The sequence below is a fragment of the Marinobacter nanhaiticus D15-8W genome (assembly GCF_036511935.1).
Taxonomy (GTDB): domain Bacteria; phylum Pseudomonadota; class Gammaproteobacteria; order Pseudomonadales; family Oleiphilaceae; genus Marinobacter_A; species Marinobacter_A nanhaiticus.
Genome location: NZ_AP028878.1, coordinates 3,968,658 through 4,198,248, shown reverse-complemented (window position 1 = coordinate 4,198,248; position 229,591 = coordinate 3,968,658). Strand labels below are relative to the sequence as shown.

Annotated in this window: 205 protein-coding genes, 4 tRNA genes, 3 rRNA genes and 1 other RNA gene (1 of these 213 running past the window's edge); 130 read left to right on the top strand and 83 right to left on the bottom strand. The window is 58.8% G+C overall.

Annotated features, from left to right (window positions below):
- On the bottom strand, positions 1–264 hold the 5' portion of the coding sequence (locus RE428_RS18780) for a YbaN family protein (protein ID WP_227500201.1). 123 nt of this gene lie to the left of the window's left edge; only the first 264 of its 387 coding nucleotides appear in the window; its start codon is at positions 262–264; its stop codon lies beyond the left edge, outside the window.
- A gap of 23 nt (positions 265–287) precedes the next feature.
- Entirely contained in the window at positions 288–503 is a 216-nt protein-coding gene (locus RE428_RS18775; RefSeq protein ID WP_004580644.1) for a hypothetical protein, read from the bottom strand.
- 316 nt (positions 504–819) lie between these two features.
- Here RE428_RS18775 and ytfE point away from each other — a divergent pair, with 316 nt between their 5' ends.
- The 4 genes from ytfE to moaA (RE428_RS18755) all read left to right on the top strand — a co-directional run bounded on the left by ytfE (position 820) and on the right by moaA (RE428_RS18755) (position 5,224).
- Entirely contained in the window at positions 820–1,503 is a 684-nt protein-coding gene (gene ytfE, locus RE428_RS18770; RefSeq protein ID WP_004580645.1) for an iron-sulfur cluster repair protein YtfE, read from the top strand.
- Positions 1,496–3,778 (top strand): nitric-oxide reductase large subunit, encoded by a 2,283-nt coding sequence (locus tag RE428_RS18765; protein WP_004580646.1) that lies wholly within the window; start codon positions 1,496–1,498, stop codon positions 3,776–3,778. Before ytfE ends, RE428_RS18765 begins: the two co-directional genes overlap by 8 nt.
- Positions 3,779–3,955: 177 nt before the next feature.
- Entirely contained in the window at positions 3,956–4,213 is a 258-nt protein-coding gene (locus tag RE428_RS18760; protein ID WP_004580647.1) for a MoaD/ThiS family protein, read from the top strand.
- Between the two features lie 9 nt (positions 4,214–4,222).
- Positions 4,223–5,224 carry a GTP 3',8-cyclase MoaA gene (moaA, locus tag RE428_RS18755; protein ID WP_004580648.1) on the top strand — a complete coding sequence of 334 codons (1,002 nt, stop codon included), beginning with the start codon at positions 4,223–4,225 and terminating at the stop codon, positions 5,222–5,224.
- Positions 5,225–5,674: 450 nt separating this feature from the next.
- On the opposite strand, the gene RE428_RS18750 is transcribed toward moaA (RE428_RS18755), so the two are convergent.
- From RE428_RS18750 to RE428_RS18700, 11 genes are all read right to left on the bottom strand, one after another.
- Positions 5,675–6,076, bottom strand: a complete 402-nt coding sequence (locus tag RE428_RS18750; RefSeq protein ID WP_004580649.1) for a hypothetical protein — start codon at positions 6,074–6,076, stop codon at positions 5,675–5,677.
- Positions 6,069–6,485 (bottom strand): putative zinc-binding protein, encoded by a 417-nt coding sequence (locus RE428_RS18745; protein WP_004580650.1) that lies wholly within the window; start codon positions 6,483–6,485, stop codon positions 6,069–6,071. Before RE428_RS18745 ends, RE428_RS18750 begins: the two co-directional genes overlap by 8 nt.
- Before the next feature lie 25 nt (positions 6,486–6,510).
- Positions 6,511–7,260: a Crp/Fnr family transcriptional regulator gene (locus tag RE428_RS18740; RefSeq protein ID WP_004580651.1), complete on the bottom strand. Its 750-nt coding sequence runs from the start codon at positions 7,258–7,260 to the stop codon at positions 6,511–6,513.
- The gene (locus tag RE428_RS18735; protein ID WP_004580652.1) at positions 7,226–8,488 is read right to left on the bottom strand and encodes a molybdopterin molybdotransferase MoeA; all 1,263 of its coding nucleotides are present in this window, start codon (positions 8,486–8,488) and stop codon (positions 7,226–7,228) included. The genes RE428_RS18740 and RE428_RS18735 overlap by 35 nt, the downstream gene beginning before the upstream one ends.
- Entirely contained in the window at positions 8,488–9,051 is a 564-nt protein-coding gene (gene moaB / locus RE428_RS18730) for a molybdenum cofactor biosynthesis protein B (protein WP_004580653.1), read from the bottom strand. Before moaB ends, RE428_RS18735 begins: the two co-directional genes overlap by 1 nt.
- Positions 9,052–9,401: 350 nt before the next feature.
- On the bottom strand, positions 9,402–10,211 hold the full coding sequence (locus RE428_RS18725) for a peptidylprolyl isomerase (RefSeq protein WP_004580654.1): 810 nt from the start codon (positions 10,209–10,211) through the stop codon (positions 9,402–9,404).
- A 57-nt stretch (positions 10,212–10,268) separates the two neighbouring features.
- Positions 10,269–10,946, bottom strand: coding sequence for a respiratory nitrate reductase subunit gamma (narI, locus tag RE428_RS18720; RefSeq protein WP_004580655.1), 678 nt, complete (start codon positions 10,944–10,946; stop codon positions 10,269–10,271).
- 17 nt (positions 10,947–10,963) lie between these two features.
- Entirely contained in the window at positions 10,964–11,704 is a 741-nt protein-coding gene (narJ, locus tag RE428_RS18715) for a nitrate reductase molybdenum cofactor assembly chaperone (protein ID WP_004580656.1), read from the bottom strand.
- 10 nt (positions 11,705–11,714) lie between these two features.
- The gene (narH, locus tag RE428_RS18710; RefSeq protein WP_004580657.1) at positions 11,715–13,274 is read right to left on the bottom strand and encodes a nitrate reductase subunit beta; all 1,560 of its coding nucleotides are present in this window, start codon (positions 13,272–13,274) and stop codon (positions 11,715–11,717) included.
- Positions 13,271–17,020 (bottom strand): nitrate reductase subunit alpha, encoded by a 3,750-nt coding sequence (locus RE428_RS18705; protein WP_004580658.1) that lies wholly within the window; start codon positions 17,018–17,020, stop codon positions 13,271–13,273. Before RE428_RS18705 ends, narH begins: the two co-directional genes overlap by 4 nt.
- Positions 17,021–17,109: 89 nt before the next feature.
- Complete coding sequence (locus RE428_RS18700) at positions 17,110–18,393, bottom strand: MFS transporter (RefSeq protein WP_004580659.1); 1,284 nt, start codon at positions 18,391–18,393, stop codon at positions 17,110–17,112.
- Positions 18,394–18,656: 263 nt separating this feature from the next.
- Here RE428_RS18700 and RE428_RS18695 point away from each other — a divergent pair, with 263 nt between their 5' ends.
- The 3 genes from RE428_RS18695 to ubiT all read left to right on the top strand — a co-directional run bounded on the left by RE428_RS18695 (position 18,657) and on the right by ubiT (position 21,843).
- Entirely contained in the window at positions 18,657–20,519 is a 1,863-nt protein-coding gene (locus RE428_RS18695; RefSeq protein ID WP_051079776.1) for a histidine kinase, read from the top strand.
- A 48-nt stretch (positions 20,520–20,567) separates the two neighbouring features.
- Positions 20,568–21,221 (top strand): two-component system response regulator NarL, encoded by a 654-nt coding sequence (narL, locus tag RE428_RS18690; RefSeq protein WP_004580661.1) that lies wholly within the window; start codon positions 20,568–20,570, stop codon positions 21,219–21,221.
- Between the two features lie 103 nt (positions 21,222–21,324).
- Positions 21,325–21,843, top strand: a complete 519-nt coding sequence (ubiT, locus tag RE428_RS18685) for a ubiquinone anaerobic biosynthesis accessory factor UbiT (RefSeq protein ID WP_004580662.1) — start codon at positions 21,325–21,327, stop codon at positions 21,841–21,843.
- Here the strand turns inward: ubiT and RE428_RS18680 are convergent.
- The 4 genes from RE428_RS18680 to RE428_RS18665 form a co-directional block, all read right to left on the bottom strand.
- On the bottom strand, positions 21,828–22,718 hold the full coding sequence (locus RE428_RS18680) for a U32 family peptidase (protein WP_004580663.1): 891 nt from the start codon (positions 22,716–22,718) through the stop codon (positions 21,828–21,830). The two genes, ubiT and RE428_RS18680, sit on opposite strands and share 16 nt — an antisense overlap.
- A 20-nt stretch (positions 22,719–22,738) precedes the next feature.
- A complete protein-coding gene (gene ubiU, locus RE428_RS18675; RefSeq protein ID WP_004580664.1) occupies positions 22,739–23,737 on the bottom strand; it encodes a ubiquinone anaerobic biosynthesis protein UbiU in 999 nt (332 codons plus the stop codon).
- 111 nt (positions 23,738–23,848) lie between these two features.
- A complete protein-coding gene (locus RE428_RS18670) occupies positions 23,849–24,166 on the bottom strand; it encodes a c-type cytochrome (protein WP_004580665.1) in 318 nt (105 codons plus the stop codon).
- 45 nt (positions 24,167–24,211) lie between these two features.
- Positions 24,212–24,721, bottom strand: a complete 510-nt coding sequence (locus RE428_RS18665) for an SRPBCC family protein (protein ID WP_004580666.1) — start codon at positions 24,719–24,721, stop codon at positions 24,212–24,214.
- Positions 24,722–24,931: 210 nt separating this feature from the next.
- On the opposite strand from RE428_RS18665, the gene fabA reads away from it, so the two are divergent.
- Positions 24,932–25,444 carry a bifunctional 3-hydroxydecanoyl-ACP dehydratase/trans-2-decenoyl-ACP isomerase gene (fabA, locus tag RE428_RS18660; protein WP_004580667.1) on the top strand — a complete coding sequence of 171 codons (513 nt, stop codon included), beginning with the start codon at positions 24,932–24,934 and terminating at the stop codon, positions 25,442–25,444.
- A gap of 9 nt (positions 25,445–25,453) precedes the next feature.
- Complete coding sequence (gene fabB, locus RE428_RS18655; RefSeq protein WP_004580668.1) at positions 25,454–26,671, top strand: beta-ketoacyl-ACP synthase I; 1,218 nt, start codon at positions 25,454–25,456, stop codon at positions 26,669–26,671.
- Here the strand turns inward: fabB (RE428_RS18655) and RE428_RS18650 are convergent.
- The gene (locus RE428_RS18650) at positions 26,652–27,161 is read right to left on the bottom strand and encodes a helix-turn-helix transcriptional regulator (protein ID WP_004580669.1); all 510 of its coding nucleotides are present in this window, start codon (positions 27,159–27,161) and stop codon (positions 26,652–26,654) included. The two genes, fabB (RE428_RS18655) and RE428_RS18650, sit on opposite strands and share 20 nt — an antisense overlap.
- Positions 27,162–27,340: 179 nt before the next feature.
- Here RE428_RS18650 and trhP point away from each other — a divergent pair, with 179 nt between their 5' ends.
- Positions 27,341–28,642, top strand: a complete 1,302-nt coding sequence (trhP, locus tag RE428_RS18645; RefSeq protein WP_040883206.1) for a prephenate-dependent tRNA uridine(34) hydroxylase TrhP — start codon at positions 27,341–27,343, stop codon at positions 28,640–28,642.
- Here the strand turns inward: trhP and hemN are convergent.
- Positions 28,635–30,062, bottom strand: a complete 1,428-nt coding sequence (gene hemN, locus RE428_RS18640) for an oxygen-independent coproporphyrinogen III oxidase (protein ID WP_004580671.1) — start codon at positions 30,060–30,062, stop codon at positions 28,635–28,637. The two genes, trhP and hemN, sit on opposite strands and share 8 nt — an antisense overlap.
- Positions 30,063–30,474: 412 nt before the next feature.
- Between hemN and RE428_RS18635 the strand changes: the two genes are divergently transcribed.
- The gene (locus RE428_RS18635) at positions 30,475–33,144 is read left to right on the top strand and encodes a nitrate/nitrite transporter (RefSeq protein ID WP_004580672.1); all 2,670 of its coding nucleotides are present in this window, start codon (positions 30,475–30,477) and stop codon (positions 33,142–33,144) included.
- 117 nt (positions 33,145–33,261) lie between these two features.
- Here the strand turns inward: RE428_RS18635 and RE428_RS18630 are convergent, their stop codons facing one another.
- Positions 33,262–33,636 carry a SirB2 family protein gene (locus RE428_RS18630; protein ID WP_004580673.1) on the bottom strand — a complete coding sequence of 125 codons (375 nt, stop codon included), beginning with the start codon at positions 33,634–33,636 and terminating at the stop codon, positions 33,262–33,264.
- Between the two features lie 143 nt (positions 33,637–33,779).
- Here RE428_RS18630 and RE428_RS18625 point away from each other — a divergent pair, with 143 nt between their 5' ends.
- Entirely contained in the window at positions 33,780–34,958 is a 1,179-nt protein-coding gene (locus tag RE428_RS18625) for an NnrS family protein (RefSeq protein WP_004580674.1), read from the top strand.
- A 190-nt stretch (positions 34,959–35,148) separates the two neighbouring features.
- A complete protein-coding gene (locus tag RE428_RS18620) occupies positions 35,149–36,456 on the top strand; it encodes a YihY/virulence factor BrkB family protein (RefSeq protein ID WP_040882470.1) in 1,308 nt (435 codons plus the stop codon).
- A gap of 1 nt (position 36,457) precedes the next feature.
- Here the strand turns inward: RE428_RS18620 and RE428_RS18615 are convergent, their stop codons facing one another.
- The 6 genes from RE428_RS18615 to RE428_RS18590 all read right to left on the bottom strand — a co-directional run bounded on the left by RE428_RS18615 (position 36,458) and on the right by RE428_RS18590 (position 45,968).
- The gene (locus RE428_RS18615) at positions 36,458–37,495 is read right to left on the bottom strand and encodes an HDOD domain-containing protein (protein ID WP_004580676.1); all 1,038 of its coding nucleotides are present in this window, start codon (positions 37,493–37,495) and stop codon (positions 36,458–36,460) included.
- A 193-nt stretch (positions 37,496–37,688) separates the two neighbouring features.
- Positions 37,689–38,918: a DUF445 domain-containing protein gene (locus RE428_RS18610; RefSeq protein WP_004580677.1), complete on the bottom strand. Its 1,230-nt coding sequence runs from the start codon at positions 38,916–38,918 to the stop codon at positions 37,689–37,691.
- Positions 38,919–39,063: 145 nt separating this feature from the next.
- Positions 39,064–42,219, bottom strand: a complete 3,156-nt coding sequence (locus RE428_RS18605) for an efflux RND transporter permease subunit (protein ID WP_004580678.1) — start codon at positions 42,217–42,219, stop codon at positions 39,064–39,066.
- Positions 42,212–43,480, bottom strand: coding sequence for an efflux RND transporter periplasmic adaptor subunit (locus tag RE428_RS18600; protein WP_004580679.1), 1,269 nt, complete (start codon positions 43,478–43,480; stop codon positions 42,212–42,214). Before RE428_RS18600 ends, RE428_RS18605 begins: the two co-directional genes overlap by 8 nt.
- Before the next feature lie 401 nt (positions 43,481–43,881).
- Positions 43,882–44,619, bottom strand: coding sequence for a 16S rRNA (uracil(1498)-N(3))-methyltransferase (locus RE428_RS18595; protein ID WP_004580680.1), 738 nt, complete (start codon positions 44,617–44,619; stop codon positions 43,882–43,884).
- Entirely contained in the window at positions 44,619–45,968 is a 1,350-nt protein-coding gene (locus RE428_RS18590; protein ID WP_004580681.1) for an adenosylmethionine--8-amino-7-oxononanoate transaminase, read from the bottom strand. The genes RE428_RS18595 and RE428_RS18590 overlap by 1 nt, the downstream gene beginning before the upstream one ends.
- A 225-nt stretch (positions 45,969–46,193) precedes the next feature.
- Here RE428_RS18590 and RE428_RS18585 point away from each other — a divergent pair, with 225 nt between their 5' ends.
- Positions 46,194–46,682, top strand: a complete 489-nt coding sequence (locus RE428_RS18585; RefSeq protein ID WP_004580682.1) for a DUF2505 domain-containing protein — start codon at positions 46,194–46,196, stop codon at positions 46,680–46,682.
- 265 nt (positions 46,683–46,947) lie between these two features.
- Here RE428_RS18585 and RE428_RS18580 read toward each other — a convergent pair whose 3' ends face one another.
- The 7 genes from RE428_RS18580 to RE428_RS18550 form a co-directional block, all read right to left on the bottom strand.
- Positions 46,948–47,694, bottom strand: a complete 747-nt coding sequence (locus tag RE428_RS18580; protein WP_004580683.1) for an amino acid ABC transporter ATP-binding protein — start codon at positions 47,692–47,694, stop codon at positions 46,948–46,950.
- Between the two features lie 12 nt (positions 47,695–47,706).
- Positions 47,707–48,378: an amino acid ABC transporter permease gene (locus RE428_RS18575; RefSeq protein WP_004580684.1), complete on the bottom strand. Its 672-nt coding sequence runs from the start codon at positions 48,376–48,378 to the stop codon at positions 47,707–47,709.
- Positions 48,379–48,462: 84 nt separating this feature from the next.
- On the bottom strand, positions 48,463–49,221 hold the full coding sequence (locus tag RE428_RS18570; RefSeq protein WP_004580685.1) for a transporter substrate-binding domain-containing protein: 759 nt from the start codon (positions 49,219–49,221) through the stop codon (positions 48,463–48,465).
- Positions 49,222–49,557: 336 nt separating this feature from the next.
- Positions 49,558–50,427, bottom strand: coding sequence for a methylenetetrahydrofolate reductase [NAD(P)H] (metF, locus tag RE428_RS18565; protein ID WP_004580686.1), 870 nt, complete (start codon positions 50,425–50,427; stop codon positions 49,558–49,560).
- 96 nt (positions 50,428–50,523) lie between these two features.
- On the bottom strand, positions 50,524–51,918 hold the full coding sequence (gene ahcY, locus RE428_RS18560; RefSeq protein WP_004580687.1) for an adenosylhomocysteinase: 1,395 nt from the start codon (positions 51,916–51,918) through the stop codon (positions 50,524–50,526).
- Positions 51,919–52,027: 109 nt separating this feature from the next.
- Positions 52,028–53,218 (bottom strand): methionine adenosyltransferase, encoded by a 1,191-nt coding sequence (gene metK / locus RE428_RS18555; protein WP_004580688.1) that lies wholly within the window; start codon positions 53,216–53,218, stop codon positions 52,028–52,030.
- A gap of 68 nt (positions 53,219–53,286) precedes the next feature.
- Entirely contained in the window at positions 53,287–54,324 is a 1,038-nt protein-coding gene (locus RE428_RS18550; RefSeq protein ID WP_004580689.1) for a metalloregulator ArsR/SmtB family transcription factor, read from the bottom strand.
- Between the two features lie 340 nt (positions 54,325–54,664).
- On the opposite strand from RE428_RS18550, the gene tkt reads away from it, so the two are divergent.
- The 4 genes from tkt (at position 54,665) to fba (ending at position 60,109) form a co-directional block, all read left to right on the top strand.
- Positions 54,665–56,665 carry a transketolase gene (gene tkt, locus RE428_RS18545; RefSeq protein ID WP_004580690.1) on the top strand — a complete coding sequence of 667 codons (2,001 nt, stop codon included), beginning with the start codon at positions 54,665–54,667 and terminating at the stop codon, positions 56,663–56,665.
- Between the two features lie 83 nt (positions 56,666–56,748).
- The gene (gene gap, locus RE428_RS18540; RefSeq protein WP_004580691.1) at positions 56,749–57,777 is read left to right on the top strand and encodes a type I glyceraldehyde-3-phosphate dehydrogenase; all 1,029 of its coding nucleotides are present in this window, start codon (positions 56,749–56,751) and stop codon (positions 57,775–57,777) included.
- 67 nt (positions 57,778–57,844) lie between these two features.
- The gene (locus tag RE428_RS18535; protein ID WP_004580692.1) at positions 57,845–59,005 is read left to right on the top strand and encodes a phosphoglycerate kinase; all 1,161 of its coding nucleotides are present in this window, start codon (positions 57,845–57,847) and stop codon (positions 59,003–59,005) included.
- Between the two features lie 39 nt (positions 59,006–59,044).
- Entirely contained in the window at positions 59,045–60,109 is a 1,065-nt protein-coding gene (fba, locus tag RE428_RS18530; RefSeq protein ID WP_004580693.1) for a class II fructose-bisphosphate aldolase, read from the top strand.
- A gap of 85 nt (positions 60,110–60,194) precedes the next feature.
- Here the strand turns inward: fba and RE428_RS18525 are convergent, their stop codons facing one another.
- The 4 genes from RE428_RS18525 to RE428_RS18510 are packed head-to-tail and all read right to left on the bottom strand — an operon-like array spanning position 60,195 to position 64,239.
- Entirely contained in the window at positions 60,195–60,812 is a 618-nt protein-coding gene (locus RE428_RS18525; RefSeq protein ID WP_040882472.1) for a DUF2894 domain-containing protein, read from the bottom strand.
- Positions 60,802–61,458, bottom strand: coding sequence for an OmpA family protein (locus tag RE428_RS18520; RefSeq protein WP_004580695.1), 657 nt, complete (start codon positions 61,456–61,458; stop codon positions 60,802–60,804). Before RE428_RS18520 ends, RE428_RS18525 begins: the two co-directional genes overlap by 11 nt.
- Entirely contained in the window at positions 61,458–63,536 is a 2,079-nt protein-coding gene (locus RE428_RS18515; RefSeq protein ID WP_004580696.1) for a DUF802 domain-containing protein, read from the bottom strand. Before RE428_RS18515 ends, RE428_RS18520 begins: the two co-directional genes overlap by 1 nt.
- A complete protein-coding gene (locus RE428_RS18510) occupies positions 63,529–64,239 on the bottom strand; it encodes a DUF3348 family protein (protein WP_004580697.1) in 711 nt (236 codons plus the stop codon). The genes RE428_RS18515 and RE428_RS18510 overlap by 8 nt, the downstream gene beginning before the upstream one ends.
- A gap of 275 nt (positions 64,240–64,514) precedes the next feature.
- Here RE428_RS18510 and RE428_RS18505 point away from each other — a divergent pair, with 275 nt between their 5' ends.
- Entirely contained in the window at positions 64,515–65,468 is a 954-nt protein-coding gene (locus RE428_RS18505; RefSeq protein ID WP_004580698.1) for a DnaJ C-terminal domain-containing protein, read from the top strand.
- 4 nt (positions 65,469–65,472) lie between these two features.
- Positions 65,473–65,817 carry a chaperone modulator CbpM gene (locus tag RE428_RS18500; RefSeq protein WP_004580699.1) on the top strand — a complete coding sequence of 115 codons (345 nt, stop codon included), beginning with the start codon at positions 65,473–65,475 and terminating at the stop codon, positions 65,815–65,817.
- A gap of 36 nt (positions 65,818–65,853) precedes the next feature.
- On the opposite strand, the gene RE428_RS18495 is transcribed toward RE428_RS18500, so the two are convergent.
- Positions 65,854–66,834: an NAD(P)H-dependent flavin oxidoreductase gene (locus RE428_RS18495; RefSeq protein WP_004580700.1), complete on the bottom strand. Its 981-nt coding sequence runs from the start codon at positions 66,832–66,834 to the stop codon at positions 65,854–65,856.
- Between the two features lie 157 nt (positions 66,835–66,991).
- Between RE428_RS18495 and RE428_RS18490 the strand changes: the two genes are divergently transcribed.
- The 4 genes from RE428_RS18490 to RE428_RS18475 all read left to right on the top strand — a co-directional run bounded on the left by RE428_RS18490 (position 66,992) and on the right by RE428_RS18475 (position 70,694).
- Positions 66,992–67,723 (top strand): DsbA family protein, encoded by a 732-nt coding sequence (locus RE428_RS18490; protein WP_004580701.1) that lies wholly within the window; start codon positions 66,992–66,994, stop codon positions 67,721–67,723.
- Positions 67,724–67,955: 232 nt separating this feature from the next.
- Complete coding sequence (locus RE428_RS18485) at positions 67,956–68,507, top strand: porin family protein (RefSeq protein ID WP_004580702.1); 552 nt, start codon at positions 67,956–67,958, stop codon at positions 68,505–68,507.
- Between the two features lie 186 nt (positions 68,508–68,693).
- Positions 68,694–69,692, top strand: a complete 999-nt coding sequence (gene trhO, locus RE428_RS18480; protein ID WP_004580703.1) for an oxygen-dependent tRNA uridine(34) hydroxylase TrhO — start codon at positions 68,694–68,696, stop codon at positions 69,690–69,692.
- Between the two features lie 237 nt (positions 69,693–69,929).
- Complete coding sequence (locus tag RE428_RS18475) at positions 69,930–70,694, top strand: DUF481 domain-containing protein (RefSeq protein WP_004580704.1); 765 nt, start codon at positions 69,930–69,932, stop codon at positions 70,692–70,694.
- A gap of 29 nt (positions 70,695–70,723) precedes the next feature.
- On the opposite strand, the gene RE428_RS18470 is transcribed toward RE428_RS18475, so the two are convergent.
- Genes RE428_RS18470 through RE428_RS18460 form a run of 3 tightly spaced genes read right to left on the bottom strand, consistent with a single transcriptional unit; the run spans position 70,724 to position 75,074 of the window.
- Positions 70,724–71,683 carry a YbgA family protein gene (locus RE428_RS18470; protein ID WP_338381152.1) on the bottom strand — a complete coding sequence of 320 codons (960 nt, stop codon included), beginning with the start codon at positions 71,681–71,683 and terminating at the stop codon, positions 70,724–70,726.
- Positions 71,684–71,731: 48 nt separating this feature from the next.
- Positions 71,732–73,981, bottom strand: a complete 2,250-nt coding sequence (locus RE428_RS18465; RefSeq protein ID WP_004580706.1) for a glycosyltransferase — start codon at positions 73,979–73,981, stop codon at positions 71,732–71,734.
- The gene (locus RE428_RS18460) at positions 73,968–75,074 is read right to left on the bottom strand and encodes a lysylphosphatidylglycerol synthase transmembrane domain-containing protein (protein ID WP_004580707.1); all 1,107 of its coding nucleotides are present in this window, start codon (positions 75,072–75,074) and stop codon (positions 73,968–73,970) included. The genes RE428_RS18465 and RE428_RS18460 overlap by 14 nt, the downstream gene beginning before the upstream one ends.
- Positions 75,075–75,308: 234 nt before the next feature.
- On the opposite strand from RE428_RS18460, the gene RE428_RS18455 reads away from it, so the two are divergent.
- From RE428_RS18455 to RE428_RS18445, 3 genes are read left to right on the top strand one after another with little or no spacing between them, the layout of a single operon-like run.
- A complete protein-coding gene (locus RE428_RS18455; RefSeq protein ID WP_004580708.1) occupies positions 75,309–76,133 on the top strand; it encodes an HAD-IIB family hydrolase in 825 nt (274 codons plus the stop codon).
- Positions 76,134–76,181: 48 nt separating this feature from the next.
- Positions 76,182–77,423, top strand: coding sequence for a glycosyltransferase family protein (locus RE428_RS18450; RefSeq protein ID WP_004580709.1), 1,242 nt, complete (start codon positions 76,182–76,184; stop codon positions 77,421–77,423).
- A 39-nt stretch (positions 77,424–77,462) separates the two neighbouring features.
- Positions 77,463–79,208 carry an alpha-amylase family glycosyl hydrolase gene (locus RE428_RS18445; protein WP_004580710.1) on the top strand — a complete coding sequence of 582 codons (1,746 nt, stop codon included), beginning with the start codon at positions 77,463–77,465 and terminating at the stop codon, positions 79,206–79,208.
- A 159-nt stretch (positions 79,209–79,367) separates the two neighbouring features.
- Here RE428_RS18445 and RE428_RS18440 read toward each other — a convergent pair whose 3' ends face one another.
- From RE428_RS18440 to RE428_RS18430, 3 genes are all read right to left on the bottom strand, one after another.
- Entirely contained in the window at positions 79,368–80,366 is a 999-nt protein-coding gene (locus tag RE428_RS18440) for a DUF6160 family protein (protein WP_004580711.1), read from the bottom strand.
- Between the two features lie 210 nt (positions 80,367–80,576).
- Positions 80,577–81,359, bottom strand: coding sequence for a substrate-binding periplasmic protein (locus RE428_RS18435; protein WP_004580712.1), 783 nt, complete (start codon positions 81,357–81,359; stop codon positions 80,577–80,579).
- Between the two features lie 65 nt (positions 81,360–81,424).
- Positions 81,425–81,547 carry a hypothetical protein gene (locus RE428_RS18430; protein ID WP_264673101.1) on the bottom strand — a complete coding sequence of 41 codons (123 nt, stop codon included), beginning with the start codon at positions 81,545–81,547 and terminating at the stop codon, positions 81,425–81,427.
- 62 nt (positions 81,548–81,609) lie between these two features.
- Here RE428_RS18430 and RE428_RS18425 point away from each other — a divergent pair, with 62 nt between their 5' ends.
- Complete coding sequence (locus RE428_RS18425) at positions 81,610–82,092, top strand: DUF4864 domain-containing protein (RefSeq protein ID WP_115840235.1); 483 nt, start codon at positions 81,610–81,612, stop codon at positions 82,090–82,092.
- A 2-nt stretch (positions 82,093–82,094) separates the two neighbouring features.
- Here the strand turns inward: RE428_RS18425 and RE428_RS18420 are convergent, their stop codons facing one another.
- Complete coding sequence (locus RE428_RS18420; RefSeq protein WP_004580714.1) at positions 82,095–82,784, bottom strand: GntR family transcriptional regulator; 690 nt, start codon at positions 82,782–82,784, stop codon at positions 82,095–82,097.
- 316 nt (positions 82,785–83,100) lie between these two features.
- Here RE428_RS18420 and RE428_RS18415 point away from each other — a divergent pair, with 316 nt between their 5' ends.
- On the top strand, positions 83,101–84,237 hold the full coding sequence (locus tag RE428_RS18415; protein ID WP_004580715.1) for an alkane 1-monooxygenase: 1,137 nt from the start codon (positions 83,101–83,103) through the stop codon (positions 84,235–84,237).
- Between the two features lie 164 nt (positions 84,238–84,401).
- Here RE428_RS18415 and RE428_RS18410 read toward each other — a convergent pair whose 3' ends face one another.
- Positions 84,402–84,857, bottom strand: a complete 456-nt coding sequence (locus tag RE428_RS18410) for a DUF4124 domain-containing protein (protein ID WP_040883215.1) — start codon at positions 84,855–84,857, stop codon at positions 84,402–84,404.
- A gap of 545 nt (positions 84,858–85,402) precedes the next feature.
- Between RE428_RS18410 and RE428_RS18405 the strand changes: the two genes are divergently transcribed.
- From RE428_RS18405 to pssA, 4 genes are all read left to right on the top strand, one after another.
- Positions 85,403–87,121 carry an acetolactate synthase 3 large subunit gene (locus tag RE428_RS18405; RefSeq protein ID WP_004580717.1) on the top strand — a complete coding sequence of 573 codons (1,719 nt, stop codon included), beginning with the start codon at positions 85,403–85,405 and terminating at the stop codon, positions 87,119–87,121.
- 5 nt (positions 87,122–87,126) lie between these two features.
- Positions 87,127–87,618, top strand: coding sequence for an acetolactate synthase small subunit (gene ilvN / locus RE428_RS18400; RefSeq protein ID WP_004580718.1), 492 nt, complete (start codon positions 87,127–87,129; stop codon positions 87,616–87,618).
- A gap of 82 nt (positions 87,619–87,700) precedes the next feature.
- Positions 87,701–88,717 carry a ketol-acid reductoisomerase gene (gene ilvC / locus RE428_RS18395; protein ID WP_004580719.1) on the top strand — a complete coding sequence of 339 codons (1,017 nt, stop codon included), beginning with the start codon at positions 87,701–87,703 and terminating at the stop codon, positions 88,715–88,717.
- A 152-nt stretch (positions 88,718–88,869) separates the two neighbouring features.
- Positions 88,870–89,709 carry a CDP-diacylglycerol--serine O-phosphatidyltransferase gene (gene pssA, locus RE428_RS18390; RefSeq protein WP_004580720.1) on the top strand — a complete coding sequence of 280 codons (840 nt, stop codon included), beginning with the start codon at positions 88,870–88,872 and terminating at the stop codon, positions 89,707–89,709.
- A 213-nt stretch (positions 89,710–89,922) separates the two neighbouring features.
- Here pssA and RE428_RS18385 read toward each other — a convergent pair whose 3' ends face one another.
- Positions 89,923–90,204, bottom strand: coding sequence for a hypothetical protein (locus RE428_RS18385; RefSeq protein WP_004580721.1), 282 nt, complete (start codon positions 90,202–90,204; stop codon positions 89,923–89,925).
- A gap of 144 nt (positions 90,205–90,348) precedes the next feature.
- On the opposite strand from RE428_RS18385, the gene RE428_RS18380 reads away from it, so the two are divergent.
- The 17 genes from RE428_RS18380 to RE428_RS18300 all read left to right on the top strand — a co-directional run bounded on the left by RE428_RS18380 (position 90,349) and on the right by RE428_RS18300 (position 105,743).
- Positions 90,349–91,889: ribosomal RNA gene (locus tag RE428_RS18380) — 16S ribosomal RNA — on the top strand.
- A gap of 244 nt (positions 91,890–92,133) precedes the next feature.
- Positions 92,134–92,210: transfer RNA gene (locus RE428_RS18375), tRNA-Ile, on the top strand.
- 94 nt (positions 92,211–92,304) lie between these two features.
- Positions 92,305–92,380: transfer RNA gene (locus RE428_RS18370), tRNA-Ala, on the top strand.
- 398 nt (positions 92,381–92,778) lie between these two features.
- A 23S ribosomal RNA gene (locus tag RE428_RS18365) occupies positions 92,779–95,671 on the top strand.
- A gap of 94 nt (positions 95,672–95,765) precedes the next feature.
- Positions 95,766–95,881: ribosomal RNA gene (rrf, locus tag RE428_RS18360) — 5S ribosomal RNA — on the top strand.
- Together the 16S, 23S and 5S rRNA genes with 2 tRNA genes alongside form the textbook arrangement of a ribosomal RNA operon.
- A 330-nt stretch (positions 95,882–96,211) precedes the next feature.
- Positions 96,212–97,021 (top strand): hypothetical protein, encoded by an 810-nt coding sequence (locus tag RE428_RS18355; protein WP_004583396.1) that lies wholly within the window; start codon positions 96,212–96,214, stop codon positions 97,019–97,021.
- The gene (gene rimI, locus RE428_RS18350) at positions 97,021–97,512 is read left to right on the top strand and encodes a ribosomal protein S18-alanine N-acetyltransferase (protein ID WP_004583395.1); all 492 of its coding nucleotides are present in this window, start codon (positions 97,021–97,023) and stop codon (positions 97,510–97,512) included. Before RE428_RS18355 ends, rimI begins: the two co-directional genes overlap by 1 nt.
- A gap of 1 nt (position 97,513) precedes the next feature.
- Positions 97,514–98,173 carry an energy-coupling factor ABC transporter permease gene (locus RE428_RS18345; RefSeq protein ID WP_004583394.1) on the top strand — a complete coding sequence of 220 codons (660 nt, stop codon included), beginning with the start codon at positions 97,514–97,516 and terminating at the stop codon, positions 98,171–98,173.
- Between the two features lie 132 nt (positions 98,174–98,305).
- Positions 98,306–99,886: a peptide chain release factor 3 gene (prfC, locus tag RE428_RS18340; protein ID WP_004583393.1), complete on the top strand. Its 1,581-nt coding sequence runs from the start codon at positions 98,306–98,308 to the stop codon at positions 99,884–99,886.
- Positions 99,887–99,905: 19 nt separating this feature from the next.
- A complete protein-coding gene (locus RE428_RS18335; protein WP_004583392.1) occupies positions 99,906–100,667 on the top strand; it encodes a TatD family hydrolase in 762 nt (253 codons plus the stop codon).
- Between the two features lie 205 nt (positions 100,668–100,872).
- Positions 100,873–101,301 (top strand): 50S ribosomal protein L13, encoded by a 429-nt coding sequence (gene rplM / locus RE428_RS18330; protein WP_004583391.1) that lies wholly within the window; start codon positions 100,873–100,875, stop codon positions 101,299–101,301.
- 12 nt (positions 101,302–101,313) lie between these two features.
- Positions 101,314–101,706: a 30S ribosomal protein S9 gene (gene rpsI / locus RE428_RS18325; RefSeq protein WP_004583390.1), complete on the top strand. Its 393-nt coding sequence runs from the start codon at positions 101,314–101,316 to the stop codon at positions 101,704–101,706.
- 243 nt (positions 101,707–101,949) lie between these two features.
- Positions 101,950–102,546: a ubiquinol-cytochrome c reductase iron-sulfur subunit gene (petA, locus tag RE428_RS18320; RefSeq protein ID WP_004583389.1), complete on the top strand. Its 597-nt coding sequence runs from the start codon at positions 101,950–101,952 to the stop codon at positions 102,544–102,546.
- Positions 102,546–103,778: a cytochrome b gene (locus RE428_RS18315; RefSeq protein ID WP_004583388.1), complete on the top strand. Its 1,233-nt coding sequence runs from the start codon at positions 102,546–102,548 to the stop codon at positions 103,776–103,778. Before petA ends, RE428_RS18315 begins: the two co-directional genes overlap by 1 nt.
- Complete coding sequence (locus tag RE428_RS18310; protein WP_004583387.1) at positions 103,778–104,536, top strand: cytochrome c1; 759 nt, start codon at positions 103,778–103,780, stop codon at positions 104,534–104,536. The genes RE428_RS18315 and RE428_RS18310 overlap by 1 nt, the downstream gene beginning before the upstream one ends.
- Positions 104,537–104,650: 114 nt before the next feature.
- Positions 104,651–105,280: a glutathione S-transferase N-terminal domain-containing protein gene (locus RE428_RS18305; protein WP_004583386.1), complete on the top strand. Its 630-nt coding sequence runs from the start codon at positions 104,651–104,653 to the stop codon at positions 105,278–105,280.
- A 58-nt stretch (positions 105,281–105,338) separates the two neighbouring features.
- Positions 105,339–105,743: a ClpXP protease specificity-enhancing factor gene (locus tag RE428_RS18300; protein WP_169334094.1), complete on the top strand. Its 405-nt coding sequence runs from the start codon at positions 105,339–105,341 to the stop codon at positions 105,741–105,743.
- 115 nt (positions 105,744–105,858) lie between these two features.
- Here RE428_RS18300 and RE428_RS18295 read toward each other — a convergent pair whose 3' ends face one another.
- From RE428_RS18295 to RE428_RS18285, 3 genes are read right to left on the bottom strand one after another with little or no spacing between them, the layout of a single operon-like run.
- A complete protein-coding gene (locus tag RE428_RS18295) occupies positions 105,859–106,455 on the bottom strand; it encodes a D-sedoheptulose-7-phosphate isomerase (RefSeq protein WP_004583384.1) in 597 nt (198 codons plus the stop codon).
- A complete protein-coding gene (locus RE428_RS18290; RefSeq protein ID WP_004583383.1) occupies positions 106,452–106,832 on the bottom strand; it encodes a YraN family protein in 381 nt (126 codons plus the stop codon). Before RE428_RS18290 ends, RE428_RS18295 begins: the two co-directional genes overlap by 4 nt.
- 12 nt (positions 106,833–106,844) lie before the next feature.
- On the bottom strand, positions 106,845–108,641 hold the full coding sequence (locus RE428_RS18285; RefSeq protein WP_004583382.1) for a penicillin-binding protein activator: 1,797 nt from the start codon (positions 108,639–108,641) through the stop codon (positions 106,845–106,847).
- 275 nt (positions 108,642–108,916) lie between these two features.
- On the opposite strand from RE428_RS18285, the gene rsmI reads away from it, so the two are divergent.
- The 18 genes from rsmI to lpxC all read left to right on the top strand — a co-directional run bounded on the left by rsmI (position 108,917) and on the right by lpxC (position 128,667).
- Complete coding sequence (rsmI, locus tag RE428_RS18280; protein ID WP_004583381.1) at positions 108,917–109,789, top strand: 16S rRNA (cytidine(1402)-2'-O)-methyltransferase; 873 nt, start codon at positions 108,917–108,919, stop codon at positions 109,787–109,789.
- 55 nt (positions 109,790–109,844) lie between these two features.
- Positions 109,845–110,205, top strand: an RNA gene (gene rnpB / locus RE428_RS18275) — RNase P RNA component class A.
- A 379-nt stretch (positions 110,206–110,584) separates the two neighbouring features.
- Positions 110,585–111,046, top strand: coding sequence for a division/cell wall cluster transcriptional repressor MraZ (gene mraZ, locus RE428_RS18270; RefSeq protein WP_004583380.1), 462 nt, complete (start codon positions 110,585–110,587; stop codon positions 111,044–111,046).
- Positions 111,043–112,002: a 16S rRNA (cytosine(1402)-N(4))-methyltransferase RsmH gene (gene rsmH / locus RE428_RS18265; RefSeq protein ID WP_004583379.1), complete on the top strand. Its 960-nt coding sequence runs from the start codon at positions 111,043–111,045 to the stop codon at positions 112,000–112,002. Before mraZ ends, rsmH begins: the two co-directional genes overlap by 4 nt.
- Before the next feature lie 2 nt (positions 112,003–112,004).
- Positions 112,005–112,400 carry a cell division protein FtsL gene (ftsL, locus tag RE428_RS18260; RefSeq protein WP_004583378.1) on the top strand — a complete coding sequence of 132 codons (396 nt, stop codon included), beginning with the start codon at positions 112,005–112,007 and terminating at the stop codon, positions 112,398–112,400.
- Positions 112,401–112,504: 104 nt separating this feature from the next.
- Complete coding sequence (locus RE428_RS18255; protein WP_004583377.1) at positions 112,505–114,250, top strand: peptidoglycan D,D-transpeptidase FtsI family protein; 1,746 nt, start codon at positions 112,505–112,507, stop codon at positions 114,248–114,250.
- A 3-nt stretch (positions 114,251–114,253) separates the two neighbouring features.
- Entirely contained in the window at positions 114,254–115,738 is a 1,485-nt protein-coding gene (locus RE428_RS18250) for a UDP-N-acetylmuramoyl-L-alanyl-D-glutamate--2,6-diaminopimelate ligase (RefSeq protein ID WP_004583376.1), read from the top strand.
- A complete protein-coding gene (locus RE428_RS18245; RefSeq protein WP_004583375.1) occupies positions 115,735–117,102 on the top strand; it encodes a UDP-N-acetylmuramoyl-tripeptide--D-alanyl-D-alanine ligase in 1,368 nt (455 codons plus the stop codon). The genes RE428_RS18250 and RE428_RS18245 overlap by 4 nt, the downstream gene beginning before the upstream one ends.
- Positions 117,102–118,187 (top strand): phospho-N-acetylmuramoyl-pentapeptide-transferase, encoded by a 1,086-nt coding sequence (mraY, locus tag RE428_RS18240; protein ID WP_004583374.1) that lies wholly within the window; start codon positions 117,102–117,104, stop codon positions 118,185–118,187. The genes RE428_RS18245 and mraY overlap by 1 nt, the downstream gene beginning before the upstream one ends.
- 16 nt (positions 118,188–118,203) lie before the next feature.
- Entirely contained in the window at positions 118,204–119,547 is a 1,344-nt protein-coding gene (gene murD, locus RE428_RS18235) for a UDP-N-acetylmuramoyl-L-alanine--D-glutamate ligase (RefSeq protein ID WP_004583373.1), read from the top strand.
- A complete protein-coding gene (gene ftsW / locus RE428_RS18230; protein WP_004583372.1) occupies positions 119,544–120,749 on the top strand; it encodes a putative lipid II flippase FtsW in 1,206 nt (401 codons plus the stop codon). The genes murD and ftsW overlap by 4 nt, the downstream gene beginning before the upstream one ends.
- Entirely contained in the window at positions 120,739–121,821 is a 1,083-nt protein-coding gene (gene murG, locus RE428_RS18225; protein ID WP_004583371.1) for an undecaprenyldiphospho-muramoylpentapeptide beta-N-acetylglucosaminyltransferase, read from the top strand. Before ftsW ends, murG begins: the two co-directional genes overlap by 11 nt.
- Positions 121,814–123,265 carry a UDP-N-acetylmuramate--L-alanine ligase gene (gene murC, locus RE428_RS18220; protein WP_004583370.1) on the top strand — a complete coding sequence of 484 codons (1,452 nt, stop codon included), beginning with the start codon at positions 121,814–121,816 and terminating at the stop codon, positions 123,263–123,265. The genes murG and murC overlap by 8 nt, the downstream gene beginning before the upstream one ends.
- Entirely contained in the window at positions 123,262–124,218 is a 957-nt protein-coding gene (locus RE428_RS18215) for a D-alanine--D-alanine ligase (RefSeq protein ID WP_004583369.1), read from the top strand. Before murC ends, RE428_RS18215 begins: the two co-directional genes overlap by 4 nt.
- A complete protein-coding gene (locus RE428_RS18210; protein ID WP_004583368.1) occupies positions 124,211–125,056 on the top strand; it encodes a cell division protein FtsQ/DivIB in 846 nt (281 codons plus the stop codon). Before RE428_RS18215 ends, RE428_RS18210 begins: the two co-directional genes overlap by 8 nt.
- A 21-nt stretch (positions 125,057–125,077) precedes the next feature.
- On the top strand, positions 125,078–126,313 hold the full coding sequence (gene ftsA, locus RE428_RS18205) for a cell division protein FtsA (RefSeq protein ID WP_004583367.1): 1,236 nt from the start codon (positions 125,078–125,080) through the stop codon (positions 126,311–126,313).
- Between the two features lie 106 nt (positions 126,314–126,419).
- Complete coding sequence (ftsZ, locus tag RE428_RS18200; protein ID WP_004583366.1) at positions 126,420–127,577, top strand: cell division protein FtsZ; 1,158 nt, start codon at positions 126,420–126,422, stop codon at positions 127,575–127,577.
- A gap of 172 nt (positions 127,578–127,749) precedes the next feature.
- The gene (gene lpxC, locus RE428_RS18195; RefSeq protein ID WP_004583365.1) at positions 127,750–128,667 is read left to right on the top strand and encodes a UDP-3-O-acyl-N-acetylglucosamine deacetylase; all 918 of its coding nucleotides are present in this window, start codon (positions 127,750–127,752) and stop codon (positions 128,665–128,667) included.
- A 10-nt stretch (positions 128,668–128,677) separates the two neighbouring features.
- Here the strand turns inward: lpxC and RE428_RS18190 are convergent, their stop codons facing one another.
- On the bottom strand, positions 128,678–129,124 hold the full coding sequence (locus RE428_RS18190) for a DciA family protein (protein ID WP_004583364.1): 447 nt from the start codon (positions 129,122–129,124) through the stop codon (positions 128,678–128,680).
- A gap of 390 nt (positions 129,125–129,514) precedes the next feature.
- Here RE428_RS18190 and RE428_RS18185 point away from each other — a divergent pair, with 390 nt between their 5' ends.
- From RE428_RS18185 to ribA, 7 genes are all read left to right on the top strand, one after another.
- A complete protein-coding gene (locus RE428_RS18185; protein ID WP_004583363.1) occupies positions 129,515–130,453 on the top strand; it encodes a M23 family metallopeptidase in 939 nt (312 codons plus the stop codon).
- A gap of 303 nt (positions 130,454–130,756) precedes the next feature.
- On the top strand, positions 130,757–133,504 hold the full coding sequence (gene secA / locus RE428_RS18180; RefSeq protein ID WP_004583362.1) for a preprotein translocase subunit SecA: 2,748 nt from the start codon (positions 130,757–130,759) through the stop codon (positions 133,502–133,504).
- A gap of 120 nt (positions 133,505–133,624) precedes the next feature.
- Entirely contained in the window at positions 133,625–134,842 is a 1,218-nt protein-coding gene (gene argJ, locus RE428_RS18175; RefSeq protein ID WP_004583361.1) for a bifunctional glutamate N-acetyltransferase/amino-acid acetyltransferase ArgJ, read from the top strand.
- A 2-nt stretch (positions 134,843–134,844) separates the two neighbouring features.
- On the top strand, positions 134,845–135,822 hold the full coding sequence (locus RE428_RS18170) for a Nudix family hydrolase (protein WP_004583360.1): 978 nt from the start codon (positions 134,845–134,847) through the stop codon (positions 135,820–135,822).
- Between the two features lie 34 nt (positions 135,823–135,856).
- Positions 135,857–136,294: a cyclic pyranopterin monophosphate synthase MoaC gene (moaC, locus tag RE428_RS18165; RefSeq protein WP_406564745.1), complete on the top strand. Its 438-nt coding sequence runs from the start codon at positions 135,857–135,859 to the stop codon at positions 136,292–136,294.
- Between the two features lie 13 nt (positions 136,295–136,307).
- Positions 136,308–137,300 (top strand): GTP 3',8-cyclase MoaA, encoded by a 993-nt coding sequence (gene moaA / locus RE428_RS18160; RefSeq protein WP_004583358.1) that lies wholly within the window; start codon positions 136,308–136,310, stop codon positions 137,298–137,300.
- Between the two features lie 90 nt (positions 137,301–137,390).
- Positions 137,391–137,999, top strand: coding sequence for a GTP cyclohydrolase II (ribA, locus tag RE428_RS18155; protein ID WP_004583357.1), 609 nt, complete (start codon positions 137,391–137,393; stop codon positions 137,997–137,999).
- Between the two features lie 179 nt (positions 138,000–138,178).
- Here the strand turns inward: ribA and dxs are convergent, their stop codons facing one another.
- The 3 genes from dxs to RE428_RS18140 form a co-directional block, all read right to left on the bottom strand.
- The gene (gene dxs, locus RE428_RS18150; protein WP_004583356.1) at positions 138,179–140,113 is read right to left on the bottom strand and encodes a 1-deoxy-D-xylulose-5-phosphate synthase; all 1,935 of its coding nucleotides are present in this window, start codon (positions 140,111–140,113) and stop codon (positions 138,179–138,181) included.
- Positions 140,114–140,243: 130 nt separating this feature from the next.
- Positions 140,244–141,143: a polyprenyl synthetase family protein gene (locus RE428_RS18145; protein WP_004583355.1), complete on the bottom strand. Its 900-nt coding sequence runs from the start codon at positions 141,141–141,143 to the stop codon at positions 140,244–140,246.
- Positions 141,140–141,394, bottom strand: a complete 255-nt coding sequence (locus RE428_RS18140; RefSeq protein WP_004583354.1) for an exodeoxyribonuclease VII small subunit — start codon at positions 141,392–141,394, stop codon at positions 141,140–141,142. Before RE428_RS18140 ends, RE428_RS18145 begins: the two co-directional genes overlap by 4 nt.
- 501 nt (positions 141,395–141,895) lie before the next feature.
- On the opposite strand from RE428_RS18140, the gene RE428_RS18135 reads away from it, so the two are divergent.
- Positions 141,896–142,465 carry a PilZ domain-containing protein gene (locus tag RE428_RS18135; RefSeq protein ID WP_004583353.1) on the top strand — a complete coding sequence of 190 codons (570 nt, stop codon included), beginning with the start codon at positions 141,896–141,898 and terminating at the stop codon, positions 142,463–142,465.
- On the opposite strand, the gene RE428_RS18130 is transcribed toward RE428_RS18135, so the two are convergent.
- The gene (locus RE428_RS18130; RefSeq protein ID WP_004583352.1) at positions 142,456–143,223 is read right to left on the bottom strand and encodes an NRDE family protein; all 768 of its coding nucleotides are present in this window, start codon (positions 143,221–143,223) and stop codon (positions 142,456–142,458) included. The two genes, RE428_RS18135 and RE428_RS18130, sit on opposite strands and share 10 nt — an antisense overlap.
- Positions 143,224–143,345: 122 nt before the next feature.
- Here RE428_RS18130 and RE428_RS18125 point away from each other — a divergent pair, with 122 nt between their 5' ends.
- Genes RE428_RS18125 through RE428_RS18110 form a run of 4 tightly spaced genes read left to right on the top strand, consistent with a single transcriptional unit; the run spans position 143,346 to position 146,334 of the window.
- Positions 143,346–144,128 carry a sulfite exporter TauE/SafE family protein gene (locus RE428_RS18125; protein WP_004583351.1) on the top strand — a complete coding sequence of 261 codons (783 nt, stop codon included), beginning with the start codon at positions 143,346–143,348 and terminating at the stop codon, positions 144,126–144,128.
- A gap of 31 nt (positions 144,129–144,159) precedes the next feature.
- Positions 144,160–144,957: a prolipoprotein diacylglyceryl transferase gene (lgt, locus tag RE428_RS18120; RefSeq protein WP_004583350.1), complete on the top strand. Its 798-nt coding sequence runs from the start codon at positions 144,160–144,162 to the stop codon at positions 144,955–144,957.
- Positions 144,954–145,793, top strand: coding sequence for a thymidylate synthase (locus tag RE428_RS18115; protein WP_004583349.1), 840 nt, complete (start codon positions 144,954–144,956; stop codon positions 145,791–145,793). The genes lgt and RE428_RS18115 overlap by 4 nt, the downstream gene beginning before the upstream one ends.
- A gap of 25 nt (positions 145,794–145,818) precedes the next feature.
- Positions 145,819–146,334 carry a dihydrofolate reductase gene (locus tag RE428_RS18110; RefSeq protein ID WP_004583348.1) on the top strand — a complete coding sequence of 172 codons (516 nt, stop codon included), beginning with the start codon at positions 145,819–145,821 and terminating at the stop codon, positions 146,332–146,334.
- Here RE428_RS18110 and RE428_RS18105 read toward each other — a convergent pair.
- Positions 146,331–147,827: a DEAD/DEAH box helicase gene (locus RE428_RS18105; RefSeq protein WP_004583347.1), complete on the bottom strand. Its 1,497-nt coding sequence runs from the start codon at positions 147,825–147,827 to the stop codon at positions 146,331–146,333. The genes RE428_RS18110 and RE428_RS18105 overlap by 4 nt on opposite strands.
- A 261-nt stretch (positions 147,828–148,088) precedes the next feature.
- Here RE428_RS18105 and RE428_RS18100 point away from each other — a divergent pair, with 261 nt between their 5' ends.
- Positions 148,089–148,874, top strand: coding sequence for an acyl-CoA thioesterase (locus RE428_RS18100; RefSeq protein ID WP_004583346.1), 786 nt, complete (start codon positions 148,089–148,091; stop codon positions 148,872–148,874).
- A gap of 30 nt (positions 148,875–148,904) precedes the next feature.
- Here the strand turns inward: RE428_RS18100 and RE428_RS18095 are convergent, their stop codons facing one another.
- The 4 genes from RE428_RS18095 to RE428_RS18080 form a co-directional block, all read right to left on the bottom strand.
- A complete protein-coding gene (locus RE428_RS18095; protein ID WP_004583345.1) occupies positions 148,905–149,792 on the bottom strand; it encodes a haloalkane dehalogenase in 888 nt (295 codons plus the stop codon).
- Between the two features lie 130 nt (positions 149,793–149,922).
- Complete coding sequence (locus tag RE428_RS18090; protein ID WP_004583344.1) at positions 149,923–150,171, bottom strand: hypothetical protein; 249 nt, start codon at positions 150,169–150,171, stop codon at positions 149,923–149,925.
- 126 nt (positions 150,172–150,297) lie between these two features.
- Positions 150,298–151,440: an amidohydrolase gene (locus RE428_RS18085; protein WP_004583343.1), complete on the bottom strand. Its 1,143-nt coding sequence runs from the start codon at positions 151,438–151,440 to the stop codon at positions 150,298–150,300.
- A gap of 17 nt (positions 151,441–151,457) precedes the next feature.
- A complete protein-coding gene (locus tag RE428_RS18080; protein ID WP_004583342.1) occupies positions 151,458–151,799 on the bottom strand; it encodes a hypothetical protein in 342 nt (113 codons plus the stop codon).
- A gap of 182 nt (positions 151,800–151,981) precedes the next feature.
- On the opposite strand from RE428_RS18080, the gene RE428_RS18075 reads away from it, so the two are divergent.
- The 3 genes from RE428_RS18075 to RE428_RS18065 all read left to right on the top strand — a co-directional run bounded on the left by RE428_RS18075 (position 151,982) and on the right by RE428_RS18065 (position 154,160).
- The gene (locus RE428_RS18075; protein WP_004583341.1) at positions 151,982–153,079 is read left to right on the top strand and encodes an AI-2E family transporter; all 1,098 of its coding nucleotides are present in this window, start codon (positions 151,982–151,984) and stop codon (positions 153,077–153,079) included.
- Between the two features lie 156 nt (positions 153,080–153,235).
- Entirely contained in the window at positions 153,236–153,652 is a 417-nt protein-coding gene (locus RE428_RS18070) for a peptidoglycan-binding domain-containing protein (protein ID WP_004583340.1), read from the top strand.
- Positions 153,630–154,160: a 2-thiouracil desulfurase family protein gene (locus tag RE428_RS18065; protein WP_004583339.1), complete on the top strand. Its 531-nt coding sequence runs from the start codon at positions 153,630–153,632 to the stop codon at positions 154,158–154,160. Before RE428_RS18070 ends, RE428_RS18065 begins: the two co-directional genes overlap by 23 nt.
- A gap of 30 nt (positions 154,161–154,190) precedes the next feature.
- Here RE428_RS18065 and ilvD read toward each other — a convergent pair whose 3' ends face one another.
- Positions 154,191–156,026: a dihydroxy-acid dehydratase gene (ilvD, locus tag RE428_RS18060; RefSeq protein WP_004583338.1), complete on the bottom strand. Its 1,836-nt coding sequence runs from the start codon at positions 156,024–156,026 to the stop codon at positions 154,191–154,193.
- A gap of 185 nt (positions 156,027–156,211) precedes the next feature.
- Between ilvD and RE428_RS18055 the strand changes: the two genes are divergently transcribed.
- Together RE428_RS18055 and RE428_RS18050 are read left to right on the top strand one after the other, a co-directional pair.
- A complete protein-coding gene (locus RE428_RS18055) occupies positions 156,212–157,471 on the top strand; it encodes an HDOD domain-containing protein (RefSeq protein ID WP_004583337.1) in 1,260 nt (419 codons plus the stop codon).
- 14 nt (positions 157,472–157,485) lie between these two features.
- On the top strand, positions 157,486–158,058 hold the full coding sequence (locus tag RE428_RS18050; RefSeq protein ID WP_004583336.1) for an LON peptidase substrate-binding domain-containing protein: 573 nt from the start codon (positions 157,486–157,488) through the stop codon (positions 158,056–158,058).
- 99 nt (positions 158,059–158,157) lie between these two features.
- Here RE428_RS18050 and RE428_RS18045 read toward each other — a convergent pair whose 3' ends face one another.
- The 3 genes from RE428_RS18045 to RE428_RS18035 are packed head-to-tail and all read right to left on the bottom strand — an operon-like array spanning position 158,158 to position 161,610.
- Positions 158,158–159,606 (bottom strand): bifunctional DedA family/phosphatase PAP2 family protein, encoded by a 1,449-nt coding sequence (locus tag RE428_RS18045; protein WP_004583335.1) that lies wholly within the window; start codon positions 159,604–159,606, stop codon positions 158,158–158,160.
- The gene (locus RE428_RS18040) at positions 159,603–160,601 is read right to left on the bottom strand and encodes a GGDEF domain-containing protein (protein WP_004583334.1); all 999 of its coding nucleotides are present in this window, start codon (positions 160,599–160,601) and stop codon (positions 159,603–159,605) included. Before RE428_RS18040 ends, RE428_RS18045 begins: the two co-directional genes overlap by 4 nt.
- A complete protein-coding gene (locus tag RE428_RS18035; RefSeq protein ID WP_004583333.1) occupies positions 160,594–161,610 on the bottom strand; it encodes a GGDEF domain-containing protein in 1,017 nt (338 codons plus the stop codon). Before RE428_RS18035 ends, RE428_RS18040 begins: the two co-directional genes overlap by 8 nt.
- Before the next feature lie 378 nt (positions 161,611–161,988).
- On the opposite strand from RE428_RS18035, the gene RE428_RS18030 reads away from it, so the two are divergent.
- From RE428_RS18030 to lipB, 11 genes are all read left to right on the top strand, one after another.
- Positions 161,989–163,245: a glutamate-5-semialdehyde dehydrogenase gene (locus RE428_RS18030; protein WP_004583332.1), complete on the top strand. Its 1,257-nt coding sequence runs from the start codon at positions 161,989–161,991 to the stop codon at positions 163,243–163,245.
- A gap of 29 nt (positions 163,246–163,274) precedes the next feature.
- Positions 163,275–163,907 carry a nicotinate-nucleotide adenylyltransferase gene (gene nadD, locus RE428_RS18025; protein ID WP_004583331.1) on the top strand — a complete coding sequence of 211 codons (633 nt, stop codon included), beginning with the start codon at positions 163,275–163,277 and terminating at the stop codon, positions 163,905–163,907.
- Between the two features lie 157 nt (positions 163,908–164,064).
- Complete coding sequence (rsfS, locus tag RE428_RS18020; protein ID WP_040883824.1) at positions 164,065–164,415, top strand: ribosome silencing factor; 351 nt, start codon at positions 164,065–164,067, stop codon at positions 164,413–164,415.
- A gap of 2 nt (positions 164,416–164,417) precedes the next feature.
- Complete coding sequence (gene rlmH / locus RE428_RS18015) at positions 164,418–164,888, top strand: 23S rRNA (pseudouridine(1915)-N(3))-methyltransferase RlmH (protein ID WP_004583329.1); 471 nt, start codon at positions 164,418–164,420, stop codon at positions 164,886–164,888.
- A gap of 9 nt (positions 164,889–164,897) precedes the next feature.
- On the top strand, positions 164,898–166,832 hold the full coding sequence (gene mrdA, locus RE428_RS18010) for a penicillin-binding protein 2 (protein WP_004583328.1): 1,935 nt from the start codon (positions 164,898–164,900) through the stop codon (positions 166,830–166,832).
- Positions 166,825–167,967, top strand: a complete 1,143-nt coding sequence (rodA, locus tag RE428_RS18005; RefSeq protein WP_004583327.1) for a rod shape-determining protein RodA — start codon at positions 166,825–166,827, stop codon at positions 167,965–167,967. The genes mrdA and rodA overlap by 8 nt, the downstream gene beginning before the upstream one ends.
- 187 nt (positions 167,968–168,154) lie before the next feature.
- Positions 168,155–169,171: a lytic murein transglycosylase B gene (gene mltB / locus RE428_RS18000; protein ID WP_004583326.1), complete on the top strand. Its 1,017-nt coding sequence runs from the start codon at positions 168,155–168,157 to the stop codon at positions 169,169–169,171.
- A gap of 29 nt (positions 169,172–169,200) precedes the next feature.
- A complete protein-coding gene (locus tag RE428_RS17995; protein ID WP_040883822.1) occupies positions 169,201–170,070 on the top strand; it encodes a septal ring lytic transglycosylase RlpA family protein in 870 nt (289 codons plus the stop codon).
- Positions 170,071–170,154: 84 nt separating this feature from the next.
- On the top strand, positions 170,155–171,327 hold the full coding sequence (locus RE428_RS17990) for a D-alanyl-D-alanine carboxypeptidase family protein (RefSeq protein WP_004583324.1): 1,173 nt from the start codon (positions 170,155–170,157) through the stop codon (positions 171,325–171,327).
- A 49-nt stretch (positions 171,328–171,376) separates the two neighbouring features.
- Entirely contained in the window at positions 171,377–171,646 is a 270-nt protein-coding gene (locus tag RE428_RS17985; RefSeq protein WP_004583323.1) for an HP0495 family protein, read from the top strand.
- Between the two features lie 19 nt (positions 171,647–171,665).
- Positions 171,666–172,355, top strand: coding sequence for a lipoyl(octanoyl) transferase LipB (gene lipB / locus RE428_RS17980; protein ID WP_004583322.1), 690 nt, complete (start codon positions 171,666–171,668; stop codon positions 172,353–172,355).
- Positions 172,356–172,425: 70 nt separating this feature from the next.
- Here lipB and RE428_RS17975 read toward each other — a convergent pair whose 3' ends face one another.
- Complete coding sequence (locus tag RE428_RS17975; protein ID WP_004583321.1) at positions 172,426–173,484, bottom strand: GGDEF domain-containing protein; 1,059 nt, start codon at positions 173,482–173,484, stop codon at positions 172,426–172,428.
- A 445-nt stretch (positions 173,485–173,929) separates the two neighbouring features.
- Here RE428_RS17975 and RE428_RS17970 point away from each other — a divergent pair, with 445 nt between their 5' ends.
- The gene (locus RE428_RS17970) at positions 173,930–175,351 is read left to right on the top strand and encodes an ABC1 kinase family protein (protein ID WP_040883934.1); all 1,422 of its coding nucleotides are present in this window, start codon (positions 173,930–173,932) and stop codon (positions 175,349–175,351) included.
- 6 nt (positions 175,352–175,357) lie between these two features.
- Here RE428_RS17970 and RE428_RS17965 read toward each other — a convergent pair whose 3' ends face one another.
- Positions 175,358–175,780 (bottom strand): YqaA family protein, encoded by a 423-nt coding sequence (locus tag RE428_RS17965; RefSeq protein ID WP_004583319.1) that lies wholly within the window; start codon positions 175,778–175,780, stop codon positions 175,358–175,360.
- A gap of 249 nt (positions 175,781–176,029) precedes the next feature.
- On the opposite strand from RE428_RS17965, the gene RE428_RS17960 reads away from it, so the two are divergent.
- Positions 176,030–178,162, top strand: a complete 2,133-nt coding sequence (locus tag RE428_RS17960) for a methyl-accepting chemotaxis protein (RefSeq protein WP_004583318.1) — start codon at positions 176,030–176,032, stop codon at positions 178,160–178,162.
- Positions 178,163–178,302: 140 nt separating this feature from the next.
- Complete coding sequence (locus RE428_RS17955) at positions 178,303–178,572, top strand: GrxA family glutaredoxin (protein WP_004583317.1); 270 nt, start codon at positions 178,303–178,305, stop codon at positions 178,570–178,572.
- 96 nt (positions 178,573–178,668) lie between these two features.
- Here RE428_RS17955 and RE428_RS17950 read toward each other — a convergent pair whose 3' ends face one another.
- Entirely contained in the window at positions 178,669–179,931 is a 1,263-nt protein-coding gene (locus RE428_RS17950) for a 6-phosphofructokinase (RefSeq protein ID WP_004583316.1), read from the bottom strand.
- A gap of 244 nt (positions 179,932–180,175) precedes the next feature.
- Between RE428_RS17950 and mpl the strand changes: the two genes are divergently transcribed.
- From mpl to alr, 14 genes are all read left to right on the top strand, one after another.
- Complete coding sequence (mpl, locus tag RE428_RS17945) at positions 180,176–181,549, top strand: UDP-N-acetylmuramate:L-alanyl-gamma-D-glutamyl-meso-diaminopimelate ligase (protein WP_004583315.1); 1,374 nt, start codon at positions 180,176–180,178, stop codon at positions 181,547–181,549.
- Complete coding sequence (locus RE428_RS17940; protein WP_004583314.1) at positions 181,542–182,228, top strand: flavin prenyltransferase UbiX; 687 nt, start codon at positions 181,542–181,544, stop codon at positions 182,226–182,228. Before mpl ends, RE428_RS17940 begins: the two co-directional genes overlap by 8 nt.
- A 50-nt stretch (positions 182,229–182,278) precedes the next feature.
- On the top strand, positions 182,279–183,049 hold the full coding sequence (locus RE428_RS17935) for an ATP-binding protein (protein ID WP_004583313.1): 771 nt from the start codon (positions 182,279–182,281) through the stop codon (positions 183,047–183,049).
- Positions 183,050–183,183: 134 nt separating this feature from the next.
- Positions 183,184–184,323 carry an acyl-CoA dehydrogenase family protein gene (locus RE428_RS17930; RefSeq protein ID WP_004583312.1) on the top strand — a complete coding sequence of 380 codons (1,140 nt, stop codon included), beginning with the start codon at positions 183,184–183,186 and terminating at the stop codon, positions 184,321–184,323.
- Positions 184,324–184,485: 162 nt separating this feature from the next.
- The gene (locus tag RE428_RS17925) at positions 184,486–186,372 is read left to right on the top strand and encodes a hypothetical protein (RefSeq protein ID WP_004583311.1); all 1,887 of its coding nucleotides are present in this window, start codon (positions 184,486–184,488) and stop codon (positions 186,370–186,372) included.
- Between the two features lie 165 nt (positions 186,373–186,537).
- Positions 186,538–186,624 (top strand) — tRNA-Leu (locus RE428_RS17920).
- A 165-nt stretch (positions 186,625–186,789) separates the two neighbouring features.
- Positions 186,790–189,345: a ribonuclease R gene (gene rnr, locus RE428_RS17915; protein ID WP_004583310.1), complete on the top strand. Its 2,556-nt coding sequence runs from the start codon at positions 186,790–186,792 to the stop codon at positions 189,343–189,345.
- Positions 189,346–190,080, top strand: coding sequence for a 23S rRNA (guanosine(2251)-2'-O)-methyltransferase RlmB (gene rlmB, locus RE428_RS17910; protein WP_004583309.1), 735 nt, complete (start codon positions 189,346–189,348; stop codon positions 190,078–190,080).
- Positions 190,081–190,303: 223 nt separating this feature from the next.
- Positions 190,304–190,720, top strand: coding sequence for a 30S ribosomal protein S6 (rpsF, locus tag RE428_RS17905; RefSeq protein WP_004583308.1), 417 nt, complete (start codon positions 190,304–190,306; stop codon positions 190,718–190,720).
- Positions 190,721–190,749: 29 nt separating this feature from the next.
- The gene (rpsR, locus tag RE428_RS17900) at positions 190,750–190,980 is read left to right on the top strand and encodes a 30S ribosomal protein S18 (protein ID WP_004583307.1); all 231 of its coding nucleotides are present in this window, start codon (positions 190,750–190,752) and stop codon (positions 190,978–190,980) included.
- Between the two features lie 21 nt (positions 190,981–191,001).
- Positions 191,002–191,868, top strand: coding sequence for a hypothetical protein (locus tag RE428_RS17895; RefSeq protein ID WP_004583306.1), 867 nt, complete (start codon positions 191,002–191,004; stop codon positions 191,866–191,868).
- 32 nt (positions 191,869–191,900) lie between these two features.
- A complete protein-coding gene (rplI, locus tag RE428_RS17890) occupies positions 191,901–192,347 on the top strand; it encodes a 50S ribosomal protein L9 (protein WP_004583305.1) in 447 nt (148 codons plus the stop codon).
- Between the two features lie 243 nt (positions 192,348–192,590).
- Positions 192,591–193,988 (top strand): replicative DNA helicase, encoded by a 1,398-nt coding sequence (gene dnaB / locus RE428_RS17885; RefSeq protein ID WP_004583304.1) that lies wholly within the window; start codon positions 192,591–192,593, stop codon positions 193,986–193,988.
- Entirely contained in the window at positions 193,988–195,070 is a 1,083-nt protein-coding gene (gene alr / locus RE428_RS17880) for an alanine racemase (protein ID WP_004583303.1), read from the top strand. Before dnaB ends, alr begins: the two co-directional genes overlap by 1 nt.
- 42 nt (positions 195,071–195,112) lie before the next feature.
- Here the strand turns inward: alr and RE428_RS17875 are convergent, their stop codons facing one another.
- The gene (locus RE428_RS17875) at positions 195,113–195,472 is read right to left on the bottom strand and encodes a hypothetical protein (RefSeq protein ID WP_004583302.1); all 360 of its coding nucleotides are present in this window, start codon (positions 195,470–195,472) and stop codon (positions 195,113–195,115) included.
- A 300-nt stretch (positions 195,473–195,772) separates the two neighbouring features.
- On the opposite strand from RE428_RS17875, the gene RE428_RS17870 reads away from it, so the two are divergent.
- Positions 195,773–196,654 carry an SDR family oxidoreductase gene (locus tag RE428_RS17870; protein WP_004583301.1) on the top strand — a complete coding sequence of 294 codons (882 nt, stop codon included), beginning with the start codon at positions 195,773–195,775 and terminating at the stop codon, positions 196,652–196,654.
- A gap of 108 nt (positions 196,655–196,762) precedes the next feature.
- Here RE428_RS17870 and fnr read toward each other — a convergent pair whose 3' ends face one another.
- A complete protein-coding gene (gene fnr / locus RE428_RS17865) occupies positions 196,763–197,509 on the bottom strand; it encodes a fumarate/nitrate reduction transcriptional regulator Fnr (RefSeq protein WP_004583300.1) in 747 nt (248 codons plus the stop codon).
- Positions 197,510–197,665: 156 nt separating this feature from the next.
- Positions 197,666–198,880 (bottom strand): beta-ketoacyl-ACP synthase I, encoded by a 1,215-nt coding sequence (gene fabB / locus RE428_RS17860; RefSeq protein ID WP_004583299.1) that lies wholly within the window; start codon positions 198,878–198,880, stop codon positions 197,666–197,668.
- Between the two features lie 215 nt (positions 198,881–199,095).
- Here fabB (RE428_RS17860) and RE428_RS17855 point away from each other — a divergent pair, with 215 nt between their 5' ends.
- Positions 199,096–199,947, top strand: a complete 852-nt coding sequence (locus tag RE428_RS17855) for a fructosamine kinase family protein (RefSeq protein WP_004583298.1) — start codon at positions 199,096–199,098, stop codon at positions 199,945–199,947.
- On the opposite strand, the gene lipA is transcribed toward RE428_RS17855, so the two are convergent.
- Both lipA and RE428_RS17845 read right to left on the bottom strand, forming a co-directional pair.
- The gene (lipA, locus tag RE428_RS17850) at positions 199,948–200,991 is read right to left on the bottom strand and encodes a lipoyl synthase (protein WP_004583297.1); all 1,044 of its coding nucleotides are present in this window, start codon (positions 200,989–200,991) and stop codon (positions 199,948–199,950) included.
- Between the two features lie 130 nt (positions 200,992–201,121).
- On the bottom strand, positions 201,122–201,991 hold the full coding sequence (locus tag RE428_RS17845) for a LysR family transcriptional regulator (protein WP_004583296.1): 870 nt from the start codon (positions 201,989–201,991) through the stop codon (positions 201,122–201,124).
- A 179-nt stretch (positions 201,992–202,170) separates the two neighbouring features.
- On the opposite strand from RE428_RS17845, the gene RE428_RS17840 reads away from it, so the two are divergent.
- The 3 genes from RE428_RS17840 (at position 202,171) to gbdR (ending at position 207,160) form a co-directional block, all read left to right on the top strand.
- A complete protein-coding gene (locus RE428_RS17840) occupies positions 202,171–202,914 on the top strand; it encodes a Crp/Fnr family transcriptional regulator (protein WP_004583295.1) in 744 nt (247 codons plus the stop codon).
- 334 nt (positions 202,915–203,248) lie between these two features.
- Complete coding sequence (locus RE428_RS17835) at positions 203,249–205,819, top strand: GcvT family protein (RefSeq protein ID WP_004583294.1); 2,571 nt, start codon at positions 203,249–203,251, stop codon at positions 205,817–205,819.
- 210 nt (positions 205,820–206,029) lie between these two features.
- Entirely contained in the window at positions 206,030–207,160 is a 1,131-nt protein-coding gene (gene gbdR, locus RE428_RS17830; protein WP_004583293.1) for a choline metabolism transcriptional regulator GbdR, read from the top strand.
- A 3-nt stretch (positions 207,161–207,163) separates the two neighbouring features.
- On the opposite strand, the gene RE428_RS17825 is transcribed toward gbdR, so the two are convergent.
- The 3 genes from RE428_RS17825 to RE428_RS17815 form a co-directional block, all read right to left on the bottom strand.
- Positions 207,164–208,900, bottom strand: a complete 1,737-nt coding sequence (locus RE428_RS17825) for a formate--tetrahydrofolate ligase (protein WP_004583292.1) — start codon at positions 208,898–208,900, stop codon at positions 207,164–207,166.
- A 45-nt stretch (positions 208,901–208,945) separates the two neighbouring features.
- Complete coding sequence (locus tag RE428_RS17820) at positions 208,946–209,869, bottom strand: methylenetetrahydrofolate reductase (protein WP_004583291.1); 924 nt, start codon at positions 209,867–209,869, stop codon at positions 208,946–208,948.
- A 62-nt stretch (positions 209,870–209,931) separates the two neighbouring features.
- Positions 209,932–211,293, bottom strand: a complete 1,362-nt coding sequence (locus RE428_RS17815) for a glycine cleavage T C-terminal barrel domain-containing protein (RefSeq protein ID WP_004583290.1) — start codon at positions 211,291–211,293, stop codon at positions 209,932–209,934.
- Between the two features lie 265 nt (positions 211,294–211,558).
- On the opposite strand from RE428_RS17815, the gene RE428_RS17810 reads away from it, so the two are divergent.
- Together RE428_RS17810 and RE428_RS17805 are read left to right on the top strand one after the other, a co-directional pair.
- On the top strand, positions 211,559–212,917 hold the full coding sequence (locus tag RE428_RS17810; protein WP_004583289.1) for a sensor domain-containing diguanylate cyclase: 1,359 nt from the start codon (positions 211,559–211,561) through the stop codon (positions 212,915–212,917).
- 98 nt (positions 212,918–213,015) lie between these two features.
- Entirely contained in the window at positions 213,016–213,288 is a 273-nt protein-coding gene (locus RE428_RS17805; protein WP_004583288.1) for a hypothetical protein, read from the top strand.
- Positions 213,289–213,393: 105 nt separating this feature from the next.
- Here RE428_RS17805 and RE428_RS17800 read toward each other — a convergent pair whose 3' ends face one another.
- A complete protein-coding gene (locus tag RE428_RS17800; RefSeq protein ID WP_004583287.1) occupies positions 213,394–214,083 on the bottom strand; it encodes a protein kinase family protein in 690 nt (229 codons plus the stop codon).
- Between the two features lie 313 nt (positions 214,084–214,396).
- Here RE428_RS17800 and RE428_RS17795 point away from each other — a divergent pair, with 313 nt between their 5' ends.
- On the top strand, positions 214,397–215,266 hold the full coding sequence (locus RE428_RS17795; protein ID WP_004583286.1) for a hypothetical protein: 870 nt from the start codon (positions 214,397–214,399) through the stop codon (positions 215,264–215,266).
- Positions 215,267–215,374: 108 nt separating this feature from the next.
- Here RE428_RS17795 and RE428_RS17790 read toward each other — a convergent pair whose 3' ends face one another.
- The 3 genes from RE428_RS17790 to RE428_RS17780 form a co-directional block, all read right to left on the bottom strand.
- Positions 215,375–215,839, bottom strand: a complete 465-nt coding sequence (locus RE428_RS17790; RefSeq protein WP_004583285.1) for a PACE efflux transporter — start codon at positions 215,837–215,839, stop codon at positions 215,375–215,377.
- Between the two features lie 179 nt (positions 215,840–216,018).
- Positions 216,019–216,801 carry a Crp/Fnr family transcriptional regulator gene (locus RE428_RS17785; protein WP_004583284.1) on the bottom strand — a complete coding sequence of 261 codons (783 nt, stop codon included), beginning with the start codon at positions 216,799–216,801 and terminating at the stop codon, positions 216,019–216,021.
- Positions 216,802–217,081: 280 nt separating this feature from the next.
- Positions 217,082–217,717 (bottom strand): PEP-CTERM sorting domain-containing protein, encoded by a 636-nt coding sequence (locus tag RE428_RS17780; RefSeq protein WP_004583283.1) that lies wholly within the window; start codon positions 217,715–217,717, stop codon positions 217,082–217,084.
- A 626-nt stretch (positions 217,718–218,343) separates the two neighbouring features.
- On the opposite strand from RE428_RS17780, the gene RE428_RS17775 reads away from it, so the two are divergent.
- The 5 genes from RE428_RS17775 (at position 218,344) to RE428_RS17755 (ending at position 221,978) form a co-directional block, all read left to right on the top strand.
- On the top strand, positions 218,344–218,556 hold the full coding sequence (locus RE428_RS17775) for a hypothetical protein (RefSeq protein ID WP_004583282.1): 213 nt from the start codon (positions 218,344–218,346) through the stop codon (positions 218,554–218,556).
- A 44-nt stretch (positions 218,557–218,600) separates the two neighbouring features.
- The gene (locus RE428_RS17770; protein WP_004583281.1) at positions 218,601–219,380 is read left to right on the top strand and encodes a hypothetical protein; all 780 of its coding nucleotides are present in this window, start codon (positions 218,601–218,603) and stop codon (positions 219,378–219,380) included.
- 75 nt (positions 219,381–219,455) lie between these two features.
- Positions 219,456–220,265: a PEP-CTERM sorting domain-containing protein gene (locus RE428_RS17765; RefSeq protein WP_004583280.1), complete on the top strand. Its 810-nt coding sequence runs from the start codon at positions 219,456–219,458 to the stop codon at positions 220,263–220,265.
- 215 nt (positions 220,266–220,480) lie between these two features.
- On the top strand, positions 220,481–220,900 hold the full coding sequence (locus RE428_RS17760; RefSeq protein ID WP_040883815.1) for a hypothetical protein: 420 nt from the start codon (positions 220,481–220,483) through the stop codon (positions 220,898–220,900).
- 421 nt (positions 220,901–221,321) lie between these two features.
- Complete coding sequence (locus RE428_RS17755) at positions 221,322–221,978, top strand: hypothetical protein (RefSeq protein ID WP_154660789.1); 657 nt, start codon at positions 221,322–221,324, stop codon at positions 221,976–221,978.
- A gap of 184 nt (positions 221,979–222,162) precedes the next feature.
- On the opposite strand, the gene RE428_RS17750 is transcribed toward RE428_RS17755, so the two are convergent.
- The 4 genes from RE428_RS17750 to RE428_RS17735 form a co-directional block, all read right to left on the bottom strand.
- On the bottom strand, positions 222,163–223,107 hold the full coding sequence (locus tag RE428_RS17750; RefSeq protein WP_154660788.1) for a YecA family protein: 945 nt from the start codon (positions 223,105–223,107) through the stop codon (positions 222,163–222,165).
- Positions 223,044–224,015, bottom strand: a complete 972-nt coding sequence (locus RE428_RS17745) for a hypothetical protein (protein WP_154660787.1) — start codon at positions 224,013–224,015, stop codon at positions 223,044–223,046. The genes RE428_RS17750 and RE428_RS17745 overlap by 64 nt, the downstream gene beginning before the upstream one ends.
- 38 nt (positions 224,016–224,053) lie before the next feature.
- The gene (locus RE428_RS17740; RefSeq protein ID WP_081614673.1) at positions 224,054–224,320 is read right to left on the bottom strand and encodes a hypothetical protein; all 267 of its coding nucleotides are present in this window, start codon (positions 224,318–224,320) and stop codon (positions 224,054–224,056) included.
- A 759-nt stretch (positions 224,321–225,079) separates the two neighbouring features.
- Positions 225,080–225,156: transfer RNA gene (locus tag RE428_RS17735), tRNA-Met, on the bottom strand.
- Positions 225,157–225,442: 286 nt separating this feature from the next.
- Between RE428_RS17735 and RE428_RS17730 the strand changes: the two genes are divergently transcribed.
- The 3 genes from RE428_RS17730 to RE428_RS17720 all read left to right on the top strand — a co-directional run bounded on the left by RE428_RS17730 (position 225,443) and on the right by RE428_RS17720 (position 229,559).
- Positions 225,443–226,036 carry a sigma-70 family RNA polymerase sigma factor gene (locus RE428_RS17730; RefSeq protein ID WP_004583277.1) on the top strand — a complete coding sequence of 198 codons (594 nt, stop codon included), beginning with the start codon at positions 225,443–225,445 and terminating at the stop codon, positions 226,034–226,036.
- A 22-nt stretch (positions 226,037–226,058) separates the two neighbouring features.
- Positions 226,059–227,729 (top strand): multidrug ABC transporter permease/ATP-binding protein, encoded by a 1,671-nt coding sequence (locus RE428_RS17725; RefSeq protein WP_004583276.1) that lies wholly within the window; start codon positions 226,059–226,061, stop codon positions 227,727–227,729.
- Between the two features lie 516 nt (positions 227,730–228,245).
- Complete coding sequence (locus RE428_RS17720) at positions 228,246–229,559, top strand: lysine N(6)-hydroxylase/L-ornithine N(5)-oxygenase family protein (protein WP_004583274.1); 1,314 nt, start codon at positions 228,246–228,248, stop codon at positions 229,557–229,559.
- Positions 229,560–229,591 lie beyond the last annotated feature (32 nt).

The following is a 229,591-nucleotide window of genomic DNA, read 5'->3' as shown; positions in this document are numbered from 1 at the left end:
GCAGGCCAGCCACTTGGCCCGCATAGGTACGGCGCGACGCGTCTTCCAGTTCTCTATGATTGGACCGAAAGTACGGTGGTTGTGCAGCCAGCGATGAAATTCCGGCGAGCTGCGCCCAGCCGACCAGGCAGCCAGCAGCACGAAGGGCGTGGTGGGAAGCAGCGGCAGCACGATGCCGGCAATCGCCAGGCCCAGGCTGGTGTAGGCAAGAATACGGTATCCGATCAAACCGGGGCTCATGAGTCCTATTGGGTCGCCTTGCATGGATACCTCCAGTCTAACGGTAATTAGTGCACGGGTCTGCCCAGGGCTTTCAGGGAAATCAGCCGCAGGATGTAGGACAACTTGACCAGCGTGGCGAAGAGTAGTGTGCCGATATGGGCCGCGATCTGTGCCGACATGCTCAGATGTTCGGCAAAGGGATAGGTCACTAATACTGTCGAGATCAGCGCGAGGACGGCCACCAGTAAGGCCGTATTGGCAAACCCGAGTACCTTTTCCATAAACCTCTCCAGAAACATTCTTTTAAAATACATTTTAAATATAGGTTTGCCGTGATGGCTTTGCAAGTCCCGCCGCTGGGTGAATACACCTATGCTGGATCGCTGCTACCCCATAGGGTGTATGGCGCTATAAGCACGTTTCCAGCAAGCTTCTGTGAAGCGTTCACAGTGCTGACGAAATAAAATTCATGTCCTGTATTTACTTTTACAATTTTAAAGATGTAATTTAAATAAATGTTTGTGGTCGAGAGGCGATCGCGGAAAGCGGCGGATCCTGACCGTGACAGGTTTTGAGAGCGACAGAAGGAGTAAGACCGTGAACCTGCAAGAACAAACCGTTGGGCAGCTTGCCCGGGATATCCCCGGGGCTACAGCCCTGTTTCACAAGCTAAAGCTCGACTTTTGCTGCGGAGGCAACAAGCCCCTGGCCGAGGCGGCGGCCAAGCGCGGGCTGGATATTGCTGAGTTGGTTGGCGCGCTGGAGGGGCTCAATCCCGACCCAATGGACCATCAACAGACCGGGCAGCTCGATAACCCGGAACTGATCGAACACATCCTGACCCGCTATCACGACGTGCATCGGCAGCAATTGCCGGAACTGATTCGTCTGGCGCAGCGGGTGGAGCGTGTGCACGGTGGTCATCCTGCCTGCCCCGCTGGTCTGGGAGCCCATCTGGAACATATGCAGCAGGAGCTGGAAGATCACATGGCCAAGGAGGAGCAGATCCTGTTCCCGATGATCGCCCGGGGTATGGCCGGGATGGCAACCGCACCCGTGATGGTGATGCGCCAGGACCACGATGATCACGGCGACGCCCTCGACACCGTTCTTGCCCTGACCGGTGAGTTGACACTGCCTGACGGCGCCTGCAATACCTGGCGCGCCCTATATGCAGGTCTGGAAACCATACGCCAGGACCTGATGGAGCACATTCACCTGGAGAACAATGTTCTCTTCCACCGTATCGATGGCAGGCTCGGGGGTATGCGCAATGACTAGCTATCGCAGACTCTGGTTTATCCTGATTGCCGTTCTGGCGGTGACCTTCGCCATGCTTGGCTATTTCGGCGCGGAGGTTTACCGCTCGGCGCCGCCCATTCCAGACCGTGTGGTCAGCACGTCCGGCGAACAGCTGATGACCGAGGACAGCATCCTCGACGGCCAAACGGCCTGGCAGTCCGTTGGCGGTATGCAGCTGGGCTCGATCTGGGGGCACGGTGCCTACCAGGCGCCGGATTGGACCGCAGACTGGCTGCACCGGGAGCTGGTCACCTGGCTCGAACTGGCGGCACAGGATACCTATGGCGCACCCTACGACAGCCTGACCGGTTCGGAGCAGAATGCCCTGCAATATGAACTGAAAGAGGCTTACCGCACCAATACCTACGATGCCGCCACCGACACGCTCACGCTGTCCGAGCGTCGTGTGGCCGCGATTCGCGACACCGCCGATTACTACAGCCGCTTATTCAGCGCCGATCCGGAACTGCGGTCCACCCGCGAAAACTACGCCATGAAGGAGAACACCCTTCCCAGCGCAGAACGGCGCGAGCTCATGACCCAGTTCTTCTTCTGGACGGCTTGGGCCGCTGCCACTGAGCGCCCCGGCGGCGACGCGACCTACACCAACAACTGGCCCCACGAACCGCTGATCGATAACGTGCCGACGGGTGAGAACATCATGTGGTCAGTCATCAGTGTGGTGCTGCTGATCGCTGGCGTCGGTGGATTGGTGTGGGCGTGGGCTTTCCTGCGCGGCAAGGAGGAAGAGGAGCCGGATGCACCGGTGAAGGATCCACTGACTACGTTTGTACTGACCCCCTCGCAGAAAGCGCTGGGCAAGTACCTGTTCCTGGTGGTTGCCTTGTTCGGGTTCCAGGTATTGCTTGGCGGGTTTACCGCGCACTACACGGTCGAGGGACAGGGCTTCTACGGCATCAACGTCTCTGAGTGGTTTCCATACTCACTGGTGCGCACATGGCACATCCAGGCGGCCCTGTTCTGGATCGCGACCGGTTTCCTGGCTGCGGGCCTGTTCCTTGCGCCCATCATCAACGGCGGCAAGGATCCGAAATTGCAGAAACTTGGCGTCGACGTGCTTTTCTGGGCGCTGGTGGTTGTCGTGGTCGGCTCCTTTGTCGGTAACTATCTGGCCATCGCCCAGATCATGCCGGCAGAGTGGAACTTCTGGCTGGGGCATCAGGGCTACGAGTTCGTGGACCTTGGCCGTCTCTGGCAGATCGGCAAATTCACCGGTATTGCTTTCTGGTTGGTGCTAATGCTCCGCGGCATCGTTCCGGCACTGAGAAAGCCCGGCGACAAGCACCTGCTGGCGCTGCTGACGGCCTCGGTAGTGGCAATCGGTCTGTTCTATGGTGCTGGTTTCTTCTACGGCGAACGTACACCGCTGTCCATCATGGAGTACTGGCGCTGGTGGATCGTCCACCTGTGGGTGGAAGGTTTCTTCGAAGTGTTTGCGACCACCGCACTGGCCTTCATATTCTGCAGCATGGGCCTCGTATCCCGCACCGTCGCGACGGCGGCGAGCCTGGCATCGGCGTCTTTGTTCATGCTGGGCGGCGTACCGGGTACCTTCCACCATCTCTACTTCGCGGGAACCACCACGCCGGTAATGGCGGTCGGGGCAACCTTCAGCGCGCTGGAAGTGGTACCGCTGGTGGTGCTGGGCTACGAAGCCTGGGAAAACTGGCGCCTGAAGTTCCGTGCGCCGTGGATGGAGAACGTGCGCTGGCCGCTGATGTTTTTCGTCGCGGTGGCCTTCTGGAACATGCTGGGTGCCGGGGTGTTCGGCTTCATGATCAACCCGCCGATCGCCTTGTATTACATCCAGGGTCTCAATACTACACCGACCCATGCCCATGCGGCGCTGTTCGGAGTTTACGGCTTCCTTGCCCTGGGCTTTACGCTGCTGATCCTGCGCTATATCCGTCCGGGTATCCGTTTCGACGAGCGACTGATGAAAGTGGGCTTCTGGTGGCTTAACGGCGGACTGGTACTGATGCTGTTCACCAGCCTGTTGCCGGTCGGGCTGATCCAGTTCGCAGCCAGCGCGGACCAGGGGCTCTGGTATGCCCGAAGCGAAGGCTTCATGCAAAGCGAGATCCTGCAGACCCTGCGCTGGGTCAGGACCTTTGGCGATGTAGTCTTTATCGTCGGTGCTGCAGCGGTTGGCTGGCAGGTGGTCAAGGGGTTGTGGGGCGATTCCGCGCAGCCGGTCCTGCCCGAAACGGAGTCTGCGGCTGTCGCCAAATAGTTTGGACATCATACCGTCCGTTTGCCGGGAGCCACTGCTCCCGGTTTTTTTGGAGGCGCGCGCACCTACCAATGAACCGCCGGGTTACCCCGAGGGAGGTATCGGTCACCGGCGGTATCACTGCAACAATAAGGCTATTCCCACTTTGCCTGCTCACACTTTGATTGCCGACTGACTATGAACCATTCCATTACTGTTCGCCTGTTTGCCCAGTTGCGGGAACTGTCCGGTATCGAAACGCTGGACTACGATGTTCCCGCCGAAGGCCTTGCCCTTTCGGACATTCTCGTCGACCTGCGCACGCGGCCCTCGCTGGCCGTATCCCTTGAGGGGGTCCGGCTGATGACGGCCGTAAACCAGACCATGGTGCGCGAAGGCCACCACGTTGTGCCGGGGGACGAGCTGGCGCTTTTCCCGCCGGTAACCGGTGGGTAAGGGGAGTCCATGTCCGCTAAGACAATTGAGCCTCTAAGGGACCGTTTCGGCCGAACCATCAACTACGTGCGCCTGTCGGTCACAGACCGTTGTGACTTCCGCTGTGTGTACTGCATGGCAGAGGATATGACGTTCCTGCCGCGGCAGCAGGTCCTGACCCTGGAGGAAATCGCGCGGCTGGCCCGGACCTTCCAGAGTCTGGGCACGGAGAAAATCCGCCTGACCGGGGGCGAACCCCTGGTACGCAAGGACATCCTTGAGCTGGTCGGTGAGATCGGAGGCCTCGGCCTGCGCGACTTCGCTATGACCACGAATGGCAACCAGTTGCCCAAGCTGGCTGAGCCGTTACGCAAGGCAGGCTTGCATCGGCTGAATATCAGCCTGGACACCCTGGACCACGAACGCTTCCATCAGATCACCCGAACCGGTCAACTCACGCGCGTGCTGGCAGGCATTGACGCCGCCCGCGAGGCGGGATTTCGTGGTATCAAGCTCAATGCCGTGATCATGAAGGGGCGTAACGACGACGAGATCCTTGACCTCGTGGAATTTGCCCGTCGCAAGCAGGTGGATATCAGTTTTATCGAGGAAATGCCCCTGGGTGACATTACCGAGCATGACCGGGGCGAGAGTCTGTGCAGTAGCGACGAGGTGCGTTCCCGGATTGCCCGCTACCACGAGCTTTTCCCAACCACCGATGACAGCGGTGGTCCTGCCCGCTATTTCCGCATGAAGGACAGCCCGGTACGTATCGGCTTCATTTCGCCGCACTCCCATAATTTCTGTGCCACCTGCAACCGCGTGCGCGTCACCGTCGAAGGGCGCTTGCTACTCTGCCTGGGCAACGAGCACTCAGTGGACCTGCGGCGCGTGCTGAGAGGGTATCCCCAAGGTGATGGCAAGTTGCGGGAGACGATTGTGAAAGCGATGGAACTCAAGCCGGAGCGGCACCACTTCAGTAATGAAGGGGATGTCCAGATTCTGCGGTTCATGAATATGACGGGTGGGTGAGATGCGTGTGGTGTGGCTATGTCAGGCAGCCTGGCGGCTGCTCCGAAGCTAAAGCGTCGGCTACATTTGCCAGATAACTCGAGTGTGTAGCAGAAGCTTTAGCTTCTGAGGCGCCAGAGGTGCCTAAGTAACGAAGGACTGAAGATGAAGTACCGCTGAGCCTGGTCGTTGGTATCCGGCAGCCTGGCGGCTGCTCCGAAGCTGAAGCGTCGGCTACATTCACCAAGTAACTCGAGCGTGTAGCAGAAGCTTCAGCTTCTGAGGCGCCGGAGGTGCCTAAGTAACGAAGGACTGAAGATGAAGTACCGCTGAGCCTGGTCGTTGGTATCCAGCAGCCTGACGGCTGCTCCGAAGCTAAAGCGTCGGCTACATTTGCCAGATAACTCGAGCGTGTAGCAGAAGCCTCAGCTTCTGAGGCGCCGAAGGCGCCTGACCGCCGGCAGGCTCCGTTCAGCCGATTGCTAATAGCTCCCCACCCCGCGAGAACGCCAGGTAATTCCCCACATTTCCCAACCGAATCGTCTCCACCATCATGGTCAGCGGTTGCTGGGCCTCATCGGTGGTCGGCGCCTGGCCGCCGCGGCCGGACATCGCTGCAACGAAGACCACATCCCAGTCCTGACCGGTGGCTCGGGATTCCTCCACCAGCGATTCAAACTGACGAACCTCCTGCAGTGGCTTGTCGACGCAAATGATCGGGCTCAGGGCTCCCCCTTCGCCACGGCCAAACCGGCTTTGTTCCTCTGGCGAGGCGTCTTCGGGCAATTCGGCCCGGCAGAATACGAACAGGAAGCGCTGAGGCTCGGATTGGGTATCGGCGGCCTCGATCAGGTCGCGGTAGCTTTCAATCATTGATCGTTCTCTCATTGGTAACTCGGCTGGCGTCTTCGCTCAGGCTGCCGGTCAGGACCAACTGGCAGACCTCATCGACGGCGTCTTCGCCATAGCTCTGGCCGTAATGTTTCTTGAAGCCGTACTCGTAAAGTCGAATATGGCGCTCTGGCTGTACCCCGACGTTCTCGAGACAGGCGTTGGCACAGTGCAGGGGGCAGCCATCGATGACGGTGATCGCCCGGCCCGAACGGGCCGTCTTCACCAGTGGCTTGACCGTACCGCCAACGCCTGAGATGCAGGACATTTCGAAATCACCGGCGTGATCGAGGCGCACCGCAGCGTCGTTAGCCAGTTGGGCGACATCGGAGCAGCCCGAGCAGGCGTAGATCAGTGGTCGGTTCCTGCGGGGTTCGCTTGCGGTAGGCATCGGTCCTCCCGAAATCTGCGTGTACTTACTGGCTGAGCTGCATCAGGCGTTGGGCGTCCGGAATAACCAGCCGACTTCCACTGACACGCAGCAGGCCATTGCTCTTGAGTTCGTTGAGTTGGCGCGAAAAGGTCTCCGGCTGCATGGCCAGGCGCGAAGCAATGAGACACTTGGGCAGCGGCAGTTCAATCTCGCCATCCTGTTCCGCGCCATCCGGGAGCAGATCCAGCAGGTAGCGGATCAGGCGCTCCCGGGCGCTCTGTACGGTCATGATCTCCAGGTCGTGGAAGCGTGAGACTGCCCGGGCGGCGTAGTGGGCCAGGGCAGTTTCGGCGTAATCCGGACGGGCCTTGATCAGTGCCCGGTAGGCCTGGATCGGAATGCTTAGCACCACGCTACGCTTGAGGGATTCGGCGTAGCAGGCGTAACGGGCCGGATCCGCGTAGATCATTACTTCGGCGAAGCAGTCGCCCGCACCCAGGCTATCGAGGGTCCGCTCGAAACCGGAATAGTCGAGCCGATACAGGCGCAGCCGACCAGATACCACGAAGTAGAAATGCTGGGCATCGGTGTCCTGGCGATAGAGCAACTGGTGGTGCTGCAGATCGATGCGACGGATACGCAAGACGAGATCGTCAAAATCGCCGTTGCTCAACTGCCTGAAAAGCGGGTGCCCGCGAAGGGCGTCCAGGGCGTCATCGGCATCGTTGACGGCCAGGGCCTCGGCACGCAGGGCAATCTCAGCGGTAGAACTGGTCACGGTGGACAAAGCCATAAAGTGCGCCCTCCATAATCGTCTGATGCGGGGGAATAATCAGGTAGCCGTCGGCGCGACTGGCAACCGACAGCACGCCGGAACTCTGTGATCCGGCGAGGACCGCACGTGGTTCACCGGATCTCATATCCAGCACGACACGCAAGTATTCCTGTCGCGGGTTGGTCCTGGTCTGGTTGAAGCCGGCGGGTATCGGCGTGGGAATAACTGGTTGCACGCGGGCACCCATCAGGCGGCGAATGTAATCGCTTGCCAGCACTTCGAAGGTCACCAGCGCTGCCATGGGGTTCCCTGGCAGGCCAAGGAACGGGGTTTCACCAATCTGGCCGAAGGCAAAGGGCTTACCGGGTTTCATGGCGATCCCCCAGATCTTGAGTGATCCGAGCGCCTGCACAGCCGGACGCACATGGTCCTCGTCACCGACGGAGACGCCACCGGTGGTAATGACCAGGTCGTGGTCTGCCGCTGCCCGGGCCAGGCCGTCCCGGGTGGCGTCGAAGCTGTCTTCAACCACGTCGACCTGCGTCACTCGGCACCCCAGGCGTTCAAGGGCAGCCCGCAGGGTAAAGGCGTTGCTGTTGTAGATCTGGCCGGGTGCCAGTGCCTGGCCGGGCGCCACCAGCTCGTTACCTGTAGTGAGCACGGCCACGCGCAGCTGCGCGTAAACCTCTACCGCCTCAATCCCCTGGCTCGCCAGCAGGCCAATCTCGGCGGCCTCAAGTCGGGTTCCGGCTTCCAGCAAGGCTTCGCCGATATGAATATCTTCCCCGGCACGGCGGATGTTCTGCCCACGTACCGGCGTGATGTGCAGTTGGATATGTTGGTCGCCAAGAACCGTCACCTGCTCCTGCGGAATGACGGCATCGACGCCGGCGGGGATGGGTGCGCCGGTAAAGATCCGGACCGCCGTCCCTTCGACGAGTGGCAAGGGTACGGTGCCGGCTGGCACGCGCTGGGATACCGCGAGGGTGCGATGCTCCGGCAAATCGGCCAGGCTCACACCGTAGCCGTCCATCGCGCTGTTGTCGTGTGGAGGAACGGTCTGCACCGCATGGAGGTCTGTGGCCAGGATTCTGCCCTGGCAGTCTTCCAGCCTGCGTTGCTCGCGGCCGACCCTGATCCTGGCGATCTCGCTCAGCGTTGCCTGGGCCGTGGCTACGGGCAGCAGCGCCTTGGCTTTCTGGCTGTAATTGCCCGGACGTTCCAGGTCGCAGATGCACTCGGTCATCACGCAGCTCCGGAAAGAGAGCGGGAGGTACACGGGGTGCGCGGCTGACGGCGTAGCTGGTCGACGAAATTGCACGGCCGGTGGCGGATGTCCAACTGCGGGCCGATGATTTCGTCCCATGCCAGGGCACAGGCACGCGGCGCGCCGGGCATCGCGCAAATCAGGGTATGGTTGGCCAGGCCGGCCACGGCGCGGGACTGGATTGTCGAGGTGCCGATGCTCGCAAATGAGAGGTGGCGGAACAGTTCGCCATAGCCTTCGACGGTCTTGTCGAATAGAGGCAGCAGGGCCTCGGGCGTGCTGTCACGGCTTGAAAAACCGGTGCCGCCGGTGACCAGGACGACCGGTACATCGTGGTTGGCAATCCATTGTGAAACCACCGCCCGGATTTCGTAGATGTCGTCCCTGACCAGCAGTCGTTCGCTCAGGTTATGGCCGGCATCGGTGAGCCGCTGCTGCAGTGTGTCGCCGGACTGGTCGTTGTCCAGGGAACGGGTATCGGACACTGTCAGGACAGCGATATCGAGCGGCTGGAAAGGGGCGTCGGCTGAGGCGTGGGCCATCGTTGAATCCTCCCGGAAATTCAGGTTTTTACTGGATTCAATGGTAATGGTGGCAGCTTGTTGGATCGCTCCCCCAGAGGGGGTAGATCGGTGGTTGTGAAGGGGTATTACCGATATCGATCAAGGAGAGTTGGGCGTTTGTGGAATACGTGCGAGCGTATTCCGCGTGCTTCTCGCCCCGTTGCGTTAACGCAGCCGACGGATAGAAGCGAGTAGCCCTCCTTGCCGGAGGAAGGGCAGGGATGGCCCTTTATAGCGGCGAAGGCATGGAGGAGTACTCGCTTCCAGCACGAGGTGACAGTCTTGGTAGGTCTTTGGAGCTGGGAGTCTGCTAACCCCGAACATACGGGCTACTGCATCAGCGGCGAATCCGGTAGCTCCAGATCCACACCTTCCACACCAAACTCCAGAGCCAAAACCTGCACGTACTGGCGCAACCAGCGCCGGGTGACTTTCTCCAGCAGGTACTGGCGAATGGTCGGCTTGGCCTGATCGAATCCCAGAGGCTGGCCCTCCATGCGCCGGTCGACGCGCACGATATGGTAGCCGTAGCGGCTCTCCACCAGCTGCGGGTGCAGTCCTTCCGGCAGACGCCATACCACACGTTCGAATTCGTCCACCGTCTGACCCTTGGCGATCTGGCCCAGTTGTCCGCCCTGTTTGCGGGACTCGCATGCCGAGTAAGCATGAGCCAATTGGGCAAAGTCCGCCTGGCCATCCGCGAGCTTGGCGATCAGCAGTTTGCCGGTATCTTCCTGTTCAGTACGAGCGATGACATCGTCCGGCGCCGCTGCCAGCAGGATATGACTGACCGCCAATAAGGTCGGTGTGCGGAACTGGTCCGGGTTGGCCTCGAAGAAGCGCCGGCAGTTGGCTTCATCCGGTTCGGGCACGTCGATAGCCTCGTCGATGACGGCTGCGATGCGGGCTTCCTCATCCAGTTCGTCGCTGATGCCAAAGGTATCGGCCTTGCGCAGCAGCAGTTCACGGATGACCAGGCTGCGGGCGGCTTCGTGCCATGCATCCTCGAGTTTCTCGGCTGTGTGGTATTGCATCTCGGCGGCGATTTGATCTTCATCGATCTGCTGGATACCCACACGTACCGGCGGGAAGCGGCGTTCTTTCGGGTTGGAGACGTCGACGGTTTCGATCATCTGCATGGAAAACTCCAGGCGGGAGCACGGGCTCCCGCGTTTAACGATAGACAGGGACGGCTTCTAGACCCGGCGGCGAACCACCTGGTAGCGGCGGCCGACATACTCCAGCGGCAGGCTGAACATATGCACCAGACGGGTGAACGGGAACAGCACAAAGATCGTCAGCCCCAGGAAGATATGGGTCTTGTAGATCCAGTGGACCCCGGCGAGATACTCCGCCGCGCCGCCCTGGAAGGTCATGATCGATTGCGCCCAGGAGGAGAACAGCAGCATGGTGCTCCCATCCAGGTGGCCCAGGGTCGGCAGGATCGTCAGCAGGCCCAACGCAACCTGTACCAGCAGGATGACAATGATCAGCAGGTCGGCAAAGCTACCGGTCGCACGTACCCGCGGTTGGGTCAGCCGGCGATAGGTGAGCATGGCGGCGCCAATCAGGCAGGCGATACCGGCGATGCCACCAACCGTGATCGCCATCACCTGCTTGGTGCCGGGGCTCATGAACGGTTCATAGACCCAGTGCGGTGTTAGCAAGCCCACCAGGTGACCGAAGAAGATCACCAGGATACCGACGTGGAACAGGTTGCTGGCCAGGCGCATCTTGCCGCGCCCCAGCATCTGGCTGGAACCGGCCTTCCAGGTGAACTGGCCCATGTCGTAGCGCACCCAACTGCCGATGACGAACACCGTCAGGGCAACGTACGGGTAGATCCCGAAGAGCAGTGTATTCAAGTAGTCCATGGTTGTTCTCCTGTGCCTCAGGCGCCGCCAATCTGCTGTTTCATGGCGTCCTGCATCAGTTCGTCACTGAGGTGGACGCGTTGGACCTGGTCAAGCTCGTGCCGGCGCTGGCCGACGAAGCCGCTGTTGCCGCATGACTCCCCCTGGTCGTCGAGGAACTTGACCATTTCCTCTTCCCATACCTTGTCCAGGGCCTCCGGCGTATCGTCCCGCTCCTCGGCGGCGACGACCGTGGCCAGTTCCTGGCGGTCGGGTGCCTGTCCGGCCAGCGTCAGCAGGGCCTCGAAGGGCAACTGATAAATGCTTTCCCGCTGGTGCAGGCGCTCGGCCAACAGACCCAGGATGTGGTGGATGTCCTCCAGCCAGGTCCGGATTTCCTGCCACTCGCGGGTGGAAAGGTACTCCAGGAACAGCGGCAGGTGGTCGGGCAATTCCCGCACGTCCAGCTCAAGGCCGGCCTCGGCGTAGTGGTTCATCAGGTCCACCATCGCCTGGCCACGATCCCGGGATTCGCCGTGCACGTGCTCGAACAGCAGCAGCGAGAGGGAGCGACCGCGTTCGAACAGGGACACGTAGTTTTCCTGCAGGTCCATCAGGTTGCCGACACAGAGCCGCTCGACGCAGGTCAGCAGGGCATGTTTCTGGCTAGATGGCAGGCGGTCGTCCGCCAGCACCGCAGCTACCAGGTCGTCCTTGGCCGCCTGCAGTTCCGCCGTGGGGTATTCCAGCAGGCGGGCGATTACACGTAGGGTTTGCATGGTGATCTCCTCAGTCCTGCAATTGTTTCGGGTCGACCTGCTTCACGGTGCTGAGCTTCTGCACCATGCTGGTGGTCTGCTTGCGGCCACCGAACAGGCTGAATTCGCTGTCGCCGCCAGTGCAGCCGTCGCCGAAGCTGAAGCCGCAGCCACCACGCTCGGGGAAGGCTTCTTTCGCCAGTTCCATGTGTGTGGTCGGGATGACGAAGCGGTCCTCGTAGTTGGCGATGGCCAGGTAGCGGTACATCTCTTCGGCCTGGGCCTTGCTGAGACCGACTTCTTCCAGGGGTGACAGGTCCTCGACACCGTCTACGGTTTCAGCCCGCTTGTAGTAGCGCATCGCCAGAATCCGCTTGAGCGCCCGTAGCACCGGCTTCTCGTCGCCGGCGGTGAGCAGGTTGGCCAGGTACTTGACCGGGATGCGCAGGCTCTCGATCTTGGGCAGCACGCCTTCGAACTCGATCTTGCCCGCCTCGGCGGCGGACTGGATCGGGCTCAGGGGCGGCACATACCAGACCATCGGCAGGGTGCGGTATTCCGGGTGCAGCGGCAGGGCCAGCTTCCAGTCCACCGCCATCTTGTAGACCGGGGATTCCTGGGCGGCCTTGATCACGCTATCGGCAACGCCAGCCTTGCGGGCCTGTTCGATCACCTGGGGATCGAACGGATCGAGGAATATCTCCAGTTGCTTCTCGTACAGGTCCTGTTCGCCCGGCGCGCTGGCGACCTCTTCGATACGGTCGGCGTCGTAGAGCAATACACCGAGGTAGCGGATGCGGCCGACACAGGTTTCCGAACACACGGTGGGCAGGCCCACTTCAATGCGCGGGTAGCAGAAGATACACTTCTCGGATTTGCCGGTCTTCCAGTTGAAGTAGATCTTCTTGTACGGGCAGCCGGACACGCACATCCGCCAGCCGCGGCACTTGTCCTGGTCGATCAGCACGATGCCATCTTCCTCGCGCTTGTAGATCGCGCCGCTGGGGCAAGAGGCCACGCACGCCGGGTTGAGGCAGTGTTCGCACAGGCGCGGCAGGTACATCATGAAGGTGCTTTCGAACTGGCCGTAGATATCCGCCTGGATCTGGTCGAAGTTCTTGTCCTTGCGTCGCTTGGCGAACTCGGTCCCCAGGATTTCCTCCCAGTTGGGACCCCATTCGACCTTCTTCATGCGCTTGCCGGAGATCGCCGACTTGGGCCGGGCGATCGGCTGGTGCTTGCTGTCACCGGCGGTGTGCAGGTGCTGGTAGTCGAAGTCGAACGGCTCGTAGTAGTCCTCGATTTCCGGCAGGTCCGGGTTGGCGAAGATGTTCGCCAGTACCCGAAAGCGACCGCCGATACGCGGGCGGATCTTGCCGTTGCTGTCACGAAGCCAGCCGCCTTTCCACTTGTCCTGGTTCTCCCACTCCTTGGGGTAGCCGATGCCGGGCTTGGTCTCGACGTTATTGAACCAGGCGTATTCCATGCCTTCGCGACTGGTCCAGACGTTCTTGCAGGTGACCGAGCAGGTGTGGCAACCGATGCACTTGTCCAGGTTGAGCACCATGCCTACTTGGGATCTGATTTTCATTTGGCGGCCTCCTGTACTTCGTCCTGGCCTTCGCCGTCGAGCCAGTCGACGTTCTTCATCTTGCGCACCACGACAAACTCGTCCCGGTTGGAACCGACCGTGCCGTAGTAGTTGAACCCGTATGAATACTGCGCGTAGCCGCCGATCATGTGGGTCGGTTTCGGGCACACGCGGGTGACCGAATTATGAATGCCGCCGCGGGTGCCGGTGATTTCCGAACCGGGGATGCTCACCAGGCGCTCCTGGGCGTGGTACATCATCACCAGGCCGGGCATGACCCGTTGACTCACCACCGCACGGGCCGTAATGGCGCCGTTGAGGTTGAACAATTCGATCCAGTCGTTGTCCTCGATACCCAGTTCGCGGGCGTCGTCTTCGCTCATCCACACGATCGGCCCACCGCGGGAGAGGGTCTGCATCAGCAGGTTTTCGCTGTAGGTGCTGTGAATGCCCCACTTCTGGTGCGGGGTGATCCAGTTCAGCGCCTTCTCCCTGAAGCCGTTGGGCTTGACGCCTAGCATCGGGCCGGAAGCCTTGGTGTCGATCGGCGGCCGGTAGACCAGCAGGCTCTCGCCGAACGCACGCATCCACTCATGATCCTGGTAGAACTGCTGGCGGCCGGTCAGGGTGCGCCAGGGGATCAGCTCGTGGACGTTGGTGTAGCCGGCGTTGTAGGACACATGCTCATCCTCGAGCCCCGACCAGGTCGGGCTGGAGATGATCTTGCGCGGCTGGGCCACCACATCGCGGAAGCGGATCTTCTCCTCCTCCTTGTTGGTTGCGAGGTGGGTGTGGTCCAGACCGGTAATGTCGGACAGCGCCTGCCAGGCCTTTACCGCGACCTGACCATTGGTTTCCGGAGCCAGGGTGAGGATCACCTCTGCCGCGTCGATCGCGCTTTCGATCTTCGGCTGGCCGGCGTTGGGGCCCTCGATGTGCTGGTAGTTCAACTGGCGCAAGAAGTTGACTTCCTTCTCGGTGTTCCAGCTGATGCCCTTGCCGCCATTGCCGATCTTTTCCATCAGCGGGCCGAGGGAAGTGAAACGGGCATAGGTATTGGGATAATCGCGCTTTACGGTGATGAAGTTGGGCGCGGTCTTACCCGGAATCAGCTCGCACTCGCCCTTCTTCCAGTCCTTCACCTCGAACGGCTGGCCCAGCTCTGCCGGTGCGTCGTGCTGCAGCGGCAGGGTGACCACGTCCTTCTCAACGCCCAGATGTCCGACCGCCGCCTTGGAGAAGGCGCGGGCGATGCCCTTGTAGATCTCCCAGTCACTGCGCGCTTCCCAGGCGGGATCGGTCGCCGCCGTCAGCGGGTGGATGAACGGGTGCATGTCGGACGTGTTCAGGTCGTCCTTCTCGTACCAGGTGGCGGTGGGTAGAACGACGTCCGAATACAGGCAGGTGGTGGACATGCGGAAGTCCAGGGTCACCAGCAGGTCGAGCTTGCCCTCGCGGGCCTCGTCATGCCATTTCACTTCCTGCGGCTTGACGCCACCGGTCTCGCCCAGGTCCTTGCCCTGCAGGCCGTTCTTGGTGCCCAGCAGGTACTTGAGCATGTATTCGTGGCCCTTGCCGGAGGAACCCAGCAGGTTAGAGCGCCAGATAAACATGTTGCGCGGATGGTTGGCCGGCGCCTCCGGGTCTTCGCTGGCAAATGCCAGGGAGCCGTCCTTCAGGGACTGGGTCACGTAGTCGGCCACGTCGAGGCCTGCCTTTTCAGCTTCCGCGGCTATGGTTAGCGGGTTGCGGTTGAGCTGGGGGGCGGAGGGCAGCCAGCCCATGCGCTCGGCCCGCACGTTATAGTCGATCAGGCTGCCGGTGAACTTCGACTTGTCTGCCAGCGGCGAGAGGATCTCGTCCACGCCCAGCTTCTCGTAACGCCACTGGCCGGAGTGGGCGTAGAAGAAGGAGGTACCGTTCATGTGGCGTGGCGGGCGCTGCCAGTCCAGGCCGAACGCCAGCGGCTGCCATCCGGTCTGCGGACGCAGTTTTTCCTGGCCGACATAGTGGGCCCAGCCACCGCCACTCTGACCGACACAGCCACAGAGGATCAGCATGTTGATCAGGCTGCGGTAGTTCATGTCCATGTGGTACCAGTGGTTCATACCGGCACCGACGATGATCATGGAACGACCGCGGGTCTTGTTGGCATTGTCGGCGAATTCGCGGGCGATGCGGATCACCTTGTCCCGCGGGACGCCGGTGATGGTTTCCTGCCAGGCGGGGGTGTAGGGGGCATTGTCATCATAGGTGGTGGCGCCATCGTCTTCGCCCAGACCCCGGTCGATGCCGTAATTGGCGATCATCAGGTCATAGACCGTTACCGCCAGCGCCTCCTGACCGTTAGCCAGGATGATCTTCCGCGCACCCAGGCTATGGGTCAGGGTGTCGCGCAGTTCCACGTGCTTGAAGTGCTCGTGCTGGATGCCGCCGAAGTAGGGGAAGGCGACTTTGACCACCTCGTCATGGGCGTCCTTGAGGGACAGGCGCAGTGTTACGTCGGCCTGTTCGCTGCCGGCGTTCTGCTTCAGGTTCCACTTGCCTTTCTCGCCCCAGCGGTAGCCGATCGAGCCGTTCGGCGCGGTCAGGCTGTCATCGTTTTCATTGACGGCGATGGTTTTCCACTCGGGGTTGTTGCTCTCGCCCAGGCCGTCTACCAGGTCGCTGGCGCGCAGGAACCGGCCCGGCACGAAGCGGCCGTCCTCGCGGGGTTCCAGCATGACCAGGTGCGGCATATCGGTGTAGCGGCGCACGTAGTCGGTGAAGTAGGGACTGGGGTTGTCGACGTGGAATTCCTTCAGGATGACATGACCCATGGCCAGGCCCAGGGCTGCATCAGTGCCCTGCTTGGGGTTGATCCATTCATCGGAGAGTTTGGCCACCTCGGCGTAGTCCGGCGTGATGGCCACGGTCTTGGTGCCCTTGTAGCGCACCTCGGTGAAGAAGTGGGCATCCGGGGTCCGGGTCTGGGGGACGTTCGAGCCCCAGGCGATGATGTAGCCGCTGTTGTACCAGTCGGCGGACTCGGGCACGTCCGTCTGCTCGCCCCAGGTCTGCGGCGAGGCCGGCGGAAGGTCACAGTACCAGTCGTAGAAGCTCAGGCAGACGCCACCGATCATGGAGAGATAGCGCGCGCCGGAGGCGTAGGACACCATGGACATGGCTGGAATCGGCGAGAAGCCGATCACGCGGTCGGGGCCATAGGTCTTGGCGGTGTACACATTGGCTGCGCCGATCAGCTCATTGAGCTCTTCCCAGCTGGAGCGGACGAAGCCCCCCATGCCACGGCGGGTCTTGTATTCGGCGGTCTTGGCCGGGTCCTCGACGATGGAGGTCCAGGCCTCCACCGGATCGCTGCGTTTGGCCTTGGCCTCACGCCAGAGCTTGAGCAGGTGCTTGCGGGCCAGGGGGTACTTCAGGCGGTTGGCGCTGTACATGTACCAGGAATAGCTGGCGCCGCGCGGGCAGCCGCGGGGCTCGTGGTTGGGCAGGTCCGGACGGGTGCGGGGGTAGTCGGTCTGCTGGGTTTCCCAGGTGACCAGGCCGTTCTTGACGTAGATTTTCCAGCTGCACGAGCCGGTGCAGTTCACGCCGTGGGTGGAGCGGACCACCTTGTCGTATTGCCAGCGGCCGCGGTAGCCGTCTTCGGCATCGCGGTTGACGGCATGAGTCTCACCATGGCCATTGGCGAAGGGCTCACGCTTCTTCTTGAAGTAACTCAGTTTGTCGATCAAATGACTCATGGTCTCTCTCCGAGATCGTTATTGCACGACGCTCATTGTGAACAGGAAAAACCATGGAATCTGCGTGGTTACCCCGACATAGCCGGGGTCTACCCCCAAGGTGATAGGGGCTTCTCTCCCTTAAGCAAACGGCGGCGAATATACCTGCGGGAGTGGAGGGTGAGCGCCCATAGACTCACAGCGGAAAAGCCGAAAAGAAGCATGAACGCGGCACTACGAATGCCGATCCAGTGATTGGCCATGGCGAACAGGAGCGGCAGCAGGAAACCGGCCAGGCAACCGGACAGCAACATCAGTCCTGCACAGAAGGCGGTTCGTTCCGGCTGTAGCTCGACCAGCAGACGCAGCAAACTGCCAAGGGCAATGCCGAGCGTGACGCCCAGTAGACCGATCAGACCGATTTCAACCGCTAGCGGCAGGGCAATCTGGAGGTGGATCAATCCGCGACTGCCTTCCACCGCCAGCGACATGGTGGGGTAGGACAGCAGAAGACCGGGAATGAGACTGGCCATGAGCGCCCGGCGCAGTACCGGCACGGCGCCACACCGGTCAGCCAGCCAACCTCCCAGCACTTGGCACAGCGCTGCAGGCGCTATGAAGCCGGTTGCCAGGCGGGCGCCATGATTCAGCGGCAAATCGAAACTGGCGCTGATGAAGTCTGGCAGCCATAGGGCGAGGGCCAGGATGCCGCCCCCCGTCACGGCAAACAACAGGCACAGCAGGAGCACGTCGGCGTTATAGAGCAATCCTATATTGCCAGGCTTGCGGTTAGGGCCGTGATAATTCGTTGGCCTCGTATCGGGCTCGGTCAGCAGCGCGTAAAGTGCCGTCACAACCACCAGCAGGACCAGGTAGGCCATTGGCGCCGCGCGCCAGCTATAGGCTTCGTGAACGACCGATACCAGGTAATAGTTGAAACCGGCGCCGAGCATGCCGACGGTGAAGAGGCTGAGAGCCAGTCCCCGGTGGCGGGGCGGAGCACGATTGGATAGAAACTGGAGGCCCGAGCTGAAGGTGCCGCCGGCGAGCCCCAGCCCACAGGCCACCAAAAAATAGCTCCACAGGCTTTCGACCCAGCTCAACAGGGCCATAATAGGTATCAGACCGGCCAGACAGCCCAGCATGACACTACGGGCACCGAAACGCTGTGCGAGAATCCCGGCGGGAACGGCAATCACGCCTCCGGAAAGAATGGGAAGGGCCAGCAACAGCCCGAACTGGATATCTGTCAGTCCCAACTGGGTACGGACATGGACACCAATAACGGCGAACAGGGTCCAGCAGCCAAATGCCACGAAAAATCCGGCAAAGGCGGGGGGCAGAATCGTTGCCAGGGACAGCAGACTGTCCTGTCGTAGTTCCGTGGTTTGCATGGCGCTGTGCCCCAGGCTCGGGCCTGTGGCATCCACTGTAGGTTGACACAAAAAGTATCTGCCTAGTTTTCGTGGCCAGGGTGGTTGAGCGCAAAGGGTTTTACGGGGGACCGCCTCCTTGGGTATCCCTCTATCCAGTTGGAGGTAGTAGGGTATTCCCCCGAAGCCTGCTGGAATTGTTTTGCTACTCGGTTTCTGCAGGGTGCAGACATCGGTCCATCAATTGTTATGATGAGCACCAACATGGATTCCAACTGAAGGTTATGGCTTCCAGGACTTCTCTAGTACACCGGATAACCGTGGTCGTCGGGGCCATCACGCTGATCGCCCTGACGAATATGCTGGTCTCGTTGACCATTTCCACCAGCATCCAGGGCAGTGCCACGGCCATCAACGTCGCCGGCTCGCTGCGTTTGCACAGCTTCGGGCTGCTGTCCGATATGTATGAAATCAGCCGGGCGCAGACCGCCTATACCGAGGCGGAGCGCCTGAAGGTGATCGAGCAGTTCGGCGATCGGCTGCGTTCTCCGGACCTGACGCGCACCCTGCCAGAGGACTCCGCCCATCCCCTGCGTCAGCAGTACCAGCTGATCCTCGATCACTGGGCTAACGACATCCGACCCGCCCTGGCGTTGCCCCCTGACCAAGCCCTGAACCAGGGACTGCGAAGTCAGATCGAGCAGTTCGTCGCGCAGATCAACCGTCTGGTCACCCTGTTGGAGGAGCGCGCCGAGGCGCGCGTTCAGGTCATGAACATCGTGCAGATGGTCAGCCTCGTGCTGTCGGTGCTGATCATCCTGTTCCTTTTCGTCGACATCAAACGTCGGGTACTCGATCCGCTCGGACGGCTGGTGGATATCGCTGGCGCCGTAGCGCGTAAGGATTTCTCGCAACGCGCCCATCTGGGCGGGGCCGACGAGCTGTCCCGGCTGGGGCAGGCCTTCGACCAGATGACCAGTCAGCTCAGCCTCAGTTACGAGCAACTGGAATCGGAGACCCAGCAGAAGACCGCGGAACTCGAGCGCAGCAACGCTGCCCTGGAGTTGCTGCACCGTACCAGCCGCAATCTGTTTGCCAGTCATGACCTCTGTAATGGCGCGATCCCCATGTTGCAGGAGCTGGAGCAGCTGCTGGGCGTGGGGCCGATCCTTCTGTTCCTGCATGACAAGAACACGCCCCAGCCGGTCCAGGCAGTCGTGACCGCTACCCGGGAACGCCCGTTCTATTGTCGGGATCATGATTGCAACGCCTGCCTGGTCGCGCCGGAGCAGTACGACGCGCTCCCTTCCGAGGACAACGACGGGCGGCGCCTGCTGTTGCCAATCCGGACCAGCAACCAGTTGCTGGGTACGCTCGAGGTTTGGTACCCGGCAAACGAACACCTGCCGGAATCCTCACGGCGGCTGCTGGAAACCCTGTGCGACCAATTGGCCACAGCCATCTTCCTCGAACGGCAGATTACGGAAGAACAGCAACTGACCCTGGCCGAGGAGCGAGCGGTCATCGCCCGCGAACTGCATGACTCCCTCGCCCAGTCACTGACCTACCTGAAGATGCAGGTGGCTCGCCTGAGCCGGCTTGAAGTGGCGGGAGAGCAGAGCGCGTTCCATGCCGAAATCCTGAATGAGCTGAGTACCGGCCTCAACAGCGCCTACCGCCAGCTGCGGGAACTGCTGACCACGTTCCGGCTTAAACTCGACACGCCGGATCTGGCAACCGCAGTGCGGCAGACCGTGGGTGAGTTTGCCGAAAGACTCGGCACGCCGGTAGAACTGGAATACGAACTACCTGCCCGGATTCTTTCTCCCAATGAGGAGATCCATATCCTGCAGATTATCCGTGAGGCGCTGGCCAATGCGGTGAAGCATGCCCAGGCCACCGAAGTGATCGTCCGTGTGGACTTTCGCTCGCCCCAGGTACGGGTCGCAATTCTCGACAATGGTGTGGGTATGCCCGGTGGCGACCAGCCGCTACAACACTATGGCATGATCATCATGCAGGATCGGGCCCGCACCTTGGGCGGCAAGCTGACGGTGGGTAACCGGGCGACGGGCGGCGTGGAGATTATGTTGAGTTTCGTGCCCAAGAGCCGCCATGTGATATCCAGCGAGGTCTCGGCGGGTTGACCCCCACGCAAGAACAGACTATCGAACCACCAGGAATCAGGAGCGCCTATGGCTGATACGCCGGCAAGTATCCTTTTGATCGATGACCATCCGCTGTTGCGGCAGGGCATCAAGCAGTTGATCGACATGGAACCGGATATGGCGGTGGCCGGTGAGGCCAGCAATGCCATGGACGGCGTGCAGAAGGCGATCGACATCGAACCGGACCTGATCCTGCTGGATCTCAACATGCCGGAGATGAATGGCATCGAGGCCCTGAAGAAGCTGCGGGAAGAAAATATCAGTTCCCGTATCGTCATCTTTACCGTGTCCGACAGTGAAGATGATGTGGTCGAAGCCCTGCGTGCCGGTGCCGATGGCTATCTGCTCAAGGACATGGAGCCGCTGGACATGATTGACCAGTTGAAGCAGGCCGCCCTGGGCAAGATGGTGATCAGCGACAAACTCACCACGTTACTGGCCCAGGCCTTGCGTTCGCAGAAGCCTCAGCCAGAAGCAAAACCGGACTACGCAAGTCTGACGCCACGGGAACGTGACATCCTCAAGCTGATCGCCGACGGCCTGTCGAACAAGATGATCGGCCGCCGGCTCGATATCAGCGACGGTACCGTGAAGGTCCACGTCAAGCACCTGCTGAAAAAACTCAACCTGCGTTCGCGGGTGGAAGTGGCTGTGTGGGCCGTAGAGGAGGGGCTGCGGTAAGGAAAACAGCGCCCAGGCTGCGATAAATCAAGTTATTGCGAGATGCTTCGCGCTAAGCTTTCTCCGTGTTGCAAGAACCCGACGTGTAAAACGGAGTATCTTCATGCCCCAGCCCGAGGCCGTCGTTCGCAGTTACCTTCCGCTATTGAGGCAGGCTGCCGGCGTCGCCAGCAGCCTGCTACCTTCACCGCTCCCGCTATTGGGCGCCGTCGATCGGCAGGTCCCGTTACCTTTCAAGCAAGCTATTGCGGAGCTTCCGCTCAACCGACTGTTCGGTAAGGCCATCGCCGACGGCGAATTCGAACCGTTCGAAGGCCGGGTTATCCGGTTGGAAGTGAATGGGGGCGGGCCCGGTGTCAGCCTGGGTTTCTGGCAGTCGCGCCTGCGTGTCGTCGAGGGGCCGGGCGAAGCCACCATTCGCGGATCGATTGCCGCGTTCCGGCAACTGGCCCAAAGGCAGCAGGACCCGGATCAGCTGTTCTTCCAGCGTCGACTCATTATTGAAGGCGACACGGAGTTGGGGCTGGGCTTGCGGAACCTGCTCGACAGCCTGGAGTGGTCGTTGGTGCCTGCCTTCTGGACCCGGCTCCAGGCTGTTCGTCGACGTCAGTTGCCGACCTGATCCATGCCGGGCGCGCCGTACCAGTAGCCGTTGCAGGGCGGCGCTTCCACCAATTCCAGCGGATCGCGTAGGGGCATGACCCCGCGGCGCACCAGATCGAACCGTTTCACCACGTCCTCCATGCCTTTGCGCTCCGGGCTCAGTCGGGCCACGCTCACGCCCATGTCGGTCATGTCCGGGAGGTGGCGCATCAGGTCATAGCGTGCACCGGAAAGGGTAGAGGTACCGTTGATGCGAAACAGTGGCTGCGCTTCCTGCGACGTCAGTTCAAGGCCTTCCGGATGCTCGAGGCAGCGAAAGCTGCAATTGTCTTTTGGCAGATTGTAGTGGCGGGCCGTAAAACATCGCGAGGACCAGGCCAGTGGCAGGAACCCCCAACTGAAGACTTCCACTGGTGCGCTCAACTCCGTCTGGCGGATTTCGCCCTGCATGTCGTCCAGCGTGGCCTTCGATAACTCGACGGGCAGGTTCCAGCGTTTGAGACCGTTCTCCACCAGCAGTCGAAGGGTCGAGGTATTGTAGATGTTCATGGCCGGGCCGGTGATGAAGGGCAGGCCGGCTTCTATGGCCAGTTGCAGTGCGCTCTGGTCATTGGCTTCGACGGTGAACTCGCCCTGCTCGCAGAATCGGCGCAGGCGGCGAAGATCTGCCTCGGACTCCACCAGGGTCAGTGTCGACAGCACGACCTCCTTACCGCAGGCCTTCAGGTCCCGGGCCAACGCCAGCCAGTCGTCCGGCTTCAGTTCCCGGCGCCGGGAACAGACGGCCTCGCCGAGGTAGATAATGTCCACGGGCCATTCGGCCGCCTCGGCGTAGAAGTCGAAGACCGCCTGGCGCGACCAGAACCACAGGATCGGCCCCAGGGAAAGTTTCATCACAGCTCCTGTTTCGGTGTTTATTTCCACTTGCGGTGGTAGGCGCCCAGGGTGGTCAGGCCACCCTCGGAAAGTCCGGCCAGCGTATGCTGCCAGTTCGGTTTGACACTGTAGTCTGCCGGAGCCTTCGCGAGGCTATCCAGCGCCCCCCGCCACGTGCGGGCGACCTCGGCGATGTAAGCCGGGCTGCGTTGACGGCCCTCGATCTTCACCGCCTGGATGCCCAGGGCCTGCAGTTCCGGCAGCAGGTCGAGCGTGTTCAGGCTGACCGGCTCCTCGATGGCGTGGTAAGTGTCGCCCTCGACATTGAAACGGCCCTTGCACAGGGTCGGGTAGCCGGCCGGTTCGTCTTTGTGGTAGCGGTCGATCAACACGTCATTGAGGCGGGATTCCAGGCCGCCGTCCGGGGTTTCCTGCCAGCGCACCGCTTTGGCCGGTGAGCAGGCGCCGCGGGTGTTGGGCGATTCATCGGTGATGTATGACGAGAGATAACAGCGACCCTCGGCCATGATACACAGGCTGCCGAAGCCAAAGACTTCAAGCTCGACCGGGCTGTGGCGAGCCACGTTGCGGACCTGGTCCAGTGACAGGACACGGGGGAGCACCGCACGACGGATGCCGAACTGCTGCTTGTAAAAACGCAGGGCCTCGTAGCTGGTCGCAGATCCCTGGACCGAGAGATGTCTTGGCAGGTCGGGATACCGGTTGGCGGCATAGTCCAGCAGTCCCATATCAGCGAGGATCAACGCATCTACGCCCAGCGCCGCAGCACGATCGACGGCTGCGGTCCACTGCGACCAGCCCGACGGCTGGGGAAACGTATTGATGGCACAGAAGACGCGGCGACCCTGCCTATGGGCGTAATCGATACCTTCCGCTGCGCGGGTTTCGTTAAAGTTGAGGCCGGCAAACTGCCGCGCATTGGTACTGTCCCGAAAACCGAGATAAACGGCGTCGGCACCGTTGTCGATGGCCTTCTTAAGCGCGGGCAAGCTGCCGGCGGGGCAGACGAGTTCCATGCCTTACTCCATCCGGGGGAAGGGACCTGGCAAGCCTTGGGGGCTGCCAACATCTTCTTGCGGCTATGGCTTGGGTGTGCCCCAACCGCAGGGGCTGGGGCCAGAGGGCAATTACTTCAGCCCCAGGACCCACTCGGCCAGCTTCAGAGCTTCCTCTTCAGTAACCGCATTAGGCGGCATTGGGATCTGGCCCCAGTTGCCGGATGTGCCGTTCTTGATGTGATCGGCCAGGCGCTGCTTGGTGGCGTCGTCGTCCGGGTACTTTGCGGCAACCTCGTTAAGGGCCGGTCCGACCAGCTTCTGGTCGACGCGGTGACAGGCGACACAGGGCTTACTGCTAAACAGGGCCTGACCGTCATCCGCTGCGAATACCGGTACGGCGGGTGCGGCGAGCAGGACAGTGAATGCGACTGACAGTGGATACTTCATCATTTCTCTCTCGACTGTGTATGTCTTTGTTTGTCGGCCGGAAACTCAGGCCGCCTCGTGTTTAAGCATGGTGTCAAAACCGGCTCGGGCCTCGCGGAACCGGTCTTTGGGAAAGTGGATCGATATGCCTTCCAGCGCGGCCAGCAGCATTTCCAGGTGCGCGTCCCAGCCGGCGCAGGACAGGGCCACGTTGCCATCGTCAGGCAGATCGAGTGACAGGATCAGGTGCGTGCCGACGTGGGTCTGCTTCAACTCCCAGCGAATGGGGCGTTCAGGGTCGGTCCCTGCGCTCCAGGAATAGGCCAGTAGTTCCGGCGGTCTAATAGCATGGACCTGACAATCGATGGCGCTGCCGCTCAGTCCGAAATCCAGTTTCACCACACCGCCCCGGCGTTGCTCGACATAGCCGGCAGCGAGCCATTGCGGCAGGTGCACGGAGTCGGTGAGCATGGTCCAGACCTGCTCTATGTCGTGGTCAATATTCCGCTCCAGGCGGGCGACCACACGATTTCCCTTTCGCCTGATCTCTCCCCAACACATGGCTTCATCCGGCATGGTGTCCTCCGGTATCAAGGATTTAGTAGCAGATTAAGGTGGAACCGGGACCACCGCCTTGATGAGCGTCAATTGGAAGGCTTGTTGGCGACTTTCGGTCAAGGAACGTCAACAGTGGGTCAATGGGATCGGGGTGAGCTTTGGTTACTGTGGGAGGCCTCATTAACTGGTGAGCCGATCCCGTTGGTCGGCCTGAATCTGAGGTGTTGCATGATCGAAGCCCATCAATTTGACCGCCCGGCCCTGGAGACCTGTGGTCACGGCCGGCTATTTCCCGGTGCGGTTCGTCTGCCGGTTGACTACATGCTGATGTTCGACCGCATTGTTCATATCGATGCCCATGACGGGGCTTTCGGTCAGGGCAGTGTCGAAGCCGAGTTGGATATCCACCCCGATCTCTGGTTCTTCCAGTGTCATTTTATCGATGATCCGGTCATGCCCGGCTGCCTGGGGCTGGACGCACTCTGGCAACTGGTTGGTTTCTTCCTGGGTTGGAGCGGTGACGAGGGTAAGGGGCGTGCCCTGGGCGCCGGTGAGGTTCGTTTCTTTGGCCAGGTGCTGCCTCATAACAAGCGGGTGAGCTACCGGCTGGATATCAAACGGGTCATTCGACGAAAACTGACCATGGCTATTGCGGACGGCAGCGTGTCTGTGGACGGCCGGGAAATCTATACCGCCCGCGACCTGCGGGTCGGGCTTTTCACCGATACCGATGGGTTCTAGGAGGTCAGTATGAGACGGGTTGTCGTGACAGGCATGGGAATCGTGTCGAGCCTCGGCTACAACCAGGAGCAGGTTCTGGAGTCCCTGAAAACGGTAAAGCCGGGCATCGGCTTTAGTGAACAGGCGCGGGATGCGGGGCTGCGTAGCCAGGTGTGTGGGCAGATCAAGCTGGATCTGGCTGAGTTGATTGACCGCCGGCACCTGCGCTTCATGTGTCCCGCTGCCGGTTATACCTACCTGGCCATGGCGGAAGCTGTCGAGCAGGCGCAACTGGAACGATCTTCCATCCAGGATGAAATGACCGGTGTGGTCATGGGCACCGGCGGCGCATCGACGGTGGAGCTGATGGATGCGATCGACACGCACCGTGATCGCGGCCTGCGCCGGGTGGGGCCCTATCGCGTGCCGCGCACCATGGGGAGTTCGATCAATGCATCGCTGGCGACGGCGTTCGGGATTACTGGCGTCAACTATGGGATTACGTCAGCCTGCGCCACGAGTGCACATTGTATCGGCCACGCGCGGGACCTCATCGCCATGGGGCGTCAGGACGTCATGTTCGCTGGCGGTGGAGAGGATATCCACTGGAGCCTGAGCCTGTTGTTCGACGCCATGGGTGCGCTGTCGACACGCTATAACGACATGCCGGGGCGTGCTTCGCGCACCTATGATGCGGAACGCGATGGCTTCGTTATTTCCGGGGGTGGCGGTGTACTGGTGCTTGAAGCGTTAGAGCACGCCCAGGCACGTGGTGCACCGATCCTGGCGGAAGTCGTTGGATTCGGGGCTACTTCGGATGGCGCCGATATGGTGGCGCCGTCAGGGCGCGGTGCTGTGCGCTGTATGCAGCAGGCCCTTGCCGGCATTGACGATCCGGTAGCCTATATCAATACGCACGGCACCAGCACACCCGCCGGCGATATCATCGAACTCGAAGCCATTCGTGCGGTCTTCGGCCCGGAGATGCCCCTGCTGGCCTCAACCAAGCCGCTCAGTGGCCACGCATTGGGGGCTGCGGGCGTGCACGAGGCCATCTACAGCCTGCTTATGCAACAGCAGGGCTTTGTTACGCCATCGGCGAACATAGAAACCCTAGACTCACGGGCCGAAGGGTACCCCCTGGTCAGGGCGCTCGTCGAGGATCAGGCGTTGCCGTTGGTCATGAGCAATAGTTTCGGGTTTGGGGGCACGAATGCCTCGTTGGTCTTCAGGCGATGGCCTGCCTGAAGGCGCCCGGTGACTGACCCATCCAGCGTTTGAACGCGCGGCAGAATGCGCTGGGTTCGGAAAAGCCCAGCCTTTCCGCCACCTCAACCAGTGGGCGATCGAGGTCCTTCAGCAGGGTGACGGCCTCCTCGCGTCGCACATCGTCGAGCAGACGGCCAAACGTCAGGTTTTCCAGTCTGAGTTTCTTGTAAAGCGTATGCCGACTCATATGTAGCCTCGCGGCGACAGTGTCGACACGCACCGGCCCCTGGGCCAGTTCCTCGGCAATCAAGGGGCGAACCTTGAAGCTGAAAGCCATCGACGGCAGCACCCGGGTCTGGATCAGTTGCCAGAGACGCTGCAATTGGGAGGGAGACAATGCGGTGGACGGATGGTCCAACTGCTCAGGGGACGTCTCGGTATAGCGTGCAAGCAGGTTTGCACTGATACCCGCGGATTGGAGGTAGGTAATCATAGCCGTTACCAGGTTGGCGAAGGCGTCCGTGGTCATGCTGTTCTTCCCCGGGAGGGTGTACCCAACTGACTGCATCTGTATTTCAGCGTACATATGTTAGCTGAAAATATCCGGGTGAACCTTGAGTCTGGTCAAGTCGCCTGTCGTCGAGTCTCGGCACAATGCCGGCCCTGAACTCCATGCCGACATTGAATTCACAGATTCTGGATATGACGATGACGATCCCCGAACTACTGGCGCCTGCCGGTACGCTCGATCACCTGGAAACCGCTTTTGCCTATGGCGCCGATGCCGTCTATGCCGGTCAGCCCCGGTATTCGCTAAGGGTGCGCAACAACAGTTTCAAGGACCCGTCGGCGCTGGCCGAGGGAATGGAGCGCGCCCGGGCGCTGGGTCGGGCATTCTACCTGGTCTCCAACATCGCGCCGCATAACAGCAAGGTGCGCACCTATCTGAATGACCTGGAACCCATTGTCGAACAGGGACCGGATGCTTTGATCATGTCGGACCCGGGGTTGATCATGCTGGTGCGCGAGCATTGGCCGGATCAGCCGATACACCTCTCCGTCCAGGCCAATGCCGTCAACTGGGCCACGGTGGAGTTCTGGCGCCGGCAGGGCATACAGCGTGTCATCCTGTCCCGTGAACTGGCCCTGGATGAGGTTCGCGAGATCCGCGAGCGGGTGCCGGACATGGAGCTGGAGGTGTTTGTCCATGGTGCACTTTGCATGGCCTATTCCGGGCGCTGTCTGCTCTCCGGCTATATGAACCATCGTGACGCCAATCAGGGCGCCTGTACCAATGCCTGCCGCTGGAACTACCGTGCGGTTGACCACACGCACGATCACAGTGACGATTTGGTGGCTTCGAGTGCCGTGCAAACCGTCGAGCCCCGTGAGCTGTTGCTGGAAGAGCCTAATCGGCCCGGTAGTTTCATTCCGGCCTATGAGGACGAGCACGGCACGTACATCATGAACTCGCGGGACCTGCGTGCGGTTCAGCACGTCGGTGAACTGGTCCGCATGGGCGTACATTCGCTCAAGATCGAAGGCCGAACCAAGAGTACCTACTATGTTGCCCGCACCACGCAGGTCTACCGCCGGGCTATCGATAGCGCCGTGGCGGGGCAGCCATTCGATATGGCGTTGATGGATGAGTTGGAAGCCCTTTCAAATCGGGGCTACACGGAGGGGTTCCTGCGCCGTCACCTGCCACAGGACTACCAGAATTACGAACGGGGCACTTCGGATCTGGGTTCACAACAGTTGGTTGGCGCAGTCGTCGAGGCTTCGGATCACTGGCTCACCATTGACGTGAAGAATCGCTTCGCGCCCCATCAGCCGCTTGAGCTCATCACGCCGGCAGGCAGCCTGAGATTCGACGCTGCAACCATCGAGTCCTCCACTGGCCAAACCATGGAATACGCCCCCGGTAGCGGCTACCGCGTGCGCATTCCCCGACCCCAGGGCATCCGCGGAAGCCTGGAGCACAGCTTCCTGACCCGCTGGCTCAAATGATCCGCGAGAATCGTTGGTTGGGGTCAGCTTGGCGATAGCGGTCGAATACCTGACAGATCGCGCGGATCAGCAGGCGGCCCTTCGGCATAACCTTAAGGACGCCCCCTGAATCCGTGAGCAGGCCGTCATCGAGCATGGGCTGTAACCGCTGGTACTCCGGGGCAAAGTAGGTGTCGAAATCCTCGCCCCACGTCTCCCGGAGCAGCGCACGGTCCAGTTCGAACTGACAGATCAGGCGGTTGATCGTCCAGCGTCGGAGACGATCGTCGCGACTGAGCCGGACGCCCCTGTGGGTCGCCAACTGGCCGGCGTCGATACTGGCTTCATAGGCCGGCAGGTCGTGCAGATTCTGGAAGTAGGCGTGTTCCGTCTGGCCGATGGCGGAAACGCCGAGAGAGACCAGGTCGCAGTCGCCATGGGTGGTGTAGCCCTGGAAATTGCGATGCAGCCGGCCGTCGCGCTGGGCCACGGCCAGGCTGTCGTTCGGCTTGGCGAAATGATCCATGCCGATGTAGACGTAGCCCGCCTGCAGCAGGCGGTTGATGGTGTTCTGCAGGATGGTCAGTTTTTGCGCCGGTGAGGGCAGCGTGTCCGCCTGGATCCGGGTCTGTGGATAGAAGCGTGCCGGCAGGTGCGCATAGCTGAAGATCGACAGGCGGTCCGGCGACATCTCGATGACATGTTCCAGTGTCTCGGCGAAGGACTCCGGTGTCTGGTAGGGCAGGCCGTAGATCAGGTCCAGGTTGATGGAGTTGAATCCCAATTGCCGGGCTTCAGTCAATACAGCTTCTGTCATGGCCCGGGGCTGGATACGATTGACCGCTTTCTGTACCTGGGGGTTGAGATCCTGCACGCCCAGGCTGATCCGGTTGAAACCCAGATACCACAGTGCCCCGAGGGTGTGTTCGCCGACCTCCCGTGGATCGATCTCGATACTGTAGTCGCGGGCCTCGTCCCACTGCAGGTTGAACAGCTCGAGATAGCCATCCATCAACCGCTGCATCACATCGTCGGGCAGGAATGTGGGTGTACCGCCGCCCCAATGCAGCTGACGCACGGGGCGATGGGGGCCGAATAGCCGGGCCTGGAGACGCGCTTCCTTCAGCAATCGGTCAACATAAGGGAGTGCCTTGTCACGCTTCTTTGTGATCACCTTGTTACAGGCGCAGTAGTAGCAAAGATGCGCACAGAACGGCAGGTGAGTGTACAAGGATAGTGGGCGGCCGCTGGATTGGCTGGCCTCGGCATTAGCCACGAAGTCGCTCGGCCCGTACGTATCGGTAAACTCCACAGCCGTCGGATAGGAGGTGTATCGCGGCCCCGTCAGATCATAGCGATGGATCAGCGCTTCGTCCCAGAATTCGGAAGCGTTTGACGGCGTGTTGGCTGAGCGCTGCTGGAGACGTTGTTGCGAAGTCATGATGCATTCGCCGGGCAATGGATGAGGTTGCAATAGTAGCAACGCGCGCTTTTGCGGCCTCTTCCCCGGAGGCTATAGGCTATCTACCTCTTTGGAGGTGGGTGATGCTATGAATGCTTTGTCTATCAGTAGCTTAAAAGATAATTTGCTTGGGTCCGAGCGATGGATCGATGGGTGGAAACGTCGGGTTACTCCCAATGAACTGGCTGCGCCGACTGGCTACCCAAAGAGGAGTAGTGCCTTCGCAACTTTATGATATAAAAGCATTTAATCTGCCCTTCCTGTACGGCTGAATGCCTGCTTTCTGACAGGGCCGAGCGAGGCCCTTGTGAGCTTGAGAAATATCAATTCCCGCACCCTGGGCCCTCACTAGAGTTGCCGTAACCCTCTGAATGCCATTTTGGAGATTTATATGGCGACAACGGCAGCTCCCGCCCGAGGGGACCAGAATCGGGCCCTCGGGATCTCAACTTTCGCGTTTACACTGTGTTTTGCGGTGTGGACGATTTTTTCCATCATCGGTCTTAAGCTGAAGCAGGATTTCGGGCTGTCCGAAACCCAGCTTGGCCTGTTGATGGCCACCCCTATCCTGACCGGCTCCATCAGCCGTCTGTTTCTGGGGATCTGGGCCGACCGTTTCGGTGGCCGCAAGGTCTTCTCGCTGGTGATGCTGGCGACGTCCGCTTGCGTGTATCTGCTGACGTTTGCCAATAGCTATCCGATGCTGCTGGTGGCTGCCCTCGGTGTGGGGCTGGCGGGTGGTTCCTTTATCGTCGGTGTGACCTACACCGCCGCCTGGTTCGAACCCTCCAGACAAGGCACCGCCCTGGGTATCTTCGGTGCGGGCAACGTCGGTGCCGCCCTGACCAATTTCGGCGCACCGTTCCTATTGCTGGCGTTGGGCTGGCAGGGAACCGCCCAGGTTTACGCGACGGTCCTGGCCATCATGGGTGTAGTGTTCTTCGTCATTGCGAAGGAGGATCCACTCGCTGCCGAACGTCAGGGCCGTCGCAGCGAGAGTTTCATGCAGCAAATGGCGCCGCTGGCCGAAGTCCGTGTCTGGCGCTTCTCGCTGTACTACTTCTTCGTATTTGGCGCCTTCGTGGCACTCGCGTTGTGGCTGCCACACTACCTGATCGAGGTCTATGGCCTGGACATCGCCACCGCCGGTGTCATCGCCGCGCTCTATACCGTTCCGGCTTCCCTTTTCCGGATCCTCGGTGGCTGGTTGTCCGACCGCTACGGCGCCCGCCGGGTCATGTACTGGACATTGATTGCCTCGGTGATCTGCACCTTCCTGCTGAGCTACCCGCCGACCGATTACACGGTCGAGGGTGTGAAAGGCGATATCGCCTTCAGTCTGGCGATGAGCCTGCCAGCCTTCATTCTGCTGACCTTCGTGCTGGGCTTCTTCATGTCCCTGGGCAAAGCCGCCGTGTTCAAGCACATCCCGGTCTATTACCCCCGGCATGTGGGTGCGGTCGGCGGTGTCGTCGGCATGATCGGTGGTTTGGGCGGCTTCCTGATGCCGCTGACCTTCGGCATGCTCAACGATGTCATCGGCATCTGGCAAAGCTGTTTCATGCTGCTGTTCGTTATCGTGACCGCAGCGCTGGTGTGGATGCACTATGCCATCCGTTCCGCCGAGCGCGTGGAGTGGAGCCAGAAGGAAGAGAAGACTGACCTGCCCGAGTTGGCTACGCCGTCCATGTTCGTGCTGGACGACTGGCGCCCGGAGGATCCGGAATTCTGGGAAGCCAAGGGCAAGGGCATTGCCCGGCGTAACCTGTGGATCTCGATTCCCAACCTGTTCCTGGCCTTCGCGGTATGGACCATCTGGAGCATCCTGGTGGTGAAGATGCCTAAGCTGGGCTTTGACTACAGCTCCAACCAGTTGTTCTGGCTCGCGGCCTTGCCGGCGTTGTCCGGCGCAACCCTGCGCATCTTCTACAGTTTCATGGTGCCCATCTTCGGCGGCCGCCGCTGGACAGCTATCTCTACCGCCTCGTTGCTGCTGCCGTGCATCTGGATCGGCTTCGCTATCCAGGATACCAGTACGCCGTACCTGGTGATGCTGGTGCTGGCACTGCTTTGTGGCTTCGGTGGTGGTAACTTCGCCTCCAGTATGGCCAATATCAGCTTCTTCTATCCGCAGTCCCAGAAGGGCGCAGCCCTTGGCCTGAATGCCGGCCTGGGCAACCTGGGCGTGTCCGGTATGCAGTTGTTGGCGCCGCTGGTGATCGCCAGTAGCGTATTCGGTAACTGGGCGGGGGATGGCCTGACCATTGTCACCGGTCCCAATCAGGGCGAGATGCTATGGTTGCAGAATGCGGCCTTTATCTGGGCGCCGCTAATCGTCGTCGGCGCCATCGCCGCCTGGTTCGGTATGAACGATATTGCCGATGCCAAATCCAGCTTCCGCGACCAGGCAGTCATCTTCCGTCGCGCCGACAACTGGCGCATGTGCTGGCTCTACCTGGGGATGTTCGGCAGCTTCATCGGCTTTGCCGCCGGCTTCCCGCTGCTGTCAGGCATGCAGTTCCCGCAGGTCGACCCGGTGAAGTTCGCTTTCCTGGGGCCATTGGTCGGCGCGTTGTCCCGACCGGTGGGCGGTATCCTGGCGGACAAGCTGGGTGGAGCTCGCGTAACCTTCTGGACGTTCGCAGTGATGATCCTGGGCATTATGGGTGTGCTTTACTTCCTGCCCGGCGATAACGGGGCGGGCAATTTCTGGGGCTTCTTCTTGATGTTCCTGGTGCTTTTCGCGGCCTCAGGCATCGGCAACGGCTCGACTTTCCGTATGGTCCCCATCATCTTCCGCGACCTGCTGATGAAGGAAATCGGCGGCCAGGACAAGACGCGTGCCGAAAAGGCCGCGAACAAGGAGTCTGCGGCGGTGCTGGGATTCATCTCCGCATTTGCCGCCTACGGCGGGTTCTTTATCCCCAAATCCTACGGTACCTCGATCGACCTGACTGGCGGGGTGGCGCCGGCGCTGATCGGCTTCATCGTGTTCTATGCCAGCTGCATGGTGCTGACCTGGTGGTACTACTCAAGACGCAATGCGCCGTTCCCGTGCTAGTCCCACGGCAGTGATGCATTAACCCGTTAATCCGCCCGTGCTGAACGATTCGCACGGGCGGAGCCTTGGCGCTCCTCCGGGCGCCTTTTTTTTATGGGAGGAGGGATGCGGAGTCGGTCAGAACATCGGCTTGTTCAGCGCCAGCCAGAAGATCAGGGCAAGCTGGAACAGCGCGAGCGTGGCCGCGGTGATGCGTGTGGAACGGCCATATCGTGGCTTGATGGCGTAACGTCCTGCGACGATATAACCCAAGAGAAGAATCACCTTGCCAGTCAGCCAGTGGTGGACGAAAGGCATCCAACCGGTGACGACCAGCAGGCCGATGGCGGCTGCCAGCAGTAGGGTGTCATTCAGGTGGGGTAGCCATTTGAGTGGCGTCGATCGCCAGCCTGGCCGGCCGCCGGCATCCAACGCAAGACGTAGGATAAAAAGAACGGCTGTCAGGCCGGCGGTGGTGATATGGATGTGTTTTAGCAGTGGATACCATTGCATGGAGGGGCCCTTCGGTCCGAACAGTCTTCATTTTCAGCGGGACCATGATGCCTCCGTCCCGAGTAATACTCAAAAAGATTTATTTAAAATGAATCTTAAAAGTCTTAACCTGATGCTGTAGCCATTTCGTGGAGTGCGATGCCATGCAAACCGACAGTGTTGCCATCGATCGACCGGCCATCGGGCAGCTCTTCAGCTATCCCTTCCGTATCTTCTTCCTGTCGTTGGCGCTACTCGGGGTGTTTGCCGTCCCTCTCTGGATCGGCGTGGCTTCCGGGGAGCTGCGTTTGCCGTTGGCCATGCCGGGCTTGTTCTGGCATCAACACGAGATGCTGTTCGGTTTTCTATCTGCCGCCATTGCCGGTTTCCTGCTGACTGCGGTTTGCGTCTGGACCAGTACGGAGCGCACCCACGGCGCGTCCCTCTTCGGCCTCTGGCTGGTCTGGCTCGGTGGACGCCTGCTTCTGGCTGGCGGCGCAGAGGTGCCAGCGATTTTGGTTCACGCGGTCAACCTGGCTTTCATGCCGCTGGTGATGTTCGACGCTGGTTGGCGTATCTGGCGAGCACGCCAACGTCGGCAACTGATGATCCTGGTGGTATTGGGACTGCTCTGGGGGATGCAGCTCGGCTTTGTTCTATCGTTCAACCCGTTGTTCATCTCCGGTGGGTTGGTGATGGCTATGGCGCTCTCGGGCATCATCGGCGGTCGGATTACGCCGGCGTTTTCCTCAGGCTGGCTGCGCCAGCAGGGGCTTGATGGGTCAGCCGTCAAGGTCTTTCCAAGGCTGGACATGCTCCAGTTAGCGAGCATGGTGGCCCTGCTGGCGCTCCTGCTGGCAGGCAGACACTGGGGTAGTGGACTGGCGGCTCTGGTGGCTGCTGCCTTGATGTTGTCGCGCCTTATCGGCTGGAAGGGCTGGCGGGTAGCGCGAAATCCGCTGCTGTGGATTCTTCACCTCTCGCTACTCTGGATCCCCGTGGCCCTGGTGTTGCTGGCGGGGCACCAGCTGCTCGACTGGCCGGGCAGCGCGTGGGCCCATGCCGCGGGACTGGGTGTCATCGGCAGCCTGGTGTTAGGTGTTATCGCGCGGGTTTCCCTTGGGCATACAGGGAGGGCGCTGGTTCTCCCCACTGGCATGGTGGCGGCGTTTCTTGCTATCCAGGCTGCGGCGCTGGTGCGGGTGGTGACTGCTTTCGGCGGTATTGAGTGGGCCCTGGGCGTGCGGATCAGTGGTGGTCTCTGGGTTCTGGCGTTTGCCCTGTTCCTGGTGTTCTACGCGGGGATCCTTGCCCGCCCCCGGGCCGATGGACGCGAAGGTTGAGGGTAATAGCCCCTGGGCTGGTTTCAATACCGCGGCATAAACCGTGAATTTTTCGATAGTTGCAACATGGGCCATTTCTGACTCGGCAGGAAATGCGCCATACTGGCAATCGGTGACGCGGCACAGGACGTATCGTCCTCCACCGGTAAGCCCTAAAGGGTAATCGCCAACCCAGACCGAGAGCGTTTTTGTGAGCCTAAGCCCAATCAAGGAACGTGTTGAGGCCTTGGAACAATGGATCCTGGCCAATCCGAACCCCCCCAGGAAAATGCCCTGGATTGCCCTCTATAGGGCCGGACGGGTCATCTACGCGGTGGCCCGGGATGTGATTAACGGCCAGCTCACGCTGCATGCCATGAGCCTGGTCTACACAACCCTCCTCAGTATCGTGCCGCTGCTGGCATTGAGCTTCTCGGTGCTCAAGGCCATGGATGTGCACCAGCGTATCCAGCCTTTCCTGTACCAGTTCTTCGAGCCCATGGGTCCCCAGGGGATCGATATGGCGAACAAGATTCTCGAGTTCGTCGATAACATCAAGGTGGGCGTGCTGGGTTCGGTAGGCCTTGCGTTGCTGATCTACACCGTCATTTCGCTGGTGCAGAAGATCGAGTTTGCCTTCAATACCATCTGGCGGGTGCCGCAGATGCGCTCGCTCACGCAGCGGTTCAGCAACTACGTTAGCGTTATCATGATCGGCCCACTGATGATGGTGTTGGCGGTCGGGATCACGGCGACCATTTTCTCCTCGACGGTCGTCCAGACGCTGATCGCGATAGAGCCCCTGGGCACCGTGGTGCTGTTCCTGAGCCGCTTCACTCCCTTCTTCATCGTCGTATTGGCGTTCACGTTCATGTACGTGTTCATGCCCAACACCAAGGTTGGATTCAAGTACGCGCTGATCGGCGGGGTCATTGCCGGGGTGTCCTGGCAGGCGCTCAGTATGCTTTTTGCGTCCTTCGTCGCAGGATCGGCCCGGTATGAGGCAATCTATTCCAGTTTCGCCATCGGCATCATCCTGTTGATCTGGCTCTACCTGAACTGGCTGGTGCTGTTGGTCGGTTCCAGCCTTGTGTTCTACATCCAGAATCCCCGGGCGATTTCCAAGCGTCGTGAGGTGAGGGTATCTCCCGAGCTGCAGGAGCAGGTGGCGCTGGTGATGATGTGGATGGTGTGCAAGCCCTTCAGTGAGGGCAAGGCGACGCCCCAGCAGGAACAGCTTGAGGAGGAGATGGGTATTCCCGCCGAAGTGTCGCGCAAGATCAGTGACAAGCTGATTCGCGGCGGGCTGCTCATGCTGGCTGGGCCTGAAGGGGACGGCCTCGTGCCGGCCCGTGCGCTGGATTTGATCAGCATCGAGGAGATCCTCGCGGTTATCCGTACCGACGAGGAGCGCCTGGTGCGGCGCCTGCCCAAGGTGTTGCCGGACGACCTTTCACCGCTCCCCAACTGCAGCGACACGAGAACCATGGCAGAGCTGCTCAAACCGCGCCGGGACTGATTCAGCGGGGTTTGGGCGCTGCGCCGTTCCGCAACATATTGACCAGGGCATTGCGGATCGTCTGGAACTGGTCCGGATCCATCTGCAGCGCTGCGACCAGTTGGTCCTCGGGCAGGTTGCGTTGTTGGGCGTGACGCAGCACCTCCCGTGTCCCCAGGATGATGCCGTCGTTCAGCGGGGTGTGCTCGCTTTGCGGCGCCGGTCGTTCCGCGGTCAGCAGGTAGGCGTGATAGCGCGGCGGCAGCTCCCACTTGGTGGCGACGATCTGCGCCGTCGCCCAGTCACAGCTGCGCAGGGCCGACCGCATGACTGCCGGCTCCATCGCCACGCCCGGGCATTCGGATTTGTATAGACGGGCGACTTCCCGCCGGATCGTAATGTAGGCCAGCGAGGGCAGTAGCCCTACCAGGAAGAAGGCATTGCCGTCGCCCCCGCGGGCATCGGCAATAAGTTCTGCGGAGCGTGCGCAGGCCAGCCCCCACCGCCATACCCGTTGCGCGAACAAGGCTTCCTGGCTGCTGCGGGCAGTCATCATCGGGCGCACTACTGCCGCCGAGGCCACGCTGCGTACACCGTTGATCCCGAGCAGGAAGATGGCATGTTCGACAGACTCGATATGCTGCTCGCCGGGCAGGAAGAACGGGCTGTTGGCCATATGCAGCAACTGGTCGGTCAGCGCCGGGTCCGAGAGGATGATTTCCGAGAGTTCCTTACGGCTGACGTTGTCGTTGGAGAGCGCGCGCATGAGCATGGGAAGTACCGCAGGCTGGCGCGGTAGCTCCGCCAAGCCGTTATCGATAACGCGCTGTTGCAGCGCCTCGAGAATGACTGGCGCGTGGGCCGTGTCCCGCTCGACCTGGGCCGGGCTGGCGTCGAGCAGCCAGCAGAACAGATGGTTTTCCAACTGCCTCAGGGCGGCGTGGGTTTCTTCCTCGTCATCGATATTCGGATTGGCGGGATTCAGCAGCCCGGATTCGCGACGTGTCACCGCCTGTTTTTCTGGTGCTTTCGGTTTCAGCCAACTGAACAGGCGCCACATCCGTTCGGCCCTCAGAAAGTCGTGTCCATTAAAATAGCACCACTGGGGCGCAATGCTTGGTGTTGTTGGTTAGGAGTTTACGACAGGGCTTGAGATCTCAAGAAGAGGGCTGCGGATGATTTTACGTCTTTCTACAGTGTGGTCCGGAACTGGCGTTTTCTCCCGACTGGCATTACCAGCCCGGGCGTCCAGTTCAGAACAGCTGTTGGCCGAAGACAAATACGAATTGCGCAACACCGGCGGCAAAGCCCAATGCCGCCCCGACCAGGATCAGCTTGATCTCGTCCTCCTGGAAGCAGGGGCGCAGCAGGTCCTGGAATTCCGCGGATGACAGCGCAATCATCCGCTCCACCATGATTTTCTCCACGGCCTCGGCACGGTCCTTCTCGAACACGGGGTTGTTGAATGACGTGGAGGAGATCTCCAGCGCCTTTTCACCCACCTTGTTCTTCAACGTGGCGAAGCCGGTGGGGCCGAAAGCCACTTGCGTGAGGGCCTTGCCCATACCCGCGGTTTCGTCCACCAGCGGCTTGATGTGCTTCTTCACCATGTTCCTGGCACGCTCGCCGTTGGGGCCATTGAGGATGGCGTTGATAATGTTGCCCACGGTCAGAATCTCGTGGGTGACGATATGGCAGAAGGATTCGGCCACCTCTCGTTGGCGCTTGAGGAACAGCCCCTGCAGCTTGAATGGCCCGATCTTGCGCGGCTCCAGCGGCCGGAAGATAACGTTGAGGGCGATCCAGTTGGTCGCCCAACCCACCAGCAGACCGAAGAACGGCAGCACCCACCAGGCCTGGTAGAAATACCACACGCCCATTTGTACCAGGCCGAACAGGAACCCGAAGTAGAAACCGGAATTGACGATAAACCGGAATTCCTTATCGCCGCATTCCAGGAAGATCTGGTTGAGCAGTCTCTTATCGGCTGCCAGGCGATCGATCACCATGCCCTTGATATCGAGCAGGCCCTCGATATTCTCCGATAGGTCATCCACGAGATTGTCCACGAGCTGCGGCGTAGACTTGCGCACGCGCTCATAGACCATGTTGCGGGCCGACGAAGGGAGGTTTTCCCAAAAGGTCGGGTACTCCTTCAACATCAATTCGTCGACGTACTCCTCGGTGCGTGGCTCGACATTGTGGATGACATATTCGGCGAGCACATGGGGGTCGATCTGGTCGAAGATTTCCTGCACCGTGCCAATCTTGGCGATGGTGGCATCCACGCTCTTGGCGGCCATCTTGCGCGCTTTGGACGGGATAATGCCCTGCCAGCCCCAGATCGGGCGGATACCGACGAACTCCAGCGGGTAGAACGTCATCTTTATAGCCAGCCAGTTGGTCACCCAGCCAATGACGGCGGCAACGACCGGGATGCTGAGGTATTGCCAGAATTCAACGTTGTGCAGCAGCTCGCTCATGGATGTGACTACTCGTTCAGGCAGCTTTCGCCAGGCTGTGGGAGGCCGGATCGGATCCACGCATCATCTTTGCCGCCCACTGCGCTGTCAATGACAGTGGCGCGGCGCGGGAAAGTCAGCAGGATCATAGTCAGGGTGCCGACGCTCAGCCTTGCTGTTCGGAGATCTTTGCGCGATTGTCCCTCGCCCGTTGCAGGCGGTTCGAAGCGCCCTCGATCAGCGATAGCAATACCGGTACCACCAGCAGGATCAGGAAGGTACCCACCGCCAGGCCGAAGGCGATGCTCACCGCCATGGGAATCAGGAACTGGGCTTGCAGGGAGGTCTCGAACAAGAGAGGCAGCAGCCCGCTGATGGTGGTCAGTGACGTCAGCAGCACTGCACGCAGACGCTGGCAGGCCGCCTCCACCAGCGCTTCACGCACGGGCATGCCGCCGGCCCGGAGTTCCTTGTAGAAGGTCACCAGGATGATCGAGTCGTTGATCACGATGCCGGACAGGCCGAACATACCGAACAGAGACAGGATGGTCAGGTCGATGCCGAGCAATAAATGGCCCAGGATGGCGCCGCACAGGCCGAAGGGAATAGCGATCATCACCGCCAGGGGCCAGGTATAGGCGCCGAAGACCCACGCCAGGATGATGTAGATCAGTGCCAGGCCAATCAAGGCTCCCGCCATCATGTCCTGGCCCGTCTCCCGTTGCTCTTCCGCCTTGCCTTCGAAGCGGGTGTTCACGCCGTACGTGCTCTCCAGTTCGTCGATGGCATCCTGCTGCAGATCGGCAATCACCTGGTTGGCGTTGGTCACGGTCGGGTCCACATCGGCGGTAACGTGGACCCCCAGCTGACCATCGGTATGACGCAACAATGCCAGGCCACGGCGGGATTCCAGGTTGATGACGTTGGCGAGTGGTGTGGTGTCTCCCGTCGGCGTGACGATGGGGAGCGTGTCCAGCGTACGCTGCAGGTTGCGTTCGGCCTCCGGCAGCATGATCCGCACCTCCACCTCGTCGTGGGCGTCATAGAAGACCTGCAACAGCTGACCATCCAACGCAGCCCGCATCTGACGACCAACATCATCGATGGTCAGACCGAGGGATTGCGCCAGGGGAGTCAGGGTGAAGATATACTGCTGCTTGCCGTAGGGCAGGTCGTCAAGAATATCGGTGACGCCTTCGTAATTGCGCAGGTCTTCTTTCAGGGATTCGGCGGCATCCTTCAGCGTCGCGGCATCGGCCCCGGAAATGAACACGTCGAGCGGTTTGCCCGGTGGGCCGCCTTGGGGGCTGGTAATCGATAGTTGCTCTACACCCGCCAGTTGCGGCAAGGCCTTGCGCCAGGCGGCGATAAATTCGGGGTTGCGCACGCTGCGGGCATCCGGTGTGACCAGCTCCACGGTCACCATGGCGTACTGTTCGCCGCGTTCGATGGAGACGCCACCGTCGAATGACCCGCGATTAAGTTGCAGCACGGCCACTTTCACGAGGTCGCGCTCGTCCTTCAACTGACTGTTCGTCTCCCAGAGAATGTCTTCCATTAAGCGCCCGTAGGATTTTACGTCCGAAGGCGGTGTGCCGGCCGCGAATTTAACGCTGGCAACAATGCGTGATGACTCCGGGGTGGGAAAGAAGGTGAAACGGACATGTCCGGAAACGACGATGGCCAGGCTGATCAACAGCGCACATCCCGTAGCCACGATGACCGTGCCCCGGTTGCTCAGGCTCCACTCTGCCATGGGCCGGAAATAATTGTCGCGGAAGCGATTGAATCCCCGGTCCAGCTTCTTGCGCAATGGGCCTTCCTCCCGATGGTGGTGCTTGTGGAACGAGGACCGCAGGTGCCCGGGGAGGATCAGGAAGCTCTCGATCAGCGACGCGATGATCACGCAGATCACCACGAAGGGAATATCCCGCAAAATCTGACCGATGATCCCGCTCACCAGCATCAGCGGCAGGAAGGCGGCAATGGTTGTCAGCGACGAACTCATGACCGGCACCAACATCCGTCGCGCACCGCCCTCGGCAGCCTGCAGCGATCGCTCTCCGCGCTGGTAGTGGGTCATGGCGTCTTCCGCCACGACGATAGCGTCGTCGACGATAATCCCCAAAGCCATGATCAGCGCGAACAGACTGACCATGTTGATGCTGCCGCCGTTCATCCAGAGGATCGCCAACGTACCCATGAACGAGATAGGGATACCCGCCGCTACCCAGAAGGCAATGCGGCCGTTGAGGAAGATAAACAGGATGCCGACGACCAGGATCAGTCCGCCGATGCCGTTCTTCAGCAGCAGGTTGATACGGTCGACGATCAGCTCATACTGCTCGTCGAACACGATGAGCTGGATATCCTGGGGCAGCGACGGGCGCGTATCCCCCAGCCATTGCTGCATGATCCCTGCAGAATTCAGGGCGTCGCTGGTTTCCGCCCGCTGAAGTTGCATGAGCACGGCGGGTTGGCCCTGATAAAAGACTTCGACCGCATCGTCCTTGGGGCGCAGGGTGATCTCTGCCACATCGCCCAGGGTCAGGCGTCGTCCATCCGCCGTGGTCATGATGGCCATGTTGGCGAACTGGCTAGCGGTGCGCCCCTTTTCCAGGCTGCGGATTTCACGGGCGGATTCCTCATCGCCCACAGTGCCGGCGGGTATGTCCTGGCTCTGCCCAACGATACGCTGGCCCAGTTGAGGCAGCGACATTCCCAGGTCAGCGATGTTTTCGCTGTCCACCTCGATGGCAATTTCCCGATCGGGTAGCCCTGTCAGCTCGACCTTCGCGACCCCGCGGTTGAGCAGTTCGTCCTCGAAGCGGTAGGCCATGGGACGCAGGGCTTCAAGGCGGGCGGGGCCGGTGAGGATGACCGTGGCGATCGGTTCGTTGCGGATATACTTGCTGATTTCCGGGCGTTCGGCATCGCTGGGCAGGTTGCGCACCAGGCCGACATGCTCGTTCACCTGGTCCAGGGCGATGCCCATGTCCGTGCCTTCCTCGTACTCGATTACGATGTTGCCGTAGCCGAGGGTAGAGGTGGAGCGCATCTCCTTCACGTTATCAAGATTGCGCAGCTCCTGTTCCAACGGCGTAGTGATGGAACGGGCCACGTCCTCGGCGCTGGCGCCGGGCCAGACCACGGTGACCGTAATGAAGTCGGTGGCGAAGTTGGGCAGGAACTGGCGGTTCAGGCCGCTCAGGGCATAGATGCCCGCCAGCAGCATGATCAGCATCAGCAGGTTGGCGGCGACCTTGTGTTGGGCGAAACGGCCGAGGATGTCGTTACGGTGTTGGCCGGGATCTTCAGCCATGGTCGGCTCCCGGATTCATCACGGTGACCTTGAGGCCGCTGATGGCGTTGGGTAGCTGAGTGGTGAGAATACGATCGCCGGTCTTGAGTTGTTTGGAACGCACGAGCAGGCTCTGACGACCGTCGCCAAAGCGATCACCGACGACCGTCACATCGACCGACTCGAGCCTGCCTTCGGAGATACGGTATAGCGTGTGCTCGTCGTACAATGACGAGACCGGTACGGAAAACAGGTTGGACTGCGGCGGCAGTTCCAGGGTCAGGTCCAGCGTGCGGTTCAGGGCGGCGGACGGTGTTTCGTCGGCAAACCGGAACAAGCCATCCACACCGCCGGCCCCCGGATTGACCTGGCCGGAAAGTCGGGCCAGCAGGAGTTCGTAGGGATCGCCCGTGATCGATGTGGTCGCGGTCAGGCTGGCCTTGTCAGCCAGGGCTTGCTGGACCACACCCACGCGCTGCATGGGGATCTGGGCGCGTACTTCCAGGTTGTCGGTGGCATAGAGGCTTGCCAGGACCTCACCGGGACGTACCCGCTCACCGGGGCTGACCTGAATGTCAGTGACCACGCCAGCAAAGGGCGCCCGGATTGAAGTGCGTTCCAGGTCGAGCTTGGCTTGCTCGAGTAGGGCCTTAGCCCGAGCCAGACGGGCCTCAAGGGATTGCAGCCGGCTTTCGTGATTGGCGACCGCCAGCTCCCGGTTCACCAGTGAAATTTCCGCGGACTGCAGGGCCTGTTGAGCCTGGTCGATACGGGCACGGCTGTTGAGGTTGGAAGCTTCCAGGCGGTTTTCACGATCCAGCGCGCGCTGTGAAATAGCGACCAGCGCCTTTTCGCGCTCCAGTAGGCGTTGGTCAGCCTTGAATTGGTTCTGTTCCTGCTTGATCTGGCTCTGCAGTTCGTTCACATCGGCCTGGCGCTGCGCCCGCAGCAGTTCCACTTCGGTGTCTTCCAGTTCGATGATGATATCGCCCTGGTCGACCGCCTGGCCTTCGAGCACCGGTAGGGCTTCGACATTAGCCGTAACGGCGGCGCTCAGGGTGGACTGGTAGGGAGTCTCGATACGGCCCAGCAAACGTAGTTGCGGCGAGCGTGCGGCGGATTCGATCACCGAGGTCTGGACAGGCCAGGCCTTTTCTTCGGCCGTGGCTTCGGGAGGTGCAGGCTTGAGCCTGAACAGCGCCACCACGACCGCAATCGCGATAACAATAAGGACGAGGGGCAGCAGGCGGCGCCTGGCCCAAAAACGGTTGGTTTTTCGCACGACCGAAACTCTCTGGAACAGTTATCGTTGTAGTGGTGCGGCAATATCGGGTGCACACCGTATCGTCTTGCTTGGAACTATCGTGCTTTCCCGATCACCCGGTAGCCCTGCGGGCTACTCAGAAGCTAAAGCATCTGCTACACGCTCGAGGGTTCCGAAAAATGTAGCCGACGCTTCAGAGGGTGTTGCAAAACTACTGCGCTCGGCCATGCGGCGTTGGAAATTCGCTCAAAATGCTCATTTACTACCAGTAAACTGCGCTTTTTCGCGAATTTCCGCCTTGCCTAGCCTTCGCTCGCTACGTTTTGCAACACCCTCTTCAGCTTCGGAGGCGCCGACAGGCGCCCCTGTCTGTTAAGGCTCAGGATGCGTTATGTGCGGTACCTTTATCCACAAAGAACCTAATCCTTCTGCCCGTCGCCCCACAACCAATGGCAAATGGCCAAAGCCGCTACCGGCGCCGTTTCGGTTCGAAGCACTCGCGGCCCTAGCGCTGCGGGCAGGAAACCGGCCGCCTCCGCCGCCTGGATCTCTTCATCGCTTAGCCCACCTTCCGGCCCAACCAGCAGCGCCAACGTTTGGGGCCTGTCCAGCCCGGCAAGAGACTGCGGGGTACGGTGATGTAGCACCAGTCTAAGATCTTCGTTACCGGTTACCGCGAACCAGTCTGCAAGCGTAGCGACCGGTTCGATATCGGGCACCCGAGCGCGTCCGCATTGTTCGGCGGCACTGATGGCCACCTGTTGCCAGTGACGCAGTCGCTTGTCCTCGCGGTCGCCCTTCAGCTTCACCTCGCAACGCTCGCTTACCAGCGGCGTGATGCGGGCCACGCCCATTTCCACACTCTTCTGGATCGCGTAATCCATGCGATCTCCCCGGGACAATACCTGGCCCAGGTGAACCTGCAATGGCGATTCGCTGGTATTGGGTACAGGTTCGCCGATGCGAGCCTTCACCTGCTTCTTGCCGACGTCGGTCAGGATTGCAGGATAGTCGTGCCCGTCACCGTTGAACAGTTCGACGTGCTGCCCGGTTTGCATGCGCAATACCCGGCCCACGTGGTTGGCTGCCTGCTCGTCCAGTTGGACTTCGCTACCAGCGGCCAGGGCTACCGGTGAATAGATCCGTGGGATGCGCATCAGTCCCTGACCGCGATTTCGATGCCTTCAGTGGCCACCTGGGCCAGATGCTTGATCTGCTCCTCGGTAATCACATAAGGCGGCATGAAGTAGACCACATTACCCAGGGGACGCAGCAGTGCCTGGCGGGTCAACGAATGTCGATAGACCTTGATGCCACGGCGCTCCTGCCAGGGGAAGGGCGTTTTTGTGGTCCTGTCCTTGACCATTTCGATCGCCAGGGTCATGCCGTGCTGGCGGATATCGCCGACATTTGGGTGATCCGCAAGGTGCGCGACGGAGTCGGTCATGCACTGGGCCAGACGCCTGTTATTTTCAATGACGTTGTCGTCGCGGAATATATCCAGCGTCGCCAGCGCTACGGCACAACCGATCGGGTTGCCGGTGTAGCTGTGGGAATGCAGGAAGGCGCGCATGGTTTCGTAATCGTCGTAGAAGGCGTCATAGACCGTGTCGGTGGTGAGCACCACGGATAGCGGCAGGTAGCCTGCGGTCAGGCCCTTGGATAAACACATGAAATCGGGCGAGATGCCGGCCTGTTCGCAGGCGAACATCGTACCCGTGCGGCCGAAGCCGACCGCGATCTCGTCGGCGATCAGGTGGACGCCGTACTTGTCACAGGCTTCACGCAGCTTCTTGTGGTAGATCGCATGGTGCATGCGCATGTTGCCGGCACACTGGATCAGCGGTTCCACCACCACGGCGCAGATCTCGTCGTGACGCTCGGCGAGGATCTTCTCCATGCCTTCGAACTGGCGCAGGGCATAGTCTTCCCAGCTTTCACCGGCTTCGCGATTGAACGCGTCTGGGGAGGGCGCGGTGATGACTTCCATCAGCAGCGGCTCGTAGGTGTCCTTATAGAGGGACACGTCGCCCAGTGCCAGGGCGCCTAGCGTTTCCCCGTGGTAGCTATTGCCCAGGTTGACGAAGTTCTTCTTGCCCGGCTTACCCATGTTGCGCCAGTAGTGGTAACTCATCTTGAGCGCGGCTTCGATGGCGGAGGAGCCGTTGTCCGCATAGAAGCACTTGTTCAATCCCTCCGGCGTAACCTCGATCAGCCGTTCGGACAGGTTGACGACGGGTTCGTGGCTGAAGCCGGCGAGGATAACGTGCTCAAGCTGTTCGGTCTGTTCGCGGATCGCGGCGTTGATACGCGGGTTGGCGTGACCGAACAGGTTGACCCACCAGGAGCTGACCGCGTCGATATAGCGATTCTCTTCGAAGTCTTCCAGCCACACCCCTTCGCCGCGCTTGATAGGAATCAGCGGCAGGGTTTCGTGGTCTTTCATCTGGGTGCATGGGTGCCAGACGGATTTCAGGTCGCGTTTGACCAGGTCAGCGTTGCGCATGGGGTTCTCCTCTCGGGCCGCGAGGGTTCGGGCGTCGCCATTTTTATTGGGGCGTTTGGCGACGGAGCGGCCAAAAATACAGGCGACAATGATACTGGTCCCAGTGCCTGGAGTGCCAGTCAGCGGGCCCTGACTTTTTTGCCTCGCGGCTCGGGAGGCGCGGCCAATGCCCGTCGTCGCTTTGGTGGACGATCATGGCGGACATGATTAGACCGGAGACACAGCATGAAGTTTGATGTGGTGCACCCCTACGACGCCAGTCTCGATAGGGTGCTGGGAGCCTTTCTCGACGAGCGGCATATTCAGGAAAAGAATGACCGGCTGGGTCATCGTAATGTCCAGGTGAAAGAGCTCAAGCGGGACGATACGGCGGCGAAGTTGGTCGTGGAGCGGGAAATGACCTCGTCGGTGAAAGTCCCCGCAACGCTGTCCAGCTTCCATCGGGAATGGAACTCGGTACGGCAGGAAGAGCATTGGTTCCGCAAGGACGATTCGGAGTGGCATTGCGAATTTCGTGTGAGAATCGAAGGCGTGCCCGCGAAGATTCAGGGCAACATGCAGCTTAAGTCCGCCGGGGCCGCGTGCACGAATCATGTGACGCTGGATGTGCGGTGCGAGATTCCCTTGTTAGGGAAGAAGATCGCGCAGTTTCTGGTGGATGATTCACGGTACAAGATGGAGCAGGAATACGACGCGACGCGCGGGTTGCTGTGAGTTTCGGATACGTCATCACATGTGGGTTTGATCGGCAGCCCTGCGGGCTGCTCCGAAGCTGAAGCGTCGGCTACATTCCCAGTTAACTCGAGCATGTAGCAGATGCTTCAGCTTCTGAGGCGTCGCAGGTGCCTGTCATTCGCCCACAACCGCTTGCGTCCATTTATCCGAAGGCCAATTCGCCTCGAAATGCGCTCGACAAACGTACCTGAGTCTCCAACAAAAAAGGGGAGCCGAAGCTCCCCTTCCGTTCTTCCTACAACCCTCAATGCTTCAACACCCTCGACAGGAACGACTGCGTCCGTTCGTTCTGCGGATTATCGAACACATCGGCCGGCTTGCCTTCCTCGACGATCTGGCCGCCGTGGATGTAGATCACCCGGTCGGCCACTTCCCGGGCGAAGCCCATTTCGTGGGTCACGACCATCATGGTCATCCCTTCCTTGGCCAGTTCCCGCATGACGTCCAGTACTTCGCCGATCATCTCCGGGTCCAGGGCTGACGTAGGTTCGTCGAACAACATCAGCCGTGGCTCCATGGCCAGGGCCCGGGCAATAGCGACCCGCTGCTGTTGGCCGCCGGAGAGCTGAGACGGGTATTTCTCCGCCTGGTTGGCAATGCCGACCCGGTCGAGCAGCTTCATGGCGATGTTGGCCGCTTCGGCCTTGTCCGTACTCTTGACCTTTCGTGGCGCCAGCATGACGTTCTCCTTCACCGTCAGGTGGGGGAACAGGTTGAACTGCTGGAACACCATGCCCACTTCCTTGCGGATCTCGGTCAGGGCTTTCTGGTTGCCGCCTTTGGGTTCGAGTTTCTGGTTGTCGACGCTGAGCTCGCCGGACTCATACTCTTCTAGCCCGTTCACGCAACGGATCAGCGTGGATTTGCCAGAGCCGCTGGCGCCGATCACAACGACCACTTCACCGGCGTCGACGGAGAGGTCGATGTCCTTGAGGACATGGTGATCGCCGAAATACTTGTTCAGGCGCTGCATGCGCACGATCTTGTCCATGGTCTGCCTCCGTCAGGTCGATGCCAGTCCGCGCCGCTCCACCAGGCGCAGCAGGAACGACAGGGTCAGGGTGATGGCCAGGTACATGAGGGCCACCATGAAGTACACCTCGAACGCCGTGAACGTGGTGGCGATGTAGATCTGGCCCTGCCGGACCAGTTCGCCCACGCCAATGACGGAAAACAGTGAGGTGTCCTTGATGCTGACGATCGCCTGGTTGCCCAGGGGCGGGATCATGCGACGAAGGGCCTGGGGCCAGATCACGGACCAGAAGGTTTGTGAGCGTGACAGGCCCAGGGACAGGCCGGCTTCGCTCTGGCCTTTGTCGATGGACTGCACGCCACCGCGCACGACCTCGGAGATATAGGCGCCGGAGTTGAGGGCGATGGCCGCGATGCCGGCGGTCAGCGCGTTGATCGGGCCGCCGACGATATCCGGCAGACCGTAAAAGATAAACAGGACCTGCACCAGGATCGGCGTACCGCGGAAGACCTCGATATAGGCCGTGGCGGGCCAGCGCAGGAGACGCGAGCGGCTGATGCTCAACAGGCCCATCACGATACCGATCACGAAACCGATAAACAGGCCACCGAAGGAAATCAGCAGGGTGTAGGGAATACCTTTAAGCAGGTAGGGGACGGACTGGATCGCCGCGCCCCAGTCAAACTGGAAGCCGGATTCCACGTGTCAGTTCTCCAATGAGATAACGACTGGATAACCAAAATGGCGCAGGGAGCCTGAAGACTCCCTGCGCCATCGAACAAGGATTTACTGGTCTTCCGGCATCTTGCCGAACCACTTCTCGTAGATTTCCTTGTAGGTACCGTCTTCCTTCATTGCGGCGAGGGCTTCGTTTACGTCCTCAACCCACTTGCTGCCACTTTTCAGGGCGATACCATACTGCTGGCCTTCGTACAGCGGGCCAACGGTTTCCACCCGGCCTTCACCCTTGGTGCGGGCGAAGTAGCCAACGTTCGGGGCATCGTAGAATACGGCGTCGACACTGCCGGACATCAGGGCCATGTACATGTCGGCGCTGCCCGGATACGGGGTAACGCCTTCATCGTCTTCGATGTTCTTGGTCAGGTAGTCGTAGCTCGTGGAGCCGATCTTGGTACCGATTTTCTTGCCTTCCAGGTCGTCAAATTCCTTGATGTCTTCATTGTCGGCGCGGACCAGCAGGCGCAGACCGGAATCGTAGTAGGGGTCGGAGAAGTCGACGATCTTCTCGCGCTCTTCGGTAATGGTGATGCCGGCCAGGGCGATATCTACGTTGCCGGTTTGCAGGGCCGGGATAATGCCGTTGAAGTCCATGGTGTTGAGGTTGTAGTCGAAGCCGGCGCGCTCGGCGACTTCGGCGAGGATGTCCATGTCGAAGCCGACCATCTTGCCGGTTTCCTGGTCCATCATTTCAAACGGGACGAAGCTGGGGTCGGTGACGGCCCGCAGGGTCTCTGCGCTGGCCACTGTGGTGCCCACGGTAAGGGCGAGCGTTGCGCTCAGGGTCTTCAGCCATTTGCTGCTCATATAACCTCCTGGTTTATTTTTTTGGACGTCCGATTCTTTGCTTGTGGCAATGACATTATGGTTGCAGTTCAGGGCGATGCCATAACCGGACTATTTTAGACCATGGCCGGAAACAGGCCCCGAAGTCAATTTTGACTACTTGGCGGGAGGTCTAATTGACCTGCTCGAAAGGGCGGAAAAAAGATTAGACGAGACAGTGATTTATGATTTAACTCGACTTCGAAGCAAGGGGTGATCGTCGCTCTCGCCAAGCTGGATGGGCGTCCCTGCCCATTGTCCCGCGACGATCACCGTTTGCTTCGGCGTAGCTCGGTTGCCGATCGTGGATAGATTACTTCAGAAAGCGATCTTGTCCCGATTGGCCAGGCCCAGGTTGTTCCAGATGTTGAGGCTGGCGTTGGCCTGGTTGAGCGTATAGAAGTGCAGCCCCGGTGCGCCAGCTTCGAGCAGCTTCTCGCACATGCGGGTGATCATCTCCTCGCCGAACTTGCGGATGCTCTCGCTGTCGTCGCCATAGGCGTCGAGCTGCTTGCGGATCCAACGGGGAATTTCGGCGCCGCACATGTCGGAGAAGCGCACCAGGCTTGAGTAGTTCACGATCGGCATGATGCCTGGAACCACCGGGATGGTGATGCCCATCGTCTCCAGCCGGTCGATGAAATAGAAGTAGCTGTCGGCGTTGAAGAAGTACTGGGTAATGGCGCTGTTGGCGCCGGCTTCGATTTTGCGCGCGAAGTTCTTCAGGTCTTCCTCGGCCGTGCGGGCCTGGGGGTGGAATTCCGGGTAGGCCGCCACTTCGATATTGAAGGTATCGCCGGAATGCTCACGAATGAAGCTTACCAGTTCGTTGGCATAGCGCAGTTCGCCCGCAGAACCCATGCCTGAGGGCAGGTCCCCGCGCAGGGCGACGATGCGGTTGATGCCATTTTCCTTATACAGGTCCAGCAGTTCGGCGATGCTTTCGCGGGTACCACCGACGCAGGATAGGTGCGGGGCAGTGGAGATGCCCTGCTCGTGCAGGCTCAGTACCGTATCGATGGTGCGGTCTCGGGTTGAGCCGCCAGCGCCGAAGGTGACCGAGAAGAAGTCCGGGTTCACTGCCGCCAGTTTGTCACGCACGCCCTGGAGCTTTTCCTTGCCCTGATCTGTCTTGGGTGGGAAGAACTCAAAGCTGAAACGACGCTTGAATTGTTTCTGGGTTTCCATGGTCTGGCTCTGTTGCTATCGGCGCCCGCAACGCGAACGCCGTACGTCATGGATCGGTCGCGGGGATCGTCCGCGACCGGTTCACTACTGAACGAATCAGTACTTGTAGCTGTCCGGCTTGTAAGGGCCTTCTACCGCCACGCCGATGTACTTGGCCTGTTCCGGGGTCAGCTTGGTGATGGTGCCACCGAAGCCTTCCACCATCGCCCGGGCCACTTCCTCGTCCAGGTGTTTGGGCAGGACGTGGACGTAGACGCCTTTCTCGCGGGCATCTGCCGGCAGGTCGGCGAAGCGGCGCTCGAACAAGTGCATCTGCGCCAGTACCTGGTTGGCGAAGGAGCCATCCATGATCCGCGACGGATGCCCGGTGGCGTTGCCCAGGTTTACCAAGCGGCCTTCGGACAGCAGGAGGAGGTAGTCGCCTGCGGTCTTGTCGCGGTGGATCAGGTGGACCTGCGGCTTGATCTCTTCCCATTCCCAATGCTTGCGCATGTAGGCGGTGTCGATCTCGTTGTCGAAGTGGCCGATGTTGCAGACGAGGGCGCCGGCTTTCAGGGCCTTCAGCATATTGGAATCGCAGACGTTGACGTTACCGGTGGTGGTGACCAGTAGGTCGATATGGCCCAGCAGATCCTTGTCGACGCCTGATTCCGTGCCGGTATTCACGCCATTGACGTATGGAGAGACGACTTCGTATCCGTCCATGCAGGCCTGCATCGCACAGATCGGGTCGGCTTCGGTCACCTTCACGATCATGCCCTCCTGACGCAGGGATGCGGCGGAGCCCTTACCCACGTCTCCGTAGCCGATGACCAGTGCCTTCTTGCCGGACATCAGGTGGTCGGTAGCGCGCTTGATCGCATCGTTGAGGCTGTGACGACAACCGTACTTGTTGTCGTTCTTGGACTTGGTGATCGAATCGTTGACGTTGATCGCCGGCACCTTCAAGGTGCCTTCACGCATCATCTCCTGCAGACGGTGGACACCCGTGGTGGTTTCCTCGGTGATGCCGTGACACTTGTTCAGGATCTCCGGGAACTTGTCGTGGAGCAGGGCGGTGAGGTCGCCGCCGTCGTCCAGCACCATGTTCGGTTCCCAGCCTTCCACGTCGGCGCCAACCGTGCGCTCTAGACACCACTCGTATTCGTCTTCGGTTTCACCCTTCCAGGCGAAGACAGGAATGCCCTTGGAAGCGATGGCCGCAGCGGCGTGGTCCTGGGTGGAGAAGATATTACAGGAGGACCAGCGTACGTCCGCGCCGAGCTCGATCAGGGTCTCGATCAGCACCGCGGTCTGGATCGTCATGTGGATGCAGCCCATGATGTTCGCGCCTTTCAAAGGCTGCTCGCCCTTGTACTTATTGCGCAGGGCCATCAGTGCCGGCATTTCGCTCTCGGCGATCATGATCTCCTTACGGCCCCAGTCCGCCAGGGAAATATCGCGGACCTTGAAGTCTTCGTTGGTATTCAGTTGTTCAGCCGGTGTGCTCATGTTCTGTGCTCCTGGATCTGTTGGTTGCCGCAATTGGCAGCAACTTGAGAATTCGATATCTAAGCTCCCCTCTCCCGCCAGGGGCGAGGGGCTTAAAACAGCCTCTGGATCAGGCTCCTGCTGCATCCTTCAGCGCGGCAGCCTTGTCGGTCTTCTCCCACGGGAACGCGGTGAAGGACTCGTTACCGACGGTCATCTCGAACGGCTCGCGGCCGAAGTGGCCATAGGCTGCGGTCGCGCGGTACATCGGGTGCAGCAGGTCGAGCATTCGGGTAATGGCGTAGGGGCGCAGGTCGAAGTTCTGGCGCACCAGGGCGATGATCTTGTCGTCGGCGATCTTGCCGGTGCCAAAGGTGTTGATGGAGATAGAGGTCGGTTCGGCGACGCCAATGGCGTAGGACACCTGGATCTCGCACTTGTCCGCCAGGCCGGCGGCGACGATGTTCTTGGCGACATAACGGCCGGCGTAGGCCGCGGAACGGTCCACCTTGGACGGGTCCTTGCCGGAGAAGGCGCCGCCGCCGTGACGGGCCATGCCGCCGTAGGTGTCGACGATGATCTTGCGGCCGGTCAGACCACAGTCACCCACCGGTCCCCCGATAACGAACTTGCCGGTCGGGTTGATGTGGAACTTGGTGTCCTTGGTCAGCAATTCCGCCGGGATCACATGCTTGACGATCAGCTCCATGACCGCCTCTTTCAGGTCGGCCTGGCTGACGCTGGGATCATGCTGGGTAGACAGGACCACAGCGTCGATACCCGACACGCGGCCGTTCTCGTAACGGCAGGTGACCTGGCTCTTGGCATCCGGGCGTAGCCACGGCAGCAGGCCGTTCTTGCGGGCTTCGGCCTGGCGCTCCACCAGACGGTGGGCGTAGCAGATGGGGGCCGGCATCAGTACGTCGGTTTCGTTGCTGGCATAGCCGAACATGAGGCCTTGGTCACCAGCGCCCTGGTCTTCCGGCTTCTGGCGGTCGACGCCCTGGGCGATGTCCACGGACTGTTTGCCGATGATGTTGATGATGCCACAGGTATCGCCGTCGAAACCCACGTCGGAAGAGGTATAGCCGATATCCTTGATCACCGAGCGGACCAGGTCTTCCAGGTCGACCCACGCCGACGTCGTGACCTCACCGCCAACGATCGCCACGCCGGTCTTGACCAGGGTCTCGCAGGCGACGCGGGCGTTGGGGTCTTCAGTCAGGATAGCGTCGAGGACGGCATCGGAGATCTGATCCGCCAGTTTGTCCGGATGGCCTTCGGAAACAGACTCGGACGTAAAAATGCTGTAGTCAGACATGTGTTGGCATTCCTTTTTTTCTGATACGACAAAAATGTTCAGGCGACGAATGGCAGCGTCGCGCCCGGTTAATGATTCAGCGTTGGCTGTGGGTTTGTTTGCACGTTCGTACGGGTGTTGGAAAGTTTCCAGAATTCCCTCACCTGGATCTGGAAACCATTACGTAAACCGATAAAAAGCGTCTCACCGATGGCAAGGCCCGCATCCTGGGCCCAGGCCGACAGCTCTTCCGGCTCGAAGCCAAGCCACAGGTCGCCGCAGTTGGCCTTGACCCAATTCTGGTCGTGACTGCACAGGTCACTGATCACCAGCAAACCGTCATCTTCGAGCAGGGCGGCGGCATCCACAAAAATATCTGCCGGGCTGGGCACGTGGTGCATCACCATGTTCGCCACGATCAGGTCGAACTGTTCATTTCGGGCCAGCACGGCATCCGTTTCGCCGGCGACCAGCTCGACATTGCCCAGGCCTTCGTCCTCGCAGCGACTTTGCGCGCGGGCCAGCATATCGTCCGAGTTGTCCACCGCGACGACCCGCTGGGCCAGTCGGGACAGGGTAGGCAGGAAGGCACCTTCGCCTGGACCGATTTCAAGTGCGTGTTCAAACTGTCCGTCGACGCGCGAGCGGATCAGTTGGGCCGTGGGCTCCGCATAGCGCTCGAACTCGGCGATTAATTCCTGGTGCTCGCGGAATTCGTCCACATACCGGGCAAAGAAGGCGCGGGACTGCTCCGAACGCTGGCGGCGGATGGCGTCGATGGCCGATGCCCGGTGCGGTTGGAGTGGCGTCTGGTCGATCGTCGCGAACAATTGCTGGATGGCCAGACTCTCCAGCGAATCCTCAGCAGGTTGCAGTGGGCGGCGGTAGAAGATTGCGTTGCCTTCCCGCTGCGGCTCCACCAATCCTGCCTTGCTCAGCACCTTCAGGTGATGGCTCATGCCTGACTGGCGCATCTCGAAGATCTGGCTCAGCTCCAGCACGCCGAATGTTTCCCGCTGCAGGACGCGCAGGATTTCCAGCCGCAACGGATCGCCGCTCGCCTTGTAGACGGCAGCCAGCGAGTCCAGTGCGCTGGACGGAACGGAGACTTCGGCCAGGTTGCTCATAAAGGCGAAGTGTAGGGAGCTGAAGTAAGGGGGTCAATAACAATATCAAAAAATTTTGATATAGGTTTGGAGTAATGTTTTGACCGGCTTTGACAAAGCCCGGTTTTGCAAGGTTCGAGCAGTCGAAAGTCGCTGAAGTAAAAGGGCTTATTTTTAAGGCCGCAGGCTTGGCTTGTCCGTTGTTGGGGAATTTCCCGCGTTCAGCTCGCCAGGCATTTGCCCATCACCTCCCTAATCGGCGAAAATATGCGCCTTCTTGATTCCTGACCGTGTTGGCGGACCGGTCGTGCGGTTCGTTTGCCCAATATTTCAAGCCGTTGCACATCCTTGGAGATTACTGATGCCCTCCCGTAAAGATCTAGCCAATGCCATTCGCGCGCTCAGCATGGATGCGGTCCAGAAGGCCAACTCCGGTCACCCGGGCGCACCGATGGGCATGGCGGACATCGCCGAAGTGCTCTGGAACGACTACCTGAGCCACAACCCGGCGGACCCCAAGTGGCCCAACCGGGATCGTTTCATCCTGTCCAACGGCCACGGCTCCATGCTGCAGTACTCGCTGCTGCACCTGAGCGGCTACGACGTCTCCCTGGATGACATCAAGAATTTCCGTCAACTGCACAGCAAGACCCCGGGCCACCCGGAATACGGCTACACCCCCGGCATAGAAACCACCACCGGCCCGCTGGGGCAGGGCATCGCCAACGCGGTGGGTTTCGCCATTGCCGAAAAGGCCCTGGGCGCGCAGTTCAATCGCGACGGTCACAACATTGTCGACCACTATACCTACGCATTCCTGGGGGACGGCTGCCTGATGGAAGGCATCTCACACGAAGTCTGCTCCCTGGCCGGCACCCTGGGCCTGGGCAAGCTGATCTTCTTCTACGACGACAACGGTATCTCCATCGACGGTGAAGTGGACGGCTGGTTCACCGACGACACCCCCAAGCGTTTCGAGTCTTACGGCTGGCAGGTCATCCCAGACGTAGACGGCCACAGCGCGGAGGAAGTGCGCCGCGCTATCGAATTCGGTCGAGCCAACACAGATCAGCCCACCCTGATCTGCTGCAAGACCATCATCGGCTTCGGTGCCCCCAACAAGCAGGGCACCGAGAGCTGCCACGGCTCCGCCCTGGGCGAGGCTGAAATCATTGCCGCCCGCGAGAACCTGGGCTGGAACTATGGCGACTTCGAAGTGCCGGACGATATCTACGCCGCCTGGAACGCCCGCGAAAAAGGTGCCGCCGCGCAGAAAACCTGGAACGAAGCATTCGCCGCCTACAAGAGCGCCCACCCGGAACTGGCGGCTGAGCTGGAACGCCGTATGAAGGGCGACCTGCCGGCCAACTTCGCCGAGAAGGCCGATGCCTACATCCGTGAATGCCAGGAAAAAGGCGAGACCGTCGCCAGTCGCAAGGCCTCCCAGAACACCCTGAACGCCTACGGCCCGATGCTGCCGGAACTGCTCGGCGGCTCCGCCGACCTGGCCGGCTCCAACCTGACCATCTGGGATGGCAGCAAGGGCATCAACAAGGACGACGCCAGCGGCAACTACCTCTACTACGGTGTCCGCGAATTTGGCATGGCGGCAATCATGAACGGTATCGCCCTGCACGGCGGCTTCGTGCCCTATGGCGCCACCTTCCTGATCTTCATGGAGTACTGCCGCAATGCCGTGCGTATGGCGGCGCTGATGAAGCAGCGTTCCATCTTCGTGTTCACGCACGACTCTATCGGTCTGGGCGAGGACGGCCCCACGCACCAGCCTATCGAGCAACTCACCGCCCTGCGCAGCACGCCAAACATGCACGTCTGGCGTCCCGCCGATGCGGTGGAATCCGCTATCGCCTGGAAAAGTGCGCTGGAGCGTACCGACGGCCCGAGCGCGCTGGTCTTCTCCCGCCAGGGGCTGCCGCACCAGGATCGTGATGACGAGCAGCTTGCGGACGCAGCCAAAGGCGCGTACATCCTCTCCGACGACAGCGGCCGGCCGGACCTGATCCTGATTGCCACCGGTTCCGAAGTGTCCCTGGCCCAGGAGTCCGCCAACACGTTGCGGGAACAGGGCCATAAGGTTCGTGTCGTTTCCATGCCTTCTGCGGAAGTCTTCGACGAGCAGGACGCCAAGTACAAGCAGCAGGTGCTGCCGCTGGATGTGACCAACAGGGTTGCCATCGAAGCCGGCTACGCGGACTACTGGTACAAGTACGTGGGTCTGGACGGCCGTATCGTCGGTATGACCAGCTTCGGTGAATCCGCGCCGGCGGGCGAGCTGTTCAAGTACTTCGGCTTTACCGTCGACAATGTCGTTTCCGTCGCGCAGGAACTGCTCGATAATTAAGGCTGACGAACTAATAAAGACCGACCATGGGCCGTCGCGCGCGCGGCGGCCTTTCCTTCTCTTAGGGGAGATCGCTCCACTTCATGGCATATCGTCTGGCAATTAATGGCTATGGCCGTATCGGCCAGTGTGTCCTGCGTGCACTCTATGAGAACGGCTATCGGGATTCCCTGCAGGTTGTGGCGATTAACGAGTTGTCTGATCTGGAAACCATTGCCCACCTGACCCGCTACGACTCTACCCATGGCCGCTTCCGTGGTGACGTGGAAACGAGTACCACCGGTATGGTGGTCAACGGGGACGAAATCCAGGTGCTGCGTTCGAGCCAGCCGGGAGATCTACCCTGGGCCGATATGCAAGTGGATCTGGTACTGGAATGTACCGGCGCCTTCAGTGATCGGGATACCGCGCAGGAACACCTTCGGGCCGGTGCTGGCCGGGTGCTCTTTTCCCAACCGGCCGAACCGGATGTGGATCGCACCATCGTTTTCGGTATCAACGAGGGCGACCTGGCGGCGGAGGACCGCATCGTCTCCAATGCGTCGTGCACCACCAACTGTGTGGTGCCGGTGATCCAGGCGCTGGACAACGCGCTGGGGGTGGAGCAGGGCGCCATCACTACCATCCATGCGGCGATGAACGACCAGCCGGTGATCGACGCCTACCACCACCATGACCTGCGCCGCACCCGTAGCGCGCTGCACAACATCGTTCCGGTGGACACCGGATTGGCGCGCGGCATCGAGCGTCTGCTGCCCAATATGAAAGATCGCTTCAGCGCGGTGGCCATGCGCGTGCCTACCCTTAACGTGTCTGCCATCGACATGACCGTTAATGTGTCGAAGGCCACCGACGTGGCGACGGTGAATAGCATCATCCGCGAGTGCGCCAAAGGATCGCTCAAGGGCATCGTTGGCTACACCGACGAGCCGCTGGCGAGCGCTGATTTCAACCATGACCCGCGCTCGGTCATTGTCGATGGTGGCCAGACACGGGTCAGTGGTGGCCGGATGGTAAAGGTACTGTGCTGGTTTGATAACGAATGGGGCTTTGCCAACCGCATGCTCGACGTCAGTGGCAGTTGGCTGTCCCGCTTTGTCGAATCTCATTGAATACATGTTTTCAACAACGTCCCGACTTTTTGCAACGCTTATAACGACTTGAAAAAAGGAAAGTTTCATGACCATCAAGAAGATGACTGAACTGGATCTGGCGGGCAAGCGCGTCCTGATCCGTGAGGATCTGAACGTACCGGTCAAGGACGGCAAAGTCACCAGCGATGCCCGTATCCGCGCCTCCCTGCCGACCATCAAGGCGGCCCGGGACGCCGGCGCCAAGGTGATGCTGATGTCCCACCTGGGCCGCCCCGAAGAAGGTGTGTTCGACGAAGCGTCGTCCATGAAGCCGGTAGCCGACCACTTGGGCGAAGTGCTGGGTCAGCCGGTGCGCCTGATCAAGGATTACCTGGACGGCGTCGACGTGGCCGACGGCGAAGTGGTCCTGTTCGAGAACGTCCGCTTCAACAAGGGCGAGAAAAAGGATGACGAGGACCTGTCCCGCAAGTATGCGGCCTTGTGCGATCTCTACGTGATGGATGCCTTCGGCACCGCCCACCGCGCCCAGGCCTCGACGCACGGCGTGGCTAAATTTGCACCGGAAGCCTGCGCTGGACCGCTGCTGGCGGCCGAGCTGGAGGCGCTGAGCCAGGCGCTGGACAATCCCGCGAAGCCGGTGGTGGCCATCGTCGGTGGTTCCAAGGTGTCGACCAAACTGGATGTCCTCAATGCCCTGGAAGAGGTCTGTGACCAGATCATCGTCGGCGGCGGCATCGCCAATACCTTCCTAGCGGCGGCCGGCCACCCGGTGGGCAAGTCCTTGTGCGAACATGACCTGATCGATACCGCCAAGGATATTGCCTCCCGTGTCGAGATTCCCCTGCCGGTTGATGTTGTCGTGGCCCCTGAGTTCGATGAGAATGCCACCGCGACCACCAAGAATATCTCCGATGTCACCGACGACGACATGATCCTCGACGTCGGCCCGGAAACTGCAGGTCAGTTTGCGGAGCTGCTCAAGAACGCGAAGACCATTCTCTGGAATGGCCCGGTGGGCGTTTTCGAATTCGACCAGTTCGGCAACGGCACCAAGGCCCTGGCCGATGCCATTGCACAGAGTGATGCCTTCTCCCTCGCCGGCGGCGGCGATACCGTTGCTGCCGTGGACAAGTACGGCGTGAGTGAGAAGATCTCGTATATCTCGACGGGTGGCGGTGCCTTCCTCGAGTTTGTTGAAGGCAAGACCCTGCCTGCGGTCGCGGTACTGGAAGAGCGCGGCGAGTAAGACTGTATATCCGACTTGTATTACTAAGGAGACGACCCGATGGCCCTTATCTCAATGCGCCAGCTGCTGGACCACGCCGCAGAGCATGGTTACGGCGTTCCCGCATATAACGTCAACAACCTGGAACAGATGCGTGCGATCATGGAAGCCGCCGACAAGACCGATTCCCCGGTTATCGTCCAGGCCTCTGCGGGTGCGCGTAAATACGCCGGTGCACCATTCCTGCGCCATCTAATCCTGGCTGCGGTTGAAGAATTTCCGCACATTCCTGTAGTCATGCACCAGGACCACGGCACCAGCCCGTCCGTGTGCCAGCGCTCCATCCAGTTGGGTTTCAGCTCCGTCATGATGGACGGCTCCCTGGGTGAAGACGGCAAGACACCGACCGATTATGAGTACAACGTCGATGTCACCCGTCGTACCGTGGAAATGGCCCACGCCTGTGGCGTTTCCGTCGAAGGTGAGCTGGGTTGCCTGGGCTCCCTGGAAACCGGCCAGGCCGGCGAAGAAGATGGCATCGGCGCGGAAGGCACACTGGACCATAGCCAAATGCTGACCGACCCGGAAGAGGCCGCCGACTTCGTCAAGAAGACCCAGGTCGACGCCCTGGCTATCGCCATCGGCACCAGTCACGGCGCCTACAAGTTCACCCGTCCGCCGACCGGCGACATTTTGGCCATCGAACAGATCAAGAAGATCCACGCCCGCATCCCGGACACCCATCTGGTCATGCACGGCTCCAGCTCCGTTCCCCAGGACTGGCTGGAAATCATCAACCAGTACGGTGGTGAGATCCCGGAAACCTACGGCGTGCCGGTCGAGGAAATCGTTGAAGGTATCAAGCACGGCGTGCGTAAGGTCAACATCGATACCGACCTGCGTCTGGCGTCCACCGGTGCGATCCGTCGCTTCCTGGCCCAGAACCCCGCCGAGTTCGATCCGCGCAAATACCTGAAGGAATCGGTCAAGGCCATGAGCGAGATCTGTATGGCGCGCTACGAAGCCTTCGGTACGGCCGGCAACGCCAGCAAGATCAAGCCGATCAGCCTCGAGCGGATGTTCGAGCGTTACGCCGCGGGCGAACTGGATCCGAAAGTGAAGTAAATAGCAGTACTGAGCCCTCAGGGACCATTCCTGGGGGCTCCCTCCCTTCCCAGGAAATTACCCTGCCGCTCGTTGTTTCGCCAGATCAGCTTTTGACGTTGAGCTTTTCCAACGACTGCAATAGGTCGGTATAGCTTGCAAACCGCTTCAGGTAAGCCGGTGAAAGCCGCTGAAGTTCGCCCAGCGCCCGACTGACGAGCCTGTGCGCGTTCATTGGTCCGGCGTTTGCGGGAGACTGTTCGATAGCGGAGCGGATTCGACGTTCCAGCACCCTTTCGTCCTCAAGGGCGCGGGCTCGCATGGCAGCCTTGAGCGGTCGCGGTGAACCCGAAGGCGCTATCGCTCCGTCGGCGTTGCCTTCATCGTTCGCGAGCAGTTCAACCAGGGGTGAGGTTTTCCGGACCGCTGGCTTGGACAACAGGCTATCAAGCAGCGCGGTCAGTTCCGACAAGGGCGTCGACTTCGCTGATGGGTGTTCGTCCGGCTTATTACCGCTGATCTGCGGCTGTTTCGTATCGTAGTCAGCCAGACCCTGCCGCAACTTGTCCCAATGGCGTCCCTGCTGAAGCCCCCGCTCGCTGAGCCGCCGCTCTAGCGCGTCCAGATAACGGAATCGAACGGGATCGACAGCGTCGGCGCCATCGAGCCGCAATTGGTCGAGCCGCTCCCGGGGCGATGCCTGAGGTAAGGATTCAGTCGTCATTGGCGGTTTGGGGAGCTTCAGATTCGGTCAGTTCAGGACGCGGTACAGTGCTGATTTCAACACGCCGGTTGCGGGCGCGGGACTCTGCATCGTCGTTGGGAACGACCGGGTGCTGGGCACCGAAGGCTGCCGCAAAGACGCGATCCTTCGGCAGACCTTTATCGATCAGCGCGCGAGTCACGGTCAGGGCGCGCTGTGCCGAAAGTCCCCAATTGTCGCCATAACGATTTCCGGTATGAATGGGCAGATCGTCGGTGAACCCGCTTACCATCAGCAGTTCGTTATGGTGTTCAAGGTAGGTTTCGAGCGGCTCAACCAGCGTCTGGAGCACCTCTTCGCCTTCTGCCTGGAGCTGGTCCGAGTTCAACTCGAACAGCACGTTTCCACTGATGCCGATACGCCCGTCCCGGAAGGTGACAAGCCCCCTCGTCAGCGGATCCTGTAGCGCCTGCTCAAGCGCGACACGCTTTTGCTCTTCCGCCACACGGCGCTCCTTTTCTTCGGCCAGGGACTGACTGAGTTCCAGTTGCACGCCAATAACCCAGACCAGAACCAGCACGAGTATGCCGACGAGCGCGGCCATCAGATCTGAGAAGATCGCCCAGACCGGCGTCGACTGCTGTTCGCTGTCGTGAAGCTCTTCCATCAGTTGGCCTTGCTGTTTCCAGGCTGTTCGGATTGCAGCGCGGCCACGGCATCGATGACGTCTTTCTGGGAGCTGACACTCAGGTCGATGACTTCCCGGGCTTGGGCAACATAGTAGGCGAGCTGCTCGTCATGGCGTGTACTGGCACTCTCCAGGGCCTTCTGGATGTTGGTCAGGCTTTCCTGAAGCTGGGCGTTGGACTGGCTGAAGCGTTCCACCGCGGTCTGGAATGCCTCGCTGAGGGCACCGACTTCCTGGCCACTTCCAGAGACGTCCTCGGCCAGTTTCGCCAGTTGCTCGCCCTGTTCCTGGATAAGGGTGTTGAAGCGGTCGCTGATGCCATCCAGGGTTTCGCCGGCTCCGGCGACGAGGGTATCGATCGCCTGGCGTTGGTCTTCGGCCTGGGTACGCTGGGTTTCGAGCAGACGATCCAGCTGCTGCAGGAGGCGTTGCCGTTCCTCCAGCAACTCGTTTTCCCGCTCGCTATTGCGGATGCTCTCGGTCTGCAGTTGCCGGATAACTTCCGCCGCAGCCTTGGGTGTCTCGGATGCCGTTTCGATGAGTCGAGTCATCGGCGCCTCGAGCGCTGTCCCCAGTTCGGTGAGATGTTTGGCGGCGCGGGCTTCAAGTGATTCCAGGCGATCGTTGGCAGCTTCAATGCGATCAGCTTCCTGATCGCGGAGAGAGGATAGCTGTTCTCTGATGGTGTTCGTCAGGCTTTCGATGCCTGACGTTTGGTTGCTGACCAGTATGTCCGCGTTCGACTCAAAACGTGCCTGGTAATTTGTCAGCGTCTGGCCCAGATCCTTCAGCAGCGTTTCGCTGGCGGTCTGTTGGCGTTCGAGTCCCGTCTGCCATTGATCCGTCTGATGCTCGCAGGCTTTTTGAAGCTGTTCGCCGGCAGCTTCGAGTTGCTTCTGGAACCGGTCCTGTTGGGCCTGTTGTTGCGTCTGCATGTCGGTAAGCCACTGCTGGACCAGCGCCAGCGTCTCCTTTCGGCTCTCTTCGCCGCTTTGCTCGATGGCACGCTGATGTTCGGCGCTTGTCCGTTGCTGTATTTCCAGATTCTGCTGCCAGCGCTCGCCGGCCTCGGCAGTGGTTGCCTGGAAGGTCTCAGCCAGGTTGGTGAGCGTCTCTTTCGACGCCGTAGTCCAATCTTTTTGCACCTTCTCGGTATCAGTCCTCAGTCGCTCCATGGCGTTATCGACAATGGGCTCAATCCGCTCTGCGGCGAGCCGCGAACTGGAATCCAGGGCGTCTTTCAGGGAGTGCGCCACGGTGTCCGCCAACGCTTTGTATTGATCACCCACGGCATCATGGAATGACTGCTGGTTGCGTGTGAGGTTCTGTTCCAACCGTTCCCCGAGGTGTTCCATCCTCTGCAGCAAGGTCGTCATGGTGGAGGTCAGTTCCGGTAGCGCCTTCGCCTGGGACTGCAGGGCGCTGAACGCCTCGTGACGCTGGTAGTCCGCGGAAAGGTGATACAGCTTCTGGTGGAGTTTACGGTCCAGCTTGCGGGAAGCTTGCAGGCGGTCCCGCCGGCTCAGGGTAGAAGCCAGACCCAGCATGGCGGAGGTGGCGATGCCCGCGATCGACGTGCCGAACGCCAGGCTCAGCCCGGCAATGGGCGCTGCAAGGGCGCTCCGGATTGCGCTGAGCTCGGTGCTCCCGTCGAGGGCGGATGCGGCGCCACCGAGGGTGACGATCATGCCGGCAAAGGTGCCCAGCAGGCCCAGCATAACCAGCAGACCGGTGAGATAGGGTGTCAGTTGCGGACCGGGGAGAGCCGCATCGTGGCCTTCCAGGCGGCGTTGTACCGCAAACTGGATGGGTTCGGGCAGCCCTTCCAGCCAGCGTTCCAGTTGATCCTCACCGGTGGGCGTCTGGTCCAGGCGTTCTGAGAGCCGGGCCGTCGTGCTACGGAATCCGATCAATTCGTAGAAGCCAAGGGCGAAGACCAGGGCAATCAGGCCCGTAAAGGCCAGGGCCAGACGATCCGAGCCGACAAAGCCTGCGCCGATCCACGCCGCGACAGCGGCGCCGATCGCGAAGGCGAGGATAAAGAAGAGTTTACTCATGGGTTTGACTAATCTCGTTGTGGAAAGCCTCCAACAGACCCAGCACCGGCTCCAGCCGAACATCCAGTTCGGCGAGTAGAAGGTTCTGCGTATCCTCGCAGTAACGGCGGAGCCAATCGTCGGGTTCGGAACCCGGATCGGCTGCTTGGGTAGAGGCGGATTCGAGGGCCTGGAAACGCTGTTCCAGCACCGTGGAAACTCGGGAAAAACATTGGACGGTATAGCCGGCCATGGTGTGATCGAACACGGCATCCACCTCTGCGAGCCGGGCCAGGTCCTGTCCCTGATCTTTCAGGGTACTCCGGACCTTGTCCCTGAATTGTCGGGTTGTGGCGGCTATCTTGCGCTGGGTCGTCAGCAAGGCCTGAGAATAAGGTTCTGCCGTCAACTGACCCTCGATGTCGATATCGGTCCCATACCCGCGAATCCGCCTGACCAAAAGCCGCTGGATACTCGCGAGTTCCTGCACAAGACGTTCCAGGGCCGCTCTCTGGGGTGTAGCGGGCTGGGGTGTAGCGGGTTGCCGGATGCGATAGGCGAGTGCGGCGTCCAGCTTCATCGTGTCCCCGAGCCCAAACAGGCGACTCAACCGCTCCCCGAAACACGGCAGCACATCTTTGCGCGCTGGCGCGCCAGCGGCAGTCAGCAACTGCGTCAATCTGGCCGAGGACGCCCCTGGATTGGCAGAAATACCTTGGCTCATGGTGGGTGATTCGTCTGGGAAATGGTCGCGAAGAATGCCCGACAATCGGGGCGGCCCTAGTTTACGGACCTACCCCGGCCAACGCCAGCGTACGAAAGTTACCTTTGGCCTCCCCCGGCGAGCAGCGTGACTTTCCGCTCAATCTTTGACCCGCGTCAAGCCATACCTCTATGCGCATAAGCCCTGATCGGTCGATACTTGTATTTCGCTGATTCGGAACAATTATTAATCAACAATCCGAATGCGAAGACTCATCTGGAGGGTGCGAATCCATCATGGAATTCAAGGACTACTATGCGACATTGGGCGTCAAAGAGGACGCGTCGCCCGATGAGATCAAGAAGGCCTACCGCAAGCTCGCCCGTAAGTATCATCCGGATGTGAGCAAGGAAGAGGACGCCGACACGAAGTTCAAGGACGTCGGCGAAGCCTACGAGGTGCTCAAGGATCCGGAAAAGCGGGCCGAGTACGATCAACTGCGTAAATACGGGGCCGGTCGTAGTGGTGATTTCGAGCCCCCGCCCGGTTGGGAGAGTGCGTCACGCTTTGGCGGGGGCGGGTACACCGAGGCTGATGCGGCGCACTTCAGCGACTTTTTCGAATCCATCTTCGGTGGCGGCCATCGGGGTGGTTTCGGTGGCTTCCGGCAGAACATGCGGATGCGCGGTGAAGATGTGCATGCCCGTTTGGCCCTGTTCCTCGAAGAAGCCTACAGCGGCTGTGAGAAACAGGTGCAGTTCGAGGTCACCGAGACCAACGAGCAGGGTGCATCGCATCGTCGGGTGAAGACGCTGAACGTCAAGATTCCCGCAGGGATGACCCAGGGTCAGCATATCCGTCTGAAAGGGCAAGGCTCGCCAGGCTTTGGCGGCGGCGAGCCGGGTGACCTGTTTATCGAGGTGGATCTGGCGCCGCATCCCACATTCACCGTGGAGGGTCGGGATGTTGTCATGACGCTGCCGGTCACGCCCTGGGAAGCGGCTCTCGGCGCCGAAGTCACGGTGCCCACGCTGGGTAGCAGGCTTAAGGTGAAGGTGCCGAAGGGCGCCACCGGTGGCCAGAAGTTACGACTCAAGGGTAAAGGTCTGCCCGGGAAAAAGCCTGGGGACCAGATTGTGGTGCTGCAGATTGCCCTGCCACACAAACACAATGAGAAAAGCGAAGCCCTCTACAGGCAACTGGCCGAAGCGGAGAAGGGATTCAACCCCCGCGCTCATCTGAAGGTATAAGACGATGTCGAACGTGAAGACCGAGACAAGCTATCAGGTGGAAGTGCTCGACCAGGGCACGCGCTTTACCCTGCGGGAAGTGTGCGAGCGAAGCGATGTTCATGCGGAATTCGTGGTCAAGCTGGTGAGCTACGGTGTGATTGCGCCAATCGAGGAAGGTCCTGCCAGCAGTTGGTGTTTCGATGCGGTGGCTCTTGGTCGGCTGCGTAAGGCACAGCGACTGCAGCGCGACCTGAAGATCAATCTGCCTGGCCTGGCCATGTCACTGGAGCTGCTGGACGATGTCCACGAGCTGCGCCGGGAAGTGGCGCGCCTCAACCAGCAGCTACATGACTTCATGGATGATTGAACTCAATGGGCCCGGGGAGGGGCCCATTACTCAATCTCAGTCCCGAAATGGCGATGCGTTCAATCGCGCAATCGCCTGTTGGTACTCGTCACACAACCGGTCCACCAGCGTCTTCACCGGCACAATGTCGTGAATGGCGCTCACGCCCTGGCCGGCAGACCAGACGGTCTTCCATGCCTTGGCCTCGTCATCCACTGGTTTAAGTTTCTTGCCATAATCGATGGCGCCGGGCTGGTTCAGGCGGTCCATGGGGTAGCCGGCTGCTTCCAGGCTCTGACGCATGAAGTTGGCGGGAATGCCTGAAACCGCTGGCGTATGGATAATGTCCCCGGACACGGCCTCCAGAATCATGCTTTGGTAGTCGGTGCCCGCCCGCGACTCTTCGGTGTTGATAAAACGCGTCCCCATATAGCCGAGATCGGCCCCCATGGCCTGCAGCGCCAGCAAATCCTCGCCGGCGGAGAGACAGCCTGCGAGGACGATGGCGCCGTCGAACACCTCACGGATTTCCTTAATCAGCACGAAGGGGTTGATGGTGCCCGCATGCCCGCCGGCACCCGCAGCAACCGCAATAATGCCGTCCACACCCGCTTCCGCGGCCTTGCGAGCGTGCTTCTGGTTGGTCACGTCATGGAATACCAGACCGCCATAGCTGTGCACTGCTTCCACGACATGGCTGGCGGCGCCAAGTGAGGTAATCACGATCGGCACCTGATGTTTTACGCAGAGTTCCAGGTCCGCCTGCCAGCGGGGATTGGTCTTGTGTACGATCAGGTTCACCGCATAGGGTGTCGCTGCGCGGCCGGGCTCGCCCTTACGGATTGCATCGACGCCACTGTTCATCTCGATCAGCCACTGCTCGAAACCCTCGCTGGTACGTTGGTTCAGGGCTGGGAAGCTGCCGACAATACCGTTGCGACAGCAAGCAAGGGCCAACTCCGGTCCGGAAATCAGGAACATCGGTGCGGCTATCAACGGCAGGGAAAGACAGTGTTCCAGTTGGGCTGGTACGGCCACGGACGAGTCCTCTTGTTATGGTTCTGGCGTTATGGATCTGGTGCGATGTGATGCAGCCGACACGTTACCGAATGCGGCCTAGGGCGTCTATTGCAGCTCGCCGCGGGTAGTGTAAGCTGGCGGGCATTATTGATACCGGTCATTTCAGGAGAGACCCATGGGCGAAGCAAAGCGTCGCAAGGCAAGCGGTCAGGACACGCCGCGGAAAACGTCGGGCAGCGGCGGCAAGTGGATGATCATCGGTGGTATCGTCGTTCTGATGTTGCTGGTCATGGTTGTCTGGTGGGTAACGCTGCCCCCGGAATCGACATCCGACGCGCTGCCGGACGTCCAGGCGGATGCTGAGCCTTTCCCGGCGACGTATGACTCTGTCGCGGTGTCGATCGGTGATCCGGATGCGCCAGTCGTGGTGCGCGAGTTCGCGGACTACCAATGTCCTGCCTGTGCCCGTTTCGCGCCCGCCTCCAAACGCCTGCGTGAGGAATATGTGGACAGTGGCCAGGTTCGCCTGGTGTTCTACGATCTACCCCTGACCCAGCACGAGTGGGCCCGGGAAGCGGCCCTGGCTGCCCGCTGCGCGGCGGATCAGGACGCCTTCTGGCCGATGCATGATCGTCTGTTCGATAACCAGGGCGAATGGAGCAGTTCCTCTGATCCGGTGGGTACCTTCGCTCGCTATGCCGATGAGCTCGGGTTGGACAGTCAGCGCCTCAGGCGTTGTGTCGACACCGAACTGCACCGAGAGGTCATCAGCCAGAGTGTCGGTGTCGCCCAGCAGCTGCGTGTGGCCAGCACACCCACCGTTTATGTCGACAATATTCGCCTAACGCGCCCGGGTTGGGCCCAAATGCAGGCCGTAATCGAGCGGGAGCTGGCTGAGCAGCAGTAAGTCTTTTGGTTCCCAATAGTGCATTCATCAACCGCACCCATCTATTAGATGCTCTCGCCCTCAAATGCCCGCAATTGCGGGCATGATCCACTTCTTGTTCTCAAAACGTTTCACAGAGTTTTGCATCGCTCGCTAGTGATGGTGTGTCGTGTTCTCTAACATAAGCCTCTGCCAAACGGCTTGTGTCGTGGGTGACCAAGGACAATTAAACGATTAAAAGAAAGGACAACACATGAAGTTACGTGTATTGGGTGCGATGGCGTGTGCACTGATGGCGGGTCATGCAATGGCTGAGGAAGGTTTTCCCAAGGGCTACGCAGGGATAGGCTATCTGCTGGCGGAGTATGAAGAAGAGGGCATCGACGACAGCTTTGATGTTGGCGCTCTGTACGGCCAGGCCGGTGTCAACGTGAACCCGTATGTAGCCGGTGAACTTCGCCTGGGCGTAGGGGTGGGGGACGACACCACTGAAGTTTATGGCGCGTCCGTCGATGTCGAGCTCAAGACGCTCGCGGGCCTCTATGGCAAGGTTGGCCTGCCGAACCAGACACCAATCTATCCGTACGTCGTGGCCGGTATCTCCCACATTGAGATTGAAGCTTCGGCGTCTTCTGGTTACCGAAGTGCGACATTCTCCGATTCGGGCAGCGACGAGTCCTACGGTATCGGTGCAAACCTTGACCTCGCCGACCGTTTCGCCGTTAACGTCGAATACATGCAGTACTACGACAAGGAGGGTGTGGAAATTGCCGGCCTGTCGATTGGCGGCCAATTGAAGTTCTGATTCAGCCTGGCGGCTGATCCCGGACACCGGTGCCCCTGCATCGGTGTCTTCCGAAGCCCCCTTCTTTCCTGCATACGCATTGGTTAAAATCCGCCTCGTTCCGGTATTCACCGGTATCTCAGGGCCTGTTAACGGCCCCTAAAGACCATGCTCCGGATTTACGATCCGGCCCGCAGGAGAAGATAGATGAACGATGTTGTTGTGTGCGCGTTGTACAAGTTCACTGCGCTCGATGATTATGAGCGCTTGCGTGAACCGCTGTTGGCGCTAATGGACGAAAAGGGTGTGCGCGGTACCTTGCTGCTGGCCCACGAAGGCATCAACGGGACCGTCGCCGGTTCACGCGAGGGTATCGATGCTATCAAGGCCTGGTTGGCGGCGGATACCCGTTTCGACGGTGTGGACTTCAAGGAATCCCTAGTGGATATCCAGCCGTTCAAACGTACCAAGGTCAAGCTCAAGAAAGAGATCGTGACCATGGGCGTGGATACCGTCGACCCGCGCCGCACCGTTGGTACCTACGTCGATCCCAGCGACTGGAACAGCCTGATTTCTGATCCAGAGGTCCTGCTGGTCGATACCCGTAATCAGTACGAGGTAGAGGTCGGCACCTTCCGCAATGCTGTCAATCCCGCCACCGAGACGTTCCGCGAATTTCCCGAATACGTGGAAAAACATCTGGATCCCTCGCGCCATCGTAAGGTTGCGATGTTCTGTACGGGCGGTATCCGCTGTGAGAAATCCACGGCCTTCCTCAAGGAAAAGGGCTTCGACGAGGTCTATCACCTCAAAGGCGGCATCCTTAAGTATCTCGAGGACGTACCCCAGGAAGAGAGCCTCTGGGAAGGCGAGTGTTTTGTGTTCGATGACCGGGTCACGGTCAATCACAAACTGGAGCGCGGCGGTTACGACCAGTGTCACGCCTGTCGCCGTCCCATCACCGAGGCGGATAAGCAGCGAGCCGAATATGAGCAGGGCGTGAGTTGTCACCAGTGCATCGACGAACTGACGCCGGAGCAGAAGGCCCGGTTTGCCGAGCGTGAGAAGCAGATTCGCTTGGCCGAAGCCCGGGGCGAGACGCACGTCGGAGGCGAAGCGGCTGAGGTCATTGCTCAGCGCAAGCGTGCCAAGCGCGAAGCTCGCGCAAGGCTGTCCGAGAAGAGCCGCCTGGGCGAACGTCACTAGGTGTTGACCGGCCCTCGCGACGTCGCTAGAGGAGCCGCTAGCGATCTGCTTAAACTTGCTGCCTGTCTGTTATAACGACCTTTTTTGTTATGCACTGATCGTGTTGTATGGGCACGGTCGGTGCACGGGGAACCTTTGATTACGTCTATTGGCGATTCTGGAAGCCTTGGGTGCCTTTCTGGCAAGGCGCGAATCGCCGATGGTGGTTCCATGAAGTAATAGGTCTAAGGAGTAGGCATGCGAGTAAGGAAAACGATAGTTCTGGCCTCCACGTTGGTGCCGTCGCTTCTGGCAGCGCCCCTGGCCATGGCGCAGGATGAGGGCGATGCCTGGGAAGGTGAGGGCGAGCTGGGCTTGCTGATTACCAAGGGCAACACCGAGGAGACCAACTTCAACGTTCGACTGGCCGTGAAGCACGAAGTCGAGAAATGGCGCAACACGGCTGCCGTTCGGTCGCTGTATTCGGAAGGGGAAGATCCCGACACCGGGGAGCAAGAGACCACCGCCGAGAAGTACCAGGGGGAAGCGGAGACCAACTATAAGTTCGACGAGCGACAGTTCTGGTTCCTGCGTGGTGCCTACGAGGACGATCGTTTCTCTGCCTACGACTTCCAGTCGTCGGCGACCACCGGTTACGGTCAGCGGGTCTGGCAGGACGGGGAACGTTCCTTCCTTGACCTCAAGGCGGGTGCCGGTTACCGCTATAATAAGCTCGAAGAACCCGATAACGGTGACGATGTGGAAGATGGCGCGGTGGCGCGTTTTGCGGGCACTTTCAACTACGCGCTGTCGCCCAATAGCCTCTTTATTCAGGAGCTTGGTACGGAAGTGGGTATTGAGGACAGCAATACCATTTCCGAATCGCTGACGGCTATCCAGGCCGACGTGATCGGTAATCTTTCCATGAAGGTCGCCTACCGCGTCAAACACAATTCCAGCGCCCCGGCAGGCAGTGAAAGCACCGATACTGAAACGTCGCTGACCGTTCTCTATGGTTTCTAGGAAGCGTTCCCGGCGCCAGGGATGGCGTTTCACACGCGGTTACGTAGCCCCAAATCTTCCGGGTAGGGATTGAGGTAGTCCTGTCGCGCCAGGTAGTCTACAGGTTCACGGCGTTGCGCCATCCGGAGCAACGTCATCGGAACCACCAGAGGCACTTCCTCGCGTTGGTAGGCATCGATTTGCTCGCTAATGACCTGCCGATCGGACGGTGACAGGGCGTTTCGCAGGAACCCCATCATGTGCTGCATCACGTTGGCGTGTGCACCGCGGCGTATCTTCTTGCCCATGGCGTCCATGAACAATTGGATGTAACGCTCGGCCACAGCCTCCACCGCTTCTGATTTCTGGTCCGCAATCAGGCGTCCCAGAATACGGTAGGTCTTCTCGCAATGGGCCATAAGCTGAAACTTGTGGCGGGTGTGGAACGCCACCAGCCCCGCACGGGTCGGGCCCTCTTCCATCGTTCGCATCCAGTCGTCGTAGGCGTAGACCCGCTCGATGAAGTTTTCCCGCAGGTGGGCATCGTTCAGCCGGCCCTCTTCCTCCACCGGCATCAGCGGGTAGGCCTGCATCAGTGCCTCAGCGAAAAGCCCGCGACCTTCCCGGTGGATTACCCGACCTTTCTCGTTGTGGACCTTGATGCGCTCCATGCCACAGCTGGGTGATTTTGCCATCAGGATGTAGCCACGAAGATCCGCCAGTTGCGGCAGTCTGGAATCGATCCAGTTGCGCATGGCGTCCGTGTGGTCGGTCATGCCTTTCGACTCCGTCAGTCGCAGACCATTGTCCAGCTCACGAAGGTGAATGGTTGGCCTGGGCACGCCCAGGCCGGCTTCCAGTTCCGGGCAGATGGAACGGAAGTCGAAATAGCGTGAGAGCACGCCGGTGCAGAAACGTGAATGTTTATGGCCGCCGTCATGACGGACGGGGTTGCCCAGGAGGCAGGCACTGATGCCGACAGGAATATTGCCCATGGCGGATGTCTCCATTGAGCCGTGGATACGTCCTACCCTATACGCTTTTAGCGTGAAATCCGATTAACCGGCTTCAGGTTGGGGAGCCGTCTTGCCATAGCGTTTGTGGTAGCCGGCCAGGATCATGCCGTAGATACCTTCTACATCCCTGGCAAAGTTGTCGATGGAGTAGCCTTTTGCAAATTCGAGGGCGTTGTCGGCAAGTTGCCGATGCAGGGCTTCATCATCCATCAGCCGGAGCACCGCCTCGCTCCAGCGTTCACGGTTTCCCGGGGTCTTGAAGCCGTTGTACTCCTCACGAACGACATCATCGATACCGGACGATCGCACTGCAACGACCGGCAGGTGGGCCGCCATGGCTTCCAGGATCACCATGCCCTGGGTTTCCGAGACCGAGGCATAGAGGAAGGTATCGCCAAGCTGGTAATAGAGCGCCATATCGTCGGGTGGGATGGACCCCAGCAAGACGAAAATGTCGCGAAGCCCTTTTTCGTCGATCTTCCGTTGCAGGCGTTCGCGCTCATGCCCATCGCCGATCATCAGGAAGCGGAAGGGTTTGCGCGCCCGGGCCTTGATGAGTTCCATGGCTTCAACCATAAAATCGATGTTCTTCTCGGTAGATAGACGCGAAACGCTGATGAAGACATGCTCATCGGGGCTGATGTCGAGCTTCCGGCGCAGTGCTTCCACCTGTTCTTCCGTCACTTGCTGGAAGGCGTCAAACTCGATACCGGTAGGCTGCACGAAGGCCATGGTCTTCACCCCAATCATCCGCAGGTATTCCTCCGCCGAGTAGGTGGGCACAATAACCCCATCGCACTTGTTGGCGAAGCGCTTGATAAGGGCATGGGATATCAGGTTGCGGAAAATCCGTCCCGGCAGGGGAACGAAATGGGCATAGTGCTCGAGCCGGGTGTGGTAGGTATACACAGCGGGCACCTTGAGCCGCCGGGCCATCCACAGCCCCAGCGAACCCAGCCAGATCGGATGGTGGAGATGAATGATGTCGGGACGGAATGCCCGCACTGCTTGGCGTATCCGGGCCAGGAAGATATTCGCCAGTCGGAATTCCCGCTCTGCGCCCATGCTCACGAGTGAAGGCACCCGCAGCACGTTGGTCTCCTCCGTGGGCTGGTCCCGGTAGCTGGGCGCGACCACCATGACCTCATGATTGCGTGCATTCAGCCCGCGACGCAATCGCTCGATCGATAGCGGTACGCCGCCGATAAAGGGCAGATAGTTATTGGTAAACATACCCACCTTCAGGGAGCGCTCCCGCCAGGGCGTGGGGTCCAGGTCGAAATCCGGATAATAGTCCTTGTCGACGAAGATCGCCGAGTAGAGCTTGATGATGATCAGGCCCAGTACGCAGACGAGCAGGATGAAGTTGATGTAGCCCACGTAGAACAGTGAGTGGATGAAAAACCAGAAACTCTCAAGTTGCTTGAATACGGGATGTTGGCCGATATCCAGGCGCTTGAGGGTCGTCTCGATGCCGTCTTCACGCACATCCACGCGTACGAAATGGTAGAAACTGGTTTCGTTGTTCAGTACCAGTCCGCCGGCACCGCCAGTCGTGATATACAGCGTCGGCCCATGGCGTTGCTCGGAGAACAGCGGCAGGTTGGCCGAGAATACGGCATCCACCTTGTACTGGCGGAACATCTTGACCAGCGCATCGCGAAACTCTGGGTTGTTCAGGTACTCGTCCTCGTTGTCGAACAGGGTCTCCTTATGGATCTTCTGCAGTGGGTCACCAATAAAGACGAATCGGTGTGCGCTGTCATCCTGACTTAGCAGATCGCTGAGCCATCGAAGCTGCCAGCGATATGGGGTTTTGCCGGTGGCATCCAGAAAGGCGAAGACGCTGTTGCCTGTTCGAAACGAGTAGAAGTAGGGGCCGAAGTGCTCGTAGAAACGGAAGCTGCCGAAATTGCTGAATTCGTTGTCGCCGAAGGTCAGCAGGTAGGGCACGTTGAGCTGGTTGAGGGTGCGGTAGATCGCCCGGTACTTGTCTTCCCCGCCGCTGGACACCGCGTTGCCGGCGGAGATCACGAAATCCAGGTCGGCACTGTTGAGCATGGGCACGATCTTGCGCTCGAATACCCCGACGGAATTATTGATATTGCCCACGACAGCGAAACTGAATTCGCTGGTGTTATCCAGGTTGGCGTGTAGCCGGTCGATCTGCTCGGTGTGGACCGCCTCGTAGTCAGGCTCGAAGAAATCCAGGTAGATCTTGTAGCCCACCAGCAGGATGATGACCAGCAGGCAGAGATAGAACAGCAACTTCAGCGGCTTACGTCGGATCATCACGGGTCCCTGTGACTGACGGCCGGGATCCGGTCCTGGTCCGGCGTCGGCCTGAGGACAGCTCCACCTGCATCAGTATCAGTCCAATGATCATGCCCAGGTAAATGGTCAGGAAACGCCAGGCCAGTGTGACAAGTACCAGATGGCCGGGTGTCAGCAGGCCGCGGAAGAAGGTGCCGAACACGCCTTCTGAAATGCCGGAAGCCCCGGGCGTTGGGGCAAAGTACATCACAAAAGTCGTCACGAACAGAAGACCCAGTGTGGTGAGATAGTCCACCTCGTACCCAAGCGTCACCATGATCAGCGCGGGAAAGCTGAACAGGCTCACCAGGAAAACAAAGGTGAAGAGAACCGAAAGTAATACGAACCGTCGGGGGCCATGGACGTAGATCGAAAAGCTACGGGAAAAACGGGTCATTTCCCGCATCATATGGAATTGCCAGCGTTTGTGGCGTCGGGCGCTGATCAGGTGGAAGCGGCGTAGGGTGCTAAACAGTCGCGTCAGTATCAGAATCAGCCAGCGGGTGCGCAGCAAGACGACGGCGAAGAAACCCAGGTAGAGCACTATAAACAGGGCCAGGAGTCCGGCAATCCGGTCGAGAATCGCCATGCCCTGCAAAGCATCGAGCCAGAGTAGGCACGCTGGCGTCACGGTAAATATGAAGGCGATGGCCAGCACGGTCCGGATGGTGGTTGCCGCGGTTGCCGTGCCCAGACGAACTCCATGCCGGCGCAGATACCAGATCTGAGCCACGCCCCCGCCCGTGGCCATGGGTGTCACGTTGGAAAAGAAGATGTTGATAAAGACCAGCCGGAAAATGTGCCTGAAGGGTAGGCAGTGTCCCAGGGCTCTTAGGGTGTAATGCAGCCGCAGGCCGTCGGCCGCATAATAGACAAGCAGTAGCACTACTGCCGCGACGAGGAACCAGGGGTTGAGCAGGCGGTCGTCGAAATGGAAGTTGCGACCGGCGAATTGGGTGTAGATTGTCCAGGTGCCGGCACCAGTAAAGAGCAGGAACAGGGCAATAAAGCCCACAAGGCGCCATCCGGACATGCCGGGTTGCTGTTGTCTCGACGTGGTATCACCGGCCATGGGGGCTCTCGTTCAGGTTGCTGCGGCAGTGTACTGTGAACTCAGGGGGCCTTGGCAAGTGAACGTCCTGCCAGAACGCAGGTGATGCCGAGTCGGGGGCGTTACCAAATCGTCAGGTATTGTGGCGTTTCCCTTGCATGACTTCCGCCGTACGAGACGAACCATGCGCGGTGGGAGATCGCCGCATACAAGGACAACCCACGCCCCAGGGCGATACGCAGGGAGAGAAGGCTCATGGCACGGCTGGTCATTTTTACCGACCTGGACGGCACATTGCTGGATCACCACACCTATTCCGCTGAGCCGGCCCGGCCGGTTTGGGAGGCAGCCCTCGAAGCTGGCGTCCCGGTTATCTTCAATACCAGCAAAACTCGTGTAGAAGTTGAACAGTTGCAGGAAAGGCTGGATATCCACCAACCTTTTATCGTCGAAAACGGCGCTGCAGTATGGTTCCCTCCGGATACTGGCTTGCCCCTGCCACCGGATGCGCGACCCCATGGCAATTACTACTGCAAGGCGTTGTCGGTGCCACGGGTGGATATCCTGGAGCAACTCTATGCCTTGCGCCAGCGCTACACCTTTCGTGGACTGTCGGAGATGGGTCTGGCGGAGCTGATGGAGCGCACCGGACTGGAGCGTCGACAGGCACAGCTGGCCTCGCAAAGGGAATTCAGCGAACCCCTGGTGTGGCAGGACTCTGAGGATGCACTAAATCAGTGCGCTACGGAGCTGGCGGGGCACAATCTGCGCCTGGTTCGTGGAGGGCGCTTCCATCATGTCCTTGGCGCCTGTGACAAGGGGCAGGCCATGAGCTGGCTGCTTGCGGTCTATCAGAACGCCTTTGAGGGCGCCATCACCTCAGTGGCATTGGGGGATAGCGAGAATGACGTGGATATGTTGTCCGCGTCGGATATCCCGGTTCTGGTGCGCTCGCCGGTCCATGCACCACCGGTGGTCCCGGATCGGCCCGATGTGTGCATTACATCGTCTTATGGCCCCGAAGGCTGGGCGGAAGCGGTTTCTTCCATCCTGAGCCAGAACGGAATAACAGCGCCCTGACAAAAACACTTGTCGATACACCGGGCGCCTCCAAAAAAGGAATACGCTATGGGTGATTTCTACCAGAACGGCATTGTGACCACGTTGCATAACCTGTCACGTCGCCCCCTTGAGGATCTTGAAGCTGAGCTCGTAAGCTTCTCCAAATCAAGGCCCATGGCCCTGATCCTGCCGTGTCTTTACTCGGAGCTGGAAACCGAGGCAATGCCGAATATCCTCGAGCATCTCAAGAAGGTGCCGTACCTGAGCGAGATTGTAATCGGCCTGGACCGGGCCAATGAGGCCCAGTACCACCATGCCCTGGAATTCTTCTCTGCGCTGCCGCAGCGTCACCGGGTACTCTGGAACGACGGCCCGCGCCTACGCAGTATCGACCGCGAATTAAAAGGTGAGGAGCTGGCGCCTACCGAGCCCGGCAAAGGTCGCAATGTCTGGTTCTGCATGGGCTATGTACTGGCTTCAGGCCGTGCGGAGTCGATCGCACTGCATGACTGCGACATCGTCACCTATGATCGGGAGCTACTGGCCCGGCTGATCTACCCGGTGGCCAATCCCAACTTCAACTATGAGTTCTGCAAGGGCTTCTATGCGCGGGTCGCTGACAACAAGTTGAACGGCCGGGTTAGTCGACTGCTGGTAACGCCCTTGTTGCGGGCTCTCAAGCGGGTACTGGGCAACCTCGACTACCTGGATTATCTGGATAGTTACCGTTATCCGCTCTCCGGCGAATTCTCCTTCCGTAAGGACGTGATGACCGACCTGCGCATTCCCAGCGACTGGGGGCTGGAAATCGGGGTGCTCAGCGAGATGAAGCGCAACTACAGCACCAACCGCCTGTGCCAGGTGGATATCGCCGACTGCTACGATCACAAGCACCAGAACCTGTCCCCGGACGACGACAGCGGCGGCCTGTCCAAGATGTCCATCGATATCGCCAAGGCCATTTTTCGCAAACTGGCCACGAACGGTATCGTCTTTAACCACGAAGCCTTCCGCACCATTAAGGCGACCTATTTCCGCATCGCCCTGGACTTTGTGGAGACGTATCGCAACGATGCTGAAATCAACGGGCTGAAGTTCGATGTTCATCAGGAAGAGCAGGCGGTGGAACTGTTTGCCCGCAATATCATGAAGGCGGGTGTCTATTTCCTGGAGAACCCTATGGAGGCGCCGTTCATTTCCTCGTGGAACCGCGTTGCCAGTGCATTCCCCGGCGTAATGCAACGATTGCACGACGCGGTGGAAGACGATCTGCGGGACCACGGCGGCCCTGCACAAGACAAGCTATAGGACGGACGACCGACACGAGCTGTAGAGGGAAACCACCTTATGACTGACCCTGAGGGACTACCATCGTTGGAGCAGCGTGTGAAGGCGCATCTGCAGTGCCTGTATCCCCATGAGGATATTCAGGCGCTGGCGGATCAGTGCCTGGAACGCTTCGGCCTGGCGCCGGATACGCCAACGCCGTCGCCCCACCGCAACAACTGGAGCGCCGGTACCGCCATGCTGATTACCTACGGCGACTCAGTTCGACGGGAGGGCGAGGCGCCATTGCACACGCTCACCGCGTTCTGCAAGGCCCACTTCTCCGGCATGATCTCGACGGTCCACGTGCTGCCGTTCTTTCCCTATAGCTCCGACGACGGTTTTGCCGTCATGGACTATACCACCGTGAACCCGTCGCTCGGTCAATGGGAGGACCTTACCGAACTGTCCCGCGCGTTCATGGTGATGACCGACCTGGTGATCAACCATTGCTCCAGCCGCAGTCTCTGGTTCGAGAACTTCAAGGCGGGCCGGGAGCCGGGGCGGCGCTACTTTGTCGAGGTGTCGCCAGATGAGGACGTAAGTGCGGTCGTACGCCCACGGACATCGCCGTTGCTACGTGCAGTGGAAACCGTGGAAGGTGAAAAGCACGTCTGGTGTACCTTCAGTCACGACCAAGTGGACCTGGACTTTTCCAACCCCGATGTCCTGCTGGAGTTCATCGGCATCGTCAAACTCTACATGGATCGGGGCATGCGCTGGTTCCGGCTGGATGCCGTCGCTTTCCTTTGGAAAATCCTGGGCACGCCAAGCATCAACCTGCCTGAAACCCACGAAATCATCCGACTGTTCCGGCTGCTTATCGAACACCGTGACCCGGAAGCCGTCGTTATCACCGAGACCAACATCCCCAATCGGGAGAACCTGACTTACTTCGGCAACGCCAACGAAGCCCATATGATCTACAACTTCTCGTTGCCGCCGTTGTTGTTGCACGCCATGATCAGCGGCAATGCCCAACACCTCAAAGACTGGCTGATGACCATGCCGCCAGCCCAGCAGGGCACCGCATACCTGAACTTCATTGCGTCCCATGACGGCATTGGCCTGCGTCCGGTGGAAGGGCTCCTGACGGACGAGGAACTGGATCGCATGACGACCACCCTGGCCGGTTCCGGCGCGCGGATTACCAGCCGCACCGGCCCTACTGGCGAAGTTCGGCCATACGAGATCAACATCAGTTTGTGGAATGCGATGGCGCGTACTGAAACGTCCGGCGATAATGATGGCTTGCAGTTTGCCCGCTTTATCTGTGCCCACGCGGTGATGATGGCGCTGGAAGGCGTGCCGGCGTTCTATATTCATAGCCTGCTCGCCACGGAGAACGACGAGGCTCGGGTCGAGCATACGGGCGTCAATCGCTCCATCAACCGACATGTGTGGAACGCCGATCAGCTCGACGACCTGCTGGAGGCCGATACCCATCATCGGGACGTCTTTACCGCCCTGCGTCGTTTGCTGGCCATCCGCACCAGGCAGTCGGCCTTTCATCCCAACGCCACACAGTACACCCTGCACTTGGGCGATGGCCTATTCGCGTTCTGGCGCCAGAGCATTGATCGTCGACAGAGCGTTTTCGCCATCCATAACATCAGCGGTCAGGAGCAGGTGTTCAACCTGTCGGAGCTGAACCTGATCCTGACGGACGAATGGACGGATCTGGTAAGCGGAAGGACCTTCGAGGACCGAATGAAACCAGTCACATTGAAGCCTTATGAATTTATCTGGTTGAGCAACCGACGGTAGGGAAATGTGGCTCGGGGATGGCGGTGAGTGTAGCCGACGCTTCAGCTTCGGAGCAGTCCGACGGCCTGCCGGATCAAACCCGGGGGCCTTTACGCCCCCTCCGAAGATAAATCTTCGGCTACATTTTGCGCATGTCCAGGTCGGAGGTCATGCTACGGCTTAGTGTCCATACACCATCATATTGGTGTTACTGATTACAAAGTCCTCAAACTGCACGGTACCAATACTGGTACCACCCACCTTGAACACCGGCATATCTATGTCGGCACGGAACTCAACGTCGTGGATCGATAGCCCTTCCTTGCCAGAGTCGGCACTGGTGCCATTGGAGAGCTTCGCCGTGGCGCTCGCCATACCGAAATGGCCCAAGGTGTCGTCGCCCCAGCGGTTGTGAATTGCCAGTCCTTCGATACCGACGCCGGCAAAACTAAACAGCAGGATCACGTTACCCACGTCCCAGTCCAGTGAGCCTCCGCTAATCTCGAAGTGGGTGTCGAATTGCAGCTCGGAGGCGGAGACGACGTTGCCGTTGGCCAGCGTTCGTGTGGCTTCGCCGGCGTTACGTACCACGATATCGGTCGGGCCCAGATAACCCTCAAGCTGGATATTCGAAAACATAGTCGCGCTGTCTTCGGGGCCTTCGGCACGAACCTCACCGATCGCGAGGCGGAAATCCACCGCTTGCAGATAATCCTGCATGGACGTGGGATCGCCGGCGTCTGTCGGGCCGATATGGATGACGGCGTCGCCGCTGTTGAATTGCTTGCCAAAACTGCCGCCGACGGCGTATTTGTCCAAGGCGTCGGCTACATCGGGATTGGAGCCCGATATCAGCCCGGCATTGGCGCGCCGGGCGATTTCGGAGAAGCCGTGTTCCAGCACCTCTCCGTCCCCGGCCACGTCGACAGTGACTTTCATGTTATCCAGGGCGGTGCCGTCCGGGTCGGACAGGCTGAGGTCGTAGACGCTGACCGAGCCTTCGTCGATATACGAGAAGCGGTCCAGGTCGATGCGTGTTTCCAGCTCGATGGTCACGCCCGCCTGACCTATCACCTGGCTGAGGCTCTGGTCGTCGAGGGCCTGGATTTCTGCCGATGCCAGCGTTGGTGCAAGCAGCAACGGCAGGCAGAGGGCTCTGCGCTGCAGTCCGGTCTTCATGATGTCAGTCCTTGGTCGCGGCGGCTGGTGCCTAAAGCCAGCGCGCCCCGTTATCTTGTTGTTATAGCAGCCGACTGGCCGCGGGTTCCGTGTTGTTATGGATCCGGTTCGGACTGCGGATACGAAGCGGATTACATACCGTTACAGTAATCTTTGGTCCTGCCAAGGTCTGTGAACGGAATCACGTCAGCGCGGTCGGGTTGGCCTGGATCAGTATTTGGCGAGGATGGCCTCAAGCTCGCCGGAATCGCGCAGGGTTTGTAGGGTCTTGTCGAAGTCGTGGATGTAGTCTGCCCAGTGGGGTGCAAACATGAAGCGGTAGTCGAATTCCCCCACGACAAGCGGTTGGGCGACGAACTGGCTGGACCAGCCGTGGGACTTGATCAGCCAGCGGCCGGTCCGAAGGTCGCTGACCAGTCCATCGAAACGTTCGGCGCTGTGCAGGCGCTGGAACATGGAACGCTGGGAATTGACGTTCAGGCGGGTGATGGTGCCGGCCTCGAAGTAGGGTTTCAGTGCAGGATAACTGTAACCGAGGTGGGTAAGCAGTGTTTTACCCTTCAGATCGTCGAAATCGTCAATTACCAGTGAGCTGTCAGTCCGGGTAAAGATGACGTCCTGTACCTTGACGAGCGTATCGGTGAACAGGAACTTTTCAGGCTGATGGGACCATTCGCGGGCACGCATGCTGACATCGAGGTGCCCGGCCAGAAGGAAATCTTCGACACGCTTGGTCGGAATTTCACGTGCTTCCAGTTTCAGGTCGTGGGCATTGGCGAGGGCGTGGAGGATATCCCACATGATGCCTGAAACCTCGCCATCCTTATCGACAATTGTGTAGGGCGGATAGCCACCGGTGGCAATGTTAAATCGCAGCACAGGTGGTCGATTTTCCTGCTTAGTCGTGGCTTCCTGGGCATGAAGATAGGCAGGAAACAGCGTCATAATCCCCAGAGAGAGCGTCAACAACAGCAGAATGTAGCGCTGGATCATGAGGGTGAGAATCCCGTTCTGAAGTTGTGGATGTATGGATTACTATATCAGAGCAACGTCTGAAATCACCCGAACCCGGCGACATGCTGGCGAGTGCTATTGGTGATGAACCAGGCAAGCCCAACTTCGACGAAGTAGGTGAGGGCGTGCCAGATAGGCATCCGGGAAAGGCGTGCGGGCGTACCCATGATAACTGCGGCATGTGCCGGGCTTATGCCAGGCCTCCAGCAGCGGTAGAGGGAGGGCGAACATGGTTTCCCTAAACGGCGTTATGCGTCTGCAGGCGTGCCTGGCACGATTGTCCATGCGAGTAGTGTCCGCGGGGCTACTGTCTGTCGCACTTGCTGGAGCGCTCGCGCTGTGCCTGAGTACTGAGCCTGTCCAAGCTAATGACGAAGTGGCCGACATGCAGGAGGTTATTAGCGAGCAGCTCGATGCCTTTGCCCAGGACGATGACGTGCGAGCATTCAGCTACGCCTCGCCGTCCATTCAACGCGGTTTCTCCAGCGCCGAGGCCTTCGGTAACATGGTGCGCAAGCAGTATCCGGCGGTTTATGAAGCCACCACGGTGCGTTTTCGCGAGCAGGTTCCCCACCCTGGCTTCGTCGTCCAGCGGGTGCTCCTTGTCGGACCCGAGGGCCGTTACTGGGAAGCCTACTACCGGATGGAGCGGCAGGATGGCGAGTGGCGTATTGCAGGTGTCGTGCTAAAACGCAGTGAACTGGGAATTTGATATCACTCCGACTCGGCGCTGGATACGGTTACATCACGCGCGAGCGCTTGTAATATCAATGATTTCTGGTGATCGGCGAAGCCTTCGATTTGCCGTTCCGCCGCTTCGGGGTCGCGGGCCAGCACAGCCTGGGTCAGCCGCGAGAAGAACATGCCCGTCCTATCAAGGTCCTGCCGGTAACGATCCGCACAGAAATAGTAGGTTCGGCTCACCGCCGGTTTGAAGTTGGTCAGCGCTTCGGTGAGGTAGGGATTCGCTACCACTGCACAGCAGGCATCCATAACATCAAAGCTGGCCTGCACCACCGCTGAAATATTGGGAGCGTCTGCGTTCAGGCGCGAGGTCGCCTTGTGGATCACATCCATCAGCCGTTCCCGGTCCTTCTCCTGCCAACGCTCGCATAACCGACGCGCCAACATGATAAGCAGGTGCATGTAGACATCATAGAGTTCCGCCGCGTGATCGGCATCCAGCAGGCTTGCCGTTGCCCCTTTGCGCGGGGTGATGTCAACCAGGTGCCACCGCTCCAGTGTATAGAAGGCTTCCTTTACCGACGCTCGGCTCACCTCAAGTTCTACGGCTATGGTCGCTTCCTGCAAACGCTCGCCGGGCTTGATATCGCCCGTCATCAGGCGATCGGCGAGGTAGTTGGCGATTTGCTCCGCCAGGGTATTGGGCGCCTGAAACTCCATGCTGTCCTTCCAAGTTGAGCTGTGGATAAGCGGATGGCGCTCCCTTGAATGCAAGGGCCGGGGCGCTGGGTAGACCCAAAAAAAGGCGGGCCTAATGGGCGCTTCATCATAGCACAGCGGCCCCGGGGAGGGCGGCCATTCAGGTTGGGGCGCCGTGAGCCGATTTGTGGCTGTCTTCTGATATCAAGTTTGACGACTGTTGTATTGTAGGACACTATAGCAAGCAGAAGGTCGTGTAGGCCGCTGTATGCGGTCGCCGTGAAGCCAACATCGACTGAACATAGAACAAAAACGTCATCCTAAAAGCGAGGTTCGTATGGACTCACAGCAGGTTACCCTGGAGACATCGTCGTCCCGTCGTCGGCTGCTCTTGCGCCTGAAGAAGTACAGTTTCCTGATCGCCATGTTGCCCCTGGCCCTCCCAATGCTGCTGCTCGGCGCCGGTAAGGCGACCGGCTGGGTCGACCTTTTTGCCTGGGGCGTACCGGTGGTGGTGTTCGGTCTCATTCCTCTACTCGACTGGATGCTCGGCCAGGATGCCCTGAACCCGGACGAGCAGACCGATGTGCCCCATATGAACAATGAGCTGTTCTACCGCATCATGACCCTTGGTTGGGTGGTGGCGTTTGCCTGGGTGCTGGTATGGGGTATGCAAGTACTCACCAGTGGCACCTTCACGGCATTTGGGGCCCTGGGCTGGATCGTGTCGATCGGTATTGTCGGTGGGCTGGGCATCAACGTCGCCCACGAACTGATCCACAAGGACGGTCGACTCGAACCGTGGGCCGGCGGATTGTTACTATCGCTGGTGTGTTACGGAGGCTTCAAGGTCGAACATCTGCGTGGCCACCATGTGCATGTGTCCACTCCGGAAGATGCGTCCTCCTCTCGCTACGACCAGTCGCTGTACAACTTTCTGCCGCAGGCATACGTTCGCAACTTCCTTAACGCCTGGCGATTGGAAGCGGTACGTCTGAAGCGCAAAGGTCATGCTCCGCTGACTTGGCGTAACGAATTGATGTGGTGGTACGGCCTCTCGTTTCTGGCGCTGGTAGCCTTTATGCTTGCTTTCGGGTGGCTAGGCGCCGTTTATTTCCTGGGGCAGAGCTTCATCGCCTTCACCCTCCTCGAGATCGTCAACTACCTGGAGCATTACGGTCTGCATCGCCGCAAACTGGAGAGTGGCCGGTACGAACGAACCACGCCAGAGCACAGCTGGAATTCCAACTACTTCCTGACCAATGTTTTCCTGTTCCACCTGCAGCGCCATAGTGACCACCATGCATATGCGAAGCGCCGCTATCAGGTCCTGCGTCATCATCAGGTTGCGCCACAATTGCCCGCTGGATACGCAGCGATGGTGGTCTTGGCATTATTTCCGCCTTTGTGGAAGAGGGTGATGAATCCGCGGGTAGAAGCGTATTACAAGGGGGAAGAGCATCAGCTTGGTTAAGGTGTCGCCGATGCATGCCTCGATCAGATGCAGTGGCTGAACGCTATATCTGCTTTGCCCGTTGCGTCAGTAGCGGGCTCTTCACTTGTGTGTGGTGATCGGGAAACGAGGGCGCCCCAAGGGAGGGCCGCCCTTTCCTTCATCTGCAATCCGGGAAAGCCGTCTCAGGCTTGGCAGTCCTCTTCTACGATCTTCTGGAACTCGTCTTTCTTCTGCTGGATTTCTTCCGGTGTCAGGTAGCGTTGCTCGCCATTCTCGGTCACCTTGATCCGCGCATGGGTGCTGATCGTTTTAAGGTTGTCCTGTGCGATCTCGCAGTTTTTCTGGCGCTGCTTGGCAACGGCTTCTTCCTGCCTCGTCATGTCTTCTTTCTCGGCCTGCTCGGCAGCCGCTTTATCCATGGCTTCAACACGCTCCTGCGGAGTGGCGCGCTGCTCGGCATTGGCGCTCTCGCTCGTGCCTGAACGGACATTGACGGTTTCGGTTTGCTGACCGGTCGGCTGACGATCACCGAAATGCGTCACACCGTTTTCGTCGGTCCACTTATACACTGAGCTGGCCTGTGCGGAGAGTGTCGAGGCTGATAGCAGGATACTCAGCAGAATTCCAAATTTTTTCATGCGGATACAACCTGTTTCCATATGCGTTTGGCGATGGCATTCCATGCCAAATCGTTTTACCTGGTCCAGAGCCAATTCTGCCATGGCCGAAATCAATGTGCTTAAGATGAGTCAAAAACTGTGAATTGGCCAGTCCTTAGCTGTCGGTTTTATGTAACGGAGTTTGGACAGGGAAGGCCCAATGGCGCGCCTCGGCGAGCTGTTGGTATTGACAGGGCGTTTCCCGCTGTCACAATTGGCGATTGCCTGAAAACAGGGGTAAATACGGCAGGCAATCCCGTGCAAGTATCCCCATTGATTACCACACTGAACGTCTCGCGCATTCTGCGCGGTCTGGGTTGCGATAGCTTGCTGTAGCAAGAACTTCGCAGTCCATCAACTGGCCGACCTCCGGCACCCTCAGGAGGCTCGGTTGGCCAAGAGACAACCTCTGCGTCCCATGGTGTGGCGGAATGTCCGGTCCGGCTTTCACAAGAAGCTCTGCACCGGAACCCCAGGCAACCGGCGAAAGCCGGCACATTCACTCTATAAAGAGGGTAGAGAAAGTGGAGTTATTGTCTGGCGCAGACATGCTGATCCGTTCCCTGCAGGATGAAGGGATCGAGTACATCTACGGTTATCCGGGTGGCGCAGCACTGCATATCTATGACGCCCTGTTCAGACAGGACAAGGTCAAGCATATCCTGGTCCGCCACGAACAGGCTGCCGTGCATATGGCCGATGGCTATGCGAGAGCCTCGGGCAAACCGGGGACCGTACTGGTGACATCCGGCCCGGGTGCCACCAACACCATTACGGGCATTGCCACAGCTTTTATGGATTCCATCCCGATGGTGGTCCTGTGCGGTCAGGTGGCATCAAGCCTGATTGGTGAGGACGCCTTCCAGGAAACCGACATGATCGGTGTTTCCCGCCCGGTGGTGAAGCACAACATGACGGTGCGTCATCCTTCTGAAATTCCCGAGATCGTTCGCAAGGCCTATTTTATTGCATCAACCGGTCGCCCCGGTCCGGTGGTGGTCGATATTCCCAAGGATATGACCACGCCCAACGAGCGTTATGAGTATAGCTACCCCAAGAAGGTGAAGCTGCGCTCATATAACCCAGCGATGCGTGGTCATGCCGGTCAGATCCGTAAGGCGGCTGAAATGCTGTTGGCGGCGAAGCGGCCGATCATCTATGCCGGCGGTGGCGTCGTGTTGGGTAAGGCTTCCGAGCAGCTTACCGATCTGGCTCACCTGCTGGGATTCCCCGTCACCAATACGTTGATGGGTATCGGGGGCTTTCCTGCTGGCGACAAGCAGTCCCTGGGCTGGTTGGGCATGCACGGGACCTACGAGTCCAACATGGCCATGCATCATTCCGATCTGATCCTGGCCGTCGGTGCCCGTTTTGATGATCGTGTCACCAATGCGACCGAGAAGTTCTGTCCCGGCGCGCGGATCGTCCATATCGATATCGACCCGGCATCCATTTCCAAGACCGTCGAAGCCGACGTACCCATCGTTGGGCCAGTCGATGCCGTACTGAAGGAAATGATTGCGCTGGTCAAGGAAAGCAAGGAAAAGCCCGATGCCGAAGCGCTAAAGGCCTGGTGGAAGCAGATCGACGAGTGGCGCGCCTTCCACGGCATGCGTTACGAAAAGAGCGACAAGTACATCAAGCCGCAGGAAGTGATCGAGGCGCTGCACCGGCTTACCAATGGCGAGGCATTCGTTACTACCGATGTCGGGCAGCACCAGATGTTCGCGGCGCAATACTATAAGTTCAACAAGCCCAACCGCTGGATCAACTCCGGTGGTCTGGGCACCATGGGCTTTGGTTTACCGGCGGCCATGGGTGTCAAGCTGAGCTACCCTGACGACGACGTCATCTGCGTCACCGGTGAGGGCAGTATCCAGATGAACATCCAGGAGCTGAGCACCTGCAAGCAGTACAACCTGCCGGTCAAGATCGTGAACCTCAACAATCAGGCACTGGGCATGGTGAAGCAGTGGCAGGACATGAACTACGAGTCCCGCCATTCGCAGTCCTATATGGAATCCCTGCCGGACTTCATCAAGCTGGCCGAGGCCTATGGGCATGTGGGCATCAAGATCGACCGCAAGGAGGATCTCGAAACCAAGCTCGAAGAGGCCTTTGCGATGAAGGACAAGCTGGTGTTCCTGGACATCTACGTTGATCCACACGAGCACGTCTACCCGATGCAGGTGGCCCGCGGCTCTATGAAGGATATGTGGCTCAGTAAAACGGAGAGGGTCTGATCACCATGCGTCGCATCATTTCTGTATTGCTTGAGAACGAGCCCGGTGCGCTGTCTCGTGTGGTTGGGCTGTTTTCCCAGCGTAACTACAACATCGAGACCCTGACCGTCGCACCCACCGAAGACGAGACGCTCTCTCGCCTGACTGTCACCACGACCGGTTCAGATCGCGTCATCGAACAGATCACCAAACAGCTCAACAAGCTGATCGAGGTGGTCAAGCTGGTGGACCTCACCGAGGGTGCGCATATCGAACGCGAGCTGATGCTGATCAAACTCAAGGCGAGCGGATCCCAGCGTGCTGAGATCAAGCGTACGGTCGATATCTTCCGGGGTCAGATCGTCGATGTCACCAGCACGGTTTATACCGTGCAGCTGGCGGGCGATAGCGACAAGCTTGATGCCTTCATTCAGGCGGTCGGTACGACTGGCGTGCTCGAGGTGGTTCGCTCCGGGGTGTCCGGCATTGCGCGCGGCGAGAAAGTTCTCAGTATCTGAGCAGGAAAAGCTCTCGGTATCTGATTGAAATCATTCATTGAATCTCGGCCGCGAAGGGCCGGATAAGTAACAGGGGAAAGTTATGCAGGTTTATTACGATAAAGATTGTGACCTCTCCATCGTCCAGGGCATGAAGGTGGCGATCGTCGGTTATGGCTCACAAGGTCACGCGCATGCCAACAACCTGAAAGAATCTGGTGTCGATGTTATCGTTGCGCTTCGCGAGGGCTCTTCTTCTGCTGCCAAGGCAGAGGGTGCAGGTCTTGTCGTCAAGAGTGTTGCCGAAGCTTCCAAGGAAGCGGATATCGTCATGGTGTTGGCACCGGACGAGAACCAGAAGGCTATCTATGAAAGCGAGATTGAGCCGAACCTGAAGAAAGGCGGTGTGCTTGCCTTTGCTCACGGCTTCAACGTTCATTATAACCAGATCGTTGCCCGTGCTGACCTCGACGTCATCATGGTGGCGCCGAAGGCACCAGGCCATACGGTTCGTACTGAGTTTGCCCGCGGCGGCGGTATTCCGGACCTGATAGCAATCCATCAGGATGCGTCCGGCAACGCCAAGAACATCGCCCTCTCTTATGCCAGCGCTATCGGTGGCGGCCGTACCGGTATCATCGAAACCTCCTTCAAGGATGAAACCGAGACTGATCTGTTCGGCGAGCAGGCAGTTCTGTGTGGCGGCGCGGTTGAGTTGGTCAAGGCCGGTTTCGAGACTCTGACCGAAGCGGGCTACGCGCCTGAGATGGCGTACTTTGAGTGTCTGCATGAGCTCAAGTTGATCGTCGACCTGATGTATGAAGGTGGTATCGCCAACATGAACTACTCCATCTCCAACAATGCGGAGTACGGCGAGTACGTTACCGGTCCGGAAGTCATCAACGAGCAATCCCGCGAAGCGATGCGCAACGCACTGAAGCGTATCCAGAGTGGTGAGTATGCCAAGATGTTTATTCAGGAAGGTAACACCAACTACCCGTCCATGACCGCGCGTCGTCGCTTGAATGCGGCGCACGACATCGAGACAGTTGGTGAAAAGCTGCGTTCCATGATGCCGTGGATCTCGGCGAACAAAATTGTGGACAAGGAAAAGAACTAATCTTCGGATGCGTTCTTCAAGACGCGGCCTCCGGGCCGCGTTTTTGCGTTTATAGGTGACTGTTTCGTAACCAGTGTTGGCGGCCGGCTTGACGGATGTGTCCCCTTAATCGTCTATAATGCCCGTTGTATGTTTTTCAGGAATCGAGCCGAATGAGTAAGACTAACCGAACTGACGATAACTCGGTATCTGCAGAAGAAGCGCTTCGCGAAGGTGAGGTGGTCGAAGAAGAGGTCGTCGAGGGCGCACGCGTTCGCAGGAAGGGGATCTACCTCTTGCCCAACCTGCTGACGACAGCCTCACTCTTTTCCGGCTTTTTTGCCATGGTCTCCGCTGCGAACGGTATGTTCGAGAACGCAGCCATCGCGATATTCGTATCCATGGTGCTTGATGGTCTCGACGGGCGCGTTGCGCGGATGACCAACACCCAGAGCAAGTTCGGCGAGGAATACGATAGTCTGGCCGACATGGTAGCGTTCGGGGTGGCGCCGGGACTGGTTGCCTTTTTCTGGTCGCTGAACAGCTTTGGCCAGTTTGGGTGGGCGATTACCTTCATCTATGTCGCCGGCGCTGCGTTACGCCTCGCTCGTTTCAACACGCAGATTGGCTCAGTCGACAAAAAATATTTCGTGGGTTTGCCCAGCCCGTCTGCGGCTGCAGTGGTGGCTGGTCTGGTCTGGTGCTTCCAGGGCGTGGAGCCCGAGTTCTGGCTCAAGGCGATGACGGTCTTGGTGGTCGGAGGCGCGGGCGTGCTGATGGTCAGTAACATTCTATACCGCAGTTTCAAGGATCTCGACTTGAAAGGGCGCGTTCCGTTTGCGGCCATCCTGGTGGTGGTTCTCGTCTTTGTCGTGGTCACGTTGGACCCGGGAACGGTGCTTTTTGCTGGTTTCCTGGTTTATGGCCTTTCTGGCCCTGCTCGCGCCCTTTTTCGCAAGGTGCGTAGGCCGCGTCCTCAGGCTGCAGAAGGTGCTGACACCAACAAAGATTAATGCCTGGTAGGGCGTTGCCCCGGATGCCGGGGCGACGCTACTTTTGCCCTTCCCCGTTTCTTCTTTTCAGGGTTGAAACTCAAGTCGCCGTCATCACATACATATAAGGCCTTCTTGGTTGTTTGTTGATCGACTTGGTCGTGTTTTTGGTTATCTTCTAAACGACTCGTTTCGGAAAACCGAGACATTCGATAAAAAGTTTGAGAAAGGGGTTTACAGGTCCGGTGGGGTCTGTAGAATGCGCATCTCTTTCGAGGGGCACGCCACTGAGGCGGGCCGGGAGTCGAAAGGCAACCGTTTGTTTTCTTTGAAGTATTTGAGTTCAGGTTCTTCAAAATAACGGTTGACAAGGCGGCGGTTCAGCGTAAAATGCGCGCCACCTTGATGAGGTAAAGCCGGGAGGTTTTCGGCGGTTTCGGAAGTCGCGAAACGCGGAAAAATAAACGGTTGACAAGGTGGCGGTTCGCTGTAGAATACGCGGCCTTGATCGGGCAACGGCCCAGCTCTTTAAAAAGTTGACCAAGTAATTCGTGTGGGCGCTGGCTGAGGTATTTCGGCAACGAAATATCGAGACAGTGACTCGTCGAAATTGAGTTTTGTCTTGAGCATGATTTGGGATTTTCGGATCCCGTATGATTTAAACTGAAGAGTTTGATCATGGCTCAGATTGAACGCTGGCGGCAGGCTTAACACATGCAAGTCGAGCGGTAACAGGGGGAGCTTGCTCCCCGCTGACGAGCGGCGGACGGGTGAGTAATGCATAGGAAACTGCCCAGTAGTGGGGGATAGCCCGGGGAAACCCGGATTAATACCGCATACGTCCTTCGGGAGAAAGCAGGGGCTCTTCGGACCTTGCGCTATTGGATGTGCCTATGTCGGATTAGCTAGTTGGTGGGGTAAGAGCCTACCAAGGCGACGATCCGTAGCTGGTCTGAGAGGATGATCAGCCACATCGGGACTGAGACACGGCCCGAACTCCTACGGGAGGCAGCAGTGGGGAATATTGGACAATGGGGGCAACCCTGATCCAGCCATGCCGCGTGTGTGAAGAAGGCTTTCGGGTTGTAAAGCACTTTCAGTGAGGAGGAAAAGTGGGTCCCTAATACGGGCTCGCCTTGACGTTACTCACAGAAGAAGCACCGGCTAACTCCGTGCCAGCAGCCGCGGTAATACGGAGGGTGCAAGCGTTAATCGGAATTACTGGGCGTAAAGCGCGCGTAGGTGGTTTGATAAGCGAGATGTGAAAGCCCCGGGCTTAACCTGGGAACGGCATTTCGAACTGTCAGGCTAGAGTATGGTAGAGGGTAGTGGAATTTCCTGTGTAGCGGTGAAATGCGTAGATATAGGAAGGAACACCAGTGGCGAAGGCGGCTACCTGGACCAATACTGACACTGAGGTGCGAAAGCGTGGGGAGCAAACAGGATTAGATACCCTGGTAGTCCACGCCGTAAACGATGTCGACTAGCCGTTGGGACTCTTGAAGTCTTAGTGGCGCAGTTAACGCACTAAGTCGACCGCCTGGGGAGTACGGCCGCAAGGTTAAAACTCAAATGAATTGACGGGGGCCCGCACAAGCGGTGGAGCATGTGGTTTAATTCGACGCAACGCGAAGAACCTTACCTGGCCTTGACATGTTGGGAACCTTCCAGAGATGGAAGGGTGCCTTCGGGAACCCAAACACAGGTGCTGCATGGCCGTCGTCAGCTCGTGTCGTGAGATGTTGGGTTAAGTCCCGTAACGAGCGCAACCCCTATCCCTAGTTGCCAGCACATGATGGTGGGAACTCTAGGGAGACTGCCGGTGACAAACCGGAGGAAGGTGGGGATGACGTCAGGTCATCATGGCCCTTACGGCCAGGGCTACACACGTGCTACAATGGCGCGCACAGAGGGCTGCGAACCCGCGAGGGCAAGCTAATCTCTTAAAACGCGTCGTAGTCCGGATCGCAGTCTGCAACTCGACTGCGTGAAGTCGGAATCGCTAGTAATCGCGAATCAGAATGTCGCGGTGAATACGTTCCCGGGCCTTGTACACACCGCCCGTCACACCATGGGAGTGGATTGCACCAGAAGTGGTTAGTCTAACCTTCGGGAGGACGATCACCACGGTGTGGTTCATGACTGGGGTGAAGTCGTAACAAGGTAGCCGTAGGGGAACCTGCGGCTGGATCACCTCCTTAAACGAAGCCGAACGCTTCGGTCAGAGCCCACACGAATTACTTGGTCAATGGATAAGAGAGCATAAGGGTCTAATGCAGACCCGATGTCGGTTTGGTTAAGCTTTGAGGGTATCTCAGGGTTTAGCGCCGGATTCGGATCAGCTGGCAAGGCGTGGGCTGAGTGAAGAAGGGAGCGTACACGCGTACGTGACCGACTGAGCGAAGACCACAACGCAGACCAGGTGAGCCGAAGACAAGCAAAACCGGGTCTGTAGCTCAGGTGGTTAGAGCGCACCCCTGATAAGGGTGAGGTCGGTGGTTCAAGTCCACCCAGACCCACCAGAATTTCGTGATGCGGCGTTATCGAAGTACTTGCATAGCAGGCTATGCGGCGCACTTTGATGCCTTGCCTCACAAAATTCTTGGCAGCTTTACTGGGGCCATAGCTCAGCTGGGAGAGCGCCTGCCTTGCACGCAGGAGGTCGGCAGTTCGATCCTGCCTGGCTCCACCAACTTTACGAAGACCTGGCTTCGGTCAGTGTGCAGAAACAAGCGTTTCGGATTGATGACAATCGGAAGCCCTTCTTTCTGATCACTGGGTCAGACATGCTCTTTAACAATGCGGACAAGATTGCAAGCCGGATGGATCATCTCTTTATCTCCGAGATGGCCCATCCAATGATAGCGATTTCAAGCGTTATCCGGTGTTAATCGTTGGGTTGCTTAATCTTGGATCAACCGCTGGCAGGACAAAAGGCTGCCGGCAGGTTTAATCGAGGCTGAAGGCGTCAGGCAAGGCGCAGGCTGAGTGAAGGAAGGCGCATACACACGTATGTAACTGACTGAACGAAGACTGCAGCGCGGCATGACGGTTTCAGACGAAGATTAAACAGTTGGTTTGGGGTTATATAGTCAAGCAACTAAGCGCATACGGTGGATGCCTTGGCAGTCAGAGGCGATGAAAGACGTGGAAGCCTGCGATAAGGCTCGGGGAGCTGGCAAACAAGCTGTGATCCGGGCATCTCTGAATGGGGAAACCCACCTGGTTTCGGCCAGGTACTGTGCACTGAATTCATAGGTGTACAGGGCGAACCGGGGGAACTGAAACATCTAAGTACCCCGAGGAAAAGAAATCAACCGAGATTCCCTCAGTAGCGGCGAGCGAACGGGGACTAGCCCTTAAGCTAGACAACTGGTAGGAGAAGGCTCTGGAAAGTGCCGCCATAGTGGGTGATAGCCCCGTATCCGAAACCTGAGTTTAGTGAAATCGAGTAGGTCGGCGCACGAGAAACGTTGACTGAATATGGGGGGACCATCCTCCAAGGCTAAATACTCCTGACTGACCGATAGTGAACCAGTACCGTGAGGGAAAGGCGAAAAGAACCCCTGTGAGGGGAGTGAAATAGATCCTGAAACCGTATGCGTACAAGCAGTCGGAGCACCTTCGGGTGTGACGGCGTACCTTTTGTATAATGGGTCAGCGACTTATGTTCAGTGGCGAGGTTAACCATCTAGGGGAGCCGTAGGGAAACCGAGTCTGAATAGGGCGATTTAGTCGGTGGACATAGACCCGAAACCGGGCGATCTATCCATGAGCAGGTTGAAGGTGCGGTAACACGCACTGGAGGACCGAACCCACTGTCGTTGAAAAGCCAGGGGATGACTTGTGGATCGGAGTGAAAGGCTAATCAAGCCCGGAGATAGCTGGTTCTCCCCGAAAGCTATTTAGGTAGCGCCTCGGACGAATGCCACTGGGGGTAGAGCACTGTTTCGGCTAGGGGGTCATCCCGACTTACCAAACCGATGCAAACTCCGAATACCAGTGAGTACTATCCGGGAGACACACGGCGGGTGCTAACGTCCGTCGTGAAAAGGGAAACAACCCAGACCGCCAGCTAAGGTCCCTAAATACCAGTTAAGTGGGAAACGATGTGGGAAGGCGAAGACAGCTAGGAGGTTGGCTTAGAAGCAGCCACCCTTTAATGAAAGCGTAATAGCTCACTAGTCGAGTCGGCCTGCGCGGAAGATGTAACGGGGCTCAAACTGGTTACCGAAGCTGCGGCTGCATACATTGTATGCGGGGTAGGGGAGCGTTCTGTAAGCCTGTGAAGGTGGATCGAGAGGTCTGCTGGAGGTATCAGAAGTGCGAATGCTGACATGAGTAACGATAATGCGGGTGAAAAACCCGCACGCCGGAAGACCAAGGGTTCCTGCGCAACGCTAATCGGCGCAGGGTGAGTCGGCCCCTAAGGCGAGACCGAAAGGTGTAGTCGATGGGAAACGGGTTAATATTCCCGTACCTCGCGTGACTGCGATGGAGAGACGGAGAAGGCTAGGTAAGCCGGGCGACGGTTGTCCCGGTTTAAAGGTGTAGGCAGAGGGCTTAGGCAAATCCGGGCCCTTAATGCTGAGACCTGATGACGACCGCCCATTGGGCGGGAAGTTACTGATGCCCTGCTTCCAGGAAAATCTTCTAAGCTTCAGGTCACGGGAGACCGTACCCCAAACCGACACAGGTGGTCAGGTAGAGAATACCAAGGCGCTTGAGAGAACTCGGGTAAAGGAACTAGGCAAAATGGTGCCGTAACTTCGGGAGAAGGCACGCCGGTGTGTAGGTGAAGCCCCTTGCGGGTGGAGCCGAAGCCGGTCGAAGATACCAGGCCCCTGCGACTGTTTATTAAAAACACAGCACTCTGCAAACACGAAAGTGGACGTATAGGGTGTGACGCCTGCCCGGTGCCGGAAGGTTAATTGATGGGGTTAGCATTCGTGCGAAGCTCTTGATCGAAGCCCCGGTAAACGGCGGCCGTAACTATAACGGTCCTAAGGTAGCGAAATTCCTTGTCGGGTAAGTTCCGACCTGCACGAATGGCGTAACGATGGGGGCGCTGTCTCTACCCGAGACTCAGTGAAATTGAAATCGCCGTGAAGATGCGGTGTATCCGCGGCTAGACGGAAAGACCCCGTGAACCTTTACTATAGCTTCACAGTGAACTTTGAGCATGCTTGTGTAGGATAGCTGGGAGGCTTTGAAGCGGTGACGCCAGTCATCGTGGAGCCAACCTTGAAATACCAGCCTGGCCTGTTTGAGGTTCTAACTTGGTCCCCTGATCGGGGATGAGGACACTGTGTGGTGGGTAGTTTGACTGGGGCGGTCTCCTCCCAAAGAGTAACGGAGGAGCACAAAGGTGGGCTAAGTACGGTCGGACATCGTACGGTTAGTGTAATGGCACAAGCCCGCTTGACTGCGAGACGGACAGGTCGAGCAGGTGCGAAAGCAGGTCATAGTGATCCGGTGGTTCTGTATGGAAGGGCCATCGCTCAACGGATAAAAGGTACTCCGGGGATAACAGGCTGATACCGCCCAAGAGTTCACATCGACGGCGGTGTTTGGCACCTCGATGTCGGCTCATCACATCCTGGGGCTGAAGCCGGTCCCAAGGGTATGGCTGTTCGCCATTTAAAGTGGTACGCGAGCTGGGTTTAGAACGTCGTGAGACAGTTCGGTCCCTATCTGCCGTGGACGTTGGAGATTTGAGGAAAGCTGCTCCTAGTACGAGAGGACCGGAGTGGACGAACCTCTGGTGTTCGGGTTGTCACGCCAGTGGCATTGCCCGGTAGCTATGTTCGGACAGGATAACCGCTGAAGGCATCTAAGCGGGAAGCCCCTTCCAAGATGAGATCTCCCTGGCCCCTCGAGGGCCCTGAAGAGCCGTTCAAGACCAGGACGTTGATAGGTCGGGTGTGTAAGCGCTGCGAGGCGTTGAGCTAACCGATACTAATTGCTCGTGCGGCTTGACTATATAACACCCAAGCCAACTGCGGATAACGCAGGAAATCGCTTCAGCTGAGCTTCGGCTCGCGCAATCTTGTCCCACCCAGTGGTCAACCTTTTTGCCTGACGACCATAGCGGTCCGGAACCACCTGATCCCATCCCGAACTCAGCAGTGAAACGGACCAGCGCCGATGGTAGTGTGGCTTCTGCCCATGCGAGAGTAGGTCATCGTCAGGCTCCCAATCCAAAACCCCAGTACGGCAACGTGCTGGGGTTTTTTATTGCCTGCAAGAAAGGACGACCTACGGCTATCCGCACCGACGCCGCCAGGCCGAGCGACCACGGCTCGCTCAGGTAAGGACGCCCGAAGCGTCTCGCTTCGGGCCGGGGGCGTCGTCTGCAGTCCAAAGGGCTGCCAGTACCAGGCACCTCCGAATCGAACAGCCTATATGACCGGTCCGTGGTCAAGCAGCCAGCCCCATAAACAACCCCCGCCCCAATGCAGTATACTCTGCCCTGAAATCACAGATACCCTGATATCTCAGGCCACCAGAAACCCGGATCCTCATGACCACAGAAGCGGAACGCCAGTTTTACCTCTCCCAGATGGGCGTCCATCTCTGGTATGCACGAGATCCGTTACCCGGTGCCGCCCCATCGCCGGACTTTGATTTCTCCGAGCCGGAATCAGAACAGCCTGAGCCTGCCCCGGAGGTTGTAAGAAGCGCGCCAACTGTGAAGCGCTCGGCTGAAGATAGGGCTGCGGCTCAGGGGAATGTGCGGGACCTATTGAAAAGTATTGGAGGGCAGTCTTCGCCGAAGGAGCTCGAGCCTTCATTGGAGGAGAAGTCCGAGCCGGTGCCAGAATCGAAGCCGGTCGAGCCGTCACTGCAACCGCAAATTCGAAATGAAGCCGAAGCGGCGGTCGACGACCGTCTGGCAGTGCTTGATGGTGCGAGGCTGGACTTGGGCTTTTGGGTTTCTGATCGTCACTGTCTGGTGAGTTCTCTTTCAACGGATATTAGCGAAGAACTCCAGGCACAACTGGCGACCAACATCCTGAGGGCTATTGGCGCAGGTGTCAGCGACCAGAGGCGCTTGGTATGGCCGATCTTCAACAATCCGGCGGTCATGAAGAATGCCCGCAAGGATCTGGGTTATTTGCTGAATCGTATCGACGAAGACTTATTAGGAGACCGTGTATTTGTCGCGCTCGGTCCTCTGGCTGAAACAGAACAACAGCATCAAGCCCTGGTTTCCTGGCTCGCCGACAAACCCGTATGCGGCGAGCACGGGCTGGCCGCACTAGCAGCAGACCCGCGGAATAAGAAGTACCTTTGGGATCTACTGAAAGAGCAGCTTCTTGGAGGGCAATAATGCCTCGCGGTCGACCCTACGTCGATATCGGCCAGCTTTCCCGGAACATTCGCCCGCTTGAGATGAGCGACCTGGACCACGTTCTTGAGATAGAGCGTGGGGGCTATTCCCACCCTTGGAGCGAAAGGGTTTTCCGCGATTGCTTCAGGCCCGACTATCGACTTTGGGCGCATACTGAAATCGGTGAACTTCAGGCTTATGCCGTTGTGGCTCATCTTTTTGACGAGGCACACTTGCTCAATTTCTGTGTTGGTCGTGCACATCGGAATTCCGGCGTCGGTCGACAGTTGCTTCGTTTTCTGGTTAGAGCCGCTTTCCATGAAGGAATGGTGCGCTTGATTCTCGAGGTGCGGCGTTCCAACGAGCCGGCGATAGCGCTCTACGAATCTGAAGGTTTCCAAATGATTGGCGAGCGTCCGGGCTACTACCCGGGTGTGCAGCAGCGGGAAGATGCGCTGGTTTTTGCCCTGGACTCAATGAAGGAGCATTGACGTGGGGCTGACGCCTGATCTGATTGGTGCAGGCTGGCTGTGGTCGATGAACGTCCTGTTGATAGTCGCAATAGGTCTGGCTATCTGGCAGGCCGACTGGGCGCAGCTAGTTGTCGAGAGGGCTCTCCAGCACAGTCTGTTTGCAACCATCATCCTACTAACGCTGGTTTGGCAGATTCGTGCCGGCCTGTCGCCGGGTTTAACGATCCATATCTTGGGTATTACCGCCGTTACCCTGATGCTTGGCTGGGCCTTTGCCATCCTCGCCGGCCTGATTGCCTTATTGTTTACCAGTATTTTGGGTGACGAGTCTCTGGCGATGTTTGGAATTAACGGCATCGTCACCGTTTCTATCCCGGCATTCGTCAGCTACGGCATTATGCTGTGGGAGCGCAGCAGGGGCTTCCATAACTTCTTCGCTTACCTCTTTTTCTGTGGTTTTTTCGGGGCTGCTATCGCAGTGGCTTCGGCAGGCATGACGATGGTGATGGTGCTATGGATTGCCGGTGTCTATGGTTGGGATACCTTGTTGCATGAGTATGTTCGTTACCTGCCATTAATCATGCTACCGGAAGCCTTCATCAACGGCACGGTAATATCCGGCCTGATGGTGTTCCACCCTCAGCGTCTGCTGACTCTGGATGAGAGTCGGTATCTGTAAGTGGGAACCAGAATCTGTGATTGCACGAAGAATGTCAGGGGTCGCATCGCTAAGGGGTTCGCGTCGACGACCGTCAGAATTTATAATAGCGCGCTTTCCATTCCATTTGCGTCAAATCAGGCTGTTTACACTATGACCACGCTTTCTGCGGAAATCGAAAAGCGTCGGACGTTTGCGATCATTTCGCACCCGGACGCCGGTAAAACCACCATCACAGAAAAGGTCCTGCTGTTCGGCAAGGCCCTGCAGAAAGCCGGCACCGTCAAGGGTAAGAAATCGGGGCAGCACGCGAAATCGGACTGGATGGAGATGGAAAAGGAGCGGGGCATTTCGGTGACGACGTCCGTCATGCAGTTCCCGTATTCCGACAAACTGGTCAACTTGCTGGACACGCCGGGCCATGAGGACTTCTCCGAAGATACCTATCGTACGCTGACCGCGGTTGACGCGTGCCTGATGGTGATCGATAGCGCAAAGGGTGTCGAGGAGCGAACCATCAAGCTGATGGAGGTGACGCGTCTACGCGACACGCCGATCCTGACCTTCATGAACAAGCTGGATCGGGACACTCGCGATCCGATCGAATTGATGGACGAAGTTGAGGATATTCTGAAAATCGCGTGTGCGCCGGTCACTTGGCCAATCGGCATGGGCAAGAATTTCAAGGGTGTTTATCACCTTTTGCGCGATGAGGTAGTGCTTTATCAATCCGGTCAGGGACATACCATCCAGGAACGACGGGTCATCAGTGGTCTCGAAAATCCTGAGCTGGATCAGGCGATCGGTGCCTATGCGCAGGACCTGCGGGATGAGATCGAGCTGGTAAAAGGGGCGTCCCACGAGTTCGACCTGCATGCATTCCTCAGTGGCGAGTTAACTCCTGTGTTCTTTGGCACAGCGCTCGGTAACTTCGGCGTAGACCACATGCTCGATGGTCTGGTGGAGTGGGCGCCCTCGCCCCAACCGCGGGCGACGGATACGCGAGAGGTTGTGCCGACGGAAGAGGGTTTCTCTGGGTTCGTCTTCAAGATCCAGGCGAATATGGACCCCCAGCACCGGGACCGCGTGGCTTTCCTGCGTATAGTCTCCGGCAAGTACAGCCAGGGTATGAAGACTCGCCACGTGCGTATCGGTAAAGATGTCCGTGTGGCCGATGCCTTGACATTCATGGCGGGTGATCGAGAGCAGGCCGAGGAGGCCTTCGCCGGCGACATTATCGGCTTGCACAACCACGGCACCATACAGTTGGGCGATACCTTTACTGCTGGCGAGGATATGAAATTCACCGGTATCCCCAACTTTGCGCCCGAACTGTTTCGTCGTATCCGCCTGAAGGATCCGCTTAAGGCCAAGCAGTTGCAGAAGGGGTTGGTGCAATTGTCAGAGGAGGGGGCTGTCCAGGTATTCCGCCCCATGAAGAACAACGACCTGATCGTGGGAGCGGTTGGGGTGTTGCAGTTCGACGTTGTAGTCAGTCGGCTGAAAAGTGAATACAAGGTCGATGCGGTATACGAACCCATCAACGTTGCAACGGCCCGTTGGGTAACCTGTGACGATGAGAAGAAGCTGGACGAGTTCGAGCGCAAGGCCTACGACAACCTGGCCTTGGATGGCAGCGACCGGCTAACCTACATCGCCCCCACCATGGTCAATCTACAACTGGCTCAGGAGCGCTACCCGGACGTTCGCTTCAACAAGACACGGGAGCACTGACCGTCGCCGGAGGACACTCATGCTGGTCGATGCCCATTGCCATCTGGACTATCCGGAATTCGCTGATGACCGTGACCGTATTGTCGAGTCATGTCGGGAGCAGGGTATCGAACGTATTGTGATCCCCGGAGTGCGCGCGGCCACTTGGTCCCGGGTTGCCCAGACGGTAGCCGGAAACCCGGCGTTGTACTATTGCCTGGGGACCCACCCCTGGTATGTCGACGAGCACGAGGATGGGGATCTGGAGCGGCTTCGAGAGCGTCTGGTCGATAGATCCAGCCAGTGTGTGGCCATAGGCGAGTGCGGGTTGGATCGGCTCCATGGTGAGCTTGATCGCCAGATGCCCTGGTTCGAGGCGCAGGTGGATCTCGCCAAATCGCTGAAGATGCCGCTCGTGGTACATTCGGTACGGACGAACGACGAGGTGGGGGCCGTTCTCCGCAAGAAGGCCTTTGACGAGAGGGTGCTGATTCACGGTTTCTCCGGGAGTCCCGAGCAGGCCAGAGCGCTGGTCGATACAGGCTGCCTTTTGGGTATAGGGGGTGTTATTACCTATGCTCGCGCCCGTAAGACCCGCCGCGCCGTTACTGAAGTTCCGCTCGAGTGTCTGGTTCTGGAAACCGATGCGCCGGACATGCCGCCTGAGGGCGTCGCAAAGGGCGAAAACACGCCGTTGAACATCCTCGCTGTGTTTAAGGCGTTATGTGACATTCGTCCCGAGCCTGAGGCGAGGATCGCCGAGCAATTGCTGGCGAATGTAAATCGACTTTACGGCTGGTAGGTGACCAAAATCTGCACAAGCAGGGCTTGGCATGGATGTGCTGTTGCTATATACTTCGCGCCCTGGCTTTTCAAGGCGATGTAATCATCTCAGCCCCGAATGATGCAACGCCACCCAAATATTAGGTCGAAGGTCTCCACTGAACGCTATGCGTTGGGTAGTGGTGGCCTCTAACGTTCGTTTTAAGCGTTACAAGGCGGAATCAATGAAGACTCTGAGTGCGAAACCAGAAAGCGTAAAGCGTGACTGGTACGTTGTGGACGCAGCCGGCAAGACGCTGGGTCGTCTGTCAACTGAAATCGCCCTTCGTCTGCGGGGCAAGCACAAGCCTGAATACACCCCTCATGTCGACACGGGTGATTATATTGTCGTGGTCAACGCGGACAAGGTTCGCGTGACCGGCAAGAAGGCTTTTGCGAAAAAATACTATCACCACACCGGTTTCCCGGGTGGTATTCGTGAGATCAACTTCGAGAAGTTGATCGACAAGGCGCCTGAACAGGTTATTGGGCACTCCGTTAAGGGTATGCTGCCGAAGGGCCCGCTGGGTCGTGCCATGTTCAAGAAGCTGAAAGTCTATGCCGGTGCTGAGCATCCGCACGCAGCCCAGCAGCCCAAAGAACTCGACATTTAACGGAAGGCGAATATGTCTGTAGCACAAAATTACGGTACTGGTCGCCGCAAAACTTCTACGGCGCGCGTATTTATCAAGCCGGGTAGCGGTAACATCACCATTAACAATCGTACGATCGAGCAGTTCTTTGGTCGTGAGACCCTGCAGATGATCGTTCGTCAGCCGCTGGTTCTGACCGAGTCCCAGGAGCGTTTCGATATCAAGATCACCGTTGAAGGCGGTGGTACCAGCGGTCAGGCTGGCGCGATTCGCCACGGTCTGACGCGTGCCCTGATGGATTACGATGAGACCCTGCGTCCGGCGCTACGTCGTGCCGGTTACGTTACCCGTGATGCACGGGGCGTCGAGCGTAAGAAAGTGGGTCTGCGGAAAGCGCGTAAGCGTCCTCAGTACTCCAAGCGTTAATTCGAGGTCTCTCGAATGCGCTCAAAAGCCCGGTTTTTACCGGGCTTTTTTGTGTCTGAATGAAAAGCGTTCCCAATACGCTGCGGGGAGCGTGGGGCCGCCGTATAGCGCGGCTCTCCGACTTGTAAGGATATGGTAATTTATTTACCATTTGCCCGACCAATTTTAAGGGTGATGAAGACCTTTTCGATGTGTGGCGTGACTTTGTGCGTTGCCTCGCATCGCCTGATGGAGAAAACCATAATGAATAATGGCGACGTGAGCCAAAGCCGACGCCGATTTTTGATCGGTGCCACCTCCGTGGTGGGGGGAGTCGGCGCTATTGGTGCGGCCGTGCCCTTCGTAGCATCTTGGAATCCTAGTGCAAAAGCTGAAGCAGCCGGTGCGCCGGTCTCGGTTAATATCGACAAGATTGAGCCGGGCCAGCAAATAACGGTCGAATGGCGGGGTAAGCCTGTCTGGATTGTGCGGCGTACTGACGAAATGCTCCAGAACATCGAAAAGTTGAACGATCGGGTCAAGGATCCGCAGTCCGAGACGACCACTCAGCAGCCGGAATACGTTGAGGGTATCTATCGTTCACTTAAGCCCGAAATCGCGGTGCTTGTCGGTATATGTACTCATTTGGGTTGTGTGCCGAGCTATCGTCCTGAAGTCGCCCCCGCGGACCTTGGTCAGGACTGGCTGGGCGGCTTTTTCTGCCCATGTCACGGCTCCCATTACGATCTCGCCGGTCGCGTCTACCAGAGTCAACCAGCTCCACTGAATCTGGAAGTGCCGCCCTATCGCTATGACTCCGACGCTACATTAACGGTCGGTCTTGATCCGGAGGCCGCGTAATGCAAAAGCTCATTCAGTGGATTGATGATCGCCTGCCGATCGTAGATGCCTATAACAAGCATCTGGGCAAGTATTACGCGCCCAAGAACTTCAACGTCTGGTATTTCTTCGGTTCCCTGGCGTTGCTGGTGCTGGTCAACCAATTGGTGACCGGTATTTGGTTGACCATGAGTTACAACCCATCGGCGGAAGGCGCCTTCGCTTCCGTCGAGTACATCATGCGTGACGTCCAGTGGGGTTGGTTGCTGCGATATCTACACTCGACCGGCGCATCGGCATTCTTTGTGGTGGTCTATCTCCACATGTTCCGCGGCCTCATGTATGGCTCCTACCAGAAGCCGCGTGAGCTGATCTGGATCTTCGGGATGCTGATCTACCTGGTGCTCATGGCGGAAGCGTTCATGGGCTACCTGCTTCCTTGGGGGCAAATGTCCTACTGGGGCGCTCAGGTCATCGTTAACCTGTTTGGTGCGATCCCTGTCATCGGCGACGACCTGTCTCTCTGGATTCGCGGTGACTACCTGATCTCAGGCATCACGCTGAACCGCTTCTTCGCACTGCACGTTATCGCTTTGCCGATCGTGTTGTTGGGTCTGGTTGTGCTTCACATCCTGGCGCTTCACGAAGTGGGGTCGAACAATCCTGATGGCATCGATATCAAGAAGAACAAGGACGAAAACGGTATCCCGAAAGATGGTATTCCGTTCCACCCGTATTATTCTGTGCATGACCTGGTTGGTGTGGCTGTCTTCCTGTTTGTGTTCTGTATCGTTGTCTTCTTCTTCCCAGAGATGGGGGGGCTGTTCCTTGAAAAGCCGAATTTCGAACCGGCTAACGCTCTCAAGACGCCTGAACATATTGCGCCCGTTTGGTATTTCACCCCTTTCTACGCCATGTTGCGTGCTGTGACCGTCGATCTGTTCGGGCTCCCGGCCAAATTCTGGGGTGTGGTTGTCATGGGGGCCGCGATTGCCATCCTTTTCGTGCTGCCCTGGCTGGATCGGAGCCCGGTGCGCTCGATCCGGTATAAGGGCATGCTGAGCAAGATCGCTTTGGCTCTGTTTGTCATCAGTTTCGTCATCTTGGGCTATCTGGGTATCGTGCCGGCGACGGCAGGACGCACGTTGTTGGCCCAAGTCCTGACAACGCTCTATTTCCTTTACTTCATCCTGATGCCGTTCTATACGCGGATGGAGAAAACAAAACCAGTTCCGGAAAGGGTGACAGGCTGATGAGAAAACTGATTGTTGGTCTTTTCATGTTGTGCCTGCCAGCTTTGGGGCTGGCCGCAGGCGGTGCCGGCGTTCCTCTCGATCACATGGAGCCGGATCATAGTAACGAGGCTTCGCTTCAGCGGGGCGCGGCCATGTTTACGAACTATTGTATGGGATGCCATTCCATGGAGTACGCGCGCTACAAGCGCGTCGCCGAGGATTTGGACATCCCTGAAGAGCTTTATGAAGAAAACCTCATCTTCACGGGTGCCAAAATTGGTGAGCTGATGAAGATCGGTATGAATAAGGAAGAGGCTCAAGCCTGGTTTGGCAATCCGCCACCTGACCTGACTCTGGAAGCCCGTTTGCGTGGGGAGAGCTGGATATACTCCTACCTCCGTGGCTTCTACAAGGATGAGTCCCGCCCATTGGGGGTTAACAATGTGGTCTTCTCCAACGTCGGCATGCCTCACGTATTGGTTGGAATGCAGGGGCTTTGTGCCGTCGAGCCGCACATCGGGCACGGAGCGAGCGTTGATCCGCTCAGCGGTAACGTGGTCAACGGCTCTGTCTGTCCTGAGTGGGCTAGTGAAGGTTCAATGACGCCAGCGGAATTCGACACGGCGATGTACGACCTGACGAACTTCCTGTCGTACATGGGCGATCCGGTCAAGCTCGAGCGGGAGCGCCTGGGTATCTTTGTCCTGATCTTTATCGCGATTTTCTTCGTCTTCGCCTACTTGCTTAATCGCGAGTACTGGAAAGACGTACACTAAAGAATCAGGTATAATCCTGCCCTGCGAAGTGTCCAGTGGGTGAGGTATCTCGTTCACTGGGCGCTTGCGTTCTGTCTTTTCATCTCTCTGTCTGTGTAATCGTGGAGTAGCTCTATGGGCGTTGTGACCAAGCGGTCATCAATGACGTTTTTTTCCGATCCGGCCAGCCATTACAGCCATCGGGTGCGTATTGTTCTTGCCGAGAAGGGTGTTACGGTCGACGTGGTTGACGTGGATCCTGACAATCCGCCGGAGGAGCTCTCCGACCTGAATCCATATAACGCGCTACCGACCCTGGTTGATCGCGATCTGGTGCTCTACGAGCCGAACATCATGATGGAGTATCTGGACGAGCGCTTCCCGCATCCGCCGCTGCTCCCGGTCTATCCGGTTGCTCGTGCCAACAGTCGTCTGATGATTCATCGCATTCAGAAAGACTGGTGTGGCCTTGTCGACCAGATCCTGGCGCAGCCCAACGCAAAAGCGTCGGATGCAGCCCGCAAGGAGCTTCGCGAAAGCCTGCTGGCAACGGCGCCGCTGTTCGGCGAAATGCCGTACTTCCTGTCCGAAGAGTTCACTATCGTCGATTGCTGTATCGGCCCGATCCTCTGGCGTCTTCCAGCCTTGGGCATCGAATTGTCGGAGAAACAGGCTAAGCCTCTCGTGAAGTACATGGAGCGCCTGTTCCAGCGAGAGGGCTTCAAGGCAAGCCTGTCGGATATCGAAGAAGATATTCGCAGCTGATTAACGGCCGACAACTCGAGTTCAAGCGGGAGACTCTATGTCAGACAAGGCATTCAGGATGACATCAAGCCGGCCCTACCTTGTTCGGGCATTTAACGAGTGGATTCTCGATAACAACTGCACCCCGTACATTTTGGTGGATGCAGGTGTTCAGGGTGTGCAGGTGCCCGCCGAGCATGTGGCGAATGGCCAGATTGTGCTGAACATCAGTCCCAGTGCTGTAAAAGGCTTGATGATCGGTAACAGCGCGCTTGAGTTCAGTGCGCGGTTTGGCGGGGTGCCGATGCAGGTTTCGGTACCGTTGATTGCCGTCCTTGCGATATATGCGCGTGAGAATGGTGAAGGGATGGTGTTTGGTAGCGAGCCGGGTACACCTGATCCTGACGGCACCGATCCCGACGCGGGGACTGGCCAACCACCGGAACGTCCCTCCGGAAAGCCGAGCCTCAAAGTCGTCAAGTGAACGATAGCGTCTAACTGGCCCGCGTTCGCGTAGATTATCGCTCCAAAAATGACTGCTTACACAACAAAGCCGACCATGAGTCGGCTTTGTTGTTTCTGATGCGGCGGATTTAGCGCTAGCCTCCAAATATTTTCTGGTCGATAAGCGCGCAGAGGCCATTCATAACCAGCATGAATACGCTGGTTGCCTGGTGAGGTGGCAGGTTATGCAGGGCGATTTCGTGATCATCTGGATGCAGCAGGGAGGTTACGTCGGTTTTTTCCTTGGCGCTGACCACCACCACTTTCATGCCGCGGTCATGGGCAGCCTGGATGGCTTGGATAAGGTTCGCCTTGTGGCCGTCATCTACCAGCACGAATAGTGTATCGCCCTCCTTGCCTAGCGCTCTTACCTGACGTGAAAAAGTCTCATTGAATCGGTTGTCGCGACATACGGCTGAAAAGGTTGTGGCGTCGGCCCCGAGGTTCAAGGCGGGTAGCGCCGGACGATCCTGGTCAAACCGATTCAGTAGGCTGGTGCAAAAATACTGGGTGAGACAATTGGCACTGCCGTTCGCGCAGAGCAGGATTTTGGCGTCGGACAGCAGCGAGTGTACGAGTGTGTCCGCGGCGGCGGCAATGGCCGGGCCAAGCTCTGCAGCTGTATGAGCTGCATTTTCCATATGTTCGGCGAACATGGAGTTGATCAGGAATTCAGGATTCGGGTCAGTCATGTTGAGGCATCGAATGCATTTTTAATCCATTGTGCGCGATAACGTCGGAATCTCCCAGGCGTTATGGCGATTACATCGAAACGGCAAGGAGCCTGCCAGTGGCGTTGCCGCTGCAGATAGTTGGCGGCGGCGTGGATCAGGCGCTGTTGTTTGCGTGCTGTTACCGATTCCATCGGGTTTTCCAGGCTGCCTGAGCCGCGATACCGAACTTCGATAAAGACCAATGTATCCCCGTCCCAAGCGACAATATCGATCTCGCCGCCTCGACAGTAGAAATTTCTCTGCACGATTCGCAGTCCCTTGGCGCTTAGGTAGCGTGCAGCCGCTTCTTCGGCTTCATCTCCCTGCTTGCGCCTGCCTTCCCTGGCTTCGGCCATGGTTCGCTTCCGTTACTCGATGGGTGTCAGTGTTCCGCTGTCTTCGTTCCTGGGTGTCTCTTCCGGGGTCACGGCCGGTTCCAGCTTCATGGGCTTGCCCTGTTGGAAAATAGCCCACTGCTGATCGCGGCTCACCACGCCGGCGGGGGTCATGGTAAGCGTGCCGGTGAGGCCTTCGATATCGCTGCCACGCACTTGTGATAGCAGTTGAAGTTTGGAGGACAGAGCGTAAGCGTCCATTCCCATGGCGAACAAGCGACCGTAGCGCTGGGTGGCCTCAGGGAGTGCGGCGCTGGCGCGCTGCCGAGCCGGTAACTCGGGGTTCAGTATCCAGGGAATGTCGGTGAAGCGTACATTCTCGAGGTCGCTGTCGCGCGAAGGGTCCTGGGTGCCTGTATAGATGGTCGATGGGGCATACACTGGCAGGTTGCCGCCAAAGTAAAAGGCGAACAGGGGATTGAACTGGCGACCTATCGTAGGTGAAGCGATCAGTACGATTGCGTCGATGTCCTGTCGACGGCGAGGCTCAAACTCCACGTTCAAGCCAATGGTTTCCTCTACGGTAATGGCGCGCTGTCGGCTGGCGTCAATGTCGAACAATGTGGCAACGGTTTTGCGTAGGTTTTCTTCGCGATCATAGCGCACTACATTGAGGATCTTGCCGCCGATGTCGTTCATGCGCGTGATCAACGCCCGCTCGACCCGATCGCCCCAGTCGCCCCATGGGATGAGTGCCACGGCCTGGGGGCGGTCATCCGCCACCAGTCGTTCGGCGATCTGGCGAGCCTCGTCCTCCGCTGACAGGCCGTACTGGTAGAGTTGTGCGGGTGTCTTGCTGGCGTCATCCAGATAGTTCAGCGCCAATAACGGCGTATCCAGGGGCGCCTGGTCCGCAATGGCGTTGAGTGCCTTCTTCTCCAAGGGGCCTACGATGAGGTCGGGGGACGTCTGGATGATTTCCCGGTAGAGAGCGGGAAAGTCCTGGTTATGAGTATCGTAGACATCGACGCGAAGCTTCTCTTCGCCGCCGCGGTTTTCGTCGCTGTAATAGGCCGCGAAATAGCCATCGCGAATAGCCCGGCCGACATCTGCCAGCGGTCCGCTCAGAGGCAGTGCCAAGGCAACGTGCTCCGGGCGTTCTTCGGATAGCGTGACGATTAGTCGCAATTCGCTGGGCAGCGGGTTGGCCGCGGGGTGATCCTGCCAGTTGCGCTGCCATGCGCGGACCGCCGTGCCCTGGGAATCCAGGCTGAGTCCGGGCTGACGCAGGGAGAGGGCGAGTTCGAGCCAGCCTTGCTGTTCGTAGCCGATCGCGGTCGACGCCGCCTGGTTCAGCCTGGTGGTCGGGGTTCGTTTGAGAAGTTGCCAGATCCTATCGTTTTCCGAGACTGTAACGTCGCCGTCTTGCGGTGCGGATGCGATCAGGGTTTGTGCCGCCGAGAGATGATCACCCGCCAGTTCGAAGGTTTCCACCTGCAGGTCGATGGCGCGTGCTTGTCTATCCTGCGGATAGTTGGAAAATTGATCGAGGGGGAGGTCTTTGATAAAGGATGCGGCCCAATTCCGGTCGTCCAGCGCAACAATGCTGGCCATGGCGAGTAGACGGTATTGGTGAAGCGTATCGCCCGCTGCATTCTGTTTCAGCGCATCGTTTTGCAGGATGGTTCGTGCATCGCGATGTCGATCGGCGTTTTGGTAGCGGGAAGCCGTGCTGAGAAGGCCTCTCAGGGCGGTATCGGAGTAGCCCGCTGATTCGGCGATGGCCAGGGCCCCTTCCGGCGTATCCGCCTGATCCGGTTGGATGCCCATGGGAGTACAGCCGGCCATCAATATAAGAAAGACCAGAAAAAACGCAGGGCGAGTGCGAAATAAAGCTCTTATCGTCATGCAATGCTCACATTTAAGGCGAATGTACGGGGCCTGTTGGTGTTTCGCAGGTTGCGGGGATGTTCCCGCTTGTGGCCTCTCCGGAACATGGGCATCATGCCTGGAATCGACAAGAGGCGAGTTTACCAGTTCGCCCACGATTTCTCATGACGTAGCTGTCATTGTGTTATTGCTTGCCCGACAACTGGAGCGATCCCATGTCCTTACCCGGCGCCGCCACTGAATCTGGTGTGCTCTATATCGTAGCTACGCCGATTGGCAACCTGGGAGACATCAGCCAGCGAGCGGCAGATGTCCTGGGCGGGGTGGATTGCATTGCTGCCGAGGATACCCGGCACAGTCAGCGCCTGCTTCAGGCCCTTGGTATCCAGAAGCCGTTGCTGGCGCTGCATGAACATAACGAGCGCGAGCGTTGCGGCCAGGTCATCGACCGCCTCAAGAGTGGCGAATCGATTGCGCTGGTGTCCGATGCAGGAACGCCGCTGATCTCCGACCCGGGGTTTGTTCTAGTCCGGGCTGCCCGGGCTGAAGGGTTGAGAGTAACGCCCGTGCCAGGGCCCTCGGCCATCATCACCGCGCTGAGCGCTGCCGGATTGCCGACACACCGGTTCACCTTTGAGGGCTTTCTGCCCACCAAGAGAAAAGCCCGGGCCGATGCCCTGGCCGCTCTCAAGAAAGAAACCCGTACCTTGGTATTTTATGAAGCGCCGCACCGCGTCCGTGAGACGATGGCTGAAATCTCGGCAGTCATGGGTGGTGACCGTGAGGTCGTCCTGGCACGTGAGCTTACCAAAACCTTCGAAACCTTTTACAGCGGCACTGCCTCAGAGGTGGAGGTGTTGTTGGGGACCGACGATTACGCCGAGCGGGGCGAGTATGTCGTGATGGTTGCCGGTGCCCAGGCGGAGACCGACGAGGCCGCCGTAGTGGATGCAGACCGTTTGCTCGAAGTTCTATTGGCCGAGCTGCCGGTCAAGGTCTCTGCGAAGATGGCCTCAGAAGTGACCGGTCTTTCCCGTAACGAGCTCTATCAGCGCGCGCTGGCGCTTAAGTCAAACAGCGATAGGTAAACCTCCCGACCACCTTTTCCTTGCGCCACGCCGGGTGCCAGCGTATCTTCTCGCGTGAGCTCGCCGGGCAGTCGCCGCTCTAGGTTCTTGTGACCTGGAGGGGAGGAAAGTCCGGGCTCCATAGGGCAAGGTGCCAGGTAATGCCTGGGCGGCGTGAGCCGACGGAAAGTGCAGCAGAAAGGAAACCGCCTAAGCACCTTCGGGTGCCGGTAAGGTTGAAAAGGTGCGGTAAGAGCGCACCGCGTGACTGGCAACAGTTCACGGCGATGGTAAACCCCACCTGGAGCAAGACCAAATAGGAGTCCGATGGCGTGGCCCGCGCTGGACTCGGGTAGGTTGCTTGAGGCCTGTGGTGACGCAGGTCCTAGATGAATGACTGCTCTCGACAGAACCCGGCTTACAGGCGAGCTCTTTTTTCCTTCCTTTATACCCCTCTGTGTGATCCGAGTAGCCCGCTACTGGGTTTCGTTATAGCTAAAAATTCTTATTTCTAAGGTTTTTTGTATAAAAACCGTCTCAGCTGATTGATTTTTCGAAGGTTATTTGTCAAGTCTTTTGGCTTCTGTTGTTTTATCTCCTCTAACTCCTTGTCATCGCTGAAAGTTTTTACAAGCCAGGCGCCTTTGGCGGCGCTTGCATTGTATTTTGCGTGTTTCTATAGTGTGCAGGAGTGGGAAAAAGTGGAAAGATGTGGTTTTTTGTGGTTTTCGGGGGTTGAGAGTGGGAAAATCGCCACCTCCCAATCCGGGTTAATCGGCAACACGCCGTAAGACGGGCCGCTGGCCAGCGATAGATATGAGCAACTTTCTCGGCAGTCATGCCATCAACATGGATGCGAAGGGACGCATAGCGATCCCGGCCCGCGTTCGCGAGGACCTCACCGAGGCTTGCGGCGGCCGCATCGTGCTGACGGCCAATGCCGACAACGCCGACGAGGAACGTTGCCTGTTGGTCTATCCGGAGCCCGAGTGGGAAGCCCTTAGGCCGAAAATCGAAAACCTGCCTAACAGGAGCAAGGCTGTGCGGCGCCTGCAGCGGCTGGTGCTGGGTAATGCGGCGCCGATGGAGTTGGATTCGGCGGGCCGTATTCTTATTCCGCCCACGCTGCGCCGTCATGCGCGGCTGGAAAAGAAGCTGATGTTGGTCGGTCAGGGCAGGAAGCTGGAGCTCTGGGACGAAGAGCGCTGGTTCGCATGGATCGACGAATCCGATGACGACACCGAAATTCCGCCGGAAATGGAGTCTCTGTCCCTATGACGGCGCAAAAAGGGAGTAAGCCGGCGCATCTGTCGGTGCTCCTTGAGGAAGCTGTCGAAGCGATGGTGGCCGATGCATCGGGACGCTACGTCGACGGCACTTTCGGGCGTGGTGGTCACAGTCGTCAGGTATTGGCGCGCTTGGGCGAGCACGGCGAACTTATCGGTATCGATAAGGATCCGGAAGCTATTTCCGTTGGCGAGCAGTTGGCCTCAGAAGATCGGCGCTTCCATATCTGTCACGGTTCTTTTGCCGAACTGGATCGGTTCGTCGCGGACGCGGGCTGGGGCGGTATCAGCGGCATGTTGATGGATCTGGGTGTGTCCTCCCCCCAGCTCGATGACGCGACGCGCGGCTTTAGTTTTATGCGTAATGGCCCGTTGGACATGCGGATGAACCCGCAACAGGCCCCCAGTGCGGCCGAATGGCTGAATACGGCCAAGGAAAAGGATATTGCAGACGTGATCTGGCGGTACGGCGAGGAGCGCTTCTCTCGACGCATCGCACGTGCTGTTGTCGAACGTCGTGTCGAAGAGCCTCTGGCTACCACCCGCGAACTGGCGGAGTTGGTGTCGGCAGCAGTGCCCAGGAAAGAAAAGCACAAACACCCGGCGACACGGACCTTCCAGGCCGTGAGGATGTTCATCAACCGGGAGTTGGATGACCTGGAGGCCGGGCTTAAGTTGGCGGCGCATCTGCTGGAACCCGGCGGCCGCCTGGTGGTGATCAGCTTCCATTCGCTGGAAGACAGGATGGTTAAGCGATTTATGCGGGACTTGGCGCGGGGCCCACAGTTGCCCAGGGGGTTGCCGGTAACGGCGGATCAGGCCGAGTCGGACTTTCGCCTGATCGGCAAGGCGATCAAGGCAGAAACGGATGAAGTGACCGATAACGTGCGCGCTCGCAGTGCGGTGATGCGCATTCTGGAGCGTCGGTCGAGGACGAGTGGGGTTTAAAGATGGCGGCAGTCACGATCGAACGTCCGGCGGTGCAGACGCGGAAGAAATTGCACCCGGAAACGATGAAAGCAGGCGTCAACACCGCGCTAAGGTTGTCACGCCGCATATTTGCAGGGCTCTGGCAACGCCATGTGCTTATCTCCGCGGGTCTGGCGAGCCTGTTGGTCATGTCCTCGGTTGGGGTCGTGTACAGCGCCCACCTCAACCGAGTGCTCTTCAACGACCTGGCTCAGTTGCAAGGGCAGCGCGACGCCTACCAGCGCGAGTGGAGCCAACTGCTGCTGGAACAGAGCGCGTTGAGCGCACATAGCCGCGTGGAGAGTCGCGCGTCGCAGAACCTGGACATGATCGTTCCTGGCCGGCAGGACATCGTACTGGTGCCGGCGACACCGTAAAACGACTGTAGATAACAATTCATTTTAAAGCAGGCGCTTATTTGGCGCGCGAACTTACGTTGAACGTGAATCCAAGGTGAAGTTGTGAGGGAAAGGGTCTGATTATGCCCGAGCAGAAGTCGGCATCCAGCATGTTCGAAAGACTGAAGGCGTTGCTTTCAGCTTGGCGCCATGCGTCCGTGCTCGGCCTTTTCCTCGCTGTTATGGTGGTATTGGCCTGGCGTCTGGTGGACCTGCACGTGGTCGACCAGGATTTCCTGCGCAAACAGGGCGACGTGCGTACTGTCCGTACCGAAACCGTCGACGCCCATCGGGGTATGATCACCGACCGTCACGGCGAGCCCCTGGCGATCAGTACGCCCGTAGAGACCATCTGGGCGAATCCCAGCGAGATGGACCCCAGCGACCCGCGAATTGCGCCGTTGACCCGCATGCTGGGTATCAGCGAGGGCGGCTTGCGGGCTCGCCTGGAGCGCTACGCAGGCCGCGAATTCATCTATGTCAGCCGCAAAATCCAGCCAGACCTGGCCCGTCAGGTGATGGATCTGGATATCCCCGGTATTTACAGTCGTCGCGAATATCGTCGCTACTACCCCGCGGGCGAGGTTACTGCCCATGTCGTGGGCTTTACGAATATCGATGAACGAGGTCAGGAAGGCATTGAGCTGGCTTATAACGACTGGCTGAGTGGCGAGCGCGGCAGCAAGCGCGTTCTTAAAGACCGCCGCGGCCACGTTATCAAGGATCTTAGTCTCGTGAAGGACGCGCGACCGGGGCAGGATGTATCGCTCAGCCTCGATCTTCGCCTGCAATACCTGGCCTATCGGGAACTGAAGGCGGTCGTCCGCGCCCACAATGCCAAAGGCGGCACCATGGTCATGCTGGACGTGGATACGGGCGAAGTATTGGCCATGGTGAATCAGGGCTCGTACAACCCCAACGATCGGAGTCAGCTCGACCCCGGCAATCTGAGGAACAAGGCGATAACGGACCTTTTCGAACCCGGGTCCACAATAAAACCGATCACAGCAGCGGCGGCGCTGGAATCGGGGAAGTTCACGCCAGAAACCCGGGTCGATACGTCGCCCGGTTTTCTGCGTTTTGGACGTTACACGATTCGCGACACCAGTAATCATAAGATCCTGAACCTGAGCGGCATCATTTCCAAGTCCAGCAACGTCGGCATGGCGAAGGTTGCCGCCGAACTGGGCGGCGATATGGTTCGGGACATGTTCTTTCGGGTCGGTCTGGGGCAGGCTACGGGTATCGGCTTTCCCGGTGAGGCGGTGGGCGTGCTTCCGGCAAACCCACGCTGGCGTCCGGTCGAGGTCGCGGCACTGTCCTACGGCTATGGTCTGAGCGTTAACGCCTTGCAACTGGCCCAAGCCTATATGGTGCTGGCCAATGGCGGCGTCCGTTACCCGTTGAGCCTGATGAAGCGGTCCGAGCCGCCTCAGGGCGAGCGTATCTTGTCCGAGCAGGTAACGGCTGAAGTGCGCCAGATGCTCAAGGCGGTAATCGAGGAAGGCACGGGCAAGCGGGCGCAGGTTGGTATCTACGAAGCTGGAGGCAAGACCGGTACCGTGCACCTGGTAGGTGCCAGTGGTTATGAGGATAGCAAGTACAAGGCCCTGTTTGCCGGCATGGCGCCCGTCGATAACCCCCGCATCGTCTGCGTGGTAGCCGTGGATGCCCCGCAGGGTGGAGAATACTATGGAGGCGAAGTCGCAGCCCCGGTGTTTGCCCGGGTGATGGGCGACGCGCTCCGTTTGCTTAATGTCCGCCCCGAGCTTGGTACGGACGGTGAACTGGCTTCCAAGCCCGACCACGCTTCTGGGGGGAGGGGGTAAGCCATGTGTATGTCATCCCTGAGCGTATTGCTGAACAATATCGTCGATGTGCCTTCCGTATTCGACGTTGCTCTCCATGGTTTGACCACCGATAGCCGTGAGGTCAAGCCGGGCGATGTTTTCGTGGCTGTCAGCGGGGCACGTACATCTGCAGACCACTACATCGAAGACGCTATTGCCGCGGGAGCGGTGGTCATCCTGCTGGAAACCGTTGAGGCCCAGGGATGCTACGAGCAGCATGGCGCCCTGATCGTCAGCGTACCCGAACTCAAGCGAAAGCTGGGTGTGATTGCCGACCGTTTTTACCGCTCGCCGTCCAGCGAAATGGACGTGATTGGCGTGACAGGTACGAACGGCAAGACGTCCGTTACCCATTACCTGAGCCAGTTGCTGTCGTTCGCCGGCCATACCTGCGGCGTCATCGGTACGCTTGGTTACGGCGTCGGTGGCCAGATGACGGCGTCGACGCACACCACGCCGGATGTGGTGCGGATCAACCGTGCGCTGCGTCGAATCCGGGTTTCCGGAGGTAAGGCCGTGGCGATGGAAGTGTCCTCCCATGCCCTGGATCAGGGGCGGGTCGATGACATCTCTATCCGCGGCGCGATTTTCACCAATCTTACCCGGGACCACCTGGACTACCACGGCACCATGGATGCCTATGGCGAGGCTAAGAAGTTATTGTTCCGCCGTGATGGGCTGGAATTTGCGGTTATCAACTTCGATGATCCGTTCGGCCGTCAGCTCTATGACCAACTGGAGGGCGAGTGCGACCGCATCCGCTACAGCCTTCATGAGCCGCAGACAGAACTCTGGTTGAAGAGCCTGCGTACCCACGCCGACGGGTTCGATGCCCAGTTCGACGGTAAGTGGGGGCTGATTGACGTTTCTGCCCCGCTGATGGGCAGCTTCAACATCAGCAACCTGCTGGCGGCCATGGCTGCCGCGCTGCAGTTGGGGGTGTCGATCGATGACGTCCAGGCTGGAGCCCGTCGGCTTATACCGCCCCCGGGGCGTCTGGAACGATTCGCAGGGGCCTCCGGTGTGAGCGTCGTGGTGGATTATGCCCACACCCCGGACGCACTGAGTAATGCCCTGGAAGCGCTGAAACCTCATGTCGAAGGGCGGCTTTGGTGTGTCTTTGGCTGCGGCGGCGACCGGGATTCGGGAAAGCGTCCCGAGATGGCCACCATTGCGGAGAAGCTTGCCGATCGGGTTGTGGTTACCGATGACAATCCGCGGAGCGAGGAACCGGGCGCTATTGTCGATCAGATCATGACCGGTTTTTCCCGGCCGGAGGTCGCCCAAGTCGTCCACGACCGTGAAGCCGCTATTCGTCAGGCTGTTTTCGAAGCGGCACCGGGGGACGTGGTCCTGGTGGCGGGCAAGGGTCATGAAACGTACCAGGAAATTCGTGGCGAGCGTTTTGATTTCAGCGATGCCGGCGTAGTGCGCCAAGCGCTGGTTGACAGGGAGGGTGAGCGATGATGCAGCCATTTACCCTGCGCGACGCCGCGGAAATGACCGGTGCCGCGCCCATGGCGTCGGCCTTGACCTACACCGGTGTCTCTACCGATACGCGCACGATCCAGCCCGGCGATCTCTTTGTCGCGTTACGGGGCGAACAGTTCGATGGCAATGCGTATGTGCAACAGGCCATCGACGCCGGAGCCGTCGCCGCGGTGGTGGATGAGATCCAGGATGGTGTCGCAGCGCCACAGCTCAAGGTGGAAGATACCCTGAAAGCATTGGGCTGCCTGGCGCTCGGCAATCGGTTGGCGAGTCCGGCCCGTTGTGTAGGCGTGACGGGTAGCAGTGGAAAGACCACCGTCAAAGAGATGTTGGCTGCCATCCTGCGACAGGAAGGGGACACACTGGCGACCCGGGGCAACCTCAACAACCATATTGGCGTGCCACTGACCCTGTTCTGCCTGGAGCCCGCGCACCGCTACGCGATAATTGAAATGGGGGCCAGCGGGGTGGGCGAGATTGCCTATACCGTCAACCTGGCACGACCTGAGGTTGCCGTCCTCACCAATGCCGGAGAAGCGCATCTCGAAGGGTTCGGCAGTTACGAAAATATTGTCGAGGCCAAAGGGGAAATCATTGATGGCGTCGCGAGCGACGGGGTGGTGGTCCTCAACGGCGATGATCCAGCCTGTCCGGTCTGGCGGGCCCGGGCTGGGCAGCGTCGCGTTCTGACCGTTAGTGCCGACGCCGCGGGTGATGCTGATTATCACTATCGTAATGTTCGCTCAGAAAATGGCCAGACGGTATTCGATGCTGTCGGGCCAACCGGCTGGAGCCAACAGATTCGCCTGAACCTGCCTGGCAAGCACAACCTGCTTAACGCCCTGATGGCCATTGCCGCAACCCGTGCCCTGGGTGCGCGCGACGAATCGATCGTCGAGGGGCTGGATGAATTAAAACCCGTTAAAGGTCGGCTGGAGAAGATTGCGTTACAGTCCGGCGTCAATATCGTCGACGATAGCTACAACGCCAATCCGACATCCATGAAGGCCGCCTTGCAACACTTGGCGGAGCAGGGTGGAACCGGCGCTGCCGTACTGGGGCGCATGGCCGAGCTTGGGCCGGATGCCGAGCGCCTGCATGAAGAGATTGGCCATCTGGCCGCCCGCTTGGGCATCGCCCACCTGCTGGTCGTGGGTCCTGGTACGGAAGGCTACGTCCGGGGCTTCGGGGCCGGCGCGCAACAATTCGCATCTCATGAAGCAGCCGCGGACTGGCTGTTGGCGCACAGCACGCCGCCGATGACGATTATGGTCAAGGGTTCCCGTAGTTCTGCCATGGATCTCGTGGTCAGAGCATTGATTGATAAGGTGAATAACTGATGTTGCTCTGGCTTGCAGACCTCCTGTCACAGTATTTCGATGAGTTGACGGTATTTCGCTACCTCACCCTGCGCGGCATTCTCGGCGTGCTCACCGCGCTGGTTATCTCGTTGATTATCGGTCCCTATATGATCCGTAAGCTGGGGCAGTACCAGATTGGCCAGGCCGTGCGCGACGATGGGCCGCAGACTCACCTGAGCAAGGCGGGCACGCCGACCATGGGTGGCTCGCTGATCCTGGTGGCAATCGCCGTCAGCACGTTGCTCTGGGCGGATCTAACTAACCGCTACGTTTGGATCACCCTGCTGGTCACCCTGTTCTTCGGCGCCATCGGCTGGGTCGACGACTACCGCAAGGTGGTTGAACGTAATCCCCGAGGGCTGCCTGCGCGCTGGAAGTACTTTTGGCAGTCGGTGATCGGTGCCGGCGCGGCTGTCGCACTGTTCTATTCCTCCAGCCTGCCGCAGGAGACATCCCTATTCCTGCCGTTCTTCAAGAACGTCAGTCTGGAGATGGGGCCAATCATTTTTATCCTGCTGTCCTACTTCGTCATTGTGGGTAGTAGCAATGCGGTGAACCTGACCGATGGGCTGGACGGCCTGGCGATCATGCCCACCGTGATGGTGGCTGCCGCGCTGGCGATCTTCTGTTATCTCTCGGGCCACGCCCAGTTCGCTGAGTATCTGTTGATCCCGCACCTGCCGGGCAGCGGCGAGCTGATAGTGTTCTGCGGCGCGTTGGTTGGCGCAGGCCTGGGTTTTCTCTGGTTCAACACCTATCCCGCCCAGGTCTTTATGGGCGATGTGGGCGCGCTAGCGCTGGGCGCGGCGTTGGGGGTGGTTGCCGTTATCGTCAGGCAGGAGATCGTGCTGTTTATCATGGGCGGTGTATTCGTGATGGAAACCATATCGGTGATCCTGCAGGTGGCCTCGTTCCGCCTGACCGGACGCCGGATTTTCCGCATGGCACCCCTGCATCATCATTTTGAATTGAAAGGCTGGCCCGAGCCGCGCGTGATCGTGCGGTTCTGGGTCGTAACCGTGGTGCTGGTCCTCGTTGGGCTGGCGTCGCTGAAGATCCGTTGAGGCGGTTGGGATACTGATGAGCGTCATTACGTCAGATCGTCGCACACTGGTAGTCGGGCTCGGTAAGACCGGGCTCTCCTGCGTGCGCTACCTGCAAAAGCAGGGGCGGTCTGTTGCCGTGGCCGATTCACGCGCAAACCCGCCCGGGCTGGACGAATTGCGCGCGCAGTTTCCTGATGTGGCGGTACAGTGCGGCGAATTTAATGCGGATTATTTTGCCGGCTTCAACGAGTTGGTCGTCAGCCCCGGCATCAGCATCGAAACGCCGGCGATTGCCCATGCAAGGGAGCAGGGTGCCTGGATACGCGGCGATATCGACCTGTTCAGCCAGGCCGCCAACGCACCGATCGTGGCCATCACCGGTTCCAACGGCAAGACCACCGTTACGACGCTGGTTGGCGAAATGGCCAAAGCCGCCGACGTTCGGGTTGCGGTGGGTGGCAATATCGGCACACCTGCGCTGGACCTGCTTGATGAGAGCATCGAACTCTATGTGCTGGAGCTCTCCAGCTTTCAGCTGGAAACGACCGAAGCGCTGGGTGCGGAGGCGGCAACCATCCTCAATGTCACTGATGATCATATGGATCGCTATCCCACGAAGATGTCGTACTTCCAGGCCAAGCAGCGCATCTATAACGGCTGCAGGAAAGCGGTGATCAATCTCGACGACGCCCTGAGCCAGCCCATGGCCCGGGACAACCTGAGCTTCCGCTGTTATGGCCAGCACCGGATAAATCCCGGTACGTTCAGCCTTCGTGAGGATGGGGGGCAGCTGTGGATCACCTATGGTTTCGACAACCTGATTCGCACAGATGAGCTCAAGCTGATCGGTCTCCACAACCTGCTCAATATCATGGCTGCACTGGCCCTGGGAGACTGTGTGGGTCTGCCCATGAACACCATGCTCGATGTCGCCCGTCGCTTCGAGGGCTTGCCGCACCGGTGTCAGTTCGTACGTACCGTGAATGGCGTTGAATACATCGACGATTCCAAGGGCACGAACGTGGGTGCCACGGTCGCAGCCCTGGATAGTCTCAAACCGACCGTCGGTCAACTCGTGTTGATCGCGGGTGGCGACGGTAAAGGCGCGGACTTTGCACCGTTGCGGGATGTCGTGCGCCGTACCTGTCGCCATGTGGTGGTGTTTGGTAAGGACGCCGCCCGCCTGGAAGAGACCCTGACAGACCAGGTCGTGGTATCGCGTGTAAAGGATCTGCCGGCGGCAGTTGAAACTGCGGCTCGCGAGGCTCATGCCGGTGACCGGGTTCTGCTGTCGCCAGCTTGTGCCAGCCTGGACATGTTTACCAACTACGAAGCCCGCGGCGCGGCTTTCGTCGAGCAGGTGGAGGCGTTGTCATGAGCTTCTCCCTGCATTTGACGTCTGCGCCTGAACAGCGTGGTATCCCGCCACTGTCATTGTTGATCTTCAGCTCGGTCACGCTGCTGCTGGTCGGTGTCGTCATGATTGGGTCCGCGTCTATGGATACCGCGGCACTGAACATGAATAGCGCCTACTACTATATGGCCCGACAACTTGTTTACGCCTTGCTGGGTATTGGCGTTGCACTGATGGTGGCCAACGTACCCCTGAGCTGGTGGGAGCGCAGTGGCTGGTTGTTGCTGGGGGTGGGGCTCCTGATTCTGGCGTTGGTGCTGACGCCGCTGGGCCGTACTGTCAACGGCTCCACTCGTTGGATCCCCCTGGGGCTGTTTAACGTCCAGGTTTCCGAGGTGGCCAAGATCTGCCTGATTGCTTACCTCGCTGGCTATGTGGTACGTCGTCGGGACGAGTTGGTGAACACATGGCTGGGCTTCCTGAAGCCGGTCATCGTGTTGGCCTTTGCCTCGGTGCTGTTGGTTATCGAGCCCGACTTCGGCGCAACGGTTGTCCTTATGGCTTCGGCCCTGGGCATGATTTTCCTGAGTGGTGTGCGGCTGAGCCGTTTCCTGCCTCTGATCGCGGTCTGCGTGGCAATGGGGGCGGCGCTTGTGGTGTTCCAGCCTTACCGGCTAAAGCGGGTGGTGTCCTACCTCGATCCGTGGCAGGACCAGTTCGATACCGGCTACCAGCTCACACAGTCTTTGATCGCGTTTGGTCGCGGCGAATGGACGGGTGTGGGACTCGGTAATTCGATCCAGAAGCTGTTCTACCTGCCGGAAGCCCATACCGACTTCATCTTCGCCATTATCGCTGAGGAGTTCGGTTTGATCGGATCGCTGGCGGTACTGGTCCTGTTTGGTCTGCTGGTTTGGGTGGGGCTGGTCATCTCCCGGCGCGCCGAAGAGGCGAAGATGCCGTTTGCCTCCTGCTTCGGCTATGGCCTGACCCTGCTTATTGGTTTGCAGGCGGTCATCAATATGGCGGTTAACACCGGCCTCCTGCCGACTAAGGGGCTGACCCTGCCGTTGGTAAGTTATGGCGGCAGCAGCCTGCTGGCCACCTGTGTCTGCATCGGCGTTTTGGCTCGTATCGAAATGGAGCGCCTTGATCGGCTCGAACAGGCCGACCGTGACAAAGGCAACGGGCGCAAACCGAAAGGAGGCGCGCGGTATGACGACTAAGCGCTTCCTTATTATGGCTGGCGGCACCGGTGGTCACGTCTTTCCGGCCCTGGCGACAGCCCGTAGGTTGCAGGAGTGCGGCCACGAGGTCTTCTGGCTGGGGTCCCGCGGTGGCATGGAAGAACGGCTGATCGGCGAAACAGATATCCCGCTGTCGACGATCTCCGTGTCCGGCCTGCGGGGCAAGGGACAGTTGGCATTGCTCATGGCGCCGTTCCGCTTGGCACGGGCGCTCAAGCAAGCGCTGGAAGTCGTCCGCGAGATCCGGCCGCACTGTGTCATTGGAATGGGCGGGTTTGTGACTGGCCCTGGTGGAGTTGCCGCCTGGATGACGCGGACACCCCTGCTGGTGCACGAACAAAATGCCATTGCCGGGATGACCAACCGGATCCTGGCGAAGTTTGCCAAAACGGTTATGGAAGCGTTTCCGGGCAGTTTCGGAAGCCGGGTGGTGACCCGCTATACCGGTAATCCGGTGCGCAGTGACCTGGCGGACATCGACGAACCGCAACAGCGTATGGTCGGTCGCGAGGGTCCTGTGCGCCTGCTGGTGCTCGGTGGAAGCCTTGGTGCCCAGGCGATCAATACCGTGCTGCCAAAGGCGCTGGCCTTGCTGCCGGAAGAACAGCGGCCCACCGTACGCCACCAGTGCGGAACACGGAATCTGGAAAACACCGAAGACTATTACCGGGAAGCCGGTGTGCAGGCGGAGCTGGAACCGTTCATCAAGGATATGGCCGCGGCCTATAGTTGGGCCGACGTGGTGCTCTGCCGGGCCGGCGCATTGACGATTGCGGAACTCTGTGCGGTGGGGCTGGGCGCGATCCTGGTACCGTTCCCGCATGCGGTGGATGATCACCAAACATTGAATGGACAGCAGATGGTCAAGGCCGGCGCTGCCATTCTCATCCCTCAGAACAAACTGACTGAAGAGGTGCTGGCCGAGGCGCTGAGCACATTGACCAGTGATCGCGACAAGGTTGTGGCGCTGGCCGATGCGGCTCGTTCGCTGGCCCGTACCGATGCTACGGAGCGAGTTGTGAATTATTGTCTGGAGGCGGCGCATGGGTGAAACAACGAATCCGCCGTTGGTATTTCAGGTGCCTGAGATGCGCCGGATCCGCCGGATCCATTTTGTCGGCATCGGTGGCGCCGGCATGTGCGGTATTGCCGAAGTGCTGCATAACCAGGGTTACGAGGTCTCCGGGTCCGACATCAAACAGGGTGCTGTGACTGATCGCCTCGAAGGTCTTGGCGTGCAGATCTTTATCGGGCATCGCGAAGAGAACAGTGCCGATGCGGATGTTGTGGTCGTTTCCACTGCGGTGAAATCGGAGAATCCGGAAGTGGCCGCGGCCCGTGAGCGCCGGGTACCGATCGTGCCGCGTGCGGAAATGCTGGCGGAGATCATGCGCTACCGCCACGGTATAGCCGTCGCCGGCACTCATGGCAAGACCACCACGACCAGCCTGATCGCGTCCGTGTTGGGCGAGGCAGGTCTGGATCCCACGTTCGTTATCGGTGGCCGGCTTAACAGCGCCGGAACCAATGCCCAGTTGGGCGGCTCGCGCTACCTGGTGGCCGAGGCGGATGAGAGCGATGCCTCCTTCCTGCACCTGACACCGGTGATCTCGGTGGTGACCAACATCGAAGCGGATCACATGCACACCTATGGTGGCGATTTGGAGCGGTTGAAGCAGACCTTCGTCGACTTCCTGCACAACCTGCCGTTTTACGGCGTCGCCGTGATGTGCAGCGACGACGACTATGTGCGTGAGATAACACCACGGATTTCCCGGGCGATCATCACCTATGGCATCGACGATCCCGAAGCGGACTATCGTGCGGTGGATATCCAATCTGATGGGCTGCGAACCCACTTCACCGTCAAACGGCCGGGTGATCGCGCCGACCTCAAGGTCTCCCTGCGCATGCCGGGCCGCCATAATGTGCTCAACGCGCTGGCGGCAATCGCCGTTGCCACCGATGAAGGCGTGGACGATGACGCCATTACACGTGGGCTGGCCGGCTTTGCCGGTGTGGGGCGTCGCTTCCAGGTCTACGGCGATTATCCGATTGATAAGGGCACTGTGACCCTGGTCGACGATTACGGTCATCACCCGACGGAAGTGGGCGCGGTGATCCGCGCAGCCCGGGAAGCCTGGCCTGAGCGTCGGCTGGTGATGCTCTACCAGCCGCATCGCTACAGCCGTACGCGGGACCTCTACGAGGATTTCGTCAAGGTCCTGTCCGATGTGGATGCGCTGCTGCTCATGGATGTCTACGCGGCGGGCGAGCCGGCGATTCCCGGCGCTGATGGTCGCGCCTTGTGTCGCAGTATCCGTCAGCGCGGGGATGTCGAACCGATCTTTGTCGAGGACGAGAGCGAAGTCGAACACCTGCTGACGACCACGCTGCGCGATGGCGACGTGCTGTTTACCCAGGGTGCGGGTGACATCGGTGGTCTGGCGGCACGGCTCGCAGCCTCGGGTCTCAAATCCGGAGGTGCGTCATGACAGTCACGAACTACCGTGCAGAGCCGGACATGATCCGGGCCTTCGGACGCGTTGCGGTCCTGATGGGCGGCGATTCGGCCGAGCGCGCAGTCTCTCTCAAAAGTGGCGAGGCGGTACTCAACGCGCTGATAGCCGCGGGTGTGGATGCCCATGGTGTGGACGTCCAGGGCAGCCTGCTATCTGTCGTCGAGAATCACGAGTTTGATCGGGCATTCATCGCATTGCATGGTCGTGGCGGGGAAGACGGCACGATCCAGGCGATCCTGTCCGAAGCCGATATTCCTTACACCGGCAGCGAGGTGCTGGCGTCGGCGCTGGCGATGGACAAGTTGCGCACCAAGTACGTCTTTGAGGGACGCGGTCTGCCGACGCCGAAGTTCCGCACCATGGCAGCTGCCGACGATGCCGATGAGATCCTGGCGGCCATGCGCACGCCCCTGAGCGTCAAGCCGTCCCGGGAAGGTTCCAGTATCGGAATCCGCAAGGTCAATACCCGGGACGAACTCGTCGAAGCCTACCAGGTGGCCAGCCAGCACGATCCAATCGTGCTGGTGGAGGAATGGATCGAAGGGCCGGAGTTCACCGTGAGCCTGCTCCAGGGGCATGCGTTGCCGGCGATCGGTCTTAGTACAGATCACGTCTTCTACGACTACGACGCCAAGTACCTGAGCAACGACACCAAGTACCGGGTCCCATGCGGCCTGGCACCTGACGATGAGCTGCGGCTGCAGGAGTTGGCGCTGGAGGCCTTCCGGGCCGTGGGGTGCCGCACGTGGGGACGTGTCGACATCATGCAGGACGCCAATGGCGAATTCTGGCTGCTGGAAGTGAATACCGTGCCGGGAATGACTGACCACAGCCTGGTGCCGATGGCGGCCCGAGCCGCCGGTCTGAGTTTCGAGGAACTGGTCGTCCGTATCCTCGCCGACACTCTGGAGAGCGCTCATGCTTGACCTGATGCACCTGCGCATGCGCCAGCCGCCGGAACCCCCGCGGCGCCGCGGCGCCACGACCGCAGGACCGGAGCGGACGCCATTCAACCCGCTACGTGTCGTCCTGGGGTGGCTGGCTGGTCTGCCGTGGCTGCAGTTGTCATTGGGTGCCGGTGTGCTGATCCTGGCTGGATTGGTGCCCTGGGCGACGGGCGCGGCGCTGAACGCGCTGGATCGGCAGATTGCCGATGTCGAAATCAAAGGCGAATTCAACGGATTGAATCGAGACAAGCTGGACGCAGATCTGCGCAGTCTGATCGGCCGCAGCTTCTTTGCAACGGACCTCGAAGACGTCAAGCGCCTGGTGGAGCGTGAGCCGTGGGTCGAGTCGGCTGCCGTGCGCCGGGTCTGGCCCGACCGCCTGGCGGTGGAAATCCGCGAGGAGCGTCCTCTGGCTTACTGGAACGATCGCCAGGTTATTGGCCGCTCCGGACACGTCTTCGAGCCGGTCAACCCGGAAGCCGCAGGCGCCTTGCCGCGGCTTGCCGGGCCTAATGACCGGGTGGAAGAGGTACTGGTGCTGGCCCGCTCCATGGCTAACGAGTTGCACGAACAGGGCATCGGCTTTGCCGGGCTAGCCCTTGAAAAGCGCGGAGCCTGGACGCTACGCATGGGTAATGGCATCGAAGTGGCGTTGGGTCGGGATCAGGTGGAAAGCCGGTTCGAGCGATTCCTGACCGTTTACCAACAGCGCCTGGCCGCGCGAGCGGACGAAGTGGAACTCATCGACGCGCGGTATACCAACGGCGTGGCGGTGCGCTGGAAGACGCTTGAGAAAGCGCCTGAGAAAAATTCATAGACCATTCATCTGGTGAAGCACATGTCAGGGGTTGAAACGGAAAACATGATTGTCGGCCTGGATATTGGCACCTCGAAAGTGGTGGCCATTGTCGGCAAGCGCAAACTGGACGGCACCATCGAGATTGTCGGCATCGGCTCGCACCCGTCACGGGGGCTCAAGCGCGGTGTCGTGGTGAACATCGAGACCACGGTGCATGCCATCCAGCGCGCAGTGGAGGAAGCGGAGCTGATGGCCGGCTGCCGCATCCATTCCGTGTATGCCGGCATTGCCGGCAGCCATATCCGCAGCCTCAACTCCCACGGCATCGTGGCCATTCGTGACCGGGAGGTCACGCAGGCGGACATCGACCGGGTGATTGATGCTGCCCAGGCGGTAGCGATCCCGGCTGACCAGAAAGTGCTGCACATCCTGCCGCAGGAATTCGTCATCGATAATCAGGAGGGCATAAAGGAGCCCCTGGGCATGTCCGGGGTGCGGCTGGAAGCCAAGGTGCATCTGGTGACCTGCGCCGTGAACGCCGCACAGAACATCGAGAAGTGCGTGCGCCGCTGCGGGTTGGAAGTGGATGACGTCATTCTCGAGCAGTTGGCTTCAAGCTATGCGGTGCTGACCGAGGATGAGAAGGAGTTGGGCGTCTGTGTCGTCGATATCGGTGGCGGAACGACCGACATCGCGGTGTTCACCGGTGGTGCCATCCGGCATACGGCGGTCATTCCCATTGCCGGCGACCAGGTCACCAACGATATTGCCATGGCGCTGCGCACACCCACGCAGAATGCCGAGGAAATCAAGATCAAGTATGCCTGCGCGTTGACTCAACTGGCGGGCGCTGACGAGACCATCAAGGTCCCCAGTGTCGGTGAGCGCGCGCCGCGCGACCTGTCCCGCCAGGCCTTGGCGGAGGTGGTTGAGCCTCGCTACGAGGAGCTCTTTACCCTGGTGCAGACTGAGTTGCGCCGCTCGGGATTCGAGGATCTTATCCCCGCGGGCGTAGTGATCACCGGTGGTTCGTCCACGATGGAAGGCGTCGTGGAGCTGGCCGAGGAGATCTTCCATATGCCGGTGCGGCTGGCTTCGCCGCAGTCCGTGTCCGGCATGAAAGACGTAGTCAACAATCCGATCTATGCCACAGGGGTCGGGTTGCTGATTTACGGGTTCCGCCAGATGGATCTTGGTAAGGGACCTGTGCTCCGCAGTGAGGATGCCCCTTCGCTGTTCGAGCGCATGAAGAACTGGTTCACAGGCAATTTCTGAGAACCGGTAAAACTGCGGCACCGCCGGCCTTGCCGGTAAAACGAAGGTATCTCGAAAAAATATCGACCACCAAAAGGTCGGAATCTATTACGAAGGAGTAGGGGAAATGTTCGAACTTGTTGATAACGTGCAACAAAATGCCGTAATAAAAGTTATAGGTGTTGGCGGCGGTGGCGGTAACGCCGTGCGTCACATGCTGACCAGCGACATCGAAGGTGTGGATTTCATCTGCGCCAATACAGATGCCCAGGCGTTGACCGATATGGGGGCCAAGCAGGTCATCCAGCTCGGTGGCAACATTACCAAGGGGCTGGGTGCGGGTGCTAACCCGGAAGTCGGTCGCCAGGCGGCGCTGGAAGATCGTGATCGCATCGCCGAGGCCCTACAGGGTGCGGATATGGTATTCATTACGGCCGGCATGGGCGGCGGTACCGGTACTGGTGCAGCGCCGATCGTGGCCGAAGTGGCGCGTGAGTTGGGCATCCTGACCGTTGCCGTGGTTACCAAGCCGTTTAATTTTGAAGGTGGCAAGCGAATGTCTGTCGCCGAATCCGGTCTGAAGGATTTGGAAGACAGCGTCGACTCGCTGATTACGATTCCTAACGAAAAACTGCTTGCAGTGATGGGTAAGAAGACTAGTCTTCTTGACGCTTTCGCTGCCGCTAACGACGTATTGCTGGGCGCGGTTCAGGGTATTGCCGACCTGATCACCCGCAACGGCATGATCAACGTCGACTTTGCCGATGTGAAAACCGTGATGTCCGAAATGGGCATGGCGATGATGGGCACCGCCCGCGCTACCGGCGAGAACCGTGCGCGCGAGGCCGCCGAGGCCGCAGTTCGCAGTCCGCTGCTGGAAGATATTAACCTGCAGGGCGCGAAGGGTATCCTGGTCAACATTACAGCCGGCATGGATCTCAACCTGGGCGAATTCTCCGAGGTTGGCGACATTGTTCGCGAATTTGCATCCGATTCGGCCACCGTGGTCGTAGGCACTGTTATCGATCCGGAAATGACCGACGAACTGAAGGTCACGGTTGTGGCCACCGGCCTGGGCGGCGAGCGCGAAAAGCCGACCAAGGTGGTGGACAACACACGGACGCTGGATGGCAAGACAGATTATCACCAGTTGGATCGCCCGGCGGTCCTGCGTCGTCGCGCTGTTGCCAATGGCAACGTGGCCATTGACCAGGAGCGTGATGGTGACGAGCAGAGTGTCGATTATCTCGATATTCCCGCATTCCTGCGTCGTCAGGCAGATTGATAAGCTGTCTCAATAGGGATTCGGGATAAGATAGAAATAAACTAGGAAGGCGAAAGCCGTAACCCTTCGGGAATTACCGATTGGTTAAATGGTGTTCAGTGCTACTTTCTGGTAAGCTTCGTGCAGTTTTTTGCCCGAATGATATCTAACTTTTGTGACGGATTTTTGTACGATGATCAAGCAACGTACGCTCAAAAACACCATCCGTGCGACCGGGGTCGGTTTGCACTCGGGTGAGAAAGTCTATCTGACGCTCAAGCCTGCGCCGGTCGAGACAGGGATAGTGTTTCGTCGAACCGATCTGGATCCGGTCGTCGAGATCAAGGCGTGCGCTGAGAACGTCGGCGAAACCATGCTGTCCACGACACTGGTCAAGAACGGTGTCCGTGTAGCAACCATCGAACACCTGCTGTCGGCCATGGCTGGTTTGGGTATCGATAACTGCTACGTCGAACTGAGCGCGGCTGAAGTTCCCATCATGGACGGTAGTGCTGGTCCTTTCGTTTTCCTCCTGCAATCGGCGGGCATTGCCGAGCAGGATGCGCCCAAACGGTTCATTCGTATCAAGCGCGAAGTTACTGTCGAGGAAGACGACAAGAAGGCCACCTTCCTGCCGTTCGAGGGATTCAAGGTGAGCTTTGGTATCGATTTTGACCACCCGGTCTTCAAGGGCCGTGCGCAGAACGCGACGGTCGACTTCTCTTCAACTTCATTCGTGAAGGAAGTCAGTCGTGCGCGCACCTTTGGATTCATGCGGGATATCGAGAAGTTGCGCTCCATGAATCTGGCGCTGGGCGGCAGTGTAGACAATGCCATCGTCGTTGATGATTACAAAATCCTGAACGAAGACGGTCTGCGCTATGACGATGAATTCGTCAAGCACAAGGTGCTGGACGCCATCGGCGACCTGTACCTGCTGGGCAATAGCCTGATCGGCGAGTTCCGCGGGCTGAAGTCGGGCCATGACCTGAACAACAAGCTGCTGCGCAAACTGCGGGCTGAAGAGGATGCATGGGAAGTCGTGACCTTTGAGGATGAGGCCACGGCACCCATTTCGTACCTCAAGCCCGTTCTGGCATCTCAGGCCTGAGAGAGGATGCTCAGTTCCTGACGTGACGGGACAGTTTTTCGAGAACTTCGCGTAAACCTTCGTCCTTCGTGTGCCCGGCTTCCTGCTTCAGGAGTCGGGCATTTTCGTTACTGAGTGGTTCCTTCTTTACAGCTGGTTTTTCCTTGGGCCTGGGGGGAGCGACCTTGACCTTCAGCCGCCAGGCATACTGGAAGTCCGGCGCCTTTCTCAATTGTTCGAGTATCTCTCGCTGTCGCATACGGACTTGACTGGCCACAACGCTGCCATCGGCCGAGATCGCAAGATCGCCATTGTGGTAGCTCAGGAATCGGCAGTGAGCCCGAAGATTCTCCGGTACTGCGGCGAGCACAGTCTTCTCGGCCCTGCGGTGGATTTCCGCATTGGCCAATAGCCGGCGCAGGTTGGGCTCGAGCCGCGAGTCGGTGGGTTCCAGGGTCAGGTTAGTCTTTCGTTTCATGCTTTTGTCCGCGACATGTGGTCTATAGTCGCTATGTTCACCAAGAGGATATAGCTCGACGGTACCGGTTACGATTGGTTACCATTTGGCACGGTTTGTGGATGTCGCCTACATTACACTTGTTTTACCTTTTCGGATCGGTGCCTGTCCAGCTCGAGTGATTCGACGGTCGGCGTCGATTAAAGCCGTATCAACTATTGGTGAGGCAACGATCGATTCATTCGTAATGGGTCTATCAGGTGGTCACGTTGTGAAAAGCGCAGGGCGATGAAGTCCATTGTACGCCCTCTACTCCTGCAATCGGCAATGGATCTTGCCCGGCGGGCCGGTCGTGATAAGTGGTTTTTCGCCTGGATGTTCGAAAAGCTTCTTCGTAAGTGAATGCAGACTATGAACATTATCTTTGTCAGCAAGAGCGCGGGGCAATCTCGCTCGTTTCGCCTCAACCTGCCGTTGGTGGTGAGCCTATTGCTGGTTCTCGCGGGCATCGTCGCTGGCGCCGGCTGGGCGGGTTACCGTCTTGGTGTCGTGGAGCCGGAGCCGCTGGCTTATGGTGCGACGTCCTCGCTGGTCAACAGCTGGGAGGCGCGTTTGCTGGAGCAGGAATCGCGCGTGCGTGACCTGCGGCAAACCACCGGTCAGCAGGTGGATGCGTTGACATTACGCCTGGGGCAGATGCAGGGGCGCCTGTTACGTCTGGATGCCTTGGGGCAGCGACTGGTGGAGTCGGCGCGCCTGGATAACGGCGAGTTCGATTTTGACCAGACGCCGGCTGTCGGTGGTCCCGAGCAAGGCACGATGGGCGAATCCTTTACCACGCCTGAGCTGACCGCGATGATCGATCAGCTCGAGGAGCGCATAAGCAATCGCGAGCAGCAACTGCGCCTGCTGGATCAACTGATTTCCCGGGCCCGCCTGGAGGACGAGCGTTTCGTAGCCGGTCGCCCGATTACCTGGGGCTGGCTGTCTTCTCGCTATGGGTATCGCTCTGATCCATTCACCGGCAAGCGTACCTGGCACGATGGCGTCGACCTGGCCGGCAAAGAGGGGAGCGACATTATTGCCGTCGCCGCCGGGGTCGTCACCTTCGCTGGTGACCGCTACGGTTATGGAAACCTGGTGGAAATCGACCACGGCGACGGTTTGGTGACCCGGTATGGCCACTGTAAAACGGTCAAGGTTTCGGTTGGAGACGTCGTCCAGAAGGGGCAGGTCGTTGCACTGATGGGAAGTACGGGGCGCTCGACCGGACCACACGTCCATTTTGAGGTCCGCCGCAACGGTAAGAGTCAGAACCCGGAGGACTACATCCAGCGTGCCAGCCGCTGACTGTCCGGCAAAATAAAGCCACTTCGGGTCTCCCAAAGTGGCTTTTTTGTGTCAGGATAGCCCGCCGGTAACGTTCGCGATGTGGTGCAATACGCCATGGCAAGGCCGTGCCTTTCGCCCTCAAAAGAAATAAGGTTAGAATGCCGTCTCGGCAAGGCATGTCCGGGATGGCTCCCCATGTCCCATCGTGCCTTTCGCAGTAGCCGTCCTGCGGAGTGGATGGTTAGGCTCCCCAAGTATGCAGGCGTCCATGGCCGGACCGGGCCATGAGGTGCATTTCGTTAATTAAAGAAGCAGTGGTCTATGTTCACGAACCTCGCAACGAAAATATTCGGCAGTAAGAATGCTCGCGAAATCAAGCGCATGCGCAAGACGGTTTCGCGCATCAATGAGTTGGAGGAGGCGTTCGGCGGGCTGTCGGACAGCGAGCTTCAGGGCAAGACGGCGGAGTTCCGCCGTCGGCTGGATGAGGGTGAGCATCTGGATCAGCTGCTACCGGAAGCTTTCGCGACGGTACGGGAAGCCGCCAGGCGGGTGCTGGGCATGCGCCACTTCGATGTCCAACTGATTGGTGGCATCACCCTGCACGAAGGCCACATCGCGGAGATGAAGACCGGTGAGGGTAAGACCCTGGTGGCTACCGCGTCCGTTTATCTCAACGCCTTGCCGGGCGAAGGTGTCCACGTCGTAACCGTGAACGACTACCTGGCCAGTCGGGATGCCGAGTGGATGGGGCAGGTCTACCGGTTCCTGGGTATGCAGGTCGGCGTCATCATGTCTGGCCAGGATGGTCAGTCCAAGCGCGATGCCTATGCCGCGGACATCACTTACGGTACCAACAACGAATTCGGCTTCGACTATCTGCGCGATAACATGGCTTTCAGCACGGCGGACAAAGTCCAGCGCGGGCTGAACTATGCCATCGTCGACGAAGTAGACTCCATCCTGATCGACGAAGCCCGAACCCCGCTGATTATTTCCGGCGCCGCCGAAGATAGCTCGAAGCTCTATCAGGCCGTCAATACCCTGGTGCCGAATCTGGAAAAAGGTGAAGTTCTAGAAGAAGGCGAGCCGACTGGCGATTTCACCGTTGACGAGAAAAGCCGTCAGGTGGAATTGACAGAAGGTGGTCACGAAAAGGTAGAACAACTGTTGATCGACAAGGGGCTACTGGAGGAGGGCGACAGCCTGTACTCCGCTACCAACCTCAGTCTGCTGCACCACGTGCATTCGGCCCTGCGTGCTCATCACCTGTTCCAGCGGGACGTGGACTATATCGTCCAGGGTGGTCAGGTGGTCATCGTCGATGAACACACCGGACGTACCATGCCCGGTCGGCGCTGGAGCGAGGGCTTGCACCAGGCCATCGAGGCGAAGGAAGGCGTCAAGATTCAGGCGGAAAGCCAGACGCTGGCGTCCACCACCTTCCAGAACTATTTCCGTCTCTACAACAAGCTGGCCGGGATGACCGGGACGGCCGATACCGAAGCCTTCGAATTCCGTCAGATTTACGGCCTGGACGTGGTGGTGATCCCGCCCAATCGGCCGATCCAGCGTATCGACTACAACGACTTGGTGTATCTCACCCAGGAAGAGAAATTCCAGGCCATAATTGACGAAATCAAGGATGTGACCAGCGAGGGCCGTCCGGTACTGGTGGGTACGGGCTCTATCGAGGCCTCCGAGCTGCTGTCCATGCTGCTACGTAAGGCGAAAATCGACCATAACGTGTTGAACGCGAAGCAGCACGAGAGGGAAGCGCACATCATCGCACAGGCTGGTCGGCCTGGGGCGGTTACCATCGCCACCAACATGGCGGGCCGGGGTACCGATATCGTGCTCGGCGGTAATTGGGAAGAAGAAGTTGCCCAGCTTGAGGATGCGACCGAAGAGCAGGTCGCCCGGATCAAGGCAGAATGGACCGAAACCCATAACAAGGTGCTGGAAGCCGGCGGTTTGCATATCATCGGCACCGAACGTCACGAGTCCCGCCGGATCGACAACCAGCTTCGTGGCCGCGCGGGCCGCCAGGGCGATCCGGGGTCATCCCGCTTCTTCCTGTCGCTGGAAGATAACCTGATGCGTATCTTCGCCCCGGATCGGGTGAAGAACATTATGCAGGCGATGGGCATGAAGAAGGGTGAGGCCATCGAACATCGTATGGTCACTAATGCCATCGAAAAGTCCCAGCGCAAGGTCGAAGGCCGAAACTTCGACATGCGTAAGACGCTTCTCGAGTACGATGACGTTGCCAATGACCAGCGTACGGTGATCTACGAGCAGCGTAATGAAATCATGTCGTCCAACGACATCAGTGAGCTGGTGGACACCGTACGAGCGGACGTGGTCGATACGGTAATCAGCGAGTACATCCCGCCCCAGAGCATGTCCGAGCAATGGGATGTCGCCGGCCTTGAAGCGCAGCTGCAATCGGAAATGGCCATCGAGCTACCGATACAGACCTGGTTGGACGAAGATAACAAACTGTACGAAGAGCGGCTGCGTAAGCGAATCCTTGAGGAGATCGTCAAGACCTATAAAGAAAAAGAGGAAATCGCCGGCGCCGAGCCCATGCGTAACTTCGAGAAGCAGGTCTTCCTCCAGGTGTTGGATACCCTCTGGAAAGAGCACTTGTCGAACATGGATCATCTGCGTCGCGGTATCCATCTTCGCGGCTACGCTCAGAAGAACCCGAAGCAGGAATACAAGCGCGAGGCGTTTGCCCTGTTCGAGAACATGCTCGATGCCATGAAGCGGGATGTCACCCGGATCCTTTGTCACGTGCGAGTCCAGAGCCAAGACGAGATGGCGGAAGTCGAGCGCAAGCGTCGTGAAGAGCTGGAGCGCCAGATGGCAGCAGCCAAGCTGCGTCACGAGCAGACCAGCGCAACTGCAGAAAATGCGGGCGAGGCCGGTGAGAACCCGCGGGCTGGTTCCGAGACGCCGCAGCCTGAAACTTACGTGCGCAACGAGCGCAAGGTTGGCCGTAACGAACCCTGCCCTTGCGGTTCCGGCAAGAAGTATAAACAGTGTCATGGCCGCATGGCCTGATAGACGCGTTTGAATGACTCGCCTTTGTTGGCGGGCTGATTGACAGTAACGTCCGCTGTATCGGAACTGCCAAAGGGTGGACCGGAATAGCGGGCGTTTTTTGCATTTGAGGAGAGTGAAATGGCGGTTGGATTAGGTCCCTTGCCGGAATTTTATCCAGTGGCAGGTTTGCGTCTCGGTATCGCACGGGCCGGCATCAAGAAGCCAGGGCGTCGTGATCTCGTTTTGTTGGCGCTGGAGGAGGGCGCTCGAGTTGCGGGCATCTTTACGCGGAACCAGTTTTGCGCGGCTCCGGTTCTCGTTACCCGGGATCACTTGTCCAAGGCGTCTCCGCGCTTCCTGATGATCAATACAGGCAATGCCAATGCCGGCAATGGCGAAAAAGGTATGGTCGATGCTCAGGCCTGCTGTTCCGCTTTGGCGGAATTGGCTGGTATCCAGCCGGAGCAAATACTGCCGTTCTCCACCGGTGTTATCGGCGAGCCGCTTCCGGTCGAGAAAATCCGCAGCGGTCTGCCCGAGGCACTGGATAACCTGTCCGAGGTCAATTGGACCGAAGCGGCCCAGGGCATCATGACCACCGATACCCTCCCCAAGGGCGCAACGCGCATGCTGGACCTGGAGGGCCATGCCATCCATATTTCCGGCATCAGCAAGGGCGCCGGTATGATCCGGCCGAACATGGCCACTATGCTCGGTTTTATTGCCACTGACGCCGCCATTGAGCCCGGCTTGTTGCAAGAGCTGGTCTCCGAGTTGGGCGAGAAGTCCTTCAACCGCATCACGATCGATGGCGATACTTCCACCAATGATGCCTGCATGCTGATCGCGACCGGCAAGAGCGAAGCACCGCAAATCACCCGGGATAGCGGCCACCTGCCGGCGTTCCGCGATGCCCTGCGGGAAATCTTCATGACCCTGGCCCATGCGATCGTGCGTGACGGCGAAGGCGCCACAAAGTTTATCGGTATCCGTGTCGAACAAGCGGGTAATACCCAGGAAGCCCTCGACGTTGCCTATACCATTGCACATTCACCGTTGGTGAAAACGGCCCTGTTCGCGTCCGACCCCAATTGGGGGCGCATCCTCGCGGCAGTCGGACGCGCCGGAGTACCCGATCTTGATCTGACGGCTATCGAGATTGATCTTGGCGATGTCGCCTTGGTACGCAATGGCGGGCGCGCAGCGGACTATACCGAGGCTCGCGGGCAGGGAGTGATGAACCAGTCCGATATCACGATCCGGGTCGCCCTCGGCCGCGGCGAGATCGCGGAAACGGTGTGGACCTGCGACCTGTCCCACGATTACGTGACCATCAACGCCGAATACCGGACCTGACGATGAAGGAAGTACACGTCGCCGTCGGCGTGGTGCGCCGCGGTCGCGACGTCCTGATTGCACGCCGCCCGGATCATGCCCACCAGGGCGGCCTGCTTGAGTTCCCTGGGGGTAAGGTGGAGCCTGGCGAGAGCGTTCAGCATGCCCTGGCTCGCGAACTTCAGGAGGAAGTGGGCATTCACATCAATCCCCGTTTACTGCAGCCCGTGATCGGCATTCGACACGACTATGGGGATAAGCGGGTATTTCTCGATGTCTGGTCAACCGACAGTTACGAGGGCGTGCCGCATGGTCGTGAGGGACAGCCGGTGCAATGGCTCGATATCTCCGCGCTAAGCGATGGAGATTTTCCGGCCGCTAATCGGCCAATCATTCGCGCCCTGAAGTTACCCGGCACCTATCCGATCAGCGGTGGCGACGGGCTGGACGAACAGACGCTCTTTGAAGTCGTTTGCGACCGCCTGGGGCGTTTACGTCCTGAATGGTTCCTGTTACGGGCGCCATGGCTTGATGACGCAGCTTATGAGGCCCTGGCACATCGCATTACAGTCTGGTGCAATCCAAGGGAGATTCAGGTGATCCTCCATGGCGACCCCGCGTTGCTCGAACAGGTGCCGGCGTCGGGCGTACACTTACCGTGGCGAATCGCCCAAACGCTTAAACGGCGGCCGTTGGCCAACACTGCCTGGTTGGGCGTATCCTGTCATAGCGCGGACGAACTGGCCCATGCCGCCCGGCTGGGTGCGGATTTCGCGACCCTGGGGCCGGTTATGGCGACTGCCAGTCACCCCGGCGCTGCGACCTTGGGTTGGGTCGCTTTCGGCGATAGCGTGGCGGGTGCCACCCTTCCCGTTTACGCCTTGGGCGGACTTCGCTGGGGCGAAAGCCGGATCGCCCGTGAGGCGGGCGGTCAGGGCGTGGCGGCCATCGGCGCGTGGTGGAATGAAGTTCCGGAACATCAAGGAGAAACCGTTGAGTGAGCTGACACATCTCGATGAATCCGGCGCGGCGCGCATGGTGGATGTCACGGACAAGGCCGCGACCAGCCGTGAAGCACGTGCCGAGGCCTTTATTCGCATGTTGCCGGAAACCGTGGACATGATCGTCGAAGGGGAGCACCCGAAGGGCGATGTGCTGGCCGTGGCACGGGTGGCGGGTATTATGGCGGCCAAAAAAACCCACGAATTGATCCCCCTGTGCCACGCCCTTAACCTCACATCTGTTAAGGTGGAACTGACACCGAACACCGAGGTCCCAACCGGCGTTCATGTCGAGGTCACCTGCCGCCTCTCCGGTCAGACGGGTGTGGAGATGGAAGCGCTGACCGCGGCCAATATTGCGGCACTGACGCTGTATGACATGTGCAAGGCGGTCGATCGGGGCATGGAAATCGAGGGCGTGCGTCTGCTCGAGAAGAAGGGCGGGCGTTCAGGTCATTGGCAACGGACTTGAGAGGAATGGAAGCATGACGGCAGCATTAGTCGACAATTTCGGGCGGGAGGTCACCTACGTCCGTATCTCCGTCACTGACCGCTGCGACTTCCGTTGTGTCTACTGCATGTCGGAGGACATGACCTTCCTGCCAAAATCTGAAATCCTTTCTCTCGAAGAAATTGAGGTCATCGCCCGAAACCTTGTCGCCTGCGGGGTGAGCAAGATTCGTCTTACCGGTGGCGAGCCCTTGGTGCGCCCCGGGGTGGTGGGCTTGGCTGAACGCCTTAGACAGTTACCGGGCCTGAAGGAACTCTGCATGACCACCAACGGTGGCCGGTTGGAAGAGTTCGCTGGCCCCTTGAAAGCGGCCGGCGTCGACCGACTGAATATCAGTCTCGACAGCCTTGACCCCGTGAAATTCCGTGAGTTGACGCGGATTGGCAAGCTGGAGCGGGTGCTGGCGGGTATCGATGCTGCCCAGGCCGCCGGCTTTGAACACACCAAGCTCAATGCTGTGGTGATGAAGGGCCGCAATGCCGAAGAAGTCGTCCCGTTGGTACGCTTCGCCCTGGATAAAGGGCTGGATATCAGCTTTATCGAGGAAATGCCGCTCGGCGTGATTACCGAGCACGACCGGGCCGAGGCGTTCTGCTCTAGCGAAGAGATTCGCGATGAACTGTCTACTGTTTTCGACCTCGAGCCGATCGACGACGATACCGGTGGTCCCTCGCGCTATTGGCGGGTACCCGGTTCAGACAACCGGATCGGCTTTATCTCGCCCCACAGCCATAACTTCTGCGGCGACTGCAACCGGGTGCGGCTGACGACTGAAGGTCGGCTGCTGCTTTGCCTGGGTAATGAGCACTCCATGGACTTGCGCGAGGTCATCCGTTCCCGTCCCGGCGATGACCTGGCGGTCCAGAAGGCCCTGCATGCCGCTATGCAGCTTAAGCCCGAACGCCACTACTTTTCCCACGACACGGAACCCCAGATCCTGCGTTTCATGAACGCCACCGGTGGCTGAACTGGGCCCTCAAGACGCATGGAATAGGGTACGCCCGCAACGTCCATTCTGCTAAAATGCGCCGCCTGTTAATTCGAGTGAGGTAACGCCGTGGCTGTTCGCTATGTCCAGAGCTGCCGGCTCCCGACGCCTTTCGGTGTCTTCGACATGCATGGATTCGAGGAACCGGATACCGGCAAGGAGCATATCGCCCTGACCCTGGGGTCTCTGGAGGGCGATGAGCCCGTACTGGCCCGCACCCATTCCGAATGTCTCACCGGCGATGCCCTCTACAGTATGCGCTGTGACTGTGGTTACCAGCTCGAAGAAGCCCTGCGCAGCATCGCACGGGAAGGTCGTGGCATTCTTATGTATCTGCGTCAGGAAGGCCGCGGCATTGGACTGCTCAACAAGATCCGCGCCTATCACCTGCAGGATCAGGGCGCTGACACGGTGGAAGCCAACGAACAGCTCGGCTTCGCGGCAGACCTGCGCGATTACACCATGTGCAAGGATATGCTCGACCACCTTGGCATCGGGCGTCTGAAGCTCATGACGAACAACCCACGCAAGGTGAACGCGCTACGTGGGCTCGGCATCGACGTGGTCGAGCGGGTTGCCCTGCACGTAGGTCGAAATCCCCATAACGAGAATTACCTGGCCACCAAGCAAAGCAAGCTTGGGCATTGGTTGGAGACTCATCAGGATGATGAGGCGTGAGGGTTAGATAGGGTCTGTCCGGGTAACGTAGCGACGTAGCTCGGGTTAGCAAAGCGTAACCCGACAAGGTGGTCTCGGCTGGCGAATGAGTGTCAGCTTTGTAGAGGTTTGTCGGGTTACGCTTTGCTTTTACGCCCTTGGGTGAACCCGACCTACGCTTGGGGTTAAAGCTTCGCGGCTTACTTGACCGCCCGCAATGCCTGCAGATCACTAATCTGCGCCAGGCGCGCTTCGATGGTTGCCTGGATGCCCGCGGGATCCAGCCCACACTCCGCCAGGAGCTCTCCATGCTTGCCGTGATCGACGAACCGGTCGGGCAAGCCGATATGCAGCAATGATGCCGCAATACCTTCAGCGTTGAGGAATTCCGAAACCGCACTGCCGGCACCGCCGGCCACTGCATTCTCTTCCAGCGTGACGATCACATCATGCTGTTCTACCAGTGTCTCGATCAGGTCCGTATCCAAGGGCTTGACGAAGCGCATATCGGCGACGGTGGCGTCGAGGGCCTCTGCGGCCGGCATGGCCGATGCGAGCAGGGTGCCGAAGTTGAGGATCGCAATTCGCTTGCCCTCACGAACCACGCGACCTTTGCCGATCGGCAGGGTCTTCAGTTCCTTATCGGTTTCGGCGCCGGGGCCCGTGCCCCGGGGATAGCGCACGGCAGCCGGGCCTTCATGGCTTAAGCCGGTTTGCAATAGCAGCCGCGTTTCGTTCTCGTCCGAAGGCGCCATCACGATCATGTTGGGGATGCAGCGCAGATAGGTGAGGTCGAAGGAGCCGGCGTGCGTCGGCCCGTCCTCACCTACCAGGCCCGCGCGGTCGATGGCGAAGAGTACGTCGAGGTCTTGGATGGCGACATCGTGGATTAGCTGATCATAGGCCCGCTGCAGGAACGTGGAGTAGATAGCCACCACGGGTTTGACGCCATCGCAGGCCAGCCCGGCCGCAAGGGTCACGGCATGCTGTTCGGCGATCGCCACGTCATAGTAGCGATCGGGAAAACGCTGGCTGAACTGGACCAGATCTGAACCTTCGCACATGGCGGGAGTGATGCCCACGATACGCTCGTCCTGCTCGGCGGCATCGCACAGCCATTGGCCGAAAACGTTGGCGTACTTCAGCTTTTTGGGCGCCGGCTTGGTATCGGCCGGTGTTACCGGGGGCTTGGGCTCGATCTTGTTAATGGCGTGGTAGCCGATCGGGTCGGCCTCCGCCGGCGCGAAGCCCTTGCCCTTCTTCGTCACGATATGGAGGAACTGCGGGCCTTCCAGCTCGCGCAGGTTCTGTAGGGTATCCACCAGTAGCGGCAGGTCGTGGCCGTCGATCGGGCCGATGTAGTTGAAACCCAGTTCCTCGAACAGGGTGCCGCCGGAGATCAATCCCTTGAAGTGCTCCTCCGTCTTGCGTGCAATGGCCATCAGGTGCGGCGCGCCCTGAAGGACCTTCTTGCTGCCGTCGCGAACCTGGTTGTAGGTGCGGCTGGCCAGCAACTTGGCAAAGTAGTTCGACAGGCCACCCACATTCTGGGAGATGGACATGTCGTTGTCGTTGAGGATGACCAACATGTTGGCGCGCAGGTGGCCCGCATGGTTGAGCGCCTCAAAGGCCATTCCGGCGGTCATGGCACCATCGCCAATGACGGCAATTGACTTACGGTTCGACTGCTGCATCTTCGCTGCGACCGCCATACCCAGTGCTGCACTGATAGAGGTGCTGGAATGGCCTACACCGAAGGTGTCGTAATCGCTCTCGCCACGCTTGGGAAAACCGGCCAGGCCTTCCTTCTTGCGGACGGTGCCCATGCGCGCGCGGCGTCCGGTGAGGATCTTGTGTGGGTAGGCCTGATGGCCCACATCCCAGACCAGCCGGTCATCAGGCGTATTGAAGACGTAGTGAAGCGCGACGGTAAGTTCCAGTACGCCCAGTCCTGCGCCGAAGTGGCCACCGGACTGGCCTACACTCCAGAGCAGGAACGCGCGGAGTTCCCCAGCCAGTTGGGACAACTGATCTTCGTCCAGCTCGCGCAGCTGTTCGGGTGTGTCGACCCGATCCAGTAACGGCGTGTTGGGCTGGCGCGAAGGAATCTCCTTGAATATGGTCGTATCGTGCATCCGCTCTGATCTTCTGGCTCAATGTCTGGCAATTATACGGGTGATAGACCCTGGTTTCATATTTCCGTCCTGTGAGACGGCGGGATCTATAAGAAAGGGCCCGCTACAACCCGTTAGGATGACCACTTCATCAATGTGTGCGGGTTACCACAAAATCGGCGATCTGGCGTAGCGGATCGGCGCCGCTGCTGAAAATCGTCAGCGCCGTAACAGCCTCTTCCTGCAAGCATCGAAGATGGGCGCGGGCCCCGTCAATACCCAGGCAGGCTGGATAGGTCGGTTTGTTCCGCGCAGCATCCGAGCCTTGAGGCTTGCCGATGGTAGCCGTGGCGCCTTCCACATCCAGCAGGTCGTCCTGGACCTGGAATGCCAGGCCCAGTGCCCGGGAATAGATCTGCAGGGCCTCGAGCGTAGCACCATCAGCCCTTTCCGAGGCCAGAGCGCCGAGTCTCACGCTGGCCTCGATGAGTGCGCCGGTCTTGCAGCGGTGCATGTGTTGTAGCTCTTCCAACTGCAAAGTTCGACCAACGGCACCGAGGTCGATGGCCTGGCCGCCCACCATGCCGGAGCGACCACTGGCTCGGCTCAGGGTCTTAAGCATACGCACCCGGGTTTCGGCACCGAACTCGCCGCGGTCGCCCAAAACTTCGAAAGCGAGACTCTGGAGGGCGTCGCCGGCCAATATGGCTGTAGCCTCGTCGAAAGCGATATGGACCGTCGGTTTGCCGCGCCGCAGGGCGTCGTCGTCCATAGCGGGCAGGTCATCATGGATCAGTGAGTAGGCGTGGATCAGCTCCACTGCACAACCCGGTACCAAGGCCTTGTCTGCATCGCTGCCAGCGGCCACGGCGGCGGCCATCGCCAGTACTGGACGGATGCGTTTGCCTCCGCCGAGCACGGCATAGCGCATGGCATCCTGCAACCGGGCCTGTGCAGGCTGCGTTTCGCCCAGCCAGTTGTCCAGTGTGGACTCGATGGCCTCGCGCCAAGGCGTAAACGGATTGTCTGGGGTCTGCGGGGTGTCGCTCATTGGCCCTCGTCGTCCACGTTGAACGGACGGGTTTCCAGAGTGTCGTCGTCGACCTTGACTAGCTGCTCGACCCGCTGCTCCGCCTGGCGCAGGGCTTGCTGGCATTCGCGAGTCAGGCGCACACCGCGTTCGAAGGCAGCGAGGGATTTCTCCAGGGGCAGGTCGCCTTGCTCCAGGTCGCGGACCAGGGCCTCGAGTTCGTTCAGGGATTTTTCGAAGTCGGCAATAGTGACGCCGGTCTCGTCAGTCATGACGGGCTTTCTCCGCGGGAATGTGGTGGACGCTCGATACAATCGACTCGATCAGAGGTTCCGTATTTCGGGCGGAGTATACCAGAGCTGGTGAGGTTTGCGTTTTCTCTGGCGGCCACACCGGGCTATGCTTAAGAGGAAATTCCGGAGAGTGTATTCTGGCGTCAGATAGTGCGGGTAGCTAAGGAACCTCTGATTAAGTCTATACGCGATTCTGCAAGTCTTGAGCGTCTTTCTGCTGTTGTTTATCAATACAGGCGCGAATCGCCGGTAATGGCCGAAGCCCTTGCCAGGATTCGCAACGCCGTCCGGAAAGACGCTCAAGGCTTGCCTGAAGGGGCTCTCCCTGAAAGCGGGACTCCGCGTTGCGCCTTCTTGGAAGACAGCCAGCCTTCGTGGCGAAGCCGCGCCTTGATTCCGGCTTTCAGAGAGAGCCAGACTCGCATATAGACTTAACCAGAGGTTCCCTAAAAAGACACAGACAACAGGGCGGGCATCGAGATGTGGCAGGGTGAAGAACGCAGGCGTTTCTATCGGGTCGACGACAAGGTGGCGTTGCGCTACGTGAGGCTCTCGGACCGGGCATCGCTATCCGCCGAGCTGGCGGATATCTCCTTACGCACGCGGCAGGTGGACCTGGATCTCGCCCTGGACCAGGCTCTAGCGAAGCTGGCTGAGACAGCGCCGGAAACCCGCGAAGTCATCGATCTGCTCAATCGCAAACTGGATCTGGTCCTTGAGGCGCTGGGCGAGGAGGTCCAGGGCCTGGAGTGTGGCAGCCTGGTCACCCGCGAGATCAACCTGAGCGTCGGGGGCCTGTCCTTTAGGGCAGAGGAAGAGATGGTGGACCAGGAGTCTCTACTGGTGGACCTGCTGTTCTACCCGGAACGTCGAACTATTCGCGCTCTGGCCCGTGTCGTGGGCGTTGTACCCGAACAGGGCGGTTACCGGGTCCATCTGGACTTTGACCGGATCACCGATACCGATCGCGAGCTGCTGATGAGTCACATCATGCGGTTGCAGAGTTCGAAATTGCGCGAACGCGATACCGCTGCCCGGGATCATTCCTGAAGCCGGTTCCAACTGAAACTCACCCGCTCACCGGTGGCGCCCTCCCGCAGCCAAGCCTGTTCGGTTACGTTGACCCGGCCGTCACCATGTACCGAGACGATGGTGGTGGCACGCGTGCCGTAAGTGTCGCTGCGGATAAACGGGGATGACAGGAATCGTTCGGTTTCCAGGCCGACGCCGGTATCCGGCAGGTACGTGTCGGGCGCCGGTGAGGTGTCCATCAGCGCCTGGGTCAGCGATTCGTGAAGCTCTTCCGCTGGTGCTTCGTGCATCAACTGCGTCAGGGTCTTGCGCAGGCGTACCAGCTTGGGCCATGGACTCTGCAACAAGTGATTGCTGAGGCCATAAGTTCCACGATGCAGCCCGCGGCCGGGGTGGCTGTCGCGATTACTGTAATACCAGCCGTCGGCAGATGTCGCCCAAACAAGGTTGTAGCCAGCGAACTGATGCTGAGATTCACCGAGCCGGCGTTCGAGTTCGGCCTGCTCTGCCGTCAACGCCCAAAGCGGCAGTTGGCCTCGCGACCAGGCACCTTTTCCCGGCTGGCCATCGCGGAAGTTGGTGACGGCCGCGACATTGCCTGAACGGGTGACCGCCAGCCATGTTCCCCCGGATTGCTTATCCTGGCCGGCAAGGATATCGGGTGACGGCCACCAATGCATGGCACGGGTAGGGCGATCGTAGAATTCGTCGCGATTCGCGGCCACTACAAGCGGCAAGTCCGGGTGTTGGTCGATCGCAAAAAGAATCAGGCACATAAGATTGGTACTATCCCAGGCAAAGGTTCCGGCCCAGGTGTTGAGTGATCCCAGGCTACCCACTGTGTATCATACGGGCCTGGATTCTGGCCATTAAGGAAAGACCCGGCATGGGCCTGGTAATGTTATTTGTGGTGTACATGGCGCTGGGCGCCCTTGCGGGTACACTTGCCGGGCTTTTCGGCATCGGCGGTGGCCTTGTGATCGTGCCGGTGCTCATCTTCAGTTTTAGCATGCAGGGCGTCAGCGGTGATGTTGCCGCCCACCTGGCTGTCGGCACATCCTTGGCGACCATCGTTTTTACCTCGATCAGTTCCATCCGTTCCCACCACCGGCATGGCGCCGTTCTGTGGCCGATCTTCCGCCCAATGATGCTGGGGATCGTGGCGGGCGCGATCTTTGGTGCCTATACCGCCGCTTTGCTGCCGGGTGCAGTATTGCAGGTCATTATCGGGATTTTTGTCATCGTCGTGGCCGGCATCATGTTGTTCAATATCAAGCCGGCCCCGGGTCGTAGCGTGCCGCGTAGCCCGGGGCTGGTTGCTGCGGGTAGTGGTATCGGTTGGGCATCGGCCATCTTTGGTATCGGTGGCGGCACCTTAACCGTGCCGTTCCTGAGTTGGTGTAATGTGCGTATGCAGCAGGCGGTAGGAACGTCCGCCGCGTGTGGGTTGCCCATAGCCGCTGCCGGTGCGGTGGCCAATATTTTTACCGGTCGGGGGGAGATTGGCCTGCCTGAGTACAGTGTGGGCTTTATCTACCTGCCGGCCCTGGGCGGCATCGTCCTGACCAGCGTGATCTTTGCACGTATCGGCGCGGGTCTGGCACATCGGCTTGACGCTGTGCTGCTGAAGCGCATTTTCGCACTGTTCCTGCTGGTTGTGGGTATCCGCTTCCTGATCTGATTTTTCTCCATATTGAAGATAGCGAGGTCTCATGCTGCGTCACCCACAATTCGATCCGGTCGCGTTCTCACTCGGGCCGCTCAAGGTTCATTGGTACGGCCTGACCTACCTGGTGGGCTTTGTCGTTGGCTGGTGGTTGGGGCGGATAAGGGCGCGCAAGCCCTGGTCGCCGATCAACGAGGAGCAGATGGGCGACCTGCTGTTCTATATCGCGTTGGGCGTAGTGCTGGGTGGCCGCTTTGGCTACGTTGTCTTCTACAACTTCGAGACGTTCCTGGCTGACCCGCTTTGGCTACTCCGCGTTTGGGAAGGTGGTATGTCCTTCCACGGCGGGCTGATTGGCGTGTTGCTAGCGATGTGGTGGTTCGGCCGCAAGGTGAATCGGCACTTCTTCCAGATCGCTGATTTTGTGGCGCCGTTGGTACCGGTGGGGCTGGGCGCCGGTCGTATCGGCAACTTCATTAACGGCGAGCTCTGGGGGCGGCCCACCGATGTATCCTGGGGCATGGTTTTTCCCCAGGCGCCGGACCTGTTGCCGCGTCACCCGTCGCAGCTCTACCAGTTTGCGATGGAAGGCGTATTGCTGTTCATCGCCCTGTGGTGGTTCTCGTCCAAGCCGCGTCCGCGCATGGCGGTTTCCGGCCTGTTCCTGGTGCTGTATGGTTGCTTCCGCATTGTTGCGGAGTTCTATCGCCAGCCGGACGCCCAGTTGGGTTACCTGGCATGGGGCTGGGTCACTATGGGGCAGCTTCTGTCTCTGCCTATGGTGGTCGCGGGATTGATATTGATGGTGTTTGCCTACGGGGCAGAGAGGAGTAAGGCGTCATGAAAGCCTATCTGGATTTGATGCGCGATGTGGTGGATAACGGTATCGACAAGGGCGACCGCACCGGTGTCGGTACACGCTCGGTGTTCGGGCGCCAGATGCGTTTCGACCTGGGTAAAGGTTTCCCGCTGGTAACAACCAAGAAAGTGCACCTGCGCAGCATCATTTATGAATTGCTATGGTTCCTGAACGGATCCACCGATAACAACTGGCTGCGCGAGCGCAAGGTCAGCATCTGGAACGAGTGGGCGCTTGAGAATGGTGACCTGGGGCCGATCTACGGCAAGCAGTGGCGCAGTTGGCAGTGCCCGAACGGCGATGTGGTGGACCAGATTGCCGAAGTCGTGCGCCAGATCCAGACCAAGCCGAACTCCCGCAGGCTGATTGTATCGGCCTGGAATCCAGCGGAATTACCGGACGAAACCATCAGTCCACAGGAAAATGTCGAGCAGGGCCGCATGGCGCTGGCGCCGTGTCACTGCCTGTTCCAGTTCTACGTGGCTAACGGCAAGTTATCCTGCCAGCTATACCAGCGCAGTGCCGACCTGTTCCTAGGGGTGCCTTTCAATATCGCCTCCTATAGCCTGTTGACCCATATGATCGCCCAACAGTGCGACTTGGATGTGGGTGAGTTCGTCCACACCTTCGGCGATTGTCACCTCTACCAGAACCACTTGACCGATGACATCGTCTTCGAACAACTCAAGCGCGAGCCGCGCCCGCTGCCCCGGCTGCATATCCGCCGCAAGCCGGACAGTCTGTTCGAGTACGAGCTGGAGGATTTCGAATTCGAGGGTTACGATCCCATGCCGGTAATCAAAGCACCGATTGCGGTTTGAGGCCGGCCGAGCAAGGAGAATAGCGATGCGCAAAGCACTGATCGTCGCCATGGCGCAAAACCGGGTCATCGGCCGTAACAATGCATTGCCCTGGTACCTGCCGGGTGACCTGCGCTACTTCAAGCAGGCAACGATGGGAAAGCCAATCCTGATGGGCCGCAAGACGTTCGAATCCATTGGCCGGCCGTTACCCGGTCGCCTGAATGTGGTCATTACCCGTGACCCCGACTGGGAGGCGCCCACCGGTGTCGTTGCCGAACAGTCTTTGGAGGCGGCTTACCGCCGTGCGGAAGCCCAGGCTGAGCTGGAAGGCGGTGACGAGATCATGATTATCGGTGGCGGGCAGATCTATGCTGACGCACTGCCGGATATCGATCGCATGTATGTGACCCAAGTACATGCGGATGTGGAAGGGGATGCCTGGTTCCCGGAAGTGGACTGGGACCAGTGGGAAGAGCTCGGACGGGAGGATTTCTCCGCGTCCGAGAACAATCCATACGACTACAGCTTCGTGGTCTATCAGCGCCGCTCGGCAGTCTAACGGCGTGGCGCCTTGGATTTGGGTTTACCCCCGGGTCCGGGTCGGCCACGGCCACCATCGCCTTTCTTGAACCCGCCTCCATTCTTCTTGAAGCCCGGCTTGGGACCGCGACGGTCACCCTTGTGCGGCGGCCGCTTGTTGCGGCTGGCGGGCGACGGCACCGGCAATTCGGTCGGCATCTCCAGCGGCATAGCGCCAGGCTGCGCCGACTCCAGCCAGCAGGCCAGAGCACCGGCAATCATCGCCGGGTCCATATCATTGCGCTCGGCGATGGTATCCAACAGGGCCATCGCCTTGTCCAGCCGACCGTCTTCGCTGAAGCCCAACAATTGGGCCTCGAACTGTTGCTCCCGCAGCTTCTGCAGGTCAGCGGGTGGCGGCAGGCGGTAATCGGACATAGGGGAGTTGGTCGCGCGTTCCAGTGTGCGCAGCCAACTGCGCTCCCGCGGGGTCACCAGCAGGATGGCCTTGCCCTCTCGACCGGCACGACCAGTGCGGCCGACGCGGTGGATGTAGGCTTCGCTGTCGTAGGGCACGTCATAGTTGATGACGTGGGTAATTCGGGGCACGTCCAGTCCGCGTGCTGCCACGTCGGTTGCGACCAGCACGTCAAGCTTGCCGCGACGCAAATCTTCCACTGCCTGTTCCCGCTGCTTCTGGTTGATGTCGCCATTAAGGGCGGCCACCGCGTGGCCTCGCGCCATCAACTTCTCGGCTAGCAGGGTAGTTTCGGCTTTGGTACGCACGAAGATGATGGTCGCGTCCACAGGCTCGACTTCCAGGATGCGCGTCAGCGCATCCAGTTTGCGCTCGGCAAAGACTGGCAGCACGAACTGCGCAATACGCGAAACCGTACGGGTCTGGCTCTCGATCTTCACTTCCTCGGCGTTGGCGAGGTAAGTCTGAGCCACCTTGCGGATCGGTGCCGGCATCGTGGCCGAGAACAGAGCGCGCTGACAGTTCTCCGGGGTCTTGCCCAGGATGGCTTCGATGTCGTCGATAAAGCCCATCCGCAGCATCTCGTCCGCTTCATCCAGCACCACCGATTTGAGCTGGTCCAGCTTCAGGGTGCCGCGGCGCAGGTGGTCGAGCAGGCGACCCGGCGTACCCACGATAACCTGGGCACCACGCTGCAGGGCTTTCAACTGCGGGCGGAAATCCTGGCCGCCATAAATGGGCAGAACCTGGAAGTTGCGGAAGCGGCTGGCGTAGGTAGTAAAGGCTTCAGCCACCTGGATGGCCAACTCCCGGGTGGGAGCCAGCACCAGGATCTGCGGTGCATGAAGATCGGGATCGATACTGCTCAGCAATGGCAGCGCAAAAGCCGCTGTCTTGCCGGTGCCTGTCTGGGCCATGCCCAACAGGTTGCGGCCGGCGAGCAGGATGGGGATTGCCTGGGCCTGGATCGGAGAGGGGGTTTCATAGCCCACGGCTGAAACGGCCTCGAGGACCACCGGATGGAGGCCTAGCTCGGCAAAAGTCTGTGTTTGCATGAAGAAACTCGGAATTCGGGGAGATGTAAGCAGGCGCTCCCGGAATCTTGCTCTTCTACGTCGACAGAGGGGGAGCGTACGAACCTGCATTATAGAGGTTTAGAAACCGATAGGATACGCAGTATATTGTCCGGTTGGTAGGTAGATATACTCGATTGTCGTGATTTTCGGGCAGATGGGGCAGCTCATCCGGGCTCGGAATCTTTCCGGCCTGCCCGGGCTGTTCCTGGTCAGGCATTAGCTTTTCAGATGGATATAACCATGCGTTTCGATGAACTACTGGCTGGTGCGGGCGCATCGAGCCTGGTCATTCCCGGTAGCTGGGGGCAGGGTCGGGCCACTTTTGGCGGATTGGTCGCGGCGTTGGCCTTCCAGAAGATGCAGGCCGTCGTGCAGGCGGGGCGACCGCTCAGGGCGTTGCAGGTTGCTTTTGTGGGCCCGGTTTCGGTGGACGAGCCGCTGTCGTTCGAGGTCGAGCTATTGCGGGAGGGCCGCGCTGCGAGCCAGGTTGAGGGGCGCATCAAACAGGCTGGTGAAACCCGTCTCGTGGCCCTGGGCAGTTTCGGCGGCGACCGGGAATCCCAGGTTCAGGTCACGCCACAGCCGGCACCTGAGGTGCCCACACCGGATGCCTGCCGCGCGCTTGACTATATTCAGGGTGTCACGCCTGAGTTTACGCAGCACATCGAGATGCGCTGGGCATTCGGCAATCTTCCGTTTGCTGGTAGAGCTGATCGGGAAATGGGCGGCTGGATGCGCTTCCGGGAACCCGGTAGCGAGATGACCGATGCTCATATTATCGCTCTGGTCGACGCCTGGCCGCCGGCGGTGCTACAACATGTGAAGCGGCCGGTACCGGCCAGTTCCATGAGCTGGTCCCTGGAAATCGTCCATCCGCGCCCGCAAATGAAGGCGGACGAACCGTTGCTATACCGCGCAGAGATCGACCAGGCCGGCTCAGGCTATGGTCACACCCACGCCACCATCTGGAACCGCGAGGGCGAGTTGGTAGCCCTGAGCCGGCAAACCGTAACGGTCTTCGGCTAAGAAGACCCGAACATGCGGGGTGACTACTGACTAATGGCGACAGGCGTCGATAATGATCCGCGCAAAGTCCTCGGGCGCGTCCTCCTGCAGGAAGTGGCCTCCACGCAATGTGGTGTGTGGCTGACCCTGGGCGCCAGGAATTCGCCGCTGCATGTAACGGTCGCCGCCGCGGGTGACGGGATCACCGTTGCTGAAGCAGGTAACGAACGGTTTCGTCCACTTCTCAAGCGCAACCCAGGCAGCACGGTTGGCCTCGCTGGCCGGATCGTCCGGACGGATCGGCACCAGGCGCGGGAAAGCCCTGGCGCCCGCTTTGTGCTCGCTTGAAGGGAAGGGGGCATCATAGGCTGCGCATTCGGCGTCTGTAAGGGTGCGCGCCGTGCCGATCTGCACAATTCGGCTGATCGGGAACCAGGGGCTGTAAACCGCAAACCCCCGCCATAGATGGAACACCGTTGGTACTTTCTCGTCGCCGGTAGGAAGCATGCCATTGCCGACAATGATGCGGCTGAACCGTTCCGGGTGTTCAGCCGCCATTCTCAAGCCCAGCAGCGAACCCCAGTCCTGGCAGACTAGCGTAATGTTCTCCAGTCCCAGTTCGTCGATCCAGGCCTTGAGCCAGTCCATGTGTGACTGGTAGCTGTAGTCCTCGATGGACGCCGGCTTATCGGACTTGCCGAAGCCGACGAGGTCTGGAGCCAGGACCCGGAAGCCCGCTTCGACCACGGGCGGGATCATGTGACGGTACAGGTAGCTCCAGGACGGTTCGCCGTGGAGCATGAGCACTGGCTCGGCCTCAGGTGATCCTTCGTCCACGTAATGCATGCGAAGACCAGGTGCGACTTCGAGGTAATGCGGTTCAAAGGGAAAATCGGGCAACTGCGCGAAGCGCTGTTCCTCGGTCCGAAGAATACGCATCCTGTCCAAGGTCCTTTCTATCAGCTAATCGTGAGTTCACTGGGATGGTGTCCCCGCCGGGGCTCAATAGAAGGATAGCGCAGAATAATCTGGAAGGGTGAGGACTCGCATCCCCGGGGCAGGCCCGGTATTAACCGGCAGCCTGCTGTTCTTTTTCGAGTTGCTCGAGCTTTCTCATGGCATCGTCAAGGCAGTTGACTGCACCACAATCGTCTGCAGAGCATAGGCCGATGGTGTGGCAGGCCATGTCATGACGGTTCTCTCCGTCGTTCCGGAAGATCCGGGCCTTGGGAATGGTTGAGCTGCAATGTCCGCACAGGAATGTTGGAATGACGCGGTTATCAGCCAACTGAGCGTTATAGCGTTCCTGGATACTCATAATGACTCCTCTTATCGTTAGAAAGGCGCGTTCTCCTTAACAGCGCCCATCTTTCTAACCTAAGGCCATTCTGTTTCATTTCCAAGTCATGACAGGCTCTACATTACGCAGATTACGGCGGACGGATCAGCTATCAGGCGCCAGACCGTTGATTTTGCGGATGATCGTGACAAAAATTTCACGCCCGGTTGGAATAAGTTCATCTGGGAAATCGTAGTCAGGGTTGTGCAGTTGCGGGTGGATGTTGCCCGCGCCCAGGCCCAGCATCGCCCCCTCGGCATAGAGCGTGAAAACCCCGAAGTCCTCGGACCAGCGAAATCCTTCGGGCATGCGATGGCAGGGAACGCCGATATCGCGACACGCATCGGTGACAGCACGGTAGCCGGTCTCCGTATTGACGCTGGCCAGGAAATCGTCTTCCCAGTCGAAGGCGACTTCAAGGCCGGCTTGCTCTGCCGCTTCACGAGCCAGGGCGCAGGCTCTGTCAGACAGGGACGTCATAGCTTCATTGGTTTCGCTGCGCAGGGTTGCCATCAGCTCCGCCTCGCCAGGCGCAGTACCAAAGGCCTTCTCGCCCATACGCGCGTGGACCAATGTGACCCAGGTGGACTCGTCGAATGCCTTTGGCAGGTCTGGCAGGCGTGCCATCAGTTCCGCCAGGGCGGGCGCCGGGCTCACGCCGTCCTCAGGATGGGCGGCGTGCGACGTCTTACCGGTCAAGCGAATGATCATTCCACGGGACGCGCAGTTAAACGGGCCAGGTCGCGTAAACACTTCTCCCAGCGGCAAGCCGGGTACATTATGCAAGGCGAAGGCATAGTCCGGTTTGTACGGGGCAAACGTCGGGTCGTTGAACATTCGCCGTGCGCCCTGGCCGTCTTCCTCGGCGGGCTGGAATAGCAGGATCACCCGGCCTTTGTTCGGTCGCTGGTGGCCGAGTATCTGCGCTACGCCGATAACGATCGCCATGTGGCCGTCGTGTCCGCAGGCATGGGCGCAACCATCGACGGTCGAACGATAGATTCTGTCTCCGGATTCACGGATCGGTAGCGCATCAAGTTCGCAGCGGATCAGGGTGGTCGGGCCGTTCTCCGAGCCCTCGAACACCGCAAGCAGCCCAGCGCCGCCGACGCCGGTGACGATCTCGTCTGGCTGCAGCGATTCAAGGAGATGGCGGACGCGTTCGGCAGTCTTGTATTCCGCGCCGGACAGCTCGGGATAGCGGTGCAGATCCTGACGGATGCGGGTGAGGTCGCTGAGGTCGTTCATGATTTTGGCTTTTGGTCTTAGCTTTCGGGAGGTGTAGGGCGCCGGTTGGAGCGTTTATCGTCCCAGTCCAGCGCGCGCGGATCGTACCAGTCCATTTCTCCCAGGACTTTTTCGTGGGTGGTGGGGGAGAGTGTAGGCCATAGACTCTGGAAGTCGTCCAGTCCTTCCTCGCGACGTCGGGCCTGTTTGCTACGCAGCTTGGCGATAATGGCGGGCAGGCGTAGAGCTTCACCCAACTGGCCAGGGCGAATCACCTCCTGACCCATGACTTTCTTGCGATGGGTGCGCTGGGCCAGGGTTTTCTGCAGGGCTTCAGCGGCCTCGATGGCCGTTTCTACGGAAAATTCGATACTATCCAAGGTTTATTCCAGAGATCCGGGTGCCCGTATTCCGTTTCCACGTTCGGATATGGATGGGAATACGCATAGGTCGTTTCAACGGGATCCCGTTGAATCAGGCTGCAACAGGTCACAATCTACTATAGCCTTACCTCGTGCATGCTTGCCATGGTCCGTATTACTTATGATCAGGATATTCAGTTATGTATGACGCTTTAGAGCGGCGCTCCTTCCTTGCGATGTTGCTGGTGGTTTCACTGGCGTTCCTGTTCCTGATCAAACCCTTCACGGGGCCGATTTTCTGGGCCGTGGCCATCGCCCTGATTTTCAATCCGGTGCAGAACTGGCTATTGCGGCGGATGCCGGGACGCTACAACCTGGCGGCGCTGCTGACTCTGCTGCTGTGTCTGTTCATCGTCATAATCCCGATCATGTTGCTGATTTCTTCACTGATTGCCGAAGGTGTGAACCTCTACCAGAAGGTGCAATCCGGCGAGATCAGTCCGGGTCAGTATATCGACCAGATCACCCAGTCGTTTCCCGCCATTCAATCGTTTTTGGACCGGTTCAACATCGATTTCGAGCGCATTCGGGAGGGCGCGGTTGCCACGTTCGTGGGCGGCAGCAAGTTGCTGGCTCGGCAGGCTTTGGGCATCGGGCAGAACACCTTCCAGTTTTTCCTGGCCTTCTCGTTGATGATCTACCTGGCCTTCTTTCTTCTTCGTGATGGTTCAAAGCTGGTGGATCTGCTGATTCGGGCTCTGCCGCTTGGGGACGAGCGCGAGCGTCTGCTGTTCGCCAAATTTGCCGAGGTAACCCGCGCTACCGTTAAGGGAAATCTGGTTGTGGCTGCGGTGCAGGGCGCGCTGGGAGGTCTGATCTTCTGGATACTGGGTATTGCCGGGGCGTTACTCTGGGGCGTGGTGATGGCGATCGCTTCCCTGGTTCCGGCCGTTGGGGCCGCTCTGGTTTGGGTCCCTGCAGCCCTCTATCTCGCCGCTGTCGGTGAATATGTACCTGCCGCGGTCCTGACGGCCTTTGGTGTACTGGTCATCGGGTTAGCCGACAACCTGTTACGTCCAATTCTTGTGGGGCGTGATACCAAGCTACCGGATTACATTGTTTTACTGTCGACCCTGGGCGGAATTGTAATGTTTGGTATCAACGGCTTCGTGATGGGGCCGCTGGTCGCTGCATTGTTCGTCGCCTTCTGGGGTATTTTTATCAGGGAATTCAACGAACCTGCGCGCGTGGCCCTGGGCGAGACTACGGCAACTCGTGAGGAACAGCCTCCCGGCTGATCCTTATGGCGTTATGGGGTAGCATTGGGTCTGGCTCAACGGGCGTCATGAAACCGTCTGAAAACGCAGAAGCCGGAGTAAAGCGCCGGTGGCATTTTTACATGTTTTCGTGCTATGTCCCGATTGGCCGTGGATCAGATCTCTCAGGAGCACAATATGAATAAAATAATCCCGAGCAAGAGGTGGGTCGCCACAGGCGCGCTGGCTGTATTGGTGAGCGTAGGCGGCAATGCCTACGCGGCTAACGAGGTCCTGGCGTTGCAGAACGCGCTCTACGGTGCCGGTTACGACATCGACAACGCGAACGGCCAGATGGGGCCTTCCACCCGTTCTGCCCTGGAAGCTTTCCAGAAGGATCACGCCGGACTGAAACCCACCGGCCAACTGGACGATGCCACCAAGGAAGCGCTGGGTATGGTGTCGGTCAAGGTAGCCGCAGCCCCTGCGCAGAGCAGTAAGCCAGCTGCACCGGCAGCGTCCACCGCGCAGGCCAAGGCAGAGCCGAAGCCAGCGGAAACCGAGTCGGAAGACGGGGTTGAAGAAGAGGACGATGGTTCCTGGCTCTTCTTCTGACGCCCGCCTGATGTCCCCTGTGCCGGGTGTCCTGGTCAGCGCCTGCCTGCTGGGTGAGGCGGTGCGTTATGACGGGGGGCATCTTCTCTCCACCCATCCCCTTTTCAAGCATTGGCAGGCGGAAGGCCGTATCGTAGCGGTTTGTCCCGAAGTGGCCGGCGGACTCCCCATTCCCCGTGCTCCAGCGGAGACCCGTGGCGGCGATGGCCATGCTGTCTGGGCCGGTTCAGCGCATGTTATTACCCGTGATGGGGAAAATGTCACGGACGCTTTTCTGGCGGGGGCCGAGCATGCCCTAAGGCTGGCACGGCGCAGGAACTGCCGGATGGCAGTATTGGCGGCCAAGAGCCCCAGTTGCGGCAACCGTGAAATCTACGATGGGTCTTTCGGTGGCCAGTTGGTGGCTGGGCAGGGTACGGCGGCTGCGCATCTCGAAGCCGCCGGTATTCGTGTGTTCAACCAGTATGAGCTGGAAGCAGCGGACCGGTATCTGCGCTCTCTGACCTGAACGCAGACCGGTGAAACGGCGTGTTCCGGATCAGTCCAGTTTTTCCAGATCTCGAACGCCGCCCTTGTCCGCGCTGGTGGCCAGCAGGGCATAGGCCTTAAGGGCTGCCGACACCTTACGCGGGCGTGCTTCCGCCGGTTTCCAGCCGGCTTCGTCCCGGGCCTTGCGTCGGGCATCGAGCTTTTCCGCGTCCAATTGAACGTTGATGCTGCGCTCCGGGATATCGATGACGATGACGTCGCCGTTCTCGATCAGGCCGATGGCGCCGCCACCCGCCGCTTCCGGGGAAACGTGGCCAATGGACAGCCCCGAGGTGCCGCCGGAGAAACGACCGTCCGTCAGCAGCGCGCAGCTCTTGCCCAGTCCTTTCGACTTCAGGTAGCTGGTGGGGTAGAGCATTTCCTGCATGCCCGGGCCGCCCTTCGGGCCCTCATAGCGGATAATCACAACCTCGCCGGGCTGTACTTCATCATTCAAAATGCCGGCAACCGCCGTGTCCTGACTTTCGAATACGCGGGCACGACCCTCGAACACGTAAATGCTCTCATCCACACCAGCGGTTTTAACGACACAGCCGTCGAGGGCGATGTTGCCGTAGAGGACCGCAAGGCCACCTTCCTGCGAGTAGGCGTGTTCCAGTGATCGAATACAGCCGTTCTCTCGATCACCGTCCAGCGACGGCCAGCGCGTGCTCTGGCTGAAGGCCTGTTGGGTGGGAATGCCAGCAGGACCGGCCTTGAAGAACTCGACAACGTCTGGCGAGGGCTGGCGCATGATGTCCCACTGGTCCAGGGCGTCTGCCAGAGTCTTGCTGTGGACTGTCGGTACGTCGGTGTTGAGCAGCCCGGCCCGGTCCAGCTCCCCCAGAATGCCCATGACGCCACCTGCGCGGTGCACGTCTTCCATGTGGTACTTGGGTGAATTGGGCGCCACCTTCGACAGTTGCGGTACCTTGCGCGAGAGTAGATCGATTTCATTGAGGGTGAACGGAACCTGGCCTTCCTGGGCAGCGGCGAGCAGGTGGAGGATGGTGTTGGTCGAGCCGCCCATGGCGATGTCCAGCGTCATGGCATTCTCGAAAGCGGCTGTGGATGCGATGCTCAGGGGCAGCACGCTGGCGTCATCCTGCTCGTAGTAGCGGCGCGTGTTCTCAACAATCTGACGGCCGGCCTTGAGGAACAGCTGTTCCCGGTCGGCATGGGTGGCCAGCATGGAACCATTACCCGGCAGTGACAGGCCGATGGCTTCGGTCAGGCAGTTCATGGAATTGGCAGTAAACATGCCGGAACAGGAACCGCAGGTGGGGCAGGCACTGCGTTCGTATTCTTCTACCTGCTCGTCGCTGGCGTTGGGATCGGCCGCAATGACCATGGCATCAACCAGGTCGAGTTTGTGCTCGGAGAGCTTGGTCTTGCCGGCCTCCATCGGTCCGCCGGAGACGAAGATGGTGGGAATGTTCAGGCGCATGGCCGCCATCAACATGCCAGGGGTAATCTTGTCGCAGTTGGAAATACACACCAGCGCGTCGGCACAGTGGGCATTGACCATGTATTCGACTGAATCGGCGATGATTTCCCGCGATGGCAGGGAATAGAGCATGCCGTCGTGCCCCATGGCGATGCCGTCGTCGACGGCGATCGTATTGAATTCCTTGGCCACACCGCCCGCCGCCTCGATTTCCCGACAGACCAACTGACCCAGGTCTTTCAGGTGTACGTGACCGGGTACGAACTGGGTGAAGGAGTTGGCGACGGCGATGATCGGCTTGTTGAAGTCGTCGTTCTTCATCCCGGTGGCGCGCCAGAGTGCACGCGCACCGGCCATATTGCGACCGGCGGTCGACGTCTTGGAACGGTACTGGGGCATGTCGGTCTCTCGTCAGCAATGCTTAGGGACCGAAGAGAATACCAGAACTCGCGCCCGGCGGTTACCGGTCCGTTTGTAGCGTATCGGGCGCGCGTCACAAGAAGTACTGGCTGATCTGGTTACAATTGTTCACAATGTAATCCGTATGCGGTCGCGCCATATCCGCTTGACCAGGGAGTTATATGATGTCTGCCCGGGAACAACTGCCGATTCGGCGCTTGCGAGAGTTCCAGCCCCTTGACCGATTGACCGACGAGCAGCTCATCCTGCTGGCATCACGGGCGGAGACGCGCAAACACGGGCCAGGCCAACGGGTCATCGAACGTGGCGCCAGAGATGGGTTGGAGTATTTCCTCCTGGACGGAGAGGTGGAGCTGGAAGCCGTCGATGGACGCACCTCGACGATTCGCGCCGGCAGCGACAAGGCTCGCCATCCCCTTGCACGACTACAGCCGCGTATGTATACCGTCACAGCCGTTATCGCAACGGAGGTGCTGATCGTCGCCCAGGACATATTCAACCAGTTGCTGCGTTCGGCTCCGGTAGTGGCGGAAGGCGTGGAGGCGGCCGAGGCTGGTGAGGAAGTCGGTAGCGAGGCGCACAACCTGCTGATGGCGTTCTACGCAGATCTGCGCTGCAACAAGCTGGCGTTACCCAGCGTGCCGGATGTGGCCTGGAAGGTCCGGCGGGCGACCGAGCGCGAAGATTCTACGGCGGACGGGATCGCCAACGTTATCTCGGTGGATCCATCCATCTCGGCTAAACTGGTAAGGGCATGCAATAGTCCACTCTATCGTGGGTTCAGCGATGTTCGCACTGTTCGGGACTCGGTCGTCCGGCTGGGCACACGCACCACACGGCAGTTGGTGACCGTGTTTTCCATGCGTGAGGTATTCAAGACCCAGCGCACCGAGTTGCAGGCGGCGATGGAGCGTTTGTGGAAGCATGCACGGGAAGTTGCCGCCCTGTGCTGGGTGTTGGCGGATGCGGCGACCAACCTGGACCCTGAGGAGGCGCTGCTGGCAGGTCTGCTACATGATTTGGGGGCTATCCCCGTCATCGTCCATGCTGAGCATCACGTGGATATCTTCGCCGACCGCCAGTTGCTCGATCGCGTGGTCGACGAGCTCAAGTCGGATATCGGCGCCGCACTGCTGGAACGCTGGGAGTTTCCGCAGAGTTTTGTTATCGCTGCAAGGCATGCAGAGGACTGGAGTTATCAACCGCCCCAGGACGAGCCGCAGCTCGTGGATGTTGTCATCCTGGCCCAGTTGCATGCGATGATTCGTGACAGGCAGGGCGATAATGCCTTGCCCAGGTTCGAATCTGTGCCCGCTTATAGCCGGCTGGGCGAGCTGGAGCTGAGCGCATCGCGCAGTTTGGATATCCTCAATCAGGCGCAGGAGCGTATCGATGAGGTCCAGAAACTGCTCTCCATTCATTAGAACGCAGAATTTACATGCACGTACCTCTTTTTCCGCTGAACTCGATCGTGCTGCCCAAGGGACGGATTCCCCTGCAGTTGTTCGAGCCCCGTTACATCGATATGCTCACCCGTTGTCTCAAAGAAGACCGTGGCTTTGTCATCGTACTGCTTCGTGAGGGGTTGGAGACCAACAGCATGGCCGCGTTCTACGACATTGGCACCTATGTGCGGATCGTCGACTTCCAGCAGTTGGAGAGTGGTCTGCTCGGTATCACCGCGGAAGGCGATTACAAGGTAACGGTGGTCAAGACCTGGCAGGCGCCCGATGGACTGAACATGGGCGATGTCGAGCCGCTGTTGATGGAGGAGGACCTACCGGTGCCGAACCGGTTGAACGAGCTGTCTGTGGTATTGAAAGCGCTGTTGCGGCACCCGGTGGTCAGCGACCTGAATATGTCCGTCGACTTCGACAATGCAAGGGATGTGGGCTGGCGCCTGACCGAACTCCTTCCCCTGGACAAGCAGGAGAAACAGCGCCTGGTCGAGCTGCAGGACCCGCTGGAGAGACTTGATCGTCTCCACGTGCTGCTTGAGGCGCTCGAGTAAAGCGTACTCAAAAGGGCGCTCTTGGGCAGGTGCGCCCGGATAGATAGTGTTTGAATAGATACCTTGAACTGGATACTTGCGAACAACCCCCAGCCGAGGCTAACCGCCTACTATCGCGTAGCGCGCCATGCCGTAAGGAAAGGCCAGTTGGATATAGCCGGCCGTCGTCAGGGCAGCGGATAGCAGCATGCCGTTGCTCAGCCTATCCCGTATCAACCGATGCCGGTCGTAGCGACTGTAGCTCACCCGCGTCAGGCCACACACGGACAAACCTAGTAGCAGGCCTCCAACCACGTCGCTGAACCAGTGAACGCCCAGGTAGAGTCGGCTAGCGGCAATCAGCAGGATGGGTAGTCCGGCGATGGCGTAGATCTTCCAACGCTGGTGCGGCGGCCACTCGTGAGCGACGAAGCTTGCCGCCAGGCCGATGATTACAGTGATGCCGCTTGTGTGGCCGCTGGGAAAGGCGAAGGACGACGGCGGCACGCTCACCATTTCGGGACGGGGAATCGCAAAGCCTGCCTTCATCAATGAGGTCACTACGGAGACTGTAATGCCTGCCGCAACAATATGTAGGGCGGCAGCGCCCATGCCTCGGGCCAGGAAAAACAGGACGCCGATAACGGTCACCAGCGTCAGGAGCATGGGGTCACCGACGAGGGTCAGTCCAACGGCGACTGGATCGATCAGCGGGGAGCGCAGGGTGGCGAAGAAGGTTGCGGTGCCTTGGTCCAGGTCATCGAGCAGGTGAGTTTCCATGGACATCAGTGCCCAAACTACGAACAGGGCAGCGCTGGCGACCGTCAGCGTGATTGAGGCTAGTGGGAACTCAGAGCCCTGCGGTCGCTCGCTGGAGAGAGTCTGCCAGAGTCTTCGTCCGAAGTCGCTGCGCGTAACCGTAGCCTCGATGTATCGGTAGAGGCTGCTGTCACCGCCCAGCCCCCAGTGCACGCGAAAGAACACCAGGTAGACCAGAGCCAGTACGGCGAGGCTTAGCCCTAATACTGGATAGAAGTGAGGCGGCAACTGGATATCCAGCGCCATGGCGCTGCCCACCAGGTACCCCGGCAGCACATAGACCGGCGCCCAGCCGACGGCGGAAAGGATGTTGAAAGTAAAGAAGCGCTGTGCCGGCATTTGGAAGGCGCCGGCGATCAACGGAAGTACTGGCCGGATTGGGCCCACGAAGCGACCGATCACGACGCTCTTGCCGCCGTGGCGATGGAAGAAACGTTCACCGCGGGCCACCAGGCGAGGATAGCGGGTGAAGGGCCAAAGGGTGTCGAGCCGCCCCTGGAATAACCGGCCCAGCCAGAAGCTGAGGCCGTCACCGGCGATGGCACCGAGCCCCGACCAGACCAGTGCCTCGAAAAGGGGCATGTCGATCTGCCCGGCGAGGGTCGCTGCTGCGAACATCATGGCGACCCCTGGAACGATAACGCCGGCGATCGCCAGTGATTCCAGCAGGGCTATGCCGAATAATGCAGCCGTGAGCCAGCCCGGATTCTCGCCCAACCACTGAATCGCAGTATGGAGCCAGTCCATCATGCGGCGCGTGTAGTACCGTCGATAAACCAGGCGCGGTCGGTGCCGCGGCGTTGGGCTTCGGCGACGGCTGCAACGGCTCTGTCACGCAGGTGGTGGCTGGTGGTATCGCCGCTGTACCACGTGGTGCAACCCAGGGTGGCTGTGAGCCGGCCTACCACCAGCCATTGGGACTCGCCCAAAGTACGTCTGACCCGTTCAGCGATAACCCGTACCCCCTCTTCCGGCGTGAACGGCAGGATCAGGAAGAAGTCGCCATCGCCCAGTGCATACAGGGTGTCGCCGGCCCGGATTACGCCAAACAGGGTCTGGGTGACCTCGTGCATCGTGTTGGCGATCGGGGTCTTACCATGCAGTTCGATGGCCTCGTCCAGGTGGTCGATATGCAGTTGCACCACGGATAGCGGGTTGCCCGTGGCCTGGGCCCGGCTGATTTCCTTCTGCAGGTTTTCGTCGAGGAAGCGGGCATTGTGTGCACCGGTCATCGGGTCGGTGATCGCCAGGTCTTCGGCAGACTGGGCCATATGGGAATATTGCCAGCTGTAGAAAGCGGCCGCGCCGAACAGCAGCAACAGGCCGCTGATGGAAACGATCGCCTGGGTTAGCGGTAGGACGAGCGCTAGCCATAAGGACACGGTCAGGATCAGTGCCAGTGACAGGCCAACGGCGATCCGCAGGGGCAGGATCAGGAAATTCAGCAGGATCAGCGCCAGGGTCCAGTGCGACACGTCGGTTTCCGGCGTCGCGAAGACCGCAATCAGTGCAATCAGGTTCATCGCCGTCAGCAGCAAGGCGTGGCCGGGCGCCCGCAGTTGCTGACGTCGCATCAGGATGGTGTAGACGAGGCCGGCCAGACCGCAAACGCCCAAAGTGATGGCCAGGTAGAACAAGCTGTAGAACCCGTAGCGCAGGTTCTGGGTGGCGAGGGCCGCCATAAAAAGTACGGTCAGCCCGTAGGCGACGCTGTGGGTCAGGGTCCGCAGTCGGGTCTCAGTCATGGGGATCCGCCTCCGACTGTTGCTCCGTGGCATCGGCACCGGACCAGGCGCTGAAGGATTGCGTCCGGTTACCACCTTGTTGTTGGGCTCGCTGCAGCGCGCGTGCGGCCGCTCGTTGCAGGCTCTCGGCATCATCGCCGATATTGAGTCCTGCGACACCAGCGCTGACGGTCATATCCATTTCATGGGACTCAAGCAGGTTACGCAGCCCTTTGCGGACCACTTCCGCCTTGCGTGTGGCTTCGGCGGTATTGGTGCCCGGCAGGATGGCCAGGAACTGGAGATCGGCAACCCGGTAGTAGCTGTCGAAATCCCGTAGCTGGGAATGCAGATAGCGGCCGATGCGGGGGAGGATAGCGTGAATGTCGTCCTCGGGCAGGGCGTCGCCGCGGTGGATATCCAGGCCGATCAACAGCACCGCCATCTCAATACCTTCACGCTCGCTGCGCTGGATTTCCTTATGCAGGTCGGCGGAAAGGTAGTCTCGGCTGGCAGCCTGTGTGAGCTCATCGGTGCGCCTTAGCGGCGCCAGTTGGCGGGTTTTGTACTCGCGCAGGAACACGAAGATCCCTGAAAGCAGCACCGCCAACAGCGCGCAGGCGACGAATTGGTGGCGGTCGGGGCCCAGGCTCGCGTCCAGTCCGGCCGCGATCACCAGTGCCAGGTAGGGGAGGATCAGTATGCCCGCCCAGGGTAGGGGCCACAGGGCGAAGGCGCTCAAGGGAAAAATGTAGCTCCATTGGGCCAGGCCCGGCGCGTGAGTCAGGATGGCTGGTGCCAGGGCGACGAGGAACAACAGGTTTAGCAGGCGTGCCGCGATAATCAGGGACGAGTTGCCGGTCGCGATCTCGGCCCGGTAGCGAGCCCATATCATACCGGCACACACCACGGCTGTTACGGCGGCGGTAAATGCGCCGCGCCAGGCGCTGAAGGCGGCGATGATCAGTAACCCGACGGTCGCGATCCGGGCAAAGCGGCTGAAAAGAAAAGTCTCCGCCACACTTGGCATTCGATGTCTCCATGACGACATTTTCCACTGCGTGCCGAAACCGCCGTTGAAATCCGGCACAGGATAGGGAGAAATGTTTGAGGTTCCCGAGGGAGCGCCTGAACGACTCCTTGCGCGCCTTAAATAGATGCGCCTGCCCGCGTATAATACCTGTAAGGCGAACTGACTGAAATCCGCCGCACCGGGAACCCGGGAAAAAGTTTGGTTGTTGCAACAGGTTGTGACAGCGCCGACTTTTCCAGGTGCCTTTTATGGGTGGGTCGTCGTTGATTTATCGCTCTCCACGGTTTCCCCGGTTTCACCATGTGGCGTATGCTTCGCAGTTCCCTGCCGCGTATAACCGGATAACGGCAGCTACAGATAAGACAGGATCTCTCGATGGATATTTCGGTATACATGGCGGGCGTCGGTCAGCAGGCCCGTGTTGCGGCAGCGGCCGTTGCCCGCTCCAGCACCGCGGTACGCAACGGTGCGTTGCTGGCGATGGCAGATGCCCTGGACGCCGCCCGCGATGCGTTGAAACAGGCGAATCTCAAGGATCTGGACAACGCCCGGGCTAATGGTCTGGAGTCTGCGATGCTGGATCGCCTTGAGCTGACGCCAACTCGTATTGACGCCATGATCGAGGGCTTGCGTCAGGTTGCGTCTCTGCCGGATCCCATTGGCGAGATAACCGATATGAGCTATCGGCCTTCCGGTATCCAGGTGGGTAAGATGCGGGTTCCGCTCGGCGTGATCGGCATTATCTACGAGTCCCGTCCCAATGTGACCGTTGAGGCAGCGAGCCTGTGCCTGAAATCCGGCAACGCCACCATCCTGCGGGGCGGCTCGGAATCACTGAATTCCAACCAGGCTATTGCGCAATGTATTGCCGAGGGGCTTACCAAGGCTGGGTTGCCGGAAGATACCGTCCAGGTCATAAAGACCAGCGACCGTGAGGCGGTAGGCAAGCTGATTACCATGCCGGACTACGTTGACGTCATTGTGCCGCGGGGTGGTAAAGGGTTGATCGAGCGCATCAGCCGGGATGCGAAGGTGCCCGTGATCAAGCACCTGGACGGGGTTTGTCATGTCTATATCGACAGCCATGCCGACCCGGAGAAAGCCTTGAATATTGCGGTCAACGCCAAGACCCAGCGCTACGGGACCTGCAACACGATGGAAACCCTGCTGGTCGATAGCGAGATTGCTGCCGACATATTGCCGCTGCTCGCCAATGCCTTCGAACACAAGGGGGTTGAGCTGCGCGGCTGCGAGCTCACCCGGGACATATTGCCCAGTGTCGCCAAGGCGACCGAGGATGACTGGTATGCTGAATACCTCGGACCGATCCTGGCCGTGCGGGTGGTGGAAGGGTTGGATGAGGCGATCGCCCATATCAACACCTACAGCTCCCAGCACACCGACGCCATCGTGACGGAAAACTACACTCGGGCGCGTCGCTTCCTGACGGAAGTGGATTCCAGCTCGGTGATGGTCAACGCCTCCACCCGCTTTGCGGATGGGTTCGAGTATGGCCTGGGCGCAGAGATCGGCATCTCGACGGATAAACTGCACGCGCGGGGGCCGGTGGGTCTTGAGGGACTGACTTCGCAGAAATACGTGGTCTTCGGCGACGGCCATATCCGGACCTGAATGCGGCTTCCTTCTATCTAGAGTTGTTTATGAAAGTAATCCTCGGTGGCACGTTCGATCCCATCCATAACGCTCACCTGCGCACAGCGGTCGAATTGAGGGAACTCCTCGATGTCGAAACGGTCACCCTGGTGCCGAGTCATATCCCACCGCACCGGGACGAGCCGGGCGCGACGCCGGAACAGCGATTGCACATGCTGCATGTTGCGGTGGAAGGGGAGTCGGGGTTGCAGGTCGATGAGCGAGAACTGGCTCGAAACACTCCATCCTACACCGTGGATACCCTGGCGGAACTGCGCGATGAATTGGGCGAGAGTGTGCCGCTGGCCATGGTCGTTGGTACCGATAGCTTCGCGTACATTGATCGCTGGCATCGGTGGAAGCAGTTGCTGGCCTTGGCCCACATTATCGTTGTGCAGCGCCCGGGTCATGACATTCCTGAAACGGGCGTGGCGGGGCAACTACTTGCTGAGAATTCTGGAACCACTGCGAACACGCTAAAGCAGTTGCCGGCGGGCAAGGTCTGGCCGGTCACGTTACCCTTGCTGGATATCGCCGCCACGACGATCCGCGACCATATCCGTAAGGGGCGGTCGCCACGCTATCTGGTGCCCGATAGCGTCCTTTCCCTGATCCGCGAAACCGGACTCTACCGCAACTGATTCGTGAAACCTCCTGTGGAACTGGTTGAAACGTGACCTGTCCCAGGTTTTTGGTGATACAATTCCCGCTTCATCGTCACTGGTCTGACAGGGGCAAACAGCCGCTCCCCGAATGGATGCGGCATTCCAGGTGGAAACACCGTCATACAGGGTAATTATGCAGGCTGAACAACTGAGAGATACGGTCATCAATGCACTTGAGGAGGTGAAGGCGCAGGACATCAGCGTAATTGATGTCAAGGACAGAACCAGCGTCACGGATTACATGGTCATAGCCTCGGGCACATCCAACCGCCATGTCCGCTCCCTGGCTGATTCTGTGATTACCGAAGCCAAGTCGAAAGGCGTGCGCACGGCGAATGTCGAAGGCGGCGAAGTCAGCGACTGGCTGCTGGTTGACCTGGGCGATGTGGTCGTCCACGTGATGATGCCGGCAACCCGCGAATTCTATGATCTTGAACGGCTCTGGCGTGATGCGCCGGACCTCGGCGCGGCCGGTAGCGAGTAGACATGCGCCTAAAGCTGGTCTGCGTAGGCCAGAAAATGCCAGGATGGGTCAGTGATGGTTACCAGGAATACGCCCGGCGTTTCCCGCCCGATATGCCCCTGGAATTGGTCGAGACGGTCCTGGCCCCGCGCACTAAGAACCCGGATATTCCCCGGTTGATCCAGAAAGAAGGCGAGGCCCAATTGGCGGCTCTGGCCAGAACCGATCGTGTGATCGCCCTAGAAGTCGAGGGTAAGTCCTGGTCCACCGAGAAGCTGGCATCCCAGTTGGAGAGCTGGCAAATGGACGGTCGCGACGTGGCCTTCCTGGTCGGGGGGCCTGATGGCCTGGCGCCCGAGTGCCGGGCGAGGGCCGATCAGCTCTGGTCACTCTCGTCGCTGACCCTGCCGCATCCGCTGGTGCGCATCTTGCTCGCCGAGCAGTTGTACCGGGCCTGGTCCATCACCCGCAACCATCCATATCACCGCGCATAGGAAATTCGAATGCCCTGGGGGGAATTCAAGGATACCGCCGCCGAGCGCCGCCTGTTCCAGCGTCGTGCGCTCGTGGCTTTGGTGGTGGTGTTGGCCCTGATCGGTGTATTGGTTGCTCGATTATACTATCTGCAGATCCTCAACCACACCAACTTCACCACCCTGTCCGAGAAGAACCGGGTTCAGGTTCAGCCGATTGCCCCACCACGTGGACTGATCTACGACCGTAACGATGTCCTACTGGCGGAGAACCGACCGGTGTTCAGCGTAACTATCGTACCGGAGCGGGTGCCAGACATGGACGCCACCCTGGCTCGGTTGCAGCAGATCCTGGATATTCCCGAAGAGGACATGGAGCGTTTCAACCGTCGGTTGGACGAGTACCGGCGTCCGTTTTCCTCCGTCCCCCTGAGCTACGACCTCACCGAACAGGAAATCGCCCGCATGGCGGTCCACCGCCACGACCTGCCCGGCGTGGAGGTCGATGCGGAACTGGTGCGCTACTATCCCTATGCCGAACTGACCGCTCACGCACTGGGCTATGTCGGTCGTATCAACCGGGATGAGCTGCGCAATCTCGACCCTATCGATTATGCCGGTACCAACTATATCGGTAAGTCTGGTGTAGAGCGTTTCTATGAGGATGCACTCCACGGCGAGGTGGGGTATCAGCATGTTGAAACCAACGCCCGTGGTCGGACCCTGCGTGTCCTCGAGAAGGAAAACCCGGTTCCCGGCGACGACCTGAAATTGCAGCTGGATATCCGACTGCAGAAGGTAGCTTTCGATCTGCTTGAGGGCCGCCGCGGTGCTATTGTGGCCATCGAGCCGAAGACCGGTGGCATCCTGGCCCTTGCAAGCGTGCCCGGATTCGATGCCAACCAGTTTGTCACCGGCATCAGCGTGGAAAATTACCGGGAACTGAGTGAGTCGCCGGATAAGCCGCTGTTCAACCGCGCACTGCGCGGGCAATACCCACCGGGCTCCACCATTAAACCCATGCTGGCAGTAGCGGGTCTGGACAGTGACGCCACTACCCGTGACCGCACGATCTGGGACCCGGGTTACTACCAGATCAACGACTCTGGTCGGCGTTACCGGGACTGGAAACGCTGGGGGCATGGGTGGGTTGACCTGCACGACTCGGTCGCCGAGTCCTGTGATGTCTACTTCTACGATCTGGGCCTGCGCATGGGGGTGGATGTCATGCACGAGTACCTGGATCAGTTCGGTTTTGGCAAGGATGCGTCACTGGATGTCAGCGGCGCCCTGCCAGGTCTGTTGCCGTCCGCACCCTGGAAGCGGGCTGTACACAGCCAGCCCTGGTATCCGGGGGATTCGGTCAACATGAGTATTGGCCAGGGGTTCGTGCTCGCCACGCCGTTGCAATTGGCCACGGCTACTGCGGTATTGGCTAATCACGGAGTTTGGCATGAACCGCGAATGCTTAGAGAAGTGGTTGGCCCTGAAGCAACCGACGAGGTCTTGCCCGATGAGAGCCACCAGGATCTGGCGCTCAAGCGCGAAGCTGATTGGGACTATGTCATTGACTCTATGGAAGCGGTGGTTCACGGGCCGAACGGAACGGCTCGCGCGGTGGGTAAGGACGCACCCTATCGTTTTGCCGGCAAGACCGGTACGGCCCAGGTGTTCAGCCTGGCCGAGGATGAAGAATACGATGCCGACGAAATTCGCGAGCGCCTGAGGGATCACGCCCTGTTTGTCGGTTTTGCCCCTGCTGAGGAGCCTCAGATCGCGGTGGCGGTGATCGTGGAAAACGGCGGTAGCGGCAGTGGCACGGCAGCGCCCGTGGCGCGGGCGATGTTCGACGCCTGGCTGCTTGAACTGAACCAGGACAATGACGAACCCGTGGTCGCCGGGAACGCGGGTGCCGATAGGGCAGGTTCCGATAAATCAGTGGAGGCCGGCGGTACCGATGGCTAGTCGTGATTTCATTCGCCAGATGCCGGGGCAGACAATCGGTGCGCCGCGTGGTTTGCTGTCTTCGATCCATCTGGACCCGATTCTTTTGATTCTTCTGCTGGTCCTCCTGGTCGCCGGGCTGTTCGTGCTTTACAGCGGCGGTGACAGTAGCATGGCGGTGGTCGAGTCCCAGTGCGCGCGTATCGGTGTGGCGCTGGTAGTAATGGTCGTGTTTGCCCAGCTTGATCCCGCGGTCTATCGACGCTGGGCGCCCTGGCTTTACGGGTTGGGGTTGATTGCCCTGATTGCGGTGCTGATGGTTGGCGTCGGCGCCAAAGGGGCGCAACGTTGGCTGAGTTTGCCTGGATTGCCGCGTTTCCAGCCCTCCGAGTTTATGAAGCTGGCGGTGCCCATCATGACCGCCTGGTACCTGTCTCGGCATTTCCTGCCGCCCAAACTCTCGCGGGTTGCCATTGCCCTCGCGATTACGATCCTGCCCATGGTGCTGATTATCCGCCAGCCGGATCTGGGGACAGCCCTATTGGTTGGCCTGGCTGGCCTCTTCGTGATTTTCTTTGCGGGAATGAGCTGGAAGCTCATCGGCGCTTTTGTCGGGATGGTGGCGGTTGCAGCGCCGGCCATGTGGTTCTTCGTCATGCATGACTACCAGAAGCAGCGGGTACTGACCCTGCTGGATCCCGAGAGCGACCCGCTCGGCGCCGGCTGGAACATTATCCAATCGAAAACGGCCATAGGCTCGGGTGGTCTCAGTGGCAAGGGCTGGCTGCAGGGCACCCAATCCCATCTCGACTTCCTGCCCGAGAGCCACACTGACTTTATCGTGGCTGTCTTGGCAGAGGAGTTCGGGTTTATCGGTGTGGCCGCCCTAATCACCCTTTACCTGCTGATTATTGCCCGATGTCTCTACATCGCGGTCTACGCCCAGGACTCCTTCGGTCGCCTGGTGGCTGGGGCCTTGACCATGACTTTCTTTATCTACGTGTTCGTCAACATCGGTATGGTCAGTGGCATCCTGCCCATCGTCGGGGTTCCGCTGCCATTGGTAAGCTACGGGGGCACCTCGATCGTCACGCTGATGGCGGGATTCGGCATCATGATGTCGATCCATACGCACAGACGAATGATCTCCGCCTGACGGGAGTTGGGGGAGCCGGGTGTTACCTTTTGTTCATGACCGCTAAGGGCGGTAGCTGTGCAAATAAGCAGCATGATAATCTTTCGCGCCGTAGAACCGTGCTTTCCGAGTTGTTTGTGCTCCAGAGGGGCACAATGCATTGCGCCATCGGCCTGACACAAGCAAGAAGAATACTCAGGGGTAGACCATGTCGCTGCGGTTGACCGCATTCCGCTGCCTGCTTTTCCTTCCAGTAATCGTTGTCCTGACTGTGCACACTGCATCGGTCCGGGCGAATTATGTGGAAACCGCTGAAGGAAAGGCCTTTATCAACGACTTGGTCTCCAGTCACGCCTTCGACCGGGAAACGCTGGAACAATGGCTGGCGACTGCAACCCAACAGCCTTCGATCCTGGAGGCTATCAGTCGGCCGGCAGAGAAACGGTTGACCTGGTACGAATACAGAAATATTTTCATCAAACCTTCGCGGATTAACAGCGGTCGTGCTTTCCTGCGGGAGTATGCCGATACCTTCGCCCGTGCAGAACAGGCTTTCGGTGTTTCCCGCTACATTGTTGCTGCCATCATTGGGGTCGAGACCCAGTACGGCCAGTATGCTGGCCGCTATCGGGTGATCGACGCGCTCTCCACGCTGGCCTTCGACTATCCGCCGCGTAGTCGTTTCTTTCGTAAACAGCTGAGCGAGTATTTCCTGATGGTTCGGGAACAGGATCTGGATCCCACGGTCCTAATGGGCTCGTATGCGGGTGCGATGGGCTATGGCCAGTTTATTCCCAGCAGTTACCGGCATTATGCCGTCGATTTCGACGATGATGGGCATGCCGATATTATCGAAAATCCGGTGGATGCGATCGGTAGTGTAGCCAATTACTTTGCCCGCCATGGCTGGCAGAGCGGAGCACCGATTGCCGAGCAGATTGACTCGGCTGGGTTGGATCCCGGGCTTTATACGGAGGGGCTAAAGCCCACCTTGACCCTTGGGGATTATCGCAACGCGGGTATCGAGCCCAAAGCCGATCTCGACGACACCTCGCCGGCACGCTTGATTAAGCTGGAAGCTGAGCGAGGTCATCAGGATTGGCTGACATACCCAAACTTTTATGTGATCACCCGCTACAATCACAGTCATCTCTATGCCATGGCGGTACTGGAGTTATCGCGCGCCCTGGCCGAAGAGGGTGCAGCTGTGGGCGGGCAGAGTTGAAGATGTGGTTTGACAGGCGGACAGCGTAGATGAGAACAAGTACAACGCAGCCCATACTTTGCTCCGGGATACTGGTTCTGTTGGCATTCCTGGCCGGTTGCGCCTCGTCGCCACAGCCGTCCTCGTCGTCTCGCTACAGCATCAGCCAGGATCGGGCGCCGTCCGGCGATTTCGATGCAAGTGACCTGGAAGACGCGGTGCCCCGCCATGAGCCGTATAGCCGAGGTGGTAACAAGTCGCCCTATACGGTGTGGGGCAAGCAGTACACGGTGCTGGCGGACGCTTCGAGCTTCGTCCAGCGCGGCACGGCCAGTTGGTACGGGGAGAAATTCCACGGGCACAAGACATCGAACGGCGAGATTTTCGACATGTACCAGATGACCGCCGCCCACAAGAATCTGCCGTTGCCCAGCTATGTGCGGGTTACCAACCTCGACAATGGGCGCCAGGCGATCGTCCGGGTCAATGACCGGGGGCCGTTCCACGGCGACCGCATTATTGACTTGTCCTATGCCGCGGCCAAGAAACTGGGCTATCAGGGCCGAGGTACCGCGCGCGTCGAGATTGCAGCGATAACTGTGTTCCCGGATGGTAGTATGCAGGTCGCTGGCGAAGGCAAGGGCAAAACAGTGCCTGCACCGGCGCCGGCCAGCCCCACGTCGTCGGGCGAACAGGGGATCTTTGTGCAGGTCGCGTCGTTCAGCCAGCCTGAATCCGCCCAGCAGTTATCCCAGAGGCTGCGCAATGTGACCGATTCGCCGGTGAGGGTATTTGCGGCCGGGCAGTATCACCGGGTACAGGTCGGGCCTTTTGCCCAGCGGGGCGTGGCGGAAGAACAAAGCAGAATGATCGAGCAGGTGGGGCTGGGGCGCCCCATATTGGTGACCGATCCCTTATAGCTCCGACAGCCGGATAAAATCCGACGACTGAACCGTGGCGCCGCTCGCCGGTGCCCCCAACTGATGTAACAACTGAACGGATCCATGGCTAACAAGACGGTTTTCCAGACATTTCTCTACGTAGTGACCTTCACATTCGCACTGGTGGCGACGGCTGCTGCACAATCCCAGCAGGTCCTGATTCCCTCGCCGCCCCAGATTGCGGCGAGCTCCTACATCCTCATGGACGCGGAGAGTGGTCGCATCATCGTCGAGGGCAACAGCCATGAGCGTCTGCCACCGGCAAGTCTGACCAAGATGATGACCGCCTATATCGTCGAGCGCGAGCTGGATGAAGGGCGCATTGCACTGGAAGATCAGGTGCCTGTCAGCGTAAATGCGTGGCAAACCGGCGGCTCGCGCATGTTCGTCAAGGAGGGTACACAGGTACCCGTGGAGCAACTGCTCAAGGGTGTGATCATCCAGTCCGGCAACGATGCCAGCGTGGCGTTGGCTGAATTCATCGCCGGTAGTGAAGGTGCCTTCGCCGATATCATGAACCAGCAGGCTCAGATCTTGGGCATGCAGGATTCCCATTTCATCAATGCCACGGGACTGCCTTCCGAGACGCATTATTCCTCCGCTTACGACCTGGCATTGTTGGCGAAGGCGATCATCAACGACTACCCGGAAAACTACCCGATCTACGAACAGAAATACTTCACCTATAACGATATCCGTCAACCCAACCGCAACAGCCTGCTGTGGCGCGACCCGTCCGTCGACGGCTTGAAGACCGGTCACACCGAAGAAGCTGGCTACTGTCTGGTGGCCTCCGCCGAGCGCGAGGGCATGCGCCTGATCGCCACAGTGATGGGTACTAACAGCGAAAATGCCCGGGCGCAGGAAGTACAGAAGCTGCTCAATTACGGCTTCCGTTATTTCGAGACCCATTCGCTGTTCTCTGCCGGCGAAGTCCTTAATGAGGCCCAGGTCTGGGGCGGAAAGGCCGAAAAGGTCCAGATGGGCGTGGCTGACGATGCCGTCGTAACCATTCCCCGTGGTAGCAAGGGTTCGCTGGAATCGGTGATGGATATCGACTCGGTTATCCAGGCGCCGGTGCAGGCCGGTCAGGAGCTGGGACAGGTCCGCGTTATGCTGAATGGCGAAGAGATCGTCAACCGGCCGGTGGTTGCGTTGGAAGAGGTGCCTGAAGGTGGCTTCTTCAAGCGTATCTGGGATGCCATCAAGCTGTTCTTCGTCCAGCTGTTCAACTGATGCCGGGGATAAAAGCCGTGCTGATGTATGCGACGGCGAGGAGAGTGTTATGAGTGAACCGCAACCGCCGAAAATCGAGTTTCCCTGCGATTATGTCATCAAGGTGATTGGCAACGCGGCGCCTGATTTCCAGGAGTTCGTCGTGGAAGTCGTCGAACGCCACGCGCCGGGCATCACCGAAGCGGACGTGACCCTCAATGAAAGCCGCCAGGGGCGTTTCACCTCGGTGCAGGTGAAGATCGTTGCTACTGGTGAACCGCAACTGAAGGCCCTGTTCGAAGAGCTCAAGGCCAGCGGTCGGGTGCATATGGTCCTCTAAGGTGCGTACCGTTAGCGATATGGAGCAGCAGATCCTGCCCGTAACCATCCGCCATCTTGGGCTCCAACCCTACCTGGAAACCTGGGAGGCGATGAAGACGTTTACGGCCAGCCGTGGGCCCGACACGCCGGATGAGCTCTGGTGCCTCGAGCATCCCCGGGTCTATACCCAGGGGCAGGCCGGCAAGGCGGAGCATATCCTGGCGCCGGGCGATATTCCCGTTGTTCAGGTGGATCGCGGCGGCCAGGTGACCTATCACGGTCCAGGGCAGTTGGTGATCTACCTCTTGGTCGACTTACACCGTGCCCATTTCGGGGTGCGCCATCTGGTGTCGGCCATTGAGGATTCAATCGTCGAGATGCTCGGAGATCTGGATATCGAAGCGGCACCCCGGCCAGATGCACCGGGCGTTTATACCCAAGGGACCAAGATCGCGTCATTGGGGCTGCGTATCCGGCGTGGTTGTTCGTTTCACGGCCTGGCCCTGAATGTAGATATGGATCTGGAGCCCTTCCGTCGCATAAATCCATGCGGGTTGGCAGGCATGGCCATGTCCCAGGTCGTGGATTACGCGCCCCACGCGACTATGCAGGGAGTGCAGGATGCGTTAGTCGAAATCCTGGCCCGTCGCCTGAACCTCAAAATAGCTGACACGGAAACTACGTTACCGGAAAACGGCGTTCATGCGCTCTCGCCACCGGTTGCTTAGATACTTTAGCGAGCTTTCTTCGTCCAATCGCTTTTCGCCGGGTATTTTTGGCCGAGAGTGTGTCGAATGGTTAGGCGCTATCCTGTTCGGGTACTTCGCCGCTGCAAACTCGGTTCCTTCCTGTGGCCTTGGCCGTATAGAGTGCTTCGTCAGCCCGCTGTAACAGATGGTTGGTCGATTCGGCGCCATGAATGGTGGCGACGCCAGCGCTGATGCTGGTGCGAATCGGCAAGCCCTCGAAGGCCAGTGTCTGGGCCGCAATGGTCTGGCGGATGCGGTTGGCCATCGTCACGGCTTCGGATACCTGGGTTTCCGGCAGGACCGCCAGGAATTCCTCACCGCCCCAGCGCGACACCATGTCCACCCTTCGGCAGCCGTCCTTGAGCTTGTTGGCTACCATCACGATCAACTGATCACCGGCCTGGTGGCCATAGTTATCGTTCACGCCCTTGAATACATCGATGTCCATCAGGATGACAGAGAATGGCTTGCGGTTTCGCAGGTAGCGTTCGTATTCGGTCTCCAGCCGCGCCAGACCCTCCCGGCGATTGGACAGGCCGGTCATGGCGTCGTGCTTGGCAGCGTACTCATATTCCCTGGCCAGCGTGAGCAGCCGGGCCTGGCTACGACGTCGGCTAAGGTCGAGGATGTAACAGGAGATCATCTCGAACGCCAAGACCGTGATCATGACCAGTCGGAAGCTGTCGCTGTAGGGTGTTTCCACCAGATAGTCGCCAGCGGGGGAGAAAAGGCCGATCAGCGTAACGATGCCGAATGCGCAGGCGAGTACGCCAACACGGAGCGTGCTGATATAGAAGATGATCGGTGGATACGCGAATAGCCAGATGATGGCCGAGCCATCCTCAACAGCGGAAATCGCCAGATAGATGAACAGGCCGGTGATCAGGACGATGAACGTACGTCGCTGTAGAGTTTCGTGGCGTAGCATCATATAGACCAGGGCGTTGAGCAGCAGGAGCGCGGCGCAGGTCAGCAGTATGCTCGGCACCAGGGTGTCGTCCCGACCGGCGGCACGGTAGGCGAAGAACAGCAGCAGTGGCTGGGCGCCGATGCTGAGCCAATTGATCAGCGTGGGAACTGGAATCTCACCCGTGACCCGTTGACGCACTGGGGGCTCGGGCCAAAAAGACTTGGATGACTTGGGCATCGTTGTTAGCGTTGTAGTGGTCGTGCGTACGAGGCGTCGCACCATCTAGTTGTTGTCATACGTTATCGTTTATGTCCGATCCCGAATGTTTAACTGAGCATAGCCGGGTTTGCCCGTGCGCTCTGTTTTAAAACGTAAACATGACGCCTTAAACGCCCTATAGTGCGTTGTGTAGAGTGCTAACCTCAGGCGCTTTGTCTATTCCTTAACCACTACAAGACAAAGCCGATCGGAATCCATTGGCTCCGGAAACGGCAGACGGGCGGCAGGTGAGTGATCAAGCCCGGCCATGGCTCACGTATACTTGGTAACCATGTGGCCCCGTCGCCGGATCGATGGCCGCCTGGATCGCAGCCTCTCCACCGCTGGAGACGCTACGCCATTCACCAGCTTTTTGGGTCCTTTGATGACTTCCAAGAAACCCCGTTCCTCCGTCGCCCGTATCAAGACTGGTAGCTTCGAACGTCGGCTCAGCCTGACCCGGGCCGGCCTGTTTGCCGGCTCCCGTATGGCGACGCATATGGCCACCAACTGGTTTGGCAGCAAAGAGCGTCGCGAAGCCAGACACAGCAAGATGCTATCCAGCCAGGCAGAATTCCTCGTGGAAGAGCTCGGCAAGCTCAAGGGAAGCGTGGTGAAGATTGGCCAGGTCATGGCGCTCTATGGCGAGCATTTCCTGCCGGAAGAGGTGACCGAGGCCCTGCATACGCTTGAGGATCAAGGCACCTCGCTGGCCTGGCCTTCGGTCCAGAAAGTGCTCGAGCGCGAACTCGGTGCGGAACGTCTGGCGCAGCTCGATGTCGATGCCGAACCGATCGGTGCCGCTTCCCTCGGGCAGGTGCATCGCGCGGTGCGCAAATCCGACGGTCTGGAACTGGTGCTGAAGATCCAGTATCCCGGAGTGGACGAGGCGGTGGACAGCGACCTCAACGCGGTTGCGCAAATCCTGGCGATGGCCCGCCTGGTGTCCTTCGGGCCGGAGTTCAAGGATTGGCTCGAAGAGGTCCGAACCATGATGCACCGCGAGGTGGATTACGCGCTTGAAGCGAGGACCACAGAGCATTTTCGCCAGATGCTGGAAGGGGATGACCGTTATGTGGTGCCCCGGGTGTTGGAGGAATACACAACCCATCATGTGATCGCCTCCACCTACGAATCAGGCTGGCCGGTCAGCTCAGAGAAGGTGGCGGAGTTATCTCTAGAGCGCCGTAGCGCCCTTGGGCGGGCAGCGCTGGAGCTGTTTTTCAAGGAACTTTTCGAATGGGGGGAAATTCAGACCGACCCCAATTTCGGCAACTACCGTATCCGTATTGCCGAAGATACCGATGGCGATACCGATAAGATCGTGTTGCTGGATTTCGGCGCTGTGCAAAGCTATTCCGACGAATTCCTCGACCCGGTGCGGTCGATGATCAAGGCTTCCTACGAGCGGGATCTGGAGCGTGTGATCGAAGGTGGCATCAAGCTGCACTTCATGAGTACCGACTGGCCGGATGACATTCTGAAGCGGTTTGGCGAGGTGTGTATGTCGGTGCTCGAACCCTTGGCGCCGGCCAACGGGGAGTGGCCGGATTATGCAGTGAACGAGCAGGGTCAATATCGCTGGAAACAGAGTGACCTGCCATCCCGGGTGGCACGGCAGGCCGCACGTTCGGCCATCAGTCGCTACTTCCGGATACCGCCAAAGGAATTCGTCTTCCTCAATCGCAAACTGATAGGGGTCTATACCTTCATTGCTGTGCTGCGTTCCGAATTCAACGGCGAGGACCTGCTACGTGCCTACCTCTACGGCGAGTCCACTGATGAGGAAACCCGTCCGGCCGGATGAGCCGGGTCACGTGGCTTCGATCACCACCCAGAGGACGGCGGCATAGCGAATCCCCTTGCCAATGGCAACCAACGCGATGAAGTTGAGCCAGGGCACGCGCATGATGCCGCCGATCAGCGTCAACGCATCGCCGCCGACCGGCAGCCATGCCATCAGTAGCGACCACTGACCAAAGCGGTTGAAACGTTCTTGCGCAGCGTTCAACTGCTTTTCGCTGACCGGGAACCATCGCTTGTGGCGAAAGCGTTCCACCTGCCGACCTATCACACCATTCACCACCGAGCCCAGCGTGTTGCCGGCGGTAGCGCAGGCCCAGAGGGCAAGCGCGGAATACCCCTGGGTGACCAGCCCCCCAAGGAGCACCTCCGAGTAAGCCGGTAGCAATGTCGCTGCCGCAAGAGCCGTAAAAAACAGGGACACGTAGGCCAAATCATCTCCAATTCAATTACACAGTGTAGTGGTCTGTCCGGCGACATCGCTCTATGGTTAGCGCCAATCTCCGGAGGTTGCTTTTTTGTAAAGAAATCCCCGGAGAAGCCGATAGATATTGTGTCAGCCCCTGGAAACCGGGAACCAGGCTGGCGAACGGGTTACTTGCACGTGCGGCAGGACCTGTCGATGTAACGGTCTTGTCCGGTCTACAGGGCAAGGCTTCCAAACGATCGATCCGGGATCTCCATGAAAAAACTCTCGCTGAAACTGAAACTCTACGCCCTGGTCATTGCCCTGCTGCTCTTGATGGGGCTGAGCATGATTATCACGGCCCAGATTTCACTGTCCCGGATGGAGGCGCGTATTACGGACGATACCGGTGCTCTGGTTCAGGATATCGTGGTTGAGCGCTTACGCGCCACGGCTGGCCAGTACGGGGAACTGGTCGCGAGCATTTTCAACCGGGCTTACAAGATTCCGGACACCTTCCGTGAGGTGATCCGCCGCAACGTCGAAGGTTCGGATTCCGCCCGCATGAGTCGGCGCGACCTGATGGAAACCGCTGGCGAGATCCTCAAGGGGCAGCCGGAACTCAGTTCCATCTACGCGCAGTTCGAACCCGATGCCTATGACGGCCAGGACCGTTACTTTACCGGTGGCGTGGAAGATCATAGCAGCGATGAAGGCACGTTGGAGATTTACTATTACCGCGATTCTCAGGGCGAGATCCAGTTCAACCGTACCCCAGACCCCTCGGTGAAATATCTCGAAGGACGCAATGAGTTCGGTATTCGTGAGGCCGAGTGGTACCTCTGTTCCAAGGAGCAACTCAAACCCTGCACCATGGAACCCTACAACTACGAGATAAGTGAGGGGTACACGGAGCTGATGACCAGCCTGGTCATGCCGATTACCAAGAATGGCGAGTTTGCCGGTGTGGTGGGTACGGATATCAATCTCTCCACTATCCAGAAGACGCTCAAGCAGGTGAGTCAGAGCCTCTATTCCGGTGCGGGCCGCGTTACCCTGATCAGCGATATCGGTTTGATTGCGGGGTCCAGTCACTACATCGATCACCTTGGCCGCCCGCTGGCGGAAGCACTTCCGGGACGCGCGGGCGATTACCGTGCGATGGCTCGGGACGATGCGGAAGATGTGTTCGACAACGGTGAGGACATTGCCGTTGCCTATCCGATCCACATCGACGCCTCGAACACCCTTTGGTCGATGATCATCGAATTGCCTCGCCAGGTTGCCCTCGCTGACCTCAGGCAGGTCAATACCCTATTGTCTGAACAGGTCAGCGCCACAGCGGCTCGCCAGATGACAGCCGGCGTAGTGGTTTCCATCGTATCCCTGGTCTTGCTGGTGCTGCTGGTACGTTCGGTCACCCGTCCGCTGGACCAGATCCGCGACCGTATGGCCAACCTGGCCAGTGCCGAGGGGGACCTGACCCAAGAGCTCACCATCGATACTCACGCCGAACTGATCGCGCTGGCCGAGGGTTTCAACGCCTTCCTGGCCAAGTTGCGCAACATGATCAACGACCTCAAGTCGATCAATCGGGAGGTCAGTGAACAGTCTGAGGATGTACGCCGGATCGCGGGGGAAACCGAGCAGAACACCAGCCGGCAACATAGCGAGATCGACAGCGTGGTTACGGCCATGAACGAGATGTCCGCCGCGGCCGGCGAGGTTGCGACGTTTGCCGCCGATGCCGCGGGTAATGCGCGGGAAGCGAGCGAGGGTGTCGAGAACACGCAAGGCACGCTGACCACCGCGGTCAACGGTGTGCAGGCGTTGGCAAGCGACATGGAAGAAGCCAGCAGCGCGATCGGTCACGTGGCCCAGCGTAGCGATGACATTAACCGCATCCTTGAGGTTATCCGCGGAATCGCCGAACAGACCAACCTGCTGGCACTGAATGCCGCTATTGAGGCAGCGCGGGCCGGTGAACAGGGCCGCGGTTTCGCCGTGGTGGCGGACGAAGTGCGTACGCTGGCATCAAAGACCCGGGAATCCACCGACGAGATCAGTCAGATGATCGAGGGCCTGCAGCAGGAGGTGAACCAGACGGTCACCGTAATCCAGGGCGGTGTCGAGCGTGCCACCACGGCGGTCGATACGACCCGAGAAGCCGATCAGTCACTGGCGGATGTAGTACGCCGGATCGCCACCATCGTCGAGCACGTAACCCAGGTGGCCACCGCCGCCGAAGAGCAGAGCTCGGTCAGTGAAGAAATTAATCGCAACCTGACCAACATAGGTGACGCGGCCAGTGATCTACGTGAACTGGCTGAACGTGTGCGGGGACGTGGAGAGACTCTGGGTAACCAGGTCGTTTCCCTGGAAGATCAGCTCAATCGGTTGCGGACCTGATTCGGGCAGCGAGTTCGGCTACATATGCCGGCCCTATAGCAGTGATTCATTGCATTTAATGTCATTGCAGGCCGATGTCTGGCATCGTGGGACTACATTTATCGATGCGCTGGTATTCGAACCTTTTTTAGGGGAGCTCTATGGAACGCGTAACAATCTACGGTCGTATGAGTTGTGGTTTTTGTGTACGCGCGAAACTACTCTGTGAGCAGAAAAATCTGGACCATAAATTTGTCGATATGATTGGTGAAGGCATCAGTAAGGCGGATCTGGCGAGAACGTTGGGTAAGCCCGTCATGACGGTGCCCCAGATTGTGGTGGGCGATGCGTATATTGGTGGTTATACCGAATTTGCTCGATTTATCGAAGAGCGCTCTTCAGGGACGCTGGGTCGAGCCGCACCGAATTGACAGGGTCGCAGGTCGAGCGAAACCTCGCAGATAAAGAAGGCGCCTCGATGAGGCGCCTTCTTTCATTCCGGACGATCGTTTTCTATCGAGGCGGGATCAGATATCAAAGCTGGTCTTGAGCTTCTTCTCCGCCAGCACGCCCTGGATCTTCGCCACCTTGGGTAGCCCGTTCTCGAACGGCGGGAAGCTCTCGCCGTGAATCAGTGGTTCCAGGTAATCTCGGCAGTCCTGGGTGATGCCGAAGCCATCGTCGGTGATGAAGTGGATCGGCATTTTCTTTTCCTGGTTGGCCACGTCGCTGAGGTTGGCCTCTCCGATATGCCAGCGGTACGGGCGGGACTGCTCACGTACGATGGTCGGCATCAGTGCCTGCTTGCCTGCGATCGCCATTTCCACAGCGGCCTTGCCGACAGCGTAGGCCTGCTCTACATCCGTAGCCGAACCGATGTGCCGCGCGGCGCGCTGCAGGTAATCGGCCACCGCCCAATGATACTTGTAGCCCAGGGCCTGTTTGGTCATGTTGGCCAGCGCCGGTGCAACACCGCCGAGCTGGGTGTGGCCGAAGGCATCCTTGCTGCCGGCATCCGCCAGGAAGCGGCCGTCTTCATACTGGGCGCCTTCGGACGCCACCACGACGCAGTAGCCATAGTTCTCGACGCAATGTTCGACCCGCTTGAGGAAGGCATCGCGGTCGAACGGGATTTCCGGGAACAGGATAACGTGCGGCGGCTCGCCTTCGCCCTGGCCGGCCAAACCGCCGGAGGCGGCGATCCAACCCGCATGGCGACCCATCACTTCGAGGATGAATACCTTGGTGGATGACTCGCACATGGACTTGATGTCCAGGCTGGCTTCCAGGGTGGACGTTGCAATGTATTTCGCGACCGAGCCGAAGCCGGGGCAGCAGTCGGTAAAGGGCAGGTCGTTATCGACGGTCTTGGGAACGCCGATGCAGGTAATCGGGTAGCCCATGCGATCGGCCAATTGGGAGACCTTGAAGGCGGTATCCTGGGAGTCGCCACCGCCGTTGTAGAAGAAGTAGCCGATGTTATGGGCCTGGAAAACTTCGATCAGACGCTCGTATTCACGCTTGTTTTCGGTGAAGTTTTTCAGTTTGTAGCGACAGGAACCGAATGCTCCACCAGGCGTGTGCATTAGCGCCGCGATGGTTTCTTCACTTTCCTCGTTGGTATCGATCAATTCTTCCCTGAGAGCCCCAATGATGCCATTCCGGCCGGCGTACACAGTGCCGATCGCCTCGGGATGCTTGCGGGCGGTCTGGATGACACCGCAGGCACTGGCGTTGATGACGGCGGTCACCCCGCCGGACTGGGCATAAAAAGCGTTCTTGATGGCCATCGTTCCTGGCGCCTCCTGCTGGTTGGTCACGTCGCGCGAATCATACGTGAATCGTGGGTCGTTTTCATGAAAGACTCGTCAGGACCGGCGATCAGGCCGTTCATCGCTACCGGTGGATACGCAGCTTGACGCCGCCGCGCGGATGCTGGAGTCTTTCCCTTTTCTTCTTCACGGTCTGACTGAAAGAATAGGGCCTGGCGCCACCTCAGGACCAGCCAGTCCGACATCAAGTCTCGGGAACAGTATGCACATTCACATCCTAGGTATCTGCGGCACGTTCATGGGTAGCCTCGCCGTATTGGCGAGGGAGGCGGGGCATAAGGTCACCGGCTCCGACCAGGGCGTGTATCCCCCGATGAGTACGCAGCTCGAAGCCCAGGGCATTGGGCTCATGGAAGGCTACTCTGCCGATAACCTCAAGCCCGAGCCGGACCTGGTGCTGATCGGCAATGCCATGTCCCGGGGCAACCCGGAGGTGGAAGCGGTGCTCAATCGCGGTATCGACTATATGTCCGGCCCTGAATGGCTGACCCGGGAAGTGCTGCGCAAGCGGTGGGTACTTGCGGTGGCCGGCACCCACGGCAAGACAACCACCACATCCATGCTGTTATGGATTCTCGAGCAGGCAGGCTTCGATCCGGGCTATCTGGTCGGTGGCGTGCCGAAGGACTTCAGTGTCTCCGCGCGACTGGGTAGCAGCGACTTCTTCGTGATCGAGGCGGACGAATACGACAGCGCCTTCTTCGACAAACGCTCCAAGTTTGTGCACTACCGCCCACGTACGCTCATCCTGAACAACCTGGAATTCGATCATGCGGACATCTTCGAGAATGTCGAGGCCATCGAGCGCCAGTTCCACCATCTGGTGCGTACGGTGCCGTCCGGGGGGCTGATCGTCCGGCCCGCGCTGGACAAACATCTGGATAACGCTCTGGCCATGGGTTGTTGGAGCAGCCTGCAAACCACCTCAGTGGCCAGTGAGGCGGACACGGTGAACTGGCGTGCCGAATTGCTGGCGGAGGATGGCAGCCAGTTCGTGGTGGTCCATCACGAGCAGCCAGTGGGCTCCGTCCGCTGGACCATGACCGGGATGCACAACGTGCGCAACGCCCTGGCCGCTATCGCTGCCGCTCGTCATGTGGGTGTGACACCAGACCACGCCATCGCGGCACTGTCCCGGTTTTCAGGCGTCAAACGGCGCATGGAGTTGCTGGCGGATGTCCGGGGGATTAAGGTCTATGACGATTTTGCCCACCATCCCACGGCTATTGCCACCACGCTGGACGGCCTGCGCAAGAACGTTGGGGACGACCCTATCATTGCGCTGATCGAGCCGCGTTCAAACACCATGCAGCAGGGCGTCCACCGCGCCACCTTGCTGCCCAGCAGCGAACAGGCCGATCGCGTGATCTGGGCTAACCTGAACGATATGGCCTGGCTGAAAGAACTGGTTCCGGCGGACGATCCCAAACACAGTACAGGCACGTCGGTAGACGCACTGATTGACCGGGTGCTCGAATCGCTGCCGATACCCTGCCATATCGTGATCATGAGTAATGGCGGCTTTGGTGGCATCCACGGCAAGTTGGTCGAGAAACTGGAGCGTCACCTTGGCTGAATCGAGCACACAACGCCCGACCGTTAACCTGGCCCTGACCGGTGCCTCCGGGGCGCAGTACGGGTTGCGCCTATTGCAATGCCTACTGGCCGCCGGGTGTCGCGTGCATTTCATGATCAGCAAGGCCGCCCAGGTTGTGGTGGCTACGGAAACCGAACTGCGTCTGCCGGGCAGCCCTGAATCCATGCAGGCCTACCTGGCGGAAACCTACGGTGCCGATCCGGACCAGCTACTGGTCTTCGGCCGCGAGGACTGGTTTGCGCCGCCCGCATCGGGATCCGGTAGCCGGGCGCCCCTGGTGATTTGCCCGTGTAGCACGGGGACCCTGTCTGCGCTGGCGACCGGAGCAAGCAACAACCTGATCGAGCGGGCAGGGGACGTGGCCCTGAAGGAGCGCCACAAGCTGATCCTGGTACCGCGGGAGGCGCCATACTCCGAAGTCCACCTGGACAATATGCTTCGGCTGACCCGCATGGGCGCGACCATCATGCCGGCCAGTCCCGGCTTCTATCATCGCCCTCAATCCATCGAGGATCTGGTGGATTTTGTGGTGGCCCGTATCCTCGATCACCTGGACTTGCCGCAGGACCTTATGCCGCGATGGGGCCAGGATAGGATCGATCGCAAGCTGGGAAATGCTGGATCCCGGTCAGATGCGGCTAATGCCTCGGAGCAATGAACAGCCCTAGAGCTAATAAACCGGAAAGCCGTTCAGGAAGTTACCCACCTATGAGTATCGATTGGCAAACTACCCCGGCCGCCATCTGGCGCCGCCATCGCAACGCACTCCGTCCCGTGACGACGATCGACCCGGTCAGGCTCGATCAGTTGCTGAACGTCGAGCGCCAGAAAGAGAAACTGGTGGCGAACACCGAGCGGTTCCTGCGCGGCGAGCCGGCCAACAACGTGCTGCTCTGGGGCGCCCGTGGCACGGGTAAGTCCTCACTGATCAAGGCTATTCTCAACACCTATTTCGAGCAGGGCCTGCGCGTCGTCGAGGTGGACCGCGATGACCTGTTATTCCTGCCGGAAATCGTCGACGACCTGCGGGACCTGGACTATCGCTTCGTCATCTTCTCAGACGATCTGTCGTTCGAGCGGGGCGAGGGCACCTACAAGGCGCTGAAGAGTGTGATGGAAGGCTCCATCGAGAGTCCGCCGGAGAATATCAAAGTCTACGCCACGTCCAACCGCCGCCATCTGATGCCGGAATACATGAAGGACAACCAGGCGGCGCAGGTGGTTGACGGCGAACTGCACCCGGGGGAGGCAATTGAGGAGCAAGTCTCCCTCTCTGACCGCTTCGGCCTCTGGTTATCGTTCTACCCGTTCAACCAGGATGAATACCTGGAGCTGGTGGATGCGCTGTTTCCAAAAGTTCGCGACCGGGAAGAGTTGCATAAGGCGGCGATCCGGTTTGCCCTGGGCAAGGGTGGCCGTAGCGGTCGGGCAGCCCAGCATTTCTACAATACCTTTTCCGGTCAGTTCGAGGAGAACTGATCGCGTCGCTTCTATGGGCTCCGTCCGGAGCCCGGTCGTTTTGGTCAACCTGATTGATGCTTTTCACCATTGAGCGCTCGAGGCCTGCAGTCGAGACTTGGTCGACAACATCAAGACCACCACAGAGGTTGACCATGATCCCACGCACGCTATTCGACGCGGACCTGGAAGGTTTCCGCGACTCGGTCCGTAAATTCCTTGAGCAGGAAGCCGTTCCGCACCATGCCCAATGGGAAAAGGACGGTCAGGTCAGCCGGGAAATCTGGCAGAAGGCCGGGGAGCTAGGCTTCCTGTGTCCATGCCTGCCGGAAGAATACGGCGGTGTCGGTGCAGATTTCCGATACAGCGCGGTGATTATGGAAGAGATCGTGAAGGCATCGGCCTCAGGGCTCGGATGGGCGTTGCATTCCGATATCGTCGCACCCTATATCCTTAATTACGGCACCGAAGAACAGAAGAAGAAATACCTGCCCAAACTGGTCACGGGCGAAATGATCGGGGCGATCGCCATGACCGAACCGGGCGCCGGGTCCGACTTGCAGGGTGTGAAGACCAGCGCCATCAAGCACGACGACCACTACCTCTTGAATGGTTCCAAGACGTTCATCACCAACGGCCAGATGGCAGACCTGGTGATCGTCGTCGCCAAGACCGATCCGAAGGAGGGCGCCAAGGGTACCAGTCTGCTGCTGGTGGAAACCGCCTGGGACGGCTTTGAGCGTGGCCAGAACCTGGAGAAGGTGGGCCTGAAGGCACAGGATACATCGGAGCTGTTCTTCCAGGATGTGAAGGTGCCGCTAGAGAACCTGCTGGGTAGTGGCGAAGGCCAGGGCTTCATGCAACTGATGCAGGAACTACCGGCCGAACGGCTGCAGGTGGCCCTCACTGCAGTGGCCGCTGCCGAAGCCGCCTGGGAGTGGACTCGCAGCTACGTGAAGGAGCGCAAGGCATTCGGAAAACCAATCCTCGGCTTCCAGAATACCCGCTTCAAGATGGCGGAAATGAAGGCGGATATCACGGCTGCCCGGGTCTTCGTCGACCGCTGTCTGGAATTGCACCTGGAGAAGAAGCTGGATGTGCCCACGGCAGCCATGCTCAAGCAATGGACCACGGACCTGCAGTGTCGGGTCATGGATGAATGCGTGCAGTTGCACGGGGGCTACGGCTATATGTGGGAGTACCCGGTTGCCCGCGCCTGGGCGGATTCCCGGGTCCAGAGGATCTATGCCGGCACCAATGAGATTATGAAGGAGATCGTTGCCCGTACAATCTGATTGCGGTATCGCTTCCCCGGCAGCCCGTTCGAGGCTGCCGGATTCCGTTTCCTGATCCCGTTACTCAAGTTTACAAATTGCCAAGCGTATCAAGGATAGGCGGCGGCGCTTCGCTTAAAGTGGGTTCCCCGACAACCAGATAATAAGGATAACGGTTGCCACATGACTCGCCCCACGCTATTCGCCGTATGTTCATTGTCGCTCCTGCTCACCGCCTGCGGTGACGGCGAACAGAAGGATAGCCCGGTGGACGGCCGCGACACGGATGGGCTTTACGAGCCATCGGTAGAGAATTACAGCGGTCGGGTGATCGACGGGTACCTGCGCAATGCCCGGGTCTGGCTCGACCTGGATGGCGATTACCAGTATGACGCTGCAGACGTGGAGGTCGTTGTCGGGGTCAATCCCGAACGCACCATCACGCTGGCTGACGGGGAGCCGACGGCCATGAGTGGCGACGGCGGGCGCTTCTCCCTCGATCTTTCCTCGTTTGAGGTCAACCCGACCCTGGCGGCGGATCTCGATCCCACCGATTACCCTCTGGTCGCAATTGTGATTCCCGGTGTAACTGAGGAAGAAACCCACGATGGCTACGTTACTCTGGAGCACGCATACCAGATGTCGGCACCGCCAGGGGAACAGTACGTTACACCCTTGGCTACGATGGTGGACGCACGCCGGGTGTTGGGGATCGGTGCAGTGAATGTATCCTCCGGCCTGGGCGAGATGCTGGGTAATATCAATGTCCTGGGCGATTACATCCGGGCGGGCGATGAGAAGGCTCATGCCTATGCCCGGGCATTGGCGCGCTTCCTGGCCGACCAGTTTCCGGATGAGTTCGAGAATACGGTGGTAGCAAACGAGGGTAAGGTGGGTGTTTTCTCCAGCGAAGCCAGCCGTATCCTGCGACTGAGCCTTAGCGGTCATGTGGGCATGGTGCTCGGCACCGTCGATGCAGCTCTTGGCCCTGGCGGACGTTACGAGAATATCGATATCGGCAGTCTCGACATTCCCCAGGTGCCGCTGGACCTGGAAAACCCCATCCTCTTGCATAAGGTGCTTGTCCGGGCGTCGGTGGATGGCAGCCCCGTTTCGTTGAATACCCTCGACAGCAATCAAAGTAATGTGGCGGAGTTGACTTACCACTACAGCGAGGCTGGTATCCTTCAGTCGATCGAGGCCAATGGCTGTATGAATCCTTCTTTGTTGGAGATCGCTCGGCTGGCCAACGTAGGTGGCAAGGTAAGAGACTTGAATGTCCAGGGGCTGGAAGGATTCTATCTTCGGCACGGCGACAGTCGGGCGCAATATGTGCCTGACGACCCCGAGTCCGTGGACGAGAAACTGACATTCAACTGGGCCGAGCAGAAAGCGGAATTCCGCACGACAACCGGTTGCCACGACCTGGCGCCTTCGTCGGAAATGCCGGTGGAGCCCCAGGTTACCTACAGTTGGACCTATGGCGCTGATGGGCAGGTGCAGGCTATCGGTTCAAGTGGAGGTGGCAGCCTCTCGCCGAGCTACGATACGCGTTCCCGCGATCCAATCTTTTCCTATGAAACGGAAAATCTCGGGGGTCAGGAGCTCATCCTGCAGGAGCAGCCAGATGAATGTGTCGGCGACATCACCGCTGAAAATATGGAAAAGTTCCGCGTCGTGTCGGCCCAGCAGGATTACGTATTTAGCCGCGACCGGGGCGCGATGAATGATCCGCCGGTACCTTCGGATGGCGCGGTCAATCTCACGCTGGATTGGGATACGAGGGACAATGTCACGCGACTGCTGAGGCGTGTCCTCTACGATCACGTGTTATCGACCGGTTCACTTCTGCAATGGGACTATCTACCCGTTACCAGTGAGGCATTTTCCGACGAGGCGCAGCCGAATCTCGTAATGCAGGCCCGCCTCGCGTTATACGACACCGATGACGCCTGGAGCTGCGGTGATGTCCGGGGGACGATTGCGGCTTCGAACCTGTTGGCGGATCTGAGCTATCAGTACATACGGCTATCCGATTATATTGCCGAGAATCAGGATCATGACGAGTAAGGGCGGTGCAGAAAAATTTCAGAGAAAGTGTTTGACAGCGCAAAATACAATGATTAAAGTACGCGCCACTGGTGAGGGGTAACCCGAAATCAGCAGCAGAAAGCCCTTGAAATCATGAGTCTGCATTGACTCGAGTGTGATGGTTAGGGCTTTTGCGAGTCATCTGCCGAGGTGGCGAAATTGGTAGACGCGCTAGCTTCAGGTGCTAGTGGGAGCAATCCCGTGGAGGTTCAAGTCCTCTCCTCGGCACCACTTCTTCCCCCAGGAAGTGGTCATCTAAATCCCGCGTAATCTTTGTTTCCTCCCGTGTGTTAGGTATCTCCGGATTTGCGGGGTTATACTTCAACCACATTCAACCGCAGCCACCCTGTTGTTTTTACCTGTTTTCTGGCTGCCGGACCAAGGCAATTTCTATTAATGGTTTCCAAGAAGAAGACGAATAATGACCCTCACGCCAAACGTGAGGCAGAAAAGTACGAAAATCCTATCCAGAGCCGCGAATTCATCCTGGCGCACCTGCGTCAGCGTGGAGCGCCGGCCACCCACGAAACCCTGTGTACCGAACTCGGGCAAACGTCTGCGGAAGGCATCGAGGCCCTGCGTCGCCGTCTGATCGCGATGTGTCGGGACGGGCAGATGATCTGTAACCGTCGGGGCGCCTACCTGCCCATCGATGAAGCGGATCTGATTACCGGCCGTGTCATGGGTCATCGGGACGGTTTTGGTTTCCTGGTGCCGGACGACGGCAGCAGTGACCTGTTTCTCAGTGCCCGCGAGATGCGTCAGGTGATCCATGGCGATCGTGTGGCGGCACGGGTCGACCAGGTGGACGACCGGGGTCGCCGTGAAGGGCGCATCGTCGAGGTGATCGAGCGCAAGACGCTTCAGATCGTCGGCCGGTTGTTCCGCGAGAGCGGTATTTCATTTGTGGTGCCGGAGAATCCGCGTATCAGCCAGGAAGTGCTGGTCGCCGAGGAGGATTGCGGCGACGCGTGGCATGGCCAGTATGTTGTAGTCGATGTTCTTCGCCATCCGACGGTACGTACGAAGCCTACAGGCCGGGTCGTCGAGGTTCTGGGTGACCACATGGCGCCCGGTATGGAGATCGCGGTCGCCATCCGATCCTACGATATTCCCCATGCCTGGCCGCCCTCCGTCGGCGAGCAGGCAGCGGCCATTCCCGAGACGGTCAGCGAACCGGACAAGGCGCATCGTGTCGACCTGCGGGATCTGCCGCTGGTGACTATCGATGGGGAAGATGCGCGGGACTTCGATGACGCGGTCTTCTGTGAGCGTCGTCCCCGAGGTGGTTTCCGTCTGGTGGTGGCGATAGCGGACGTTTCCCACTATGTGCGTCCAGGTTCGCCGCTGGATGAGCATGCCCAGGAGCGTGGTAACTCGGTTTATTTTCCTGATCACGTAGTGCCCATGCTGCCGGAGAAGCTGTCCAATGGCCTGTGCTCCCTGAATCCCGAAGTGGATCGGTTGTGCCTGGTCAGCGATATGACCATCTCGGCCAACGGGCGCATCAGTAGCTATACATTCTACCAGGCGGTGATGCATTCCAAGGCGCGACTGACCTACAACAAGGTTAGCGACATGCTGGAGCGTCCGGAGTCGGACGTGGGGCAGGAATTGCGAGCACGTTACAATCCGGTGGTTCCCTACCTCGAGGATCTCTACGCCCTTTACAAGGTGCTGCGCGAAGCGCGTACCGAGCGGGGCGCCATTGACTTCGAGACCACCGAAACCCGCGTTATCTTCGATGCATCGCGTAAGATCGAGGAGATCGTTCCGGTCAAACGCAACGACGCCCATAAAATCATCGAGGAGTGCATGCTGTGCGCCAACGTAGCGACGGCGCGTTTCCTCAAGCGTCACGGCATACCGGCGCTCTATCGGGTGCACGATGGGCCTTCGGAAGAGCGGCTCTCAGCGCTGCGTCTGTTCCTGGGCGAGCTTGGACTGCAGCTTGGCGGCGGCGATAAGCCGACATCCGCCGATTTCCAGAACCTGCTCGAATCCATCCGTGAGCGCCCGGATGCGGATGTCATCCAGATGGTGATGCTGCGAACGTTGAGTCAAGCGGTCTACAGTCCCGACGAGAGCGGTCACTTTGGACTCGGTTTTGCCAGCTATACCCATTTCACTTCACCCATCCGCCGTTATCCGGACCTGATCGTCCACCGTGCGATCAAGTCGGTGATCCATGGCAGTGAGGACGACAAGACTGTCGTGCAGCCGGACAAGCGCGATCGCGAGCTGGCGGAGTATCCCTACGACCATGCCCGCATGGTGCAGCTTGGCGAACACTGCTCGATGACCGAGCGCCGCGCCGATGATGCCACGAGGGATGTAATGGCCTGGCTCAAGTGCGAGTACCTGCAGGAGCATGTGGGCGAGGAATTCGACGGCATCATTGCCTCGGTCGTGCCCTTTGGCTTCTTCGTCGAGCTGGCTGGTATCTATATCGAGGGTCTGGTGCACGTTTCCACGCTGAGTGGCGACTACTTCCATCATGATGCGGCCAAGCATCGACTGGTGGGTGAGCGTACCGCGATCAGTTTCCGGCTGGGTGACGCCGTCCGCGTACAAGTGGTCCGCGTCGGTCTGGAGGATCGCAAGATCGACCTGGAGCTGATCAGTCAGCCCCGTCGACGCAAGGCGGACCGGGATGCGCTGCCGGAGAAGGGCGAGCGAGGCAAGCGGCGCGACGACCGTGGGTCCCGATCGCGTAATGGCGCCAGCGAGAAGCGAGGCAAAGGCGGCAAGAGAGGCGGAAGCAGTAAGAAAGGCAAAGACGGCAAGCCGATGTCCGCCAAGGAAGCCCTCGCTCAGGAGGCTGCACGGGAAGCGCGCAAGAAGTCGACCGGGAAATCCTCCGCTGGAAAGTCCGGCGGTAAATCCGGCAAGGCAGGGGCTGGCCGCCAGTCTGCCGGTGGTGGCAAGCCGAAATCGCGTAAGGGTCGATAAGTGTCGCAGGAATTTGTCTTTGGCTGGCACGCCGTGGATGCGGTGCTCCAGCGTGAGCCGGGTCGTTTGCAGCAGGTCTGGATCCAGACCGGGCGTGAAGACAAGCGGGTCCGTTCTATTACCGAAAACCTCGATCGCCTGGGCGTCAAGTGGCAGGTGGTCCATCGCAAGGAGCTGGATGCCCGGGTCGCTGGTGTGCACCAGGGGATTGTTGCGCAGGTCGCGCCAAGTCGTGAGTGGCAGGAAAACGACCTGCTGGAAGCGATCGCGGGTTGGGATGCGCCGTTCCTGCTGATCCTGGATGGCGTTACCGATCCCCATAACCTGGGAGCCTGCCTGCGTAGTGCTGATGCGGCCGGCGTGCAGGCGGTGATTGTGCCCAAGGATAAATCGGCTTCGCTAAATCCCACTGTGCGTAAAGTCGCCTGCGGTGCAGCCGAGTCCGTGCCGCTGGTGCGGGTGACCAATCTGGCGCGTTTCATGCGCGCACTCCAGGACGCGGGCGTCTGGGTGATCGGAACGGCCGGCGAAGCTGATGCGACGCTCTATCAGGCCGATTTCCGTGGGCCGGTGGCGCTGGTGATGGGCGCTGAAGGTAAAGGGATGCGCCGATTGACGCGGGAGCACTGCGACGCACTCATCAATATTCCCATGCGTGGGCAGGTGGATAGTCTCAACGTATCGGTCGCTACCGGCGTCTGTCTCTACGAGGCGTTGCGACAGCGATCACAATAGTCCTTCATCTCGAAACTTTTCGCATTCAATACCTCCGCCCCTTGCATTGAGCCTGGGCCTTGCCTAAAATACGCCACCCCTTGAATTGGGGGTGGTTTTCTATTGCCTGACACATTGGTCAGCGCCGGCAAAAACCAGCAACGAAAATGGTACCTGGTACCAACTCCTTGCTTCTTGCGGGCCCCCGTCCTGTCGGAAGCTGCTTAAACCGTAGGGAGAACTCATGCGTCACTACGAAATCGTATTTATGGTACACCCCGATCAGAGCGAGCAGGTGCCCGCGATGATCGAGCGTTACAGCAACAGCATCACCGAATCCGGTGGCGCTGTTCACCGTCTTGAAGACTGGGGCCGTCGTCACCTGGCGTACCCGATCAACAAGATCCACAAGGCTCACTACGTGCTGATGAACGTTGAATGTTCCCAGCCCGTGCTCGACGAGCTGACCCACAACTTCCGCTTCAACGATGCGATCATCCGCGACCTGGTTATCCGTCGCGATGATGCCGACACCGCGCCGTCTCCGATGAAAGCATCAGAGAATCGCGAAGAGCGCCGCTCTGGTGGTGATGATCGTCCGCGTCGTTCTTCGGAGTCCAGCGAGCGTCGTCAGACCGCTGGCGCCGAGGAAGAAGAGTAATTTACCAACGGTTGTTGAGGAGTTAACACATGGCTCGTTTTTTCAGACGTCGTAAATTCTGCCGCTTCACGGCAGAAGGTGTTAAAGAGATCGATTACAAGGATCTGGACACCCTGAAAGGCTACATCACTGAAACTGGCAAGATCGTGCCCAGCCGTATTACCGGCACCAAGGCACGTTATCAGCGTCAGCTGGCTACCGCGGTCAAGCGCGCACGCTATCTGGCCCTGCTGCCGTATACCGATAGCCACGACAATTAAGTAACACAAGGACTCGGGACCATGCGTGCATTAGCGCAATTTGCGATGCGCGGTCCCCTGCAGGCAAGTGGGGTAGCAGCGGTTACGACTGCGGTTCCCCTTCTTTTCTGGATTGGAGCGGCCGTTGTCGGCCTGGTCATTTTGCGACTGGGCCTCTCCCAGGGGCTTAATGTCGGGCTCTGGGCGCTGCTTCCGGCTCTGGGATGGAGCTGGTTCGGCAACGATCCGACGGCGCTGTTCGTTTTGGTCCAGGTTGTAGTGATGGTCGCCGTTTTGCGCGCCACCACTTCTTGGGAAAAAACACTGCTGACGGGAAGCGGTCTGGCATTGGTTACCGGTGTGTTACTGCCGGTGTTCTTCCCCCAGCTGCTCAAGGATCTGGTCGATACCGCGGTTGCTTTCTATCAGCAGTACAACCCGGATGTGGCCAGTGAGCTGGGCGGACGACTGGAAAGTGTCGTCGGTCGGGTGATGACGGCGAGCATGGCAGGGACCTACCTGATCATTGCTGTGGCCGTTGCCCTGCTGGCCCGCAACTGGCAAGCGAAGCTGTACAACCCGGGCGGGTTCCGGGCTGAGTTTCATGCGTTGCGGCTGAGTCGTCCTGTGGCGGTACTCTGTGTGGCGGCCATGTTCATCGCGCCGGTATTGGACCTGAATCCGGTCCTGGTGAGTTGGGCGGCTGGTCTCCCGCTGCTGATTGCAGGTCTGGGGATGATCCACGGTATCGTTGGCGCCCGGAAGATGAGTGTCCAGTGGTTGGTACTGTTTTACATCGCCCTGGTGCTCCTGAGCCCGAGTCTGATGTTGTTGTTACTGATATTGGCGTTTGTGGATAGCTGGCTGGATTTCAGGGGAAGAATCAAACCCTCTGGGCCGGCAGAATAAAGTACGCGATAAAGTACGAAGAGGTTAACGAGATGGAAGTTATTCTGCTCGAGAAAGTCGCAAACCTGGGCTCCCTGGGAGACAAGGTCAAAGTAAAAGCGGGTTACGGTCGTAACTTCCTGCTGCCGTTCGGCAAAGCAGTTCCGGCGACCGAAACCAACGTCAAGGAATTCGAAGCGCGTCGCGCCGAACTGGAAAAGGCAGCCGCCGACAAACTGTCTGCAGCCCAGACCCGCGCCGAAGCCCTTGAGGGTGCGTCCTTCACCATCACTTCCAAAGCAGGTGACGAAGGCAAGCTGTTCGGTTCTATCGGTGTTCGCGACATTGCTGACGCGATCAGCACCGGCGGCACCGAAGTCGAGAAGAGCGAAGTGCGTATGCCGGAAGGCCCGATCCGCGCGGTCGGCGAGTACGATATCGAGCTCCAGCTGCACACTGACGTTGTAACGACCGTTAAGGTTACTGTCGTCGCAGAATAAGTCGTTGAGCCGGCCGACGTCTTGACCAAGGACGCGGCTGGAAACGAACGATTCGTGATACGGCTGTGCCAAAAGGCCCGGCGGACCCTTTGTGTCTGCCGGGCCTTTTTTGTCCTGTTACAGTTGGTTTCTTCTTTTAGCGCTGGCTTGTCGATACTCTCGCCGCCGGTTATCTTTAGGGACTTCCCATAGATCGCGGTGAGCTGGTCGACCTCCATCCTGTCATTCTGAATACGCGGTATCATGGCCAATCCCATCACTAAACAAGCCATTTCAGACGCCGATACGTCCCGTATCAAGGTGCCTCCACACTCCATAGAAGCCGAGCAGGCCGTCCTTGGCGGGCTGATGCTCGACAACAGTAAATGGGATGCAGTGTCAGAGGTTATTTCCGCCGGCGATTTCTATCGCCAGGATCATCGCCTGATCTTTGGCGCGATCGAACGCCTCGCCGGGGAAGGGGAGCCGCTCGACGTGGTTACCCTGAGCGAGTTCCTGGAGCGGGCCGGGGATATGGAGGATGCCGGCGGCTTGCAATACCTGGCTGAGATGGCGGAGAAGACGCCGGGCGCCTCGAATATCAAGGCCTACGCCACCATCGTGCGGGAACGGTCGGTCCTGCGGCAGCTGATTTCGGTTTCCGGCGATATCGCCGATTCTGCATTCAACCCCAAGGGCCGTACCAGTGACGAGTTGCTGGACGAGGCCGAGCGCAACGTCTTCCAGATCGCCGAATCGCGGACCAAGGAAGGCTCGGGTCCGCAGGCGATCAACCCGATCCTGACCAAGGCCTTGGGGCGCATCGAGGAGCTGTTCGAATCCGGCGATGCCATCACCGGTATCACAACCGGCTTCAAGGATCTGGACGAATGGACGTCCGGTATGCAGCCGTCGGATCTGATCATCATCGCGGGACGTCCCTCCATGGGTAAGACCACGTTCTCCATGAACGTGGTGGAAAACGCCTTGCTGGGCAGCAATAAACCCGCCCTGGTGTTCAGTATGGAGATGCCCGCCGACTCCATCGTTATGCGTATGCTGTCGTCCCTGGGGCGTATCGACCAGACCCGCATGCGTAGCGGCCGCCTCGAAGAGGATGACTGGCCGAGATTGACATCGGCCGTCAGTTTGCTCAAAGACAAGCCGCTCTATATCGATGACACCCCGGGCCTGAGTCCGACCGAAATGCGCTCGCGAGCACGCCGCGTGGCTCGCGAGAACAACGGCGAGATCGGCCTGATCATGGTGGATTACCTTCAGTTGATGCGGGTGCCGGGCAATACCGAGGGCCGGACTGCGGAGATTTCTGAGATTTCACGCTCACTCAAGGCCCTGGCCAAGGAGCTGCAGTGCCCCGTGGTGGCACTGTCACAGCTCAACCGAAGTCTGGAGCAGCGGCCCAACAAGCGGCCGGTTAACTCGGACCTGCGTGAATCCGGTGCGATCGAGCAGGACGCCGACGTGATCATGTTCATATACCGGGATGAGGTCTACCACGAAGACACGCCGGACAAGGGTATCGCCGAGATCATCATCGGTAAGCAGCGGAACGGTCCTATTGGTACCGTCAGGCTGGCCTTCCTCGGCAAGTACACCAAGTTCGAAGATCTGGCGCACGGCGATTATGGCGGTGATTACTGATGGGGCGCCAGACCCGCGCACGCGTTGACCTTGATGCGCTGCGCCACAACTATCGTTTGGCTTGTCGCCATGCCGGTCAAGCCGAGGCGATGGCCGTGGTTAAGGCCGATGGCTACGGCCATGGTCTGGAAGCGGTTGCCCGTGCTTTGCAGGGCGAGACGCGGCGCTATGCAGTCGCCTGTCTGGAGGAAGCTGAACGCCTGCGCGAGGCGGGTCTGAGCCAGCCGGTTGTGTTGCTCCAGGGGTTTCACGAGGCTGCGGATATCGCGACCTGCGTGAGCCTGCGACTGGAGCCCGTTATCCACAGTGAACACCAGCTGGCTGCCATCGAACAGGCCCTCCTGGCCGGGCCGATCAGCGTCTGGCTAAAAGTAAATACGGGGATGAATCGTCTTGGGTTCTTGCCCCCCGAAGTCGATGCCCTGGTCAGTCGCATTCTGCGTCTTCAAGGGGTAACGCTGCTGGGCATGGTGACCCACTATGCCTGTGCCGATGATCGTGATGAAGAGATGACCGCCCAGCAGAATGCTGTCTTCGCTGAACTCGCCCGGCGCTATCCGGACCTGCTGTTCAGTGCCGCGAATTCTGCCGGCCACTTCCGTGAATCCTCACCCCGTTTCGATTGGACGCGTCCGGGCATCATGCTCTACGGTGCCACGCCGATGATCGCCGAATCTGCCGCCGAGCTTGGGCTGCGTTCAGTTATGACCCTGGAATCCCAGCTGACTGCCGTACGAACCCTGCAGCCGGGTGAAACCGTCGGCTATGGCGCCAGCTGGCGGGCCGAGCGTCCCACGCCCATGGGCATCGTCAGCATCGGTTATGGCGATGGCTATCCGCGACACGCGCCTACCGGCACACCCATCTGGATCGGTAACGCCCGGGTGGCCACCCTGGGGCGGGTTTCCATGGATATGCTGGCGGTGGACCTGACAGCCGCGCCATATGCCAAGCCGGGGGACCCTGTGGAGCTGTGGGGCGCCAATCTTCCCGTGGATGAAGTCGCACGATACGCTGGAACCATTGGCTACGAGCTACTGACAGGCGTAACCGCGCGGGTGCCGCGGGTCTACTCCGAGTGAAGCGGTAACGGCGCAAGAAAAGGGTGCCCCCGCGCCCCGGTATCAGCCGTTGCCTTCCGGTTCGAAGATAATGTCCTCGATGAAGTCCAGGATCGCCGCCAGGCTTTTATCGTCCAGCTTCTTGAGTACCTTGTGGATGACCATCTTGCTGCCCTTGAGCATGCTGCCAATGCCCATTCTTGCCATGCCCATCAGCATGCTGCTGGCCTGTAGGCGGCGCAATGGCTCGAGGAAGAAGAAGTCCAGGCCATGCTCCGTTAGCTCGATGATCAGCGCGTAGAGCTCATCGATGGCCTGCTTGTCGGCCTTGCCGCGACTGCGGAGCTCTTCCACGGTCAGTAAGGCTTTGTTTCTGAGGGCGTCGGGGATGGGGGCTACGATGTGGCTTTGTTGTTTCAGCATGCGAGGTCCTGTTTCGGTTTTCCGGATTGAACAGCCTGGAACGACCATGTTCTTATGTACGATAGTGCTGTTTCGATTGAAAGCGATGGCTTATTCTATTCGGGACTGAAACCGGACCATTGGCTGTAATCTTCCGTCCCGCCTGTCAGCAAAGTGAGTTTTGCAGGGGTCACCGCTTGCGCGGCACGACTGATGTTGACCGTATCGAAGGCTTCCCCCGGGTAGCCCCCTAATTCCCCAATAGGCCGTGGTTGCTAGCGGTATTGGCCCACTGAAGCGTAATGGAGTGATTTTTCCGGCGTGAACGTTCTGGTTGTACATGATTATGGCCCCTTGGGCCGTCTGGTCCTGGAGACTTTGAGAGAAACGTCCCTGCCCATCCGCCCGCTGCTGATCAGCAAGCCGGAAGGCGTGGATTTTTCCGCTCTGGAAGACTGGATCCCTGAAGATACCGATCTGATCGTCAACGCCCTCTGGCACAGCGACCCGGAAGAGGCGGAGCGAGACCCTGAGGCGATCCGCCAATGGGCTTTCTCGATCCCCATGGCCTTGGCGGAATACGCCCGTGGCAAGAATATGGCCCTGCTCCAGCTCTCCACCTGCTATGTCTTCGACGGCCGCAAACAGAGCGCCTACATCACATCCAACCCAGGTCACCCGTTCAGTCAGCTCGGCAACTGGCAGTGGGAATGCGAGCAGGCGCTACGCACTGTGTTGCCGCGCCATCTGATCCTGCGTACCGGGTGGAGCCTGGAACGCTTTATCCGCAAGATTTCTGCGTCGGCCAAGGGTGCCACGCAACTGGAGCTCTCAAGCCGTCACCGCGGCCAGCCTGTGGCCCTGAAGGACCTGGCTCGGGTAATCCGCGCACTGGTGTTGCAGATCGATTGTGGTGCCGAAGTCTGGGGCACTTACCAATATGCCGGTGCGGAGGAGATCAGTCAGTACGAGTTGGGCCAGGCCATAGTCGATGCGCTGCCGGAGCTGGAGGATGTCCATGTCGTCGACGAGGTGCCGGAGTGGGCTCGATTGGAGCCGGAAAACACGACGCTTGGATGCACCAAGGTTCGCAATACCTTCGGTGTCAAGCAGCTCCCGTGGCGCACACGGCTTAAGGAAGAGGCTCAATTAATTTCGCAGGCGACTTCTGGCACAACGGCGGACCGTAAGGTACTCAGCTAGGCCTGTTTTCCCGGCTCATGACTTTTCGGCACTCAAACCGGCTTTTCACCGCACAAACAAAAAGGGCGGCAACTGGCCGCCCCTGATCGTTCAGGTCCCATCCCCCGACTAGCCTTTCTGGCACTGTCCTTGGTGGCTGATCGACTGTAGTGCGGGTATGTCCTTGAGAGTCACCTCGCGACCATGGGACTCCAGAAGTCCCTGCCGCTGGAAACGGGTCATAACCCGGCTGACGGTTTCCACGGCCAATCCCAGGTAGTTGGCGATATCGTGCCGCGGCATGGGCAGGATGAGTTGGGTTGCCGACAGGCGTCGGCGACTGAAGCGACTCGATAGCGACAGCAGCAGAGTGGCAATGCGTTCTTCCGCAGAATTCTTGCTCAGCAGGATCGACAGGTTCTGGCTGTTCTTGATCTCCTGGCTCATCAACTGGAAGAAATGGTGCTGCAGCGAGGGCAGGCGCTGGGAAAGTTCTTCCATCTTGGCGAACGGAATCTCGCAGAAGCTGCTGCGTTCGAGGGTCTTGGCCGAACAGGAATAGCCGTCCGGCCCCATGCTGTCCAGGCCGATGATTTCACCGGGCAGGTAAAAGCCGGTGATCTGCTCTTCGCCGTTGTCGGAGATAATGTAGGTCTTTACTGCGCCGCTTCGGACCGCAAAGCAGGAACGGAAGGGATCGTGCTGGCGAAAGACATGCTTGCCACGGTCGATTGCCCGACCTTGCTGTACGATATCTTCCAGGCGATCAATTTCGTTATCGCTGACGGCCAAAGGCAGGCAGAGATTACTGAGGCTGCACTGCTGGCAACTTGATTTCAGCGCTGAAACGCGCAGGGTGGAGATGCGTTCGCCCATGGGTATGACCTTCCCCCGTTCCATAACTCACGATACCTCACCTTAAAGGCGACAGGCCGCTTTGCCAACTCATCGCATTGACCTGAGTGCAACTGATCGAGGAGGGTGCGGCGCCAAAGTCCGTATTGTAACGGGCTTTGGCGCCTTAGGGCATAGTTAGCTGTCAACGCGCTGGAAGATCAGCGAAGCGTTGGTGCCGCCGAAGCCGAAGCTGTTCGACATGACTCGATCCAGATGGGCTGACTTTGCCTCGGGACCGACAATCGGCATATGCGCAATTTCCGCATCCGGTGAATGATAATTTGCGGTGCCGCTGATATAGCCCCCCTTGAGCATAAGTAGCGAGTAGATTGCCTCGTGCACCCCCGCGGCGCCCAGTGAATGACCAGACAGTGACTTGGTGGACGATATGGCGGGGATATGCTCGCCAAACACGGTACGTACCGCTTTCATCTCGGCCACGTCGCCAACCGGCGTACTGGTACCATGGGCGTTGATATAGTCGATCTTGCCCTCGACGGTAGACATCGCCTGGTTCATGCAGCGTTGTGCACCTTCGCCGGAAGGGGCAACCATGTCATAACCGTCGCTGGTCGCGCCGTAGCCGACAAGTTCCGCGATGATCGGTGCCCCGCGCTTGATGGCGTGCTCCATCTCCTCGACAACAACCATGCCACCACCGCCGGCGATTACGAAGCCGTCACGACCGCTGTCGAACGGTCGGGATGCAGTTTCCGGCTTGTCGTTGTACTTGGTGGACAGGGCGCCCATGGCGTCGAACAGCATGGTCAGCGTCCAATCCTCTTCCTCGCCACCGCCGGCAAAGACGATATCCTGCTTGCCCGCCTGGATCTGCTCCATGGCGTGGCCGATACAATGAGCGCTGGTCGCGCACGCGGACGACATGGAGTAGTTCACGCCGCGGATCTTGAATGACGTCGCCAGACAAGCGGAGACGGTGCTGGTCATGATGCGTGGCACCATGTAGGGGCCGATCCTCTTCACACCACGCTCGCGCATGATGTCTACCGCTTCCACCTGGCTCGCACAGGACGCGCCGCCGGAGCCGGCAATCAGGCCGGTGCGGTCATTGGAGACCAGGCTGTCGTCCAGCTTGGCTGAAGTGATCGCCTCCTGCATGGCCAGGTAGCTGTACATCGCAGACTGGCCCATGAAGCGGCGTGATTTGCGATCGATGTCCGAAGTGTCCACGTCCACCGATCCCGAGACCTGGCTGCGAAAGCCCTTGTCCCGGTAGATTTCGTTGAAGCGAATACCTGAACGGCCTGACTTCAGGCTTTCGTTGACTTCGTCTACGTTGTTACCGAGGCAGGAAACAATGCCCATACCGGTAATCACCACACGTCTCATCGCAGTCTCCATTTGTGACGCGGTATTTAGGGAAACTTCCCCAGTCATCTTAGCGCCATTCTAGGCCCATAGGGTGCTGTGAAGGAATGTGACCTTTGTCGAGGCGGCCTTCGGAGGTCGACGACTAATAAACCTTTGCCTCCAGAATTGGGTGCGGTCTGGTATTTCGGTGATTACGACTGATAGCCTCTGAGAGATTTACAGGGAGGGATACCATGGCTTCGAACCGCATCCTGCAGGATTTGCTGGCCCAGGCTGGGCTGCCTGACGTCTCGGACGGTCACGACACGGGCGGCGGCAGTTTCGGCGGCACCTCGCGTTTGACCCTGACGGACGGCCGGGAGGTTTTCCTGAAAACCCAGCGTGATGCGCCCGCCGGTTTTTTCCAGGCCGAAGCGCTCGGCTTGCAGGCACTGGCTGAGACAAACGCGATCCATGTGCCGGAAGTCCTGGCAGTCAGTGACTCGGGTTTGCTGATGGAATGGCTGTCGGGTTCCCCCGCCAGCGACTATGCCGAGCGCCTGGGCGAGCAACTCGCTACGTTACACCGGCACACATCGGATGCCTTCGGCTTCGAGATGGATAATTTTTGCGGCCTCACCCCCCAGCCCAATCCCCGCATGGCCGATGGCTTCGCGTTCTTTGCCGAAGCCCGGCTGGAGCACCAGGCCCGACTCGCCCAGCAGGGTGGTTTGTTGCAGTCACGTGATATCAAATGCATCGAGGCGATTGCCAGCCGTCTGCAGGATTGGATTCCCGAGCAGCCCGCCAGCCTGATTCATGGTGATCTCTGGAGCGGAAACGTCCATTGCGGGCCCAGCGGCGAGCCGGTGCTGATCGACCCCGCCGCCCACTACGGCTGGGCGGAAGCCGACCTGGCGATGACGACGTTGTTTGGCCGTCAGGCGCCGGCGTTCTACCAGGCCTATGCCGAAGCGGCAGATCTCGATCCTGATTGGGAAGAGCGCATCCCGCTGTATAACCTGTACCACCTGCTCAACCACCTTAACCTGTTTGGTGGTGGCTACCTGTCCTCGGTACGTGCAGTGCTGGATCGGTTTGGCTGATCAGTCGACCGCCTTGAGCGGAATCAGGTTGTCGTCTGAGGTTTCGGGAACCACAGGCATGGCCAGGCCCAGGTTGTTCTTCTCGAATACCCGGTCGGCACGGTAGCTGGAACGCACCATGGGGCCGGACGGCACCTCCATGAAGCCTTTCTCCAGGCCGATGTCGCGATAGCGGTTGAATTCTTCCGGAGTGACGTAGCGTTCTACCGGCAAGTGATTCGGGGTGGGGCGCAGGTACTGGCCGAGGGTCAGGATATCCACGCCGACAGCCCTCAAGTCGTCCATAGTTTGCAGGATTTCCTCGTCGGTCTCTCCCAGGCCGAGCATGATGCTGGTCTTGGTGAGCACATCAGGGAGGTGTTTCTTTGCGTGTTCCAGTACCTTCAGGGTCTTCTCGTAGCCAGCGCGCGGATCGCGTACGTAGTGGGTCAGGCGCTCCACGGTTTCCACGTTCTGGGCGAACACGTCCAGACCAGAATCCACCACCTTCTCGATAGCGTCGTGCACGCCGTCGAAATCCGGCGTCAGGGCTTCGACCGCTACGTGGGGCGTGCGGGTCTTGATAGCGCTGACGCACGCGGCGTAGTGAGCGGCGCCGCCGTCATCCAGGTCATCCCGGTCGACCGACGTCAGCACGATGTAGCGTAGGCCCATAAGCTCGACCGATTTTGCCGTGTTCTCGGGCTCCTCATGGTCGAGCCAGCCTTTTGGGTTGCCTGTGTCGACTGCACAGAACTTGCACGCCCGGGTACAGACCGAACCCATGACCATGATGGTGGCCGTCCCGTTGTTCCAGCACTCGCCGATATTGGGGCAGTGGGACTCCTGGCAGACCGTGCTCAGTCGGTGCTCGTTGACGTTGCGGCGCACGGCGTCGAAGCGTTCACCGCCGGGCATGCGTGCTCTCAACCAGCTGGGCTTGCGGTTGATCGGGGTGGTCGAGGCCTTCGACGATCGTTTGACACCGTCCTTGATGGCGGAGAATCCCTGTTCGCTGCGGTATTTCGAGCCACTGGTAATGCGGTTGCCGGCGCCATCAGTCATGGAGAAAGCTGCTCACTGCGGTTTGGGGAAATGGGCCTTTTAGATTAATGAACGCGCCGGAGCCTTACAAGCGGCATACGCCGAATGTCCCATGTGGTGGGTAGGTAATAGCCGAGAGCCGGCCGACGTGTCAGACCGGCATGACCCAGGGCGACATGCCGTCGCGAACAACCGTGCGCAGCCCTTCCATGCCGCGTCCAATGGCACCGGTTTCGTCGTTCTGGGTAGTCACCATATAGGACGGATAGGGGAAAGCGGGCGCGTTGGGCACGCGATAAAGGCGTTCGTCTTCCAGCAGGCCGCGGATCGCCCGTTCGCGGAAGTAGCCGGCGCCGCCTGCTGAGAGGATGTAGCTCAGCCCCAGCGGCCCCATGCCGACGAAGATGCCGGAACGCTTAAGGGAGGGGAAGGTCTTGTCATGCTGTGCAGAAAACTCCGGGCCCCAGTCCACATAGACGTAATGCTCGTTCTCTGCCGTGGCGCCGGACGGATCGGTAGTGACCATGACCAGCCGTTCTTCCTCGAGCATCTCCACCGCCAGCCCCGGGTGGTACATCGGTGAGTAGACCACGGCGATGTCCAGCACCCCGCGCTCGACCTTGCCGATCAGCGTGTTGGCCTCGCCCACTTCGGTACGCAGGGCGATCTCAGGGCAATGCTGGCGCATCCAGACCAGCCAGTTGAGCAGCAGCGGGTTCCACAGACTCAACTCGCCGCCGACCGATAGCACATGCTGGTGTTCGGTGGAGACGTTCACATCGTGCCTGGCCCGTTCCCACACTTGCAGAATCGACATGGCCGAGGGCATGAACCGGTCGCCCTGCGGGGTGAGCGTGGCACCGTGGCGACCGCGTTCGAACAGGGCCTGCCCCAGCTGGGTCTCCAGCGATCGGATGCGGGCGGTGACGGTGGTCTGGGATATATTCAGCCGATCGGCAGCTTTAACGAAGCTGCCCGTCTCGGCGACGACAAGGAACGTCTTTGCGAGCTCGGTATCCATTTCAATTAATTTTTTTGATTAATGTATGCAATATAAATCAGTTTTTGTGAGTGAAGGCAAGTGCAATAATAGCGAGCTAACGATTCAGGGAACCTCTGATTAATGCCTTGGACCTTCGGGCCAGAAGATATCCATGGCCTTAATCAAAGGTTCCTTCCAGTTAGGGTGGAGTTATGTAAATGGGCAAACGCAATGATGTTCTCGTTTCATCTGCCTCGCAGGTTCTTAACCAGCCGTCCTCGTCACCTTGTCTAGCCAACGAAATTCCCGAAGCTTACGCCTGGACCTCCCAGGACTCCGGCGACGGGAGGGCGCGGGCGCTTCGCAACAGCCTTGCCAGGGTGTTGGGTTGGGGTATTCCCGACAAGCTTTCCCGTTCCCGGCGGCAACTTCTCGATGAGATGGCAGCCCTGTTCGAGCACCGGTCCTACGGCGCCGAGGTTAACCTCGAGACCCGCAACCGGACTTGGCAGCGTATCTACCTGGTGGAGTATGGCGTCGCGCGGCTCTACCGGAAGAACGATGAAGGGCGGGTCAGCATCCACCATTTCTTCGACGAAGGCAGCGCCATTTGGCCGGTCTTCGCCCGGACACGCTCGGAGCGTAACACCCTTTGCCTTACGACCGTAACGCCATGCACCGTCTGGGAAGCTGATTTCCGGCCGTTCCGCGAGCTGATCAAGCAGGATGGCGATGGCGCGTGGGCTCACTTCGCCCTGGCATTGATGGAAGAATTGGCTGAGCGGTCCACCATGCGTGAGTTCGAGCGCCAGACCCTTAGCGCCGAGGAGCGTTATCAGGTCATGGTGCGCGACTATCCGGAGCTGGTGGAGCGGGTACCGGATTACCAGCTCGCCGCCTGGCTTGGTGTGGCCACGGCCACCTATTCCCGACTCAAGAACGGTCGTAGCCGTCGCCACTGACTCAGGCTGAGAGCGCGTCTCTCACGTCGGATGCTGGTATCCCCGAGCCCGCTAACAAAACGGCGGGCCGGTCTTCTGTCGCCACCTGATACATCGTTGTTCCCAAAGCTTTGTGTCCGTTGACTCCTTATACGCCTATCACGCCTTCACTCAAGCGATAGCAAATACCCTGCCCGCCGAAAAGCGATGACGCTTTTGGACGCGTCCATGTCGCATCCGAGAGTGCAGCCTATCCCAAACACCTTCAGATTGAATCTGGCTGGCCTTTTTGCGCGTGCTCCTTAAAGCCGCGTAAGCCCATTAAAGTCCAATTGCCCCAGAGCAGGTGAAGGACATGGCAAAACTTCCTGAAAGTGCAGACGTCATTATCGTAGGACAAGGCGGTATCGTGGGGGCCTCGGTCGCCCACCACCTGATCGAGAATGGATGGACCAATATTGTCGGGTTGGAGAAATCCGCCATCCCGACGGACATCGGCTCCACCTCCCACGCCTCGGATTTCTGCTTCACCACCTCCCACGACAAGCTCAATATCTTCACGACCCGCTACAGCCAGGCGTTCTATGCCCGCCGGGGCAACTACCTGAGGAAGGGCGGCATGGAAGTGGCGCGCGTGGATGATGACGAGTGGATGGAAGAGCTCAAGCGCAAGGTGGGCTCCGGCAAGGCCTTTGGTACCAACGTCAGCCTGATTACGCCTTCCCAGGCCAAGGAGTTGTTCCCGTTACTGGACGAGAGCCAGATTCAGGGCGCCATGTGGGACCCGGAAGCCGGACTTGTGGTGCCGCGTTCACAGAAAGTCGCCGGCGATCTGGTGGATGAGGCTGTCGCCAGCGGGCATCTGCAGGCTTTTGCCAATACCCCTGCCAGGCGTATCGATGTGCGCGACGGTCGGGTTTGCGGTGTTGAAACCGACCGGGGCTATATCCGGGCCAAATATGTGGTGCTCACCATGGGGATATGGGGCCCGCTGATGGCCCGGACTGCGGGAGCGCCCCTGCCGCTGATGCCGGTCGAGCATCCCCTGCTGTTCTTCGGACCCTATGAAGCGCTCAAGGGCACCGGTGAGGACATGGTCTGGCCGCTGTTCCGCGACCAGCGCAACTCGGCCTATGTACGCGATACCGGCGATCCGACTACCACCGAAGGCGGTCACGTGGAATGGGGCTACTACGAGCCTGATAATCCACGTCTGGTTTATCCGTGGGACATCGCGGAGCCGGAGAACGCCCGTTTGTCTCCCTCCATGCGCGACCTAAGCCTGGAACAGGTGATGAGTGCCTATGAAAAAGCTATCGACATCACGCCGGTGCTCGGCGAACTGGGCTGGGAGGAAAAACGCTCATTCAATGGACTACTGTCAGTAACGCCCGACGGCGGCTCGATGATTGGTGAAACACCCGAGGTCCGGAACCTCTGGTTCTGTGAGGCGGTCTGGGTGAAGGACGGCCCGGGTGCCGGCAAGCTGGCGGCAGATTGGATGACCAAAGGCCAGGCGCCGATGGATCCCCATAGCGTCGATATTGCCCGGCACTATCCGTTGCAAAAGACCCCGGAATACGTCTACAGCCGCTGCTACGAGACCGCCAAGAAGATCTACACCCCAGCGGTGCATCCACGGGAGCCCTACGTTTCCAGTCGACAGATGCGAACCAGCCCGTTCTATCCGCGGGAGGTGGAACTGGGCGGCTATTTTATGGAGGCAGCAGGCTGGGAGCGTGCCCACGGCTACCAGGCCAACGAGGAAAAGTTATTGGCCAAGTACCGTGACCGTATCCCCGAGCGCCGGAACGAGTGGGACGCCCGTCACTTCTGGGCGGTATCCAATGCGGAACAGCTGGAGATGAGTGAAAGCGTGGGCATGATTAACCTGTCCCACTTCGCCATTTTCGATATCTCCGGGCCGGACGCGGAAGACCTGCTGGAGTACCTGTCCGTTGCCAAGGTGGGCGGTTCGACGCCGGTCGGTAAAGGCGTTTACACACACTTCCTCGATGCTCAGGGCGGCATTCATTCCGACCTGACCATTATCCGCACCGCAGGTGATGCCTACCGGGTCATCTGCGGCGGCGATACCGGACATCGGGATCTGGTCTGGATCAGGCGCATGGCTGAGGATAAAGGCTTCGGGCAGATCCATATCCAGGATATGACCGACCACATGGCCACGCTTGGGTTGTGGGGCCCAAAAGCACACGAAACCCTGGCCCAATTCGTCGAGGATCCGGCCTGCCTTGCGCCGGAAAACTTCCCCTTTGCCACCGCGCAGACTATCTGGGTGAGGGGCATTCCGGTGTGGGCGTTCCGTATCTCCTACGTCGGCGAGCAGGGCTGGGAGCTGCACGTGCCGTTCAGTTACGGCCTGCGGCTATGGGATATGCTGTACGAGGCCGGCGTCACCCCTGTGGGCATCGAAACCTACGCCAACACTCGGCGCCTGGAAAAGAGCCTGCGCCTGCAGAATGTGGACCTGGAGACCGACTACAACCTCTACGAAGCTGGCCTGGCGCGTCCCAAGGTGAAGGAGGCGGATTTCCATGGCAAGGACGCCTATCTGGAACAGCGCCAGCGTGATCACCAGGTGGCTTACCTGTGCACCATGACCATGCTGGATAACGTGGATGCAAAAGGCGTGGCCCGCTATCCGGTCGGCCAATGGCCAATCCTCGATCCGGCCACCGGCGAGGTGTTGATTGACAGCGAAGGTCGCCGGTCCTATTGCACCAGCGTGGTTTACGGGCCATCGGTGGGCAAGATTATCCTGTTGGGTTATATACCCCATGAATTCGCAGAAGAGGGCAGGAAGCTGACGCTGGAGTATTTCCATGAGCCGTTTCCGATCCGGATCGAAGCGGTGGGTTGTCGGGCGCTCTACGACCCGGAGAATGAGCGTATGAAATCCTAGCTTGGTTTTTGCTCGATGCGGTTCGGCAGGCCTCGCCAGCATCCTACGTTTGGTTATGGTTTCAAGGTCCCGCGTAGGATGCTGGTGAACAGCGTGAATCGCATCGATCCATATCGCTCTATTGCGTCATCAAGCGCCCAGGCCTATCGTCAACAAAGGCCCCGGACAATCCCGGCCAACAGGATGCGATCATCCTGAAGGGGTAACCGCATGACTGGCTCCAGCGACGATCACTCAGGCGGCTCCGGTCTCCCGCCTTACCGGATCGGCTTCCTGCTGATCGAAAACTTCACGCTGATGGCGCTGGCCAGCGCTATCGAACCCCTACGCATGGCCAATCAACTGGCCGGTAATGAACTCTACACCTGGCAGTTGCTCTCCGCCGACGGCCGGATGATCAGCGCCAGCGACGGTATCACCCTCAAGCCCGACAGCCCCATGGCTGAATCCGGACCACTGGATATGGTTATCGTCGTTGCCGGCATCGATGTTACCCAGAGCTTTTCCAACCGTGAGACCGCTTGGCTACGTACCTTCGCGCGTAAACGGGTGGTGCTCGGTGCCGTGTGTACCGGACCCTACGTGCTGGCAAGCGCAGGTTTGCTCGACGGCTACAGTTGTAGCGCCCATTGGGAGTGCCTGACCGCCCTCCAGGAAGGATTTCCCAGGGTTCAATGCAACAACCGGTTATATACCCTGGATCGTGATCGAATGACCTGTACCGGCGGTGAAGTGCCCCTGCACATGATGCTCAGCATGCTCACCCGACGCCATGGCCAGGAACTGGCGGACGCCATTTCCGATATGTTCGTGTGTGATCGCGTGCGCGAGGATTCCGAACAGCAGCCGGTGCCGCTACGCAAGCAGATTGCCGTGGCCCAACCCAAGCTGGCGGAGGTGGCGCAACTGATGGAAGCCAATATCGAGGAGCCCATCGAATTGAGGGAGCTCGCGCAACTGGCGGGCATCTCGCGCCGGCAACTGGAGCGCATCTTCCTCAAGCACCTGGGCTGTACGCCATCGCGCTATTACCTGAAGCTACGCCTGGATCGGGCCCGGAGGCTGCTTAAGCAGACTTCGTGCTCCATCGTCGAGATCGCCTCCATGTGCGGCTTCATCTCCGCAACCCATTTCAGCCGCTGCTACCGCAAGTACATGGGGACCGCGCCCAAAGTGGCTCGATCGAGTGGCCGCGGCACCATGCAGGCTGGACGGACAGAACCCTTTCCGCTGTCGCCGTCCTCCGAAGCCTTGCGCCGTGCCCAGGTCGAGCCGACCTATGGTGTATTCACCTACAGACCGGTGCCGAAGGGCCCGAATCGGGACAACGGCACCGCCTGAGCACTACACGAGACCGTAGACATCGCCCTCAGGGCTTAGACCCATATCCAGTGCCGCAGGGTGCCGAGGCAGACCGGGCATGGTCATGATATCTCCGCAAATGACGACCACGAATCCCGCGCCGGCTGAAAGTCTTGCCTCCCGCACGGGCAGGGCATGCCCCGAAGGCGCTCCGCGCAGTTTGGGGTTGGCGGAGAAGCTGTACTGGGTCTTGGCGATGCACACCGGAAGATGGCCGAAGCCGAGTTGCTCATATTCTTCGAGCTGCTGTTTGGCTTCCGGCGAATAGTCCACGCGCTCAGCATCGTAGAGGCGGGTGGCGATGGTCTCGATCTTGTCGGTCAGCGATGCGTCGTCAGGATAAAGCAACTGGACGTCCGGTTTGCCCAGAGCCATCTGGTCCAGCACCGCCTGGGCTAATTCGGTCGCACCGGCACCGCCCAGGGCCCAATGTTCGGCAGGCACCGCCTGCACGTCGTATTCATGGCAGATGGCCTGGATTTCGGCGATCTCGTCTTCGCTGTCGGTGGGGAAGCGGTTGATCGACACGACCGGTGTCAGCCCGAACTGCCGCAGGTTGCGGATATGGCGTTCCAGATTTACCGCTCCCTCCCGCAATGCCACAAGATCCGGTGTGGCCAACCGGCTCTTGGGGACGCCGCCCTGCATCTTCAGCGCCCGCACCGTACAGACCAGCACCGCTGCGTCCGGGCGCAGCCCGCTATGACGGCACTTGATATCGATGAACTTCTCGGCGCCAAGATCGGCGCCAAAGCCTGCCTCGGTCACCACGACATCGTTCAGGCTCAACGCCGAACGGGTGGCCATCACCGAATTGCAGCCGTGGGCGATATTGGCGAAGGGGCCTCCATGGATGAATACCGGGTTGTGTTCCAGGCTCTGCACGAGGTTGGGTTGCAGGGCATCCTTCAGCAGGATGCTCATTGCGCCCTCGGCGCTCAGGTCACTGACCGTGACCGGAGAATGGTCCCGACGGCGCCCGACGACAATCCGCCCCAGGCGCTGCTTCAGGTCGTTGATGTTTTCCGCCATGCAGAGGATGGCCATGAGCTCTGACGCAACCGTGATGTCAAAGCCGGTCTCCCGGGGTAGGCCATTGGCGGCACCGCCCAGGCCGACGATGGTGTTGCGCAGGGCCCGGTCGTTAAGATCCATGACGCGCCGCCAGGTAACATAGCGCGGGTCCAGGCCGGATTCGCTGCCCCAGTGGATATGGTTGTCGAGGATCGACGCCAGCAGGTTGTGGGCGGCGGTAATGGCATGGAAATCCCCATTGAAGTGCAGGTTGATGTCTTCCATCGGAATGACCTGCGCCCGGCCTCCGCCGGCTGCGCCGCCCTTCATGCCGAAGCAGGGGCCAAGCGATGGCTCCCGGAGGCACACCGAGGATTTCAAACCCAGTTGGTTGAAACCGTCGTTCAGTCCCACGCTGGTGGTGGTCTTGCCCTCGCCAGCGGGCGTAGGAGTTATCGCGGTAACCAGCACCAGCTTGCCATAGCTCGACGGATCCTTAAGCTGGAAATGGCTCATGTTCAGCTTGGCCTTGTAGTGGCCGAAAGGAATCAGGCTGTCCGCCGGCAGCCCGAAACGCTGCTGGGCCAGCAGCAGGATCGATTGGGGCTGTACCGCCCGGGCGATCTCGATATCCGGCGTGCCGGGGGGCGGCAGTTCTGCTGGCAGCGGCGCCATCTGTTGCTGTTCGTGGTAGTGCAGGCTCACGGCAAACGCCCTCCTTGCCAGGGACGGAAAAATGGGATCGAAAGGTCAGCCACCGGAGGGCGAGGCCGCCAGGGAAGGTGGGTCGTCACCCTGCTGTTCATACAGCCACCTGGCCGATCGTTTCAGCCCGCCGAACGGAAAGATGTGGATGCCCCGTAACAGCGCGTCGGGATGCTCCACCCGATAGCCGGCCAGGGAGCGCACCAGACCGTCCGGCGTCCAGGCGCGCAGCAGTCGTGCCGTATTCGGTCGGCGGCGCATGGCCCGGGCGGAGAAGCCGACGCCGCATTGGGCGGCATATGCGATCAGTGTGCGCAGCTTGGTGGGTCCGGCGAGGCCGAAGTAGACGGGCAGCGGCGCGATCTCACAGTGGGTGGCTTCAAGCCAGTCGATAAACACGTTGGCCTCGAAGGCAAACTGGGTGGTAATCCACATCGAGGTGCCGGTGGCGGCCGCATATTCCCGTTTGATGCGCAGGGCACGAATCAGTTCGTCCCGGTCGGCGAAGGGATGGCCGTCAGGATGCCCGGCGACACCCAACGCGAACGCCGGGTAGTCCTTGAGAATCCCTGTAGCCAGCAGATCCAGCGTATCCCGGAACGGCCCGTCCGGCTCCCGGCGGTCGCCGGCGATCAGCATCAGGTGGCGCACGTCCAATGCCGCCAGACTTTCCAGCCAGTCGGAAGCCTGGCCGTGGCTTTCGATGGCCCGCGCGGGAAAGTGGGGCACGGGTACCAGACCCTCGGCCAACAGCTGACGGCATGCGTCGATGGTTTCCGAATACTGCGCATTGGGCAGGAAGGGCACGTAGACGAACGTGCCCGCCGGAATCCATCCGAGCTGATCGTTTTCCGCCAGGATCTGACGGGGCGAGGCCTCGATCGATGCGGATCGGGCCAGCACTTTCACCATCACGTCGCAGGCGGATTCCCGATCGGGATCAGTCTGCTTTTCATGGACAAGCTCCATCACTGCGCCCTCTCAACAGTCGGTCTTCGCAATCCGAGGATTGGCTCAGCCATTGCACTCGATCAATCGGCGAAATCGATCCCCTTGGCTCGTGCACGTTCGCGGGCATTGGGATTGACCGAGGGCCGGAAGGGCACTTCCACCACTTCTGCATCCACCTCCGTGGAGCCATCTGGTGCGGCATACTCCGGCGGGAGCCTGACTACCAGCCGGGTGCCGATATCCCGTAGTTCGAAAGGCACGTAGGCCAACGCGATATTGGTTTCCAGTTCCGGTGAGTACCAGGGTGAGGTGACGTAGCCCACCGGTTCTTCGCCGGCCTGGCGACTGATTAGCCAGAAATCGTTGGCGTAATCGGTTACGTTGGCGCCGCCGAAACGCAGCCCAACCATGACTTGTCGAAACGGTGGATTGCCCGCCTCGAGCTGGTTGCGGACTTCATTGAGGCGCCGCTTGCCGATGTAGTCGGCTTCCTTGTTGCGCGGTACCTGATATGCCAGGTTGCATTGGAAGGGGAGGGTTTCCTGGTCGATGTCCTGGCCCCAGGAAAGGATGCCTGCGGCGATCCGCCGATGGTGGGCTGGCGCGATAACCCTCAGGTTGTGACGCTCGCCGGCGTTGAGCACGGTGTACCAGAGGTCCTCGGCATGCTGGGTCGCATTGCGGAGGTAAATCTCATAACCCTTCTCACCGGTGAAGCCGGTCTGGGAAACGATCACGTCGTGACCCGCCACCTGGCCAGCCATCAGGCCGTAGTAGGGAATATCCCGCACCGCTTCGCCGAACAGGTCGACCATCAATGCCTCGGACTTGGGTCCCTGGATCTGTACCGGTGCCACGTCGATCTCGGCGATCGAGACATCGAATCCCTTGCCGACGTTCACGCCCCGTAGCCACAGTTCCAGGTCGCTGTCCGAGAGCGAGAACCAGAACTCGTCCTCGGCGATCCGCAGCAGCACCGGATCGTTGAGAATGCCGCCTTCCTCATTACAGAGGATGACGTACTTGCCGCGCATCGGTTTGATCTTTGTCGCGTCGCGGGTGATGACGTAATTGACGAAGGCCTCCGCATCCGGTCCCTTCACCTGGATCTGCCGTTCAACCGCGACATTCCACATGGTCACGTCGTTGACCAGCGACTCATACTCCACCATGGCGCCGCCTTCTTCCGGATGCACATAGCCGCGCGGGTGGTACATCCGATTGTAGACCGTGGCTCGCCAGCAGCCGGCTTCTACCGACAGGTGCCAGTAGGGGGACTTGCGCACGCGGGTGGAAATCAGCATCTCCACCGGCGTGGGGCCGGACTGCCGGAGGTTTATCGGCACCCGGCGGTCGGACTGGTCGACGCTCAAGGTGTGACGTGCTGCGCCGGCGCGTTGTTGCGGGTAATCCAGCCGGGCTTGCTCAAAGTTAATCGCCATCTCCGCCTCCTGGGGTGTTGCGGGTTTCGATGGCCTTAATGTGATCCTGTTTAGAGTAAGCAGCGCGAACAGAGGCGACACGGAAAAGTCCAAAAGCGTCAGCTGGGAGCGGGGCCCGCTATAGACCGCCTTGAGAGGTCTGGAATGTGCCCGGCCTGTAGCAAAGCTTATGAGTCGATAACACAAGTTTTTACAGTTGGGGCCTCCTTCATGTGTATCGATCAGTGCTACATTCTGGCCAAAAAATGACCCAGGAAATCAAGCCGTGCCTCGCGAAGAAAGCGTTGTCTCCGCAACAGTGAACGATGTGCTTCCCTACGTGTTCGAACATATGGATGTAGCGGTGGTCGTCGCCGATGCCGAATATCGCATTGCGATGGTGAACAACGCCGCCTGTGAGATGTTCGGATACGCGCGGGAGGAACTGTTGGGGCAGAAAGCCCGGATCCTCTGCGCCGATGCCCGGGGCTCTTCCCTCTACCGTCGGGCTTCCGATAGCGCCAGAACCAATCCCCCCGGGAACGTAACGGTCACCCGCTACCGTCGGAAGAGCGGCGAGCGGTTCGACGGCGAAACCCGTGGTGGAGCATTGGACGGCGGGAGTGGCCAGGTCGTCGCGCTGATCCGTGACGTATCTGAGCGTATCGCCCTGGAGCGGGTGCTCAATCGCCTGTATGCGTTGATGCTCTGTCGCAACCTGAGTTTCGAGGAGAGGGTGGACGCTATCCTGCGTATGGGCTGCGACTATTTCGGCTTACCCGTCGGGATCTTCAGTCGGATCGTCGGCGCAGTTTATGAAGTAAGGCAGGTCGTTCATCCGGAAGAGGCCATAGCGCGTGGCACCAAGTTGGATTTCAGCGATACCTATTGCAGCCACGTCTATAAGGAGGGCGATGTCGGCGCCTTCCATCACGTCGGCCAGTCGGAGCTGAAAACCCATCCGTGCTATCGCAACCTCAAGCTTGAGGCCTATCTCGGCGCGACTATCTTTGTCGATGGCCGGCGTTACGGCACCCTCAATTTTTCCAGTAGCCAACCGGCAAATCCGTTTTCAGCCCAGGACAGGGAGCTGATCCGCCTGTTCGCCGACTGGATCGGCTACGAGTTAGCACATTTCAACGACCTCGAATCGGTCGCACGTACCGATCCGCTGACCGGCCTGTTCAACCGCCGTTACGCTGAGAGCCGGCTGGAGGCTGAGCTGCAGCGGATTCGGCAGTTCAATCTGCCCCTGGCTGTGGCCCTCGTTGCCGTGGATAACGTCAAGGCCATGAATACTGACTTCGGCCATAAGGCGGGTGACAACGCCCTCAAGCTATTCGCCCATAAGGCGCGCCTGCTGGGCCGGTTGACCGACGTGATTGGACGTTGGGGAGGCGGAACGTTTTTGATCATCCTTCCGGTGACCGACGAGGAGGGGGCCTTGAAAATGCTCGGGCGTCTGGCAAAGGGAGTGGGCAGCACAGGGTCCGGTGTTGAGGAAGGCCCGGTTGAACTCACCCTGAGTATCGGTCTGGGATTGGCCCAGCCCGTGGACGATAAATATAGCCTGGTCCAGCGGGTGGAAGAGGCTTTGTACCGTGCGAAAGCTTCGGGTGGGGACTGTATCCGCATGGGTTACTAGCCGCGTGACACAGGTCATCGAAAAATCCGACATTTAACGCGACAAGGTTAAAATTAGTTCATACACTGGTAGGTAAGCTTTCCTTCCAGGTGACTCCCATGCCTAACGCCATCTCTCGCCAGATTCGTGCCCAGGACTTCCTTGCACTCACCGATCAGGAGCTGCGTACCAAGTATCCGGATAACGAAGAAATTCGCCTGTGCCTCGAGCACATTGACCGTGCCCGGATGTTGATCAAGTCGCCTGAAGACGAACGTGAGCAAACCATCAACGACCTCAAGCGGCGCCTGGCACTGAATCTTGCCCAAGGGCTGCCTCCGGTCTTCCCACCGGAACTGCTGGCGCCGAGCAGACAGTCTGTAGCGGACTAGAAAGGACGTGGCGGACCGAGTGTTCGCGAGACTGGGCCTTCCCGAGGTGTAAGCTATGGCGTCTTGTGCGAACAGCGGTCTCCGGTTGTTACCCGCCGACACGTTCTAGGGTCTGGATACTGAGTCTCCAGACTCACTCGGCCGACGCTTTAAGTGCGGCAGCAAGCGCTTTTTCCAGAGTCGCTGCAACATGCCGATCCAGGACGCTTTTCGATAGCGGCGTTTTTCTTCCTCGGTTGCTTCCTCACCAGCCAGACGGCGTTTGTATTTGAGCAGGTGAGCCATATCTGCGCGTCGCAACGGCGAAAGAAGGAATCGCCCGGGACCGCGACCGCGAAGGGCGCCTGCGAAGTCGATCAGCACCACCCGATCCTGGCCGAGAATGATGTTGTTCCCCCGGACATCGTTGTGCGTAATCGATAGCTTGTGAAGCGACTGCATCGCAGCAACGAGCTGGGAAAAACACAGGGGGCTCCCCGAACCCATATATTCGCTCAGAAGCTCACCGGGAACGTACTCCAGCATAAGCACCAGCTTGCCCATGACGCCGATGAGTCGAGGAGAGTGGGGCCAGTCACTCAAATACTCGAGCATCCGTGCCTCCCGGCGCACCAGGAACTGTGCGGGCCATGACAGCCAACTACCCCTGAACTTCTGATAGTCCTTGCAGATAACCGGCTTGCCGTCATGCAAGGCGATGAAGACATCCGCCTTCAGAAAGCCCTCGCCAGTTTGCAGGGAGAGGCGTTTGAGCGGGGCATCGGCCAGGCAAGAACAGTCTGGGTGTGACAGCATGAAAGGTTCCTTATTTTGGCCAATATGATTAGGAACCTATTCTTCATTCCCCGATGCGCCCATACGGGGAATCCGTAGTTCACGACCTGGGTCAAGTGCTGTGGATCGAGGGCGTATTGTAAACGTTCACTCGCGTGCTTCGACGAGCTAACCGGATTGAAGCGCACCCTACCGGTTTGTCCTTCACTGCCCCCGCCTAGGCAATCCGTCGGCAGGCCTACGCCAATACCGGGCGCGATAAATGCATAAATTTTGGCCAGACAAGAGCAAGATCGCGGTTAGCTAGAGCGTTATAGGCGCATGGAGAGCACAAGTGTCATTAATCCTGACGTTTGTCATACCGTTGATATCCCCAAAGGCCTCGAAAGATTGGCAATGTGTCCTCGACCGGCTGGACGAAACCGCCCGATCGATAGAAAACATCGCCAACGAATGTCAGGCGATTCGGGCGATCGTCGTTGCAACACAGGACGCGGTTCTAAGACCGTTGCCAACCTGCTTCGACATCGTACGGACTGACTTGCCGCCTCCTGCCGTATCAGTTTTCCGTGGAGAATGTGACGAACGTGTTCGGAAGGACGCCCTGTTTTGGGACAAGGGCTACAAAACCGCCCTCGGCATGATCCACGCAAAGCAGCGGGGATCGACGTTCGTAATGGGTGTCGATGCCGATGATCTGTTGTCCAAGAGAATCCTTGATCTGGTGCGTGACGATACCGATGCCTTCGGCTGGTACATCTCCAAAGGCTGGATCCTCCCGCTGAACTCGAAATGGGGGATCCTGCTCCAGGACTTCCACAACTGGTGTGGAACCTACGCCATCGTCAGGACGGACATCTTGCCCCTGCACGACAGCGTCGAAGAGATGCACCCTGAGATTGTTAAGTCCCTATTCGGGAACCATCGGGAGCTGATCCCTTACCTTGAGCACCAGAAGAGACCACTCAAGCCCATCGATTTCCATGCGGCGGTCTACCGTGTCGATAACCCCAGCGGTAACTTTGGCCGACGCAATTTGAGATCGAGCTTCTTTCGCAAAGAGAAGTTGCTCAACGAGCCGCGAAGCTTTTTCAGATGGCTATTGAAGCTACGATATTTCGGCGAAAAAGAACGCTCTCTCTTCCTCGGCAGCGAGCGGGCTCAGGAAGCGCCCGAGATCGGTCTGGTCGACCAGCCAAGGTAGCCCTATGCCGTCGCAGTGCCTGTTCTCATCGGCTTGGGGTACATAATGTCAAGCATTCAAAAACAGGGGCGAGTGTTTTGCCTGGACTCGCCCCGCCTCCACATGCTTTCAAGGGTCATTTGTACCCGCGTTCACAGCGGTGCGGCTACTCGCCTCCCGAACATCCTCGTCAGGAAACACCGAATCATAGACCCACGTAAACACAAACGCGTAAACGAGATAGAACACCACAAACGCGACATCCATCACCAACGCTTCGACGAACCCGACGCCGAGCCACCAAGCCACGACCGGCAGGAAAGCAAGCATCAGCCCCAACTCAAAACAGAACGCATGAACCACGCGCAGGCCCCAGGTTTTCCTGGTGGTGCCGCGCCAGCGTTTCAGACCGTGGTCGAAGAGCAGGTTGTAGAGGTAGTTCCAGCCGGTTGCCATGGACGCGCCGATAACACCGAGCACACTAGTGTCTTCGACTGGGAGATGGAAGGCCAGGGAAGCCAAGGGGATAACCAGGATAAGGCCAATAAGTTCGAAGCTGACAGCCTGCCGGATTCGATCACGCCGAGTGCGCATGATGTTTCTCCGTTAAGGCGGGTCGTCCCGCATTCTAAAGCCCGGGGTGGGCGAGGTCGTCCTCTTTAGTTGAAGAGATATTGTCTACACAGCGGTAAGCGCCGGGCATCCGCAGTTTTACCGCGTAACGCTCCTCATGGCCTGTTCTGGCTCATGTGCAGTAGGCAGGGAGGGGAGAATTAACCCAGTAAATCGGAAGCGTTGTCTCTCGGGTTGCCGTGATGCTGGGTCATATAACGGCTGTCATAGGAACAGAGCTTGGCCAACTGCTTCCAATCGAGGATCCGAACGCGGCCGCCCACCAGATCGATCAGTCCCGCTTCCCGTAAGCGTTTGAATGTCCGATTGACATGGACCGACGAGAGGCCCAGCGCCTGCGCCAATTCCGTCTGCGTGAGCGGGATGTCGAACACACTCTCGTCGTCGGGGCGGACATTGCCAGCGCGTAGGCTGAGTTCGCACAGCAGGTGCGCAATTTTCTGGTCCGCAGGCTTGGCGGCCAGGTTCATGAGCAATTCCCTGGTTCTGCTTTCTGCAGAAAGCCGTACGAGGGTGAAGGCTCTACTGAGGGTAGGATTGCTGTGGAGTACCGCCTTGAACTCATCTGCTGATAGCTGGATGGCCTGAACGGCCGTGAGGCACTTTATGGTGACGTCAGACGAGGCATTCAGGGAACTGTTTATTTCTGTCGTATCGCCGGCAACGAGAAAACCAATGATGCAGTTAGTCCCAGCCTCAGTTGCCATTTCCTGAGAGACGACACCTTCGGAAATGACGTAGATGTTCCGCGTGTGCGTTCCGCGCTGGATGATCGCTTCGCCTCGTTTGAAATGTGCGCGCTTGCGTATCAGCTGTTGAAGTTCGTGGACGTCGTTAGCGGACAGTTCAGCGTGGAAGCTGAGCTTTCTCAGGAGCGGTGTTAGATCGGGGTCAGGCTCGAAGAAATTCGTAACGCTGCTCATCAGTAGGCCCTCAGCTAAAGGTTGATGTAGAAGCTAGAAATCAGATACGGCGTACGTTGTGCTGACTTTTGCAACTTTTCATCAGCCCATACTGACCTACGACACGACTGGAGGTCGGCACGGCTATTTGTCAGGTAACTCAACAGCCTATGGGTTTTTAATATAGCGTATTGGCGATAGGTATTGGGGATCCTGTTTATAGACTTTGACTATTGTGGGCGCAGGGGCGCTTAAGAAGGTGAGGCGATGCCCGCTTTGGCGGGCATCGAGGAGAGAGTATCTAAAGCGGCAGCCTCTGGCGACGGCGAGCAACCGATAAACCAGCAATGCCCATTCCGAACAATGCAAGAGTGCCGGGCTCGGGAACACTTGCACTACTTACGAAGGTCTTGAAGTAGTAGTCGCTCTGAGCGTTTAGCTGCAAAAGCCCGTTGGAAATAAATCCACTTGTACCACCTGCGTAGGTACCTTCGGCCTCGCCTTGCAGGAAGTACATAGGCGACCCGAGTGTTGCTGGGGTGGAGATCACGAAGCTAAGGAAGTCTCCGGCGTCTACCAAAAATGCATCAGTGCTCAGATCGAACATAAAGAACTCGCCGACGACGTGTGGGCCGGGTTGAACTGTCGTGGAGGCGACGGCTGGGTCAGCAATATTGCCACCCGCGAAAACGGATAAAGTGACACCGCTCGTAGGCTCGCCCAAAAATCCGAAACGTAGGGCAATGGAAGACAGGGTTCCTCTTTTTCCTGCTGTAAACGACTGGTAAAGCGCATTTTCGCCTTCGGAAGTTTGTCCGAAGAGACTTACAAGCGTTGGATCGTTCGCTGGTTCGTAGGATTGGTCAAGAACCGGCGCCGCGAAGGTGGTGGAAAAAAAAAGTAACGCTAAAGCTGGGAGCAACATCCTTATATTCATGCCTTAAACTCCAAGGTTGGCTTAATGTCCGTTTAAGCTGATATCGCCGAACATGGGCGACACCATGAAGAGAGTTTACAGGGGATTAGATGTCAGTTCTCTGAATAGGTCTGCATTTTGGGTGTATAACGTGAGCAGCAAATAGGTTTGTCTACTCGGGTTCGTGCCGTCCACTTGCTTGGTCAACGCTATTCGAAGGTTGCCGCTTGATTGAAAGTCTCAGTTCCTCGATGGTCACAGCGACAGTTTCGTCGCTACGGCGTTTTCGCGATTCACGTACAAGACCAAAATCGTCTATTCGATCTATGAGTTCGCGAATGATGGGTTTGAGTAGCTGCATGGGGTTGTTAGTCCTGTATATCGCTGCGATCTCCTACGTCGATGTGAGAGGTCGACCCTTTAAAGGAATCTTGTCCTTAGTAGACTAGCTGTGCTCAGCATCGAACGGAATCTCTAAGGCCGGCATGGATGCCAGGCTGAAGCGACACCTGCCCAGTGGTGTGACTTGTCAGGGAGAGATCCGACACCGCGTTTTCACTGTATAGTATTTGTGCAACACCCTGGCTTGTGCTCTATACTAACTAGCCGCTGGTCAATTGATCAGAAGGAGATGTGAGGACAATAGGATGAAATGGCGAGAATTTTTTAATTTTGGAAGCGATTCAGATTCCGTCTCTCGAAGAGGCGAGACAAAGCTGACCGCAGAACACTTCGAGTGGACAGGGCCGTCTGTTCGTGTTTCCGATGGTGAGGCTCTGCTCAATAGTGATCAGATGAAGCGTGACCTTGAAGCCGCCAAGAAATTGAGTAAGGCGAACGAGAAGCTCGCGCACAGTTAAAGAGAACCGCTACAACGGCTAGAGGCCAGGGACGGAGCCGCGCCATGGTTTTTGCTCTGATTGTCGCGTTGGTGGCTCTTACGGGTTATATCTACTGCCACTCGCAAGAGAATGAGAGAAAGAAGCTGGCTTGGCACGCAAAGCAAGGCGGCTTGTATTACCGTTATGCGGCAGCAGGTCTCCTTTTTTCTGTACTCGGTTATCTGATCTTTTTCACGATTTATAAGTACGCACCGCAATTCGTCGGCACTATCGCCCACTTTCTGCTCCAGCCCTTTTATGACGCCCTTCCTGAGAACCACTCTGCAATTGATCTGATGCTGGGTACTGCTCTCACAAGCATCGGTGTAAGCTACGTGTTCGGCAAGCTTGGCTCAATGCGTGCTGCGAAGCATAAGAACAAGCTGGTTTATAAAGAAATCCGAAAGACGGAAGACTCGTTCAGTCATCTGTTGCTCGTTGCAATCGAGAATCGGCTGACGGTGCTCGTGAACCTCGATGACAATGATGTATACGTAGGCTATCCGTTGGAGTTCTATACACCTTACATAGAGCATAGCTGGATACAGATTCTTCCGGTAATGTCGGGCTATCGTGATCGATACACGAAAGAGCTGAACTTGACCGAAGACTATCAAGGTCGGCGACACGAATACGTTAAGAACAAGCTTCATGAGCTAAAGGAAAAAGGCTCTTGCGCTCGCCTGGATGACTTCTCGTTAACGATTAAGATGGATCGTATACAATCGATAACGCTATTCCATATTCCTGCCTATGTGGAAAGGATTATGGGCAAGAATAGTGGTGACCGTGAAAGAGTTTGATTCTCTGAGAAATTTTGAGCTTATGTGACATTTGCAGTTATAGGAGGTGGCGAGTAAGAACTAGGGAGAAAGAAAATGAAGCGCATATTAACTCTAGCAGTTGCCATGCTTTTCGCGTCTGTGAGCAATGTTGATAGGAGTTGGGCTGTCGTCGCGACAATACCAACGACGGGGATAGCCGCGACGTCAGTAGTTGTTGGTGCGGCTGCAACGACGGAAGGTTCTCTGGAAGAAACGCGATCTAAGTGGAATCGTAAGTTCCTAACGTTTGGGGGGCTGCTGCTAGCGACCGTTGATCCTGATCCCGCAACCTATCTCAGTGGAACCAGTGTGATTCACTACCCCGAGGAGCTCTTGGAATTTCAACAGCTCACGTGGTTTGGCCCGTTCTCTGATATGTCAACTGGAGAAATGGGGCCAACGCCAACGTCTGGAGCGGTCCAAGGCTCAGGCTTCACTGACGATGTTCAGGTCTTCGTACCGCAAGGTCCCAACCCAGACCTTTCGATTACTAGTAGCGTTAGCGGAGACGGCGTGCTGACCGTCTCATGGAACGCAGACCCTGGAATCATTGCGGATAGCGAGTCAGCCAATATTTTTGCTGCGGTATTTAGTAGCATTTCCGAGGAAGATCTGTTCTTCGAGGTTATGGAGGCTGGAAATCCGCTCGCAAACTTTAGCCAAGACACATCGGCTCAATCACTTACTTGTATTCCCCCAGGTGATGAGGAGCCCCGAGGATGCGGTTATCCAGATGAACCTATAACGTTTGGTGTTACTCAAGTTCCGGAACCATCAACGATCTTCTTATTCGGGCTATCTTTGACAGGCTTAGCCTTTACCCTGGTAGGAAAGAGACGCTCTGCCGTTAGTCAAGTCGTATGAATGTACGGTCAAGCGGTGTCCTGGCTCACTAATGCCTTCATTCGCAAGGGGCATATAAGGCAGCAAGTCTCGTTGGCGGCTGGTAGCGTTCAGCCGCCTGTAGTTGACTCCGTCATACAATCCTTCACCTCGTTTTACATTTTCCCACCCCCCAGCCAGTTTCGAGTATGACTACTATCAGGTCATATCTCTCTGTCCGGTCAAAGGAGCTGACTGTGAGTTTCTGGAAAATGGTCTTCGCAGTCTTCGTCGGCAACATGCTGACGGTCATCACCCTTCTGGTTCTGTCTCTTCTATTTATGGTCGCGCTCGGGAACACCCTTGAGAGCATGTTCAAAGACCCGAATTTTCAATCCCGCATCCAGCAGGATCTCCGCGATTCCGGTGTTGCAGAAGATATGAAGGAAGTGATCACCCAGCCACTGAAGCAGCTCAACGCTGATCTGGAGAAGCAGAACCGGGAGCTGGCCCGCGCCCGTGCCAAACGCGCGGAGCACGCTAAGCTGGTGAATAGCGCCAAAGAAATGTGCGAGTACTGGGCCGCGGAATTTCGTAAAGACGGGACCGAAGAGAGTGAAGCTTACATGGATAATGCGTGTATGCGCTGGCGTAAATTGTTGAACTCGGCGCCATAAAAAAAATCTGCACTGGTTTTCACTTATTTCTTGATCAAATTTTGATCGACTTCTATAACTAAGATGCTTGGGTCGTGAACATTGACGCGCTTATCGAAGGGGGCGCGAGGGGTGTCCGCGGCGGCAGACCGGTTCTGTCTTTGTGTTGAGGAACTCGACATGACCAAGCGAAAGAGGTCCTACAAGGTAGGACGTGATGCTGGTACCGGGCGGTTTATACCGCTGTCAGTGGCGCGGCGTCGAAAAAAAACGGCGGTCGTTGAAACTGTCACGCGTTGATGGTGACTGCGTTTTCAGGGGCTTCGGCCCCTGTTTTTGTGCTTATTGTAGTAGCGGTTATTAAGTGTATCTGTAGGCATTTTTCAAGACCATCCAATAACCTGCCCTATTCTCAAAGAAATTAGGAAAAAAGGGGCTAACTATGTACGACTATTTAGGGGTCCTTGTTTCTGCCGTTATTGCAATTTTGCTTTTTTTAGGAGACAACCTATCTTGGGCTGGTAGGTGGTACTTGTTTTCTATTTTCTCGTTACTTCTAGTTAGTACAGTTGTAAGTTTTGCTGTCATAACTGAAAGTAAAGAGAGCGAAAGTCGGTTAGAATATAATGTGAAAAATATCAAAGAGCGAGTGGTCGAGCTGCAGTTGGATGTAAAAGGAGGAAATATTAGTCTAGAAGAAATAGCGCAACAGTTAGCGACTATCGCGGGAGATCTGAATGCTAGTAATAAAGCAGTAGACAGCAAGGAATACTCTACGTCTCAAATTGGGGGTCAGTCGCTTGAATATAGATCTGATAGTGAACTCTCGAGAATGACTGACCAATCTAAACCGAAGCGGATTAGTCACGAAGAGTTTGCACACCAGTCATCTGATGTTCGAGATTCAAAGACAAGTCGTATACCGAGTACCAAGTTTAAGACGAGTAGAACATCTGAGCCGCAACATTCTCCAGTAGTGCAGGAACCTCGTCAATCGAACACTGCTAGTTTGGTTCCAGAGTCTGAAGTTTCAACTTTGCTTGCACCATTGGGTCAAAGTCCTGTACCCAAACCTCCGGATGCTATTACGGTACAGTAATTACGGATTTATTTTGGCTCTCAACTTAAAGTGTTAAATTTAAATATAACCAATATTTGTATTTTAATTCGGCATGTTGCAGAGAGAATGATGCATGCGTGACAGTGCGTGTACGCGATCGCGCAAATTATTGAGCACGGGGCTTTAAAAACAAAGCAGTCCCGGATTTAAGTAATCCTTATCGTCACAAACAACATTTTTTGTATTTTTTCCCACTGCCACAAGGGCAAGGTGAGTTTCGTCCGATCTTCTTGGCTCTCGTGTACATGGTTGAGAAACTAGGTCCATCTCTGTATTTTATTTTTTGCGGCTTTGCCATGTTTTCTGTTGCTTTGTCCATCTCGTCCGAGCGAGTCCATGGTTCATTCAACCTCAGTCCGAATCTTATTTTTAAGGTTCTAGGGTTAAGGCAGATGCCGAACCAGTCATCGGATCTCTCACTATATTTTCTCAACTCACAGTGTTGAACTAGATGTCGTCTGGCATCTTCGCTATTTCTCAGGTTGCAATGTATAGTTAACCCTCCAAAATTATCATATCCTGCGAGTGTGAAGTCGTGATTTTTATTGTCGGATAAGCTCCGCCTAGATAACTCCCCGACTGCTCTATTTATTATACCTACAGTTTTTCCATCAAGCTCTAGTAGCTGAAATCCAAGTGCTATAACAGCCGGATTCTCTATATGGTTTATTTCGTCTATCAAGTTTTCAAAATACGTGCCTTGATAAACTGTTAAGATACCGGCTGGTGTTTTGTCTCCTTCGATACCTTCGTATCTAGCAAGCATAGCGACGTCTAGATCAGCCGTAATATCTTCCTGAAGATAAACTAGATCATATTCTTTATTAAACCAAAGGTTATTTTGTAGATGATATGACAATATCGGAAGCTCGCTAGCTGTGGTGATAAGATCCGAATAGTCAACTCTACGTTTTATATAGCTTAACAAGTAGAGCGGTGAATTAAGCATTTCACACATCACGTCTAGCAGAAAGACATCCATAATAAAAGGAGGCTTTATTGTTTTGGTCCTTTTGGATGTTAAGAACTCTCTCGCTTGTGCTGTCAGGGCTGGGTAGTGTTCAGAAGTAATGCAAATTGGATATATCTCTTTTGGCTCTCTTGCCAATATGATTCGCTTTCCGTCTTTAGAGTATGCCTTGACACTTTGATCCGTAAGCTTTTCAGCGCAATCGAAAGCTTGGTCATAGGCTTTTGCACTGAATTTTTAAAGTCCGAATTAAGTGCGTTGTCGTTTCCTTTTCTTGCAGCGATCGTTAATTTTTTAGATTTTGCCTGTACAACGATAAGTCGATCACCATATGTGGCAAGAACATCTACTTCACCAACTATATCTTTTCCTTTCTTCAATATCACGTTGGTGTTTACTCGATTTGTCCTTGAGCCAAATACCTCCGTAAGCCTGGCTGTTGTAAAGTCTTCAGTAAAGTCCCCTCTATTTTTCATTGCGGTTTCAAAATACTGACTATCGCTTTGAAACCAAAAGAAAGGCGATTCATAAAGAGACTCGCACAAGCTATAAAGCTGAAAAAGACAAAAAGTTTCGTCGTCGAGTTTAATTATTGGTGCTACGTTTGTTGGATTGAAATCGTCTAGCGCGTTAAAATTTTTTATTTTTTCCGTTGTCGAAAATGAGGATAGAAAGCAGTCGACTACTTTCTTCTCGATAGCAGATTCGTTTGATAGTTCGTCGCTAGTGAAGCAATATGCGGGAAGTATTTTCCATTCGTCGGGTGGCTTTGATTTGAATGATTTTACTATCTGTGGCATTTTTTTATTTATTATTTTTTTGATCGAGTCTATTAATTCGGCCGCCTCTGAAGCTGTGAATCCTTTATGTAATTTAAGCCACGCAGAATCTTTTTTATATTTTTGCTTGGAGAAATTCGTATACTGAAATAAAAATGCAGACTCTCCGGCATATAAAATTGCCTCTCTCATATGCCGTGCGTTGTCGTTAGAAAGGTTGTTTATTAGCGTTTCTTCTTCAACTTCTTTAAGTGGTGATGCTAGCATCGAGTGGTGAAGTTCTAAAAGAAGTTGATCAGTTTTTGCTATATATTCATCGATTTTTCTGGCTCAAAGTGCTCCGAACTAAATTCATTTTTGCACATCAATCCAATTAACGTGGAAATTTCGGTTCTTATTAATCTTTCCTGTGAAAAAAAATGACTTAGATGGTCGCCGGTAAGTTTGTCGCTATATCTAATTGTATTGTCTCTAAAGCAAATCGCTGCGATGGCATGGATGTAGCCGGGAGAGGCGCAAAGCTCTGATAATTCAAGAAAAATATCTTTTTCAAGTCGCGCATTATCGGGCATGATTGCTCCTTCGCTGTTTTTGGTTATTGTTGAACTAACTTAGCCTACTCGGAGCATATTTATTTTTTATATGCTTAAACATAACGAAGTTTTATGACTCGCCTTGCCGATTCTGGAACCACCTTTCCAAAACCTGTTTAGTGACTGCTATCCCTCGGCGTGACTGTCTAACTTTGAGTGGACCTCATCGTATTCAGGGCTGGTTTGCCCAATCTCTGATGCGATCTTTCCTGAAGCAATCCACAGGGCGTATTGAGGATAGAGCTCGATTACCGCCTCTATCTCTTCTGTCTTTAGTTCCCGCTCGGGCTTGTTTCATATATTGACCATGATAGACGACGAACTTGCCCAAAGCATCAGAGACCTGAACTGGGCCCCCTTTAATGGAATGGCATGCCGGGTTCAGGTTGCTGCGAATTTCAAGCGGGCAATTTATATGTCGGCGTTTTAGGGAGTAGGGCGCCTAGAGAAATGCGTTAGGGGAGTTAGCGTAGGGTCAACATTGCCGCTAAAAGGGGCAGGCCTGGCGCGCTCCTTCATACACGGCGAGCAACAATCAGCTCGAGTTTTCGAGACGGGCGGATTACTCGGGCCTTGGCCCTCGCCCTTCGGGCCGTCGTCGCTACGCTCCGACGTTCCTTCGCATGCGTTGCATGCTCGGTCGACCCGCCTTCGGCGGTTCGCTTCCGTCCCTAGTACGGAGTTTTAGGTAATAAAAAAGGCCCATGCTTGTGCATGAGCCTTTTCTATTACAAATACTGGTAGCAAGGGGCGGAATCGAACCGCCGACCCCAGCATTATGAGTGCTGTGCTCTAACCAGCTGAGCTACCTTGCCATCTCGTCTGGAACGTAGCGCTCCCAACGAGGCGCGTATTCTCTGGATTTTGGCGGAAGCTGTCAACCCCCTCTGAATAACGGAAACATCCTCTTCTTCCGTCTCGCCGGTGTCACGAACTTGACTACAGATTGTAAAATAAATTTAAATGATAATAATTATCATTCGTTGAAAATAAACAAAGGTACCCGGGAGTGTTGGTTTGCAGGTCGGGCGTCGGTCTCAGCGCCGCTCTTTGCTGCAAATGGACTTCCCGGCGTCCTCAACAACCCACGGATGGTTGATTATGGGTTCATATCGGCAAGAACTGGCATATCGAACGGCAAGCCCGGTTGCACTGCGGGCAGTCGAGAATTCAGATCTTCATGCACAACGTCATCGGCTCTTGGCGGCCTATCGGCAACACGAACGGCCGCTGATCGACTCGGCCCAGGCCCTCATGGGCTGCCGCACGCGGGCGGAAGACGTGGTGCAGGATGCGTTCCTCAAACTTTGGGAGCAGGGCACGGGACAGGGCGTTCGCGACGAGGGGAAGTTCCTGTTCCGTGTGGTGCGTAATCTGGCGATCGATCGTCTGCGTCGGTTGGCCCTCGAGAAGCGTCATAGTGCCTGCGATACGATGATGGAGCAGGAACCCGCGCCGCCTTCGGCCTCGCCGGAGCAGCGGTTGATCGGTGCCGACGCGTTGCAGCATGTGCTGTCGGCGTTGGCGGAATTGCCGGCGCGCATGCAGAAAGCACTGGTGCTTAGCCGCGTCGAAGGGCATACCCAGCGGGATGTGGCGCGCGAGTTGGGCGTGTCGCCGACGCTGGTGAACTTCATGCTGCGCGACACGCTGGCGCACTGCCAATCCAAACTGAATGCCGGCCACACGGCCTGAGGCTCGAACAGGGACGTCCGCAATGCGATTGATCCGTTTAATCTTCAGCCACAACCCTGGCGCGCTGTCATTTTCGCTTTTCTTGAGCCTGCTCAGTGCGCTCCTGAGCGTCGGCGTGATCGCCTTTATCAACCAGCGCATGGTGTCCGCCACTGGCGAGATCGACGGATTGCTCTGGCAGTTCGGGGCACTGTTGGTCGCGCTTTTGGTGCTGGCCGCCTGGGCACAGATCGCGCTGACCGCCCTTGGCCACCGCTTCGTCTACAGCATGCGTCGTGGCCTGGTGAAGCGGGTGCTGGATACCAGCATCGAGCGTCTGGAGGCCATCGGCGGGGCTAATATCCTCGCCAGTCTGTCCAGCGATATCCGCAATATCACCCTGGCGTTCGTTAACCTGCCACAGCTTATTTATGGCCTCGGACTTAGCGTGGCCGCGTTTGTCTATCTGGCTGTGCTGTCATTGCCGTTGTTCGGCATGACCTTGCTGTGGATGGGCGTCACCGTGGGCGTCGGCTGGCTGCTGGTGACCCGGCTCAGCCATCACCTGCAACAATTGCGGGAATCCGAGGACCGCATTTACCAGGATTACGAAGCGGCGATCGAGGGGCGAAAGGAGCTTACCCTGAACCGCGACCGGGCGCGGCGCTACTACGACGAGGAATTCGACCAGAGCGCCGAAACATACCGCAACCATGTGACGCTGGCGGACCGGTTTCACAGCATCGCCAGTAATTGGGCCAATATTATGGTGCTGGGCACGATCGGGCTGGTTTACTACCTCGCGAATGGTTTGGGTTGGGCCAGCACGGCTATCGCCTCAACCTACGCGCTCACGATCCTCTTCCTGCGAACGCCGTTGGTGTCTGCGGTGGCCTCACTGCCGGCACTGATGTCGGCAAAGGTGTCACTGAAAAAACTGGATACGTTGGCCTTGGCTGAGTATCAGCCGGGTTTTGAGCAACCCCAGCATAACCCTAACGGCAAGTGGCAGACGCTTGAGCTTGAAGGCGTGGAGTATGGCTATCCGGGCCAGGAGGACGAGCGCGGTTTCGGCGTGGGGCCGGTGGACATGACGTTGCGTCGCGGTGAAGTGGTCTTCCTTGTCGGTGGTAACGGTAGCGGTAAGTCCACCCTGGCGCGGTTGTTGTCGGGGCTGTATCTGCCCCAGTCCGGTCGCGTGTTGCTCGATGGCGAATCCATGGAAGGAGAGCGCTGGGTCAGTTATCGCCGACTGTTCGCCTCGGTGTTCACCGATTTTTACCTCTTCGACCAACTGATCACCGAGGATGGCGCGGACGCGCAGCAACAAGAAGTGGAGTACTGGCTCGATCGCCTCCACATGCTGGAAAAGGCCCAGATCGACAAGGGGCGGATCAAGGACACCCGGCTGTCACAGGGCCAGCGAAAGCGACTGGCGCTTTTGCTCGCTTTGCTGGAGCAGCGGGACATCCTGCTACTGGACGAATGGGCGGCTGACCAGGACCCGCTGTTCCGGCGCCTGTTCTACCGAGAATTGCTGCCGATGATGAAAGCCAAGGGCAAGACGGTGTTCGCGATCACGCACGACGACCATTATTTCGACCAGGCCGATCGCCTGTTGAAGATGGATGGCGGGCGTTTGATGGAATTGACCGGCGAGCAGCGCAGGCAGGCAAGTCATGATGCGTTGCGGGCAGTGAGTCATGCCGATTAGTTTTGCACGTGGATGATTTGGAGGCGGTAGGAGGCGGGCGCCTGCGGCGCCTCAGAAGCTGAAGCTTCTGCTACACACTCGAGTTATACGTAAAATGTAGCCGACGCTTCAGCTTCGGAGCAGCCCGCAGGGCTGCCATCATGCAGCTCAATGACCAAGTCTCATTTGGCGGGAGGAATATTCACCAAAGCCCAAATCGAAGCGAATGGCCGCCGTCGCTGAAGCAGGGGACAAGGATGTCCCCGAGCGCCATGGCGGGCCACGGATGGCCCTCCAGGGCGCCGAAAGCGGCGGTGGTCATTCGCTTCAGGCGGCGGTGGTCATTCGCTTCAGCCCCAACCCGCCTCCCCGAAAAAATCACCAAACCTTCACAAAACCCCTTAAACACCTGCATCCCCAATACGTCTGTAAATGAGAATTGTTTGCTTTGCGGCCGGCGCCTCGGTTTTGAGGTTTAACAAAAGTGGCGGCATAGCGAGGGACCCTCAAACAGATGATGACCACGGGAGAAAGGTGATGAGCCACATCCATGACTATGTTGGCGTCGGGTTCGGCCCGTCGAATCTGGCCCTGGCGATAGCCACCCAGGAGTTTGCCCAGGGCGTGCGGTCGCCCGATGTGTGCTTTCTGGAGCGCAAGCCTGCGTTCGCCTGGCATGAAGGTATGCTGATCGATGGCTCCACTATGCAGATCTCATTTCTGAAGGATCTGGCCACCCTGCGTAATCCCCAGAGTCGCTTCACCTTCATCAACTACCTGATGGAGCAGGGCCGGCTGGAGGATTTCATCAACATCCAGACCTTTTTCCCCACCCGAGAGGAATACAACGACTACCTGAGCTGGGCGGCATCCAAGTTCGAGGACCAAGTGCATTACGGTCAGAGCGTCCAGTCCGTGGAGCCGTTGATCGAGGGCGGCAAGCTGACGGGAATGGAAGTACTGTCCCGCGACAAGAATGGCGAAATCCAGCGCCGCCGCGCCCGTAACCTTGTGCTTGGGATGGGAGGTGAGCCCCAGGTGCCGCAGGCATTTGAGGGCATCAACGATCCACGCATCCTGCATTCGTCCCAGTATCGCGGTCGTATTGAAACGTTGTTGGCGGATAGCGGGCGAAGAGCCCGGGTTGCGGTAGTCGGCGGCGGCCAGAGCGCTGCGGAGATCTTTGAAGATATCACCAACCGCTTCCCTCACGTTGATGCATCCATGATCCTGCGTGGCACCGCGCTCAAGCCTTCCGACGATAGTCCCTTCGTCAACGAAATTTTCAACCCGTCCTTCATCGATCAGATATTTCAGCAGCCCGAAGCCCGTCGCCACGAACTGCTGACTGAGTTCCGCAACACCAACTACGCAGTCGTGGATCTGGAACTGATCGAACGCATCTACCAGATGTTCTACCTGCAGAAACTCCGCCGCGAAGAGCGCCACCAGATGCTGCCTCGTCGCGAAGTCGCGAGAGTCGAGACGGGCGAGGGTGGCCTCCACCTGACCCTGCGCGACCTGGCGGACGACAGCCACAGCGAGCAGGGCTTCGACGCCGTGGTCCTCGCCACCGGTTATCGCCGGGACCAGCACCACGAGTTGCTGGCTGGGTTGGGCGACCACCTGGAAAGCTTCACCCCGGACCGCAACTACCGCCTGCGCCTGCGTAACAGCGAATCGCGCATCTACCTGCAGGGCTGTTGTGAAGTCAGCCATGGCCTGAGCGACACGCTGCTATCGGTCCTGGCGGTGCGTTCCCAGGAGATCCTCGAATCGATCTTCCTGGGCCGATCCGTCGAGCCGCAGGTGCGCACCGAGCGCGAAACCCGGCTGACATCCGCGCTGTAACGCTTTCCCCACATTGGACTTGGGGCGTCGCT

What these genes read in the sequence shown, in the direction of transcription:
- RE428_RS18775 (WP_004580644.1), bottom strand. Translation starts at nt 503, where the DNA reads ATGGAAAAGGTACTCGGGTTTGCCAATACGGCCTTACTGGTGGCCGTC.
- RE428_RS18765 (WP_004580646.1), top strand. Translation starts at nt 1,496, where the DNA reads ATGACTAGCTATCGCAGACTCTGGTTTATCCTGATTGCCGTTCTGGCG.
- RE428_RS18760 (WP_004580647.1), top strand. Translation starts at nt 3,956, where the DNA reads ATGAACCATTCCATTACTGTTCGCCTGTTTGCCCAGTTGCGGGAACTG.
- moaA (WP_004580648.1), top strand. Translation starts at nt 4,223, where the DNA reads ATGTCCGCTAAGACAATTGAGCCTCTAAGGGACCGTTTCGGCCGAACC.
- RE428_RS18750 (WP_004580649.1), bottom strand. Translation starts at nt 6,076, where the DNA reads ATGATTGAAAGCTACCGCGACCTGATCGAGGCCGCCGATACCCAATCC.
- RE428_RS18745 (WP_004580650.1), bottom strand. Translation starts at nt 6,485, where the DNA reads ATGCCTACCGCAAGCGAACCCCGCAGGAACCGACCACTGATCTACGCC.
- RE428_RS18740 (WP_004580651.1), bottom strand. Translation starts at nt 7,260, where the DNA reads ATGGCTTTGTCCACCGTGACCAGTTCTACCGCTGAGATTGCCCTGCGT.
- RE428_RS18735 (WP_004580652.1), bottom strand. Translation starts at nt 8,488, where the DNA reads ATGACCGAGTGCATCTGCGACCTGGAACGTCCGGGCAATTACAGCCAG.
- moaB (WP_004580653.1), bottom strand. Translation starts at nt 9,051, where the DNA reads ATGGCCCACGCCTCAGCCGACGCCCCTTTCCAGCCGCTCGATATCGCT.
- RE428_RS18725 (WP_004580654.1), bottom strand. Translation starts at nt 10,211, where the DNA reads ATGCAGATGATCGAAACCGTCGACGTCTCCAACCCGAAAGAACGCCGC.
- narI (WP_004580655.1), bottom strand. Translation starts at nt 10,946, where the DNA reads ATGGACTACTTGAATACACTGCTCTTCGGGATCTACCCGTACGTTGCC.
- narJ (WP_004580656.1), bottom strand. Translation starts at nt 11,704, where the DNA reads ATGCAAACCCTACGTGTAATCGCCCGCCTGCTGGAATACCCCACGGCG.
- narH (WP_004580657.1), bottom strand. Translation starts at nt 13,274, where the DNA reads ATGAAAATCAGATCCCAAGTAGGCATGGTGCTCAACCTGGACAAGTGC.
- RE428_RS18705 (WP_004580658.1), bottom strand. Translation starts at nt 17,020, where the DNA reads ATGAGTCATTTGATCGACAAACTGAGTTACTTCAAGAAGAAGCGTGAG.
- RE428_RS18700 (WP_004580659.1), bottom strand. Translation starts at nt 18,393, where the DNA reads ATGCAAACCACGGAACTACGACAGGACAGTCTGCTGTCCCTGGCAACG.
- RE428_RS18695 (WP_051079776.1), top strand. Translation starts at nt 18,657, where the DNA reads ATGGCTTCCAGGACTTCTCTAGTACACCGGATAACCGTGGTCGTCGGG.
- narL (WP_004580661.1), top strand. Translation starts at nt 20,568, where the DNA reads ATGGCTGATACGCCGGCAAGTATCCTTTTGATCGATGACCATCCGCTG.
- ubiT (WP_004580662.1), top strand. Translation starts at nt 21,325, where the DNA reads ATGCCCCAGCCCGAGGCCGTCGTTCGCAGTTACCTTCCGCTATTGAGG.
- RE428_RS18680 (WP_004580663.1), bottom strand. Translation starts at nt 22,718, where the DNA reads ATGAAACTTTCCCTGGGGCCGATCCTGTGGTTCTGGTCGCGCCAGGCG.
- ubiU (WP_004580664.1), bottom strand. Translation starts at nt 23,737, where the DNA reads ATGGAACTCGTCTGCCCCGCCGGCAGCTTGCCCGCGCTTAAGAAGGCC.
- RE428_RS18670 (WP_004580665.1), bottom strand. Translation starts at nt 24,166, where the DNA reads ATGAAGTATCCACTGTCAGTCGCATTCACTGTCCTGCTCGCCGCACCC.
- RE428_RS18665 (WP_004580666.1), bottom strand. Translation starts at nt 24,721, where the DNA reads ATGCCGGATGAAGCCATGTGTTGGGGAGAGATCAGGCGAAAGGGAAAT.
- fabA (WP_004580667.1), top strand. Translation starts at nt 24,932, where the DNA reads ATGATCGAAGCCCATCAATTTGACCGCCCGGCCCTGGAGACCTGTGGT.
- fabB (WP_004580668.1), top strand. Translation starts at nt 25,454, where the DNA reads ATGAGACGGGTTGTCGTGACAGGCATGGGAATCGTGTCGAGCCTCGGC.
- RE428_RS18650 (WP_004580669.1), bottom strand. Translation starts at nt 27,161, where the DNA reads ATGACCACGGACGCCTTCGCCAACCTGGTAACGGCTATGATTACCTAC.
- trhP (WP_040883206.1), top strand. Translation starts at nt 27,341, where the DNA reads ATGACGATCCCCGAACTACTGGCGCCTGCCGGTACGCTCGATCACCTG.
- hemN (WP_004580671.1), bottom strand. Translation starts at nt 30,062, where the DNA reads ATGACTTCGCAACAACGTCTCCAGCAGCGCTCAGCCAACACGCCGTCA.
- RE428_RS18635 (WP_004580672.1), top strand. Translation starts at nt 30,475, where the DNA reads ATGGCGACAACGGCAGCTCCCGCCCGAGGGGACCAGAATCGGGCCCTC.
- RE428_RS18630 (WP_004580673.1), bottom strand. Translation starts at nt 33,636, where the DNA reads ATGCAATGGTATCCACTGCTAAAACACATCCATATCACCACCGCCGGC.
- RE428_RS18625 (WP_004580674.1), top strand. Translation starts at nt 33,780, where the DNA reads ATGCAAACCGACAGTGTTGCCATCGATCGACCGGCCATCGGGCAGCTC.
- RE428_RS18615 (WP_004580676.1), bottom strand. Translation starts at nt 37,495, where the DNA reads ATGTGGCGCCTGTTCAGTTGGCTGAAACCGAAAGCACCAGAAAAACAG.
- RE428_RS18610 (WP_004580677.1), bottom strand. Translation starts at nt 38,918, where the DNA reads ATGAGCGAGCTGCTGCACAACGTTGAATTCTGGCAATACCTCAGCATC.
- RE428_RS18605 (WP_004580678.1), bottom strand. Translation starts at nt 42,219, where the DNA reads ATGGCTGAAGATCCCGGCCAACACCGTAACGACATCCTCGGCCGTTTC.
- RE428_RS18595 (WP_004580680.1), bottom strand. Translation starts at nt 44,619, where the DNA reads ATGCGCATCCCACGGATCTATTCACCGGTAGCCCTGGCCGCTGGTAGC.
- RE428_RS18590 (WP_004580681.1), bottom strand. Translation starts at nt 45,968, where the DNA reads ATGCGCAACGCTGACCTGGTCAAACGCGACCTGAAATCCGTCTGGCAC.
- RE428_RS18585 (WP_004580682.1), top strand. Translation starts at nt 46,194, where the DNA reads ATGAAGTTTGATGTGGTGCACCCCTACGACGCCAGTCTCGATAGGGTG.
- RE428_RS18580 (WP_004580683.1), bottom strand. Translation starts at nt 47,694, where the DNA reads ATGGACAAGATCGTGCGCATGCAGCGCCTGAACAAGTATTTCGGCGAT.
- RE428_RS18570 (WP_004580685.1), bottom strand. Translation starts at nt 49,221, where the DNA reads ATGAGCAGCAAATGGCTGAAGACCCTGAGCGCAACGCTCGCCCTTACC.
- metF (WP_004580686.1), bottom strand. Translation starts at nt 50,427, where the DNA reads ATGGAAACCCAGAAACAATTCAAGCGTCGTTTCAGCTTTGAGTTCTTC.
- ahcY (WP_004580687.1), bottom strand. Translation starts at nt 51,918, where the DNA reads ATGAGCACACCGGCTGAACAACTGAATACCAACGAAGACTTCAAGGTC.
- metK (WP_004580688.1), bottom strand. Translation starts at nt 53,218, where the DNA reads ATGTCTGACTACAGCATTTTTACGTCCGAGTCTGTTTCCGAAGGCCAT.
- RE428_RS18550 (WP_004580689.1), bottom strand. Translation starts at nt 54,324, where the DNA reads ATGAGCAACCTGGCCGAAGTCTCCGTTCCGTCCAGCGCACTGGACTCG.
- tkt (WP_004580690.1), top strand. Translation starts at nt 54,665, where the DNA reads ATGCCCTCCCGTAAAGATCTAGCCAATGCCATTCGCGCGCTCAGCATG.
- gap (WP_004580691.1), top strand. Translation starts at nt 56,749, where the DNA reads ATGGCATATCGTCTGGCAATTAATGGCTATGGCCGTATCGGCCAGTGT.
- RE428_RS18535 (WP_004580692.1), top strand. Translation starts at nt 57,845, where the DNA reads ATGACCATCAAGAAGATGACTGAACTGGATCTGGCGGGCAAGCGCGTC.
- fba (WP_004580693.1), top strand. Translation starts at nt 59,045, where the DNA reads ATGGCCCTTATCTCAATGCGCCAGCTGCTGGACCACGCCGCAGAGCAT.
- RE428_RS18525 (WP_040882472.1), bottom strand. Translation starts at nt 60,812, where the DNA reads ATGACGACTGAATCCTTACCTCAGGCATCGCCCCGGGAGCGGCTCGAC.
- RE428_RS18520 (WP_004580695.1), bottom strand. Translation starts at nt 61,458, where the DNA reads ATGGAAGAGCTTCACGACAGCGAACAGCAGTCGACGCCGGTCTGGGCG.
- RE428_RS18515 (WP_004580696.1), bottom strand. Translation starts at nt 63,536, where the DNA reads ATGAGTAAACTCTTCTTTATCCTCGCCTTCGCGATCGGCGCCGCTGTC.
- RE428_RS18510 (WP_004580697.1), bottom strand. Translation starts at nt 64,239, where the DNA reads ATGAGCCAAGGTATTTCTGCCAATCCAGGGGCGTCCTCGGCCAGATTG.
- RE428_RS18505 (WP_004580698.1), top strand. Translation starts at nt 64,515, where the DNA reads ATGGAATTCAAGGACTACTATGCGACATTGGGCGTCAAAGAGGACGCG.
- RE428_RS18500 (WP_004580699.1), top strand. Translation starts at nt 65,473, where the DNA reads ATGTCGAACGTGAAGACCGAGACAAGCTATCAGGTGGAAGTGCTCGAC.
- RE428_RS18490 (WP_004580701.1), top strand. Translation starts at nt 66,992, where the DNA reads ATGGGCGAAGCAAAGCGTCGCAAGGCAAGCGGTCAGGACACGCCGCGG.
- RE428_RS18485 (WP_004580702.1), top strand. Translation starts at nt 67,956, where the DNA reads ATGAAGTTACGTGTATTGGGTGCGATGGCGTGTGCACTGATGGCGGGT.
- trhO (WP_004580703.1), top strand. Translation starts at nt 68,694, where the DNA reads ATGAACGATGTTGTTGTGTGCGCGTTGTACAAGTTCACTGCGCTCGAT.
- RE428_RS18475 (WP_004580704.1), top strand. Translation starts at nt 69,930, where the DNA reads ATGCGAGTAAGGAAAACGATAGTTCTGGCCTCCACGTTGGTGCCGTCG.
- RE428_RS18470 (WP_338381152.1), bottom strand. Translation starts at nt 71,683, where the DNA reads ATGGAGACATCCGCCATGGGCAATATTCCTGTCGGCATCAGTGCCTGC.
- RE428_RS18465 (WP_004580706.1), bottom strand. Translation starts at nt 73,981, where the DNA reads ATGATCCGACGTAAGCCGCTGAAGTTGCTGTTCTATCTCTGCCTGCTG.
- RE428_RS18460 (WP_004580707.1), bottom strand. Translation starts at nt 75,074, where the DNA reads ATGGCCGGTGATACCACGTCGAGACAACAGCAACCCGGCATGTCCGGA.
- RE428_RS18455 (WP_004580708.1), top strand. Translation starts at nt 75,309, where the DNA reads ATGGCACGGCTGGTCATTTTTACCGACCTGGACGGCACATTGCTGGAT.
- RE428_RS18450 (WP_004580709.1), top strand. Translation starts at nt 76,182, where the DNA reads ATGGGTGATTTCTACCAGAACGGCATTGTGACCACGTTGCATAACCTG.
- RE428_RS18445 (WP_004580710.1), top strand. Translation starts at nt 77,463, where the DNA reads ATGACTGACCCTGAGGGACTACCATCGTTGGAGCAGCGTGTGAAGGCG.
- RE428_RS18440 (WP_004580711.1), bottom strand. Translation starts at nt 80,366, where the DNA reads ATGAAGACCGGACTGCAGCGCAGAGCCCTCTGCCTGCCGTTGCTGCTT.
- RE428_RS18435 (WP_004580712.1), bottom strand. Translation starts at nt 81,359, where the DNA reads ATGATCCAGCGCTACATTCTGCTGTTGTTGACGCTCTCTCTGGGGATT.
- RE428_RS18430 (WP_264673101.1), bottom strand. Translation starts at nt 81,547, where the DNA reads ATGGGTACGCCCGCACGCCTTTCCCGGATGCCTATCTGGCACGCCCTC.
- RE428_RS18425 (WP_115840235.1), top strand. Translation starts at nt 81,610, where the DNA reads ATGGTTTCCCTAAACGGCGTTATGCGTCTGCAGGCGTGCCTGGCACGA.
- RE428_RS18420 (WP_004580714.1), bottom strand. Translation starts at nt 82,784, where the DNA reads ATGGAGTTTCAGGCGCCCAATACCCTGGCGGAGCAAATCGCCAACTAC.
- RE428_RS18415 (WP_004580715.1), top strand. Translation starts at nt 83,101, where the DNA reads ATGGACTCACAGCAGGTTACCCTGGAGACATCGTCGTCCCGTCGTCGG.
- RE428_RS18410 (WP_040883215.1), bottom strand. Translation starts at nt 84,857, where the DNA reads ATGAAAAAATTTGGAATTCTGCTGAGTATCCTGCTATCAGCCTCGACA.
- ilvN (WP_004580718.1), top strand. Translation starts at nt 87,127, where the DNA reads ATGCGTCGCATCATTTCTGTATTGCTTGAGAACGAGCCCGGTGCGCTG.
- ilvC (WP_004580719.1), top strand. Translation starts at nt 87,701, where the DNA reads ATGCAGGTTTATTACGATAAAGATTGTGACCTCTCCATCGTCCAGGGC.
- pssA (WP_004580720.1), top strand. Translation starts at nt 88,870, where the DNA reads ATGAGTAAGACTAACCGAACTGACGATAACTCGGTATCTGCAGAAGAA.
- RE428_RS18355 (WP_004583396.1), top strand. Translation starts at nt 96,212, where the DNA reads ATGACCACAGAAGCGGAACGCCAGTTTTACCTCTCCCAGATGGGCGTC.
- rimI (WP_004583395.1), top strand. Translation starts at nt 97,021, where the DNA reads ATGCCTCGCGGTCGACCCTACGTCGATATCGGCCAGCTTTCCCGGAAC.
- prfC (WP_004583393.1), top strand. Translation starts at nt 98,306, where the DNA reads ATGACCACGCTTTCTGCGGAAATCGAAAAGCGTCGGACGTTTGCGATC.
- RE428_RS18335 (WP_004583392.1), top strand. Translation starts at nt 99,906, where the DNA reads ATGCTGGTCGATGCCCATTGCCATCTGGACTATCCGGAATTCGCTGAT.
- rplM (WP_004583391.1), top strand. Translation starts at nt 100,873, where the DNA reads ATGAAGACTCTGAGTGCGAAACCAGAAAGCGTAAAGCGTGACTGGTAC.
- rpsI (WP_004583390.1), top strand. Translation starts at nt 101,314, where the DNA reads ATGTCTGTAGCACAAAATTACGGTACTGGTCGCCGCAAAACTTCTACG.
- petA (WP_004583389.1), top strand. Translation starts at nt 101,950, where the DNA reads ATGAATAATGGCGACGTGAGCCAAAGCCGACGCCGATTTTTGATCGGT.
- RE428_RS18315 (WP_004583388.1), top strand. Translation starts at nt 102,546, where the DNA reads ATGCAAAAGCTCATTCAGTGGATTGATGATCGCCTGCCGATCGTAGAT.
- RE428_RS18310 (WP_004583387.1), top strand. Translation starts at nt 103,778, where the DNA reads ATGAGAAAACTGATTGTTGGTCTTTTCATGTTGTGCCTGCCAGCTTTG.
- RE428_RS18305 (WP_004583386.1), top strand. Translation starts at nt 104,651, where the DNA reads ATGGGCGTTGTGACCAAGCGGTCATCAATGACGTTTTTTTCCGATCCG.
- RE428_RS18300 (WP_169334094.1), top strand. Translation starts at nt 105,339, where the DNA reads ATGACATCAAGCCGGCCCTACCTTGTTCGGGCATTTAACGAGTGGATT.
- RE428_RS18295 (WP_004583384.1), bottom strand. Translation starts at nt 106,455, where the DNA reads ATGACTGACCCGAATCCTGAATTCCTGATCAACTCCATGTTCGCCGAA.
- RE428_RS18290 (WP_004583383.1), bottom strand. Translation starts at nt 106,832, where the DNA reads ATGGCCGAAGCCAGGGAAGGCAGGCGCAAGCAGGGAGATGAAGCCGAA.
- RE428_RS18285 (WP_004583382.1), bottom strand. Translation starts at nt 108,641, where the DNA reads ATGGGCATCCAACCGGATCAGGCGGATACGCCGGAAGGGGCCCTGGCC.
- rsmI (WP_004583381.1), top strand. Translation starts at nt 108,917, where the DNA reads ATGTCCTTACCCGGCGCCGCCACTGAATCTGGTGTGCTCTATATCGTA.
- mraZ (WP_004583380.1), top strand. Translation starts at nt 110,585, where the DNA reads ATGAGCAACTTTCTCGGCAGTCATGCCATCAACATGGATGCGAAGGGA.
- rsmH (WP_004583379.1), top strand. Translation starts at nt 111,043, where the DNA reads ATGACGGCGCAAAAAGGGAGTAAGCCGGCGCATCTGTCGGTGCTCCTT.
- ftsL (WP_004583378.1), top strand. Translation starts at nt 112,005, where the DNA reads ATGGCGGCAGTCACGATCGAACGTCCGGCGGTGCAGACGCGGAAGAAA.
- RE428_RS18255 (WP_004583377.1), top strand. Translation starts at nt 112,505, where the DNA reads ATGCCCGAGCAGAAGTCGGCATCCAGCATGTTCGAAAGACTGAAGGCG.
- RE428_RS18250 (WP_004583376.1), top strand. Translation starts at nt 114,254, where the DNA reads ATGTGTATGTCATCCCTGAGCGTATTGCTGAACAATATCGTCGATGTG.
- RE428_RS18245 (WP_004583375.1), top strand. Translation starts at nt 115,735, where the DNA reads ATGATGCAGCCATTTACCCTGCGCGACGCCGCGGAAATGACCGGTGCC.
- mraY (WP_004583374.1), top strand. Translation starts at nt 117,102, where the DNA reads ATGTTGCTCTGGCTTGCAGACCTCCTGTCACAGTATTTCGATGAGTTG.
- murD (WP_004583373.1), top strand. Translation starts at nt 118,204, where the DNA reads ATGAGCGTCATTACGTCAGATCGTCGCACACTGGTAGTCGGGCTCGGT.
- ftsW (WP_004583372.1), top strand. Translation starts at nt 119,544, where the DNA reads ATGAGCTTCTCCCTGCATTTGACGTCTGCGCCTGAACAGCGTGGTATC.
- murG (WP_004583371.1), top strand. Translation starts at nt 120,739, where the DNA reads ATGACGACTAAGCGCTTCCTTATTATGGCTGGCGGCACCGGTGGTCAC.
- murC (WP_004583370.1), top strand. Translation starts at nt 121,814, where the DNA reads ATGGGTGAAACAACGAATCCGCCGTTGGTATTTCAGGTGCCTGAGATG.
- RE428_RS18215 (WP_004583369.1), top strand. Translation starts at nt 123,262, where the DNA reads ATGACAGTCACGAACTACCGTGCAGAGCCGGACATGATCCGGGCCTTC.
- RE428_RS18210 (WP_004583368.1), top strand. Translation starts at nt 124,211, where the DNA reads ATGCTTGACCTGATGCACCTGCGCATGCGCCAGCCGCCGGAACCCCCG.
- ftsA (WP_004583367.1), top strand. Translation starts at nt 125,078, where the DNA reads ATGTCAGGGGTTGAAACGGAAAACATGATTGTCGGCCTGGATATTGGC.
- ftsZ (WP_004583366.1), top strand. Translation starts at nt 126,420, where the DNA reads ATGTTCGAACTTGTTGATAACGTGCAACAAAATGCCGTAATAAAAGTT.
- lpxC (WP_004583365.1), top strand. Translation starts at nt 127,750, where the DNA reads ATGATCAAGCAACGTACGCTCAAAAACACCATCCGTGCGACCGGGGTC.
- RE428_RS18190 (WP_004583364.1), bottom strand. Translation starts at nt 129,124, where the DNA reads ATGAAACGAAAGACTAACCTGACCCTGGAACCCACCGACTCGCGGCTC.
- RE428_RS18185 (WP_004583363.1), top strand. Translation starts at nt 129,515, where the DNA reads ATGAACATTATCTTTGTCAGCAAGAGCGCGGGGCAATCTCGCTCGTTT.
- secA (WP_004583362.1), top strand. Translation starts at nt 130,757, where the DNA reads ATGTTCACGAACCTCGCAACGAAAATATTCGGCAGTAAGAATGCTCGC.
- argJ (WP_004583361.1), top strand. Translation starts at nt 133,625, where the DNA reads ATGGCGGTTGGATTAGGTCCCTTGCCGGAATTTTATCCAGTGGCAGGT.
- RE428_RS18170 (WP_004583360.1), top strand. Translation starts at nt 134,845, where the DNA reads ATGAAGGAAGTACACGTCGCCGTCGGCGTGGTGCGCCGCGGTCGCGAC.
- moaC (WP_406564745.1), top strand. Translation starts at nt 135,857, where the DNA reads ATGGTGGATGTCACGGACAAGGCCGCGACCAGCCGTGAAGCACGTGCC.
- moaA (WP_004583358.1), top strand. Translation starts at nt 136,308, where the DNA reads ATGACGGCAGCATTAGTCGACAATTTCGGGCGGGAGGTCACCTACGTC.
- dxs (WP_004583356.1), bottom strand. Translation starts at nt 140,113, where the DNA reads ATGCACGATACGACCATATTCAAGGAGATTCCTTCGCGCCAGCCCAAC.
- RE428_RS18145 (WP_004583355.1), bottom strand. Translation starts at nt 141,143, where the DNA reads ATGAGCGACACCCCGCAGACCCCAGACAATCCGTTTACGCCTTGGCGC.
- RE428_RS18140 (WP_004583354.1), bottom strand. Translation starts at nt 141,394, where the DNA reads ATGACTGACGAGACCGGCGTCACTATTGCCGACTTCGAAAAATCCCTG.
- RE428_RS18135 (WP_004583353.1), top strand. Translation starts at nt 141,896, where the DNA reads ATGTGGCAGGGTGAAGAACGCAGGCGTTTCTATCGGGTCGACGACAAG.
- RE428_RS18130 (WP_004583352.1), bottom strand. Translation starts at nt 143,223, where the DNA reads ATGTGCCTGATTCTTTTTGCGATCGACCAACACCCGGACTTGCCGCTT.
- RE428_RS18125 (WP_004583351.1), top strand. Translation starts at nt 143,346, where the DNA reads ATGTTATTTGTGGTGTACATGGCGCTGGGCGCCCTTGCGGGTACACTT.
- lgt (WP_004583350.1), top strand. Translation starts at nt 144,160, where the DNA reads ATGCTGCGTCACCCACAATTCGATCCGGTCGCGTTCTCACTCGGGCCG.
- RE428_RS18115 (WP_004583349.1), top strand. Translation starts at nt 144,954, where the DNA reads ATGAAAGCCTATCTGGATTTGATGCGCGATGTGGTGGATAACGGTATC.
- RE428_RS18110 (WP_004583348.1), top strand. Translation starts at nt 145,819, where the DNA reads ATGCGCAAAGCACTGATCGTCGCCATGGCGCAAAACCGGGTCATCGGC.
- RE428_RS18105 (WP_004583347.1), bottom strand. Translation starts at nt 147,827, where the DNA reads ATGCAAACACAGACTTTTGCCGAGCTAGGCCTCCATCCGGTGGTCCTC.
- RE428_RS18100 (WP_004583346.1), top strand. Translation starts at nt 148,089, where the DNA reads ATGCGTTTCGATGAACTACTGGCTGGTGCGGGCGCATCGAGCCTGGTC.
- RE428_RS18095 (WP_004583345.1), bottom strand. Translation starts at nt 149,792, where the DNA reads ATGCGTATTCTTCGGACCGAGGAACAGCGCTTCGCGCAGTTGCCCGAT.
- RE428_RS18090 (WP_004583344.1), bottom strand. Translation starts at nt 150,171, where the DNA reads ATGAGTATCCAGGAACGCTATAACGCTCAGTTGGCTGATAACCGCGTC.
- RE428_RS18085 (WP_004583343.1), bottom strand. Translation starts at nt 151,440, where the DNA reads ATGAACGACCTCAGCGACCTCACCCGCATCCGTCAGGATCTGCACCGC.
- RE428_RS18075 (WP_004583341.1), top strand. Translation starts at nt 151,982, where the DNA reads ATGTATGACGCTTTAGAGCGGCGCTCCTTCCTTGCGATGTTGCTGGTG.
- RE428_RS18070 (WP_004583340.1), top strand. Translation starts at nt 153,236, where the DNA reads ATGAATAAAATAATCCCGAGCAAGAGGTGGGTCGCCACAGGCGCGCTG.
- RE428_RS18065 (WP_004583339.1), top strand. Translation starts at nt 153,630, where the DNA reads ATGGTTCCTGGCTCTTCTTCTGACGCCCGCCTGATGTCCCCTGTGCCG.
- ilvD (WP_004583338.1), bottom strand. Translation starts at nt 156,026, where the DNA reads ATGCCCCAGTACCGTTCCAAGACGTCGACCGCCGGTCGCAATATGGCC.
- RE428_RS18055 (WP_004583337.1), top strand. Translation starts at nt 156,212, where the DNA reads ATGTCTGCCCGGGAACAACTGCCGATTCGGCGCTTGCGAGAGTTCCAG.
- RE428_RS18050 (WP_004583336.1), top strand. Translation starts at nt 157,486, where the DNA reads ATGCACGTACCTCTTTTTCCGCTGAACTCGATCGTGCTGCCCAAGGGA.
- RE428_RS18045 (WP_004583335.1), bottom strand. Translation starts at nt 159,606, where the DNA reads ATGATGGACTGGCTCCATACTGCGATTCAGTGGTTGGGCGAGAATCCG.
- RE428_RS18040 (WP_004583334.1), bottom strand. Translation starts at nt 160,601, where the DNA reads ATGACTGAGACCCGACTGCGGACCCTGACCCACAGCGTCGCCTACGGG.
- RE428_RS18035 (WP_004583333.1), bottom strand. Translation starts at nt 161,610, where the DNA reads ATGCCAAGTGTGGCGGAGACTTTTCTTTTCAGCCGCTTTGCCCGGATC.
- RE428_RS18030 (WP_004583332.1), top strand. Translation starts at nt 161,989, where the DNA reads ATGGATATTTCGGTATACATGGCGGGCGTCGGTCAGCAGGCCCGTGTT.
- nadD (WP_004583331.1), top strand. Translation starts at nt 163,275, where the DNA reads ATGAAAGTAATCCTCGGTGGCACGTTCGATCCCATCCATAACGCTCAC.
- rsfS (WP_040883824.1), top strand. Translation starts at nt 164,065, where the DNA reads ATGCAGGCTGAACAACTGAGAGATACGGTCATCAATGCACTTGAGGAG.
- rlmH (WP_004583329.1), top strand. Translation starts at nt 164,418, where the DNA reads ATGCGCCTAAAGCTGGTCTGCGTAGGCCAGAAAATGCCAGGATGGGTC.
- mrdA (WP_004583328.1), top strand. Translation starts at nt 164,898, where the DNA reads ATGCCCTGGGGGGAATTCAAGGATACCGCCGCCGAGCGCCGCCTGTTC.
- rodA (WP_004583327.1), top strand. Translation starts at nt 166,825, where the DNA reads ATGGCTAGTCGTGATTTCATTCGCCAGATGCCGGGGCAGACAATCGGT.
- mltB (WP_004583326.1), top strand. Translation starts at nt 168,155, where the DNA reads ATGTCGCTGCGGTTGACCGCATTCCGCTGCCTGCTTTTCCTTCCAGTA.
- RE428_RS17995 (WP_040883822.1), top strand. Translation starts at nt 169,201, where the DNA reads ATGAGAACAAGTACAACGCAGCCCATACTTTGCTCCGGGATACTGGTT.
- RE428_RS17990 (WP_004583324.1), top strand. Translation starts at nt 170,155, where the DNA reads ATGGCTAACAAGACGGTTTTCCAGACATTTCTCTACGTAGTGACCTTC.
- RE428_RS17985 (WP_004583323.1), top strand. Translation starts at nt 171,377, where the DNA reads ATGAGTGAACCGCAACCGCCGAAAATCGAGTTTCCCTGCGATTATGTC.
- lipB (WP_004583322.1), top strand. Translation starts at nt 171,666, where the DNA reads ATGGAGCAGCAGATCCTGCCCGTAACCATCCGCCATCTTGGGCTCCAA.
- RE428_RS17970 (WP_040883934.1), top strand. Translation starts at nt 173,930, where the DNA reads ATGACTTCCAAGAAACCCCGTTCCTCCGTCGCCCGTATCAAGACTGGT.
- RE428_RS17960 (WP_004583318.1), top strand. Translation starts at nt 176,030, where the DNA reads ATGAAAAAACTCTCGCTGAAACTGAAACTCTACGCCCTGGTCATTGCC.
- RE428_RS17955 (WP_004583317.1), top strand. Translation starts at nt 178,303, where the DNA reads ATGGAACGCGTAACAATCTACGGTCGTATGAGTTGTGGTTTTTGTGTA.
- RE428_RS17950 (WP_004583316.1), bottom strand. Translation starts at nt 179,931, where the DNA reads ATGGCCATCAAGAACGCTTTTTATGCCCAGTCCGGCGGGGTGACCGCC.
- mpl (WP_004583315.1), top strand. Translation starts at nt 180,176, where the DNA reads ATGCACATTCACATCCTAGGTATCTGCGGCACGTTCATGGGTAGCCTC.
- RE428_RS17935 (WP_004583313.1), top strand. Translation starts at nt 182,279, where the DNA reads ATGAGTATCGATTGGCAAACTACCCCGGCCGCCATCTGGCGCCGCCAT.
- RE428_RS17930 (WP_004583312.1), top strand. Translation starts at nt 183,184, where the DNA reads ATGATCCCACGCACGCTATTCGACGCGGACCTGGAAGGTTTCCGCGAC.
- RE428_RS17925 (WP_004583311.1), top strand. Translation starts at nt 184,486, where the DNA reads ATGACTCGCCCCACGCTATTCGCCGTATGTTCATTGTCGCTCCTGCTC.
- rnr (WP_004583310.1), top strand. Translation starts at nt 186,790, where the DNA reads ATGGTTTCCAAGAAGAAGACGAATAATGACCCTCACGCCAAACGTGAG.
- rpsF (WP_004583308.1), top strand. Translation starts at nt 190,304, where the DNA reads ATGCGTCACTACGAAATCGTATTTATGGTACACCCCGATCAGAGCGAG.
- rpsR (WP_004583307.1), top strand. Translation starts at nt 190,750, where the DNA reads ATGGCTCGTTTTTTCAGACGTCGTAAATTCTGCCGCTTCACGGCAGAA.
- RE428_RS17895 (WP_004583306.1), top strand. Translation starts at nt 191,002, where the DNA reads ATGCGTGCATTAGCGCAATTTGCGATGCGCGGTCCCCTGCAGGCAAGT.
- rplI (WP_004583305.1), top strand. Translation starts at nt 191,901, where the DNA reads ATGGAAGTTATTCTGCTCGAGAAAGTCGCAAACCTGGGCTCCCTGGGA.
- dnaB (WP_004583304.1), top strand. Translation starts at nt 192,591, where the DNA reads ATGGCCAATCCCATCACTAAACAAGCCATTTCAGACGCCGATACGTCC.
- alr (WP_004583303.1), top strand. Translation starts at nt 193,988, where the DNA reads ATGGGGCGCCAGACCCGCGCACGCGTTGACCTTGATGCGCTGCGCCAC.
- RE428_RS17875 (WP_004583302.1), bottom strand. Translation starts at nt 195,472, where the DNA reads ATGCTGAAACAACAAAGCCACATCGTAGCCCCCATCCCCGACGCCCTC.
- fnr (WP_004583300.1), bottom strand. Translation starts at nt 197,509, where the DNA reads ATGGGCGAACGCATCTCCACCCTGCGCGTTTCAGCGCTGAAATCAAGT.
- fabB (WP_004583299.1), bottom strand. Translation starts at nt 198,880, where the DNA reads ATGAGACGTGTGGTGATTACCGGTATGGGCATTGTTTCCTGCCTCGGT.
- RE428_RS17855 (WP_004583298.1), top strand. Translation starts at nt 199,096, where the DNA reads ATGGCTTCGAACCGCATCCTGCAGGATTTGCTGGCCCAGGCTGGGCTG.
- lipA (WP_004583297.1), bottom strand. Translation starts at nt 200,991, where the DNA reads ATGACTGATGGCGCCGGCAACCGCATTACCAGTGGCTCGAAATACCGC.
- RE428_RS17845 (WP_004583296.1), bottom strand. Translation starts at nt 201,991, where the DNA reads ATGGATACCGAGCTCGCAAAGACGTTCCTTGTCGTCGCCGAGACGGGC.
- RE428_RS17840 (WP_004583295.1), top strand. Translation starts at nt 202,171, where the DNA reads ATGGGCAAACGCAATGATGTTCTCGTTTCATCTGCCTCGCAGGTTCTT.
- RE428_RS17835 (WP_004583294.1), top strand. Translation starts at nt 203,249, where the DNA reads ATGGCAAAACTTCCTGAAAGTGCAGACGTCATTATCGTAGGACAAGGC.
- gbdR (WP_004583293.1), top strand. Translation starts at nt 206,030, where the DNA reads ATGACTGGCTCCAGCGACGATCACTCAGGCGGCTCCGGTCTCCCGCCT.
- RE428_RS17820 (WP_004583291.1), bottom strand. Translation starts at nt 209,869, where the DNA reads ATGGAGCTTGTCCATGAAAAGCAGACTGATCCCGATCGGGAATCCGCC.
- RE428_RS17815 (WP_004583290.1), bottom strand. Translation starts at nt 211,293, where the DNA reads ATGGCGATTAACTTTGAGCAAGCCCGGCTGGATTACCCGCAACAACGC.
- RE428_RS17805 (WP_004583288.1), top strand. Translation starts at nt 213,016, where the DNA reads ATGCCTAACGCCATCTCTCGCCAGATTCGTGCCCAGGACTTCCTTGCA.
- RE428_RS17800 (WP_004583287.1), bottom strand. Translation starts at nt 214,083, where the DNA reads ATGCTGTCACACCCAGACTGTTCTTGCCTGGCCGATGCCCCGCTCAAA.
- RE428_RS17790 (WP_004583285.1), bottom strand. Translation starts at nt 215,839, where the DNA reads ATGCGCACTCGGCGTGATCGAATCCGGCAGGCTGTCAGCTTCGAACTT.
- RE428_RS17785 (WP_004583284.1), bottom strand. Translation starts at nt 216,801, where the DNA reads ATGAGCAGCGTTACGAATTTCTTCGAGCCTGACCCCGATCTAACACCG.
- RE428_RS17780 (WP_004583283.1), bottom strand. Translation starts at nt 217,717, where the DNA reads ATGAATATAAGGATGTTGCTCCCAGCTTTAGCGTTACTTTTTTTTTCC.
- RE428_RS17775 (WP_004583282.1), top strand. Translation starts at nt 218,344, where the DNA reads ATGAAATGGCGAGAATTTTTTAATTTTGGAAGCGATTCAGATTCCGTC.
- RE428_RS17770 (WP_004583281.1), top strand. Translation starts at nt 218,601, where the DNA reads ATGGTTTTTGCTCTGATTGTCGCGTTGGTGGCTCTTACGGGTTATATC.
- RE428_RS17765 (WP_004583280.1), top strand. Translation starts at nt 219,456, where the DNA reads ATGAAGCGCATATTAACTCTAGCAGTTGCCATGCTTTTCGCGTCTGTG.
- RE428_RS17755 (WP_154660789.1), top strand. Translation starts at nt 221,322, where the DNA reads ATGTACGACTATTTAGGGGTCCTTGTTTCTGCCGTTATTGCAATTTTG.
- RE428_RS17745 (WP_154660787.1), bottom strand. Translation starts at nt 224,015, where the DNA reads ATGCTAGCATCACCACTTAAAGAAGTTGAAGAAGAAACGCTAATAAAC.
- RE428_RS17740 (WP_081614673.1), bottom strand. Translation starts at nt 224,320, where the DNA reads ATGCCCGATAATGCGCGACTTGAAAAAGATATTTTTCTTGAATTATCA.
- RE428_RS17730 (WP_004583277.1), top strand. Translation starts at nt 225,443, where the DNA reads ATGGGTTCATATCGGCAAGAACTGGCATATCGAACGGCAAGCCCGGTT.
- RE428_RS17725 (WP_004583276.1), top strand. Translation starts at nt 226,059, where the DNA reads ATGCGATTGATCCGTTTAATCTTCAGCCACAACCCTGGCGCGCTGTCA.
- RE428_RS17720 (WP_004583274.1), top strand. Translation starts at nt 228,246, where the DNA reads ATGAGCCACATCCATGACTATGTTGGCGTCGGGTTCGGCCCGTCGAAT.